The organism is Streptomyces sp. iso_384 (genome assembly GCF_056172905.1).
In genome coordinates this window covers 3,402,125-3,624,144 of sequence record NZ_JBWBTT010000001.1, presented here as the reverse complement: position 1 = coordinate 3,624,144, position 222,020 = coordinate 3,402,125, and the positions used below count along the sequence as shown (strand labels likewise).

Below are 222,020 nucleotides of genomic sequence, written 5' to 3'. Positions count from 1 at the left end.
CGCTGCTCGCGGCCGCGGCCCGGCCCGCGGCGAGGTTGGGACCGTCGGCCGCCGAGGCGGTGAGCGACGGCCAGCCGATCATCAGAAGACTGGTCGTGACCAAGGCGGATATCGCCCGCCATCTCCAGCGTTGGGCTCTCATGGCTCCCCGATCTTCGGCCTCGGCGCAGGGCGCGCCGAGGGCGCGGCTCTGTGACCGCAGCCAGGGAACATGGATTTCTGCGTATGCTGCGGCCTGTTTTGCGTTGTGCCGTCAGAGAGTTGCAGAGAAATGAGAGACCGTCCACCGTTTCGGCAACAGCCGAACGGCCGGGCCGGGGAGCGGATTCCGCCGCGCGGTCACCGCTCCCCGGCCCCGCTGCGGGGATCCGGGCGGACCTCCCGACGGATCGTCAGAGGCCGCCGGTGTACAGCAGCCGGTCGGGCGAGCCCTGGCCGAGGCCGGAGAGCGCGTCGGGGGTGGCCGTGTCCGTCAGCCACCGGGCGACGGCGGCGGGCGAGGCCGAGGGGTTCTCCTGCTTGTAGAGCGCGGCGATGCCCGCGACGTGCGGGCTGGCCATCGAGGTGCCGTTCAGCGAGACGGTGCCGCCGCCCAGGCGGGCGGAGACGATGTCGGCGCCGGGGGCGTACAGCTCAAGGCAGGAGCCCCAGTTGCTGAAGGAGGTCTCCCGGTCCTGCCGGTCGCTCGCGCCGACCGTGACCACGCCGTCCGCGGCCGCCGGGGACACGTCGCAGGCGTCCCGGTCGTCGTTGCCGGCGGCCACGACGGGCAGCACGCCCGCGTCGGCGACGGACTCGACCGCCGCGTCGACCGCGGAGGAACGGGCGCCGCCGAGCGAGGCGTTCAGCACGGCCGGGGTCGCGCTGCGGGCGGCGTCCTTGGCGACCCAGTCGAATCCGGCGAGGATGCCGGCCCAGGTGCCCCGGCCCTCGCAGTTCAGGACACGTACGTTGACCAGCGAGGCGTCCTGGGCCACGCCGGAGGCCGCGCCGCCGACCGTGCCCGCGACGTGCGTGCCGTGGCCGTTGCAGTCCATGCCGCCGCGGCCGTCCCCGACGGCGTCGAACCCGTTCACGACCCGGCCGCCGAATTCGCTGTGCGCGGCGTCGATCCCGGTGTCGACGACGTACGCCTTGACGCCCTTGCCGGTGGCCGTGGTGGTGAAGGTGTCGTCCAGCGGCAGGGCGCGCTGGTCGATGCGGTCGGTGCCCCAGCCGGCCGCGGGGGCCCGGAAGAGGCCTCCCGCCCTGGGCGCCTCCACGGCCACCACGGCGTTCTCCTCGACGGCGAGGACGCCGGGGACGGTCCGTACCGCTTCGAGCTCGGTCGCGGTGAGCGTGGCGGCGAAGCCGTGCAGGACGTTTCCGTACGTGAACAACGGGCTGAGCCCGAACTCCCGCAGGACGGTCTCCGGCGAGAGTTCGGGCTCCAGGGTGACGATGTACTGCCCGGGTACGGCCCGGGTGGACTGCTCCACCAGGACCCCTTCCGGTCCGGTGTCGGCCGAGGCCGGAGTCGGTGCGGCGATCAGCGGAGCGACCAGCAGCAGAGCGGCCGTGGCCCAGCGGGCGGGCAGGCGCATGCATTCTCCTCGGGGTGGGGATCCGTTCACGGAGCGAGTGCGTCCGCGAAGTGCGAACACCCGTTCCTTCGTCCCCGTCCGCCGGTCGCCTTAGCGGGTTCAGCCGGACAGCGCAACGCCCGCGGCCAGCTCCAGCTCGTCGAGGTCATGGTCGACGTCGGCCTGGAGGTCGTCGTTCGCCCAACTGCCGACGGCGACCTCGGCGGTGATGCCGGGTCCGAATCCGGCGATGAGCCCCTGCGCGGACTCGGCGGGGCCGCCGTCGTCGAAGAGGCGCGCCAGCGCGTCGAAGACGACGGAGCTGGCGATGTTGCCGCGTTCGGTGAGCGTGGCCCGGCTGTAGCGGAACATCTCGGGCGGCAGCTTCAGGAAGTGGCAGAGGTCGTCCAGGATGCGCGGCCCGCCCGCGTGGACGATGAAGAAGTCCATGTCCGGGACGGACCAGCCGTGCAGGTCGACCAGGTCCTGGAGCACCGGGGCGAGCATCTCCATGGTGCCCGGGACCCGCTTGTCCAGCAGGAAGTGGAACCCGGTGTCGCGGACCGCGTAGGAGATCCAGTCCTCGGTGTCGGGCACCAGGTGGGAGCCGTTGCGCTCCAGCCGCATGCCGCTGCCGCCCTGCCCCCGTACGACGGCCGCGGAGAGGGCGTCCCCGAAGAGCCCGTTGGAGAGCAGCGAGCCGACGCCGATGTCGGTGGGCTGGTAGCACAGCGAGCAGAACTCGCAGGAGACGATGAGGACGTTGGCCTCGGGGTAGGCCAGACAGAAGTCGTGCGCGCGGTTGATGGCCGCGCCGCCCGCCGCGCAGCCGAGCTGGGCGATGGGCAGTTGGCGGGTCTCGGCCCTGAAGCCCATCGTGTTGATGAGCCACGCGGTCAGCGAGGGCATCATGAAGCCCGTGCAGGACACGTAGACGATCAGGTCGATCTCGGACGGGTCGGTCTCGGCGTTGGCGAGGGCCTGCCGGACGACTTCGGGTACCCGCCTCTTGGCCTCGGCCTCGTACACCCGGTTACGGAGCTCGAATCCGGGGTGCTTCAGGGTCTCCTCGATGGGCTGCACGAGGTGCCGGGTCTGGACGCCGGTGTTCTGGATGAGCCGCAGGACGAGGTCGCGCTGCGGGTGCCCGGCGTGGGTCTCCCGGGCCAGGTCCAGGGTCTGCTGCATCGTGATGACGTGCTCGGGCACAGCGATGGCCGGTCGGCACAGGGTCGCCATGGGTTCTCCTCGTTCTCTGGTGCGGAGGCTCTCGTCACCATGTGACGGGCAGGGCGAGCGGGTAACGCCAGATGGACGTCGTGTTCCACTGGATGTCCTCGGACGGCACGTCCAGACGCAGGGCCGGGAAGCGGGTGAGCAGCGTGGAGAAGGCCACTTCCAGTTCCATGGTGGCCAGCGGCGCGCCCAGGCAGTGGTGGGCGCCCCAGCCGAACGTCATATGGGGGATGGACGGGCGGTCGGGATCCAGCTCGTCGGGGCGGTCGAACTTGGCGGCGTCACGGTTGGCCGTCAGATAGGACACGTGCACCACGTCACCGGCCTTGATGAGGACACCGCCGAGCTCCACGTCCTCCAGGGCGATGCGCGGGATGCCGACGCCCTTGCGGAAGGGGATGTGGCGCAGCAGCTCCTCCAGGGTGCGGGGCAGCCGCTGCGGTTCGGCCTGGAGGGACCGCAGGAGTTCCGGGCGGGTGAGCAGGGTGAAGGCGATGTTGCCGAGCTGGTAGGTCGTGGTGTCCTGACCGGTGATGAGCAGGACCATCGCCATGACGGCCAGTTCGTCGTCGTCGAGCAGTTCGGCGCCGTCCCGGGCGGTGGCCAGGGTGCTGATGAGGTCGTCGCCCGGGGAGCGGCGCCGGTCGGCGGTCAGCTCCTGGAAGTAGCCGCGCAGCTCCGCCTTGGCGCGGACCGCGTCCTGCTTGCCCGCGGCCCCGACGTTCATCATCGTCATGGCGTGGGCCCGGAGCCAGGGGCGGTCGGCCTCGGGGATGTCGAGCGCCTCGCAGATGGTGATCAGCGGCAGCGGCGAGGAGACCCGGGCGACGAAGTCGGCCGGTGAGCCCTCGCCCGCCATCTCGTCCAGCAGCCGGTCCACCACCCGCTGGGTCCCGCCGCGCATCTGCTCGACACGGCGGGGGGTGAAGCTCTTGGCGACCAGGCTGCGCAGCCGGCTGCTGGCGGGCGGGTCCATGAGGTTGATGGACTCCGCCTGGACGATCGGCTCCGGGGTCATCCGGGGGAAGTCACGGCCGAGGACGGCGCTGCGGCTGAACCGCCGGTCGGTGGTGACCGTGCGGACGTCCTCGTAGCGGGTGACCAGCCAGGCCTCGCCCTCTCCGTACGCCATCCGGATGCGGGACACCGGCTCCTCGGTCAGCAATTGCCTGAGCTGGGGGTCGAACTCCAACTCCTGCGCGTAGTCGAACGGACAGCTCCGGACGGTTTCCTTGTTCTGCACCGAGGTGTTCTCCACCGAGGTTTCTCCCCATGACCACTTCGAGAATGAAGGCGTGCCGGATCGGGACCCGGCACCAGACCTCCCCTCTGTCCCCCGTCACCTGCCGAAACATGTCAGTGGCACACCTCAGTCAGCCGATCAGGGGGGCGCACGCCCCGGCGCTCAGCCGGTCGACTTCGCGACGTGCAGTGCTTCGTCCCGGTCCAGAACGTGGTGACGGCCGATCGGGAGCATCAGGGGCCTGCCCGAGACGGGGTCCTCGATGATGCGGCTGTCGAGGTCGAACACGGCCCGTACGGTCTCCTCCGTCAGCACCTCGGCGGGGGTGCCGGACGCGTGCAGTCCGCCGTCGGCCAGGGCGATCAGGTGATCGGCGTACCGGGCGGCGAGGTTGAGGTCGTGCAGGACCATCACGATGGTGGTGCCGCGTGACCGGTTGAGGTCGGTCAGCAGGTCGAGGACCTCGATCTGGTGACTGGCGTCGAGGAAGGTGGTCGGCTCGTCGAGCAGCAGCAGATCGGTCTGCTGGGCCAGCGCCATGGCGATCCACACCCGCTGGCGCTGGCCACCGGAGAGCTCGTCCACCGCGCGTTCGGCGAGCGGTTCGGTGTGGGTGGCCTCCAGGGCGGCTGCCACGGCGGCGTCGTCCTTCTCGTTCCAGCGGGAGAAGATCCCCTGGTGCGGGTGTCGGCCGCGGCCGACGAGGTCGGAGACGGTGATGCCCTCGGGCGCGACGGGCGACTGCGGCAGCAGGCCGAGGGTGCGGGCCAGCTCCTTGGCGGGCAGCCGGTGCACCTCCTCGCCGTCCAGGACGACGCGGCCCGCCCGGGGCGCGAGCAGCCGGGACATGGAGCGCAGCAGCGTCGACTTGCCGCAGGCGTTGGCGCCGACGATCACGGTGATCCGGCCGGGCGGTACGGCCAGGTCGAGGGAGTCGACGACGGTACGTTCGCCGTAGCCGAGGGTGAGTCCTTCGGCGGTCAGTCGGTGGTGCGTGGTCATAGCGAGCCTCCCGCCCGGTTGGTGCGGATGATCAGGTGGACGAGGTAGGGGGCTCCGAGGACGCCGGTGACGACGCCGACCGGATAGCGCTCGCCGAAGGCGAACTGGCCGGTGAAGTCGGCGACGAGGACGAGCAGCGAGCCGACGAGTCCGGCGGGCACCAGCAGGGAACCGCCCGCTCCGACGGTCCGGGCCGCGATGGGACCGGAGAGGAACGCCACGAACGCGATGGGTCCGGCCGCCGCGGTGGCGAAGGCGATCAGGCCGACGGCGGCGACGATCACGGTGATCCGGGTGCGTTCGACGCGTACGCCGAGGGCGGAGGCGGTGTCGTCGCCGAGTTGCAGCGCGGAGAGGTTACGGGCCTGGCCCAGCAGCAGCGGGGTGAGGACGGCCGCCGCGGCGAGCGCGGGGAGCACCTGGTCCCAGGTGGCTCCGTTGAGGCTGCCGGTCAGCCACCGCATCGCCTCCTGGAGGTCCCATTCGGCGGCCTGCGACAGGACGTAGGAGGTGATGCTGTCGAGCATCGCGGAGATCCCGATGCCGATCAGGATGAGCCGGGTGCCGACGACGCCGCCCTTGAACGCCAGTGAGTACACCAGCAGGGCGACGCCGAGGCCGGCGGCGATGGCGAGGGCGGAGACCTGGACCTCGCCGAGGGACAGGGTGACGATGGCGATGGCCGCTGCGGCGCTCGCCCCGGAGCTGATGCCGATGATGTCGGGGCTGGCGAGGGGGTTGCGGAGCATCGTCTGGAAGGTGACGCCGGCCAGCCCGAAGCTGAATCCGGTGACCAGGGCGAGGACGGCGCGGGGCAGCCGCAGCCGGCCCACCGTGAACGAGGCGCCCGGCACCTGCTCGCCGAGGACCACCCGGAACACGTCGCCGGGCGGGTAGAACGTGCGGCCCGCCATCAGGGTCACGGCGAACGCGGCGACGACGAGGACCACCAGCACCAGGGCGACGAGGCGGCGGCGTGTGGCGGCGCGGACGCGTCGGCGGGTGGCGGCCTCGACGGATGCCGGCCGGGTGAGGACAGGGGCGCTCACAGGGCACGTACCTTCTGTCGGCGGACGATGTAGATGAAGAACGGGGCTCCGACCAGGGCGGTCACGATGCCGACGTCGATCTCCGAGGGGCGCGCCACGATCCGGCCGACGACGTCGGCGGCGGTGAGCAGGACCGCGCCGAGCACCGCGGAGAGCGGCAGGAGCCAGCGGTGGTCGACGCCGACGAGCAGCCGGCAGGTGTGCGGGACGACGAGGCCGACGAAGCCGATCGGCCCGGCGACGGCGGTGGCCGCTCCGCAGAGCAGTACGGCGCCGAGGGCGGCCACGGCCCGTGCCACGGCGACGCGTTCACCGAGTCCGGCGGCCAGCTCGTCGCCCAGCGCCAGGGAGTTGAGGGCGCGGGCCGAGAGCAGGCAGACGACGAAGCCGACCGCGAGGAACGGCGCGACCTGGCCGATGCGTTCGAAGGACGCGCCGCCGACGCCGCCGATCTGCCAGAGCTTGAAGCTTCCGGCGATGTCGTTGCGCGGCAGGATGACCGCGCTGACGAGCGAGGCGAAGGCGGCGGAGGTGGCGGCTCCGGCGAGGGCCAGCTTGAGCGGGGTCGTCCCTCCCCTGCCGAGGGTTCCGACGGTGTAGACGAAGAGGGCCGACAGGGCCGCGCCCACGATGGCGACCCAGATGTATCCGGTCGGCGAGGTGAGCCCGAAGAACGCGACCGCCGTGACGACGGCGAGGGACGCCCCCATGTTGACGCCGAGGATGCCCGGGTCGGCCAGCGGGTTACGGGTCACGCCCTGCATCACACCGCCCGCGAGGCCGAGGGCCGCGCCGATGACGACGGCGAGAACGGTACGGGGAACGCGCTTGGTCGCCGCCGCCCGGCCCAGGGTGTCGTCCGCGCCGCCGAGTGCCGCGACGACGTCGGACCAGGGCACGTCACGGGAGCCGAAGGCGACGGACGCGACCATCACGGCGGCCAGGGCGAGCACGGAGAGCAGAACCCACAGCAGGCGCTCGCCCGCCGGACGCCTGGTGACGGCGTCCGGCGGGGTACGGGTGTCGAGCGTGGTCACGTGACCTTGTCCGCGGCCTTGGCGAGGGCGGCGGCGTAGTCGTCCAGCACGTAACCGATCGACAGGGGCGTCGGGTTGGCGGCGGTGGCCAGCGGGCTGGTGCCGGGCAGGAGGTAGACGGAGCCGCGCTCGACGGCCGGGATCTTCGAGAGCAGCGGGTCCTGGGTGACCGTCTTCAGCAGCTCGCCGGTGTCGTCGCCGTAGCCGGTGATGATGTCGACGTCGTCGAACGCGTCGATCTGTTCGGCGCTCTTGGTCAGGGCGAACTTCTTCGTGCCCTCGGACGCCTTCGCGATGGACCCGGGGATCTTCATCCCGAGGTCCTGGAAGAACTGGGTGCGGGTGTCGTGGGCGGTGTAGAAGCCGACCTGGCTGACGTCGTTGGGGTCGACGTGCGTCATGAACATCGCCGACTTGCCCTTGAGCTGCGGGTACTTCGCGGCGGTCTTGGCTATGTCCCCGTCGAGCTTCTTGATCAGCTTCTCGCCCTCTTCGGCCAGCCCGATCGCCTTGCTGTTCGTCCGGATGATCTCGCGCCAAGGCGTCGCCCAGGGTGCGTCCGGGTAGGCGACGACGGGGGCGATCTCGCTGAGGGTCTCGTAGTCCTTCTTGGTCAGACCCGAGTACGCGGCCAGGATGACGTCCGGCCTGGTGTCCGCCACGGCCTCGAAGTCGATGCCGTCGGTCTCGTCGAAGAGGACCGGCGTGTCGGCCTTCAGCTCGTCGAGCTTCTCCTCGACCCAGGGCAGCACGCCGTCGTCGTTGTCGTCGCCGAAGTTGGCCGCGGACATGCCGACGGGCACGACGCCGAGCGCCAGCGGCACTTCGTGGTTGGCCCAGTTGACGGTCGCGACGCGCGTGGGCTTGGCCGGGATGGTGGTCTTGCCCAGGGCGTGCTCGACGGTCAGGGGGAACGCGGCGCCGGAACGGTTCTCGTCGTCCCTGTTCCCGGTGTCGGTGGTCCCGCCGCAGGCGGAGACGCCGACGAGGGCGGCCGCCACGATGAGCAGGCGGAGGCGGTGTGCAGACATGGGTGTGTACCCGGCTTTCCGGATGTCGGGGGTGCCGCTTCTCGCGCGTCCGGGCGTGGGCTGCCGTCGTGGAGCGCTGCGCGATGCGTGCGTCAAGGGCTTAGGTAAGGCTTGCCTTGGCACCTTATGAGAGGGAGCACAGGTGTCGCAATCAACTGTTTGAGACAGGTGCTGTAGTGATTCGGACATCTGCCGCCGGGGGGACGGCGGTACATGGGGCTCTTGACCCTCACGTGGCGTCAGGCCGCACAGTCGGTGCCGTGGAAGAACACTGGACCGTGGGACGCGTGGCCGAGCTGGCCGGTGTGAGCGTCCGCACGCTGCATCACTACGACAGTATCGGGCTGGTCCGGCCGTCCGCGCGGACCGCGGCCGGGTACCGGGCCTATGCGGCGGGCGACGTGGAACGGCTGCGTGAGGTGCTGGCCTACCGGCGGCTGGGCTTCGGACTGCGGGAGATCGCGGAGCTGGTCGACGATCCGTCGGCCGACGCGGTCGCGCACCTGCACCGGCTGCGCGGCCTGCTGCTGGAGCGGCGTGATCGCGCCGACGCGATGGTGACGGCCATCGACAGGGAACTCAGGACACGGGCGAAGGGACTCAAGGTGACGCCGGAGGAGCAACTGAACATGCTCGGTGCACGGTTGTACGACGCGATCGGAGACGCCTACACCGCGACCCGGTGTACCGATCCCCGGATCGCCGCGCAGATCTGGGACGCGCTCGGAGACGCCCGGACGGTGCTGAACATCGGGGCCGGCACCGGCTCCTACGAGCCTGCCGACCGCCGGGTGACCGCGGTGGAGCCGTCGGCGGTCATGCGGGGGCAGCGGCCTCCCGGCTCGGCGCCGTGCGTCGACGCCGCCGCGGAGTGCCTGCCGTTCGCGGACCGTTCCTTCGATGTCGCGATGGCCGTCTCCACCGTTCACCACTGGGGGGACCCGATCGCGGGGCTGCGCGAAATGCGGCGGGTGGCCCGCCACGTGGTGGTGCTCACCTTCGACACCGACGAACCGGGATGGCAGGACCGGTTCTGGCTCACCCGCGACTACCTGCCCGAGTTCACCGGCGTCCTCGCCGAATTCCCCTCGCTCGCCGGAATGGCCGACGCGATCGGCGCCCGCGCCGAGCCGGTGCCCGTCCCGTGGGACTGTGCCGACGGCCTGTTCGAGGCGTACTGGCGCCGGCCGGGGGCGTATCTGGAGGAGCGGGTGCGCCGTGCGATGTCGGTGTGGACGAGGGTCGGGCCGGAGGCGGAGGGGCGTGCGGTACGCAGCCTCGGCGACGACCTCGCCTCCGGCCGGTGGGCCGAACGCAACGGCGACCTCGTCGGCCTCGACGCGGCGGATCTCGGCCTCCGCCTGCTCAGGGCGTGAGCTCGGGCCGGAACGTCCCCGGGGTCAGCCCGGTGGTCCGCCGGAAGGCGGCGCCGAAGGCGCTCGCGGAGCGGTAGCCGACCTGTTCGGCGACCGATTCGACGTCCCAGCCCCGGGTGAGCAGGCCGATCGCGTGCTGCGCGCGGACCGCCGCCACCCAGCGTACGAAGCTCGTGCCCGTCTCGGCGCTGAAAGCGCGCGTGACCGTACGGGTGCTGACCCCCAGCTCGGACGCCCAGTCCGCCAGCGTCCGCCGGTCGCCCGGATCCTCGCGGACCGCGTCCGCGATGGGGCGCAGGAGGCCGGAGGTGGGGACCTGGACGAGCAGCTCGCGGGGCGACGGCGCGAGAACGTCGAGCACCAGCGCCTCGGTCGCGGCCCGGGAGGAGGGAGCGAGGCCGGGTTCGCCGAGCCGTTCCAGCAGCAGGCGCAGCAGCGGGGTGATCTCGACGGCGACGGGGGTGTCGGAGATCGACGCGGTGGTGCGGAAGCCGAAGAAGCTGGCGCGCAGCCAGGTGCCGGCGCTCGCCGAACCGGTGTGCAAGGTGCCCGCGGGCATCCAGAGGCCGAGCGTGGGAGTGATCGTCCAGACGCGTGCGCCGACCACCGCCGTGGAGGCGCCGCGCTCGTTCCAGAGCAGTTCGTGGAAGGGGTGGGAGTGCGCGTCCCAGCGCGTGTCGTGGGAGACGATCTCGCCGTAGTCCTTGATGACGAACGGCGTCTCCACCGAACCGGGTGCGAGCGCGGGGAGCGTCCGGGTCTCGCTGGTCATGGCAGGCGGACCTGGATCGTACGGGAAGCGCCGGCGGCGGACGGGGCGTGCATCGACCCAGCCTAGAGCGCGGGGGCGCGCGGAGCCAGCGAGCTCCGCGCTCTGCCTCAATTCGACGTTTAGGCAGGTCAGTTACGTCCTTCAGGTGAAAGATCCGGCGCATCCGCCGTGCGCGCCGCTCCTCGGCGGACAGTGGGTGGGCCGCCCGGCACCGGGCCGTGGCCGGCGGAACGTGACGTGCGGAGAAAGGTGACGGATTCATGGGCACTGAGGCCACCAGGCGGGTCGCGCTCGTCTTCTCCCTGTTCGACGCCAATGCCAACGGCGTCCTGGAGCAGGACGATTTCGATCTCATGGCCGACCGGGTCGTCCGCGAGGCGCATGCGTCGGACCGGGCGGCGAAGGACGCGATGCGCGCGGCGTTCAGGCGGTACTGGACGACCCTGCTCACCGAGCTGGACGCCAACGGGGACGGCGAGATCAGCTTCGAGGAGTTCACGGCGTGCGTGCTCTCCCCGGAGCGGTTCGACGCCACGATCGCCGTGTTCGCCGAGGCGCTGGCCGCGCTGGGCGACCCGGACGGCGACGGGCTGATCGAGCGCCCGCTGTTCATGGCGCTGATGCGGGCGATCGGGTTCGAGCCCCAGAACATCGACGCACTCTTCGACGCGTTCGAGCCGACCGACGGGGACCGGATCCGGGCGGAGACGTGGGTCGCCGGGATCAAGGACTACTACGCCCCGGGCAAGGCCGGTATCCCCGGCGACCATCTGGTGGTCGGCACCGCGGTCTGACCGGCGACGCCGGAGAAGGACGGACGGAGCGGATCCCCCGGCCCCGGACATGACCGTCGCGGTGAACGCCTCGCCCGGGCGTTCACCGCGTCGGTGTCAGCGCTCGCCGAGGGACGGACGCCGCGTCCCGGGCGTGCGCCGACGGCGGTCCTGCGGAGGGTGGGCGGGCGGACGGTGGCCGATGAGGAGGACGGCCGGGTCCGCGGCGGCCATCAGGCAGGAGAGGGTGACGAAGCCCGCGGAGAACGTGGCCACGGGTGCCGCCACGCCCAGGATGAGGGGTCCACCGCCGGTGCCCGCGTCGTGGCCGGAGGCGTTCACCCGCGGCGCCGGCACCGCGCTGCGCGTCGCCGCCCTCGTGGTCCTCATCGCCGGAGCCCTCGTCGTGACCGGAGCGCGCCGCGGCCGGCAAACCGCCCCGCGATGACGGCGGGGCGGTGCACCGCCCGGCGCGGAGGCCGTCAGCCGGTCAGCAGGTCCGGGTTGCCCGCCAGTGCGGCCAGCCTGCCCTGCGGGTCCGGGACGAGACGGCGCTCGGCCAGGTCGAGGACGCCGGCCACTCCGGTGATCTCCGCGGCGACCGTGCCGTCCTCCTTGAGGATCTGCTGCTCCAGCGTGAACGTCTTGCCGGTGCCGTAGTCGAACCGGCAGGTGACGCGGACCCGCTCGCCGCCGCGCAGCTCGCGCCGGTACTTGACGGTGACCTCCAGCTGGACCGGGCCGATCCCGTCGGCCAGCAGCTTCTCCTGGGGCAGTCCGGCGGCCCGCAGCAACTCCCAGCGGGCGTGCTCCGCGTACTGGAGGTAGACGGCCTGGTTCAGATGGCCCTGGGTGTCGAGCTCGTAGCCGCGCACGGTCACATCAACGGAGAAGGTCATGACCGTGCGAACACCTGCGGGATGCGGTCCATTCCGACGGCCGGTCCGACCCGATGGCCCGTCGCGTCCGGTGACCGGTCCGGTCCCGCCCGGTCAGGCGGTCAGCGCCGCGAGCTCGGCGTTGGCGCGCTCGGTGACCAGGGCGAGGACACGGCCGGCGGCGGCCAGGTCCTCGGCGGGAATCCCGCCCCAGATGCGGGCGGAGACGGGGGCGGTCTCCGCGCCGACGGCGGCGAGGAGTTCGCGGCCCGCGTCGGAGGGGCGGAGATACTCACCGTCGAGGACGAGCAGGCGTTCGGCCCGCAGTTCGTCGAGCGTGGCGAGGATGTCCGCCGGATCCGCCTTGAGGGAGTTCCGGACCTCGGCGAGGAGATCGCCCGGCGTCTGCGGGGTGTCGGCGGTGACGGCGGCGCGCAGGGCGACCTGCTGCTGGAACGTGGCGCCGTGCCGGGCCAGGACCTGCTCCAGGGCGCCGCGCGCCGCGTAGTGGGCCAGGGCGAGGTCACGGGCGTTGGCGGCGGGTGCGGTGGCCGCATCGGTGGTCATGGTGTCGTCCTCCGGTTGCTCTCGTCGTTCGGTACGGATGGAGCGAGAGGTGCGTCGAGCAGGGCCGTCAGTTCACCGGTGAACGCACGCGTCCGCGGCGCGTCGAGGCCGCCGAGCGGCTCCAGCAGCTGCTGGAGCAGTTCCTGGACCACCACGACGGCCTGTCGTGTGACGGCCTCGCCCTCCTCGGTGAGCGCGAGTCGCACGGCGCGCGGATCACGGGGATCGCGGGTGCGGTCGATCAGACCGGCCGACTCCAGGGCCCGCGCCAGCTTGGAGACGTACAACGCCTCCAGGCCCGTGTGGTCGGCGAGTTGACGCTGACTGGGGCGCTCGCCGGCGCGCTGCATGCCGTGCAGCGACGCGACCAGCGAGTACTGCGCGTGGGTGAGGCCCAGCGGAGCCATCGCCCGATCGACCGCCACGCGCCATTTGTTGGCGAGCCGCCACACCAGGAATCCGGGCGTGGGACTCGGGGAGCTCGTACTCATGACCGATAGAGTACATGGCTATCATATTCATGGCTACTATTTTCGGTGCCGCCGCCCGCAGCGGCCGGACGCTCAGGCGGCCACCCGCCGCACCGTGCGCAGCAGGTACTCCTTGCGGTGCAGCGGGTCGTGGTCCGTGCGCGGGCGGTCCGGGACCGGTCCGGCGGCCGGGCGGTGGTCGGCGAAGGCGGACTCCAGCATCCCCTCCCCCCGGGTCAACCCCGGCAGCAGTTGCTGGAGTTCATGGACCCGGGCGGCCGGGATCTCGCCCTCCAGGGTGCAGAGCCCGCCAGAATTCCCAGTTTCAACGTGTGCACGGAGCTTCATGTTCTTGAGAGAAGGGTCCGTTTCTGTCGGGAGGAACACGAAGCTCCGCGCATGATCGAACTCCTGGGTCGTTCTGATGGATTGCGGGGAGTGGATCAGGGCGTTGTCGCCGGTCGCAACGGGATTGATCGCGCCCGCAGGTGCGGGAAGCGCCATTCGGTGCGGCTGCGCAGGGTTTCGCCGGGGCGCAGCACGGTGCTGGGGTGGCCGGGGCGGTTGGGCGAGTCCGGCAGATGCTGGGTTTCCAGGCAGAGCGATCCGTGGCGTTGGTGGCGGCGGCCCGTGCCGTCGGTGAACGCGCCGTCGAGCTGGTTGGCGGTGTAGACCTGGAGGCCCGGTTCGGTGGTCCAGAGCTCCAGGGTCCGGCGGTCGCCGGGGGCGGTGAGGCGGGCGGCGCGGCGCAGGGCTCCGGGGGCGGCGGGGCGCAGGACCCAGCAGTGGTCGAAGCCGCCGGCGCGCTCCAGTTGGGCGTCGCCGTGGTCGAGGCGTTCGCCGATGCGGTGCGGTGCGGTGAGGTCGAACGGGGTGCCGGTCACCGGGGCGGGCGGGCCTTCGGGGATGGAGTCGGCGTCGATGGGGAGGTAGGCGTCGGCGTCGACCTGGAGGGTGTGGCCGAGGATGTCGTCGCCGCCGAGGTTGAGGTAGGCGTGGTTGGTGAGGTTGACGACGGTGGGCCGGTCGGTGACGGCCGTGTAGTCGACGGCGAGCATCCCGGTGGTGTCCAGGGTGTAGGTGGCACTGACGTCGAGCGCTCCGGGGAATCCCATGTCGCCGTCGGGGCTGTGCAGGGTGAGCCGGAGGACGGCGGCGGTGTCGGTACGGTGCCCGGCGGCCTGCCAGATCTTGGTGTGGAAGCCGTCGGGGCCGCCGTGCAGGGCGTGGCCCCGGTCGTTGGCGGGGATGTGGTGGGTGGTGCCGTCGAGGGTGAAGCGGCCGTGGGCGATGCGGTTGGCGTACCGGCCGACGACGGCCCCGAAGTACGGGTTCTTGTCGGTGTAGTCGTCGAGCGCGGGCAGCGAGCGGACGACCGGGCCGGGGTCGCCGGCGGTGTCCGGCACGGTGAGGCTGTGCAGGACACCGCCGTAGGTGAGGACCTCGGCCCGGACGCCGGTGCCGGAGTCGAGGGTCCAGAGGTCGGTCTCGCTCTGCCCGTGGGCGCGGCCGAACGGTTTGCGGTGCACGGTGGGCATGAGGAGTTCCTTGGGGTGCGGAAGGGGCCCCGCGACGATGAGGCCCTGGAGCGCTAGCGGACCGGTCCGCAGGGCGCGCGGGGCGTGGTGGATTCGCGGACGACGAGGCGGTAGCCGGGGCGGGGCCGGCGGGGTTCGGCGACCGGGGTGCCGGCGAGGCGTTCGACGAGGCTGTCGACGGCGAGCCGGGCGATGGCCGCCTTGTCCGGCGCGATGGTGGTCAGGGTGGTCGCCCCGTACCGGCTCTCCTCGATGTCGTCGAAGCCGACGACGGCGATGTCGTCCGGGATGGTGAGGCCGCGTTCGGTGATGGTGCGCATGGCCCCGGTCGCGATCATGTCGTTGTACGCGAACACGGCGTCGGGCCGCTCGCCCCGGTCGAGGAGGGAGGCCATGGCGGCCGCGCCGTCCTCGCGTCCGTAGCCGTCGGTGACGACGACCAGGGACTCGTCCGGTTCGATGCCGGAGGCGGCCAGTTCCTCGCGCCAGCCGCGCAGCCTGAGGTGGGCGGGCTGGCGTTCCCGACCGGTGCGGGAGCCGAGGAAGGCGATACGCCGGTGGCCCAGCGCGATGAGGTGGGCGACGGCCTCGCGGGCGGCGGCCACGTTGTCGATGGCGATGTGGTCGTAGGGGGCTTCGTACTCGCGCTCGCCGAGCAGCACCAACGGCGCGGTCTCGGTGCGGGCCATCAGGTCCTCGGTCTCCAGGTGGATGGGACTGAGGATGAGGCCGTCGATGACGTGGGAGCGGAAGCCCTGGCAGACCAGCAGCTCCTTCTCCCGCTGGCCCGCGGTGTGGTCGACCAGGACGGTGTAGTCGTGCCGGGCGGCCGCGTCGACGACCTCACCGGCCAGCTCCGCGAAGTACGGGTTGCCGAATTCGGGGACGGCCAGCGCGATGATGCCGGTGCGGCCCTTGCGCAGGTGACGGGCGGTGAGGTTCGGCCGGTAGCCGAGCTCGTCGATCGCCTGCTGGACCTTGGCCCGCATCTTCGGGGTGACGTGCTGGTAGTTGTTGACCACGTTCGACACGGTCTTGATGGACACGCCCGCCCGTTGAGCTACGTCCTTGAGGCTGACGCCCACGGCACTCCTTGTTGCTTGGTTCGACTCGGCCCGGTCCGCACGGTTCAGGTGATTCTCCGGCTGCGCGCGAGGTAACGCTGCGCCACCACGACAACGATAAGGAAACCGCCGCTGACCACCGACTGGTACGAGGAGTTGAGCGAGCCGATCTGGTTGATGAGGTTCTGGATCACGGCGAGCAGCAGGACGCCCCAGAGAGTGCCGCTGATCGAGCCCGCTCCGCCGATGAGGAGGGTGCCGCCGATGACGACGGCGGAGATCGCGTCCAGCTCCATGCCGACGCCGACGATGGTGACACCGGAGGAGAGACGGGCGGCGTTCAGCGCTCCGGCGAGTCCGGCGAGCAGTCCGCTGAGGGTGTAGACGAGGATCTTCGTCCGGGCGACGGGCAGGCCCATCAGGGTGGCCGCGTCGCTGCTGCCGCCCACCGCGAACAGGGTCTGCCCGAACGAGGTGCGCTGGAGGAGGAGCCCGCCGGCCCCGAAGAGGGCCAGCGCGATGAGGATCGGGTAGCCGAAGCCCCAGACGCTGCCCTGGCCGAGCTCGGCGAACGCGGAGTCCTTGGGGACCAGGTAGGTGGTGGCGCCCTCGTCGGTGAAGGCGAGCAGCATGCCGCGCGCCGCGAGGAGCGTGGCGAGCGTGACGATGAAGGGCGCCATGTTGGCGCGGGCGATGAGCAGGCCGTTGACCAGCCCGATCGCGCCGCATACCACCAGAGGTACGAGCAGGGCGGTGAAGAAGCCCCATTGGGATGCCCAGGCGGCGAGGACACCGCCGAGGGCGAAGACGGAGCCGACGGAGAGATCGATGCCGCCGGTGATGATGACCAGGGTCATGCCGAGGGCGACGATCGCGAGGAACGAGGCCTGGACGGTGACGCCCCGGGCGTTGTCGAGGCTGGCGAAGGTCGGGTAGAGAGACGAGGCGATGAGGATCACGGTCAGCAGGACCGCGAGGACGCCCTGGCGCTGGACGAGTTCGCCGATCCGGGAGCCGATGGAGCGCTCGGGCCGGGGTTCGCTGCGCGAGGGGGCGTTCTTGAGCGGCGCCGGCGCCTGGTCGGCCGGGGCGGCGGGTGTGGTGTTCTTCATCGGGACCGACGCTCCCGGGCGACGTAGACGGCGGCGATGATGATGGCCGCCTGGGCGATCTGTGCGGTGGAGTCGGGCAGGTCGTGCTTGACGAGCGTGGCGCGCAGCAGCTGCATCAGCAGGGCGCCCGCGACGGTGCCGAGCACCCGGATGGAGCCGCCGTTCAGCGGGGTGCCGCCGACGACGACGGCCGTGATGGCGGAGAGCTCCATGAGGGTGCCGAGCGAGGACGGGTCGCTGGCGGTGAGCCGGGCGGTGGCGAGGATGCCGGCGAGCGCCGCCATCACCCCGCACAGGATGTAGACGCCGATCAGGACGCGCTTGACGGGCAGCCCGGACAGCGCGGCGGCCGAGCGGTTGCCGCCGATCGCGACGATCTGGCGGCCGAAGGTGGTGCGCTGCACCAGGAACGCGACGGCCAGCGCGAGGATGCCCGCGATGAGGACGACCGTCGGGATGCCGAGGAAGGAGCCGGTGCCGAGCGCGAGGATGTCCGGGTTGACGATCTGCTTGAGCTGACCGTCCGCCATCACGAGGGCCAGGCCCCGGCCGCCGACGAACAGGGCGAGCGTGGCGACGATGGGTTGCAGCCCGACGAGCGAGACGAGCGTTCCGTTGATCGCGCCGACCACCGCACCGGCGAGCAGCGCGATCAGGAGCGCGGGCACCAGTCCGTAGCCGAGGTAGAGCGGCAGCAGGGCGGCGGCGAGCGCCATGGTGGAGCCGACGGAGAGGTCGATGCCCTCGGTGCCGATGACCAGGGCCATGCCGAGCGCGACGATCACGATGGGCGCGACCTGGACCAGCTGGGTGCGCAGGTTGTCGGCCGTCATGAAGTGCTCGGTGAACAGGGCGTTGAACAGCAGGACGACGGCGACGGCCGCGTACACGCCGTACTCCTGGTACCAGGCGGGGTCGCGGAGCCGGGCCGGCGGCTTCGCGGGGCGTGGCAGGGTGGCCTGGGTGGTCATCGGGGGTCCTCCTGGCCGGCCGGGACCTTCCCACCGGATTCGGGCGCGCGGTTCACGGTGTCGGGCGTGTGCTCGGCGAGCACTTCGAGCAGGCGGCTCTCGTCCACCTCGTCGCCGGCGAGTTCACCGGCGACCGCGCCGCCGCGCAGCACGACGATGCGGTCGGCGCCCTCGATCAGCTCCTCGATGTCGGAGGAGATCAGCAGGACGGCGAGGCCCTCGCGGGCGAGTTCGTCGATGAGGGACTGCACCTCGGCCTTGGCGCCGACGTCGATGCCCCGGGTGGGCTCGTCGAGCAGCAGCACCTTGGGCTCCAGGCAGAGCCAGCGGGCGAGCAGCACCTTCTGCTGGTTGCCGCCGGAGAGTTCGCCGACCTTCTGCTCGGGGCTGGAGGCCTTGATCCGCAGCCGCTTCATGAAGATGTCGACGATGCGGTCCTGCTTGGCGCGGGAGACGATGCCGCCCCGGGAGAGCCGGGGCATCGCGGCGAGCACGATGTTCTCGCGTACGGAGAGTCCGGGGACGATGCCCTCGGCCTTGCGGTCCTCGGGAAGCATGCTGATGCCCGCGCGGATGGCGGCGGCCGGGGTGGGGCGGCCGATGCGCTTGCCGTCGACGCTGATCTCGCCGCCGTCCAGCGGCAGCGCGCCGGTCAGCGCCTTGGCGGTCTCGCTGCGGCCCGAGCCCAGCAGCCCGCCGAGTCCCAGCACCTCACCGGCGTACAACTCCACCGATATGTCGTGCAGTTGGTGGCGGCGGTCGAGACCGGTCGCGGTGAGGACGGGGGTGCGGGCCACCTCGTGTCCGGCGGGGTCGAAGTTGGTGAGGCCCTCGCGGCGCACCTCGGCCATGTCGCGGCCGAGCATCATCGACACCAGCTGCATCCGCTCCAGCGGGGCGAGTTCGCCGGTGTGGATGTGGCGGCCGTCGCGCAGGACGGTGACCCGGTCGCAGATCCGGTAGAGCTCGTCCATGCGGTGGCTGACGTAGAGGACGGCGATGCCCTGGCCGCGCAGGTTCTCGATGACCCGGAAGAGGGTCTCGACCTCGCGGGGCTCCAGCGACGAGGTGGGCTCGTCCATGATGACGACCTGCGCCTTCACGGAGACGGCGCGGGCTAGCGCGACCATCTGCTGGGTGCCGATGCCGAGGGTGCGCAACGGGCGCTTCGGGTCGACGCGGACGCCGAAGCCGTCGAGGAGCTCGGTGGTCTCGCGGCTCATCCGGGCGAAGTCGATGAGCCCGAAACGGTTCTTCGGCTCCCGGCCCAGGAAGATGTTGCGCGCCACGCTCATCAGCGGGACGAGGTTCACCTCCTGGTAGATGGTGGAGATCCCGGCCTGCTGCGCCTCGAACGGGCGGCCGAAGCGGACCGGTTCACCGGCCACCCGCACCTCGCCCTCGTCGCTGCGGTAGACGCCGGTGAGCACCTTGATCAGGGTGGACTTGCCGGCCCCGTTCTCGCCGACGAGCGCGTGGACCTCGCCCGCGCGCAGCGCGAAGGAGACGCCGTCCAGGGCGACGACGCCCGGGAACCGCTTGCTCACCGAGCGCGCCTCGAGCACGGGGTCCGCCACGGCGCCGGCACCGGTGCCGGCGGTCTGCGGGTGCTGGGGTGTCGCTTGGGTTGGTGCCATGAATCCTGGCCTTCCGGTGTCACGGGAAACGGTGCCGGGCCGCCGTGACGCCTCCGGGATGCCCCGGGGGTCGCGGCGGCCGGCCGTCCGGTGGGGTCAGTACGCTCCGCCGAGCGAATCCTTGGCGTTGGCCTCGTCGTACTCGCGGTCGGTGATGATCACGTTCTCCGGGATCTCCTCACCGGCGTAGAACTTCTGCGCGGTGGCGAAGGCGAGCGGGCCGAAGCGGGGGTTGGACTCGATGACGGCGTTGTACTCGCCGTTGACCAGGGCCTGGACGGCGTTGCGGGTGCCGTCGACCGAGACGATCTTGACGTCCTTGCCGGGCTTCTTCCCGGCCGCCTTCAGCGCGGTGACCGCGCCGAGGCCCATCTCGTCGTTCTCGGCGTAGACGGCGGTGATGTCGGGCTTGGACTGGATGAGCTGCTCCATGACCTGCTGACCCTTGTCGCGGGCGAACTCGCCGGTCTGCTGGGCGACGATCTCCAGGCCGGGGGCCTCGGCCTCGACCTGGTCGACGAAGCCCTTGGTGCGGTCGGTGGTGACGTTGTTGCCGGACGCGCCGAGCAGGATGGCGACCTTGCCCTTGCCGCCGGTGACCTTGATCATCGCGTCGGCGGCGCGCTTGCCCTGCTCCACGAAGTCGGAGCCGAGGAAGGCCACGTAGTCCTTGCAGGCGGTGGAGTTGACCTTGCGGTCGATGGTGAGGACGGGCACCTTCTTGGCGGCGGCCGCCTTCAACGCGGGCTCCAGACCGTCGGAGTTGAGCGGGGCGACGATGAGGAACTGGGCGCCCTGGGACAGCATGTCCTGGATGTCGCTGATCTGCTTGGACAGCTGGGACTGGGCGTTGGTGGTGAGGAGCTTCTTGACGCCGATCTTCTTCGCCTCGTCCTTGATGGACCGGGTCTCGGCGATCCGGAAGGGGTTGGCCTCCTTCTCCGACTGGGAGAAGCCGACCACGGCGTCCTTCAGGTCCAGCTTGGGCGCGCCGTAGGTCTCCAGCTTGCAGCCCGAACCGGACGAGGAATCGGGGGTCTTGGCCTCCTGCGCGCCCTGACTGCTGTCGCCGCCCGCGTTGTTGGAGGTCTCCGACTTGGCGCAGCCGGCGGCGGCCAGCGTGGTGACGGCGAGGACACAGGCCACGGCGAGGGTACGGGATCGACGCTGGATCATCATGCGCGGAACGCTCCTTGGCGGATTGACGGCACGCTGATCGGCGTGCGGTCGGGCATGCGGGACGAGGCATCGGCTGCTCTGCGGCCGATGCCACTGCATTCCTCACACCTCTGCTCCGTCCTGCGGGAACAGCGGTCGTGAGAGCCTGCGCGGCCTGTCGGCGGCTCGGTTTACAACGTTATATAGGCGGCGCGGCACGGGCGGCAAGAGCGTTGTCGATGCGTTTCCAAAATGTGTCGGCCGAGGGCCGGGGCCGGTGTGCGGCAATAGACCCGCCGTACGGCAACGGGTCCTGCGCGACCTCTGGACAGCCGCCCGGCACCGTGCTGTCATACCGCCGGACGTCGCATTTCCAACGTTGCAAGCACGGCTGTCGTACGTCGGACCGACCGCGCGACGGCGACCTTCGGCATGCGCCCGACCGCCCGCCCCACCCGCTCCCCCGGCCGGGCGGTCCCGCACACCCTCGCCCGCGCGCCATCCCCCCACCGAGCCCGGCCGCGGCACAGGCGGCCGCGGCCGAGAGCAGGAGCCGCACCGATGCCCGTGAACCGCAGGCAGCTCATCACCACCGCGGTAGCACGTGGTGGCGCCGCTCCGGCCGAGCCCGGCGCGCTCGACGGAGCCGGTCGAGGAGGTCACGCTCGTCCCGATGGGCGCGGCCCGGCTGCGGATCACGTCGTTCCCGACGGCCGCCCCGGACGGCGAACCCTGGCTCGCGGACCGCTGGTACCGGATCGCGAACCGGCACTCCGGCAAGGTGCTCGGTGTGGACGGCATGTCGACCGCGAACAGCGCGCATGTGGTCCAGTTCGGCGACACGGGGACGGCCGACCATCGGTGGCGGCTGGTGGCCAACGGCGACGGCTGGTACCGGATCCGGAACCAGCACTCGGGCAAGGTGCTGGGCGTCGACCTGATATCCACGGCGAACAGCGCGCACGTCGTGCAGTTCGACGACAACGACACCGCCGACCACCTGTGGCAGCTCGTCCCGGACGGCGACGGCTGGTACCGGATCCGCAACCGGAACTCGGACAAGGTGCTCGGCGTGGACGGCATGTCCACCGCCGACAGCGCCCATGTCGTCCAGTACGACGACAACGGAACGGCCGACCATCTATGGCGGCTGCTGTGAGAGCTCTCCCCTGACGTACCGCCCGCCCCTGCCCGTACAACCGTAGAAAGGGATGTTCAGCCATGCGACCAGCACCCGCACCCCGCCGCCGCACCTGGTGGCGGAGATTGACGGCCGCCACCGGCCTGCTCGCCCTGGTGGCCACCGCGCTCGTGGGGACCGGCACCTCCCCGGCCGCCGCCGCGCCCGCCGCCTGGGAGCCGAGGCCGGCGCCCATGACGACGCCGTGGACGAACCAGGTCCCCGTCGACAAGCCGCTGCCGGAATACCCGCGCCCGCAGCTGACCCGCCCGGACTGGACGAACCTCAACGGCATCTGGGACTTCGCGGTCACCGGCCGTGACGCCGGGCAGCCCGCGACCTTCCCGGAGCAGATCCGGGTCCCGTTCGTCGCCGAGTCCGCGCTCTCCGGCATCCAGCGCCGGATCACCGAGAACGACAAGCTCTGGTACAAGCGGACCTTCACCGTCCCCGCGAACTGGGACGGCCGCCGGGTGAAACTGCACTTCGGGGCCTCCGACTGGCAGACCACGGTCTGGGTCAACGGCACCGAGGTCGGGGTGCACAAGGGCGGCTTCGACGCGTTCTCGTACGACATCACGCCGCAGCTCAACGGCGGCACGAACACCGTCGTGGTCTCCGTCTACGACCCGAGCCAGACCGGCGGCCAGGCGGTCGGCAAGCAGCGCATCAACGATGTGCGGCCGCATCCGGGCGGCGGCATCTTCTACACCGCGGCCTCCGGCATCTGGCAGACGGTCTGGCTGGAGCCGGTGGCATCCGCCCACATCACCCGGCTCGACATGACGCCGAACCTGGACGACAGCACCCTGCGGGTGAAGGTGCGGACGGCGGGCGCGGCGGGCAGGAGCGCCCGGATCACCGTCTCCGCCGGCGGTACGGTGGTGGGCACGGCGACCGGCACGGTGGGCGGGGAGCTCTCCGTACCCGTACCGAGTCCGCGGCTGTGGAGCCCCGAGGACCCGTTCCTGTACGACGTGAAGGCGGACCTCCTCGACGGCTCGGCCGTCACCGACACCGTGGGCAGTTACACCGGCATGCGGTCCGTGGGCCTGGCCAAGGTGGACAACATCCTGCGGCCGGTCCTCAACGGGGAGTTCGTGTTCCAGACGGGCACCCTGGACCAGGGCTACTGGCCGGACGGCATCTACACCGCGCCGAACGACGAGGCGCTGAAGTACGACCTCCAGGCGCACAAGGACCTCGGGTTCAACATGGTCCGCAAGCACATCAAGGTGGAGCCGCAGCGGTGGTTCCACTGGGCGGACAGGCTGGGTCTGCTGGTGTGGCAGGACATGCCGTCGATGGACACCGGCAAGGTGCCGGACGGGCCGGCCCGCACCCAGTGGGAGACGGAGTACCGCACCATCATCGACCAGCACCGCAGCTCGCCGTCGGTGGTGATGTGGGTCAACCAGAACGAGGGCTGGGGGCAGTACGACCAGGCCAGGATCGCCGACGAGGTCAAGGCCCAGGACCCCTCGCGTCTGGTCAACAACATGAGCGGGGTCAACTGCTGCGGCTCGGTCGACGGCGGCAACGGCGACGTGGTGGACAACCACATCTACGTCGGCCCCGGCAATACTGCGCCGAGCGCCACCCGTGCTGCCGTGCTGGGCGAGTTCGGCGGGCTCGGATACAAGGTGCCGGGCCACGAGTGGTATCCGGGCGGCGGCTTCAGCTACGAGGACCAGCCGAGCGTCGCGGCCCTCAACAACCGGTTCGTCGGCCTCCTGGACGCCATCCGGGTCGGCCAACTGCCCGCCGGGCTCTCCGCGTCGGTCTACACGGAGATCACGGACGTCGAGAACGAGGCGAACGGGCTGCTGACGTACGACCGTCAGGTGGTGAAGGTCGACGCCGCCCGGGTGAAGGCCGCCAACGAGGCCCTCATCCACGCGTCCCGGAGCCCCGCTCCCCCGGTGGACCTCCCCACCGGGCAGTACAGATCGCTGCGGGTCACGACGCCGGGGCACACCACCAAGCATCTGCGCCACTACGAGGGGCTGGCCGCGACCGCGGTGGTCGACGGCGGGAGTTCGGCCGTGCTGAAGGCGGACGCCACCTGGAAGATCGTCCCCGGGCTCGCCAACAGCAACTGCTACTCCTTCGAGTCCCGGAACTACCCAGGTGAGTTCCTCCGCCACCGGGAGTTCCGGGTGCGCCGCGACGCCGACGACAACTCCGCGCTGTTCAAGGCGGATGCGACGTGGTGCGCGGTCGCGGGGAACGGCGGGGTGAGGTTCACCAGCGCCAATCTGCCCGGCAGCTATCTGCGTCACATCGACTCCGAGGTGTGGCTGGCCACTCCGGGCGGCGGGCAGCCCTTCGACAGTCCGGCGCTGTTCACCGAGGACACGACATGGACGGTGGACGCCCCGTGGGCGCCGTGATCTGACCGGGGACACGGGCAGGGGCCCGGCAGCGGCGGAGGACGTTCCCTCCGTCGCCGCCGGGCCCCTGCCATCAAAGCCGTACGGCCGGGCTCAGCGGATCAGAAGCGGTTCGGGGCGCGCTCCGGGACCGGGGACCCGGGGAGCACGTCCGGCTTCCGGTTCTGGCGTGCCTGCGCGTTCGACTCGGCGGTCGCCCTGCAGGTGACGTCCTTCGCGGGCAGCTTGCCGGTGGCCAGGTAACGGTTGACCGCGCCGTCCGTGCAGGCGTTGCCGCTCGGGTAGACGCCGTGGCCCTCACCGCCGAGGACGGTGACCATCTTGGAGCCCTTCAGCTGGGCGTGCAGGGCCTGGCCGCTGGGCAGCGGGGTCTGCGAGTCCCACTCGTTCTGGACGACGAGGGAGCCGACCTTGTTCTTGACCACGGTCACCGGCTCGGCGGACTTCCCCCAGAAGGCACAGGGCTTGATGCTGGACGCGAAGTCCCCGTAGAGCGGGTAGCGGCCCTTGTCCTCGATGGCGTCACGCCGATAGGTCTCCGGATCGCGGGACCACGCGGCCGAGTTGTCGCCGCACACCACGGCCCAGAAGCCGGCCGTCCCGTTGTCGGCCGGGGTCTCGGCGGCGAGCGCGGCCTTTCCGGCCCACTCGGGCGCCCCGGTCCCGCCGCCCTCGGTGATCCGGGCCAGCTTCTTCGCGGAGGCCGGCTTGCCCTCCGCCGCCCTCCTCAGCTCCACGACCGCCTCGGAGGCGTACTCCGGGGTGAAGGCCAGCCCGCGCATCCCGTCGCGGATGTCGTCGCCGGTGGTGGGCTGCCCGTCCACCACGATGGGGTTCTCGTCCGCCTGCGCGACGAGGTCCCAGAAGGTCCGGTCGACCTTCTTCGGGGTGTCGCCGAGGCCGTACGTCTTCGAGCGGGCGGCGGCCCACTCGGTCCACCGGTCGAACGCGGGTTCCGCGCCCTCGGCCCACCACTGGATCATCCCGCGCCAGGCGCGCTGCGGGTCGACCGCGCTGTCCAGCACGAACCGGTCGGCCCGGGCGGGGAAGAGCTGGGCGTAGACGGCCCCCAGATAGGTGCCGTAGGAGTAGCCGAAGTAGGAGATCTTCTTCTCGCCGAGGATCGCCCGCACCAGGTCCATGTCGCGCGCGGTGTTGCGGGTCGTGATGTGCGGGAGCCGGTCCCCCATCTTCTTGCGGCACTTGTCCGCCACCGTGCGCGCCCAGGCGACGTCCTTGGCGTACGTCTCCGCCTTGTAGGGCCGCAGCCAGTTCTCCTGCTCCGGCGTGAGGTTGCAGGAGACCGGGCTGGAGCGGCCGATGCCGCGCGGGTCGAAGCCGACCAGGTCGTAGCTCTTGAGCACGGACTTGGGCAGCTCCTCCTTCATCATCATCGGCATCCACAGCCCCTCGCCGCCGGGGCCGCCGGGGTTGGAGAGCAGGATGCCGCGCCGCTGGCCGGGCTCGGCGGTCCTGATCCGGGATATCGCCAGGTCGATCCGCTTGCCCCCGGGCTTCCGGTAGTCCAGCGGAACCTTGACCGTGGCGCACTGGTACGCGGTCGGCGAGTCGGCCTCGCACCGCTTCCAGTCGGGCTTCTGCTTCGCGTAGCGGTCGAGCGCGCTCTTGGCGGCGGGCGGGGAGACCGCCGAGGGGGTCCCGGCCGAGGGGGCGGCAGCCGGGGCCGCGGTGGCCGGTGAGGCGGCGAGCGCCGGGGCCAGTGCCGCCGTCAGACTCACGGCCACCAGGGGCGCGAGACGTCGTCTGCGCACGATATCGATCCTTCCGGTCGCATGTTCGGACAGGAGGATCTTGTCGGATCTGTGCACGTCTGCGGATCCCTCCCGGGGCCCCACCTCCTGTACGACTCGGGAATGACGGCAACAGGCTTGAATGGTCCGCCGGTTGGAGAACCATTCACGCCCGTGGCGGGTCCGCTGCCCTCCCGGCGCGCCCGGGTGCTCCGGGGCGCGCCGGGAGGGGACCTGCGTCCGTGCCTGTTACCGCGTCTGACGGCTGTTCAGCGCGGACACCTCCTCCGCAGTCAGGGCCTTGTCGTACACCGCGACCTGGTCGACGGAGCCGTTCCAGAAGTCGGTCCTGGCGCCGTCGTACCGGGCCCGCCCGACGGAGAGCGGACCGGTGCTCACATCGGCCGGTCCGGCCTCGGTGGTGGCGGCGGGCTTGCCGTCGACGTACAGCGTGATCGCGTCACCCTTGCGGACGCCGACCAGGTGGTACCACGTGCCGGTCTCCGGGATGATCTCCAGGCGGGCGCGCTTGCCGCCCGGGGTGGAGAAGGCGAACGCGCCCTGTCCGTACTGGAGATAGAAGGGGTTCTCGGTGCGCCGGCCGTCCTGGCTGACGACGGTGGCATAGTTGCCCGGTACGGCGTCCAGCGAGGCCCACGCGGAGACCGTGTAGTCCTTCGTGGTGTCCACGACCGGGCCGGCGCTCTGCGCGTACTGCCCGTCGCCGTCGAACTTCAGCGCCGATCCCGTGACGCCGGGAGCCCAGGTCGTGCCGCCCTCCAGTGCGAGGTGCGCCTTGTTCGGGCCGCTGTCGCGGGCGGTGGCACCCTCGTTCTCGTCGAGCGACCAGGAGCCGCCGCCCTTCAGTTCGTCGCGCTCACCGGCGTCGGCGCCTGCGGCGATCACCTGGCGGTTGATCTCCCGGACCTTCTTCGGGTCGACCTTGATGTCCCGGCGGTCGTACGTCCAGAACCCGTTGAGCTCGTTCTCCAGGTCGCTCACCTGGGTGTAGACGGAGCCGGACAGTTCGGCGCCGGCCGCGGCGAGATAGTACGTACGGGTGTTGTCGACGTACTTGGCGGTGAGAGCGGCCTTGTCAGCGACGCCGGAGTAGATGTTGGCGGGGGCACCCGGCCACATGTGACCCGGCGTCCGGAGCGTGAAGCCGCCGTGCTCGCCGTCCATCGCGGCGCGCCGGTCGTCCGGGAAGGCCGGGTCGTTGTTCACGTAGTCGTGGTGGTCGATGATCTCGCCCTTGCCGGAATCCCCCTTGGACGCACAGCAGTTGACCCCGCTGTGCGCGTTGACCACACGGGACGGGTCCAGCGCCTTGACGTCCTCGGCGATCTTGCCGGTCTCGGTCCGGTCCCACTCGCCCCAGCCCTCGTTGAAGACGATCCAGCCGCTGATCGAGGGGGAGTTGTGGAACTGCTTCATCAACTCCTTGCCCTGGGTGAGGAAGGCGTTCTTGCCTGCGTCGTTGTCGATGTCGGCGTTGACGAAGTCCTGCCACACCAGCAGCCCGAGCCGGTCCGCGTGGTAGTACCAGCGCGGCGACTCCACCTTGATGTGCTTGCGTACGGCATTGAAGCCGAGGTCCTTCTGGGCCTTCAGGTCGAAGGTGAGGGCCGCGTCGCTGGGCTGGGTGTACAGCCCGTCGGGCCAGAAACCCTGGTCGAGCATGGCGAGGGAGAAGAACGGCTTCCCGTTGAGGACGAGCTTCTGGTAGCCGCCAACCTTGTCGATCTTCAGCTGGCGCATCCCGAAGTAGCTCTCGACACCGTCCCTGGAGCGGCCGTCGGTGAGAGAGACGTCGAGGTCGTACAGGTAGGGGTCGTCGGGCGACCAGAGGTGCTGGTTCTTGACCGGCAGGCTGAGCTTGCGGTTGGCCGGACCGGTGACCGTGCCGACGACCTTGCCCCTGCGGTCGCGGGCGACGGCGGTGATCCGGGCGTCGGCGGAGGCCGTCGCGGAGTTGACGGTGACCGCGAGGCGGCCGGTGTCGATGTCCGGGGTGGTGGTCAGGGAGTCGATGGCGGCGGGGGCGACCGGCTCCATCCACACGGTCTGCCAGATACCGGAGGACGGGGTGTAGACGATGCCGCCCGGGTTGGTGGACTGCTTGCCCTTGGGCTGGTTCGGGCCCGTCCTGTCGGTGACGGCGACGACGATCTCCTGCGGGCCGCTGCCCTTGAGCGCGTCGGTGATGTCGGCGCTGAACCCGGTGTAGCCGCCGGTGTGTTCGGCGACCTTGGTGCCGTTGACCCACACGGTGGATTGATAGTCGACCGCGTCGAAGTTGAGCTTCAGCCGCTTGTCCTTGCCGGACGCGCCCTTGCCGCTCTTGGCGCCCTTGCCGACCGACCAGTTCTTCGGCACGGTGACGAGCTTGCGGTAGAACATGTGGTCCTCGTCGCGCTCCAGGCCGGAGAGCTGGGACTCGACCGGGAACGGCACGATGATCTTCTCGTCGAGCTTCTTGCCGAAGACCGGCTGCTCGCCCTCGGTGGCCCCGGCGAACTCCCAGGGGCCGTTGAGGTTCTTCCACTGGTCGCGGACCTGCTGCGGCCGGGGGTATTCGGGCAGCGGGTGGTTCCTGTCCAGCTTGTCGCCCCAGGTGGTGGTGAGGCGGTGCGTGGAGAGGTTCTTGGCGGTGCGGCCGATCTCCGGAACGGTCTCGGACCCCGACTTCAGGCCGCCCTGACCGTCGTAGACGACCTTGACCCGCTGGTCCTTCAGGACCGGCGCGGCGAGATCGATGATCAGCGCCTTCGGGTTGTCCGAGGCCCGGTTCACCGACTTCACCGGCATCGGCGAGGTGTCGACCTCGATCTTGAGGTGCTCCTTCACCTTCCGGTAGTCCGAGACACGGTCACGGAAGGTGGCCTGGAGGCGCTTGCCGTTCTTCGCGACGCTCAGGGCGACCGGGTAGACCTCGAAGTCGGCGGGCGGGGTGAACGCGGACTCGGGCACGATCTGCTTCTTGAGGGAGTCGCTCTGCCAGCGCAGGAACATGCTGGCACCGCCGGTGTCCTGGAACATCTCCAGCTTGAAGTCGTGCTTCTCGCCCGCCTTCAGAGCGATCGGAGCGCTGTGCTGCTCCTTGTCCCAGTCCGGCTCCCAGTGGTCGATGACAACGTTGCCGTCGAGGTGGAGGCGGAAGCCGTTGTCGCCGATGGCGGAGAAGGTGTATTCGCCGGTCTCGGGGGCTTTGAGCTGTCCGGTCCAACGGGCCGTCGTGTGCTCGGTCTTGCCGGTCGCCGACTCGAACGTCCCGGTGAGCCCGGGGAAGTTGATCTCGGGGTCCAGGGACGTGGCGCCGAGCTCGGCGAAGTCACGGGCGCCCGGGGCGGACATGCTGAAGTACTCGCCCTTCAGCCCGTGGACATCGGTGACCGGATCGTCGGCCGTGAAGGTGGTCGCGATGGCTCCGGCCGGTGCGGCGGGTGCGGCGGCCGCCGTCGGGACCAGGGTGACTCCGACCGGTATGAGCAGCGCCGCAGCGCAGGTCAGGGCCCTGAACAGGGCACGGGGGCGCGGGTGTTGTCGTCTCAAGGCGTCGTCCTCGTCGAAGAGCCGGGGGTGCCTCGAATCTGTGAGGCACTGCACATAGTCGAACATTGAGCCACAACACCAAACACTGCACAACGGTCGTGCACGGAGAATTTTCAACGATAGAAAGCACCGGGTCCCCGACCGGGAGAACGATGCCAAGGTCAGCCGAGGAACGGCGCGACGGTCGCCACGAACCGGTCCGCGTCATCGATCCACGGGTAGTGCCCCGCGCCGGGCTGCACGACGCACACGCCGTGCGTAAACAGCTCCGCACCCGACGCCACCGCCGCGGGCGGGCTGTTGAGGTCGAACTCCCCGGCGAGCAACAGGACCGGACTCGCGAAACCGGCGAGCGCCGCACGCGTGGCCGCCGGATCGAAGGCGCCCTCGGCCGCGAATCCGGCGACCGCCTCGGCGTTCTCCGGCCGCCCCGCCTCGTGGTGCCGCCGGGCCCCGGCGTCCCAGCGGCCGCAGAAGAAGGGAGCGACGGCCTCCCAGTCACCGCCGGAGCCCGCCATGATCGCCTCCAGCGCGGCGAAGGCGGCCGGGAACCACGGCTCACCGGCCCGGCGCAGCGCGAGCGCACGCCGCGTCCCGCCGTCGACCGGCACCCCCAGCGCCCGCAGGCCGGGGCCGACCAGGACGAGCCTGCCGACGCGTCGCGGATGGCGGGCGGCGTACCGTACCGCGAGGTTGGCGCCGCCGGAGTGCGCCAGGATGTCCATCCGGTCGAGGCCGAGGTGGACGCGCAGGGCCTCGACGTCGCCCACCTGACGGTCGCAGCGGTAGGAGGCGGCCTCCTCCGGACGTGCGGAGCGACCGGTGCCGCGCGGGTCGAGGAGGATCAGCCGGCGGTGCTCGGACAGACCTCCGAGGTCGCCGAGGTACCCGGCGTCGGTCGGACCGCCCGGCAGACAGATCAGCGGTTCGCCGTCCCCGACCGCAAGCCCTTCACGCCGCGACACGTCGACGCGCTGCGGCGGCTCGTCGAGCAGGATCTGGCGGAGCGTCGGGCGGAGCTGCCCGGGAGCCATCGGAGCGCGTACGACGTGATCAGCCGGGGACTCGACGTGCCCGTGCGCACGCCCGTCGCCGGGTCGGCGCAGGTGCGCCGTACGCTGGCGCGCCGTGTCCAGCGGGACCGGCTCGCGGACGGACGCTGAGCCGTTTCGCCGGACCCCGCACATTTTCTTCGGCCGATTTCCATGAAATGCCCTTGCGGGGGTACCCGAACTCCAGCCAGAAAGCTCACGCGACGGGGTGGACGCTATGAACGACCGTATTCTGATGACGTTTTCACCGGACGGCGAGACCCGTACCGATGTCGTCTGCCGGCCGGAGAAGGCCGCCGACGCGCGGGACGCGGTCAGCGCCTTCGTCGCCCGGCTGCACCCCGCGCCCACCTCGCACACGATCCAGAACCTCCTGCTCCTCGTGTCGGAACTGGTCACCAATGCCGTCCGGCACGCGGGGGCCGTCACCGCGCTGTGGCTGACCGCCGACCGCAAGGGCGTCCACGTCCGGGTCACCGACCCCAGCCCGGCGCACCCGCAGGACCGGACGCCCGACCTGACCGGACAGACCGGCGGATTCGGCTGGCCGATGATCCAGCGGCTGGCCCGGGAGGTACGGGTCCGTGAGGCGGCGGGCGGCGGGAAGGTCATCCTGGCGACCGTGGAACGCTGAGCCGCCGGGCGTTTCGCCGGCAGCGGGCGCCGATCGTTACGTATCGGTAGAATTCAGGACATGGGAGAGCGGCCTGCGACGCCGACTGCGCCCGAACTCGTTCTGGAGACCGATCTGGGCTCCACGGTGATGAGTCCGAGCCGGGACTACCATGTCGGGCGCGACCCCGAGAGCGACATCGTCATCGACGACAACAGGGTCTCCTGGCACCACGCGATCCTCCGTCCCGAGGCCGGTCACTGGACCATCGAGGACGAGGAGAGCACCAACGGCACGTACACCGGCGGCCGGCGCATCCACGCCTCGGACGTCGGCGCGGGCAGCGAGATCCGCTTCGGCAATCCGAGCGACGGACCGCGCGCCGTCCTGCTGGGCCGGGAACCCCCCGCGCCCGCCGCCACCCCCTCCGCGGACCGGCCGTCGGCCGTGTCGATGCCCGCGGCGACCGGCACGTTCCGGCAGCCGACGACGGTGCGGCCGCTGCCCGCGAAGACGGTGCGCATCGGCCGCGACGCCTCCAACGATCTCGTCATCGACGACCTGGTGGTCTCGCGCCACCACGCCGAACTGCGCGCGCCGGCCGACGGCAGCTACGAGATCGTCGACCTCGGCAGCCACAACGGAACCTTCCTCAACGGTCAGCCGGTCGCCCGGGCCCCCGTCGGCCCCGGTGACATCGTCGGCATCGGCCACTCCGCCTTCTGCCTGGTCGGCGACTCCCTCCAGGAGTTCGTGGACACCGGTGAGGTGTCGCTGGACGTCCAGGACCTGGAGGTGACGGTCGGCCGGGCCGGCAAGGACGGCAAGACCCTGCTGGACCGGGTCTCCTTCCCCGTCGGCGAGAAGTGCCTGCTCGGCGTGGTGGGGCCCAGTGGTGCGGGCAAGTCCACACTGCTCAACGCGCTCACCGGGCTGCGCCCGGCCGACAGCGGCACGGTCCTCTACGACGGCCGTGACCTCTACCGCGACTTCGCCGAGCTGCGCCAGCGCATCGGCCTCGTCCCGCAGGACGACATCCTGCACTCCCAGCTGACCGTGCGTAAGGCCCTCGGTTACGCCGCCGAGCTCCGCTTCCCGCAGGACACCGCGAAGGCGGAGCGGCAGGCGCGGGTCGCCGAGGTGATTCAGGAACTCGGCCTGGAACAGCGCGCCGACCAGCCGATCCACTCGCTCTCCGGCGGCCAGCGCAAGCGCGTGAGCGTGGCCCTGGAGCTGCTGACGAAGCCCTCGCTGCTCTTCCTGGACGAACCGACGTCGGGGCTCGACCCCGGTATGGACCGCTCGGTGATGCACATGCTGCGCGGGCTGGCCGACGACGGACGCACCGTCATCGTCGTCACGCACAGCGTGCTGAGCCTGGAGGTCTGCGACCGGCTGCTCGTCCTCGCGCCCGGCGGCCGCATCGCCTACTACGGCCCGCCGGTGGACGCCCTCGCCTTCTTCGGCTTCGCGGAGTGGCCGGAGGCGTTCGAGGCCTTCGAGAACGACCGCGACCGCGACTGGGCGACCACCTACGCGGACTCGCCCTTCCACCGGCAGTACATCGTCAACGCCACGGCACAGCCCCATCTGCCACCGGCCGCGCCCGGAGCACTGGTCGCGCCGCCGCCGAAGCCCCGTAACTGGGGTGCGCAACTGCATACGCTCGTACGCCGGTACGCCTCCGCGCTGAGCGCGGACCGGACGTTCCTGATCATCATGATCGCGCTGCCCTTCGTCATGGGCGCCATGGCCCGCGCACTGGCGGGCAGCCGGCTCACCCAGGAGACGGCGATGAACGCGCTGCTGATCCTGTGCGTGGGCGGTGTGCTGACCGGAGCGGCCAACGCCGTACGGGAGTTGGTCAAGGAACGGGTGATCTACCAGCGGGAACGGGCCGTCGGGCTCTCCAGATCCGCGTATCTGATGTCGAAGATCGTGGTGCTCGGGGCCATCACCGTCCTCCAGGCCGTGGTGCTGACGCTGGTGGGTCTTGTGGGTGTCGATCTCGGCGCTCCGGGCGGCGAAGGGGTGTTCCTGCCACCACTCGTGGAGATCACCCTGGCCGTGGCGCTGTTGTCCTTCACCGCGATGATGCTCGGCCTCCTGGTCTCCGCGCTGGTGCGCAAGGAGGAGGTGACGATGCCGTTGCTCGTCCTCCTCGCCATCGTCCAGGTCGTCTTCTGCGGTGCGCTGCTCAAACTGCACGGCGTCCCCGGCGTGGAGCAGCTGTCCTGGCTGGTGCCTTCGCGGTGGGCGCTCGGCGCGATGGCGGGCACGATCGATCTGGCGCGGATCGTGCCGGGCGACCTGACCTCCGATCCGCTGTTCGGGCACTCGGCCGGGGTCTGGCTGCTCAACATGGGCATGCTGGTCGTCCTCTCGGTCGTCTTCGGATACGTGGTCGCGAAACTGCTGAGGCGGCACGAGCCCGCGGTCATGCGGAAGTGAGGCGGTTCCATGGCGACCCCGACCCCGGAATTCCGCCCCACACACGTCGTCCCGCCGGACGGCCTTTCGGCCTGGGAGGCCCCCGATGTCGCCCGGCCCACCGACCCGCTGGACCCGCTGCTCCCGGTGCAGGTGCAGGACCGGCGCGGGGACTGGGCGTACGTCGCCTGTTCCAACGGCTGGTCGGCCTGGGTCGACGGGCGTCTCCTCGTCTCCGTACCGCGGACGCCGCCGGCCGCCGGGGCGCCGCTCGCCCGCACCGCGGACCCACGGCCGCTGCTGGCCAGGGCGGAGGAGTCGCTGAGCCGGTACCGCCGCGCGGCGCAGGATCTGGCCGAGGGCCGCAGCGACGGGGAGGGCTTCCGGCAGCGGACTCGGGGGCTGCGGGTGGGCATGGTGGTGGACGGGGAGTCGGTGTGGCTGTACGACGCCGAGCACGAGCGGTGGGTCTACTGCGACGGGACGCGGCTGAGTACGTACGCGGCGCAGGCGGGACCGGGAGCGGCGGCGAGCGAACAACCGGCGGGCCGGGGGGCGGGAGCGGCCGGAGCGGCGTCCGGGGAGGCGGAGGCGCCGAGGGCCCCGGCTCCGGAGCCGACGCGAGTGGTGACCGGCGAGGAGCCGGATCCGGAGCCGACCCGCACGGCACCACCAGACGGCCCCGAACTCACCCGCGTGGTGGCCCCGGACGGGCCGGAACCGACCCGCGTCGTACCTCCGGACGGGCCCGAACCCACCCGCCTCGTACCGCCCGACGGGCCCGAACCCACCCGCGTGGTCACCCCGGACGGGCCCGAACCCACCCGCCTCGTACCGCCCGACGCACCCGAACCCACCCGGGCGATCACCGTCGCCGGGCCCGACGAACCGCCCCGCGGCGGGACGTCCGGGGACGCGGGACGGTGACGGCCGATGGTGCCGCCGCCTCCGCCGTCGCACGATGCCGGGCTGCCCACCGGGCGCGAGGACGATCTCGTCGGCAAGCGGATCGCGAGCTATCTGGTGGAGGCCGAGATCGGGCGCGGCGGTATGGCGGTCGTCTACCGCGCCAAGGATCTGCGGCTGGACCGGATCGTCGCGCTGAAGCTGCTCGCGCCCGAACTGGCCCGCAACGACACCTTCCGGCAGCGGTTCACCCATGAGTCGCGGGTGGCGGCCGCGATCGACCACCCCCACATCGTGCCGGTGTTCGAGGCGGGCGAGACCGAGGGGCTGCTCTACATCGCCATGCGCTTCGTCGCGGGCGCCGACCTGCGCGTCCTGATCGACCGGCGTGGGCCGCTGGACCTCACCGCCGCCGTCCGGATCGCCGCGCAGGTCGCCTCCGCGCTCGACGCGGCCCATGACCACGACCTGGTGCACCGGGACGTGAAGCCCGGCAACATCCTGGTGGCGGCGGGTACCGACAGCGACCATCCGGAGCATGTGTATCTGACGGACTTCGGGCTGACGAAGAAGTCCCTGTCGCTGACCGGGTTCACCACGGTCGGCCAGTTCGTCGGCACCCTCGACTACGTGGCGCCGGAACAGATCTCCGGGCGGCCCGTGGACGGGCGGTGCGATGTGTACAGCCTCGCCTGCGTCGTCCAGGAGACCCTGACCGGTGCGCCGCCCTTCCAGCGCGACGACGACATGGCGCTCCTGTGGGCCCACCAGTACGACCCGCCCACCCCGCCGAGCTCACTGCGGCCGGTGCTCCCGCCCGCGGTCGACGGCGTACTGGCGAAGGCGCTCGCCAAGTCCCCGGAGGACCGTTACGAGACCTGCCTCAGGTTCGTCGCCGCGCTGCGGGCCGCCGCGGCGGGCATCGGCCCCGGCGAGCACGCGCCGACCCGGGTGGACGCACCGGCCGGTTCCTGGTCGTCGGCCCCCGAGGCTCCGCCCGCGCCGCCGCGCTGGGCCGACCCGGTGTTCCCCTAGGCGGGTCGGTGTTCCCGGAAAGCCGGCCGACCGGTCCGGTGAGGCCGGTTCAGGCCTCGGGCCCCGCGTCCCGGACCTCACCGCGCCGGTGCACCCGGGAGGCCGCGAGGCCGCCGAGGAAGCCGGTGACCAGGCCCCACAGCACCGCGAACCCGAGCGCCGTCCACAGCTTCGGGCGCAGCGACACCTCACCGCCGAGTCCGCCGCCGAGGTCCCCGAGGCCCAGGAGGGACAGTCCGTAGTGGGCGGAGATCCGGGCGGTGAGGCAGATGAACAGCACGGTCAGGGTCAGCGCCACCGCCATGTGCACGGCGTGCTGCCACAGCCGCGTCCCGGCGGGCGACCGGGCCGCCATGAGGAACGCGGCGGCGAGCACCAGCACGGCGACGACGACCACGAGCCAGCGGACGCGTCCGTCCTGTTCGGCGAGGGTGCTCAGGTTCAGGGTGGAGAGGTCGGGGGTGCGCAGGACGGAGTCGAGCACCTGGGGCATGGGCAGCCCGAAGGGGCCCTCGACCTTGCCCTCCCAGGACGCGCCGAGGCCGAGCGTGAGCGCGAGCCAGACCAGGTTGGGCAGCCCGAGGAGGATCACCGCGACGGTCTCGGCGGGGTGCCCGCGCGTGATCATCACGACGAGACCGGCGACGACACCGAGCGCGACGCAGGCGAGGAGCAGCGCCACCACGGCGAACGCCGCCGGGCGCACCGCTTCCTGGAAGCGCAGCAGCCGGGCCGGGAGCGGGGCCCGGCGCGAGACGAGCAGGGCCAGCACGAGGACGCCGGCCAGCCACAGCAGCCCGAGGACCAGGGTGAGGGGGATCTCCGCCCGGAATCCGACCTTCGGGTCGCTGCCGAGGAGGTCGCCGGCCTCACTGCCGGTGAGGTCATCGGCCGAGAGGGTGAAGGTGTGCCGGGCGATCAGTGAGAGCACGACCAGTGCGACGATCCACAGGGCGGCGACCCGGCCCGCCCAGCCGGCCAGTTCGCGGCCTCCGGCGACGGCCCGGTGGTGAAGCGGGCGCAGGAAGCCGCGGGCGACCAGGAGCGCGCCCACCAGGGTCACCGAGAGCGGCAGGACCGAGAGGTCGGCCTGCGTCCCGACGAGGGAACCGGCGTCCCCGGAAAGCCCGACGGAGCCGCCCGCGGCCATCACCACCACCGCGGCGACGACGGCCGGGAAGGCGCCTCCGGGCAGCCCGGCCGCACCGGCGGCCCACAGGCCGAGGGCCGCGGTCACCACCATGGCCAGCACACCGGTGAGGACCGCGAGGAGGGCCTGGCGCCAGCCGTGCGGGGCGGGCGCGCTGTTCTCGTCGTTGCTCGCGCGGACGTTCACGCTTGCCACGCTAGGCAGGGACCGTACGCTCCGCTTCCCGGGGAACCGGGCCCTCCCTCCGCTTGCGGGGACCGCCCGGCCGGGGCAGACAATGGTGCGAAATGCTCCGGATTGTCAGCTGATGGCCCTGGTACGGATACGGGACCGGGCAGGGACGTCCGGGGCGGGTACCGACATCGGGGAGCAGAGCCCGTGAGTGACCGACCGCCTCCATCCGGCCGCCCCACAGGGCCGCCGTCCGGCCCGCTCTCGGGCCCCTCGCAGGACGGCCCCGCACCGCCCCCTCCGACTGTGACCGGTCCGCCGCCCGGCCCGCCCAGCGGCGGCGACCACGGCGGACCGCACGGCTCCGGCGGTTCGGGCGGCGGGGGCGATTCGGGTGACTCCGGTCCTTCCGGCGGCGGTACCGGCGGCCCGGGAGGCGGCTCGGGCGCCGCCCCGGGTTCGGGACCGGACCGCCCCTGGTGGCGTTCGGTGCCCCGGATCGCGGCGATCGCTACGGCGCTGGTCGCGGCGGTGGTGCTGGTCGTCGTCCTGACCCGGCCCGACGGCGGGTCGAAGGCGGGCGGTGAGGTGTTCCTCCAGGCGGCGGGCGAGTCCGGGCAGGATCCGTTCACGGAGTCCACGGCGAAGGAGAGCGATCCCGAGCCCGGCACGGCCAGCCCCTCCGTCGCGCCGAGCGCGTCGAGGACCGGCGCTCAGGTGACGCGGGGTGTGGACGGCGCGGCCCCGGGTCTGTACGGAGGCACCCGCAAGGTCGCCAGTTGCGATGTGGAGCAGCAGATCAAGGTGTTGCAGGCGGCTCCGGACAAGAACCGGGCGTTCGCCTCGGTCCAGGACATCCAGCCGTCCGCCGTCCCCGGTTATCTGCGGGACCTCACCCCCGTGACGCTGCGCATGGACACCCGCGTCACCAACCACGGCTACCGCGACGGCGAGGCCAACGCCTACCAGGCGGTGCTCCAGGCGGGTACGGCGGTCCTGGTCGACGACCGGGGCGTGCCCAGGGTCCGGTGCGCCTGCGGGAACCCGCTGCTTCCGCCCGTGGCCCAGGACGATCCGCGGCAGGTGGGCAAGGCGTGGCCGGGCTACCGGGCCTCCGACGTGGTCGTGGTGGAGCCGTCGGAGAAGCCGGTGAAAGAGTTCGTGATGGTCGATCCGGAGAACGGCGACTGGTTCGAGCGGCCGGCCGGTGACACGGGCGACGGCGACAAGAAGACGGATCCGCCGAAGGACGCCTCCGAGTCCCCCTGCCCGCCCGGATCGGACCCCTGTCCCTCGTCGTCCGGGGCCACTCCGTCGGAGTCCTCGCCGGACGACCCGGCGACGCGGCCCGGTGACGATCCGGCGACCTCCGAGCCCCCGCCGGACGGCCCGGCGACCTCGGAGCCGCCGCCCGACGACCCGGGGACCGAGCCCGCGCCGGAGGACCCGCCGGGGTCGCCCGACTCGCAGTCGGCCCCGCAGCCGCCCGGACCGGACTCACCGGAGCCGCAGGATCCGGGACCGGGAACGTCGCCGCAGGGAGCGCCCGCGATCGGTTAGGAAGTCGCGCGGAGCAGCAGACGCGGAAGAGTCGCGGGGCGGCAGGCCCCGGAGAATCACGGGACGGAAGGCCTCGGGAGAGTCCTGCCGGTCGGTCGCCTCAGCTCACGGCGTCCGGCCGGCTCTCCACCGGGGTCTTCGGCCGCGTACCCGTACGCACCCCGGCGGCCGACGCGGCCGCGTGGAGGGAGCGCAGGGCGACCAGCAGAAAGCCGATGTCGTCGAGGTAGACGGGGTCGGGCAGCAGGTCGACCGGTGACACGGTGTAGATGACGGCCGCCCAGACGAGCGCCTTGTTCCGCAGCGGGATCCCGGCGTCGACCAGCAGCTTCCTGGCCTTGAAGACGCGCACCAGCAGCACGACGGCCAGGGCCAGCATGAGCAGCGCGGCCACGGCGCCGAGAACGAGCCAAACGGTGGTGTCCATGGCTCATCGTGTACCCACTCGTCCCCGGATGACGAACCCGTGGCGGCGATGCCCGCGCTCCGGGTCCGAAAGATCCGGCGGTGCGGATCAGGCCGCGCCGCGCCCCCGGGACTCCGCCCGCCTGCGGCTGCGGCGCTTCAGGGCGCGCCGCTCGTTCTCGGACAGGCCGCCCCAGATGCCGGAGTCCTGGCCGTTCTCCAGGGCCCACTCCAGGCAGGCGGCCTGCACGGGGCAGGTCCGGCAGACGGTCTTGGCCTCCGCCTCCTGGACGACGGCGGGGCCGGTGCTGCCGATGGGGAAGAACAGGTCGGGGTCCTCCTCCCGGCAGGCGGCGTGCAGACGCCAGTTCTCCATGCTGCTCAACTCTGTTCACTCCCGATGTCGATACGTCGTCGGTCACGTGCCGTAGGTGTCTTTCGTGCGGGTGACCGACGAACGGCGCCTCAAACACGTAGCGCCGGACGCGTCGTACGGGAGGCGCCCGGCATGTCGTCCATCCGGTTGGCCCCCGTTCCGGCCGGGGCGTGTACCGGATGGCCGGTGACCCTCGCCCGTTCCTAACCTCGGATCATGATCTTTCGTCGTTCGTGGTTATCGGTCGCGGTGCTCGCCCTGGCCGTGTCGTCCCTCCCGTCCGCCGCGGCCTCGGCCGCTCCCCGCCCGTCCGGCACGGGCTGGTCGGTGCAGCGTGACGCCGACGCGCTGCGGGACACCGGGGTCACCGGAGTGGCGGTCCGGGTGGAGACCCCGCGGGGCACGACCGAGGCCCGGTCCGGGGTGCGGGACCTGGTCACGCGCCGGCCGGTTCCCAGGGACGGCTATCTGCGTCTGGGCAGCACCACCAAGACGTTCGTCGCCACCGTCGTGCTGCAGCTGGCGGGCGAGAAGCGGATCTCCCTCGACCGGAGCGTGGAGGAACTGCTGCCCGGGGTCGTGTCAGGAGCCGGGAACGACGGCCGCACCATCACCGTGCGCGATCTGCTGCAGCACACCAGCGGCCTGTCCGACTACGTCCACGACGTCTTCCCCGACCCCGGCGCCCGGACCTACTTCGCCCACCGGTGGACCGCGTACGAGCCCGAGGAGCTGGTCGCCCTGGCCATGCGCCATGAGCCCGCCTTCCCGGCAGGCACCGGCTGGGAGTACTCCAACACGAACTACGTACTCGCCGGAATGATCATCCAGAAGGTCACCGGCCGCACCTGGGAACAGCAGGTCCACGACCGCATCCTGCGCCCCCTGGGCCTCCGGCACACCGACACCCCGGGCACCGACCCCTTCCTGCCGCATCCGCACACGGCCGACTACCAGCAGTTCGCCGAGGACGGCCCGATGGTCGACACCACGATCCCCTACCGGCCCTTCGACAGCGGGGCGGACGGGTCGATGACCGGCACGGCCCGCGACCTCAACCGCTTCTACACCGCCCTGGTCGACGGACGGCTGCTGCGGCCCGCCGAGCTCGCCGCCATGCGGACCACCGTCCCGGTGCCGCAGGACGGCGGCCACCCGGCGGGCACCCGGGACGGCCTGGGCCTCTTCTTCACCCCCCTGTCCTGCGGCGGCGGCTACCTCGGGCACGGCGGAAGCGGCTTCGGATACGTCGTCCGGGCAGCGACGACCACGGACGGCAGGCGCACGGTCACCGTCTCCGCGCACAGCCGCGCCGGGGACGCGCGGAGCGCGGCCCGCCAGGAGGACGCCCTGCGCGCCCTCGTCGACCGCGCTCTGTGCCGTACGCCCTGACCGGAGCGGCCGCGCGGACGCCGGCGTGACCGCCGCCGGTGGCCACGCCGCTCCCTACGCGCGCGGCCGGGGCCGGTGCAGGGCGAGGAGCGCCTGGTCGTCCTGGATCCGGCCGCCGGTGTGGCGCCCGACGTCCTCGATCAGCAGGTGGAGGATCTGCGCCGGGGTGGCCGGGTCGCCGATCAGCGCCCGGTGGCGGATCAGGAGGGGCAGCCGGGCGGCCGCGTCGTAGAAGACCCCGGACTCGTCGCGGGCCTCGGTGACCCCGTCCGTGTAGCAGACGAGGGTGGCACCGGGCGGGAACGGGAACGTGTCGACCGGGGACGGCCAACTGCCCAGGGCGCTCATGCCGAGCGGGGGCGCCTCCTCGGACGGTTCGAGCACGGTGGCCCGGCCCTCGGCGTCCAGCAGCACCGGCGGCGGGTGCCCCCGGTTGACGACCCGTACGGTGTCGAGGCCTCCGGCGAACTCGGCGATCAGCGCGGTGGTGAACCCCTCGTCCTCCTCCTGGCCACCGCGCCGGCCGCCCTCGCGCAGCAGGGCCCGCTCCAGCGAGGACACCAGACCCGGCAGGTCCTCCGCCTCGTCGGCGGCGTACCGGAACGCTCCCAGGTCGGCGCAGACCGCGCTCACCGCGCCGAGGCCCTTGCCGCGGACGTCCCCGACCATCACGCGTACGCCGTGCGGGGTGTCCTGGACGACGTAGAGGTCGCCGCCGATGGTGGCCTCGTCCTCGGCGGGCACATAGCGGGCGGCGATCCTGAGCTCGCCGAGGCGCGACGGAGGCCGCGGCAGGACGGCGCTCTGGGCCACCGCGGCGATATGGCGGGCGCGCCGGGTCCTGGCGTGCTGGCCCTCCAGCGCGCGGTTGATGAGGACGGCCAGCACGGTTACGGCCAGAAGGGTGAGCTGGTTGGCGACGCCACGCTGCCAGCCGAAGGTGCCGTCGACCCGGGCGAGGACCGCGTGGACGGCCATGGCGAGAACGCCGATCGCGATGATGCCGCGCAGCCGCAGCAGCGGTGCGGCTGCGACGGGCGCGGCGATCAGCAGCGGCGCGGAGGTGACGTCGGCCGGCGTCGCCAGGTCCAGCACGACAGCCAGCACGATGACCCCGACCGGGATCCACTGGGCCCTGCGCGACTGCACCACTCCCCCACGCTGTACGGCGCCGGGGCCCGCCGCATCCCGGCGGCGGCCCGGTGTGCCGCGCCGGGCCGGCTCACTCCGGCAGCGGGGTCCCGGGGCCGGGCGCGGCGGCGCACGCGGCGTCCAGCCGGATGCGGTGGGCCATCACGGCGTCGGGATCCTCGATGAGGTCGACCCGCACGCCCGGGGTCTCCAGCACCGCCTGGTCCCCGATCTCGGGGGCGGGCACCCGGAGGATGTGCAGGGGCGGCAGGCCGGTCAGGGGATGCGGCGGGTGGTCCAGCGGCACCACCTGGACGGTGATGTGCTGCTCCTTCATCGCCTCGGCCAGCGCGGCCCGCTGCTCCGCCATGGTCTCCCGGCCGCCGACCCGCGTGTGGAGGGCTGCTGCGGGGAACAGGGCCCACAGGGCGGCCCCGCGCTCGCGCATGCGGCGGCGGCGCTCCCGCAGCAGCTCGACGCGGCGCTCGCGGCGGGCGGGGCTGTCGTCGGGGTACCGCGTACGGTGGAGCGCGGCGGCGTACGCGGGGGTGCGCAACAGCTCGGGCACGAGCGCCGGGTGCCAGGTCCGCACGAGGCTCGCCGAGGATTCCACGCCGATGACCTCCTGCTGCCAGCCCTCCATCGCGTCCCGCCAGCGGTGCCACCAGCCGGGCAGGTTCGCGGCCGAGAGCCCGGCCATGATGGGCTCGGCGACGGCGGGCGGTACGCCGTAGCAGCGCAGCAGTACGCCGACCTGCCGGGCGTCGAGTCCGGTCTCGGCGCGTTCGATGCGCCGGACGGTGGCGGGGTGGGCGTCCAGCGCCTCGGCCGCGGCCCGCAGGCTGATGCCCGCGCGTTCCCGCAGCATGCGCAGGCGGACCGCGAGGACGCGGTGCTCCACGGTGGGACCTGAACGGGCTCGCATGCGTATACCTTCTCCGTCGAGCCCCGGGGCGGAGCATTACACACTCTGTCGCTTGCAAAGTATGCGTTTTGCGTCGAGAGTGCATACATGTCGGAAATAGTCAGTTGCACGGAGCGTGCCCCCGATGACGGAGGTGTCCAAGGTGCCGGAGGCACCCGAAGTGCACACAGCTGGTGGGTTCCCCGATTGCCAGGTGGCGTGCCGGAGGCCCGTCACCGGGTCCAGGAGGCCATGCGGGCCTGGGGCGAACCGGCCGAACGGATCGAAGCGGCGGCGCTGATAGTGACCGAGCTGGTCACCAACGCCGTGCAGCACACCAGCACCCGGAGGATCCGCTGCCGGCTCCTGCGCTCCGCGGGGGGCGTGCGCATCTGCGTGTGGAACCGCGGCCGGGCCCGGATCCCGGCCCCGGCGTCCCCGGGCGACTCGACGGGCCTGCCCGTCGCCGGGGTCCCGGCGACGGGCGACGAGGCCCTCGACCGTCTGTCCGAGGACGGCAGAGGGCTCCTTCTCGTCGAGGCGCTGGCTGCCCGCTGGGGCACCCGCGCCGCACTGGCGGGCCGGCTCGTCTGGGCCGACATCTGAGCCTGCCCCACGGCCTTCCCGCCCGAGCGCGGCCGGGCCGACGCCCGAGCACGTCCTCGCGTGATCAGGCGGGAGCGGTACGGCACTCCGGGTGACCCCACCCGTTGGGGTTCTTCGCGATCGGCTCCTTGGCCGCGTACGGCTTTCCGCAGTGGCACCGGCCCGCGAAGCGCGCCTTGATCGTGCCGGTGGACCGTCCGCTCCGGGACGCCCCCGTGGAGCCGCGCTCCTTGGTGCCGCCCGAAGCCCCGGACGCCTCCGCGCGCCCCTTCGTGGACCGCGCGGGCGCGGGCACCGGCAGAGCCGTGGCTCCGTGCGCCGTACCGGCCGGCCGCTGGGCCACGGCGGCCTCGCTGGCGGCCTGGTCGGCGAGCGCGTTGAGCGGGTCGCCGTTCACCTGGTGCGCGGGAACGTAGCGGAACGTCACCGAGCGGTCGGCGAGCAGGGCGTCGATGCGGGTGACCAGCTCACGGTTGGCGACGGGCTTGCCACCGGAGGTCTTCCAGCCGTTGCGCTTCCAGCCCGGCAGCCACTTGGTCACGGCGTTCATGGCGTACTGCGAGTCCATCCGCACCTCGATGCGCACCGCCGGATCGGTGGACTCCAGCAGCTCCGCCAGGGCGGTGAGCTCAGCGACGTTGTTCGTCGCGGTGCCGAGCGGACCGGCCTCCCAGCGCACCGGATCGCCCTGCGCGTCGGCGGCGACCCACGCCCAGGCGGCCGGTCCCGGATTTCCCTTCGACGCCCCGTCACACGCGGCGATGATGCTCTCGTTCATCCCCCGATCATGCCAGCCCGGCATGACCGCTCCGACCGGCCGCGAGGGCGCCCGGCCATCCGCTCAGGGCACGATCGAGTCCACGTAACCGCCGTCGACGCGCACGGCCGCCCCGGTCGTCGCCGAGGCCTGCGCGGAGCTCAGATAGACGACCAGGTTGGCGATCTCCTCGGGCTCGATGAGCCGCTGGATCAAGGACTGCGGGCGGTGCAGCCGCATGAACGCGCGCTGCGCCTCGTCCCAGGGCAGCTCCCTGTCGACGAGCTCGTACACGAAGTCCTCCACGCCGCCGGTGTGCGTGGGTCCGGCGATCACGGAGTTCACCGTCACGCCCGTACCGGCGGCCTCCTTGGCGAAGCCCCGGGATACGGCGAGCAGCGCGGTCTTCGACATGCCGTAGTGGATCATCTCGGCGGGGATCACGATCGCGGAGTCGCTGGCGATGTTCAGTACCCGGCCCCAGCCCTGCCCGGTCATGCCCGGCAGATAGTGCCGGATCAGCCGGACGGCGCTGAGGACGTTCGTGTCGAAGTACGTCCGCCACTCCGCGTCGGTGATCTCCAGCGGCGGCCTGGATCCGAAGATGCCGAGATTGTTGACCAGGACGTCGGCCGTGGGCACGGCCGCGTACAGCAGCTCGGCGCCCTCCTCGGCGGTCAGGTCGCAAGCCACCGTCACCACGGACGCGTCCGCCACCGCCGCGCGCAGGGTCGCCGCCGCCTCGTCCAGCCGGTCCGCGTTCCGTCCGGTGAGGACGACCTCGGCGCCGGCTTCGGCCAGCCCGGTCGCGATGGCGAGGCCGATGCCCTGCGAGGAACCGGTCACCACCGCGTTCTTGCCCGTCAGATCGATGCGCACGCCACTTCTCCCTGGTCCGTTCGTCCGTCGCCCGTACCGGCCCCCGGGTCCGCGGGGCCTTTCGCCTCCCAGGCTCGCACCGCCGCCCCGCATCCGCTTGACCTGAACCATAGTTGAGGTCCTAGCGTTCGGAAGGAACCCGGGGCCGCACGGCCGACAGGGTCCGCAGGCCGTCGGCCATCCGCAGGCCATCAGAATTCGGAGTGCCCCATGGACATGGAAGTCACCGCGTGGCATTCGCTGCACAGCGCGATGAACGCCCAGCAGGACCGCAGGCCGTTCTCCCGGGCGGCGTTGCGCCGCATCATGCTCTTCGCCCGGCCGCATCGGCGACTGATCTACCGTTTCCTGCTGCTGAGCGTCCTCACCGCGCTGCTCGCGGTGGCCACCCCGGTGCTGGCCGGAAAGGTCGTCGACGCGATCGTCAACGGTGAGGACACCGGCACGGTCACCCGGCTGGCCCTGCTCATCGCGCTCATCGCCGTCGTCGAGGCCGGTCTCGGTCTGCTCACCCGCTGGCTGTCGTCGACGCTGGGCGAGGGCCTGATCCTGGATCTGCGCACCGCCGTCTTCGACCATGTGCAGAAGATGCCGGTGGCCTTCTTCACCCGGACCCGGACCGGCGCCCTGGTCAGCCGGCTCAACAACGATGTGATCGGCGCGCAACGGGCCTTCAGCAACACGCTCTCCGGCGTCGTCTCCAACCTCGTCACGCTGTTGCTGACGCTCGCGGTGATGCTCACGATCTCCTGGCAGATCACCCTGCTCTCGCTGGTGCTGCTCCCGGTGTTCGTCGTGCCGGCCCGCCGGATGGGCGCCCGGATGGCCGGACTCCAGCGGGAGGCGGCCGACCACAACGCCGCGATGGGCACCCAGATGACCGAGCGGTTCTCCGCCCCCGGCGCGACACTCGTCAAGCTCTTCGGGCGGCCCTCCGACGAGTCCGCCGAGTTCGCCGCCCGCGCCGACCGGGTGCGTGACATCGGCATCCGTACGGCGATGGCCCAGTCGGCGTTCATCACCGCCCTCACCCTGGTCTCCGCCCTGGCGCTGGCCCTGGTCTACGGACTCGGCGGCTTCTACGCCCTGCGCGGCACCCTGGAACCGGGGGCCGTCGTGGCGCTGGCGCTGCTGCTGACCCGGCTGTACGCACCGCTCACCGCGCTGGCCGGGGCGCGGGTCGAGGTGATGAGCGCGCTCGTCAGCTTCGAGCGGGTCTTCGAGATCCTGGACCTCAAGCCGCTGATCGAACAGAAGCCGGACGCCCGGACGGTGCCGGAGGGCCCGGTCTCCGTGGAGTTCGACCGGGTCTCCTTCGGCTACCCCACCGCCGAGAAGGTCTCGCTCGCCTCGCTGGAAGAGGTCGCCACGCTCGACGACCGGGGCGGCACACCGGTCCTGCACGATGTCTCCTTCCGCGCCGAGCCGGGCCAGATGATCGCCCTGGTGGGCTCGTCCGGCGCGGGCAAGTCGACGATCGCGCAGCTGCTGCCCCGGCTGTACGACGCGGACGCCGGTTCCGTACGGCTGAACGGTGTCGACGTACGCGATCTGAGCGCCGACTCGATCCGGGACACACTCGGCATGGTCACCCAGGACGGACACCTCTTCCACGAGTCCGTGCGGGCCAACCTGCTGCTCGCCCGGCCCGACGCCTCCGAGGACGACATCTGGGACGCCCTGCGCCGCTCGCGGCTCGACGGGCTGATCGCCTCGCTGCCGGACGGGCTCGACACGGTGGTGGGCGAGCGCGGCTACCGGCTCTCCGGCGGGGAGCGCCAGCGGCTCACCATCGCCCGGCTGCTGCTGGCCCGTCAGCGGGTCGTGATCCTCGACGAGGCGACCGCGCACCTCGACTCCACCTCGGAGGCCGCCGTCCAGGAGGCGCTGACCGAAGCGCTGGCGGGCCGGACCGCCCTGGTGATCGCCCACCGGCTCTCGACCGTACGGGCGGCCGACCGGATCCTGGTCGTGGAGGCGGGCCGGGTCGTCGAGAACGGCACGCACACCGAGCTGCTGGCGGCCGGCGGGCGGTACGAGCAGCTGTACCGCACCCAGTTCGAGCGGCCGTCGTCGGACGAGCAGCGACAGATCCAGCCGGTCCGCTGACCCGGCGCGCCCACACCCGCCCACCCCCTCACACACGGAACGCGCTGACGCCGTCCGGCCGGTGAGATCCGGCCGGACGGCGTCAGCGCGTTCCGATCCGGGCGAGGGACGGCCGTTCGGCGGTACGCAGCCGGCGCAGCGCGTGGCCGCCGCACCGGCGCCACTCCTTCGGCGACACCCGCGGCCGGTGCCCGCCGTTGGTGACGAGCGCGTTCACCGACGTCATCGGGTCCGCCGCCATGGTCTTGGCCAGCAGCACGCCGACCACGAGCGGGAGCAGCGTGACGGCCAGGGCGGAACCGGCGGTCGTGACGTGCTGGATACGGGGGTGGCGCGGCGCTTCGGAGGTCATACGGCCATCGAACAGCGGCCCGCGGTCCGGAACATCGGGGAACGTACTCAGGGGTGCGGGACCCGCATACTCAGGCGTCGGCCGGGGGACGCTCACAGCGGCCGGGTGCGCGGATCCCGGCCCGGCCGCCGGAGCACGGAGGGATCGCCTCGATGGGTGACAGCCAGGGACATGGCGACAGCGGGGAACTCGGCGAGAGCCAGGGGCTTCCGGCCGCCGCGGTGTTCGACGCGCTGGGCGCGGAGTACGAACAGGCCTTCGCCTCCTCGGCCGCCCACCGCGAGTCGCTGGAGAGACTGCTGGCGGACCTCGCGCCGGGGAGCCGGGTGCTGGACGTGGGCAGCGGGACGGGCCGGCCCACCGCGCGGGCCCTGGCGGACGCGGGCCACCGGGTGCTGGGCGTGGATGTGTCGCCGGTGATGACCGCGCTGGCGACCCGGCAGGTGCCGGGGGCCGAGTTCCGGTGTGCGGACATCCGCGATCTTCCCCTGGCCGAGAACGAGTTCGACGCGGTCTGCGTGTACTTCTCGCTGCTGCAGCTGTCGCGCGGCGAGCAGGGCGAGCTGCTGGAGCGGCTCGCCCGGACGCTGCGGCCCGGCGGGCTGCTGGCCGTCGCGACGGTGCCGGTGGACGTCGCGGACGTCGAAGCGGTGTTCATGGGGCAGGCGGTGCGGGTCTCCAGCTTCGGGGCCGGGGAGTTCACCGCGCTGACCGAGCGAGCGGGCATCTCCGTGGAGTGGACGCACAGCGCGCTGTTCACTCCGGACCACCCGGCGGGCGCACCCGAGCCGCATCTGTTTCTGCACGGCCGCCGCAACTGACGGCGCAGCGTTCCCACACGGCACGCCCTGACCATTGGCGATCACAAAGAACAAGCCGAATGAATGACAAGGATGGCGCATTCGCGTTCCTTCACAAGAAGGTAATGCGATAGCAAAGTTCTGGTCTATATGCTCAGCTGTAGTCGTATCCGCGAGGAGCGACCGGAGTGGTTCTCATGACGGCTGCCATCCGTCATATCGCGAGGTGAGACACCTCTTCCATTCCGAACATTCATACGGATACAAACCGTGCATTCGTCAATATGACCCGACCACACCGCTCCCCGGCACCGCCGGATGCAGGAGGCAGGCCACCATGCAGTCCCTCGTAGACCACGCCCGGACATTCACCGAGCACGTCGCCGCGAACGCAAAGGATTTCGAACGTCTCGCGGACGGCCAGACCCCCGAAGCACTCTTCGTCACGTGTTCCGATTCACGTGTCGTCCCCTCGCTGTTCACCGGCGCCCGCCCGGGACAGCTCTTCGAACTCCGCACCGCCGGAAACATCGTGCCGCGCTACCCGGCGCAGGACCGGCCCACCGGTGAGGCCGCGACCATCGAGTACGCGCTGCGCATGCTCCAGGTGCGCGACATCATCGTGTGCGGGCACTCCCACTGCGGCGCGGTGGGCGCCGTGTTCCGCGGCGACGACCTCTCCGCCATGCCCGCCGTCCGCCACTGGCTGGAGCACTCCACGGACGGCAGGGATCCGGCGGCGGACCCCGCCGACCTCCCCGGGGCGATCCAGGCCCACGCCCTCGCCCAGCTCGACACCCTGCGCGGCTACCCCGCGGTGCGCGAGCGCCTCGCCGAGGGCTCCCTCGGCCTGCACGCCTGGTACTACGAGGTGGACACTGGTTCCATCAGTGTTCACCGGCCGGAGCGCGGGACCGAGTTCGCCCGCCTCTGACGGCTTCCCTCCCCCCACCCTCACGTGTCCGGCCCCGGCCGGGCGCGACCGTACCCACAAGGGAAGCCACCGTGATTTCCGCGAAGGAACTCAAGAACCCCCACGTCGTACGACGCGACCTGCTGGCGTCACTCGTCGTCTTCCTGGTCGCGCTGCCACTGTGCGTCGGCGTCGCCGTCGCCTCCGGAGTGCCGGCCGAACTGGGCCTGGTCACCGGCATCGTCGGCGGGCTCGTCGTCGGCTTTCTGCCGGGCAGCAAGCTCCAGGTCAGCGGACCCGCCGCCGGACTCACCGTGCTCGTCTTCGAGGCGGTCAAGGAATTCGGGCTCAGCACGCTCGGTCCGATCGTGCTGGCCGCCGGGCTGCTCCAGGTGGTGCTGGGCCTGGCCCGCTTCGGCCGCTGGTTCCGCGCCATCTCCGTCTCCGTGGTGCAGGGCATGCTCGCCGGCATCGGCCTGATCATCGTGCTCGGCCAGGTGTACGCCATGGCCGACACCGAACAGCCGGGCAGCGGGCTCGCCAAGCTGGCCGGACTCCCCGGTCTCGCCGCCGAGATCGTCACCGACCAGGAGGCGCTGACCGCCTTCGGTCTCGGCGCCGGAACGATCGCCGTGCTCCTGCTGTGGCCGAGACTCCCGGCCACCGTACGCATCGTCCCGGCGCCACTGGCCGCGGTCGCGCTCGCCACCGCCGTCGCCTCCCTGGCCGGGCTGCGGCCCGCGGTGGCCGATGTGAACGGGCTGCTGCACGCCATCGACCTGCCCGGCGGGGCGGAGTTCGGCCGGCTCGCCGATGTGGCGGTCATCGGCACCGTGCTGGCCTTCGCCCTCATCGCCTCGGCCGAGAGCCTGTTCAGCGCGGCGGCCATCGACCGGATGCACGACGGACCCCGTACCGACTACGACAAGGAGCTGGTGGCCCAGGGCGTCGGCAACACCATCTGCGGGGCGCTCGGGGCACTGCCGATGACCGCGGTCATCGTCCGCAGCGCCGCCAACGTCCAGGCCGGGGCGACCACCGCGCTCTCCCGGATCGCCCATGGTCTGTGGCTGCTGCTCTTCGCAGCTCTGCTGCCCGCCGCCGTCGGGATCATCCCGCTGGCCGCCCTCGCCGGGATCCTCGTGCACGCCGGGTGCAAGCTGGTGCCCGCCAAGGAGTTCGGCCCGCTGTGGCGCGAACACCGTGGCGAGGCGGTGCTGTTGGCAATTACCGCGATCGCCATCGTGGTGACCAACCTCTTCGAGGGGGTCGTGCTCGGTCTGCTGCTGGCCGTGGTCAAGTCGGCCTGGGAGACCTCGCACGTACAGCTCACCACCCACCAGCTCACCGGCGGCCGGGTCGTGGTGACCCTCACCGGCAACGCCACCTTCCTGCGGCTGCCCCGCATCCTGGAGCAGTTGGAACAGCTCCCGCAGGATCAGCCCATAGAGCTGGACCTGACCGGGCTGCGCCATCTCGACCACGCCTGCCGGGTCGCCCTTCAGAACTGGGCGCGCCGGCACAACAACGCGGAGATCGAGCCGGTGACGATCCGCCGCTAGGGAGTGCCCAAGCGGCGGTACGGGACGCCGAGCGCTTCACGTAAGCGCCCGGCGTCCCACCGAAGCAGCGCCGGAATCACGCGGCCTGCGCGAGGAGTTCGGCGCGGCCGAAGAGAAGCGCGTAGCCCGGTGGCAGCTGTGCGACGACCTGGGCGACGAGGTCGTCGCCGACCACTGCGGCGATCTGGCTGAGGACGACACCGGCGTCCCACCGCGCGGTCGCCGGAGTACCTCCGGTGCGCTCGGCGAGATCGCGGACGAAGGCGGCTCCGGAGAGCTGCCGCACCGCCGGGACTTCGGCGGTGAAGACCCGTGCGGCCTCTCCGGGCAGTGCGGCGGCGAGCGCGACGCGTTCGTCGCCGATGACCTGACGGCCCAGTGCGCCCAGTACCGCGCGGAGGCTCTCCTCGGCGCGTTCGCGCGTCGGATAGGCGCCCTCGTAGCGGATCTTCTCCAGCAGACGGCCGGTCGTCGTACCCTCCGGTGCGCCGGTCTTCCGAGGTTCGTGGATCATCGTGGCGGCAGCCCTTCTCGTCGGTGGGGACGGGCAGCGAGGTGGATCACGTCAGGTGTCACTCGTCGGCCCGCCGAAGAACACGTCGTAGTCGGGAGGCAGTTGAAGCAGGATGCGCCGGGTGAGTTCCTCGCCGGCCGCGTCCGCGACGACGCTGAGAACGGCTCCGACGTCCCACTGGGCGGTCTGTTCGCCGGCTCCCTCGATCCAGGCCGCGGTGGCGCGCACGAACCGCTCCGCGGAGAGCGGTTCGGCGGCCTGGAGCGGATTGAGCAGAATCAGCGCCATGGTCTCGGGGAGTCTGGCGGCCAGTTCGGCCCGTTCCCTGCCGACCAGATGTGCGCCGAGGAGGGCCAGGACGACGCGCGCGGCGCGTTCGGCCTCCGTCCGCGTCTCGTACTCGCCGCGTTCCTGGATCCGCTCCAGGAACGCCTCCCATCGCAGCGTCACTTCAGCTGCCCCCTCGGGTGGTGCGGGCGGGAGCCGGGACCGGAGGAAGAGGGGGAGATCCGCCCCGGCCCTCGCCGCTGTCACGGGCAGACCTCGGTCAGCCCTTGATCTGCTTGCGCCGGGACTCCCCGCCGATGGCGATCTTCCGCGGCTTGGCGCGCTCGGCGATCGGGATACGCAGGGTCAGCACACCCGCGTCGTAGTCGGCGTCGATGTGTTCGGTGTCGAGCGTGTCCGCGAGGACGATCTGCCGGGAGAAGGCGCCGAGCGGACGCTCGGAGAGCTCCATCTGCACGCGATCGGCGTTCGCCGCCGGCCGACGCTCCGCCTTGACGGTCAGCATGTTCCGCTCGACGTCGATGTCGATCGCGTCCGGCGAGACACCGGGAAGATCGAATGTCACCACATACTCGTCGCCCTCCCGGTACGCGTCCATCGGCATCGCCGAGGGCCGCGACCAGGTGCCGGGGCGCAGGAGTTGCTCGGTGATCCGGTCGAGTTCACGGAAGGGGTCGGTACGCATCAGCATGGCGGAAACACCTCCAGTCGATCGGGCGGACAGCCCGCGCTTTTCACCTGACACCGTTGTAGCATGTCATCCATTTGATGACAAACGTAGGTGTCACCGAAAGGATGACAGCAGCGTCGAGCACACCACCGAGGAGTTCCCGTGTCCACACCAGCCCAGCCCGAGCAGGCCCGCGGTCCCGTTCCGGACGCCGTCTCCTTCCTCGCCGCGTCCGCGGCACTGAAGGCCATCGACGAGGCGGTCCGCGACGCGCACGCCAACGCCGGGGACGCGACCGGCTCCGCACCGGACACCGAGCGAGCCCAGGCCCTGGCCTCACTCCAGCTGTTGCGGGAGGTGCGGGAGCGACTCGCGGGCTGGGAGACCGGACTGATCGAGACGGCTCGAGCGGCGGGAGCGAGCTGGGCCGACCTGGCCGACCCGCTGGGCGTCGCCAGCCGACAGGCCGCCGAGCGACGCTACCTACGGCTGCGACCCGGTTCCGCGGGCAGCACCGGTGAGCAGCGGGTGCAGGCCACACGGGACCGCCGGGCCGGAGACCGTACGATCACCACATGGGCCCGGCAGAACGCGGCGGACCTGCGGTCCCTCGCCGGACAGATCATCGCGCTGACCGGCCTGCCGGCCTCGGCGGATCCCTCGCTGGACCGGCTGCGCCGAGCGCTCGACGGCGACGACGCCGCCGACCTGGTCACGCCGCTCACCGCGCTCCATCCGCATCTCACCCCGGGGCACCGGCAGTTGGCGAACCGCGTCGACTCGCTCACCCGCCACACCAGCCGGCTGCGCGAGGACACGGCCACGCGGCGGCGGAGCGGCTGAACCACGGCGCGGCGGGTCCGGACACCTCCACCCGGGCCCGCACGCGCACCGCCCGCGCCCGCGATTACGGCTTGCGGGCGACCAGGCCCCACTGGTCGACCGGCACCGCGTCCTCCTCCTCGGGCCGCCAGCGGTCGATCGGGACGAAACCGGGTTCGACCAGCTCCAGCCCCTCGGCGCAGCCGGTGATCTCCTCCGGTTCCCGGACGAGGTAGGGCGGGTTGTCCCCCGACGCGTACGCCTCCTGGGCCGCCAGCGTCTGCGGGGTCTTCACCGTGTCGCAGAGCACCAGACAGCTCCCCGAGGGCATCCGGGCCAGATACCGCTGGACGACCTCGATGCCTGCGGCCGGAACGAGGTGTCCGAGGGTCGAGAGCAGGAGCACGGCGACGGGCCGGGACAGGTCGAGCGTCTTCGCCGCCTCGTCCACCACCGTGTCCGTCGCGGACAGATCGGCGTCCACGTAGGCCGTGCGGCCCTCCGGGGCGCTGGTCAGGAGCGCCTCGGCGTGGGCGAGGACGATCGGGTCGTTGTCCACGTAGACGATCCGCGAGTCGGGCGCGATGCTCTGCGCCACCTCATGGGTGCTGTTCGCCACCGGCAGCCCGGTCCCGACGTCCAGGAACTGGCGTACTCCCAGCGAGGCGAGGTAGCGGATCGCGCGGATCTGGAACGCGCGTGAGGCACGGGCGATGTCGACCATCTGCGGGTAGGCCGCGCTCACCGCCTCGGCCAGCTCCCGGTCCACCGGGTAGTGGTCCTTGCCGCCCAGCCACGCGTTCCAGACGCGCGCCGAGTGGGGAACGTCGGACCGGATGCTGCGGCGGAACTCTTCGTCGTCGACGCTCATCTCTCTCCTCTACTCGCTTTCCGTGCAGGGCTGTTGACCGGATTCGCATGGGTCGGGGCCCTGGTGGCGACCGTACCCCGCCGTTCGACGGCACGCGGTGGAGACAGGGCCGCGACGCTCGTCCGTCCGGCTCAGCGGGCGGGGCGCGGCGCGGGCCCGCACCACCCCGCCTGCCGTCACCCTTCGTATCGTGATCGTGATCATCGGTATACAGGTGAGGGGCTATGTGAAGCTCTTCCGTGACGGCGAACTGGTCAAGTCCGCCGAGTTCTGGCAGGGCGACGCGTTCGACCTCGTCCACTCGACCGGCGTCCCCTGTGTCGGTGGCACGCACACGTACCAGGTGCGGACGCACGGCTGGGACAGCGACCACATCAACTACGACGCGTGGAGCCAGGAGATCTCACTCGGCTGCTGAGCGCGGGAGCGGCCCCGGCCGGCCGGAGCCCGGACCGGATCCGCCCGCGCGACGGGATACCCGTACGGGATGACATGCGCCGTCGCCGTATGCGTCTCAGGTCGCACACGGTTGCGACGTGAGCGGGATGCGGCGGGCCGCCGGCCGGCCGGACGATGTCCGCATGAACGATCCGACCGCGGGGCTGCCGTTGTCCGCCCCGGAAACCCTCACCGTGCTCGGCGCCCTCGTCCTGGTGGCGGCCCGCTGGCTCCCCGGCCGACTGCGCGGACCGGCCGCGCTCGCCGCCGGAGCGTTGCTGGCGGGATCGGTGACCGTCCTCGTCATGACGGGGCTGCGCTGGCAGCTGGTCCCGGTGGTCGTCGCGGCGGCCGTCGTCGGCGCCTTCCTGCTCGCACCGGTGTCGGCCCGGCGCGCCGGCCGCACACCGTGGCGGGCCCGGTGGTGGCTGGCGGTGCCGGGTTCGGTGGTGTGCGCCGCGCTCGTCGCGGCGGGGCCGGTGTCCGTATGGGCGTTTCCGGTGCCGAACTTCCCCGCGCCGTCGGGAGACTTCCCGGTGGGCACCGAGGCGCTGGAGTGGTCCGCGCGCCCCGTCGGAGCCGGCCCGGACGCGGAGCCGCGCACACTCGTGGTGCAGCTCTGGTACCCGGCAGGCCGGACCGGACCGGACGCCCGGCGGGCGCGGTACCTCGGGCGTACGGAGGCGGAGGCGCGTACGGTCTCTTCGGCGCTGGCGGACTACGCGGGGGTTCCCGGCTTTCTGCTCGACTCCCTGCCGCGCGCCCGGAGCCACGCGGTGCCGGGTGCGCCGGTGGCGGACGGCGGCGGGCGCTTCCCGGTGGTGGTGTTCTCGCCCGGGCTCGGCGGTGTGCGCACCCAGAACACCGCCTGGGCGGAGGAACTGGCCTCCCACGGCTATGTCGTGGCGGCCGTCGACCATCCGTACGACTCCGCCGCCGTGGTCCTGTCGGACGGGCGGACCCTTCGTACCCAGGTATCGGCCACCGGCGACCGGGCGAAGGACCGGGCGGCGGCGGAGGGGTGGACCCGGACGCGCGCCGGTGATCTGCGGGCGGTGCTCAGCCGGCTGGAGCGGCTGGACCGGGGTGCGGGCGAAGGGCCGTTGGCCGGGCGGATCGACACCGGGCGGGTCGCGGCGGCCGGGCACTCGCTCGGCGGCGCGGCCGCGTTGCAGGCGGCCCGTCAGGACCGCCGGTTCGACGCGGTCGTCGATCTGGACGGCTTTCCGCACGGGCCCGTCGGCGATCGTTTCGAGCAGCCCGTGCTGGCCCTGACCCAGGAGATCGGACCGGGGACCGACCCCGGCTATCTGCCCCGGCTGACCCGGGTGCTGGAGCTCAGCGATGCGGCGGGCTACCGGCTGACCGTGCCCGGGGCCGCGCACCTCACCTTCACGGACGCCCCGCTCTTTCTGCCGCCGGTGCCCGGTGTCGTCGGCTCTTTGGGCCGTACGGAGGGCCCCCGCATCACGGCCGGGGCGACCCGGTCCTTCCTGGACGCCACCCTGCGCGGCACCGCCGTCGATCTGCCGGCCGCGCTCTCCCCGTACGGGGAGGTGACGGTGCACCGGCCGGAGGGCACCGGCTGAACCGGCCTGCCGCGCGGGTACGCGCTCAGGCGTCCGGGGCCGTGGACGCCGCCGGTTCGTTGAGCTTCCCGAACGGCACATGCACGCTCGGGGTGGTCCGCGAGGTGCTCTCCAGGTGGCCCTGCTGATCGTCGAAGAAGATGTGCGGCTTCAGGATCTTCATGATCCGGCCCTTGTCGATGCCGCCGAGGAAGAACGCGTCGTTGACGGTCACGCCCCAGCCCTTGAGGCTCTGCACCGCACGCTCGTGCGCGGGCGCGTTGCGTGCCGTGACGATCGAGACGTGCAGACGGGTCCGGTAGTCGGGGTTCTTCCGGCGTTCCTGCTCCTCGCACTGCTGGATCCGGTTCACGTTCGCCAGGAAGTCCCGCAGCGGTCCGGCGTCGTGCGGAACCCCGGCGTGGGTGACCTCGTGGGCGCGGAACTTCTCGATGCCGCCCTCCTGGAACACCTGCTCCGACGCATCCGTGGCCAGGACCCCGTCGAAGTCGAAGGAGATCCGCAGGTCGTGGTCGTCCGCGTCGTCCTCGTAGGGGGCGCCCAGGACATGTCCGGCGGGCAGCCCGGTGGCGACCGCGTCCCGGACGTCCTGTTCGTTCGCCGACAGGAACAGGGACATGTTGAGGGCGGGCATGAACCGGTGGGGCGAGCGGCCCTGCGTGAAGATGGCCCGGCTGATGGGCAGCCCGTGGCCTTCTATGGAGCGCATGACCCTCAGTCCGGTGTCGGGGTCGTTGCGGGACAGGACGATGACCTCGACCAGCGGGTCGTTCACCTCGCCCAGGTCGTTCAGCGACAGCAGACGCCGGATGAAGGGGAACGCGGTGCCCGGGCGGAGCCGGTCGCCGACGTGCTGCTCCTGGTAGGCGCGGTAGCCCTCCTCGCCCTGTTCCCGGAAGACGGCGTCCGACTCGGTCAGGTCGAAGAGAGCGCTGGACGCGATCCCGATGACCAGCCGGTCGGCCAGTTCGTAGTGCACGGCACCCCCTCCGGTCGGCACCGTGCCGACCCGCCCCAACTATCGCACCGCCGCACGGCTGTTCGCCCACGGGCCACCTTCCTCTTTACTGGCCGGTAGACATCTATGCGACGCAGGTCACACTCCTCTACCGTCGGGGCACTGCCCCGGCCCCTCCGCATCGGTGAGCCGCCGACCGGGCCCGGGCAACCCGTCTCCCGCCCCAGGAGGTTCCATGCCACCCCCCACCACCCGCCGCTCCCGGCGCAGGCTCCCCGTCGCGGTGCTCGCCGCCGCCCTCGGGGCGGTCACCCTCGGCGCCCCCTCCCCCGCCACCGCTTCGGGCACCGCCGACGACGGGGACTATCTCGTCGGGCGCGGCATCGCCGATGTCACGGGCGAGGCCGCCGAGACCGGGATGATGGGCTACTCCAGCTTCGACCAGAAGACCTCGGGCATCCATCAGCGGCAGCGGTCGCGCGCCTTCGTCGTCGTCGACCGGTCGAGCGGCAAGCGCGTGGTGTACGTCAACGCCGACCTCGCGATGATCTTCCAGTCCGTCCAGCAGGGGGTCATCACCCGGCTCAAGGAGCGTTACGGAAGCCTGTACGACGAGGAGAACGTCCTGCTGTCGGCCACCCACACCCACTCGGGGCCCGGCGGACACTCCCACCACGTCGCCTACAACCTCTCCGTCCTCGGCTTCCAGAAGGAGACCTACCGGGCGATCGTCGACGGCATAGCGAACTCCGTCGCGAAGGCCCACGAGGACCTGAAGCCCGGCACGATGAGTCTGGGCACGGGGACGCTCACCAACGCCAGCGTCAACCGCTCCCGGGAGGCGTTCGACCGCAACCCGGCGGCCGACCGGGCGGCCTTCCCCGACGCGATCGACCCGGCGATGACCGTGCTGCGCTTCAAGCAGGGCGACAAGGACGCGGGCGCGATCAGCTGGTTCGCCACCCACAACACCTCGATCACCAACAAGAACACGCTCATCAGCCCGGACAACAAGGGGTACGCCTCCTACGCCTGGGAGCACGACCACGAGGGCGTGCGCTATCTCGACGACACCCCGGGGTTCGTCGCGGCCTTCCCCAACACCAACGCCGGCGACATGTCGCCGAACCTCAACCTCAAGCCCGGATCCGGGCCCACCGAGGACGAGTTCGAGAACACGCGCATCATCGGTGAGCGGCAGCTCGACAAGGCCCGCGAGATCTACGCCGCCGCCCGGCCGGTGGGCGGCGGCGTCGACTCCAAGCTCGCCTACGTCGACATGGAGAACGTGACCGTACGCCCGGAGTACACCCCGGACGGCAAGGAGCACCGCACCTGCCCGGCCGTCGTGGGCGCGTCCACGCTGGCCGGCAGCGTCGAGGACGGCCCGGCGATCCCCGGCTTCGAGGAGGGAGCCCGCACCCCGGTCGCGGGCATCATCGACGCGCTGCGCATCGACACCCCGTCCTGGCTGCAGACCTGCCAGTACCCGAAGGCGAGCCTGATCCCGACCGGCCTGCTGAGCAACGTCCACCCGGTCACCCCGAAGACCCTTCCGCTGCAGATCATGAAGATCGGCGAGCTGCATCTGGTGGCCGCGCCGGGCGAGTTCACGATCACCTCCGGTCTGCGCGTGCGCCGCACGGTGGCCGAGCGGCTGGGCGTCCCGCTGGACCGCGTCCTGCTCCAGGGGTACGCCAACGCCTACAGCCAGTACGTCACGACACCGGAGGAGTACGACACCCAGAACTACGAGGGCGGCTCAACGCTGTACGGCCGCTACACCCTGCCCGCCTACCAACAGGAGTACGACCGGATCGCGACGTCCCTGCGCGAGGGCACCGACCCGGAGCGGGGCACGGCGCCGCCGGACGAGTCGGCGCGGCAGTTCACCTTCCAGACGGGGGTCGTGTACGACAACCCGCCCTCGGGCAAGGCGTTCGGCGGGGTCCTGAAGGCCCCGGAGGCCTCGTACGCGCGCGGCTCCACCGCGACCGTCGAGTTCGCGACCGGGCACCCGAAGAACAACGTCCGCCGGGGCTCCACCTTCCTGGAGGTGCAGCGGCTGGAGAACGGCTCCTGGAAGCGTGTGCTGGACGACGGTGACTGGGAGACCACCTACCGCTGGACCCGGCTCAACGGGCTGACCGGCACCTCGAAGGCCACGATCACCTGGGACATCGCGGCGGACACCGCGCCCGGCAGCTACCGGATCGTGCACCACGGGGACGCGAAGAACCTGCTGGGCAAGATCACGCCGTTCACCGGGACGACCGGCACCTTCACCGTGCAGTAGTGGTTCAGGGCGTGCGCGGGGTGGGCTGGAACCAGGCGGGGCCCTCGGTGAGGGCCTGCTTGATCCGGAACAGGGCGAACTCGCCGAGCGGCGGGAGCCCGTCCAGCGGGAACCAGCCCACCTCCAGCGACTCGTCGTCGTTGACGCGCGCCTCGCCGCCGGTCGCCCGGCAGCGGAAGGTGATGTCGAGATACTGGCAGCGGTCGCCGTTGGCGTACTGCACGGGCTCCAGCGCCTGGGTGAGCACCACCCGCTCGGCCACGCAGTGCACGCCGGTCTCCTCCAGCACCTCGCGCTCCGCCGTCGCCGCGGGCTCCTCGCCCGGCTCGGAGATCCCGCCGATGACCGACCACTTCCCGGTGTCCGCGCGCCGGCCGAGGAGCACCCGGCCCTCGTCGTCGAGGACGACGGCCGTCACCCCGGGCAGCAGGAGCAGCTGGTGCCCGGCGGTGGCGCGGATCTCACGGATGAAGTCGGGAGTAGCCATGGATCCGAGCCTACGTGGCCGGACCGGGTGCTCCTACGCGGTGCCCCGGCTCCGGCGTGCCCGGACCGCCGAGACGCTCACCCAGCCGAGGCCCGCCAGGGCCAGCAGCGCGATGACGCCCTCGGGCAGCGGGCCCATCCGGGTGGCGGGGGTGAGCGAGGAGCGCAGCGGCACCTCGGCGACGAGGGCGCCGGGGGTGAACATCCCGGTCTTCTCGACGATCGTGCCGTCCGGGCGGATCACCGCGCTGACCCCGCTGGTGACGGGGACGACGACGGCCCGGCCGTGCTCGACGGCCCGCACCTGGGACATGGCCAGCTGCTGGTAGGTCATCTCGCTGCGGCCGAAGGTCGCGTTGTTGCTGGGCACGGCGATCATCTGGCCGCCGTGGGTCACGGTGTCGCGCACGGCGTCGTCGAAGGCGGCCTCGTAACAGGTCACGAGCCCCACCTTCGTGCCCGCGAGGTCGAAGACGCCGACCTCGCTGCCGGGGACGAACTCGCGCTGCACCCGGTCGACGTCCTCGCTGAAGAAGCGGGCGACCGTGCGCATCGGCATGTACTCGCCGAACGGCTGGATGTGCCGCTTGTCGTAGGTGTCGACGGGGCCCCGGTCCGGGTCCCACTCGATCAGGGTGTTGCGCAGGCTGTCGGAGCCCTTCTCGACGACCGAGCCGACGACCGTGGGGGCGCCGATCGCCTTGACGGCGTCGTCGATGACCTGGCGGGCGTCCGCGTTGAGGTAGGGGTCGAGGTCGGAGGAGTTCTCCGGCCACAGCACGAAGTCGGGCTGCTTCGCCTTGCCCGCCTTGACCTCGTCGGCGAGCTGCGTGGTGCGCTTGGCGTGGTTGTCGAGGACGGCGCGGCGCTGGGCGTTGAAGTCGAGACCGAGGCGCGGCACGTTGCCCTGGATCGCGGCGACGGTGGCCGTGCCGTTCTCGGCCGAGTCGTCGACCAGGGGCAGCGCCGCGAGGGCGCCCGCGATCGGTACGAGGACGCTCGCGGCGGCCCCGGCGACGGCCGCGCGGGCGACCTTGCCGGTGGACCGGTACGCCATGGCCTGGCGCACCGCCTCGTAGAGCCCGAAGCCGCACAGCACGACGGCGAAGGAGAGCAGCGGGGTGCCGCCGAGCGCGGCGAGCGGCAGGAAGGCGCTCTCGGACTGGCCGAAGGCGATCTTGCCCCAGGGGAAGCCGCCGAACGGGATCCGGGCGCGGACCGCCTCGTCCAGGACCCAGACCGCGGCCGCCCACACGGGCCAGTACGCGAGGCGGGTCACGGCGGCGATGCCCAGGCACCCCACGGCGATGAAGAGCCCCTCCGCGGCGGCCAGGGCCAGCCACGGCACCGGGCCGACGTCCTCGCCGGTCCAGTGCAGCAGCGGCAGCATGAAGCCGAGGCCGGACAGGAGGCCGAGGCCGAAGGCGGCCCGCAGCCGGCGGCCGTGCAGCACCCAGCCGAGCAGCGCGAACCCGGGCAGCACGAGCCACCACACGGTCCGGGGCGGGAAGCTCGCGTAGAGCAGGAGCCCGGACAGCACGGCGGCGGCCGGGCGGAGGAGCCGCGGCAGCAGTCCGGCGGCCCGGGGTGCTGCGGCGGGCGGCGGGTCGTCGACGGGAGTCATGGTGGCGCTCACCCGGCGGAGTCTACGGTGGGCGGCGGTGAGCGGCGGCGTTGACCTGCGCGGGACCGGGACGCGGGTGGCGGCCCCGGGGCGGCTCCGCACGGCACGACGGCGGCGCGGGGTGGCGCCGGGCTTCCGGGCGACGCGGGGCGACGCGGTCAGCGGGCGGAGTGGGGGTGACGCGGTCAGTCGCCGGACCGGCCGCCGGGGCGGCTGCCGGGCCGGTGGCCGGTGGCGGGCAGGTGCAGTCGTTGCCGGATGAACCGTACGGCCGTCTCCGCGTCGTCGACAGTGACGGTGAAGACCCGGCCGTCGCCGAGGCGCAGGGCCATGCCCTCGCCCTTGCGGACCACGACGGCGGTGCCCTGCTCGGGGCGCCAGCGGTAGCCCCAGCCGCCCCACTGGCGCGGGTTGATCCGGGGGACGAAGTCCGCGCCCGTCACATGGCTGAGCAGGATCCGGCGGCGCGGCAGGCCGGCGTGGCCGCAGCGCACCTCCAGGCTGTCCCCGTCGACCTTGACGGACACATGGACGAAGGCGAGCGTTCCGAAGAGGATCAGGAGTCCGGCGGCGAGGCAGCCGATCACCGACATCAGCAGCGGGGCGATGCCCGAGGTCCAGGCCCCGTCGACGGCGAGCTCGATGCCGAGCGCGACACAGCCCGCGCCCGCGAGGGCCAGCAGCCACTGCACGCGATTGGTGGCACGGCCGTTCCACTCCGTGGGCGGCGCCTGGCTCGACCCGTGCCTCGCACTTTCGGGGTGGTCCGTCATATTCAGCAGCGTAGCCGCGTTCCGGGCTCCCGGCCGGGGACGCGGAGGGCCGATCGGGCGAGAAGTACGGTCAGCGGACGGGGGCCGCGGCCGCCAGGATCCGGCCCTCGGCGTAGGTCAGGGCGGTTTCCGGGAGGGCGGCGGGGCGGCCGCCCCGGAGCACGGTGAGCGTGCCGGTGGGTTCGGCCGTCGGGGCGGGATCCGCGCCGATCCGGCGCAGCGCCTGGGCGGCGACCGCTCCGGCCGAACCGTGCAGGGCGAGCGGCGGGCGGCCGGGCCGCTGCACGGCGTCGCGGATCCGGGTGGCGACCAGCTCGTAGTGGGTGCAGCCGAGGACGACGGCCCGGACGTCGGGCGGGGTGAGGGCGGCGGCCGCCGCGACGGCCCGGTCGATCGCGGCCTCGTCGCCGTGCTCCACGGCATCGGCGAGCCCGGGGCACGGGACCTCGGTGACCTCGGCGGAGCCGCCGAAGTCCGCGATCAGTCCGCGCTGGTAAGGGCTGCCGGTGGTGGCCGGGGTGGCCCAGATGGCGACGGAGCCGCCACCCGCGGCCGCGGGCTTGATCGCGGGGACCGTGCCGATGACCGGCAGGGCGGGCTCCAGCTCGGCGCGGATCGTCGGCAGGGCGCGGACCGAGGCGGTGTTGCAGGCGATGATCAGCGCGTCGGGGCGGTGGGCCGCCGCGGCGCGGGCCACGGCCAGTGCGCGGGCGGTCACGTCCTCGGGCGTGCGGGGCCCCCAGGGCATCGAGCCGGGGTCGCTGGAGAGGACGAGTTCGGCATCGGGCCGCAGGCGGCGCACTGCGGCCGCTGCCGCCAGCAGGCCGATTCCGGAGTCCATGAGCGCGATCTTCACCCGGTCACCCTAGCCGACAGCCCTTGCGGACCAGGCTCAGTGGGGCAGACTTCGGCGGATGAGCGCCGTTGCCTGGATCGCCGTTGGTTCGCTGATCGCGTGGGTGTGGCTGCTGCTGGGCCAGGGCTTCTACTGGCGGACGGACCAGCGGCTCCCCCGGCGCACCGACCCGGCCCGCTGGCCGTCGGTGGCGGTGGTGGTGCCGGCCCGCGACGAGGCGGAGATGCTGCCGGTGAGCCTGCCGTCTCTGTTGGTCCAGGACTATCCGGGTGACGCGCGGATCATCCTCGTCGACGACTGCAGCAGCGACGGCACCGGGCCGCTGGCCCGGGACCTGGCCGCGCGGTACGGCGGGCTGCCGCTGACCGTGGTGTCGCCCGGGGAGCCGGAGCAGGGCTGGACGGGCAAGCTGTGGGCACTGCGGCACGGGATCGCGGTGGCCCGGCGGGACAAGCCGGACTTCCTGCTGCTGACCGACGCGGACATCGCGCACGAGCCGGACAGCCTGCGCGATCTGGTCGCCGCGGCCGGTCCCGGCGGTCCCGACGGCTTCGACCTGGTGTCGCAGATGGCGCGGCTGCGGGTGGAGAGCGTCTGGGAGCGGCTGGTGGTGCCCGCGTTCGTCTACTTCTTCGGACAGCTCTACCCGTTCCGCCGGGTGAACCGGCCCGGGTCGCGGACGGCGGCCGCGGCCGGGGGCTGTGTGCTGCTGCGCACCGAGGCCGCCGAGCGGGCGCGGATCCCGGAGTCGATCCGGCAGGCGGTGATCGACGACGTGTCCCTGGCGCGGGAGGTGCGGCGCGGCGGCGGCCGGATCTGGCTGGGACTCGCGGAGCGGGTGGACAGTGTGCGGCCGAATCCACGGCTGGCGGATCTGTGGCGGATGGTCGCGCGCAGTGCGTACGCCCAGCTGCGGCACAGCCCGCTGCTGCTGGCGGGGACGGTGCCGGGGCTGCTGCTCGTGTACGTGGCGCCGCCCGCGACGCTGGTGGCGGGGGTGCTGACGGGCGACGGGGTTGCGGCCTGGGCGGGCGGTGCGGCGTGGGCGGTGATGACGGCGACGTATCTGCCGATGCTGGCGTACTACCGCCAGTCGCTGTGGCTGGGCCCGCTGCTGCCGCTGACGGCGGTGCTGTATCTGCTGATGACGGTGGATTCGGCGGTGCAGCACTACCGGGGGCGGGGCGCGGCCTGGAAGGGCCGTACGTACGCGCGCCCGGAGGCCGCGCCCGACCGGTGACGCCGCGCCGGGACGGGCGCGCGGGCGGCAGGGGCGGGTCACTTGCGGCCGGGCGTCCAGTTCATGCCCCAGCCGTAGGCGGCGTCGATGGTGCGCTGGGGGCTGACGCCCCGGTCCGGGACGAGGTAGCGGGCCTCGCGCTGGACGGTGAGGTCGCCGCCGTTGTTGGTGATCTGGGCCAGGGCGCAGACGGTGGAGGGCACGGTGCACTCGTCGAGGGAGAAGTCGATGGGCGCGCCGTTCTGCGGCTGGAGGGTGACGGTGGCGTGGAGGTCGGCGAAGCTGCGGGCGCCTTCGTAGATGGTGACGAAGATCAGGACGCGCCGCAGCAGGTCCTTGTGGTCGAGGTTGATGGTCATGTTCTCGCCGGTGGAGAGCGCGCCGGTGCGGTCGTCGCCGTCGAGGTGGATGAAGGGCGGCTGCCGCAGGGAGCCGAAGGCGTTGCCGAGGGCCTGCACCACTCCCTTGCGGCCGTCGGCGAGTTCGTAGAGTGCGCAGAGGTCGAGGTCGAGATCGGCGTGCATCGCGACGGCCCGGCCGAGCTTCGCTCCCCAGCCCTTGAACTGCTTGCGGACCTCCCAGTTGAGGTTGACGCGCAGCGCGCCGGAGGTGCCGCCCTGCTTGGCGAGCGAGACGGAGGGCGCGTTCTTGGTCAGCGTCACCTTGGTCAGCCGTACGGGGGCCGGGGCGAGCGGGGCCGGCGGCATGGGGGCGGGAGGCGCCGGCGGCGCGGGGGCGACCGGCGCGGGAGCCATCGGAGCGGGAGCCGGGGCGGCCGGGGGCTGCGGTGCGGGCGGGGTGGGGGCGGCGGCCGGGGCGGGGGCGGCCTGCTGCGGTTCGTCCACGGAGATGCCGAAGTCCGTCGCCAGGCCTTCGAGACCGGTGCTGTAGCCCTGCCCGACCGCGCGGAACTTCCAGGCGCCCTGGCGCAGATACAGCTCACCGAGGATGAAGGCGGTCTCGACCGTGGCGTCCGTGCTGTCGAAGCGGGCCAGCTCGGCGCCGTTCGCCGCGTCCGTGACCCGTACGGAGAGTCCGCTCACCCGGCCGAAGGTCCCGCCGTCCGCCGAGGCCGCGACGACGATGCGCTCGATCCCGGGCTCGACCTTGCCGAAGTCGACGAGGAGGGTGTCGGTGACACGGTCGGCCGCGGTCTGCTTGCCCTCGTGCCGGACCGCGCCGGACGCGTGGGCCGGCTGGTTGTAGAAGACGAAGTCCGCGTCGCTGCGGACCTTGCCCGCAGCCAGCAGGAGCCCGGAGGCGTCGACGTCCGGCGTGCCCGGTGCGGTGTGCCACCCCACCGCGACGCGCACGGTGCCGGCCGACACCGGAACGTTGGTTCCTTTTTGCATGGTCATGGTCGCCCCCATCACGAGTCCGGCTGCCCGCAGGCCTTCCCCACAACTTAATCCCCACCTCCCGCGCAAAGCGCCGCGCCCACCCCGGGATCCGCCGCGGATCCTGCCGCACCGACTCCGCTTCCACGGCGGCATCGCGTGATGATCCGTCACTTCCCTTTCCAGGAAACGGAGTGCGATGGCCGGCGGACAGACTGCGCGGGGCCGCGTTGCACACCGAGGCGATACGGCATTTCACGGAGAGACGGGGCTGTCAGGAATTCGGGCCGCCGGACGATGATCGAAAGAACTCCCCTTCGGCGAGGTCGCGGACGCCCGGCCGCTCGGGCCCCGCCCGGGCGGTGGGGGCCTGGGCGACCGGCGAAAAGACCTCTGCCGTTAACGAAGGCTTTAACGTTGTTCTGGCGAGCCGGGCGCACAGAACCAACGTAAAACGGATAACCCAAAGATTGGGGCTCCCCATCCAGCTCATCGTGGGCTTAACTTAGGTGGCATGACGTCCCCCCGCTCCACCTTCGGCGGCGGCTACTACGCCGCGTCGTTCCCCGACACTCCGATCTACGACTCCTTGGTCGCGGAGCGGGGAACCCCGCAGATCGCTCCCATCCGTGTGCCGGCCGCCTATGACACCGGCAACAGCTACCTGCCCGCGCTGCCGGCACTGCCCGCGGCCCCGTCGCAGCAGTCCGGCTCCTACGGCTACCCGCAGCAGCAGCCGATGCCGCAGCACCAGCAGGCTCCGATGCAGCCGGCCCAACTGCAGCACGCGCCCGCGCCGTACATCCCGCAGCAGCACTCGGCGGTCCGCGGCTACCCGCAGCAGCCCCAGCCGCAGCGTCCCGCGCCCGCCACCGGGTACGAGGCGATGCGCCCGGCCTCGCCGCGGCCCGCGCCGGCGCAGTCGCCGTACGAGGACCCGTACAACCGGCCGTACCAGAGCCGGGGGTACTGACCCGCGACTCCGGTACGGCGAGGTGCGCCGGGGGACGCACCGGGGCAATCCGCCCACACCCAGGGCACATGGGTGTGCGGCCGAGGCCCCGGAGAACCACGCCTACGGGGTCCGGAAGGTGCTGGCAGGATGGGCGCACGAGCTTCCCCGTGCTCCGGTCCGCCCACCTTCATCCGGTCAAGCCGCTCGCCTCGCGCGTCTGCGACACGGTCGCCGCCGAGCCATGGGGACTCGACGGCGAACGCCGCTGGATGCTGGTCGACAAGGCGTCCAGGGCCGTCACGCAGCGTCAGCTGCCTTCCATGGCGCGGATCTCGGCCGAGGTGCTGCCGCGCGGCAGTGTGGCCCTGTCCGCACCGGGCCACCCGCCCCTGCGGGTGACGCCGCCGGAACCGGGCAGGATGCTCGCCGTGGAACCGCACCGGGACACGCCGGAGGTGGCGGAGGCGTCTTCACGGTGGCCAGACCCCGCGGCCGCTGTGTGATCACGACGACCGACCAGCGCACCGCGGAGCGGGGCAGGGAGCCGCTGCTCACGCCGGCCCGCCACCGCCGGTTCGGCGAGCAGCTGGACTTCGGCCAGAACCTGGCCCCCGAGGGGACGGGAGTGATCAGGGCCGGGGATCCCGTCCGGATCCTCGATCGATGAAATCGCCGCCCGAGGCGCGCGAAGAGGAGGGGGCGCGGGCGTGTGGGTGCTGTGGGCACTGCTGCGCGGGCGGGACAGTCCGCTGCGCCGTGCCACCGACCGCCGCGAGGCCTGGGTGGCGCTCGGCGCGCTGCTGCTCCTCGTGGTCGCCGCCCCGGCCGCGGGCTGGGCGGTCGGAGCGGTCGCCGACGCCTCCCTCCAGCGTTCGGTGCGCGCCCAGCACGCGGAGCGCCACCCCGTCGACGCGGTCGTGGTGGGCCGGCTCCCCGAGCGGGAGCGGTTCGCAGGTGATCCGGAGGGTGGCTCCGAACGGGCCGCGCGCACCTGGGTGGTGGCCTCCTGGCAGGCCCAGGACGGCAGTCCGCGCACCGGGAGGGTGGCCACCTCCACACGTCCCGGCGCCCCGGGGTCCTCGGTGCGGATCTGGACGGACGCGACCGGCTTCCCGGTTCCGCCGCCGATGGACGGGCGCACCGCCCGCACCCACGCGGTGCTGGCCGGCATCGGTACGTTCCTGCTCGCCGCCGGATGCGTCGAGGCGGGCCGTCGGCTGACCGTAGGACGTATGGTGCGGCGGCGGTACGCGCGGCTGGACCGGGAGTGGGCCGCGGCCGGTCCGGACTGGGGCAGGGCGGGAACGAGCGGCTGAACACGGCCCCTCCCCCCGACCGGAGACGAGCGGAGACGACGGGACCCGACCGGAGATGACCGGAGCCGGCCTCCGGCAACATCGCTCCACGGGGCCGACTCGTCAACTCCCGCCCCTCACGCGCGCTACGGTGGTCCGACCCCGTCCGCCTCCCCGGCGACGGACGGACCCGAGGCAGCGCACAGCACGAGGTGGGGGCAGAGCAACTCCATGGCACAGGGCACGGTCCAGGTGACGCACACCGGAACATCGCGATGGCGCCGCCGCACGGGCGAGTACGCCTCCCTCTCCGCGGCCCTGGAGGCGGCAGCCGACGGCGACGTCCTCACCGTCGCGCCCGGAACCTACCGGGAGAACCTCGTCGTCCACCGCGCGGTGACGCTGCGCGGCCCCGAGGGCGCGGTGGGTTCCGTGCGGATCGCGCCGGTCGACGGCGTACCGCTGACCGTGCGCGCCTCCGCGGTCGTCCAGGGGCTGCACATCGAGGGCCAGGACTCGACGGCCCCGGCGCTGCTGGTCGAGGACGGCACGGCGGAGCTGACGGACCTGCGGATCGTGACGCGGTCCGCCGCGGGCATCGAGGCGCGCGGCGCGGCCCGGCCCACCGTGCGGCGCTGCACGGTCGACAATCCGGCCGGGGTCGGCATCGCCGTGCTGGACGGTGCGGGCGGGGTGTTCGAGGAGTGCGAGATCGTCTCGGCCGGCCAGTCCGGGGTCTCGGTCCGCGACGGGGGGCATCCGCGCCTGGACCGCTGCCGGATCCACCACGCGTCCGGGGCAGGCATCGGCGTCACCGGCGAGGGCAGCGGTCTGGAGGCGTTCGGCTGCGAGGTGTACGAGATCAAGGGCAGCGGCATCCAGGTCACCGCCCGCGCCTCGGCCCATCTCACCGACTGCACCGTGCACCGCACATCGGCGGACGGGGTCACGCTGGACACCGACGCGGTGCTGACGCTCGCCGACTGCGACATCCACGACATTCCGGAGAACGCCATCGATCTGCGGTCGCGTTCGGTCCTCACGCTGACCCGCTCCACGGTCCGCCGCTTCGGCCGCAACGGGCTCTCGGTCTGGGATCCGGGAACCCGGGTCGACGCCAACCAGTGCGAGATCCACGACAGTACGGGCGACTATCCGGCGGTCTGGGTCAGCGACGGCGCGACGGTGATACTGGACGCCTGCCGGGTGCATGACGTGCCCGACGCGCTGTTCGTCCTCGACCGGGGGTCGCGCGCCGATGTGGTGGACAGCGACCTCTCCCAGATCCGTAACACCGCCGTCTCCGTGAGCGACGGGGCCACCGCCCAGCTGGACGACTGCCGGATCCGGGAGGCGTCCACGGGCGCCTGGTTCCGCGACCACGGCAGCGGCGGCACGCTGAACAACTGCACCATCGACGCGGCGCAGACCGGCGTCATCGTCACCAAGGGCGCGGATCCGACGATCGAGCGCTGCACGGTCACCTCGCCCGCCGAGGCGGGGTTCTACGTCTCGGCCGAGGGCCGGGGCACCTTCGACAGCTGCCGGGTGACGGGCAGCGAGGGCTACGGCTTCCATGTCATGGACGGCTGCCGCACCACGCTCACCCGCTGCCGTACGGAGCGGTGCGCTCGGGGCGGTTACGAGTTCCCCGAGGGCGACAGCGGTGGCGGGACCGGGCCGGTGGCCGAGGACTGCACGAGCGACGAGAGCGGTCTGCGGACGGCGCCGGCCCCGCCGCCCGCCGTGCTGACGGCCACCCAGTCGACGCCCGGTCTGCTGGGGACGCTGCCCGGACAGCGCGCCGTCGAGCCCGCCGCGGAACCGGTCGCCCCGGCGGAGCCCGCCCGGGACTCCTCGGCGGTCCTCGGCGAACTGGACGCGCTGGTGGGCCTGGAGAGCGTCAAGCGCGAGGTCCGGGCGCTCACCGACATGATCGAGGTGGGCCGCCGTCGGCAGCTGGCCGGGCTCAAGGCCGCGTCCGTCCGCCGCCATCTCGTCTTCACCGGCTCCCCCGGTACGGGCAAGACCACGGTCGCCCGGCTGTACGGGGAGATCCTGGCCTCGCTCGGGGTGCTGGAGCGCGGCCATCTGGTCGAGGTGTCCCGGGTCGACCTGGTCGGCGAGCACATCGGCTCGACGGCGATCCGGACCCAGGAGTCGTTCGACCGGGCGCGCGGCGGGGTGCTGTTCGTCGACGAGGCGTACGCCCTCTCCCCCGAGGACTCCGGCCGGGACTTCGGGCGGGAGGCCATCGACACGCTGGTGAAGCTGATGGAGGACCACCGGGACGCCGTGGTGGTGATCGTCGCGGGCTACACCCATGAGATGGAGCGGTTCCTCACCGTCAACCCCGGGGTGGCCTCACGGTTCTCCCGGACCATCACCTTCCACGACTACCTTCCCCAGGAGCTGCTGCGCATCGTCGAGCAGCAGGCCGACGAGCATGAGTACAGCCTGGCGGAGGGCGCCGGGGATGCGCTGCTGAAGTATTTCACCGAGCTGCCCAAGGGCCCCGCCTTCGGCAACGGCCGCACCGCGCGGCAGACCTTCGAGTCGATGGTGGAGCGGCATGCGGGCCGGGTCGCCCAGCTCGCCGAGACGAGCACGGACGACCTGACCCTGCTCTATCCGGAGGACCTCCCCGAGCTGCCCTTCTGAAGCCCCTCCCCCGGCCGGGCCGGCTCGCTCCCGGTCTGCCGGGGCACCAGCGGGCCCAGTTCGTCGAGGAGGGCGGCGCGCTCCTCGGCGAAGACCGGGTCGGCCTGGTAGTCGGAGTGGCCGAGGATCGGTTCGGGCAGCGGGAGCTTCGTGGTCCGCCCGTAGGCCAGCGGGTCCTTGAGCGGGCCCCGGTCGACGCCCGGGTCGGGGTCGGCGCAGATCCGGACGGGGCCGCCGATCGGGTCGGTGGCCCGCCACAGATTGCGCCAGCAGTGCACCGAGCGGTGCAGCCCGAGCAGCGGGTCGGGGCCGAAGTAGGCCGGGAACCAGCGCCCGTACAGCCGCTCCAGGGGCGAGCCGTAGGTGAGCAGCGCGACCCGGCGGCGGGTCGCGTCGGGCAGCTGCCAGACGGCGGACGCGGCGAGCACGCTGCCCTGCGAGTGGCCCGAGATGACGAGCCGGCCGCGGGGCGTGGTGGTCGTCCAGGCGGACATCCGGGAGACGAGGTCGGGGACGGCGCGCTCGGCGTAGCACGGGGGCGCGAAGGGGTGGGCGGCGCGCGGCCAGAAGGTGCCCACGTCCCAGAGGATGCCGATGGTGCGGCGGGCCGAGGCGTCCTTGTAGGCGCGGCGGCCACCGGCGACGAACAGTATGAAGCCGAAGCCGATCAGCCAGGAGCCGGTCGACTGCGCGGCCTCGGCGAACGATTCGAGGAGCGGCCCGCTCCCGTCGGCGGCCCGGCCCGGCACCTCGTCGCTGCGCCAGGAACCGGCGATCGCGCCCGCCCCGAGCAACAGGGTGGCGGCGGAGACCACGCCGACGATCCAGGGCGCGGAGTCGGTGAGGGCGGCGGTCGCGCGGATCCGGGCGATGCGGCGGGTACGGCCCGCGTCGGGCGCTTCGGGGGCGTACTCGGCCTCGACGACCGGACCCAGGCGGCGGGCGGTGCGCGCGGTGCGGACGACCAGCACCAGGACGGGGACGAGCAGGAGCAGCAGGAGCACCGGGATGACGGAGGCCTGCCAGCTGAGCAGGACCGGTGGTCCGGCGATGTCGGTGCCGTGTCCCATGCCCGGGGTCCCGGGCCCGTCGAGCCAGTCGGCGACACGCTGGGCGACGCCGCCGGTCATCACGCCGCCGAGGGCACAGGCGAGCATCGCGACCGCGGGGCCGCCGAGCCCGTACAGGATGGTGCGGGGTTCGGGGGTGCGCCGGTAGAGGCCCCGGGCGACCACGGCGAGGACCACGACAAGAACGCCCTGGCCGAGGGCGAGGAGCCGGAAGGTGGCCTCGCCCGGCAGGCTGCCGGAGGACTGCCAGTCCGGGCGCGACCAGGACGCGAACAGGGCGGAGAGGGCGAGCAGGGCGAGTGCGGAGCCGGGCAGATAGGTGATGAGGGCTGCGTCCAGCCGGGTGTCGCGGGTGCGTTCGCTGCGGCCCCGGCGGCAGATGACCCAGACGACGACGAGCGCGCACAGGGCGATGCCGCCCTCGACGGCCGCGCCGAGGAACGGCGGCACCGTTCCTCCGGCGCTCCGGTCGTGGCGTGCGGCGGCTCCGGCGACGGCCGCGGCGACGGTCAGGAACCCGGCCGCGGTGTGGGCGGCGCGGAGCCGGGCGACGAGCCGGCGGCCGTACCAGAAGCCGGGCCTGCCGAGCGCGGGGCGGACCGCGGCGGGCGGCCGGGCTCCGTCCGCGTCGTCCGGGTCGGGTGCGCCGGGGCCGTGGGCCTCCTGCGAGCCGTCGGGGTCGTACGTTTCGATCTCCCGGCCGTCCAGGGGGCGTTGGGCCTCGTACGCACTCCAGGTCCGGTTGGAGAGATACCACAGGAGCCCCACCAGGGCCGCGGGCACCAGGGCCGCCAGGGCGAGGCGCCGGCCGGGCTGGGACCACCAGCCGCCCTGATGTGCCGACAGGAAGCCGAGCCAGGAACGGCGTTCGGCGCAGGCCTCGGCGCCCGCGCACTGCCAGGCCAGCAGGTCGAGGGCGACTTCGCAGGCGGCCGCCGTGAGCAGCACGGTGAGGCTGAGCGCGACGAGCCGCACCAGGACGCCGTAGAGCCGGACCGCGCGGGTGCGGCCGGTGGCGGTCGGGCGCATCCAGTGGGCGAGGTTGACCACCATGAACGGCAGGAGCAGCAGCCACAGGGCGCGGGAGCCGTTGCCGGAGGTGAGGCCGGACCAGCAGTACGCCTCGGCGACGGGCTCGTCCCGGTAGCGCTCGGGGTGCTTCTCGCCGTGGGCGTCCTCGGTGCGCCGGTAGACGGCGGCGGTCGCGTCGCCGGTGACCCGGACGGTACGGGGGTCGCCCAGCATCTCCTGGGGGGTGGCGCCGCCGACACCGTGGACGAGCAGTTCCAGCGCGGTCCCGGTGTGCCGCGGTGACGGGTCGGCAGGTGGAGGCGGGGGCGTAGCGGCAGGAGCCAAGGCGGGACTCTCTCTCGGGCGCGCCGGCCTCGCGGCCGACGAAGACGTGCGCAGGAGCGGGCGGGGCGGGGCCGGGACGCCGTGGGCTCCGGGCGTGGTGACCCGCCGGACGGTCCCCAGGATTCCGGGCATGGGGCGGGTGCGTGAGCGGTCTCACGGAATCTCCCCAGGTGATACGCCGGACATGCCTGCGTGGCAGGATGAGCGTGTCGCGCAGGCCGCTGCGGACCGTACGGCAGAGGGAAGGACCGGACCCGGCGTTGAGCGAGAATCAGAACCTGCTCGCGGAGCAGCGCCGTGCGCTGATCCTCGACGAGGTACGCAGGCGTGGCGGGGTCCGGGTCAACGAGCTGACCCGCAAGCTGAACGTCTCCGACATGACGATCCGCCGGGATCTGGACGCGCTGGCCCGCCAGGGCGTCATCGAGAAGGTCCACGGCGGCGCGGTCCCGGTCGTCGAGGCGAGTGCGCACGAGCCCGGGTTCGAGGCGAAGTCGGCGCTGGAGCTGAGCGCCAAGGAGGACATCGCGCGGACGGCGGCGGCGTTGGCGGTGCCTGGCAGCGCCATCGCGCTCTCGGGCGGGACGACGACCTTCGCGCTGGCCCGGCATCTGCTGGACGTGCCGGATCTGACGGTGGTGACCAACTCGGTGCGGGTGGCGGACGTGTTCCACGACGCGCAGCGTCCGGCCGGTGGGCGCGGCGCGCGGCCCGGGGCGGCGACCGTGGTGCTGACGGGCGGAGTGCGCACGCCCTCGGACTCGCTGGTGGGGCCGGTCGCGGACCGGGCCATCGGCTCCCTCCACTTCGATGTGCTGTTCCTCGGCGTGCACGGGATCTCGGCCGAGGCCGGGCTCTCGACGCCCAATCTGGCGGAGGCGGAGACCAACCGCCGTTTCGTCCGGGCGGCGCGCCGGATCGTGGTCGTGGCCGATCACACCAAGTGGGGCACGGTGGGTCTGAGTTCCTTCGCCACGCTGGAGGAGGTCGACACGTTCGTCACGGACGCGGGCCTGGCACCGGAGACGCGCGCGGAGATCGGCGAACATCTGCCGGGTCTGCTGGTGGCGGGCGACGATCCCGCGGAGGCCTCGCCCGTCACCGAGGGCTGACACGGGTCCCGCTGGTTCCGTTCGGCTCACCGCCGGGCGGCCGGACACCCCCTAGGATCGGGCTGTGGCCGTCTTCCGGATCGAGCGCTTCTCCCCTCTCCCCGCAGCCGAGGCCTGGCGCCGGGTGACCGACTGGGAACGGCACGCCGCACAGGTGCCGTTGACCGCGATCTCGGTGCCGACGGGGCTTCCCTCGCAGCTCGGGACGGTCTTCGTGGCGCGTACGGGGCTGGGCCCGCTGGCGTTCGACGATCCGATGGAAGTGGTGCGGTGGACCCCGCCGGCCGGCGGCCGGGCCGGGGTCTGCCGACTGGAGAAGCGGGGGTCGGTGGTGCTGGGCCGGGCCTCGATCGACGTGCTGCCCACGGATTCCGGTTCCCATGTGGTCTGGGTCGAGGAACTGCGGGTGCGACTGGTGCCCCGGTGGGGTGATCCGCTGCTCGCCTCCACCGGGCGGCGGATGTTCGGCAGGGTCCTGGACGCCCTGCTCGCCTCCCCCGACGACAGGCCCTAGGACCGCGGGAGCCATCGGCGACCGGCTGGAGCGCCGGAGCCGCGGGCGATGTGACCGTCACACGATTGACTCGTTTGTCGGTATGACATCCCGCCACGGCCCCGGAAGGCACCCATTTCATGCCGATCCATCAACCGCAGCAGCGGACCGACGCACGCCCCGACCGCACGGGCGTGCAGCAGGCCGAGGCCGCCCTCGTGGAGCACTACCCCCGCCTGGTGCGGCTCGCCTACGTCGTCCTGCCGCCGGCGCTCGGCCGGCACCGCCGGGTCCTGGCCGCGCACGCCCTCGTCCAGCGGGCCCTGCCCCCGGCCGGAAGCAGCGTGCGCAGCCCGCGCGTTCCCGCCCAGTCCCGCCGGTCCGACGCTCCGGCGGGTGCGGAGCCCGCGCCCGGCGCGGGGCAGGACCGGGGTCCTTCGGACGCGGCGTACGCGTGGATGCGGCTGCGGGTGCTGCGGGCGGCGCTGGCCCATGAGCGAAGGCCCCGCTGGTGGCCCGGGCGGCTCCCGGCTCCGGCCGCGCTGCGCCCGACGGTGCCGGTGGTGTGGGGGCTGCGGCTCTTCCCCCGGGCGGGCGGCGTCGACGCACTGGCCCTGGACCGGGCGCTGTCCACGGTGCCCGGGCCGGTCCGGGCGGCGTTCGCGCTGGAGTTGCTGGAGGGTCTCGACGAGCGCGCGGCCCGGGCGCTGCTGGCCGAGGCGGAGGTGGCGGATCCGGCGGGTGCGCTGCGCCGGGCGGCCCGGCTGGGGAAGCCGGACCGGGCCGGGGCGCAGGCGATGCTCAGGTCGGGCGAGTTCGACCCGTGCACGGTGCAGACCCGGCCGAGCGATCTGCTGCGGCGCAGGCACCGGGTGCGGGCGGTGGCGGTCGCCGCGGCGCTGTGCGTGGTGGCGGGCGGTCTGGCGGTGGCCGTCGAGGAGGGGGCGCGGGGCGGGGACCGGACCCCGGCGGGTGTGTTCGCGCCGGTGCTCGATCCGGCGGCGCTGATGCGGACGGCGGCGGAGCAGTGGGCGGACACCTCGCGCGTCGACTTCACCGCCTGGCCGGCCAGGGGCGGGCGCACGGACGACGACGGGTTGCTGGGCCGGGCGCTGCGGGCCTGGGCGGGGCCGCCGGAGTCGGTGCGGGTGTCCACGACGCCGGGCACGGTCGCGGTGCCGCCCGCGCAACCGCCCAGGCTGCTGTTCGCCGGTGAGGTGGACGGGGCGGCCGTGGTGCTGCTCCACGACGGCGGGGCCCGGGTGGTGCGGTACGCGGAGCCGTTGTCCGGGTCCGGCGGGGCGGCCCTCGACTTCGCGCGGACGGACGACGCGGACGTGACGACGGGTGCGGCCGTCGTCGTCAGTCGTACGGGCGACAGCGCACGGTTCCTGCTCGCGCCCTGGATCGACGGGACCACCACCCGGGACCTGCTCGCGCCGGACACGCCCGGACGGCCGCTGGAGGTGGGCCCGGACGGGATCACCGCCGCGGTGCCCCGGCCCGCAGCGGGCGGCGGGTGCGACTCCTGGCCGGTGCTCCAGCTGCGGTCCTCCGAGCGGATCGTGGAGAACCACGCGTTCCTGCTGACGGATCTGGGCGATCTGGCCCCCGCGCATCTGACGTACACCCCGAAGCCCGGCCGGGGCGCGCCGGCCCGGCAGCCGCGCGAGGCGACGGGCACGGACGCGCTGCTCGCCTGGGCGCGTACGGCGTGTTCGCTGCGGGCGCTCTCCGGCTCCGGCGTCCGGGCGGTCAACAACTGGGCCTTCGCCGAGCAGAAGCTGCCCGAGGGCGGGGCGTCGGCCGGCTGGCTGTGCACCCGGGCCGACACCTGGCGGGGCCCCGGCCGGGTCCTGGTCCAGTTCCTCGGGCCGGCCGCCTCGCCGACGGATCCGGCCGCGGTGGTCGCCGACCTCGACGACACGGCCCTGTGCAGCAGGTTCGGGCAGCATGTCCTGGCGGGCACCCACTGGAAGGCGGCCTCCGGCCGGTGGTACGTCCTGGCCGCCGGGAGCCGGGCGGTGACCCGGATCGAGGCGAGCGGGGCGGTGCGGGGCGCGGCGGGCGGGCCGACGTTCGCGGTGCGGGCGCCCCGTGACGCCGCCGTGGAGCTGACGGCGTCGCTGCGCGAGGGCGGGACGCTCGCGGCGGTGCGCTGAGCCGGCGCGGGGGCCGGGGGCCGTCACCGTACCGATGGCGTCGATGCCGCCGTACGGAGGCCCCGACCTGTCGTGCGGGCTGTCCAGTGCCAGACTCGGGCAGGTGACGAATCTTGACGACGGTTCTGACGACGGCTCCGGCGAGCTGAAGCTTCCCGACGCTTCGGGCCACCGCCCGCACGGCTCGCCTCCGCGCTGTCTGGTGACCGGGGCCACCGGCTACATCGGCGGCCGCCTGGTGCCCGCCCTGCTCGACTCCGGGCACCGGGTGCGCGCCCTGGCCAGAACGCCGCAGAAGCTGCGCGACTACCCCTGGGCGGACCGGGTGGAGGTGGTGCGCGGCGATGTCACCGACGCCGCGTCGCTGGCGGAGTCGATGCGGGACGTCGATGTGGCGTACTACCTGGTGCACGCGCTCGGTTCCGGTGCGGACTTCGAGGAGACCGACCGCAGGGCGGCCCGGACCTTCGGCGAGCAGGCGCGGGCGGCCGGGGTGCGCCGGATCGTGTATCTGGGCGGGCTGACCCCGGCCGGGGTGCCGGAGAGGAGTCTGTCGCCGCATCTGCGGTCGCGGGCCGAGGTGGGGCACATCCTGCTGGACTCCGGGGTGCCGACGGCGGTGCTGCGCGCGGCGATCGTCATCGGTTCGGGGTCCGCCTCGTTCGAGATGCTGCGGTATCTCACCGAGCGGCTGCCGCTGATGATCACCCCGAGCTGGGTGCGGACCCGGATCCAGCCGGTGGCCGTACGGGACGTGGTCCGGTATCTGGTGGGGTGCGCGGCGCTGCCCGACGAGGTGAACCGGGCCTTCGACATCGGGGGCCCGGACGTGATGACGTACCGGGACATGATGCAGCGCTACGCCCGGGTGGCGGGGCTGCGGCGGCGGCTGATCCTGCCCGTGCCGGTGCTCACCCCGACGCTCTCCAGCCGCTGGGTCGGTCTGGTCACACCGGTGCCCAGCTCCATCGCCCGGCCGCTCACGGAGTCGCTGCGCCACGAGGTGGTCTGCCGCGAGCACGACATCAAGGAGTACGTCCCCGATCCGCCGGACGGGTCCATCGGCTTCGACCGGGCGCTGCGGCTGGCCCTGAAGCGGATCCAGGAGGCGCGGGTCGACACCCGCTGGTCCAACGCCTCGGTGCCCGGCGCGCCGAGCGACCCGCTGCCCACCGACCCGGACTGGGCGGGCGGCAGCCTCTACCGCGACGAGCGCGAGCTTGCCGTGGCGGTCGGACCGGAGGCGCTGTGGCGGGTGATCGAGGGCATCGGCGGGGAGAACGGCTGGTACTCCTTCCCGCTGGCCTGGGCGGTACGCGGCTGGCTCGACCGGCTCGTCGGCGGGGTGGGGCTGCGGCGCGGCCGACGGGACGCCCAGCGGCTGCGGGTGGGCGACTCGCTGGACTTCTGGCGGGTGGAGGAGATCGTGCCGGGCGAACTGCTGCGGCTGCGGGCCGAGATGCGGCTGCCGGGCCTGGCCTGGCTGGAGCTGTCGGTGCGCCGTGACGAGCGGGGCCGCACGGTGTACGGGCAGCGCGCCCTGTTCCATCCGCGCGGGCTGCCCGGCCACGCGTACTGGTGGAGCGTGTGGCCCTTCCACTCGGTGGTGTTCGGCGGGATGGCGCGCAACATCACCGAGGCGGCCGCGGCCGCGGAGAAACGGCGCGGACCGGTGGCCGGCAGTGGTACAGACAACTGACGGTCCGGCCGCTATGGTGTGCCCGGCGCATCAGGGTCGGTGAGGCCGCGGCGTCTGGTGCCGTGCGTCGCAAGGCGCCGGCACGTCCTCATCGCGGAGCGATTCGGGCGTTTCGGCAACGCCGCGAGGGATGGGGCCTCCCCCGCCCGAGCGAAGCCGAGAGCTTGGGGAAGTGCCAGGCGTCGCGGACCCGGCCCTGATCCGCCGGGTACGCCCTGGGGTGTGCCCCGCCCTGGTCCGCCGGACACGCCGTGGGGTGTGCCCGGCTCCACATGTCGCAGAGCGCCGGGAGGTGCACGGGATGGCACGCCGACTCCGTACCGTGGGACGGGAGTTCGCCGACTCGGCGCCGATACGTCTGGTGTTCGCCGCCGAGGTGTCCGCGCCGGCCGACGTGGTGTACCGCGCGCTCGCGGAGGATGTCGCGTCCTGGCCGTCCTGGTTCACCGCCGTCACCCGGGCCACGCCCACCGAGGCGGGCGCGGGCCGTGACGTTCGGCTGCGGGGTGGGGTCCGGTTCCGCGAGACGATCGTGGCGGCCGAACCGGACACCTGCTACGCCTACCGGGTCGACGAGTCCAACGCACCTGGCCTGCTGGCCCTGTTGGAGGAGTGGCGGCTCACTCCTGAGGGGTCCGGGACCCGGGTGCAGTGGACCTTCGCCGCCGATGGGACGGGGCTGTTCCGTCTGGTGCTGAGCCTGGGCCGGGCCGGGGTGGGCCGGTCCTTCCGGGACGCCGTGCGCCGCCTGGACGCACGGCTGGCGGCGCGCACGCCCTGAAGGCTCCGGAGGACGGTGCTCAGCAGGGCCAGGCGCCGGTGGCGAGGAATTCGTCGATGGCGGCGGCGTACGGGGAGATGTCCAGGCTCTGCTCCTCCAGCCAGGCGTCGGAGTAGTACTTGTCCAGGTAGCGGTCGCCCGGATCGCACAGCAGCGTGACGACGCTGCCCTGCTCGCCCCGCTCCACCATCTCGGCGATCAGCTTGAACGCGCTCCACAGTCCGGTGCCGGTGGACCCGCCCGCCTTGCGGCCGATGGCGCGCTCCAGGGCGCGGACGGCGGCGACGCTGGCGGCGTCGGGCACCTTCATCATGCGGTCGATGGCGCCGGGCACGAAGCTGGGTTCCATGCGCGGGCGGCCGATGCCCTCGATGCGTGAACCGCGGTCGCTGGTGGCGTGCGGGTCGTGGTGGGTCCAGCCGTCGAAGAAACAGGAGTTCTCCGGGTCGGGCACACAGATGCGGGTGTCGTGCTGGAGGTAGTGGACGTAGCGGGCGATGGTCGCCGAAGTGCCGCCGGTCCCGGCGGTGGCGACGATCCAGGCGGGTTCCGGGTAGCGCTCCAGGCGCAGTTGCTGGTAGATCGACTCCGCGATGTTGTTGTTGCCGCGCCAGTCGGTGGCGCGCTCCGCGTAGGTGAACTGGTCCATGTAGTGCCCGCCGGTCTCGGCGGCGAGGGCGGCGGACTGCTCGTACATGGTGCGCGAGTCGTCGACGAAGTGGCACCGGCCGCCGTGGAATTCGATGAGGCGGCACTTCTCCGGGCTGGTGGTGCGGGGCATCACGGCGATGAACGGGACGCCGATCAGCTTGGCGAAGTACGCCTCCGACACGGCGGTCGAACCGCTGGAAGCCTCGATGACCGGCTTGCCGGGCCGAATCCAGCCGTTGCAGAGCCCGTAGAGGAAGAGCGAGCGGGCGAGGCGGTGCTTGAGGCTGCCGGTGGGGTGCGTCGACTCGTCCTTGAGATAGAGGTCGATGCCCCATGCCTCGGGCAGCGGGAAGCGCAGCAGATGGGTGTCGGCGGAGCGGTTCGCGTCGGCCTGGACCTTGCGGACGGCCTCCTTCAGCCAGGCCCGGTACTCGGGGTCGCTGCGGTCGACGTCCACGGTCGCCGTGGCCCGGTGCCCGCGGGTGTGCTCACTGGTGTCCATGGGCCTGCTCCTGTTGTCGTCGATCGATGCCGTCGATCCGGTGTTCCTGCCTCCACGATATGCACCCCACCTGCACAAACGGTCACTTTGATGGTCCATAGCGCTGCCTTTGACCGGCGCCCCCGGGGCGGTTGTGGCAGGCGGTGCGGGCGGCCGTGCGGCCGGGCTCCGGGCCCTCTGGCGATCCGGCCCGTACCCGGGCACACTGCACAGCAGGAGTGGTGACGAAGGGGGGCGAATCCGCGATGGCGGACGTCGAGTTCAGCGCGTCGGGGGTCAGGATCGAGCGCTTCACCAGATCGCTGACCAGGGCCGGTCAGGTGGTCGTCAAGGACGGCCGGCTGTCCCTGCTCACGAGCAACGGCCGGGAGATCGACAGCGCCCCGGTGGGCACGGTCAGCGCCCGCAAGTGGTGGTTCATCGCGGCGGATTCCGTCATCGCCCGGGTGAACGGGGTGCGCTACCGGTTGACGATGGGCCAGCGCAGCCGCAGACGTGACGGGGCCGCCCCGCTGCGGCGTTTCCTGGAGACGCTGCGCAGTGCGGGCGGCCGTCGGGACTGACCTGCCGTGACGGACACGGCCGACCGGTTCCCGGCCGGCCGGGCTCCGCCGCGAGTTGCGGAGCCGTATCCCCTGAGCCACGCTGGATCCATGTCACTGAAGGTGCACCCTCGGTGACAGAGCGATTCGCTCCACGGAGCCGGGTCGCGCGACACGAGCAGACACGACAAGAGCAGAGCGGATTCGGCAGTCAGTCGTCCGCCGGGCCCGTTCGCGTCTCTTCTCTTCTTCCGGACCTATTTCGGGGAGTCGCAGCCGTGATCAGCGAGCCAAGCAGGCACTGCACGGTGGAGCTCCAGGCCCTGCCGTCGCGGATCGGTCAGGTCCGCAGAATCATCTCGGCGCAACTGCGCTACTGGCATCTCGATCCTCTGATCGACCAGGCGGCCCTGGGCGTCACCGAGCTTCTCACCAACGTTCACCGGCACGCACAGCCGGACAAGTCATGCACCGTCGACATCGAGCTGCTGCTCGACCGCCTGACGGTCTCCGTCCACGACCACGACCCGCGGCTGCCCACGGTGAACGAGGCGGACTCGTTCGCCACGTCGGGCCGCGGCCTGGCCCTGATCGCCGCCGTCAGCGAGAGCTGGGGCGTGCGGCCGATCGGCTCGGCCGGGAAGGCCGTCTGGTTCACGCTGCCCGCGGCCTCCGGCGCCTCGACCCTGCCACCGCTCGCGGTGTACGGGTCGATGACCGACGGGCCGTTCGGGGCCGTGACCATCACGCCCGACGACATCGTGTCCGCGCCCGCCCGGTCGGCCGTCGTCGGCTGACGGGCGGGGCCGCGCCACGGTACGGGCAGGACCGGGCGCGGCGCACCGGCGTGCGGCCAGGCCGGAACATGCGGGCGGCGAAGCGGTTTCGCACCGCTCCGCCGCCCCGCGGTCGGGCCGGGGTCACGCCGGTCCGCCGCCCGCGGTCCGGCCGAACTGCTCGTCCAGCACGGACAGTCGGCGCCAGTACTCGTCCTCGTCGATCTCGCCCGCGGCGAAGCGGCGGCCGAGCAGGGCGATCGGCGAGGACTCGCCGGGGCCGCCCCGCGGTCCACGGGCGGTGGCCCACGGGCCTCGGCGCCCGCGCCACACCGTGCGGCGCAGCAGGGTGACGATCCCGATGACGACCGCCGCCCAGACGAGCGGGAAGAGCAGGACCCAGGGGCCGGGCCCGCCGGAAGGCGCCAGGGTGTTCATCTCGGTCAGCTCCCTCGTTCGCGGATGGCGTGGTGCCTTCCGGTCGCTTTCGAGCCTGCCCGCAGGAGGTGCTCCGGGGCGTCGTCCACCCGGCGGCCGTGTCCGTACTCCGAGGGGAGCAGCCGGAGCCGACATCTCCCCCTCCTCTTCTGTACCTACTAGTATGTACACTCCCTGCATGAGCACCTCGGACCGACTGATCGAGGCAACCCAGGAGCTCCTGTGGGAGCGCGGCTATGTGGGCACCAGCCCCAAGGCCATCCAGCAGCGGGCCGGCGCCGGACAGGGCAGCATGTACCACCACTTCACCGGCAAGCCCGAGCTGGCGCTCGCCGCCATCACCCGCACCGCCGAGGAGATGCGCGGGACCGCGGGGCGGTTGCTGGACGGCCCCGGCAGCGCGTACGAACGGATCGCGGCGTATCTGCTGCGCGAGCGCGATGTGCTGCGCGGCTGCCCGGTGGGGCGGCTGACGATGGATCCGGACGTCATCACCGACGACGAGCTGCGCGCACCGGTGGAAGCCACGTTCGACTGGCTGCGCGGCCGGATCACCGCGATCGTCCAGGAGGGCGTGGAAGCAGGCGAGTTCACCCCGGGGACCGATCCCGGGCCGGTCGCGGCGGCCGTGGTCGCCACGGTGCAGGGCGGCTACGTGCTGGCCCGCGCCTCGGGCTCGTCCGCCGCCTTCGACGGTGCGGTGGAGGGCCTGCTGTCGCTGCTCGCCGCCCGCACCCACCAGAACTGAGGGGTTCCGCGTGCACGCCTTGCAGTACGAGATCACGCTGCCCGCCGACTACGACATGGAGATCATCCGCACCCGGGTCGCGACCAAGGGCCATCTCCTCGACGACTTCCCCGGGCTCGGCCTCAAGGCCTATCTGATCCGGGAGCGCGAGGCGGGTTCGCCGGTGAACCAGTACGCCCCGTTCTACCTGTGGAACGCCCCCGAGGGGATGAACGCCTTCCTGTGGGGCGCGGGATTCCAGGGCCTGGTCGACGACTTCGGCCGCCCCGAGGTGCAGCACTGGACGGGCCTGGCCTACGAGGAGGGCCCGTCGTCCGGCACGCTCCCCCGCGCCGCCGTCCGGCTGCGGCGGCCGGTGCCCGCCGGCGTACGGCCCGCCGACGCGGTCGGAGCAGCCCTGGCCGAGACCCACCGGATCGCCGCTCTGCCCGGGGTGGTCGCCACCGCGCTGGCGGTGGATCCGCGCCACTGGGAGCTGGTGCACTTCACCCTGCGGGAGCGGCCGGAGCCCGGGGCGGCGGGCGAGGCCTACGAAGTGCTGCACCTGTCGTCGCCGGAGGCCGGCCGACTGCGGCGAGGACGGCAGTGGTGAACAGCGCGTAGGCGGCAGTACGGGCCTGGCCGACCTCGGCCGGGCCGGCCTCAGTCCGGGCGCGCTTCAGGCCAGCGCGGCGAGCGGGTCGTCGAGGACCGGCTGCCAGGCCAGTTCGGCGGCGCCCACCAGGCTGTTGTGCGCCAGGGTGCACGGCAGGATCGGCACACTGCCGCTGCGCCCCCACAAGCTGCGGTCGGCGACGACGGCGCGCAGCCGCTCCGGGTCCGCCTCCAGCAGGTCGCGGTGGAGCCCGCCGAGGATGATCCGGTCGGGGTTGAGGATGTTGACCAGCCCGGCCAGCCCCAGGCCCAGGCGGTCGATCAGCGCCTCGGCGGCGTGGCGTACGGCGGGGTCGTCGTACTCCGCGCGGAGCAGGTTCCCGGCCTGCTTGAGGAGGGACTCCTCGGGGCCCGGTTCGCGGCGGGCGGTGGTGAGGAAGGCCAGCGGGTCGGTCTCCACGTCGAGGCAGCCGCGTCCGCCGCAGTGGCAGGGCCGCCCCTCGGGGTTCACGGTGAGATGGCCGACCTCCAGCGCGAGGCCCGAACTCCCGCTGTGCAGGCGACCGTCGAGCACCAGGGCCCCGCCGACGCCCCGGTGGCCGGTGGCGACGCAGAGCAGGTGCTGGGCGCCGCGCCCCGCGCCGTGCCGGTGCTCGGCCAGCGCGGTGAGGTTGACGTCGTTGCCGGTGAACGCGGGCCCGGTGATGCCCGCTTCGCGGACGCAGGCGGCGAAGATGTCGCGGACCGGGGAGCCCGCGGGCCAGGCGATGTGCAGCGGGTTGAGGGCGGTCCCTTCCGGCTCGGCGACCGCCGAGGGCACCGCGAGCCCGGCCCCGACACAGCGCAGCCCGCTCGCCCGGAGCAGTTCCGCCCCCGCCTCCACGACTTCGCCGAGCACCTGTGCCGGGTCGGCCATCACCGCGACGCAGCCCGGCGATGTGGCGACGATCCGGCCGCCGAGCCCGACCAGCGCGGCCCGGAAGCCGTCGGCGTGCACCTGGGCGGCGAGGACGACCGGGCCGGTCTCCAGGACGGACAGCCGGTGCGAGGGGCGGCCCTGGGACCCGGCCGCCGACCCGGGGCTGGAGTCGACCCGGATCAGCCCGAGCGCCTCCAGTTCCGCGGCGACCGCCCCGGCGGTGGCGCGGGTGACGCCGAGTTCGGAGGTGAGCACGGCCCGGGTGGGGGCGCGCCCGGTGTGGACCAGTTCCAGCGCGGGCCCGAGCGCACTGCGGCCCCTCTCCAACTTCGTCCGGGTGGTGGTCGCCTTGCCGTTCATGGGGGCGAGTCTCCCATGATCCGGAGGCGTCCAGGACGCCCGGGGCCGGTCCGGGCATCGCGTCCCGGCCACTGCCGTACGCCTGGAACACCCCGTATGCGGCGGTGTTGCGCCCGCCGCCGGAGCGCCCCTATGCTGAGTTTGTGCCGCAACTAAACAAAATGCGGACGGCCCTACCCGGGGGACCTGGCGGAGACACCGCCCCACCCTCGTCGGCCCGCCTCCGTACCGCGCTGACCGTGTTCTTCGCCCTCGACGGGTTCCTCTTCGCCGGCTGGGTGGTCCGCATTCCGGCCATCAAGCAGCAGACCGGAGCCTCTGCCTCCACCCTCGGCCTCGCCCTGCTCGGCGTCTCCGCCGGTGCGGTGATCACCATGATGCTCACCGGCCGGCTCTGCCGTCGTTACGGCAGCCATGCCGTGACCGTGGCCTGCGGCATCCTGCTTCCCCTGAGCATCGCCCTGCCCGCCCAGACCCACTCGGCACTCTCGCTCGGCCTGGTGCTGCTGGTGTTCGGTGCGGCGTACGGCGGGATGAACGTGGCGATGAACAGCGCCGCCGTCGATCTGGTCGCCACCCTGCGCAGGCCCGTGATGCCGAGCTTCCACGCGGCGTTCAGCCTGGGCGGCATGGTCGGCGCCGGGCTCGGCGGACTGGTCGCGGGAGGCCTCTCCGCCTCCACCCATCTCTTCCTGCTGGCCGGGACCGGCCTGCTCGTCACCGCCTTCGCCGGCGCCTCCCTGATGCGCCACCGCCCGGCCCCCGCCGCGCCGGAGGCGGCCGGTCCGCGCGGACCGAAGCAGCGGCTGTCGCCCCGGGCCCGCCGGATCGTCGCGCTCTTCGGCGTGATCGCCCTGTGCACGGCGTACGGAGAAGGGGCCCTGGCCGACTGGGGCGCGCTGCACCTGGAACAGGACCTGGGCGCGCACCCCGGGCTCGCGGCCGCCGGATACGCGCTGTTCGCCCTGACCATGACGGTGGGCCGGCTGAGCGGGACGATACTCCTGGAACGGCTCGGCCAGACCCGCACCCTCGTCCTCGGCGGGGCGACGGCGGCGGCCGGGATGCTGCTGGGCTCGCTGGCGCCGACCGCCTGGCTCGCGCTGGCCGGCTTCGCGGTCACCGGGCTCGGCCTCGCCAACATCTTCCCCGTGGCCGTGGGCCGGGCGGGCGAACTCGCGGGACCGAGCGGCGTCGCCGCGGCCTCGACACTCGGTTACGGCGGGATGCTGCTCGGCCCGCCCGCGATCGGCTTCCTCGCCGACTGGTTCTCGCTGCCGCTGGCCCTGACGACGGTCGCCCTGCTGGCCGCCGCGGCGGCCGCCCTGGGGTACGGGGCCCGCAACGCGGCCTCGGATGCGCACACCTGAACACCCGCACACCTGGTCGATTGAGTAGCCGTACTCAGGCGGGCCCCGCTCCCCCGGCGCACGATGGAAGCCCGAAGACCTTCCGCCGAGCAAGGGACCCACCATGAAGCGGCTCACCGACCACCCGCACCTGAACACCCTGGTCCGGCTGACCTTCCGCAATCCCGCTTCCCTGATCTATCTCGGGCTGGTGCTCGCGGCGACGCTCTTCGTCGCCGTGGACACCCTGTTCGTCACCCACGAGGACGCCTCGTTCGCCGGTGTCTGGCTGTTCCTCCTCGCCGCCCCGACCGTCTTCCTGTTCTTCGTCGGCAGCTCGCTGGCGGGCGCCGGGGCGGGCGGGCCCACATGGTTCCTGGTGCTCGCCCTGGTGGTGTCGGTCCTCGTCCAGTCGCTGGCCCTGGGCTGGTTCGTCCGCCTGGTGCGCCGGGTCGGCGCGACCGGATCCGCGCACCCGCAGGGCATCTGACACCCGCAGGGCGGCCGACGGCCCCCTGGCACAATCACCGCCATGCAGATCGCCGAGCACATCGCGTCGTTGTCCGGGGAAGGACGGCTGCTCGCGGCCGCCGCCGAGCGGGCCGGACCGGGGGCATCGGTCCCGACCTGTCCCGGCTGGCAGATACGCCATCTCCTGCGGCACACCGGCATGGTGCACCGATGGGCGGCGGCTTTCGTCACCGAGGGCCACACCGACTACCGGCCCGACGGCGGTGAACCCGCCCTGGACGGCGCCGAACTCCTGGCCTGGTTCCGCGAGGGCCACGGCCATCTGGTCCGGTCCCTGGAGGAAGCGCCCGCCGACCTGGACTGCTGGACCTTCCTCCCGGCCCCCTCGCCCCTGGCGTTCTGGTCCCGCCGCCAGCTGCACGAGACGGCCATGCACCGCGTCGACGCGGAATCGGCGCTCGGCGGCCCCCTGACCCCGGTGCCCGCGGAGCGGGCGGTCGACGGCATCGACGAACTCCTCACCGGCTTCCACGCCCGGCCGAAGAGCAAGGTCCGCTCCAGGAAGCCCCGCACGCTGCGGGTGCGCGCCGTGGACACGGAGGCGACCTGGACGGTACGGATCTCCGAGGATCCGCCGGAGGCCCAACGTACGGTGGGCCCCGACGCCCCCGAGGACGGCGTCGACTGCGAGCTGAGCGGCACGGCCGAGGGGCTCTACCTCACCCTCTGGAACCGGCTGCCGCTGGCCGCCGTCACCCTGCGCGGCGACCGCTCGGTGGCCCGCCTCTGGACGGACAACTCCGCGGTCACCTGGTGAGAGACGCCGGGAGGGGCGGCGAGTGCCCCGACCCGCCTCCGCTCAGCCCAGCCAGCCGGGGCGCACCAACCCCGATTCGTAGGCGAGGACGACGAGTTGGGCCCGGTCGCGGGCTCCGAGTTTGACCATCGTGCGGCTGACGTGGGTCTTCGCGGTGAGCGGGCTGACAACCAGTCTGCGGGCGATCTCCTCGTTCGACAGGCCGATGCCGACCAGCGCCATCACCTCCCGCTCCCGTTCGGTGAGCCGGGCGAGCGAGGCGGCGGCCGTCGGTTCCTTGGAGCGGGCCGCGAACTCCGCGATCAGCCGGCGCGTCACACCCGGTGAGAGCAGCGCGTCGCCGCCGACCACCGCCCGCACCGCGCGCAGCAGTTCCTCCGGCTCGGTGTCCTTGACCAGGAAGCCCGAGGCTCCGTTGCGGATGGCCTCGAAGACGTACTCGTCGAGCTCGAAGGTGGTGAGCATGACCACCTTCACCTCGTGCAGCTCCGGGTCGCCGGTGATCCGCCGGGTGGCGGCCAGTCCGTCCAGGCGGGGCATACGGATGTCCATCAGCACGATGTCGGGGCGCAGTTCGCGCACCAGGCGGACCGCCTCGTCTCCGTCGGCGGCCTCCCCGGCGACCCCGATGTCCGGCTGCGCGTCCAGCAGGGCCCGGAAGCCGGCCCGTACCAGCAGCTGGTCGTCGGCAAGCAGTACACGGATCACGGTGTCTCCTCGGCGGGCTCCGGCGGGTCCTGGCTGCGGCGGTCGTGGTCCGGGGCGGTGTACGGGAGTTCAGCGCGGACCCGGAAGCCGCCGTCCGGGCGGGGGCCCGCCTCGATCGTGCCACCGAGGGCGGCGGCCCGCTCCCGCATCCCGACGAGTCCGTTGCCGCTGCCGCCCGCCTCGACGCCGGTGGCCGGTCCCGCGTCGTCGATGCGGAGGCGGACGCGCCCGGAGCCGTGGGCGATGTGCACCAGGGCGGTACGGGAGCCGGAGTGGCGGACGACGTTGGTCAGGGCCTCCTGGACGATGCGGAAGGCGGCGAGACCGGCGCCGGGCGGGACGGCGGCCGGGTCGCCCTCGCTCTCCACGGTGACGGTGAGCCCGGCGCCCGCCGCCTGTTCGACGAGTTCGGGGAGCCGGTCGAGGCCGGGGGCCGGGGCGGTGGGGGCGTCGCCGGGCGTACGGAGGTTGGCGAGCACCTGACGTACCTCGTCGAGCGCTTCCTTGCTGGCCCCCTTGATCGTGGTGAGGGCGGTCCTGGCCTGTTCCGGGTCGGAGTCGAGCAGCGCGAGCCCGACGCCGGCCTGGACATGGATGACGGAGATGGAGTGGGCCAGTACGTCGTGGAGTTCGCGGGCCATGCGCAGCCGTTCCTCGTCGGCCCGCCGCCGCTCCGCCGCCTCGCGCTCCGCCCGGGCGGCCGCCCACTGCTCGCGGCGCACCCGCAGCAGTTCGGCGGCGGCCACCACGGCCACCACCCACGCGGTGATGAAGCCCTCCTGTGCCCACGGCGCGGCCGGGTCGCCGTCCGGCGGCAGCCAGCGGTACAGCCAGTGGGCCACCAGGACGTGCCCGGCCCACAGCCCGCCCAGCGACCACCAGGCGGCCTTCCGGTGCCCGGCCACGATCGCGCTGAAGCAGCCCACGGCGACGGCGACGAACACCGGTCCGTACGGGTAGCCCGCCGCGAGGTAGCCGAGGGTCACCGCACAGGTGGTGACCATGGCGAGCACGGGGCGGCGGTGGCGGAGGAGCAGCACGCCCACCGCGACGAACAGCAGCAGCCGGGCGACCAGGTCCAGCGGCCGGCGGTCCTGCCCGTGCTCGGCGAAGCCCGTACCGACCATGACGAACGCCAGGAGCACGGCCGTCGACAGCCAGGGCAGCCCGGCGGCGGTCCGCGAGCGCGCGCCGGACAGCCACGGCGGCGGTCCGCCCCGCCCGCCCGGCCGGCCGGGCGGTCCGGGGAGGCCGCAAGGGGGGCCGCCCCGGTGCGGCGGTCGCTGTTCGTCCATGGCGGCCACGCTAGACGGCGGACGGGCGCGAAGGCGTCCGCCGTGCGTGGTGATCACCCGTACTCCGCGGGGAGTACGCCGCCGGGAATGGCGGCCCCTCGTCGTCAGGCCGTGGTGACACCGCGCAGGCCCACCGAGCGGGCCAGTTCACCGGCGGTCTGCAGGAACAGCGGCTCGCGCGCCTCGACGACCCGGTTGTACTGACCGAACAGCTCGAAGGAGATCAGGCCGAACAGCTGGGCCCAGGCGGCGACCAGGGCCGCCACGGTCCCGGGCGGGACGCCCTCGGCGAATTCGGCGGCCATCCGCTCCGCGTCGGCGCGCAGCTCCGGGTCGATGGAGGGCACGGTCAGGGCTTCGGCCAGGAACGCGGTACGGACGATGTCGATGAGGACCAGGCCACCCGCGAGGCGGGCCCCACCGTGTCCGTCGGGGCGATGTGGCCGGGCACGGGCGAGCCGTAGATCAGGGCGTACTCATGGGGGTGGGCGAGCCCCCGTTCCCGTACGGCACAGGCCACGGCGACCCAGCGATCGGCGGGCGCGAGGGTCTGCGCCGATTCCGCCGCCGCTCTTTCCGCCTCCCACCTCCGGGCGAGCGCCTCCGCCCACCGCTTCAACAAGATCGTCGACCGGCTGGCCCGGCACGGCTTCAGCCTGCTGGGCTCCGCCGAACTGTCGGTCCGCGGGCGCAGGAGCGGGCAGCCGCAGCGCATCCCGGTCGACACCCACGCCTTCGAGGGCGACCGCTACCTGGTCTCGGCCCGCGGCCACTCGCCGTGGGTGCGCAACATGCGCGTCGCGGGCGGCGGAGAGCTGCGGCCGGGGCGCAGGGTCAGCCGCTTCACCGCCGTGGAGATCCCCGACGACGCGCAGAAGGAACGGATCGTCCGCGCCCGTCCGGAGCGGTGGGGCTGGGAGGCCGACCAGTACTTCCAGGGGGCCACGGCGAAGTCCACGGACACCGAACTGCTGGCCGCCGGTCCGGACCACCCGGTGTTCCGCATCACGGCCGAGGACTGAACCGTGCCCGGCACGGGCTCGGGGTGCCGTTCCGCCCGGCCGGACGGAACGGCACCCCGAGAAGTGCGGTCGTGATGTGCCGGCCCGGAGGTCCTAGCGGTCCATCGCGGACAGCGCCCGCTGCGCCAGCGGGTGCGTACGGACCAGCTCGGCCAGCGACGTCGTCCCCCGGGTGATTCCGGCGAACGACTTCCACGCCGGGCGGAAACCGGTCAGCACCGCGTGCAGCAGGCCCGGCCGACGCTCGAACAGCTTGAGCATGCGGCGGCCGACGCCCATCTCCACGCCGAGACCGGCCTTGATGGCGAAGGCGTAGTTGAGAGCCTGCCTGCGGGCGTCCACCGCATCGTGCGACTCGGCGATCCTGACCGCCCACTCCCCCGCGAGCCGGCCCGAGCGCAGCGCGAAGGAGATGCCCTCACGGGTCCACGGCTCCAGCAGTCCGGCCGCGTCGCCGCAGACCACGACCCGGCCGCGGGAGAGCGGTGAGTCGTCGCTGCGGCAGCGGGTCAGATGGCCCGAGGAAACGGCCGGCTCGAACCCGGCGAGGCCGAGGCGGGCGATGAAGTCCTCCAGATACCGCTTGGTGCCCGCGCCGTCGCCGCGCGCCGAGATGACGCCCACGGTGAGGGTGTCGCCCTTGGGGAAGACCCAGCCGTAACTGCCCGGCAGCGGGCCCCAGTCGATGAGCACCCGGCCCGCCCAGTCCTCCGCCACCGTGGCCGGAACCGGGATCTCCGCCTCCAGTCCGAGGTCGACCTGGTCGAGCTTCACCCCGACATGGGCTCCTATCCGGCCCGCGCTGCCGTCCGCGCCGACGACCGCGCGCGCCAGCACCGTCTCGCCACCGGCCAGCACCACGGCGACCGTTCGCCGGTCGGGCACGGCGGGACCGTGCTGCTCGACCCGCACCACCGATGCCCCGGTGCGCAGTTCGGCCCCGGCCTTCTGCGCCTCCTCGACCAGCCCGGCGTCGAACTCCGGGCGGTTGATGAGCCCGAAGAGCATGCGCCGGGAGCGGCGGGTGCGCGACAGCTTGCCGTTGAGCGAGAAGGTGACCGCGTGGATACGGTCCTTCAGGGGCAGTTCGAACCCCGGCGGCAGGGCGTCCCGCGAGAAGCCGATGATTCCCCCGCCGCAGGTCTTGTAGCGCGGCAGTTCCGCTTTCTCCAGCAGCAGGACTCTTCGGCCCGCCACGGCTGCCGCGTACGCCGCCGATGCGCCGGCCGGTCCGGCGCCGACCACGACGACATCCCACACGGACGACTCTTCCGGCTCATGTCCGGCGTCTGCGTTCTCGCTGCTCACGATGTGCTTCTGCTCCCGATCCGACCAGTGGCCCCAAGCTGCTCACGGCATCCTACGGCGCGTTCCGGCCAAGCCCTCCTGTGGGAGGATCGGCCATGATTTCGTCGTACATGCGTCGCCGCACGAACGGCGTCGTACACGGTCGCGTACCTACCGCGCCCTACCCATAACGTCGCACCCACGAGGAGCGTGCCCATGACCGCCCGTCCGATTTCCGAGACCGTCGCCTCGTTGATGCCCCGCGCCCGGGAGGAGCTGGCCGAACTGGTGGCGTTCCAGTCGGTGGCGGACCCGGCGGTGTTCCCGAGGAGCGAGTGCGAGGGCGCGGCGAGGTGGGTCGCCGACGCACTGCGCACCGAGGGGTTCACCGACGTCGCGCTGCTGGACACCCCCGACGGTACGCAGTCCGTCTACGGGTTCCTGCCGGGGCCGGCCGGGGCGCCGACCGTGCTGCTCTACGCGCACTACGACGTGCAGCCGCCGCTGGACGAGTCGGCGTGGATCTCCCCGCCGTTCGAGCTGACCGAGCGCGACGGCCGCTGGTTCGGCCGGGGCGCGGCCGACTGCAAGGGCGGGTTCATCATGCACCTGCTCGCGCTGCGCGCCCTCAAGGCGAACGGCGGTGTTCCGGTCTCGGTGAAGGTGATCGCCGAAGGCTCCGAGGAGCAGGGCACCGGCGGTCTGGAGCGGTACGCGGAGGCACACCCGCAGCTGCTGGCGGCCGACACGATCGTCATCGGCGACACGGGGAACTTCCGGGTCGGGCTGCCGACGGTCACGGCGACGCTGCGCGGGATGACGATGCTGCGGGTGCAGTTGGACACCCTGGAGGGGAACCTGCACTCGGGGCAGTTCGGCGGCGCGGCCCCGGACGCGCTGGCCGCGATGATCCAGCTGCTGGCCTCGCTGCGCGCCGAGGACGGCACGACCACGGTCGACGGTCTGACCGGTGACGCCGACTGGGACGGCCTGCAGTATCCGGAGGCGGAGTTCCGGCAGGACGCCAAGGTGCTGGACGGGGTGGAGCTGATCGGCACCGGCACGGTCGCGGACCGGATCTGGGCCCGGCCCGCCGTCACCGTCATCGGCATCGACTGCCCGCCGGTGGTCGGCGCGACGCCGTCCGTGCAGGCGAGCGCACGGGCGCAGGTCAGCCTGCGGGTGCCGCCGGGCCAGGACGCCGTCGAGGCGACGAAGCTGCTCACCACGCACCTGGAGTCGCGTGCTCCGTGGGGTGCGCGGGTGAAGGTGGAACAGGTGGGCCAGGGCCAGCCGTTCCGCGCGGACATGACCAGCCCGGCGTACACGGCGATGGCGGACGCGATGCGGGACGCCTACCCGGGCCAGGAGATGCAGTCCTCCGGGATGGGCGGCTCCATCCCGCTGTGCAACACCCTGGCGGGCCTCTACCCGGAGGCCGAGATCCTGCTGATCGGGCTGAGCGAGCCCGAGGCGCAGATCCACGCGGTGAACGAGAGTGTGTCACCGGAGGAGTTGGAGCGGATGTCGGTGGCCGAGGCGCTGTTCCTGCGCAACTACGCGGAGTCGAAGAAGGCCTGACCGTTACGCCGTCGGCGAAGTCGCCCGAAGCGTAGATCCGTGCGGCGGACGTCCGCCGCTGCGTACGTTCGCCGCATGGATCTCGTCGAGGTGCTCCCCCAGCTGCATATGTTCCGCTTCCGGATCGGTCAGGCCTATCTCTGGCGTGACGGACCGGATCTGACGCTGATCGACGCGGGCGACGTCGAGTCGGCCGCCGCGATCGAGGACGCGATCCGCTCGCTCGGCCACGACCCGGCCCGGATCCGCCGCATCGTCCTCACCCATGGGCACCGCGACCACTTCGGGGCCGCGCAGGAGCTGACGGACCGGTACGGCGCCGAGATCATCGCCCACACGCTGGACGCACCGGTGATCCGGGGCGAGCGCCCCGTACCGGAGCCGGACCTGCTGGACTGGGAACGGCCGCTGTACGCACACGGGCTGACCTGCCCCGAGGCCCCGCCCACCCAGGTCGACCGCGAGGTGACCGGCGGCGAGGAGCTGCCGTTCGGGGACGGCGCGCGGGTGGTCCACGCCCCCGGTCACACACCGGGCTCCATCGCCCTCCATCTGCCGCACCACGGCGTGCTGTTCACCGGGGACACGGTCGCCTCCGTGGAGCGGGTGATGCTCGGCGTCTTCAACGTGGACCGGGCCGGGGCGGCGGCCACGTTCCGGCGGCTGGCCGCGCTCGCGCCCCGTACCGTCTGCTTCGGACACGGCGACCCGCTCACCGAGAACGCGACCGCGCTGATGGAGGCGGCGGCGAACGGCGGGTGAGCGACATGCGTCGCGCTCAGCCCACCGGCACCCCCGCCTCCAGGTTGAGCACCGTCGACCGCTCGCGCGCCAGCAAGGCCCAGCGCAGCCGTTCGTACCGGGTGGGCGGCAGCATCCCCGCGGCCTCCTCCTCGGTGACGAAGCGCCAGCCGCGCAGCTCGGAGCCGGGCAGCAGCAGCCGGCCCACGTCCTCGGAGCGCAACAGGCCGCCGTCGAAGAGGAACCGCAGTCCGCCGTAGCCGGGCGGCCGGGGCGACTCCCAGTCGACGAGCAGCAGTTCGGGCACCCGGTCGAGGCGGAGGCCTATCTCCTCGGCCACTTCACGGATCCCGGCCTGCGCCGGCGCCTCGCCCGCCTCCACGACCCCGCCGGGAAACTCCCACCCCGGTTTGTACGTGGGGTCGACGAGCAGCACCCGGTCCCGCTCGTCGAAGAGCAGCACCCCGGCGGCCACCGTCTCGCCGGTCGGCTCGGGGCTCTGGACGATCGGGCAGGGCGCGGCGCTCCCGGTGCGCACGGCGTCCGCGATCCGCTCGGCGGTCTCGCGGGGCGTGAGCGCGCTGTTGTCGACCACATGCGCGTCCTCGGTGATCCAGCCGAGGGCGTCGCGGTACGGGCCGATGTGCTCGTACGCCCACCGGCGCACCCGTTCGCTCTGTTCCTCGTCGCCGGGAAACTCCTCGCGGCCCGCGATCCGGCTTCGCAGGATCGTTTCCTCAGGTGAGAGCGCCACATGCCGGACCGGGATGCGCCGGGAGGCGAGCCCGCCGAAGATCTCGTCGCGGTACTCCTGTCGCAGCAGGGTCATCGGCACCACCAGCACCCCGGGCACCTCGGCGAGCAGCGCCGCCGCCGTGTCCACCACGAGCCGCCGCCAGATCGGCAGGTCCTGGAAGTCGGTGACCTCGGCGAGCCTCTTCTGCGGCAGCAGACTGCGCAGCCCCGCTCCGGTGATCTCCGGGTCGTACAGCGTGCTGTTCGGGATCAGATCGATCAGTTCGCCCGCGGCGCTGGTCTTGCCCGCACTGAACGCACCGTTGATCCAGACGATCACGGTTCCCCCTCTTCCGTAGCCCCCTGTGGCTTGCCCGCAACACCCTGCCGCGGAAACCCCGCGACGGCGACGGCGTTGACCGGATGCGGTCGTCCGGAGCGCTCGGAGGCCGAAAGGACCCGGGGCGCGCCGTACGACGGAGGTCGTGCGGGACCTTTCGGCGGGGCACGCGGGATGGGCCGGAGGGCGCCCAGGAGATGGCCCAGGGGGCGCCCGGCCTGACGAACCGGGCGCCCCCTGGAAGCTGTTGACGCGCGACGGACCCTAGCGCAGCGCGATGGCCGCCGCCGCGGCCCCGACCAGCCCCGCGTCGGTGCCCATCACGGCGGGCGCCACGGTCAGCCGTCGGAGGTAGGAGAGCGTGGCGTATTCGCGGAGACTGCGGCGCAGCGGCACGAAGAGCACGTCGCCGGCCCCGGCCACACCGCCGCCGACCACCGCGATGTCGAGGTCCGCCAGGGTGGCGGTGGCGGCGATGCCGGCGGCCAGCGCCTGGGCCGCGCGCTCGTAGGAGGCGACGGCGACCCGATCACCGGCGCGGGCGGCGACGGCCACCGCGGCGGCCGTCGCGTCGCCGTCCGGTCCGGGCCGCCAGCCGTTCTCCAGGGCTCGGCGGGCGATGTTGGGGCCGCTGGCGATGCCCTCGACGCAGCCGCGCGCGCCACAGGGGCACGGGTCGCCGTCCAGGTCGACGCTGATGTGGCCGATGTGCCCGGCGTTGCCCGAGGGGCCGGGCCGCAGGATGCCGCCGAGGACGAGGCCGCCGCCGACGCCCGTCGACACGACGAGGCAGAGCGCGTTGTCGTAGCCACGGGCGGCGCCGAGCCAGTGCTCGGCGGCCGTCATCGCGACCCCGTCGCCCACCAGCGCGACCGACAGCCCGCCCGCCGTCTTGTGCACCCGCTCCACCAGCGGGAAGTCCCGCCAGCCGGGGACGTTGACCGGGCTGACCGTGCCGGCGGCGGCGTCCACCGGACCGGCGCTGCCGATGCCCACGGAACCGGCCCTGCCCCACAGCGGCGAGGCCATCAGCTCGCCCAGCACCTCGTCCACCGCCCCCATGACCGCCTCGGCGCCCTCCCGGGCGGGCGTCGGCCGCTGCGCCCGTACGAGGAGGGAACCGTCGCCGTCCACCAGCGCTCCGGCGATCTTGGTGCCGCCGATGTCGAGCGCGGCGACGAGGTCGGTATGCATCGGTGTGGGCTCTCCGGATCGGTGAAGGGGCGGGACCTGCGGGTTCCGTCCATAGTCTGCACAGTCTTCATCCTCTTGACAACGTTGTCCAGGGCCTATGCTCGACGCCACAGCCTCCGATCACCTGCGCGGCGCCCCGTCTCGGCCTCGCTCGGCCCCGGCCGGAGCACCGCAAGCCCCGCCCGTATCCGACGACAGGACAGCGCACGTGGACCGGACCGCCCGTCATTCCGAGACCCGCTACGGCAACCGGCCGACCATGAAGGACGTGGCGGCCCGGGCAGGAGTCGGCCTGAAGACGGTCTCCCGGGTGGTGAACAGCGAGCCCGGCGTCACGCCCGACACCGAGCGGCGCGTGCAGGAGGCGATCGACGCGCTCGGCTTCCGCCGCAACGACAGCGCCCGCGTGCTGCGCAAGGGCCGTACGGCATCCATCGGACTGGTCCTGGAGGATCTGGCGGACCCGTTCTACGGTCCGCTGAGCCGCGCGGTGGAGGAGGTCGCCCGTGCGCACGGCGCACTGCTGATCAACGGTTCCAGCGCCGAGGATCCGGAGCGTGAGCAGGAGCTGGTGCTCGCGCTGTGCGCCCGCCGCGTGGACGGTCTGATCGTGATCCCGGCGGGCGACGACCACCGCTATCTGGAGCCGGAGATCAAGGCGGGCATCGCCACGGTCTTCGTGGACCGCCCGGCGGGCCATGTGGACGTCGACATGGTGCTCTCCGACAGCTTCGGCGGGGCCCGGGAGGGCGTGGCGCACCTCATCGCGCACGGTCACCGCAGGATCGGCTTCATCGGCGACCAGCCCCGGATCCATACGGCCACCGAGCGACTGCGCGGCTATCACACCGCCATGCGGGAGGCGGGCATCACCGTCGAGGACGACTGGGTCTCTCTCGGCTCCACCGAGCCGGAGCGGGTGCGGGCCGCCGTCGAGGGGATGCTCACCGGACCCCAGCCGGTCACAGCCCTGTTCGCGGGCAACAACCGGGTGACGGTGACGGCGGTCCGGGTGATCGCGGAGCGGGAACGGCCGGTGGCACTGGTCGGGTTCGACGACATCGAGCTGGCCGATCTGCTCGGCATCACCGTGATCTCGCAGGACGCGGCGGCGGTCGGCAGGACCGCGGCCGAGCATCTGTTCCGCCGCCTCGACGGGGCGGACCACGCCACGGCCCGGGTGGAGCTGCCGACGAAGCTGATCCCGCGCGGCTCGGGCGAACTGCCCCCCGCCTGAGGCCCGTCGGATCCCGTCGGACCACGGCGGATTCGGTCAGACCCCGGCGCCGGCCGGCCGGAACTCCCGGGTCAGCAGGGCCAGCAGCTGCGCGGGGGCGTCCTCCTGCACGGTGTGGCCCGCGCCCTCGATCCAGTGCAGTTCGGAGTGCGGGATCAGGGCGTGCAACTGCTCGGCGAAGGGCGCCGGCAGGAACCGGTCCTCGCGGCCCCAGATGATCCGGGTCGGCACCGGCACGGTCCCCAGCAGATGCTGGAACGCATCGGTGTCGGCCTGTTCGGCCTGCCGGTACTGACGGTAGTACGCGGCCCGGCCGCGCTCGCCGCGCCAGGGGTCGACATGGGCGGCCAGCACGTCGGGCCGGTAGCCGGTGTGGGTGGCGTGGCGCAGATGGCTCTCGACCAGCGCCTCGTGGGCGTAGCCGGGGAGTTGCTCGAAGAGCTGCGCGTTCTCCCGGATGAGCCGGAAGAGTCCGGTGCCCCACTCCCCGCAGGCCACCGCGTCCACCAGGGTGAGGTCCGCGTACCGCGCCCCCTCCAGGAGCAGTGCCCGCAGGGCCACGGTCCCCCCGATGTCGTGGGCGATGACGCGTGGGCGCTCCAGCCCCCAGTGCTCCAGGAGCCGGGTGAACACCTTGGCCTGCGCCGCCGGGCCGACGTCCTGCCCGTCGCGCTGTTCCGACTGCCCGAACCCGAGCAGGTCGAAGAGGTGGACGCGGTGGTCGCGGGCGAGCGCCGGTGCGATGTCGCGCCAGATGAGCGAGGAGAACGGGGTGCCGTGCAGCAGGACGACCGGCTCCCCCTCCCCCAGGGCGTCCCAGCGCACCACCCCGTCCGGAGTCTCGAACGTCCTGGTCAGCTGCCCGTTCATGGTGTGCCTCCTGAGCTGCGGATGGAAGGGGCGGAGCCCCGCCGGACTCTCGACGTTACCAGCGAAGGCTGATTGTCGGTAACGTTGGTAAAGTGGTGATCATGCGAAGGAACCCTGCACCCGCGGAGCTCGAACTCGTCGAGGAGTTCTGCAACACCGCCACCCACCTCCACGGCGAGGACGACCTCGCCCGGCCGGAGACGGCGGCCCGGTGGCTCGGTGCGCACGGTTTCCCGGCCCCGAGCGATCCCGGAGACCTGGCGTCGCTCGCGGAGGCCCGGGAGACCGTGCGGGCCTTCCTGGTCGAGCGGACGTCGCCGGAGGCGGTCGACGCCCTCAACCGGCTCGTCGCCGCGGTCGCGGGCGCTCCGGCCGTACGCCCCGACGGCGCCCTCACCCTGCGGCCGGCCTCCGGCGGGGCGGTTGCGGAGGTGGTGCGCCCGGTGCTCGCAGCCCTCCTGTTCCACGGCCTGACCGGGCGTCACGCCACCCGTCTCAAGGCCTGCGCGGCTCCGGAGTGCCGCTGGGTCTTCTACGACCGGGCACCGTCGTCGAACGGCCTGTGGTGCGACATGGACGTGTGCGGTGCGCGGCACAAGATGCGCGCCTACCGCGCCCGTGGCGGCGCGGCCGCCCGCCGCGACGTCTGAGGACCTCGCGGGTACGACGGAGACGTCCGGGGCCGTTGGGGCGGCCGACCGACCCGCCGGGGTGTGGTGCCGCCGGATCGGCGGGGGCGATTCCTGACGGCGGCCGGCGGCGCCCGGGAGGGCGTGTCCGGCGGATCAGGGCCGGACACGCCTCGCCCCCGACCACGACCCGCCGGACACGCCCCTGGCCCGTACGGCAGCGGCAGCACGTCCAGAACAGGTGCGTACCTCATGAGCCATCTCGTAACAGCCCCGTCGGCGTCCAGGTCTCCCGGCGGGCCGGGGGCGGACGCCCCGAAGCCGGTCCGGGGGCGGCCGCGTCGGCGGCTCCCGGTGCTGACGGCGGCACTGCTGCTGTGCGCGGCGCCGATCGCCTCCGCCGCGCCCGGGACGACGGACGGGCACCCTCCGGCGCACGGTGCGGTGCCCCTGTAGATCTCCGACCACACCGACAGCACCGTGCTGCGACTGCCGCCCGGCGGCGGTCCGGTCACGGTCCCGGCCGACGGCCTGACCCGCCCGACCGGGATGGCGCTGGACGCCTCGGGGGACCTCTACATCGCCGACACGGGCAACAACCGGATCGTACGGGTGCCGGGGGACGGAGGTCCGCAGGTCACCGTGGACACCACCGGCCTCTCCCGCCCCATCGGGCCGGCCTTGAGGGCGAACGGCGACCTCTACATCGCCGACAGCTTCAACGACCGCGTGGTGATGGTGCCCGCCGACGGCAGCGGCCAGGTCACCGTCCCCACCAGCGGGCTGCTCCATCCCAACGGGCTGGCCCTGGACGGCGCGGGGAACCTCTTCGTGGCGGACTTCGTCAACGACCGCGTGGTGAAGCTGCCGGTACGCGGCGGCCAGCGCACGCTGCCCGTCGCCGGCCTGCACACCCCGGCGGGACCGGCCGTTCCGCCGGGGCACGACGCCTACTGACGCGCCCTACGGGGCGGTGACCGTCAGGTCTCCCCGACGCGGCGAGGCGAAGGCGTCCAGGTCCGCCCGGGTCAGGCCGGTCAACCGCGCGACCTCGGCGGTGTCCAGCGCGCCGCAGTCGATGCCGCGCAGCAGGTAGCCGCTGAGCGCCTTGGCGGTGGCGGGCTCGTCCATGACGTCGCCGCCCGCCTTGGCCACGTAGGCGGCGAGCCGGGCGGCGGCCGGCTCCAGGCCCTCGCGGTAGAAGGCGTAGACGGCCGCGTAGCGGGTCGGCAGGTGGCCGGGGTGCATGTCCCAGCCCTGGTAGTAGGCGCGGGCCAGAGCGCGGCGGGTGAGGCCGTAGTGGAGCCGCCAGGCCTCGTGGACCTGGTCGGTCGGGCCGACGGGCAGGACGTTGGTCGAGCCGTCGGAGACGCGTACGCCGGTGCCCGCGGCGGCGACCTGCATGACGGCCTTGGCGTGGTCGGCGGCCGGGTGGTCGCTGGCCTGGTAGGCGGCGCTGACACCGACGCAGGCGCTGTAGTCGAAGGTGCCGTAGTGCAGTCCGGTGGCCCGGCCCCGCGCGGTGTCGATCATGCGGGCGACGGCGGCGGTCCCGTCGGCGGCGAGGATCGACTGGCTGGTCTCGATCTGGATCTCGAAGCCGATCCGTCCGGCGTCCAGGCCGTGGGCCTTCTCGAAGGCTTCGAGGAGCTGGACGAAGGCGGTGACCTGCTCGGGGTACGTGACCTTGGGCAGGGTCAGCACGAGTCCTTCGGGGAGCCCGCCCGCCGCCATCAGCCCGCTGAGGAAGACGTCCGTGGTGCGGATGGACCGGTCGCGCACTCCGGCCTCCATGCACTTCATGCGGATGCCCATGTACGGGGCGGCGGTGCCGTTCGCGTACGCCTCCGAGACCAGGCGGGCGGCGCGGGCGGCGGCCTCGTCCTCCTCGGCGTCCGGGCGGGGGCCGTAGCCGTCCTCGAAGTCGATGCGCAGGTCCTCCACGGGCTCGCGCTCCAGCTTGGCGCGTACGCGGTCGTGGACCGGCCCGGCCAGTTCCTCGGGGATGCCGAGGACGGCGGCGAACGCGGCGGCGTCGGGGGCGTGTTCGTCGAGGGCGGCCAGCGCCTGGTCGCCCCAGGAACGCAGGGTGCCGGGCTCGAAGACGTCACCGGGTACGTAGACGGTGTGTACGGGCTGGCGGGTGCCGGGATCGCCCGGGTAGCGACGGGCGAGCTCCGCGTCGACCGCCGTGAGGGAGGCACTGATCTCCTCGCTGACCGCACCGGCGAGGCTCGTTGCCACCTTCTCCTGCTGACCCATGACCGTACCCTCCACGCTCTCGCTGTTTCCGCTTCCCGGAATCAACAATCCGTATAGTGAAGTTATAAGGCCGCTCGACCTGCGTCAATGGTCGCCCGGAACGGCCCCGGGCCGCACGGTGGGTTCACCGTGCGGCCCGGGGCGGGGTGGTGCGAGTGATTCAGCCCTTGCGGGTGTTGATCTCTTCGGTGAGCTGGGGAACGACGGCGAAGAGGTCGCCGACGACACCGTAGTCGACGAGCTCGAAGATCGGGGCCTCGGCGTCCTTGTTGATCGCGACGATCGTCTTCGAGGTCTGCATACCCGCCCGGTGCTGGATCGCCCCCGAGATACCCGAAGCGATGTACAGCTGCGGCGAGACCGACTTACCCGTCTGCCCGACCTGCGAGGTGTGCGGATACCAGCCCGCGTCCACCGCCGCACGCGAGGCACCCACCGCGGCACCCAGCGAGTCCGCGAGCGCCTCGATCACGGGGAAGTTCTCCGCCCCGTTGACCCCACGGCCACCCGAGACCACGATCGCCGCCTCGGTCAGCTCCGGGCGCCCCGTCGACTCACGCGCCGTACGCGAGACCACCTTCGTGCCCGTCGCGGTCGCGCTGAACGACACCGACAGGGCCTCGACGGCACCGGCGGCCACAGCCGGCTCGACCGGGGCGGAGTTCGGCTTCACCGTGATCACCGGGACGCCCCTGGAGACCCGCGACTTGGTCGTGTACGAAGCGGCGAACGCCGCCTGCGTCGCGACCGGACCCTTCGTGTCGGCCTCCAGATCGGTGGCGTCGGTGATGATCCCCGAGCCGATCCGCAGCGCGAGACGCGCGGCGATCTCCTTGCCCTCCGCGGACGACACCACCAGCACCGCCACCGGCGAGACCGCCTCGAATGCGGCCTGCAGCGCGTCGACCTTCGGAACCACCAGATAGTCCGCGAACTCCGGGGCATCGGCGGTCAGCACCCTCACCGCACCGTGCTCACCCAGCACACCCGCGGCCGCCTCCGCACCCGCACCCAGCGCCACCGCGACCGGGTCACCGATCCGACGCGCCAGCGTCAGCAGCTCCAGCGTGGGCTTACGGACCGCCCCGTCCACATGATCGACCAGAACAAGAACTTCAGCCATGACAACGCACTCCAGACGAGAGAAGAAACGAGAGAGAGGGAGGGAAGAGAGGAAGAGGGGACCTAGATGAACTTCTGGCCCGCGAGGAACTCGGCGAGCTGCTTGCCGCCCTCACCCTCGTCCTTCACGATCGTGCCCGCCGTACGCGCCGGACGCTCCGTCGCGGAATCCACCGCCGTCCACGCACCCGCCAGACCCACCTCGTCCGCCTCCAGACCCAGATCCCCCAGATCCAGCGACTCCACCGGCTTCTTCTTCGCCGCCATGATCCCCTTGAACGACGGGTACCGCGCCTCACCCGACTGGTCGGTCACCGACACCACCGCCGGCAGCGACGCCTCCAGCCGCTCCGACGCGGTGTCACCGTCACGACGCCCCGTCACCACACCATCGGCGACCGCAACCTCGGACAGCAGCGTCACCTGCGGCACACCCAGACGCTCCGCCAGCAGAGCCGGCAGCACACCCATCACACCGTCCGTCGAAGCCATACCGCAGATCACCAGGTCATAGCCGGCCTTCTCCACCGCCTTCGCCAGCACCAGCGACGTCCCCATCACATCCGTGCCGTGCAGATCGTCGTCCTCGACGTGAACCGCCTTGTCCGCACCCATCGACAACGCCTTGCGCAACGCGTCCTTGGCATCCTCCGGACCCACCGTCACCACGGTGATCTCCGCATCATCAGCCTCGTCAGCGATCTGCAACGCCTGCTCGACCGCGTACTCGTCCAGCTCCGACAACAGACCGTCGACATCCTCACGGTCCAGCGTCAGGTCATCGGCGAAATGCCGGTCACCGGTCGCGTCGGGCACGTACTTCACACAGACAACGATCCTCAAGCTCACGCCGGCTCTCCTACTGCATCGTCATTTCTGGGCTGCCTTGTTGCACGCAGCATAGGCGCCTTGTCGGGCCGAATCCGGTCAGGACGACCGAGGCTCCGCACCCGATATTACTCGCCAGTACACCCAGTCTCTTACCCGTGAGCAAGCGCTGTGCACTGTGACCTTGCCGACCCGGCGGGCCTGTGCGTGCGTGACGTCAGTCTCGCAGAGCCGTGAACCGTCCCTGGTGGTAGACCAGCGGGCGATCGGCTCCGGCGGGCGCTCCGGCCACGACCTCGGCGATGACGATGCGGTGATCCCCGGCCGGGACCCGGGACACGACGCGGCAGACCAGCCAGGCGGACACGCCGGCGAGCAGGGGAACGCCTTCAGGGCCGCTGCTCCAGTCGGTCGACGGCCCGAAGCGGTCGGCCCCGCTGCGGGCGAAGGTCGTGGCCAGTTCCCGCTGGTGCTCGCCGAGTACGTGGACGCCGACGTACTCGGCCCCGGAGAACACGGGCCAGCTGGAGGACGACGTACCGATACCGAAGGAGATCAGCGGCGGTTCGGCGGCCACGGAGGTCAGCGAGGTGGCGGTGAAGCCGACCGGGCGCTCCCCCTGGGCCGTGATCACGGCCACTCCGGCGGCATGGCGGCGGAAGACGGAGCGGAAGAGTTCGGGCGTGGCGACCGCCGGGGCCGGGGCGAGATCGGGCGTTGCCGTCATGGACGTGTCCTTCTGCGGGAGTGGCGTACGGGTCCGTGGGAGCTCAGACACCCGGACAGCGCGCACTCGCGCGGCGTGCGAGATCCACATGGACCCGGCCGTGAAGAAGGAGTTCTGGCGGCATAACGTCAGACTGACGATGCGTGGTGGGCGCAGTCAAGTGCGTTCCGGAATGTGGGAGATGCGTCACGGTCCGTCATATGGCGTGCCCCAGCGCCGCGACGACGTCGACCGTGCGGGGCTGACCGGATGCCCGGCGTACCACCTCGCCCCCGGCGTCGAGCACCAGGACGGTCGGTGTTCTCGTGATGGCCAGCTGCCGCACCAGGTCGAGGTGGGCCTCGGCGTCGACTTCGATGTGAGCGACGCCGTCGACCATCCCGGCCACCTCGTGGAGCGTGCGGCGGGTGGCCCGGCACGGCTGGCAGAAGGCGCTGGAGAACTGGACGAGCGTCGCGCGTTCCCCCAGTTCCGCGCCGAGTTGGGCTGCATCGAGCCGCTCTCCGTGTGTACCGCGGTCCACTTGGTGCCTCCTGATCAGAGCTCTTCGTAAGGGATCAGCACCGGCAGCCGCCCGGACATTCCCGCAGCTCCCGGCGGACGCGCACGTGACGAGAATCTCGCGCCCCGAGTCCGCCGGGACTGGCCAGCGGCTCGCTCATGGGGCACCATCGCCACAATGCCGAAAACCTACGGCTGCGTAACTTCCGCCGGGAGAACCCTCCCCAGGCACTGAAGAAGGGTCTTCCCCAGATGGCAGAACTCGTCTATCGACCGGTCATCGGCGCCGCTCGCACCATGTTCAAGGCGCTCGACCTGAAGATCGACACTCAGGGTTCGGAGCACATCCCGAAGACCGGTGGTGCGGTGCTGGTCAGCAATCACATCAGCTATCTCGACTTCATCTTCACCGGCCTGGGCGCCCTGCCGCAGAAGCGGCTCGTCCGGTTCATGGCGAAGGAATCGGTCTTCCGGCACAAGATCTCCGGGCCTCTGATGCGGGGAATGAAGCACATCCCGGTCGACCGTGACCAGGGCGAGGACGCGTACGCCCACGCGCTGCAGTCGCTGCGCTCCGGAGAGATCGTCGGCGTCTTCCCCGAGGCCACCATCTCGCAGTCCTTCACGCTGAAGAGCTTCAAGTCGGGCGCCGCGCGCCTCGCCCAGGAGGCCGGGGTCCCACTGATCCCGATGGCGCTCTGGGGCACGCAGCGGATCTGGACCAAGGGGCGGCCGCGCAACTTCAAGCGCAGCCACATCCCGATCACCATCCGCGTCGGCGAGCCCGTGGAGGCGCCCGCCGACCAGTACGCCGGTGCGATCACCCGGCGGCTGCGGGAGCGGGTGCAGGAGCTGCTGGAGGCGGCACAGCGGGCCTACCCGGTGCGCCCGAAGGACGCGAGCGACACCTGGTGGGTGCCGGCCCATCTCGGCGGTACGGCCCCGACCGCCGCCGAGGTGCGCGAACTCGGCTGACGGCCGCCCCTCGTCGGGCGGCGTCGCCTCACCGCGGTGCGTGGACGGTGATCCGCGCGCCGGGACTCAGTCGCTCGAGCGACGCGGCGAGTTCGGCGCCCGCGGCGTCGAGCTCGCCGTTCGTCATGGGCGCGAGGCCCTCCAGCAGGAAGAGGGCGTTGACCGACTCCTCGGTGAGCCGGGTGCGTACGCCCTGGCGCCAGTTCCAGCGGCGGCAGGTGACGCCCTCGTCGTCGCACCAGACGACCTCGCCGGGCTCGGGGTGCTCGATGATCTCCTCGCCGCCGGCGACGGTGGGGAACGGTTCGTCGCCCGTCGCGCGGACCAGCCGCATGCCGCCCTTGATGTGGTCGGTGTCCTCGCCGCCGACCGGGACGAGGTGGGCGACGCTGATCGCGTTGTAGGCGTCGACCAGCAGGTTGATGCGGGGCAGTCCGCCGTCGGCGAGAGCGCGCCGGGCGAGCGCCTCGGCGGAGTTGCGGGTGCGGGAGGGCTTGGCCCCGAACGCCGTGTAGACCTCGCGCCAGGCCGCGATGCGGGGGTCCTCGTGCGGGGCGCGGCCGTCCAGGCGCTCGGCGAGCCGGCGGGCGGCGTCGTCCAGCAGGGCGGCACTGCGGGCGTCGCTGGGGCCGTTGACCAGGCCGTGCGCCTCGACGGCGAGGCGGGTGAAGCCCGGTGCGATCGTGCGCACCTCGTCGGACACGGTGAGGGTGAGGGTCATCGTCTGCCTTACTGCCTTGCTGGGTGCGGTGGCTCGATGCGGTGGTGCGGGCGCCGGGCGGACTCAGAGGTCCGCGTGGAGTGTCCGCCAGAGCTCCGAGCGGTCCCGGGCGCCCCTCAGCGCATGGAGAATCACCTCGGGTGGTGCAGCATAGACTACCGGATAGTCGATTTCATTGAACTTTTCGCGTACCACCCACGCGAGCTGCTCCTTCTCCGTCGAGAACTGCGGCCGGCACATCGGAGGCGCGCCAGGTGACGCGCGGGTTCCCCGAGTCGGCGGAGTGGGGAACGGCGTCGGGGACGAACTCGAAGGCGGCCCGCGCGTATGCGGCGTCGGTGTCGCGTGCGAGGCGGGTCGCCGCCTCCCTGGCCTGAGGGCGTGCATGGTCGATGGACACGTCGGCGGCGAGGGGCGCGTCGATGTCCGGGGAGTGCTGCGTCAGCTCCATGATCGAAGAGCGTACGAAGCGGCCGACCGGAAGTCCATCGATTTCCGGTCGGCCGCATAGTCATGCATGGATCGCGTTACCGCGCCATCTCTTCCTTCAGCGCCTGGAGGAAGGCGTCGACGTCGTCCTCGCCGGTGTCGAACGCGCACATCCAGCGGACGTCGCCGGCCGCCTCGTCCCAGAAGTAGAAGCGGAAGCGCTGCTGGAGCCGCTCGCTGACCGCGTGCGGCAGCCGGGCGAACACGGCGTTGGCCTGGACGGGGTAGAGGACCTCGACCCCGTCGATCGCCCGGACGCCCTCGGCCAGCCGCTGGGCCATGGCATTGGCGTGGCGGGCGTTGCGCAGCCACAGGTCCTTGGCGAGCAGCGCCTCCAGCTGGACGGAGACGAAGCGCATCTTGGAGGCGAGCTGCATGGAGAGCTTGCGCAGATGCTTCATCGCCCGGACCGCGTCCGGGTTCAGCACGACGACGGCCTCGCCGAAGAGCGCGCCGTTCTTCGTGCCGCCGAAGGACAGCACATCGACGCCGACCGTGTTGGTGAAGGTGCGCATCGGCACGTCCAGCGAGGCGGCGGCGTTGGCTATCCGCGCCCCGTCGAGGTGCACCTTCATACCGCGCTCGTGGGCGTGGTCGCAGATGGCGCGGATCTCGTCGGGGGTGTAGACGGTGCCCAGCTCGGTGTTCTGGGTGATCGAGACGACCTGCGGCATGGCCCGGTGCTCGTCGTCCCAGCCGTACGCCTGCCGGTCGATGAGCTCGGGGGTGAGCTTGCCGTCCGGGGTGGGCACGGTGAGGAGCTTCAGCCCGCCCATCCGCTCGGGCGCACCGCCCTCGTCCACGTTGATGTGCGCGGACTCGGCGCAGATGACGGCGCCCCAGCGGTCGGTGAGCGCCTGGAGGGCGACCACGTTGGCCCCGGTGCCGTTGAAGACCGGGAAGGCCTCGGCGGTGGAGCCGAAGTGGCTGTGCATGATCCGCTGGAGGTGGCCGGTGTAGTCGTCCTCGCCGTAGGCGACCTGGTGGCCGCCGTTGGCGAGGGCGAGGGCGGCGAGGACCTCCGGGTGCGCTCCGGCGTAGTTGTCACTGGCGAAACCGCGTACCTGCGGATCGTGGTGCCGTCGTGCGTCGGTCCTCACGGTTGCGGGGTCAGCCACAGGCGCTTTCCGTTCACTTCGGTGGCGGGCTCGTCCCAGACGCCGGCGATGGCCCGGGCCAGCTCCGTGACGTCGGTGAAGCCCGCGAATTTCGCATTCGGGCGCTCGGCGCGCATGGCGTCGTTCACCAGTGCCTTGACCACCAGGATCGCAGCAGCCGCCGCGGGCCCGTCCTCGCCCCCCGCCTTGCGGAAGGCGTCGCCGAGCGCGAGCGTCCACGCCTCGGCGGCGGCCTTGGCGGAGGAGTAGGCGGCGTTGCCCGCGGTGGGCTTGCTGGCCCCGGCGGCACTGATCAGGAGATAGCGGCCCCGGTCGCTGCGCTGGAGGGCCTCCTGGAAGGCCAGCGTGGTCGACTGGACGGTGCGGATGAGCAGCTTCTCCAGGGCGTCCCAGTCGGACAGGACGGTCTCCTGGAACGACGGGCTGCCGCGCCAGCCGCCGACGAGGTGGACCAGGCCGTCGATGCGGCCGAACTCCGCCTCGGTGCGCTTGGCCCAGTCCCGGGTGGCGTCGAGGTCGAGCAGGTCGACGGTCTCACCGGTGACGGTCGCGCCCCCGTGGGCGTACCGGGCGGCGTCCACCGCCTCGGCGAGCCGTTCGGGGTTGGCGTCGCATCCGACGACCGTGGCGCCCGCCTCGGCGAGCCGCAGCAGCGTCGCGCGGCCCGCGGGGCCGGCCGCTCCGGCGACCGCGACCACGGCTCCTTCGAGCACACCGGTCCCCTCGCCCGTGCCGTTTCCGTTCATGGCCACCGCCTCCTCGGGAGAATGGTTCACGCGGCTGCCCGCTCGTCGTTCGCCGCGGTGATTCCCTTGGTGGAGGCAATCACGTGCTTCAGCTTCTTGGCGAGCGCCTCATAGAACATGCTCAGGGGAAACTCGTCCGGAAGCACGTCGTCGACGAGCTTGCGAGGAGGAAGTGTGAGGTCCAGGGCGTCGGGGCCCTTGGCCCAGCGGGATCCCGGGTGCGGGGCGAGGTAGGTGGAGACCAGGTCGTACGCGGCGAACCAGTGGACCAGCTTGGGGCGGTCGATGCCGTCGCGGTAGAGCTTCTCGATCTCGGCGCAGAGCTGGTTGGTGACCTGCGGGGCACGGTCCCAGTCGATCTTCAGGGTGTTGTCGGTCCAGCGGACCACGTCGTGCTTGTGGAGGTACGCGAAGAGCAGCTGGCCGCCGAGGCCGTCGTAGTTGCGGACGCGCTCGCCGGAGACCGGGAAGCGGAACATCCGGTCGAAGAGCACCGCGTACTGCACGTCACGGCCGTGGGCGTTGCCCTCGGACTCCAGCTTCACGGCCTCCTTGAAGGCGGTGAGGTCGCAGCGCAGCTCCTCCAGGCCGTACATCCAGAACGGCTGGCGCTGCTTGATCATGAACGGGTCGAACGGCAGGTCACCGTGGCTGTGAGTGCGGTCGTGGACCATGTCCCACAGGACGAACGCCTGCTCGCAGCGCTGCTGGTCGCCGATCATCTCGCGGATGTCGTCGGGCAGCTCCAGGCCGAGCAGATCGACGGAGGCCTCGGTGACACGGCGGAAGCGGGCGGCCTCGCGGTCGCAGAAGATGCCGCCCCAGCTGAAGCGCTCGGGGGCCTCGCGCACGGCGATGGTCTCCGGGAAGAGCACCGCGGAGTTGGTGTCGTAGCCGGACGTGAAGTCCTCGAAGGTGATGCCGCAGAAGAGCGGGTTGTCGTAGCGGTTCGCCTCCAGGTCGGCGAGCCACTCGGGCCAGACCATCTTGAGCACGACCGCTTCGAGGTTGCGGTCGGGGTTGCCGTTCTGCGTGTACATCGCGAAGACGACGAGGTGCTGGAGGCCGTCGGTCCGGTCCTTCGCGGGCTGGAAGGCGAGCAGCGAGTCCAGGAAGTCGGGGACGCGGAAGCCGTCGGCGGCCCAGCGGCGCAGGTCGGTGACGAGCGCGCGGTGGTAGGCGACGTCGTGCGGGAGGAGCGGGGAGAGCTCCTCGACCGCTCCGATCACCCGGTCGAGGACCTGCTCGACGGTGGCCGGGGAAGGGGCGCCCTCGGCCTCGAAGTCGATGGATCCGTCCTTGGACTGCCAAGGGCGGATCTCCTCGACGGCATCCTTGAGCACGGGCCAGGCCGGGTGCTCGACCACCCGCTGGGCCGTAACTATCGCGCCGTCGGTGGCGCTCTGCACAAGAATTTCCGTCATGACACTTCCTCCACGGGAGAACCTCGCGTGACATCACCGTAGCCGGGCAGGGCTCACCCCGACAAGGGGAGACCTGAAAATTATCCTGCGTACCCCCCATGGTCACCGCTGTTTTTCCTGCGCGATACCGGGTAGGAGCGCAGTTCCCGCAGCACCGCTCGGATCCCGGCGACCGGGCCCGCACGGCTGGGGACATCGCGGGCCGCGGCCGCTACCCTCCCCAGTGCCGTATTGCCGCAACCTCCGCACGGGCAGGAGCAGTCGACGGATCCCCGCCGACGGAAACGAGGTCGCCTTGTCTTTTCTCACCCTGGGTCATCGCGGAGTGATGGGCGTCGAGCCCGAGAACACCCTGCGCTCCTTCGTCCGCGCCGAGGCGTCCGGGATGGACGCCATCGAGCTGGACCTGCACCTCAGTAAGGACGGCGCGCTCGCCGTGATGCACGACACGGACGTGGACCGCACCACGGACGGGACCGGGCCGATCGCGGCCAAGACCCTGGCGGAGCTGCGCGAACTCGACGCCGGTCAGGGCGAGCGGATCCCGGTCTTCGAGGAGGTCCTGGACGCCGTCTCCTCCCCGCTCCAGGCGGAGATCAAGGATGTGGCGGCGGCCCGCGCGCTGGCGGACGTGATCCTGGAGCGCGAGCTCGTGGGCCGGGTGGAGGTGTCCTCGTTCCACGACGAGGCCGTCACCGAGATCGCCCGGCTGGTGCCCGGCGTACGCACGGTCCTGATCGCCAGCCGCTGGGGGGCGGACGTGGTGGACCGGGCGAAGGCGGCGGGCGCGGCGACGCTCGCGCTGAACATCCGCCGCCTCACCCTGGAGGTGGTGGAACAGGCGCACGGCGAGGGCGTGAAGGTGATCGGCTGGGTGGTGAACACCCAGGACCATCTGCGCCTCGCCCGGGCGCTGGGCCTGGACGGCGCGACGACCGACTTCCCCGAGATCCGCCGCGCCGGGCGCTTCACCGCCTGAGGACGAGCGCCGTCAGGCGCTGTCCCCGAGGTTCTTGACGAGCAGTTCGAAGGCCAGGTCGTCGCGCTGCGGAATGCCGAAGCGCTCGTCGCCGTACGGGAACGGGGTGAGCTGTCCCGTACGGCGGTAGCCACGGCGTTCGTACCAGGCGATCAGGTCATCGCGCACCGAGATCACCGTCATGTGCATCTCGCCGACGCCCCAGCTCTCCCGGGCGGTGCGCTCCGCCTCGGCGATGATCAGCTTGCCGAGGCCGCCGCCCTGGAGTCCGGGCCGGACCGCGAACATGCCGAAGTAGGCTGCGTCACCCCGGTGTTCGAGCTGGCAGCAGGCGACGAGTCCGCCGCCGCGCTCGACCGCGAGCAGTCGGCTCGCCGGGGCGGCGATGACGTCGCGCACGCCCTGTTCGTCGGTCCGCTGCCCCTGGAGGATGTCGGCCTCCGTGGTCCAGCCGGTGCGGCTGGAGTCACCGCGGTAGGCCGACTCGATCAGGGCCACCAGCGCCGGGACGTCGTCCTCGGTCGCGTCGCGGAAGGTCAGCCGGGCCGCGTCGGGCGTGGCGGTGTCCATGGTGGGGCTCTCCGTCTCTCTGCTGCCGTACGTGGTTTCTCTGTTGCCGTACGTCCGGTCGAGCGTAACGCGACCCGGAGCGCCCCCGGCGGGCCCCGGCGCACCCCCTTCACACCCCCGTGCGCCGGGTTCGGCCGCGGCCGCCCGGGCATCGATGGATCGACCCGTAACAGTGGTGTACGTCCGACCGGGGGGAGGCGTGCCGTGCACGGAGGGGCTCCGACCGGCTGGCTGCTGATGGCGTTGTGCGCGGTGAGCGGCGCCTACTGTCTGCTGCGCGCCCGCACGGGGACGCAGCAGGAGCGGCGCACCGCGCGCTCGGAGGCGCTCATGGGCTTCGGCATGGCGGCGATGGCCGTTCCGGCGGCGGTGCTGTCGCCCCCGGACTGGACGTGGGCGGTGTACGCGGTGCTGTTCGGCGCTGCGGCGCTGCGGTCGCTGCGGCCCGCTCTGCGCGGCGGCCACCACCGGCATCACCTCGTCGGCTCGCTGGCCATGGTCTACATGGCCGTGGCGATGGCCCCGGCGGTCGCGGGCGGCGGCGGGGGCGGGCACGCCGGGCACGGGGCGGGCGGCGGAGCCGGTGGCATACCCCTGCTGACCGGGGCGCTGCTCGTCTACTACGCGCTCTACGTCCTGGGCTCGGCCGGCCGGCTGCTGCCCGGGACCGGGACGGCCGTGGTCCCGGTCGGCGGTGCGGGCGTCGACGGGCGTGGCGCGGGAGGATCCGGGGGCGGGTCGGACGGCCGACCCGAGCTCACGACGGCCTGCCGGCTGACGATGGGCATCGGCATGTTCGCCATGCTGCTCACTCTGTGAGACGGGAAGTGGGACAGAACCCCCGGCAAACGGTGGTCTACGTCACTTGCCGGTCGAGGCCGTACCCCGGCAGACCCGCCCCTCCTAAGCTGAAGCCATGCTGGTCTCCCTCGCGCTGCTGCTGCTCGGTGCACTGACCGCCCTGGTGACTCCGCGCCTGATGGCGCGCGCCCGGTGGCCGGAGCGCGAGCCGGTCGTGGCCCTGTGGGTCTGGCAGTGCGTGGTGGCCGGGGTGCTCCTGTCGTTCGCCCTGTCCATGACGCTGAGCGCGGCCGCCGCCTGGCAGGCGGTGCGCGGCCATGTCTTCGCACCCGCCCCGCACGCCGTGGTCGAGGCGTACGCCCTGGCGGCGTACGGGCCGTGGTCGGCGGTCATCGCGGTGCTGCTGGCGCTGGGCGGGCTGTGGACCGGGGCGATGCTTCTGCGGGAGATCCGGCGGGCGCGGCGTCGCCGCAAGCAGCGCCGGGCGGAACTGCTGGTGCGCTCCCCGCTGCTGCCCGGTGAGAAGCCGGGCGCCGACCGTCTCGTGGTGCTGGAGGGCGAGCGCCCCGACGCCTGGTGGCTGCCGGGCGCGGCTCCGCAACTCGTCATCACCACCGCCGCGCTGGGCCGGCTGAAGGGCCGTCAGCTCGATGCCGTGCTCGCCCATGAACAGGGCCATGCCCAGGCCCGGCACGACTGGTTGCTGCACTGCTCGTCGGCGCTGGCGATCGGTTTCCCGCAGATCCCGGTGTTCGCCGCGTTCCGCGACGAGATGCACCGGCTGGTCGAGCTGGCCGCCGACGACGTGGCGTCACGCCGCTTCGGCCGGCTGACGACCGCGCTCGCCCTGGTCGGACTCAACGAGGACCGCGGGGTGTTCGGCCCCTGCCCCGCGCCGGACGCCCAAGTGCCCCTCCGGGTCAACCGGTTGCTGGCCCCGGTCGACCGCCTGACGGCGGGCCGCAGGCTCCGGCTGACGGCCGCCGCCGCGCTGGTGCCGGTCGTCCCGCTGATCGTGACCTTCGTGCCGGGGCTGCGCGCGCTGGGCTGAGGTCCTCTCCGCCTGGAGTCGGTTGTCGGTGCCCCGGGTTGGCCTTCGGGCGGTGTCCTCCGCGAGGATCGCCTCATGTCCTCCCCCCTCCCCCGCTCACCGAACCGCTCCCCCCGCGCCGCGGCCGCCCTGTGGACCGGAGCCGTCGTCGTGGCGTCCGTGGTCCTGCTCGCACTGGTGGCGGTGCGCTGGCCGCCGCTGATTTCCCTGGACCGGGCGGTCGCCGACGCGCTGCACCGGCACGCGGTGGCCGATCCCGGCCTGGTCCGGGTCAACCGGGTGTTGACCGACTGGGTGTGGGACCCCTGGACCATGCGCGCCCTGATCGCGGTGGCGGTGGTCGCCCTGTGGTGGCGGGGCGCACGGTTGCTCGCGCTCTGGGTGGCCGCGACGAGTCTGCTCGCCTCGCTCCTCCAGCAGGGGCTCAAGGCCGTGGTGGGCCGGGAGCGCCCGCAGTGGCCCGATCCGGTGGACACGGCCCATTACGCGGCCTTCCCCTCCGGGCACGCCATGTCGGCCGTCGTGAGCTGCGGGCTGCTCGTCTGGCTGCTTCGGCTGTACGGCGGGGGCCCCGGCGCCCGGGGTGCGGCGTTGGCGGTCGCGGTGGTCTCGGCGGCCGGTGTGGCGGCGACCCGGTTGTACCTGGGGGTGCACTGGCTGACCGATGTCGTGGGCGGTGCGCTGCTGGGGGTGGCGGTGGTGGCGTTGAGCGCCGCCGGATACGCCCGGTACGCGGCGCCGCGCGCCGCGGCGGCGGAGGACCGGTCCCCGCGGGCCTGAGCCGGGAGCTCTTGTCGGCGCGGGGACGGACCGGGAAGGATCGCGCCCATGGTGATCAGAGGTGTGCTGTTCGACTTCTCCGGAACCCTCTTCCGTATCGAGCCGGTGCGGGACTGGCTCGCCACCGTGCTGCGCGAGGAGGGCGTCGATGTGGCCCCGGAGGACTTCGAGCGGTACGTGAGCGGGCTCACGGCCGCCGGCGCCCTCCCGGGAGGCCCGCCTCCGGTCCGGGTGCCGGAGGAACTGGCGGACGCGATGGCGCGCCGGGACCTGACCGCCGCCCTGCAGCGCGCGGCGTACACCGGTCTGGCCCGGACCGTCGCCCTGCCCGATCCGGGGCTGTACGACGCGCTGTACGACCGCCATCTGCGGCCGGAGGCCTGGCAGCCCTACCCCGACGCCGCAGAGGTGCTGGCGGGGCTGCGGAGGGCGGGTATCACGGTCGGCGTGGTCAGCAACATCGGCTGGGACCTGCGGCCGGTCTTCCGCGCGCACGGGCTCGACGCCCTGGTCGACGCCTATGTGCTGTCCTTCGAGCACGGGCTCCAGAAGCCCGCCGCGGGACTGTTCCGTACCGCCTGCTCGCTGATCGGCCGGGATCCGGCGGAGGTGGTCATGGTCGGTGACGACCGGGCCGCGGACGGTGGCGCGGCGGCCCTGGGCTGCGAGGTCCGGTTCGTGGACCATCTGCCGGTGTCAAAGCGGCCCGACGGCCTGCGCTCGCTGGGGCTCGTCCCGCGCTGAGGCCCACGGCGAACCGGGGAAATCGGACCGCGGTGTGAGGCATATCCCGCCGCGGAAGGGGTAGTGGCATGCGTTCGTGGACGTAGCCTGGTGAGCATGTCCCCTATGTCGTCGTCCATGTCCGCCCGTTCCGCAGCCGAGGTCAACGCGGAGATCCGCGACCTGTGGCAGCGCTCGGGCGGCTGCCTGACGCCGCAGGACGAGGCGGACTACCAGCGGCTGCTGGTGGAGTGGGCCGCCGCCACCGGCGGGAGCGTCCGCACCGCCGCCTGATCGCCCGAGCCGCCGTTCGCCGCACCGTGAGCGGGTGGAAAAGCGCGCCCGATCCGGCGATCCCCCGCGTCGCCGGATCCGGGCGCACCCTCGGCCCGTCCCGTGGGACAGGGCCGCGGACCGCGCCGGGGACCGGAGTTGCGGGGTCCGCCGTCGCAGGGATCCAGCATGTCCCCACCCGGCTCATCGGTCAATGAATTTCCGGCTCCGCACGCACCGGGGCCGGTGTCTCCCGGGCGGATGACCGCCCGGGAGACACCGGCCCCGGACTGCGGGTCGAGTCGGCTACCGGAACTCCTGACGGGTCAGCGGTCGAAGTAGTCCGGCTGCGTCTGCACGTTGAGCTCGTCCAGCTTGACCCGCTTGGCCGGGTCGGTGCGCTTGTCGTCGAGCTTCAGCACGTCGAAGCCCTTGGCGATGTCGCTGGAGTAGATGTGACCGTTGTAGTAGTACGCCGACCAGGGGCCGGCCGTGGTCACCTGGTCGAGCGTGACCGGACCGCGCTCGAAGAAGGCGATCTCCTTGGGCTTGGACGAGTTGGTGAAGTCCCAGACGGAGATGCCGCCCTGGTACCAGGCCTGCACCATCAGGTCGCGGCCCTTCACCGGGATGATCGAGCCGTTGTGGGCGACGCAGACCTCGACGTCGGCCTGGTGACGGTCGATCTTGAAGTAGCTGCGGAAGACCAGCTTGCGCTTGTCTCCCTTGCCGACGATGTCGTAGATGCCGTCGGCTCCGCGCTTGGGACCGATCTCCTCGTTGCAGGTGGCCGCACCGCCGCCGCCGAGCTCGTCGGTGAAGACAACCTTGTCGGCACCCTGGTTGAAGGTGGCCGAGTGCCAGAACGCGAAGTTCACGTTGTCCTGGACCCGGTCGATGATCTTCGGGCGCTCCGGGTCCTTGATGGAGAACAGCAGACCGTCACCCATGCAGGCTCCGGCGGCCAGGTCCTTGGACGGCAGCACCGTGATGTCGTGGCAGCCGGTCGTCTGGGAAACACCCGGGTTGGTGGGCGCTCCCGGGTTGCCACCGTCCGGGAAGAGCACCGGGAAGTTGACGATCCGGGCCTTCTGGGGCGCCTTCACCGGCACCTTGATGATGGAGATCCCGTCGTGCGGCGGCCGGCAGTCCGGGAACGCCGCGTTGGGCGAGTACGAGGAGACGTACACGTAGACGTTCTTGCCGTCCGGCACCAGCGTGTGCGTGTGGGAACCGCAGGCGGTCTCCACGGCGGCGATGTACTTCGGCGCCCGCTTGTTGCTGATGTCGAAGATCTTCATGCCCTCCCAGGACGACTTCTCCGTGGCGGGCTGGGAGGTGCTGGAGCAGGAGTCGTCGCTGCGCGAGGAGTCCGTCGAGAGGAACAGCAGGTTCCCCGAGACCGAGATGTCGTTCTGCGATCCGGGGCAGAGGACCTGGGCGACCGTCTTGGGCTTCTTCGGCTTGCTGATGTCGTAGATGACGAAGCCGTCGTAGTTGCCGACGTAGGCGTACTTCCCCTGGAACGCGAGGTCCGTGTTGGTGCCCTGCAGGGCGCCCTTCGGCACGTTCGTCAGGTGCTTGATGTTGGAGCTGTGGACGATCTCGTCCACGCCGGGTATGTCGCCGCCGGCTATCGCGGCCCTGGCCTCGGCCTGTTCGCTCTTGGTGACGGACCCGCGCTCGACGGGGGCGTCGCCCGGGTCGGGGGTCGCGGCCGCTGTGGTGGCCGTCAGCAGCGTGGCGAGGAGTCCGGCCGCGGCTGCCACCGCGCCCAGACGTCTGCGCCGCACGCGGGTGGTGTGCAACGAGGTCACTGCGTCCTCCCTTGTATCCGTTCGGGGTCGAACGGTTCATGAACCCCCGGCAGTATCGTCCCTCCCATGTACACATCAACAGATGGCAACGCAGACGTAATGAAAGTTTTTGATCTTCGGCCGGTGGAAGCGTGTTAGGACGGTCTGCAACAAACCATGTGGCACAGGAGGTCACCGTGTTGATCCATCGCCGGTCCGCAACTCTTCGCTCAACCGCACTCGCGGCGGTGGCGGTTGCCGCCGCGCTCGTCCTCGGAGCCTGTGACGCGGACAGCGGTGACGGAACGTCGGACAAGGCCGAGGACGCAGGTCCGGGCGTGGTCGCGCCCGGCAGACCGGGCGAACCCGCGCGGACGCTCTCCGCCGAGGATGCCGTCAAGGAGGCCGGGCAGGACACCGCCAACTCCGCGGACTTCCGCTACGCCGAGATGATGATCGAGCACCACGGGCAGGCGCTCGTGATGACCGAACTCGTCCCCGAACGGGCCTCCGCCGCCACCGTCAAGCGGCTCGCCGAACGCATATCGGCAGGCCAGAAGCCGGAGATCGGCGCGATGGAAGGGTGGCTGAGAAGAAACGGCGGCGACAAGCGCAAGCAGCACCACGACCACGCGGGGATGCCCGGCATGGCGACCGACGCCCAGCTGAAGAAGTTGCGCGCCGCCGAGGGCAAGGCCTTCGACAAGCTCTTCCTGGAGCTGATGATCACCCACCACCAGGGGGCGATCACCATGGCCACGGAGGCGCTCACCGAGGGGAACGACGTCATCGTCGAGGAGATGGCGAGCGATGTCGTCGCCCAGCAGACCGTGGAGATCAACCGGATGCGCGGCCTGATGGACTGAGACCCGCCCCGGGGCCGTGCCCGTACCACTGCCCCGTGCCACCACCGCGTGCACCGGCGGTGCAAATCGGCCCGGCGGTGCGATCCTGGAAGCAACCTCCGGGAAGAGGTGCGCCGTGCTCTCAGTCGCCGTCGTCGGTTCCGGTCCCAGCGGGGTCTACACCGCCCAGGCCTTGCTCCGGCAGTCGCTCGTGCCCGATGTGCGCGTGCACGTCCTGGACCGGCTGCCCACTCCGTACGGACTCGTGCGGTACGGGGTGGCCCCCGACCACGAGAAGATCAAGTCGCTGCAGAACAGCCTGCGGGCCGTGCTGGAGGACGAGCGGGTCACCTTCGTGGGCAACGTCGGCGTCGGCGGGCCGGACGGCGTCTCCCCCGCCCGGCTCGCGGAGCTGTACCACGCGGTCGTCTACTGCGTCGGGGCCTCGGCGGACCGAGCACTGGCGGTGCCGGGCGAGAGTCTGCCGGGCAGCTACTCCGCCACCCGCTTCGTCTCCTGGTACAGCGCCCACCCGGACATCGGCTCCGACCCGTTCGCCCGGGACGCTCTGGGCGGCCGCTCGGCCGTCGTGATCGGCGTGGGCAACGTGGCGGTCGACGTGGCCCGGATCCTGGCCCGCGGCGCCGACGAACTGCGGACCACCGACGTACCCCGGGCCGCGCTCAGCGCACTGGCGGCCAGCCGGGTGCGCGAGGTGCACATCGTGGGCCGACGCGGCCCCTCCCAGGCCCGGTTCACCACCAAGGAGCTGCGGGAGCTGGGGGCGCTGCCCGGGGCCCGGGTCGTCGTCGACCCGGCGGAGCTGGCGCTGGACCCGGCGTACGCCGCTCCGGACGGCCTGCCCGCCGTGGTGCGGCGGAACCTGGAGGTCCTGCGCGGCTGGTCGGCGGGCGGGGCCGGGTCGGGCGGGGCTGCGGATGCGGCGGGGGCCGTGCGCCGCATCCGGCTGCGGTTCTTCCTGCGGCCGGTGGAGCTCCTGGAGCATGACGGGCGGGTCGCCGGGGTGCGGTTCGCCCGGACGGCTCCGGACGGCGCGGGCGGGGTCCGGGACACCGGCCGCTACGAGGACATCGAGGCGCGGCTGGTCCTGCGGGCGGTCGGCTATCGCGGGGTCGAGCTGCCGGGGCTGCCCTTCGACCCGGTGCGCGGCACGGTGCCGCACACGGCGGGCCGGGTACTGCGCGACGGGGTGCAGTCGCCGGGTGAGTACGTGGCGGGGTGGATCAAGCGGGGGCCGACCGGGGTGATCGGCTCGAACCGCTCCTGCGCCAAGGAGACGGTGGCCTCGCTCCTGGAGGACGCGGCCGGACTGACCCTGCGCCCGGTGCCGGCCGATCCGCTGGCCGTGCTGCGTGAGTGGGGGTTGCGGCCGGTGGAGTGGGCCGGCTGGCTGTCGATCGAGCGCGCGGAGGCGGAGCTGGGCCGTTCGCTGGGGCGTGGCCCGGTGAAGATCCCCGACTGGCCGGGGCTGCTGGCGGCGGCCCGGGACGAGAACCGCTGAGGGGCGCACCGCACTGTCGCGCCCAGCTTCCACGAAACGTCCAGCACCATCACTTCCGGGTCGCCACGACCAGCCGGGCGCGGGGGCTGCCGTCGGGGCGCAGGCCCAGTCCGGTCAGCGGCTGCAGCCGTACGCCGAATCCGGCCTGGGTCAGGTCCTCCAGCACATCGCCGAGCCGGAACGTGCGGTAGTACATGACGAACGTCGGCCGCCACAGGGCGTTGCGCACCCGCATCGCCACGTCGAAGCCCAGCAGCGACCAGTAGACGCGTGATCCCACCGGGGGCGGCGCGCCGATCGGGAAGACGAACTGCCCGCCGGGCCGGAGGGATCCGTGCACCTCGGCGAAGAGACCGAAGCGTTCGGCGGGCAGGAAGTGGCCGAACGCGCCGAAGCTCAGGGCGAGATCGAAGGCGGGCGCGAAGGGCAGGGAGCGGGCGTCGGCCCGCACCCAGTCGATCGCCGGTCCTTCGCTGCCGGGCGGCCTCCTGCTGCCCGCCGGTCCCTCGTCGTCCGCCGGTTCCCCGCTGTCCCCCGGTCCTTCGCCGACCGGCGATGTCTCGCTCCCGGGTGGGAAGGCGGCCCGGGCCTCGGCGAGCATGCCCGCGCTGAAGTCGACCCCGACCACCCGTTCCCGGCACAGCTGCCGGAGCACGCCCACTCCCGCCCCGGTGCCGCAGCAGACGTCGAGTCCGGTGTCGAAGGGGCCGAGTTCGCGCACGGCCCGGGTGACCGCGTCGAGCACGCGGTCGGGTGTGCGGTAGGGCGTCAGGTCGAACTTCGGGGCGAGGAGGTCGTATCCGCGCTCGATCGAGGAGAGCGCCTGGACGGCCAGTTCGCGCACGGTGGGGCCCTCTTCGGGGCCCTGTTCGGTGAACATCACGGACCACCCTACCGACGCGTGACCCGGCCCGGCGCCGCCGCGCTGCCACCGGCCGCGATGTCGCCGCGCCCGTACGTCAACGGCCGCCGGGAAGACGCCGCTTGAGGGTGATGGCGGTGTCGGCGGCGTACGCCTGGTTCCAGCTGCGGCCGGCCCCGGACTTCCAGGTGACGTGGACCGTGGAGCCGTCGGTTCGGGTGCTCTCCACGGTCATGGTCCGGTCGCCGTCGCGCACGTCGCCGCGGCGCAGTTCGGCCGCCTCGACCGTGACGGGCCGCTCGCCCGGCGCGTTCTCGGTCTCCTCGGCCGCCCGCAGGAGCACGGCGGCCAGCTCGCGGGCCGCCTCGGGGGTGCAGGTCCAGACGAGCTCGCCGGCCGGGCGCGAGAGCCGGATGCCGACGCGGGGAGCCGGGCCGGTCTCCTTCGCGGTGGCCGTGGCCGGGTCGGCCGTCCCCTCGGCGACCGTGAACGGCGCGGGCTCGCCGGCGGTGACCGTGACCGGCACCGGGCGGCCGTCGGCGTCCGTGATCCCGCTGCCCATCGTCGTCTCCTCGGTGTCCTGCCGCGCCCGGGGCCGTCCCCGGGTTGCCGTCCGGCCGCTGCCCGGCCTCGGCCAGCATGTCAGCTCCCGGCGGCGCGGCGGCACGCCGGCCGTCATCGGCGCGGAAACCGGGCTCCGTGCGCACGCGGGAGCAGGCCCCGCCGTCGGCCGGGTCCACCGGGCAGAGCTGCTTCAGGTCCGGCCTCAGGTCCGGTAGACGTCCAGGCGGCCGCACATGCCGAACCTGCCGCGCTCCGAAGGCCGTTCGGCGTGGACACGGGCGTCGGCGAGGTGCCCGGCCTCGCCCCGGTCCAGCGCGTCGAGCTGGCCGGCGGTGGCGGCGGCAGCCGTGGCGGCCCCCTCCTCCCAGCGGGTGCGCCACTCGGGCGTACGGGGGCGCACGAGCGCGGCGGCTGCGCGGTGGAACGCGGCCAGCGGCTCCGGATCGCCGTCCTCCACGGCCTCGCGCAGGGCGAGGAACCCCTCCACGGCGAGGTCGCGCCGGGCCCGCGCCGCCCGTTCCTGCACGGCCTCCTCGGCGTCCACGGGCAGCGCCGCCGCCGAACGATAGACGTCCGGGTCGGCGAGGCAGCGCGGCGGCAGGGTGAGCACGGCGTCGCCGGCCTCGGGCAGCCCGCTGTTCTGCATGAGCACGACGACGCGCAGCCCGTCCTCGTTGACCAGGCGGTGGATGGCGCCCGGGGTGAACCACACGAGCGCGCCCGGTGTCAGCGGGGTCTCCCGGAATCCGGTGGCCGTGAGGGTCTGCACCGAACCGCTGCCGGCGACCACGACGTACCCCTCCGAGCAGGTCAGGTGCAGATGCGGGGTGCCCCCGCGCAGCCCGTCGGCGGCGGGCCAGTCGTAGACGCTCAGGTGCGAGACGGCGACGGCGCCGGGCAGTCCTTCGAAGGTCACCACGGGGGCTCCTGAGATTCGGCGGTACGGCCCTCAGCGACCCTCCGCAAGCGCTTTCTACGGCCACTGAAAGCTAGGCCGCCGCCGGACACCGGTCAAGGGCGCCGCACGCACCGGGCCGCGCGCACCGGGCAGCCCACGCCGACGTCGCCGGCACCGCGGGCGTGTGCGCGGGCCACTGTCAGTGGCCGGGTGCAGACTGGCACTGTTCCGGCACAACGGCGTATCGGGAGGTACATGACCATGACCGACGTACTGCTCGCGGCAGGCACCCGCAAGGGTCTCTTCATCGGCCGCAGACGTGGCGGGACCTGGGAGATCACCGGTCCGCACTTCAACGCGCAGGCGATCTACTCGGTCGCCGTGGACACCCGCACGGACACCCCGAGAATCCTGGTCGGCGGGGACAGCGCCCACTGGGGGCCGTCCGTCTTCCACTCCGACGATCTGGGCGAGACCTGGGTCGAGCCGCGACAGCCCGCCGTGAAGTTCCCGAAGTTCACCGGAGCCTCCCTGGAGCGCGTCTGGCAGCTGCACCCGGCGGGCCCCGAGGCGCCGGACGTGGTCTACGCGGGCACGGAGCCTGCCGCGCTGTTCCGTTCCGAGGACCGGGGCGAGTCGTTCGAGCTGGTCCGGCCGCTCTGGGAGCACCCGACCCGCTCGCGGTGGGAGCCGGGCGGCGGTGGCGAGGGGCTGCACACCGTTCTGACCGACCCCCGGGACGCCGGGGCCGTGACCGTCGCCGTGTCGACGGCGGGCGTGTTCCGGACGAAGGACGGCGGTGCGAGCTGGGCCCCGTCGAACAAGGGCGTATCCGCGGTCTTCCTCCCCGATCCGGATCCGGAGTTCGGCCAGTGCGTCCACAAGGTCACCCGGGACGCGGCCGACCCGGACCGGCTCTATCTGCAGAACCACTGGGGCGTGTTCCGCAGCGACGACTCCGGCGATCACTGGAGCGACATCGGTGCGGGGCTGCCCTCCGACTTCGGGTTCGCCGCCGCCGCGCACCCGCACCGCGGCGGCACGGCGTACGTCTTCCCGATCAACGCCGACGCCGACCGGGTCCCGGCGGAGCACCGCTGCCGGGTGTTCCGTACGACCGACGCGGGGCGCACCTGGGAGCCGCTCACGGAGGGCCTGCCGGACGGGGCTCACTACGGGACGGTGCTGCGCGACGCGCTGTGCACCGACGACGCGGATCCCGCCGGGGTCTACTTCGGCAACCGCAACGGCGAGTTGTACGCCAGCGCGGACGACGGGGACAGCTGGCAGCAGCTGGCCTCGCATCTGCCGGACGTCCTGTGCGTGCGGGCGGTGGCGCTCGGCTGACGGCCGGGGCCGGAGCACCGACGGCAGTTGATCGGAGTGGTCGTATCAGCAGTAGAGTGCGGGCCGTGGCAGCACGACCGTTGAAAGAGATCATCGAGCCGGGGTGGGCCGACGCCCTCGAACCCGTCGCCGAACGCATCGCCGCTATGGGCGACTTCCTCCGCGCGGAGATCGCCGCGGGACGCACGTACCTGCCCTCCGGGGCTCATGTACTGCGGGCGTTCCAGCAGCCGTTCGAGGAGGTGAGAGTGCTCGTCGTCGGTCAGGATCCGTATCCCACCCCGGGACACGCGATCGGGCTGAGCTTCGCGGTGGCCCCGGACGTCCGGCCGCTGCCGGGCAGTCTGGAGAACATCTTCCGGGAGCTGCAAGCGGATCTGGGGCTGCCCAGGCCGTCCAACGGTGATCTCACACCGTGGACGCGGCAGGGGGTGCTGCTGCTCAACAGGGCGCTGACCACCGCGCCGCGGCGGCCCGCCGCCCACCGGGGCAAGGGCTGGGAAGAGGTGACCGAGCAGGCCATCAAGGCGCTGGTGGCCCGGGGCACTCCGCTGGTGTCGGTCCTGTGGGGGCGCGACGCCCGCAATCTCCGCCCGCAGCTGGGCGACTTCCCCGCGATCGAGTCCTCGCACCCCTCCCCCATGTCCGCGGACCGGGGCTTCTTCGGCTCGCGGCCGTTCAGCCGCGTCAACGAACTGCTGGCGCGCCAGGGGGCCCAGCCGGTGGACTGGCGGCTTCCGTGACGCACCCCCCGGCGTCGCCCGCCTCTGCCGGACCCGCCACCGCCGCGCCCTCCCCTGCCGGTCCGGGCGCGTATGTCATCGGGGTGGACTCCGGGGGCTCCGGACTGCGGGTGGCGCTCGGTCGGCTGGGGCTGCCCGGGCCGCTCTCGACGACGGTCTGCGCCGAGCCGGTACGGACGGGGCCCGGCGGCATCGACGCCGGGCATCTGCTGGACCAGCTGCTGCCCGCCGCCCGGGAGTTGCTGGAGCGGGCGGCCGAGTCCTCCGCCGACGACGCCCCGACGGGTGAGGTCGCGGCGCTGGCGATCGGGGCCGCCGGGATGGCCACCCTGGGCGAGCGGTTGCGGGCGGAGCTGCCCGGCGCGCTCGCGGACGCGCTGGGGGTACGTCGGCTGGCGCTGGCCGCCGACGCGGTGACGGCCTACGCGGGCGCGGTGGGACAGCGCCCCGGGGCGGTCGTGGCGGGCGGTACGGGCATGATCGCCCTCGGTACGGACCTGACGGAGTGGCACCGGGCCGACGGGTGGGGTCATCTTCTGGGTGACAGTGGCGGCGGTGCGTGGATCGGCCGGGCCGGACTGGATGCCGCGATGCGGGCCCATGACGGGCGGCGGGGCGGTTCGCCCGCGCTGCTGGACCGGCTGCGGGCCGTGTTCGGACCGGCGGAGGAGCTGCCGGGGCTGCTCTATCCACGCTCCGACCGGCCGGCCGTGCTGGCCTCGTTCGCGCCGGAGGTGGCGGCGTGCGCCGGAGCGGACCAGGTTGCCGACGGCATTCTGCGGGCGGCCGCAGGGCACATCGCGGAGGCTGCCGCGGCCGTCTGCCCGACGGCCGCGCGCCCGGCGGCCGCCGGGCCGGACAACGACGGCGGCGAGCTCGGCGAGGGCGGCGAAGTGGCCCTGACGGGTGGCCTGTTCCGGATGGGCGACCCTCTCCTGGCGCCGTTGCGCGAGGAGCTGGCACGCCTGCTGCCGGGGGCTCGGGTGACCGCAGCGGAGGGCGATCCGCTGACCGGCGCACTCCGGATCGCGCGGGCTCTGGCGGCCGGGGATCTGCGCCTGCCGCGCCACCCGACGATGCTGTTCGTGCTCCTGGAGCACGGGACCGGGCAGCGGGTCGGAACGGCCGTGCGCGACGAGCCGCGGACAGGGTGACGGGCCGGGGCACGGAGCGGAGACGGAGCGAGGACGGAAGGCCGATCGAGGGGATCAACGAGCCGACAGACGGGGACACTCCGGCGGTACATCACTCATCGGACATAAGCGGATAGTTAACGCTCGACCGGACCCTCCCCGAACAGAGGGGCAGGCAAAACCAGTAGCATGCGGCGCCATGAGCACCCCCACTGGGCCCGCTTCCGGCCTGCCTGTACGAATGCCGCGACCTCGCCAGTCCGGACGGCACCGCCGCCCGGAGCCCGTGGTCGCACCCGAGGGCGCTGCCGCGCTCGTTCTCGCCCTTCCCGGTACCCCCTCCTCGGCCACGCGCAGCCTGGCCGAAGAGGTGATCAGCATCGCCCGTTCCGAGCTGCCCGGCCTCAACGCCCGGATCGGCTACCTCGACGGTGACGATGCCGAGTACCCGACCCTTTCCACCGTTCTCGCCCACACCGCCGCCGAGCGCGTCGCGCGCTTCGAGCAGGCCGTCGCCGCCGGACGTGAGGTCGCCGAGCCCTCGGGTCCGCCCGCCGTCGTGGTCCCGCTGCTCGCGGGCCCCGACAGCGCGCTGATCCGGCGGATACGGCAGGCCGTGATGGACAGCGGTACGCAGGCCGAGCTGACCGATGTGCTCGGCCCGCACCCGCTGCTCGCCGAGGCCCTGCACGTACGGCTGTCGGAGGCCGGTCTCGCGCGCGCCGACCGCGCCAGGCTGTTCACCGTCGCCACCGCCGCCGACGGCATCGTGCTGGCCACCGTGGGCGGCGAGGAGGCCGTGCAGGCCGCCGGGATCACCGGCATGCTGCTGGCCGCCCGCCTCGCCGTGCCGGTGATGGCCGCCGCGCTGGACGTGGAGGGCTCGGTCGCGTCGATCGCGGAGCAGCTGCAGAGCTCCGGCTCCGCACAGCTGGCGCTGGCGCCGTACCTGGTGGGCCCGGAGGTCGACCCCGGCCTGCTGGACGCCGCCGCGAAGGAGGCGGGCTGCGCGACGGCCGAGCCGCTGGGCGCCTACCCGGCGATCGGCAAGCTCGTGCTGTCCCTGTACGCCACGGCGCTGGGCATCACGCCGGCGACGCCGCAGGGCGCCCAAGGCGCTCAGGGCGCTCAGGCTCACTGACCGGACGCCGCCGCGCTCGGGCGGCGGCTCGGGAAGCCGGACAGCACAGCGGGCCCGGACCGGAGGAAACCCTCGGTCCGGGCCCGCTGTGCTGTCCGGACGGCCGTGACCGGCCCGCCGCGCCGTCCGGGGCGGCCGTGCTGATCGGGATCAGCCGATCAGGGGCCGGGGCCGCGCAGTTGTCAGGCGAAAACGACGCAGGAGGCCGCGGGGACCTCGATGGAGCCCGCGTGCTGCGGGACGCCCGTCTCGGCGTCCACGGCGAACCAGCTGACGTTCCCGGAGTGCTCATTGGCCGCGTACAGCCACTGCCCGCTCGGGTCGAGGGTGAGATCGCGCGGCCAGCGGCCACCGCAGCCGACGGTGGCCACCAGGGCCGGCTTCTCGCCGCTCTCGTCGAGGGTGAGCACGGAGATGCTGTCGTGGCCCCGGTTGGCGGTCCACAGGAAGCGGCCGTCGTGCGCGACGACCACTTCGGACGGGTAGGTGCGCGCCGCGCCCTCGGCCGCCTCGTGCTCGGGCAGCACCGACGTCTCGCCGAGCACGTCGAAGCTGCCGGTCGCCGCGTCCCAGCGGCACACGGTGAGGGTCGGCTCCAGCTCGCCCAGGACGTAGGCGAGGGTGCCGGAGGGGTGGAAGGCCAGATGGCGCGGGCCGGTGCCCGGCCGCAGGGCCGTCTCGCCGTGCAGTCGCAGGGCGCCGGTGGCCGGGTCCAGGGCGCAGACGCGTACGGAGTCGGTGCCGAGATCCACGCTGACCACCCAGTTCCCGGTGGGGTCGGCGAGCACCTGGTGGGCGTGCGGCGCCTCCTGGCGGCCGGTGTCCGGGCCGCTGCCCTCGTGCCGGAGCACCGAGGCCGCCGCCCCGAGCGATCCGTCGGCGAGGACCGGCAGGGCGGTGACGCTGCCGGACCCGTAATTGGCCGTGACCAGGTGGTTCGCGGCGAGCGCGAGGTGGGTGGGGGATGCCGCGTCGACGGCCCGTACGGGGCCCAGGAGGGCCGGTACGTCGCCGTCGAGGGCGAAGGCGCCGGCGACGCCCCGGGCGCTCTCGCCGACCGCGTACAGGGCCGTGCCGCCCGCTCGGGGGCCGACGGCGAGGAACGAGGGGTCGGGCACGGCGTCGGTGGATCCGAGCACGGTCAGCGCGCCGGTGTCCCGGTCCACGGCGGCGGCGGTGATTCCGTGCCCGCCCGCCGAGGTGAACGACCCCATGAATGCCCGCCCGGCGCTGTTGCCGATCATCGCGCTACCCCTCTTCCACCGTCGCCGCGATCTTCACGGCCGACGGTAGCAGGCAGCCCACTGCGGTCCAGACCAATGCGGCGGGCGGGAAGTGCCGCTGCGTCGGGCGGGCGTCGGCGTCCCCGGCCGTGCTCGACGTGACGGCCCGGTGGGCGCGATCAGGCCGGCTCGGGCCCCACGGCGGGTATCCGGCCGCCCCGGCCCTGGAGCGGTGCCGCCAGTGCGGCGAGGGCGCGCTCCAGGCCGTGCAGATGGGCCAGGGCGGGGTCAGCGGCGGTCGCGGGCAACACGGGGCGGATGAAAGCCCCGGGAGCCGTCGGGTGCGGCGAGCGCCTCGACTGCCGCCTCGACGCGGCAGCACGCGGCCGACAGCCGCGCGTCGTGCGAGGCGTCCGGGTCGGCGGCGATGGAGGCCGGCCCTCGTACCTCGCGTACGCAGTCGTCCAGCAGCGCGAGCACCTGGCGGGCGCGCTCCTTACGGGCCGGCAGCGGGCTCAGAGGGTGCACCAGCGGGGCGAGCGAGAGCTGGACCCGGCCGAGCTGGACCTCCCGTTCGGCGACGCGGGGGCCGGGTCGACGAGCGTCGAGCCGGCGAGCCGGTCGGCCGCCTCGGCCGTGCAGGCGTGGACGCACCGCAGCGCCTTCTGGATCCAGCGTCGGTGATGGCGTGGGTGGTGACGGGGAGGACCAGCAGCACGGCGAGCACCGCGCCGAGCGCGCCGACGGCGGTCTCCGCGACACGCAGCCAGAGCAGGACGGCGTCCAGGACGCCAAGCGCTCCGTAGAGCATGCCGGACATCATGGTCACGAAGAACATCATCCATGTGTCAGCACATCATTGCCGCAGGTCAGGGGGGCGCCTGCCCTCACTGGGTCAGCAAATGGTCAGCATCCGCGCCGCGCATTCCTCTTGGCTTAAGACGTCGTCTCAGTTGGTGAGGCGGCGGTGGCAGATGAGGGTTGCGGCTATGCCGACGAAGGCAAGGAAGTGGTCGGACTTGCGTTCATAACGGCGATGGAGGCGTCGGCAGCCGGCCAGCCAGGACACGGTCCTTTCGACCACCCATCGGTGTCGGCCGAGCCGCTGTGAGGACTCGATGCCCTTGCGAGCGATGCGGTGACGGATGCCGCGCTCACGGAGCCAGCTGCGCAGGTGATCGTAGTCGTAGCCCTTGTCGGCATGGAGCTTGCCGGGCCGTCGGCGGCGCGGGCCGCGAGGGGAGCGGATGGGCGGGATGCCGCGCACGAGTGGCTCGAGGCCCTGGCTGTCGTGCATGTTGGCACCGGAGATGCCGAGCGACAGCGGCAGTCCGTTCCGGTCGGTGATCAGATGGATTTTCGACCCCAACTTGCCACGATCGGTCGGATTCGGTCCGGTCAGTGCCCCCCTTTTGCCGCCCGCAGACTCACCGAGTCGATCGCGCACCGCGACCGGTCCAACTCTCCACGGGCGCCCGGTTCGTCGAGGAACAGGCGGTGCAGTTCGGCCCGAACGCGGGCTTCGGTCCAGTGCGTGAATCGGCGATGGGCGGTCTGCCATGACGCCCCGAACATGGGTGGGAGCTGCCGCCATGTGCAATCAGAGGTGGCAACGAAAAGAATCGCAGCCAGGATTCCGCGATCGTCAGCCCGCCGACGTCCACCGCCTTGCGGACGCACAGGCGCCTCGGGCATCACGCGAAGGAAGAGCTCCCACAACCTGTCTGGCACCGGTTGCCGCCCCATCTCCATGCCATGACAACGAGGACCCCGATCAGCCGTCGACAGGGAAGGTGCTCGATGCTGGCTCGAACGATTCCCGGCAAGCATCTTCGAGAGGCATGACCGCCATGACCGACTACCTGCAGGCCGTCTTCGCGATGCTGGGTCCCGGAGAGGAACGCTACGCCGACCCTGCGGCCTGGCTCAGCCTGGAGGAAGAACTCGGCAGGACGCTTCCGGGGGACTACAAACAGATCGTCGACGCGTATGCACCAGTGCAGATCAACGGCCACCTCACGCTGTCTCACCCTGCGTCAAGCTGGTGGAACCTGGGCGAGGAGATCCGCTCGGCATCAGAAGTCTGGGCTGATAGCAGATGGGAGTCCTACATCACTGGGCCGGACGACGATCCTCGCGTCTTCTGCCAACTACCCCAGCTCAGCTTCGGAACCACCGAAGGTCTCATACCCATCGCCGCCACCGATCAAGGAGCTGCGGTCTTCGTAGCCTCGTCGGTCCACCGTTTCTCCGACGGTGTGGTGGTCCAAGGGGCAGAGGGCGACTGGGTCGGACACCCCATGACCTTCGCCGAGTGGTTGTACCGCCACCTCGTCGGTGAGGAGATGACCGGTTGGGACAGCGCGACCTTCTACCCCGGCCCCGTGGGGATGGAGTACCCACCTGCAGGACCAGGCCAGCCCACTCGCGAGGCATACGGCCCAGACCGCGGAATGTAGTCCCGCACCAACTGAGACGACGTCAGTACTGCAGCAGGACTTTGCTGTCTGACCTGCGGGTTTCGCGGGGCGGCTGAAGCGTAGCGGGGCTTTGATCGCGTGTGGGCGGTTTCACGGGGACCGCCCCTCGCTCGTGCGACAACGCCGCAGGTAGTGGCAGCGGCGGGGCAGCCTCTGAGGGTGATTGCCGAGTATGCCGCCGCGCAGTGGGACCTCGCACTGGACGATCTCTTCCTGACCATCGGGCACCGTTTCGGCCGAGTGGAGCTCCGTCGCCGCAGGCGTGACTACGTACGCGGGCTGCTCGCCCCGGTGGCCCACAAGAACAGCTGGCAGCTGGCCGAACAGGCCGGCCACCCCACGCCCGACGGTCTGCAGCACCTCCTCGCCGGGTCGAAGTGGGAGCCGGATGACATCCGCGACGACCTGCAGAGATACGTCGCCGACAAGCTCGGCGAGGCCGACGGCATCCTGATCGTCGACGACACCGGGTTCATCAAGAAGGGCACCGCCTCAGCCGGGGTCCAGCGCCAGTACTCCGGAACCGCCGGCCGGACCGAGAACTGCCAGATCGGCGTCTTCGCCGCCTACGCCACCACCCGCGGCCGGGCCCTGGTCGACCGCGAGCTCTACCTGCCGAAGTCCTGGACCGAGGACGGGAACGCTGCCGCACCGCAAGGGTTCCCGACGAGCGGGAGTTCGCCACCAAGGGCGAACCGGCTCGGCACATGGTGCTGCGGACCGCCGCCTCGCCGCTGCCCATCGCCTGGGTCACCGCGGATTCCGCCTACGGCCAGGACAACCGATTCCGCCGACTGCTGGAGCAGTCGGGTGTCGGCTACGTGCCGGCCGTCCCAAAGTCCCAGTTCAGCGTGTGCTGTTCGCGGGGCGCGGCTCTGTTCGCGCAGGCCCCGGAAGAAGCGTGGGCGAAGATCTCATGCGGCGACGGCGCGAAGTGGCCTCGCGTCTACCACTGTGCAGTGGTGCGGCTGCCAGCCGTCGCCGAGTTCGACCACCAGGGCGGGGTCTCTCACCGAATGCGGTGGGCGCTGGCCCGGCGCAGCATCAGCAAGCCCGACGAGAGCGCCTACTACTACCCCGCCTACACACCCCTCCAGGTCACCGTCCAGGAGCTGGTGCGGGTCGCCGGGGCGCGCTGGGCGATCGAGGAATGCTTCCAGGCCGCGAAGAACGAATGCGGCCTGGAAGCAGTACGAAGTCCGCCGCTACGTGGACTGGTATCGGCACATCACGCTGTCCATGCCCGCGCATGCCTTCCTGGCCGCCACGGCACGCCGGCCCTGAGAAAAGGGGGCGGAACAGGTGGGCCAGCCAGGGACATCGAGCTCACAGTGGCGGAGGTTCAACCCGGCAGGTCAGACAGCAAACTCCTGCTGGAGTACCAAAGCTCAGTACCATGGCGGCGGAACACCCGATGGCGTCATCGAAATCTCTTCCGAAGGTGAGGATCTCATTGAGCAACACGACTGTCGCGTGGTTGCGCATCACTCGGTGGCTCTCCGTACATGCCCCGGCTCACGCTGATGCTTTGAACTCACCCGCTACCGAAGATCACATCGGTCGCATCGAAACGCAGATGGCCATCAACTTGCCAACAGAGTTGAAACAGATTCTTTTGATCAACAATGGCAGCACAGCAAACTCCCACACCGAGACTGAAAATTCATTTTACGACGCTCGCGGAGGCGGGGACTATTCACCATTCCCCTCGACCCTCGTTTTTAACGACATCGATCGCATTTGTTCTCTTTATGCGGGAAACAGGCAGGCAAGCATTTCCATGCAGGAACCGGGCTCCCTCTATGAGTATTGGAAAGAAGGATGGATCCCGGTGTTTCGAAAAAAGGAATCGCACTCCGGCCTACTCCTCGATGCGTCCGGAGGGCAATCTCCTGCACCACTTTACGCATACGAGGAAGAGAGCTTCCCGGAGTTGGCATTTCAGTCGTTGACCGATTATCTGGACACGGTGGCGGATGCCCTGGAGGGAATTCAGCCCTTCACCGTCATGGGGAACCAAGCACCGCACTTCCCTGTTGTGCGTGATGGCCTGATTTCCTGGTAGATGCACTGCCGTAAAGCTGTGTCCCAGAAGCAAGAGGCTTCTGGGACACAGCTTTTCTTAACGGTCCGCGATCACGGATTGAACCCGTTCAGGTCAAGCCAGTACTTGTCCTTGTCCATAAGTCGATTTCGGACGATGAACTGACCGAATGGGCGCATGGACTGGGTGTTTTGATTATTTGAGATTGTGGCACGACCACACTTCTCATTCCACCGAGGAAGCGGGTACCGAGGGTCACTCAGAAGGCTCCAGGTTCCGTTGCTGCCCCTCTTGGCGTATGTCTGCAGGCACTCGTCACCAGAGTCGACGGGGTTGTATCCACCAGACATTCCCGCACTGTCGTAGCTAGCCGCGAAGGCGAATTCGTCACAGGACCAAGTATCGGGCTGAGTGCCTTCGTCCAATTCCGGAGATAGGGTGGCATCTCGGTTCCGCGTCCAGGAAGAAGGGCAGATTACCTCGCGGTTGACAGTGCTCTGCTTCTTGGTGGGATCGCTCGACGACCTGACGTTACTGCCCAGGTATGTAAGAGGCTTGCCGTGGGCTCTGCTCCCGAAGTGACCGGGGAGCTTGTTCTGGACGAGCCAGGCATGAGCAGCGGCAGCGGGAAATTTCTGAGAATTCATGACGTAGGTCGGCGTGTAGCGATCGAAGACACAGCCTGGGTAGGACTGCGGGACGATTGAGTCGCAGCGGATCTGAGCATCAGCGCCGGGGGTGATATCCGCTGGCTGCGCAGTGCGCGTACCGCCGATTTCTCCGGTCATCGCCCACTTGGGGAAGAGCAGGTCGGAAGAGCTCGATTCATCCCATTTCCAAATTTGCGACATGGAGTAAACATGCCGGTCACCCGCACTGAACAGCCACCGAGCGTTCCCGCTGTCAGTGCGGGGCCCGCTCTTATTGCAACCCAAAGAGCAGAGGTCGTTGACGGTGACCTGTATGGGCTGGGTGCGCGCTTCCCCGGTCGCAACTGCCAGCTTGAACTTGAGCGCGGTGTTCCATCCCACTGAGTCTGCATGCAGCTTCAGCTCGGCCTGGAAGTCGAAAGTCGCAGTTCCGGTGGTTCGCCCGTCCACCGTTTTAATGAAGCCGAACTGCCCCTTTATGCACCCTTCGGTGCGGTTGACCCAGGCTTTATGACTTGACCCGATCCCGAAAGGCTTGGCCGCACATGAGAGGACGTGCGTGTATTTCGGTTCCGAGAAGTTCTGCCGGGTGGGAATATCCGGTTCCCCCGAACTTACGTTATCGGGCGTCATGTCTTGCGGAATGGTGATATCCCCTGGCTGCGGAGCGTTCTTATTGGGATCTGCAAACCCTATGCTCGGCATGCCGTCGTACTTTCCGGGCACAAACGCGATGGCGTCGTAGGCGATGTCCTTGGAGCCGTCGCCGCCGTTGAAGTTGTGCAGGCTGACCTCGGGAAAGGAGTCGTTGAACCGGTACGCACCAAGGTCGACCCACTTGTTTGACTGGTTGGCGTCCTGAGAGATCGCCTTAGCAGTGGTGCCGTGAGCGTGCTTGATGCGATATTCGGCCTTGGAAGTCTGCGCTCCGTGGTCGGGGATGTGCGCGTACACCTTGGCCTGTCCGCCGTGGGTGGTGATGCGCTGCCCGAGTTTCCACGTGCCGGTGACCTTCATCCGGTCGGTATTACTCGGGTGGGACTCAGGGGTCCGGGTGTGCGTGAACCAGAAATGGTTCTGGTAAGCGGCACCGATCTGATGGGTGTCCATCTTTCCGGGATAGGTGCCGTTCCATTCGGTGAAGTTGAACGTGAACGTGCCGTCAGATTTCACCGGACCACAGCTTCTGTCATGCGAGCCGGCCGGGGTCGCACCGTTCGGGAGATCGTCGACGATCAGTGCATTGGCGGGAAGGCCGCTGGAGCAGCGCGGCGGGTAGGAGTTGGCGTCCGGCTGCTCTGGATAAGAGGTGTCGAAGCGGTGGACTTGGTAGCCGCACTGGGCGCCGCTGTCGCAGTCCTTCCATTCCACAGCTTTGTTCCACCAGCAGTGCAGCCAGTGTGGATTGGTGTCCTTGTCGCCCGAGTCCAGGGTGCATGCGCCCTGGCCGGGATCGTTGGAGTCGTTATCGCCGATCTTGCCCGGGTCACAGGAGTTGGAGGAGTCACAGAAGAGGTCGATCGGTGGCTTTGCGGTCGCCCGGTAGATGACGTTGTTCCACCATGCGGGGCGGTAGCCGGCCTGCATGTCGCCCGGCGCGAACATCGCGGAGATCGGGCGGGCCGCCCAGCCGATCACCTTCTCCTGGTACGGCCAGTGCTGCGGCTGTGCCGCGTGACTGTAGTCGTCTCTCGACGCATCCAGCGCATGTTGCAGGAATGGGACGCGGTTCGCCTTCCACAACGGGTTGGCCGGGTTGTTGGTCCAGCCGACCCCCGAGTGCCCACCGGAGTCCGCGGTCGGGTAGAAACCGGAGTTGTAGGCCCACAGGGCGAAGAACCAGTTCTCGATCCACTTCGGGTGGCCATTGTTCACGGTCATCCCGGCCTGGTGGGTCTCGTTCCACTTCTTCGACAGGATCTGCGCACCTGCCGCGATGTTCGCGGTGTAGTCCAGCGCCACAGCCTCCTGAGCCAGCGGGCTCAGCGTGCTCTGGTTGTGGCCCGGCAGGCGCATGCCGTCGGTGACCTGGGTGATGCCATAACCGCAGTCGGCGTCCGCCCAATTGATACGCCACGGGTCAAGTTGTGCCCCGTCGGGGGCGTAGTCGACTCCGTAGTAGTTGCCGACCAGGCTGTTCGCCGTCACCCCGGGCACCGCGAAGCGGGTGGCCTGCCACATGTTGGATTCCTGGGCGGTGATGCCGAGGAGGATCTGGGAGGGGATGTGCCAGCGGTCGTTGTCGCCGTCCTCCGTGTCGAGCTTGCCGTTCGGGTCGCCGGCCAGCACGATCGGCGGGAACAGGGCCTGCGGGGTGTAGTTGCCTGTCCCGGTGTTCTTCCAGTTCGCCCCGCGGTAGAGGTCGAGCTTCCCGACGACGGCTTGATCCGCAGCCCACTCGACCTGTCGCGGCGTCGGCTGGAACGCCTGCTTATTGACGTCGTTACGCGGGACGGAACATGTCCGCTCCGCCGCTCCCTCGCTCGGTACATCAGCGGCAGCAGCTACGACCTGGCTCCGCATCGTCTGTGCCGACATGCCGCCGCCGTCACCGATAGCGGGCTTGGCACGCTCCGTGGACTTCCTCGGCTTGGGCAGAGCGGGGGAAACAGCCTTGCCCTGAGCTTCGGCCTTCTGTCCGCCGATTCGATTCTTGCCTGGGCGAGCATCGAGCATGACGGTCTTCTTGGTGCCGAGGACCTTGACCTTGGTGCGTACGGTCCGTTCGGTCGCCGCTTCCTCGGGGCGGATGCGGGTGTCCTTGCCATCTGCCCAGGCGGTGGTGACTGCCGCGTGCCCGTGGCTGGAGAGGGAGGCACCCTTGCTGATGCCGCCGGGGTTCTTGACGTTCTTGGGCAGCTTGCTCTTGGTGGTGGCCTCGCCGGTGACGAAGACGGTTCCCCGGCCGGTCGAAGCCAAGTCCCAGTCCGTCAGAGGACCTGAGGCGACGGTGACAGGCTCTGCCTCTTTGGCCTTGAGCTGCTCGGCCGACAGGTGCTGCGCGAAACTCGTGGAGGTCTTCTTGCTGCTCTTCGTGGCAGTCCGGTCGATGTAGGTCAGGCCATCGGCGGCATCCACGGTGAATTCGAACGGCACCTGCCGTGTCCGGATGATCTCTGTGAGCTTGCCCTTGGCCTCGGCCTTGACGACCTTGTTGCCGTGGGCAGCGACGATGCCGTCCTTCACCGGGACCGCGGACGTCACTTGCCCGGCGTAGGCAACCGGAGTGCCGGCCTTACCCGTGGAGGCATCGACGGAGACCAGTCGGGTCTGCTGCTTCTGGTCGCCTTCGTAGGAGAGTTGGGTGAACACGGCCTGTTCACCGGATCCGCATCCTGGGTTGAAGTAGGCCAAGGATGCCTGAAACGGCAGTTTGATGACCTTTCCGGTCTTCAGGTCCACCACAGCGGCAAACGCGCCGCGGGCCATCAGCTCAGGCTTGTTGGTGAAGGTGCGCGGTGCATAAGCCACGGCTGCCCGGTTCCCGGAGGCGGTCAGGCACGCCTGCCCCACCCAGGTGTCAGTGTCGAATCCGGGCTCGGCAAGGGTCGCAGCCGTCTTCCAGCCGTATCCATCCGCCTCGTCCGCGACAAGGAGATGGAACCCCGTTCCATCACCGGAGGTGGCGAACACGGTGTCGGCGGACTTTTTGTAGTCCGAGCCCAAGAGCGATGGCCGATACTTGGGAGCGACAGCCTCCGGCTTGTCGACATCCGCAGTCCTCGGTGCCTGGTGCTCGGCTGCGCCTTTGGGTGGCTGCGGTTCAGCTGCCTGCGTGGGCGAGGCGAGCGGCACGGCTAGTGCCGTCGCCAGAGCGAAAATAACCGGCATCCGAATCCGTCTTATTGGTATCTTCACATTCTTCCTCGGGTTGAAAGGGCGATCCGCTCAGGTCTGAAAACAGACCTCAGGGATCCCTACCGCCTGGAATTCTCGGCGGAAGCGTGAGGCGGACTGCAGTCAGCGCGAGAACTTCGCGGCTGGACCGCTTCTGCTGCCGGTTACGCGATAGGAATGTGGGCTGTAGCAGCTCAGGGTGACTGTCCGCGATGGTCGTTCCTGGACCTCTGACACTCAGTAGGCATGCCACGCTGAGCCGTCATTACGGTGGGCTCTGGTTGCTGGCGGCACGTGTTCATCTGTTGGCTTCGAATACAGTGCGTGTGATGATTCCAGTGCTCGTGACGCCCAGGCCACCTGCAGCGACTGATGATGCGACAGCTAGGTCCCCGTTGAATGCTGTGTAGCACCCATGAACTGACTGAACGGCCAGCCCAGCCATGGAGCCGAATAGCCCGTCGCTCCCCGTTGTCAATTCGCCCCAGCACCTTATGACGAGTTATGGTTCATGATGGCGCGCAGTTGATGGGAAAGCGGACAGTCAGCTTGTGCCTGATCGTCGCGCACCAAGGCGTGATGTACCAGGACCAGGAGGGGCTATTTGAATGTGCTGCTTTGAGCGTGGTGTTGATAGACGCGATCTTCAGTACATTGAGGCGGACTTTGCCGCGCTCTGTCAGCGACGGCGCGTGCCTCGTCAGTGAGCTCTGTGAATGAGTTTCCCAGGAAGCCGCTAAGAAATCGGCGCCGCCCCACGGGCACCTCTCAGCGAGGGATTAGTGAAGGAGGTTCCGGTCAGCATGGAACGGTCGGGGCAGTGGTTGGTGGGACCGCCCCCCGCCCCCGCCCCCCGCGACAGCAGGGCAGCGGAGGTCACGATCTCGAACACCGAGCATGGCGCTACGGCAGCTTCCAGAGTGGGTTCATTTCAACGTTCGCTGAGGCCGCCACCACTGGGATGAGGCCAACGCCAAGCAAGCTGCGTCGCCATTTGGTAGGCGCTGCCCATCACCTCATCTTGGGTGTATCCCTCCGCAGGGCTACTCAGTTCTTGGCGGCGATCTTTACAGACTTGTCAACTACCGACCTGTTATCCTTCTGGATCGCCCTTAGGTCCGAAGCGTTTTCCTTGATCTGCTTACTCTGAATTTGCGCTTCAGCATCGAACCATGTACGTGTTACATCAAATTGCTCACGACATTCCAGGTCAGCCTTAGCCGTGGTGATTTCGGCTTCTGTCACTGTGGTCGGATGCCCGAACCGAGGGTCATCCATGGGCTCCAGAGGATTCTTGTACGAGTAACCCTTTTCCTTCATGCATGATGACCACTTGGTGAAGGCATTCAATACTGCAGGGTCCTTCATTGAATCGGCGTAGGAGGTGCTGTCTATCTGCTGCACCAGCGGAGCTGACTGGATGTCAGGAGCCTTCGCATCGGTGGCCTCGACACAGGCGCGCAGCGCACCGGGGTCTGACCCTGACTTGTCGACTGCCCCGATTTCCAGTGCGGCGTCATACGCTTCCTGAACTGCGAGGGGCGGGTGGTAGCCCCGCTGAGAGGTGAGTGCGGGATCATGGACGCCGTAGCGGCGGTCAACCAGTGATGTGCCGCTGAGGTCCGGTAGGTCAGGCGCGGGCTGCCAATCTTCATAGCCCGATTTACTCATGCAGTCGTCGATCAATTCATCTCGCACATTAGCGACTGTTCGGACTTCGGCTCGGAGGGGAATGTAGTCCTCGACGGGCAGACGCCAAGTGGCCGGATTGTCCTCATCACCTACGAGTTGCTCCGGCGCTCTTCCCGCACCTTCAGCACTCTCTGACGGTTGCTGGGAACGGACTTCGTTCTCACCCGACCATATCCCCGACGAGGCGAACGCCACCGCACCGATTGCTGTTGCTGCCGCAACGGGAGTAATCACCTTAATAAACTTGCGACTGAGGTTCATTTCTTCGTCCCTTTTCTGTAGATCTCGAACTCGATCAGGCCCAGGAGAAGGAGGCGTTCTCGTTGTAGACGTACCTGAAACGGTCGATGTGCTGCCCGGGGTTCATGACATCTTTAGGGCCGCCGTATCCGCTGTTGAAGTGGACCCGAGCCTTGTACTTGTAATGGTCATTAGTTCCGGATGCTGCGTTATTCTTCACCGGCTGATCGGAACCGGGGAGCGGCCTGCTTCCCCCCACTATGCAGTAACGCAGTTTCTCGCCGCCGCCAGGCGAATTATTCCCATTCCAAAGAACATCGAAATTGTAGACGTTATATCCGATGTTTCGGTATGCACCGTTCTGGCCAGAGTTGTAGTACAGGTGGAACTTGTAGGCAGACGTGCTGGGGTGATGGCAGGCGGCCGGGTCCCACAGGTTGTCAATGTCTCCACCAGCCATAGCAGGCGTCGAGGCGAGCAGAGTGAGGAGAGCACCTGAAACTGCCGCTGCGATTTTTCTTCTCATAATTCCTTTTGCCTTTCATTGAGAGACTGCAAGTTAGGGCCACTTCGGGCAGATCATTCTGCCCATTTAATGTCCGCCCGGGCTCTGTTGAGGATTCAGCTGGATTCTTCCCACGCCTTACGACCCATGGGCGAATTTCACAAACGGAATCAGGGGAAATCTGGCCCCATTCAGGATCTGAGGCGAGGAACGCGTCACGCGATGCCGACCTGCGGTGCGCTTTAGCTACCCCTCACTATGCCGGAATCCCGCAGGCAGAGTTCGCGCACGTTCGCCGCAGGGCCACTTGTAGCGGGCACTTATTCCTTCACAGAAAATGTTTCTGGAGCTCGGGAGGCAGAGGAAAAGGCCGGCTGCAGGGGCGGCGGGAGTGGGCGGGGTTAGTGCAGCTAATCTGCCGAAAGGACCCAGGTTACGCAACTTCCCGGCGGCATATCGGAAAGCGTGGTCGTCATAGTCGTCATCCCCCAAGTGATCAGCTGCGCGCTAAAGGAAACCATAGGCCTTGGCGAGAGGCCATCAAGGCAGTCCGAATCGATCAGGCCGTTCAGGGTTGGTCACTGAGGGCGACAGAGGTGAGCGTTAGATCCGATTAACGAACATTGACTCTCGCCGAGCGTAGCCAAAAGTCGAATGGGGCCGTCCAGGCGGATCGCTTTGTGTTCCTTATCACGCTCTGGCGGTTAGTAAAACAGTCTTGTTTGCGGTGCCCGTTGAGCTTCTTCAGAGTGGCCACTGATGGGGTGACTGCGCGACTGGGCCACAACACACGAGGCACCCGCGCTGTTGAGGGAGGTGTTCGACGTCCCAACTCGTCAGCGCAGGTGCCTCGTTGGTTCCTCATCCTGCCGCACTCGACCGGCCCCACGCGTTGGTCGAGTGGGTCACCATGCTCATCGTCACCCGCGAGGGTGACCGCCGCTGCAAGCTCCCGCCGCACCAACGCGCGCTCGTCGCTCGCTCCGGTATACCTGCGCAAGCACGACACCCTGGCACAGATCGCGGCCGGCTTCGGCATCTCAGTTGGCACCGCCCACGCATACACCACCGCTGTGACCAACCTTCTCGCTGGTCAGGCGCCTGGCCTGCTCAAGGTCCTGCGTGAGAGCGAACCGGGAGTACGGCCTGCTCGACGGAATGCTCGCCGAGTGCGACCGTTTGGGCGACAGCCAGGCCGGCTACTCGCACAAGCACCGCCGCCACGGCGTGAACGTGCAGGTCGTGACCGACCCGACGGGGCACGTGCTGTGGATCTCACCGGCCTTGCCGGGCCGCCGGTGCCACGACCTGACCGCGGCCCGCACCCACCGCCCGGCCCCTGGGGCACCGCCGGGCGCAGACGCCCACCCGGCGGCAATCTGCCCCCGCCAGAACGGGCGGTCAACCGTGCACTGGCCCGAGAACGCCGTAAGCGGCCGCTGCGGGCGTTGTACGACAAGGTCTACGCGTGGCATCAGCAGCTGGCCCTTGAGCACGACCGCACGGAACTCGTGCTGGCCAACGGGCTGTTGGCGTGGACGAGGCCGGGCGAGGAGCCCGCGCACCGCCATCTGCTCACTCAGCGAGTGGAGACGTCGATGGACCGCCGGACGGCGCAGGTGGCCGGTCGGCTGTCGGCCGAAGGCGCACTGGCCTGGAGAACCAGGACTTCCTGGACACCGGTGACGGCTGGGTGAGGGAGCGGGGCGCGGCCCTGGCAGAGGAGATCGCCGCTCGGTCGACGCACCCGCTGCACCCCGACGCCCTGGAGCTGCTGTCGCAGTGGCAGGAGCGGGCCACCGAGCAGCGCATCGCCTTCAGTGCGCGCTGGCAGCCACCGCAGGCGCCGGAACCCGCAGCACGGCTGACCTACGGGAGCTGATGCCCTACCGATCCGTGATGCCTGACAGAGCCTGGCTGCTTGACGGTGACCCAGTGCACTTCGATGACCGGCGCGTACATCTACCGGATCACGGTCTCGGCCAGGTCCTGCTTGGCCTGTCCCCGCCCTCGTACGCGGCGACGAATTCCTGTGGCGCGGCAATGCCTCCGAAGGCGTCCCTGCCGCTCCTCCTTGGTCGTGCGTTCGAGGAAGACCGACCGGTGGCAGGGGTGGGCGCAGGCGTAGCGGATGTCCTCGCGTTCCAGGAGCAGTCCGGCGTACGCGGCAGCCGGGTCGACCGTCAGGACGACGGCTCCGGACCTCATCAGCGGGACGAGCTCTCGGAGACCGCACCGAGGACGATGTCGGGAACCACGAGGGTCACGACGTCGGCACGTGCCGCCGCGTCCGTGGCCTCGGTGAGGGTGCGGTCGAGTTCGCGCGGGGTCAGGGCTGACTCGATCTTTACGCGTTTGCGGACGCCGCGTAAGGGGCGTGGCTGAGCGGGCTGACGAGTTCGGTGAGAGCGTGCTCCAGGTCGTGGAGGTGGGCCAGGGCGGGGTAGGCCGGGGTGGAACGCTGCGCGGGGGCGGGCGCTGCCGGGGTCGTACCGGGTTGGGGGGAGGTGAGGATCTCTACCGCGGACTGGACCCTCCAGCAGGCGGCCGTGAGGCGGTCGTCGTGCGAGGCGTCGGGGTCGGCGGCGACCAGAGCCAGGCCGCGGACCTCACGGGCGCAGTCGTCGAGCAGGGCCAGGATTCTGCGGGCGCGGGCCTTGCGGGCTCGAAGCGGGTTGAGCGGGTGGACCAGGGGCGCGAGGGAGAGCCGTACGCGTCCCAGCAGAAGTTCCAGCTCGGCGATGTGGGGCTCCGGGTCGGCGCCCGGGGTGCCGGCGAGCTGCGCAGCGGCTTGGGCGGTGCACTCGTGGACGCGGCTCAGTGCGCGCTGGATCCACGCATGGGTCGTCGCGTGCGTGGTCACGGGAAGCACCAGCAGCACCGCGAGGGCAGCCCCGAGCGCCCCGACCCCGGTCTCCGCCAGTCGCAGCACGAGCAGTTCAGGGTTCAGGACTCCCAGCAGGCCGTAGAGGAGCGAGATCATCAACGTGACGGCGAAGATCATCCAGGAGTACGACACCGCGGCTGTATAGAAGATCCCAAAGACGCATACCGCCACCAGGATCGCCGTGCCCACGAGGTTTCCGTGGAGCGGAACAGCGATCAGCAACCCGGCGGGAATACCCAGGACCGTGCCCACCACCCGGCGGAAACCGCGGACCAGGGTCTCACCACGTGAGGCGGTGTTCACGAAAATCCACCAGGCCGTGCCCACCGCCCAGTACCAGCGGTCGTGCGACAGCACCTGCCCCGCCCCCAGAGCGAACCCGCACGCCGCGGTGGCCTGTATCGCCTGGCGGGTCGTCGCACGCCCCAGACCTCGACCACCCGCCGGAGCAGGCACAGCCGCGGGCGGATAGCGGCGCTCGAAACACCACAGACCAAAACGGACCGCCGAGGAAACCAGCAGAGCAAGAACGACAGCAGTGAAGAAGCCGGGCAGCTGGATGAGTGTGGCATGCAGGAACTGGGCGACGAAGAACATCATGAACGCGAAAATTCCCAGCGCATTCCCGCGCGGCCCCCATCGTCGCGCATAGACCCCCGCACCGATCACCGCCAGGAAAGCCACGTCCCGGACCCATGGCATTTCATGCAAGGCGCTCGCGAGCGCGAGTACGGGGAAACCGACCGCCGGCAGCAGCCCGGTGGTCAGGGCCTGAGCACGAACGGCCGAATCGGTGACAGTGAACAGAGCCAGAAGAGCAGCCAGACCACCCGTGATCACGGCCACCAGAGAATGCCCCGTCACCCCGCACACGGCCACCGCACCGCCGACCCCCACAACGGAACGCGCGGCACTCCGCAAACGCAGCCGGCCCGGATCCGGCGCTACGAACAACCTCTTCAACACGACTCTCCTCCGAAGACCCAACCCGCCGACCCGCACAACTGACACACCATCGGGAAAGTCAGCAAAGAGTCAGCATCGGTCCGCCCACAGACTGCCGAAGACGCCTGTACCCGCACATCAAGCGGAACCAGTGAAACCCTGCCTGATCTGCGGAAAGACCCGTCAGGCCCCGCGATCCCGGCCACCGCCCCATTGACAACACGAAGAACATCATCCAGCTGTACGAAACCGCCGCCGTGCAGAAGATGCCGATGACGGTCCCCAGGACGCGGCGGAATCCGCGGACAAGCGTTTCGCCGCGGGAGGTGGTGTCGACGAAGACCCACCGGGTGGCACCGACCGCCCAGTACCACCGCTCGTCGGACAGGACCTTCCCGATGCCGTGTGCGAAGGCCCCGCCCAGGGTGGCCTGGACGGCCTGCCGGGTGGTGATGCGCAGCCGGCCCCGAACCTCCGGCGGAGCGGGCTGGGCCGCGACGGGGAGCAGGGCGGTGGTGACCGCCTGCCGGCGCACCGTCGGGTCGGTCACGGTGAAGAGGGCGAGCAGTGCCGCGAGGCCGCCGGTGATGGCTGCCACAAGCGAATGCCCGGCGAGGCCGCACAGCGCGACCGCGAGGCCGATGCCGAGAACGGCCCGGACGGCGAAGCGCAGCCGTACCCGTCCCGGGTCCGGCGCCACGAACACCCTCTTCAGCACGCTTCCACCCCTTCCGCGTCACCGCGGTACTCGCATGAAAAAGGCGCCGCGGAAGTCCGCAGCGCCATCGACATCACCATTGCAGCACCCATCGGGCCCATGGATCAAATCAGGAGGAATATCCTGTACCAATGGACCAGTGGAATGACCGAAGGATCAGCCATCAGCGTGCCAACGGACCATCCGTGCGATGAGCACGCGCCGCCGTCGCACAAGGCGCCTCCTTCACGCTGGGTACAGTCGGAGCCGCACCCGGACGGCTCGGAAGGAGATCTGCGGATCATGGCGGTGGACGCTCTCGACACCCGCATCCTGCGCCTGCTGATCGAGCAGCCGCGCACGAGCGTCCGGGAGTACGCGCGCATCCTCGGCGTGGCCCGCGGCACCCTGCAGGCCCGGCTCGACCGGCTGGAGCGCGACGGCGTGATCACCGGCACCGGGCCGTCCCTCTCCCCCGCCGCACTCGGCCACCCCGTGCTCGCCTTCGTCCACCTGGAGGTCACCCAGGGGCATCTGGTCGAGGTGGGCGACGCCCTGGCGGCCGTGCCCGAGATCATCGAGGCGTTCTCGACGACGGGCGGAGGCGACCTGCTGACCCGCGTGGTCGCCCGGGACAACGGGCATCTGGAGGACGTGATCCAGCGGCTGATCCAGCTGCCGGGGGTCGTCAGGACGCGGACGGACGTGGCGCTGCGCGAGCGGGTGGCGCACCGGGTGCTGCCGCTGGTGGAGTCCGTGGGGCGCGCGGCGGGCGACCGGGACCGGCCGGGCCCCGGGACGGGTCACGGGTGATCCGTCCGGCCGGTCCGGGCTACGGCATGCTGGGGCCATGACATCCCGCACCGTGACCGCGTCCAACCTCCATGTGATCTTCGATCTCGACGGGACGCTGGTGGACAGCGAGCCGAACTACTACGAGGCGGGGCGCCGGCTGCTCGCCCGGTACGGGGTGCGGGACTTCGGCTGGGAGGTCAACGCCCGGTTCATCGGCATCAGCACCCTGGAGACGCTGACCGTCCTGCGCGCGGAGTACGGGATCGAGGCCCCGCTGGAGGAACTGCTCGCCGGGAAGAACGCCCTGTATCTGGAGCTCGCCGGGGCGTCGACGGAGGTCTTCCCGCAGATGCGGGTGCTCGTGGAGCGCCTGCACGCGGCCGGGGTGCCGATGGCGGTGGCCTCCGGTTCGTCCCGGGCCGCGATCGAGGCGGTGCTCGCGGTCACCGGGCTCGACGCGTACATCCCGCTGTACGTCTCCGCCGACGAGGTCTCCCACGGCAAGCCCGAGCCGGACGTGTTCCTGGAGGCGGCCCGGCGGCTGGGGGCCGCGCCGGCGGACTGTGTGGTGCTGGAGGACGCCCCGGCCGGAGCGGCGGCCGCTCATGCGGCGGGCATGCGGTGCATCGCTGTGCCCTATGTTCCCGAGACCGCGTCCGACCCGGCGTTCGAGGCCGCCGAGCTGCTGTTCGCGGGCGGGCAGTCCGCGTTCACCGCCGATGCCGCGTACCACCGGATACTCGGCTGAGACGGGGTCCGGCGGGCATTACCGGCACCGGGGCGGTCGGGGAGAGGTGCCGGGCCGTCAGCCGAGCCCGGGGAAAGGGCCGTCGGGGCATCCGGGCTCCGCCGGACAGATATCCTGATCATGTCGTTCGCCGCACCGCCCACGACTCCGCCGGAGCCCGGGGCTCCGGGGGGACCGACAGCCGGAGCGGGCCACAATTCGAGATAGGTGCACAGGTGCTGGTAGCTGGTCGGTACCGATTGGTATCCCCCATCGGTCGTGGCGGCATGGGCGAGGTGTGGCGCGCCACGGACGAGGTGCTGGGACGCGCCGTGGCCGTGAAGCTGCTGCTGGGCGACCAGGCGGACGCCTCGTCGACCGCCCGCTTCCGGCTGGAGGCCCAGACCGCCGCCCGGCTGAGCCACCCGCACCTGGTGGCCGTGTTCGACTTCGGCGCCTGGGAGGACCGGTTCTTCCTGGTGATGGAGCTGGTCGAGGGGCAGAGCCTCGGAGATCTGCTGGCCGCCCAGGAGCGGGTCCATCCCGAACAGGTCGCCCTGATCGCGGGCCAGGCGGCCGCCGGGCTGGCCGCCGCGCACCGCCAGGGCATCGTCCACCGCGACATCAAGCCGGGCAACCTGATGCTGGACGCGGACGGCTCGGTGAAGATCGGCGACTTCGGCATCGCCCAGTTCGTCGACGACCCGTCGACCGCGCTCACGACGGCCGGTCACATCGTGGGCACCAGCCTCTATCTGGCCCCCGAGCGCGCGCTGGGACGCACCGCCGACTCCGCCTCCGACATGTACTCCCTGGGCTGTGTCGTCTACCAACTACTGCTCGGTCAGCCGCCGTTCAAGTCCGACACCGCGACCGCCACGCTGTACCAGCATGTCGACACCCCGCCGGTCCCGCTGCGGCAGCACGGTGTGGACATCTCCGCTGCCTTCGACTCGTATCTGCTCGGGCTGCTGGCGAAGAAACCTGAGGAGCGGCCCACCGCCCAGCAGGTGTCCGACTGGTTCCGCACCGACGCCTGGCGCGGTCGCCCGGAGCCCCTCCCGATGCAGACGACGCCCACGTCCCACCGGGCGTCCGCCCCCATGGCCCCGAAGCCCTCGCCCGCCGCGCCGCCCGCACCGGTCGGTCCGACGACGTACCGCCTTCCGGGGCCCACCGGCCGAAGACGGCAGGCGCCGACCCGATCGGCTCCGGCCCGCCGTCGCAGCACCCGCGAGGCGATCCGGCGGCGCCCCAGGGTGGCCAGTGCCATCGCGGGCACGGCGACGTTCCTGGCCGCGGTGTATCTGGGGATGATCCTGTTCTCCCCGGACTCCAGCTCCGCCGGCACACCGGATCAGAGCCCGTCCTCGGGCCCCTCTCAGGACGTCCGCGACGGCGGCGGACAGCAGCCCGGCCGGCAGGGCCAGGAGAACGGGAACGGAAACGGGCACGACGGGGACCGGGACGAGGACGACGAGCAGGACGACTGAGTCCCGCCCGCCACTCCCCCGCCTCCGGTCTCCCGCGCGCCGGTCCACCGTGCCCCGTCTCCGGCCCACGGTCACCAGCGGTCGTGGACCTCCGCGCGGATCGACCGGTCGTACAGCTCCCGCACCGCGTCGAGCGTGGACTGCGGCAGCGGCGGCAGATCGGCCGCCGCCGCGTTGGCGCGGGCCTGTTCCACCGAGCGTGCGCCGGGGATCACGCTGGTCACGCCGGGCTGCTGGATGATCCAGCGCAGCGCGGTCTGTGCGGGGGTGGCTCCTTCGGGGGCCAGTTCGGCGAACTCGGCGGCAGCGGCGACGCCGGTCGCGTAATCGATGCCGGAGAACGTCTCGCCTGGTCGAACGCCTCGCCGTGCCGGTTGTAGGTCCGGTGGTCGTCGGGGCCGAAGACCGTCTCCTTGGTGTACCTGCCCGACAGCAGGCCGGAGGCGAGCGGAACCCGGGCGATGATGCCGACGCCCTCGGCGGCGGCCGCCGGAAGGACCTCGTCCAGCGGCTTGAGGCGGAACGGGTTGAGGATGATCTGTACGCTCGCGACGCCCGGGCGCGCGATGGCGGTGAGGGCCTCGGCGCAGGTCTCGACGCTCACCGCGTAGGCGGCGATCCGCTGCTCGGCGACCAGGGTGTCCAGGGCGTCGTAGACGGCGTCCGAGGAGTAGACGGCGCTGGGCGGGCAGTGCAGTTGTACGAGGTCGAGCCTGTCGGTGCCGAGGTTGGCCCGGGAACGGTCGTTCCAGGTACGGAAGTTGTCCAGGACGTAGTTCTCCGGCACCTGGTCGAGGCGGCGGCCCATCTTGGTGGCGACGAAGACGTCCGCGTCGGGGCGGTTCTTGAGATAGCGGCCGATGAGCTGTTCGCTGCGGCCGTCGCCGTACACGTCCGCGGTGTCGAAGAAGGTGACGCCGGACGCGACGGCCGCGTCGAGGAGCCCGAAGGCGTCGTCCTCCGCGACCTCGCCCCAGTCTCCTCCGAGCTGCCAGGTGCCCTGTCCGACGACCGAGACGTCACGGCCGGTCCTGCCGAGTGTGCGCTGTTCCATGAGGATCATGCTATTCCGCTTCGTTAGTGGACGTTCTCGCGTGGAAAGGGGTGGACGGCGGCAGGAGCACCGCTGCCGCCGTCCACGTCTCTGGGCCGCCCGGTGGGGCGGGCGGGCCGGGGGGGGTCAGCCCCGGTAATCCGCGAGGACCCGGGTGAAGTCCCACGGCTGCTGCCCGACACCGGAACAGGTGTCGGCGCCGCCGCCGGTGCAGGGCCGGTCGCGGTTGACGGACCAGAAGGTCAGCCGGCCGAGGTGCCGCTGCCGGGCGTAGGCGAGGATGGTGCGGAAGTCGGCGACGGTGATGGTCTCGCCGACGTCGGTGGTGCCGTTCATCGAGGAGATGCCGGTGTGCCGGTAGGCCTGGTCGTCGCTGTAGCCGTAGGCGTTCTTGACGGCCGTCTTGAGCCCCTCGGCGGCACGGACGCTGAGTGTGCCCATGTTCTGGCCGTTGCCGCCGAAGTTGAACGGCATGATCGTCCAGCTGTCGACGGTGAGACCGGCCTGCGCGGCCCGGTCGATGAGGCTGGTGTCGGGGCCGTTCTGGCCGGTGCCGAAGGTGATGTACAGCTTGATGCCCGGGTTGTTCGCGCGGATCGTCCGCAGGGCGTCCACAGTGCGCTGCTGGACCGTCGGGGAGTCGTAGGCGGCGGCTTCGATGTCGATGTCGATGGCCTTGAGCCCGTACGCGTCGATGACCTTCTGGTACGCGGCGGCCAGTTCGCCCGCGCTGCCGCAGGAGCTCTCCAGCTTGTTGCCGCTCCAGCCGCCGAACGACGGGATCACATCACCGCCGGCGGCCCGTACGGTGGTGATCGTCTGCTGGTCCACGCCGCCGACGAGCGGACGGCCGCCGTCCCACTGGGGGTTGCAGTAGCCGTTGCTGAGGACGAAGGCGAGGGTGAACCACATGACGCCGGTCGCGTTCATCACGGTCGTCGGGCTGGGCGGGCTGCCCCAGCCGTTGGGTCCGTGGGTGTCGCGGAGCATCGGTCATGCGGTCACCGTCCTTGTCGGAATGAGCCGGCGCCCGTCCGCGGACTGCCGCGGACGGGCACCGGGGCTGCTGGTTCCGGTGGTCAGTCGCCGGTCGTCACACGGACGTAGTCGATGACCATCTCCTGCGGGAACTGGGTGGAGCCGTCGGGGTCGCCGGGCCAGTAGCCGCCGACCGCGAGGTTCAGGATGAGGAAGAAGGGCTTGTTGAACACCCACTGGTTGCCGCCCAGGTCGGCTGGGGTGCGCTGCTGGAAGACGTTGCCGTCGACGGACCAGGTGATGGAGTCGGGGGCCCAGTCGATGGCGAAGGTGTGGAAGTCGTCGGCGAACGCCTGGCCGTTGGGCAGGGTGTACGCGGCGCCGATGCCGCCGGCGCCGGAGCATCCCGGGCCGTGCAGGGTGCCGTGGACGGTGCCGGGCTCGAAGCCGACGTTCTCCATCACGTCGATCTCACCGCTGTCCGGCCAGCCGACGTTGCCGAAGTCGTCGCCCAGCATCCAGAACGCGGGCCAGATGCCCTGGCCGCGCGGGATCTTGATCCGGGCCTCGACATGGCCGTAGGCGGCGGCGAACTTGCCCGAGGTGTTGAGCCGGGACGAGGTGTACTCACAGGGCCCGTACCAGCACTGGTAGTTGCCCGGGTTCTCCTTCCGGGCGGTGATCACGAGGTTGCCCCGGCCGTCGAGTGCGGCGTTGTCGTTGCCCGGGGTGTAGTACTGCCGCTCGTGGTTGTTGACGTTGTCGCCGGTCTCCAGCTGCCACTTGCCGCCGTCGACGGCGGCACCGGCCGGTCCGTCGAACTGGTCCTCGAAGACGACCGCCTGGGCCCCCGGGCCGGGTGCCGGGGAGCCGGCGGCGGGTGCGGCGGACGCTCCGCCGGGGAGTGCGGTCAGGATGGCGGAACAGCAGAGCAGCGAGGCCGCGTAGAGGGCGACGCGACGGCGCCGGGAGACGCTGCGCGCCGTGGAGTGCGTGGGGAGCACGGTCATCACATCACTTCGTGGGGGGACATGCGCATGACAGGTTGACGCCGAGAGGTGAACGGTTGGGGCGACCACCTCGGGCGCATATTTCAATTCTTGATTTAAGGGAGTGCCGCAGGAGCCGTCAATAACCTGGTCCAGACCGAGGAAGGAACGGCATACGCCTATGGCATATGCATCTGAAGACAGCCGCACATCGTGCGGTTCGCACCGTACGGCCGCAGAGTGGAGATACAGGAGATACGGACGAGCGCGCCGAGTGGAGATACGGGCGAAGGGAGCACGACGTGGAGAACGACGGCCTGCCACGACCCCACTTCGTCGTGCAGATCCATGACGCCCGGCGGCTGCACTTCGACTTCCGGCTGGAGGTCGACGGCGTACTGAAGTCCTGGGCGGTGCCCCGCGGGCCGTCGGAGAACCCCAGCGACCGCCGGCTCGCCGTGCCGACGGAGGATCACGCCCTGGCGTACCGCGAGTTCGAAGGGGTCATCCCCCGGGGCGAGTCCGGCAGCGGCACGGTCATCGTCTGGGACCAGGGCACCTACCGGCCGCTCGGGCACGACGGCCAGGGCGGCCGCGTCCCCTTCGCCGAGTCGCTGGAGCTCGGCCATGCGACGTTCTGGCTGTACGGGGCGAAGCTGCACGGCGAGTTCGCGCTCACCCGCATCCAGAAGGGCGACGAGCCGGACAGCGGCGGCCACGAGGCATGGCTGCTGATCAAGGCCAACGACCGCCTCGCCGTACGCGGCGGGCCCGGCTCCCCCGACCCGTACCACGCCCGCTCCGCCCGTACGGGACGGACGCTGCACCAGGTCGCCGCGGCGGCGGCCCGGCAGCACGGGGATCGCTAGGCTCCCCGGGCCGAGGACGAGCTTCACGTCTCCGGGCCGAGGATCTCGGCGAGCACGTCCGTGTAGAGCGACCGCCGGTCGGGCCGGGCGTGGGCCGTGGCTCGGCGCAGCACCGGAACCGCCGTCGCACCGAACCCCACGATCGCGTCCCGCGCCGCACTGCGGACCACCGGCTTCGCATGGCCGAGGAGTCGGACGAGGTCGGGCAGCGCGGGCCCCCAGGAGGCGCGGCCGAGCGTCCGGACCGCCATGCGCACCACGTCCGGCAGCGGATCGGACAGCAGGAGCGCGGTGAGCCGGGCGTGGGTCTCCCGGTCGAACAGGGCACGCGAGGTCCGGTGGGCGTGCAGCCGCACCCCGGCACGCGGATGGCGCAGCAACTCCTCGACCAGGAAGCGCAGTTCCGGATCCGGCCCGGCCCCGGTCCGCGGCGCGCGCTCCTCGACGAGCCGGGTGAGCACCCGGCGGGTCTGCTCGGGCGTTCCGGTGCGGGCGAGGCCGAGCAGTTCCGGCAGTGTCGGAGGGTCCGCCGGGGCGGCCGGGGCCCGGGCCGGGGCACGCAGGGCGTCGAGCGCGGCGGCGTCCTCGGATCCGGCCCCGGGCGCGCGCAGGGGCCCGTCGACGAGGACGAGCGCGTCGGCCAGGGCCTCACGGCCTTCGGTACGCAGAAGGCGCTCGGCCCTGGTCAGCGCGGGGGTCCGGAGCAGGCGGAGACCGGTCAGCAGGTCGAGCAGCCCGAGGTCGCCCGCCTCGATGCGCGGCGTCAGGAGGTGGGCGAGCGCATCGGCCCGAACGTTGCGCACCGCGGTGCGGGCCGCCTCGTGCACGGCGGGCGGGCCGTGCTCCCACCACCCGACGATCAGCGGCACGAGCGGGAGCAGGTCGTCCTCGGGCAGCCGCGCCGCCCAGCGCAGCGCCCGCTCGGGCAGCACGCCGCGGGCGGTCAGTTCGGCGACGGCGGGGTGGTCCTCGGAGTGGTCCGTGGGGCGGCCTTCGGGGTGGTCCTCGGTGTGACTCCCGGTGTGGGCGAGGAGGTCCAGCGAGGCGGCTTCGGGGAGTACGTCGACCCGGCCGCGCAGATACGCGCGCAGCACGGCGAGCGAGGCATCCGGTTCGGGCCAACTGCTCAGGGTCCGCGCGGCGGTGGTGCGGCGCTCCGGCTGCCCGGCGTCCAGCATGGCGAGCAGGCGGGTCCGTTGGGCGGCCGACCGGGGCTGGTCGAGGTCGTCCGCCCGCACCGGACGCGACGAGGCTACGGCGGCCGTGCTCGCCGCCCGGGTCTCGGCGATGGTCCACTCGGGCGCGTCGAGCGGCTGAAGCTCGGTCATCCAGTCGACAAGTCGGCCTCGCACACCGGGCGCGGCCCCCGGGTACGCCTCGACGAGCCCGGCGAGCAGTTCCCGGCACCCGGGCGCGGCAGGGGCACAGCCGGCCTTCACGGTCGGAGCGCCGGGACCGCTGGGAGCACCCGAGGTTCCGGCCCCGGTGGTGGCAGCGCGCGCCCGGAACGCCGCCAGCGCATCCGCCGTCCGTACCGCTTCGGCCAACTCCGCCCGCCACAGCGCAGGATCATCGGACGCCGCACGCTCATCCGGTACGCCGAACGCCTCCCGGAGCACGGCGGGCCCGGCCCGCCAGGGGTCGGCGCCGAGGTGGGCGGCGGCCAGGGCCCGGTCGAGGTCGGCGCGGACGAGCACCGCGCCCGACCGCCGGAGCAGCGCGAACGCGGAGGCGGCCGCCCCGGTCCGGAGCGGGCTGTCCGGGCCGTCGGGCGGCAGCCTGCGGAGCCCCTCGACCACGGCGAAACGCTGGACGGCGGACAGGTGCGGTGCGACGGCGTGCAGGACCTCGATCAGTTCCTCGGCCCACCCGGCCTGCCCGGCCCGGCCGGCCTCCTCGCCCGTGGCGGCGTCGAACACGTCGGTCACCGTACCGGCGTACCGGGCGAACACCGCCACCTCGTCGGCGGACCACGGCCCGGGGCACAGCCGCAGCCCGCACCGCACGAGGCGGCCACGGATTCCGGCCTCGCCGGCGCTGTCGGCCAGGCCGAGCCAGTCTCCCAACAGCACCCGTACTGTGGGCAGTTCGCGGGCGATACCGACATCCGGAGGCACCGGCCGCCGGGCGATCCGCAGGGCGAGCGCCGGGTCCCATCCGGTCCGCAGCAGCGCCGCCACCTCGGGGTCGGCCGCGCCCTGCGGCCCGCCCGGCACGCCGGGCGGCGTCGGCACACCGTGCCGGGCCAGCGGTTCCGCCAGGTCCGCCACGGAGCCGGCGGCGAGCCGGACAGCGCCGTCGGCGACGAGCGTCAACAGGGCAGGCACGGCCGGTGAGTCGCCCACGTCGAGGGCGAGCACGGCGCGGGCGGTGACCTCGCCGTCGAGGGCGCACAGCAGGAGGCGGCGGGTGCGCTCGTCGCGCGCCGCCTCGGCGGCGGCGAGGAGGGTCGCGGCGTAGGCCCGGCCCACGACGGCGCGCAGTGCCCGGGTCAGCGCGGAGCGCAGCCCCGGGTTGTCGTCGCGGCCGAGCGCCCGCAGAAGGTGCGGGACGGAGGCGGGCGCGCCGGTGTGGAGGAGGGTGGCGGCCGCGGTCTTCCTGATGTTCATGTTGGGGTGGTGGAGGCAGCCGGCGACCGCCTCGCCCGCCCAGCGGGCCCGTGCCGTGCCCAGGGCCAGCAGGGCCGCCCGTACGGTCCGGATGTCCGGGTCGGAGGTCAGCGGGACGAGCGTCGCGGACAGGGCCCGCGCGTCCTGGCCCGAGGAGTCGTGGGCCAGCAGGGCGATGACGTGCTTGCGCACCTGCGGGTCGCGGGTGCGCAGCATGCGGTGCACCCGGGCCCGGGTGGACGCGGTCGCGGGGACCTGGAGCAACGCCTTGAGCAGCACGGCCTGTTCACCGCCGGTGAGCCCGGGGCGCCCCAGCAGGCCGAGCACCGTCGCGGTGAGGAACGCGTGGCCCGCGCCGGTGTCGTCCTGCGCGTCGAGCAGACAGACGGGCCTGATCCACCGCCGCCCCCGCAGCCGGCGTCCGAGGGCGCGCACGGCGTCCAACGCCTCGTGCGGCAGCTCGGGTTCACCGTCCGGCCGGGGCGGTTCGGCGGGTTCGAAACCGGGGTGCAGGGTGTCCCTCGGCCGGTCCGGGACGTGGGTGGGGTCGCGGGGCGCGGCAAGATCGCGCACGATGCGCAGGAGCAGGTCGGCCACCAGGGGGAGCGCCCCGGCATCGGCGTACGCGGCGATCCGGCTCAGCGCCGCCACCGGGTCGTCCACGTCCACGCGGGCCCGCAGGACGGCGAGTTCCCGCTCGTCGGGGGCGCCGAGGTCGGCCTCGATGCCGGGCGGGAGGACCTGGGGGTCGAGCCGGGCGACCAGGTCCCGCCGCTGCGCGGGTTCATGGGTGAGATGCCACAGGAGTGCCGCGGCCCGGTCGCGTACGGGGCGCAGCCCGGGTGCGACCGGGAGGCGGGGTGCGCGGTCCGCAGCCATGGGCGGGCCGTCCGCCGGGCCGCCGATGCCGAGCCCTCGGGCCAGCGTCGATCGCGTACGGTCCCCGCCGATGGCCTCCAGGGCGTCCAGGGCGGCGGACGGAGCCACGGGCAGCAGGGCGAGTACGGCCTCCTCGGCGCCCTGTGGGCGCAGGACGCGGATCGCGTCGAGGAACGGACGCGGAGCACGGGCGGCCGGGAGGAGCCGTGCGACGGCCTCGCCGATGGGGACGTCGGCGGCCCCCTGCCGCGCCAGGGCGACGAGCAGCTCCAGCCGGCGCGGCCAGTCCGGGGCGGAGGACGGGGCGTCGACGAGGGCGTCGAACAGCGGGCGACGGCAGGTGTAGAGGACCGTGGCGATGTCCTCGGCCGGCACCGTGCGGTCGGCCAGAGCCAGGGCGAGGAGCGGCCCGGTGTCCGCCTCCGCCGGGAAGTGGCCGCGCCGGTGCAGTCCGCGCAGACAGGTCAGTACGGGCCCGGCGAGCAGAAGGGGGTCCGTGGCGGCCAGGGCCACCAGGCGGCCGATGTCGGTGCGCTGTGCCTGGTCGCCCAGAAGTTCCACGGCCTGTCGGCGCAGGGCCGGGGCTTCGGACGGGTCCTCGGCCGTGGTCCAGAGCACCACGTGGTGGCCGTGCCGGGCTCCGGCGAGGAGAGCGGCGGCCGCGAGCGCCTCCGACGACGCCGGCCCGCCGCCCTCGGCGCACCGGCTACCGCCCCGGGCCCCGGGACCATCGGCACACCGGCCGCCCCGGGCATCCGCCGGCCGGCTCAGCAGCGACGCGTCCAGGGGCGTCACCACCGCCCAGGGCTCGGCGAGTTCGCGCAGCGCACCGGTCACGACGTCGTGCTCGGGCGCGTCGAGCAGCCGGACCAGCCGTCCGCGTACGAACGCCGGTGCGAGCAGTCCGGCGTGCAGCCCGTCGCGGGCCAGCCGCAGCGCCTCGGCCCTGAGGACCGGGTCCCCGCCGGCGACGAGTTCGGCCACCAGCAGGTCGGGGCGGCGCGCGTCGGCGGCGGCGCTCTCGCGGACGGCCTGGTAGAGGAGTTCGCCCGCCGGTTCCGTGCGGAGGACCGCCGGGTCGTCGAGGAGTTCGGTCCGCAGCCAGGCGATCCGTACCCGGGCGGGCAGCGCGGCGGCGCGCCAGTCGGGCAGCCGGTGGCGCGGGGCCTGCGTGACGAGCCGGGCGTGGAGCCGTGCGAGCAGGAGGGACTCCTCGGGCGACTCGCCCGGGGAGGCGGGCAACAGCCGGTCCAGGAGCGCCGGATGACCGGCCCTGCCCTCGCCGTCTCCCCCTACGCCCGCATACCCTCCCGCGCTGCGGTCTCCGGCGTGCGGGGTGTCCGTGCGTTCGGTGAGGAGGGTGAGGCCGAGGTGCCGTATCCGGGGCGCGGGGTGCCGGACCAGCCGGGCGAGCAGCTCCGGCGGGCAGGTGCGGGCGTCGAGGCGTCGGGCCAGCAGACCGGCGTCGGCGCGGTCGAGGGCGTCGCTGATCGGTTCGTCCGGTCGGGTGGTCACCGACGGAGCGTAGACGGCGCATTCACTCCTTCGCCTCGGGATATTCGGACGCCCGGTTCCGCACCGGCCCCGCCCTGATCGATGATGTCGACCGGGGCCGCCGCCCCGGCAGGAGCAACAGCCGTCGGACGAAGGGGTTGTGATGCGGGAACTGCCACCGGACCCGTCGACGACGAACGCGCGGGAGGTACCCCGTACGGGAGAGGACGCCCAGGTGATCGTGGTCGGGGCGGGCCCGGCCGGCTCGTCGGCCGCGTATCACCTGGCGCGGGCCGGAGTCGACGTGATCCTGCTGGAGAAGGCCCGCTTCCCCCGGGAGAAGGTGTGCGGCGACGGTCTCACCCCGCGCGCGGTGCACCAGCTCATCCGGATGGGCGTCGACATCACCGCACCGGGCTGGACGCGTTCGCGCGGTATGCGCTGGGTGGCCGGGGAACACCGGGTGCAGATCGAATGGCCCGCGCTGGGCCGCTACCCGGACTTCGGCCTCTCCCGCAGCCGGCACGACTTCGACGACATCCTGGCCCGGCACGCCGTGGCGGCCGGGGCCCGGCTGTTCAGCTGCTGGAAGGCGGAGCGGCCGCTGACGGACCGGGCGGGCCGGGTCACCGGCGTCGCCGCGTCATCGGACTCCCCGGACGTGCCGGAGCCGGTCGGCTTCCGCGCTCCGGTCGTCATCGCCGCCGACGGAGCGTCCGCCCGCCTCGCCCTGGCGCTGGGCCTGGAGCGGGACCCCCGGCGGCAGATCGCGACCGCGGCCCGGCGCTACTACCGCAGCCCGGAGCGCTCCCGGGAGGAGTATCTGGAGCTGTGGGCCGACCTCCGCTTCCCGAACAGCGGCCCCTACCTGCCCGGTTACGGCTGGATCTTCCCGATGGGCGACGGCCGGGTCAACGTCGGGCTCGGAGCGCTCCCCCACCGGCGGCACGGCAAGGCGGACCTGCGCGCGACCCTGGACCAGTGGCTGGCCCGGACCCCGGAGGAATGGGGGCTGCGCGAGGAGAACGCGCAGGGCCCGGTCCGCAGCGCGGCCCTGCCTCTCGGTTTCAACCGCCATCCGCTGTACGCGCGGGGACTGTTGCTGGTCGGCGACTCCGGCGGGATGGTCAGCCCCTGGAACGGCGAGGGCATCGCGCAGGCGATGGAGGCGGGCGAGGTCGCCGCCGAGAGCGCCGCCCTCGCCCTGGCCCACCCCCGAGGGCCGCGACGCGAACACCTGCTGCTCGGCTACCCGGTGGAGATGAACCGCCGCTGGGGCCGCTACTACCGGCTGGGCAACACGGCCGCCGACCTGGTCTTCAGCCGCTCGGGCTTCCAGCCGGTGCTCAACCGGTACGTCATGGGCTCGCCGTTCCTCCTCGACGCGCTGGCCCGGCTGCTCACCGACCTCACGGACAAGCCCTCGCGCGATGTGATCGACCACGTCCTCAACACGGCGTTCCGTCTCGTCCCGGCTCCTAGGTCGGGCCTGCGCGGCGGCGGGCGGCTCCGGAAGCGCTGACCGCGGGGCGGGCGGACCGGTCGGCCGGTCGCGCATGATTCCGGCCGGAACCGGTCGAGGTCGGCGTCAGCACCCGCCCTCCGGTCCGTGCGTACCAGGTGCGGACGGACCGGAGGGCGAGCTCCGTTCTGCCCGGTCCGGCGGGGCCCCACAGCACCACGGGAAACGCGCGGTTGGGGGCGGCCCACTCCTCCGGCCCTGCGAAGACCTGTGCCGTCTCGTCCTCACGGTCGACGGAGTGCGCGATCTCCGGGGGAAGTTCGTCGTCATCCTGGTACGGTCCCGTCCACGCGATCAGCGTTGCCCAGGCGATGCGTACGCAGGTTCCGGTGGGAACAGACAGGATCCCGGGGTACGTGTCCGCCACCGCCCAGGAGTGAACGCCGCTGATGGGCGTACGGTTTCGACGACAGGCGACCGGTCGGCCGGAGGAACGGCCGGAGGAACGGATCGACGACGGCATGAGAATGACCGCACGAGGGCTCAACCGATCGACGCTCGCCCGGCAGTTGCTGTTGCGGCGGGAGACGCTGGACGCCTCCGAGGGGGTGCGGCGGGTGGTCGCGCTCCAGGCCCAGCAGCCGGCCTCGCCGTATGTCGCGCTGTGGAACCGGCTCGCCGGTTTCGACCCGGCCGGGCTCGACGCGGCGTTCACGGACCACCGTGTGGTCAAGGCGACCATGATGCGGCTCACCCTCCACGCCGTGCACGCGGACGACCATCCGGCCTTCCGGGAGGCCATGCATCCGGTGGTGCGCGCCTCCCGGCTGGGCGGCCGCTTCACCGCGTCCGGGCTGACGGCAAAGGACGCGGACGCGCTGGTCCCCCGGCTGCTGGAGTTCGCGGACCGGCCGCGGACCACCGCCGAGTGCGAGGCCTGGCTGGGTGAACAGCTGGGCGCGCCGCCGAAGGCCGGGGCGTGGTGGGGGCTGCGGCAGTACACGCCGCTGCTCCACGCGCCCACCGCGTCGCCGTGGTCGTTCGGCCACCGGCCCTCGTACATCGCGCCACGGAGCGGTACGCCACGCACCGACCCGGAAGCGTCCGCCGCGTCGCTGCGGACGCTGGTCCTGCGCTACCTCTCGGGGTTCGGGCCCGCATCGGTCGCGGACGTGGCGCAGTTCGCCATGGTCACGCGGGCCAGGGCGCGGGCGGCACTGGCCGACCTCGCCGGGGGTCTGGAACGGCCGACCGGTCCGGAGGGCGAGGAGCTGTTCGACCTGCCGGGCGCTCCGCGGCCGGACGGGGCGGAGCCGGCGCCGCCCCGGCTGATGGCGATGTGGGACAGCGTGCTGCTGGCGTACGCGGATCGTGGCCGGGTTCTCCCGGAGGCGTACCGCAGGACCGTGATCCGGGCGAACGGCGATGTGCTGCCGACGCTGCTCGTCGACGGGTATGTGGCCGGGGTGTGGCGTCCGGTGGCCGGGGGTGTCGAGGCGACCGCGTTCCACTCTCTGCCGGACGAGGTCTGGGAGGGGCTCGCCGCCGAGGCCCGGTCGCTGGTGGGGTTCCTCGCCGACCGTGAACCGGAGGTCTACCGCCGCTACGGCCACTGGTGGGGCCGCCTCCCGGATGCCACCGTACGTCTGTTGCCGGGGAGTTGACCCGGGATTCGGGAGGCGTGATCCGAGAACCTGCGGACGGATGCTCTACAGCCCTGTAGATTCACCTGTGCAGATGCAGCTCTGAAGATTCAGCCCTGCGGATTCGGCGTCCAGTCCGCTCCAGAGAAAGCAGCGACCATGTTCGGGATCGGCGAGCTCACCATCCTTCTCCTGGTGATCGTGGCGGTGCTGGCCGTGAAACGGCTGCCCGATCTCACGCGGTCGGCCGGCAAGGCGGCGCGCATCCTCAAGAGCGAGAAGCAGGCGCTCAAGGAACAGGACGGCCCCGTGGCCGGTGCGGCGGACGGCGGCGAAGCGCCCCGGACGCCTCCCCGAGTGATCCGCGGCGAGGCGACCGAACGCGAGACGCCGTAGCCCTGGAGAGTCCGGCGGACCTGGCCCCCAGGGCCTCGTCGAACGCCCGGAGGAGCGTGTACCGCCGGCAGTCGGCCTTCTCGCGAGCGGCGGCTCTGTGGGCGGCGGTGTCGGTTCATGCGGCGACGACCTTCGCCTGCTCACCGTCCGATGGCAGATGGATGTGCACCGCGAGCAGGACCGGCGCCGGAGTGACGGCGGCTTCGGCGGCCTCCGCCGCCATCGTGGTCACCACGAAGAGACCGGCCGGCCGCTCCGCGTCGTGAACCACGCTGCCGGCGAGGCGGGTTCGGACCAGCCCGGGGCGCTCGACGCCGGGCACGAGCGTGTCGATGCGGCTGACGGTTCCGGTGCGATGGGCGCGGCCCCTGCCGGATGGCCCTCGTCGCCGGTCCACTGCGCGTAGAAGAGGAGCCTGCGGCCGTCCGTGGACGGCAAGACGTGCTGCGCCAGGCGCCCGGCGGGCGTCCTGGCCGCCGCCCCTTCCACCATCACCGCGTCAGCGACCGTGAGGGAACGTTCAGCGGTACCGGTATGCCATTCACCGATCAGAGCCGTTCCGGCGGCAGGGCGAACGAGATCCGAGAAACGTGTCATGGGCGCGACTGTCGAACATCAACCGCACTTGAGGTCAATCACATGGCGGGAATTCCCCTGTCGTGGACACGCCGGGGAACCGCGCGGACACCCTCCGCAGTTGTGCGAATGGCCCCGGCCGGGGCCGCCCGCCGTCAGGGCGGGGAGACACGCTCCCAGGAGGCAGCAGTGGCCCAGATCGACCTGGACAAGGTGCTCGACAAGGCTTACGCGGACAAGGACCTGCCCACCATCCTCTCGGCTCCCGTCTCGGCCCTGAAGGGCGTCTCGGACCGCGACGGCGAGCTGCTCCAGGAGGCGTTCGGCGTCAAGACGGTGGCAGATCTGGCCAACTTGAAGTACGCCCGCTGGGCCCAGGCACTCGCCGCGCTGGACACCAGCTCGTCCTGACCCGACGGCGCTCGGCCCGCCGGAGCGATCCGGTGGGCCGGGCGCCCCGCGACGGCTACAGCGGTGTCGCCGCCTCCAGGACGAGGAACAGCGCGACGGCCGCGTTCAGCGCGGACAGTGCGGAGACGGTCGTCCCGGCCGCGGCGACGAGCGCGGCGACGCCGGCCGGGGTGAGGGCCGGGGGCCAGCCGCGGTCCGGCGGCACCGGGCCCAGGAGGGCCGCCACCCGGCGCGGCACCGGTCCGGCGGCGGCGAACGCGGCGAAGGCCGTGCCGCCGGGGGCCGGGCGGGAGACGAGCGCCGCCTTGCCGACCGCGCGTGCGGTGAGCCGGCGGTCGCCGGTGACCCGGGCCGCCTCCTCGTCCGCCCAGCGCTCGGTGCTGTAGACCAGGGCCCCGAGCAGCGGCCACAGCAGCGGGTTCACGCAGCCGGCCAGCCGCGTCGCGAGCAGCAGCCGGTGGTGGCGGCCCGTCAGATGGGCCCGCTCATGGGCGAACAGCGCCCGGCGCTCGGCCGGTTCGAGGGAGGCGAGCAGGGCCGCGGAGACCATCACCCGCCCCGGGGAGCCGGGGAGCGCATAGGCGTACGGGACGTCGTCGGGCAGCACGGCGACGTCGCCGCCCGGCAGACCGGCCAGCGCCCGGTGGGCCCGGGCCCGGAAGCGGTAGTGGCGGTGGACGGTGAACCCGCAGGCCGCCGTGACGGCGACGAGCGCCAGGATGGACGCCTTGCCCGCGAACGCGTCGTGCGGCACGGCATCGCGGACCTCGTCGTCGGACCAGCCGTCGGGCAGCGGGTTGCCGGGCAGTTGGGCCGTGCCCACGACCACCAGCAGTCCGAGGCACACCAGGCTGCAGGAAGCGAGGATCACGGCGACGGTGGTCAGCAGCCGGGCGGCCCTGCGGGGGTGCAGGTGCTGTTCGGCCAGGCGGGCGATCGGCAACGCGGTCAGGGGAAGGACGAGGGGCAGGTAGACGAAGACCCCCATCGTCAGCGCTCCGGCCGGTCCGAGGGCGCGCCGGTACCGTCGGGCCCGCTCTCGGCGAGCAGGGCCCGCAGCAGGTCCTCGTCGTGCGAGGAGAGTACGGAGACGAAGCTGGAGAGCACCGCGTCACGGTCGCTCTGCCTGTCGAGGAGCCGCCGCATCCGCAGGGCGGCGAGCCCCGCCTCGTTCGCCACGGGCTCCCACAGGACGGGGCGCCCCCGTCCGGTACGGGTGACCGCCTGCTTGGCGTGCAGCCGCGTCAGGATCGTGATGACGGTGCTGTACGACAGGCCCGCGCCGAGCCGCTCCAGCACCCAGGCGGCGGTCACCGGCTCGCTCGCCCCGCCCAGCACCGACAGCACCTGGGCCTCCAGCTCGCCCTGGCCACGCCTGCGGACAGGCGTTTCCCGTTCGCCACCGGCTCCTTCGGCGTCCACGGCACGGCCCCTCTCTCCTTCTCGCCGCCCGGGCGCGGCACTTCGCCCGCCGGGCATCGGGAAATCGTATCCACCCGGCGGCGGGACCGGCCACCGACCAGGGCCGGACCGCTCGCCTCCGGGCCGCCCGCCGCCTGGTCGCGAAGCTCCTGGCTCCGAACCTTCCGGCCCCGAAAATCTACAGTGCTGTAGATTTTATTCATTGCCGCAGTGTGTCCGCGCCGTCACCCGTGGCGTGGCCGCCAGCACGTGAACACCCGTCACCGCACAAGGGAGAACATCATGGGCGTGAGCCTCGCCAAGGGCGGAAATGTCTCGCTGAGCAAGGAGGCTCCGGGGCTGACCGCGATCCTCGTCGGTCTCGGCTGGGACGTCCGCACCACCACCGGCGCCGACTACGACCTGGACGCGAGCGCGCTGCTCTGCGACGAGGCGGGCAAGGTGCAGTCCAACGAGCACTTCATCTTCTATAACAACCTGAAGAGCCCTGACGGTTCGGTCGAGCACACCGGCGACAACCTCACCGGTGAGGGCGAGGGCGACGACGAGATCGTCAAGGTCGACCTCTCCTCGGTGCCCGCGACCGTCGCGAAGATCGTGTTCCCGGTCTCGATCCACGAGGCGGAGGGCCGCGGCCAGAGCTTCGGCCAGGTGCGCAACGCGTACATCCGCGTGGTGAACCAGGCGGGCGGCGCGGAGATCGCCCGCTACGACCTCAGCGAGGACGCCTCCACCGAGACGGCGATGGTGTTCGGCGAGCTGTACCGGCACGGCGCCGAGTGGAAGTTCCGGGCGGTCGGGCAGGGTTACGCATCCGGCCTGAGCGGCATCATCGCCGACTTCGGCGTCAGTCTCTGAGCCGCCGGGATCCGGACCAGCACCTCCCACCCACGTCACCACAGGTACCGAAGGCGGAACGATGACGATCAACCTCACCAAGGGCCAGCAGGTCAGCCTCACCAAGTCCGGCGGCGGCGAGCTCGACGTCGTACGGATGGGGCTGGGCTGGAAGTCCGCTCCCCGTAAGGGATTTCTGGCGCGGCTGACCGCCCGTGAGATCGACCTGGACGCCTCGGCGGTGCTCTTCGCCGGCCGTGATCCGCAGGACGTGGTCTTCTTCCAGCATCTGACCAGCGACGACGGTTCGGTCCAGCACACCGGGGACAACCGGGTCGGCGGGGCGGGCGAGGGCGGCGACGACGAGTCCGTCGTCGTCGATCTGCGGCGTGTGCCGGCCCATGTGGACCAGATCGTCTTCACGGTGAACTCGTTCACCGGCCAGACCTTCGAGGAGGTCGAGGCGGCCTTCTGCCGGCTGGTCGACGAGAGCAACGGCCAGGAGCTGGCACGGTACACCCTGACCGGTGGCGGGCGGCACACCGCCCAGATCATGGCCAAGGTCCAGCGGACCGGCTCTGGCTGGCAGATGACCGCGATCGGCGCGGCGGCGGACGGGCGGACCTTCCAGGACCTCATGCCCGCGGTCGTGCAGCACCTCTAGGAACATCTCACCGGACACCGGCGGGGGTGCGCACGCGGCAGACGCGCACCCCCGCTGTCCGGTGGGCGGCACACACCCGCCGCCACACCTGTATATCGACACCGGTACAGACACCCGTATCGACAGCATCGACCGAGGGACAGCATGGGCAGACCTTCCCGGCTCGGGGACGAGGACAGATCCGACTACGCGAGCGCGCTCGACGAGGTGATCGCCTCCCCGGAGGTCCGACGCCTGCTCGAACGCTCGGGGCTCCCCGGCGGTCGGCTGCGTGTTCTGGGCCTGGCGGCCGTCGCGCGCACGACCGCCGCCGCCGACGCCGAGTACCGGCGGTACGCGGCTCTGCGACGACAGGCGGGCGGGCGGCGGGAAGCCGGGGTGTCGCCGCTCTCCGGGCCGGGCGACCAGGAGCGGCCGGGTGCCGGAGTGCTGGCGGTCCTCGGGGTGCTGACGCCGGTGCTCGCCGCCGTGGCCGCGGCGACGTTCCTGCTCCTCGGGTACGGGCTGCGGCTCGCCGGGAGTCTGCCGGCCCTGGCGGGCACCCTCGTCGGCGTCGGCTGGTCCAGTCTGGTCATCGCGGCGGTCACGGGCCTGGTCAGCGTGGCCGCCCTCTACCGCACGGCGGCGAAGCAGTCGGCGGACGGCGCGGCGGACGCGCCCGACCGGTCCCCCGCCCTCCAGGACGCCCGAGAGGCGTGGCTCTCGGCGCTGCGCGACCGGGGGATCCGGCCGTTCCTGCACCAGCGGCTCGCCGAGACGGCCACGCCCCCGGCGGACCGCGGCGAGGGCTCCGGCTTCAGCTCGCCGGCGTTCGCGGGGCCCGAGTTCTCCGGGCCGGGCTTCGAGAGTTCCGGCGGGGTCGCGGGGCCGCGCCTGCCGGACACCCGCCGCTGAGGTCCCACCGCCCTACGCACGCGCGGGTCGGCTCAGCTCAGGCGCGTACGGGTGTTTCCGCCGCGGGCCGGGCGTCGGGCAGGTCCGCCGCCCGGCCCGCGGCGGCCCGGACCAGGGCGGCCATGACCCGGGTGTCCTCGCCCATCTCCGGGTGCCACTGCACGCCGAGCACCAGGCTCCCGTGCCCGGGGAGTTCCAGGGCCTCCACGGTCCCGTCGGGCGCGTGGGCGGAGGCGACCAGGCCGGCGCCGAGGCGGTCGACCGCCTGATGGTGGTAGGCGGGCACCACCGCGGTCTCCGGTACGGCGTCCGCGTACGAGGTGCCGGGCACGGGGGTCACCGGGTGGCTGCCGAAGACGCCGGGGCCGCCGGTGTGGTCGTCCAGGTGCTGGTGCAGGGTGCCGCCGAGGGCGACGTTCAGCAACTGCATGCCCCGGCAGATGCCGAGCAGCGGGACCCGCTGTTCGACCGCCGCCCGGATCAGGGCCAGCTCCCAGGCGTCGCGTTCGCGGGCCGGGGGGCCGGTACGGGGGTCGGCGACCGCCCCGTACCGTGCCGGTTCCACGTCCGCTCCGCCGGCGATCACCAGCCCGTCCAGGGCGGCGACGGTGTCCCGGGCCGCGTCCGCAGCGTCGTCGGGCGGCAGCAGCACCGCGCGTCCGCCCGCCGCCCGGACGAGGCGCGGATAGGCGGCGGGCAACAGCACCACGGGCATCTCCCACACACCCCAGCGGGCTGGGTCCTGGTAGGTGCTGATGCCGATGACGGGCCGGGACATGGAACGTACTCCTCGTCGGGTCGTGGTGCTGGACGAAAGGGGCGCGGGGCTCAGTCGCGGGCGAGTTCGGCCTCGGCCGCCGCCAGGGCGGCGAACTCCTCCTCCGGGGCTCCCGCGACGAGCCGGTGACGGCTGTAGAGGGCGAAGTAGGCCAGGGCCACCGCGTACACCCCGAGCGCGATGAACGCCGCGTCGCGGTCCACCAGGAAGGTCGCCACCAGTGCCGAGCATGCCAGAACGAAGGCCACGGACGAGGTGAGCGCGCCGCCGGGGGTGCGGTAGGGGCGCGGCAGCTCCGGTTCGCGGCGGCGCAGCATCATGTGGGAGAGCGCCATGAGGGCGTAGCTGATCGTGGCGCCGAAGACGGCGACGTTCAGCATCCGGCCGCCGTTGCCGCTCCAGGCGGCGAGCGTGAACCCGATGATGCCGGGGATCAGCAGGCCGAGGTAGGGGGACTTGCGGCGGTTGGTGAGGGAGAGGAAGCGGGGCAGGTAGCCGGCCCGGGAGAGGGCGAACAGCTGACGGGATCCGGCGAAGATCAGGGAGAAGAAGGAGGCGACCAGGCCGGCGAGGCCCGCGTAGTTCACGAAGCGGCTCAGGACGGTCGGCTCGCCGCTGCCCTGCAGGGCCACCACCAGCGGGTTTCCGGCTTCCTTGATGGCGTCGGCGCCCTGGGCCCCGGTGGCGGAGACAAAGGTGATGAGGGCCAGGAAGACCAGGACGGCGAGCGAGACGGCCAGGGCCTTCGGCATCGAGCGGACCGGGTCCTTGGCCTCCTCGGCGGCGAGCGGCACGCCCTCCACGCCGAGGAAGAACCACATGCCGAAGGGGAAGGCGGCCCAGATGCCGAGGAGTCCGTAGGGCAGCCAGGAGTTGGAGCCGAAGGCGGAGGCGTCCGCCGGGATGTCGTTGAGGCGGCCAGCGTCGAACTCGGTGAACGCGCCGACGGCGAAGACGAGGAGGGCGGCCACCGCGATGGCGGTCACCACCAGGCTGAAGCGGAGCGCCTCGCCGACGCCCCAGAGGTGGATGCCGATGAAGATCGCGAAGCAGGCGAGGTAGACGGGCCAGCCGGAGGTGAGGCCGAACAGGCCGAGTGATTCGACGTAGTCGCCGATGAAGAGGGAGATGGCGGCGGGGGCGAGGATGTACTCGATGAGGATGGCCGTGCCGGTCAGGAAGCCGCCCCAGGTGCCGAGCGCCCGCCGGGCGAAGCCGTAACCGCCGCCCGCCGTGGGCAGGATGGCGGAGAGTTCGGCCAGGGCGAAGACCAGACACGCGTACATGACGCCCATCAGGACCATGGCCGCGGCGAGGCCGCCGAAGCCGCCCTTGGACAGGCCGATGTTCCAGCCGGAGAAGTCGCCGGAGACGACGTAGGCGACGCCCAGCCCGGTCAGCAGGAACCAGCCGGCGCTGCCCCGGCGCAGGGTGCGGCGGTGCAGATACGCGTCCGTGCCGGACGTTCCCGGGTCCGCGCCGCCGGAAGGTCCGACGGGTGGTCCGGCGGGTGTTTCGGTTCCCTGAGCCATGAGCGCTCCCGATGTCTGTCGACTCCGCCGATGGGAGTCGGTGGCACATTGCGTCGGTCAAAGGTTCGTCGGCACACCTTTGTGGAACGTAGGAGCGAATGGCAAGGGCCGTGCGTTAAAGAGTGGTTACGGATTCGCCGCGCCGGTCCGCCGGACCGGCTCAGGCGAGGAAGCCGCGCAGCAGGGCCGCCGTGCCGCCGCAGTGTTCGCGCATCATCTCGCGCGCCGCGTCCGCGTCCCGGTCGAGCACCGCCTCGACGACGGCCGCGTGCTGCTGCTGGGAGTGCTCCAGGTTGCGCACCAGCAGCGGGATGCAGTCGAGCAGTTCGTTGAGGGTGGCCCGGACCGCGGCGTACTGGGCGGCGAGCGTTCGGGAGCCGGAGAGTTCGGCGAGTGTGAGGTGGAGCAGGGTGTCCTGGCGGCGGTAGTCCTCCAGCCGGGCGCCGTGTGTCGCGTCCAGCGCGGCCCGCAGCCGGGCCTCGCCGACGGCCGGCAGCCCCTCGGCGCAGAGGCCCGCTGCCCCGGCCTCCAGCACCTCTCGGAAGCGCAGGGTGTCCTCCACGTCGACGGCGGCGATCCGGCGGCGCAGTTCGTCGCTGTCGTCGGGGGCGGCGGTGCGCGGCAGGACGAACGTTCCTCCGTAGCGGCCGCGGCGGCTCTCGACCATGTTCTGGTCCTGGAGGACCTTGAGGACCTCGCGCAGCGTGACCCTGCTGATCCGCAGATGCTGGGCCAGCTCGCGCTCGGAGGGCAGCCGTTCGCCGGGCGGCACCAGACCGAGCCTCAGCAGTTGGAGGACCTGCTCCAGAGCCTCCTCGAAGCCGTTGCCCGCACGGACGGGGCGCAGCACGGAGTCCAGCCGGGCGGTCGCGGCGTCCGGCTCGCCCGCCCCCGCGTCGGTGGCGGCTGCCGCCGGACGGGTGTCGTCCGCTCGCTCCCTCGTGGCCACTGGTGGATCCCCTTCCCAAGCAATGGTTCTCTGTCATACCTTATGCCTCCCGGTTCACCCAAGGAGGCATCCCGTGGCAGACCGCACACCCCCGCTCGGCGTCGACGAGCTCCGCTCGCGTGTCGCGGACGGGTCGATAGACACTGTGGTGCTGGCCTTCCCGGACATGCAGGGCCGGCTTCAGGGGAAGCGGTTCGCGGCCGGGTTCTTCCTGGACGAGGTGCTGGAGCACGGTACCGAGGGCTGCAACTACCTCCTGGCCGTGGACACCGAGATGCGGACCGTCGACGGCTACGCGATGTCCTCGTGGGAGAACGGCTACGGCGACTTCGGCATGGTCCCCGACGCCGCCACCCTGCGCCCCGTGCCCTGGCACGAGGGGACCGCCCTGCTGATCGCGGATCTCGCCTGGCACGACGGCAGTCCGGTGGTGGCCGCCCCGCGTCAGATCCTGCGCCGTCAGCTCGACCGGCTGGCGGAGCTCGGCTGCACGGCCCAGGTGGGCACGGAGCTGGAGTTCATCGTCTTCCGGGACAGTTACGAGGAGGCCTGGGACCGCGACTACCGCGGGCTGACCCCGGCCAACCAGTACAACATCGACTACTCGATCCTCGGCACGGGGCGGATCGAGCCGCTGCTGCGCCGGATCCGCAACGAGATGCAGGAGGCCGGGCTGACCGTCGAGTCCGCCAAGGGTGAGTGCAATCCCGGTCAGCACGAGATCGTCTTCCGCTACGACGAGGCGCTCACCACCTGCGACCAGCACGCCGTCTACAAGACGGGCGCCAAGGAGATCGCGGCCCAGGAGGGCGTCTCGCTGACTTTCATGGCCAAGTACGACGAGCGCGAGGGCAACTCCTGCCACATCCATCTCTCGCTGACCGACGCGGACGGCGAGAACGTGATGGCGGGCGACGGCGAGGGCGGTATGTCCGAGCTGATGCGGCACTTCCTGGCCGGTCAGCTGGCCGCCCTGCGGGACTTCTCCCTCCTCTACGCGCCCAACATCAACTCCTACAAACGCTTCCAGCCAGGATCCTTCGCCCCCACCGCCGTCGCCTGGGGCGTCGACAACCGCACCTGCGCCCTGCGGGTCGTCGGCCACGGGCGCTCGATGCGCTTCGAGAACCGGCTGCCCGGCGGCGACGTCAACCCGCATCTGGCCGTCGCCGGGCTGGTCGCCGCCGGACTGTACGGGGTCGAGCACCGGCTGCCGCTGCCCGAGGCGTGTACGGGCAACGCGTACACCGGCGACTACGACCAGGTGCCGACGACTCTGCGCGAGGCGGCCGAACTGTGGGAGGCCAGCCCCATCGCCAAGGAGGCGTTCGGCGAGGAGGTCGTCGCGCACTACCTGAACATGGCCCGCGTCGAACTGGCCGCGTACGACTCCGCGGTGACCGACTGGGAGCTGCGCCGCTCCTTCGAACGCCTCTGACCGTCAGCACACCACCGCACAACCACCAGCTTCCGTGATCGGGGTCCGTACGTGTCACAACCCACCCTGGACGTCCTGAACCCGGCGACCGCCGAGGTCGTCGCCACCGTCCCCGCCGCCTCCGCCGCCGATGTGGACGCCGCCGTCACCCGCGCCGCGGCCGCCCAGGGGCGCTGGGCGGCCGCCGCGCCCGCCGACCGGGCCCGGCTGCTGCGCCGCTTCGCCGTGGTCGTCGACGAACACATCGAGGAACTGGCGCAGTTGGAGGTTCGCGAGGCCGGCCACACCATCGGCAACGCCCGGTGGGAGGCGGGCAACGTACGCGATCTCCTCGACTACGGCGCGGGCGGGGCGGAACGGCTCCTGGGCCGGCAGATCCCGGTCGCGGGGGGTATCGACTTCACCGTCCTGGAGCCGCTGGGCGTCGTCGGCGTCATCGCGCCGTGGAACTTCCCGATGCCGATCGCCGCCTGGGGTCTCGCGCCGGCCCTCGCGGCGGGCAACGCCGTCCTCCTCAAGCCCGCCGAGACGACCCCGCTCACCGCTCTGCGGCTGGCCGAACTCGCCCTGGAGGCCGGTCTGCCCGACGGTCTTCTCCAGGTGCTGCCCGGCGAGGGCCCGGTGGCCGGAAGCGCCCTGGTGGAGCACCCGGGCGTCGCGAAGATCGTGTTCACCGGCTCCACCCGGACCGGCAAGCACATCATGACCCGCTGCGCGGAGCGCGTGAAGCGGCTCACCCTGGAGCTGGGCGGCAAGAGCCCCAACCTCGTCTTCGCCGACGCGGATGTGGCGGCAGCGGCGGCGGCCGCCCCGATGTCCTTCCTGGACAACGCCGGTCAGGACTGCTGCGCCCGGACCCGGATCCTGGTCGAGCGGTCCGTGTACGACCGCTTCCTAGAGCTGCTCGTCCCGGCCGTCGCCGCCGTGGTGGTGGGCGACCCGGCCGACGAGAAGACGCAGATGGGCCCGCTGATCTCGGCGCTCCAGCTGGACCGGGTGCGGGGCTTCGTCGACGGGGGCCGTGGCGCCGACGGCGTACGGACCATCCTCGGAACGGCCCCCGACGGCCCCGGGTTCTGGTATCCGCCGACCGTCCTCACCGGGGTCTCGCCGGATGCGCCGGTGGCCGTGGAGGAGGTCTTCGGGCCGGTCGCGGTGGTCCTGCCGTTCGAGGACGAACAGGACGCGCTGCGGCTCGCCAACGCCACCGACTACGGCCTCGCCGGCTCGGTCTGGACCCGGGACGTCGGGCGCGCGCTGCGCGTCGGGCAGGGGCTGCGGGCGGGCAATCTCTCCGTCAACTCGCACTCCAGTGTGCGCTATTCGACCCCCTTCGGCGGCTACAAGCAGTCGGGCCTGGGCCGCGAGCTCGGCCCGGACGCCCTGGCCGCCTTCACCGAAACCAAGAACGTCTTCATCAGCACGGAGGCCTGAGCCCATGACCGACACTTCTTCCGTCTGCCGCCGTCTGGTCGGCCGCACCGCCGTCGTCACCGGAGCCGGCAGCGGCATCGGTCTGGCCACCGTGCGGCGGCTGGCCGCCGAGGGCGCGCACGTCGTCTGCGCCGATGTGGACGAGGAGCGCGGCAAGGCCGCAGCCGAGGAGGCGGGCGGGCTCTTCGTCCGTACCGACGTCACCGACGCCGAGCAGGTGGACGCCCTCTTCAAGGCGGCGTTCGACACCTACGGCTCGGTCGACATCGCGTTCAACAACGCGGGGATCTCGCCGCCCGACGACGACTCCATCCTGGAAACCGGCCTGGAGGCCTGGCGGCGGGTGCAGGAGGTCAATCTGACCTCCGTGTTCCTCTGCTGCAAGGCGGCCATCCCCTATATGCGCGCGCAGGGCAGGGGCTCCATCATCAACACGGCCTCGTTCGTGGCCCGGATGGGCGCGGCCACCTCGCAGATCTCGTACACCGCGTCCAAGGGCGGGGTGCTGGCGATGTCGCGCGAGCTGGGTGTGCAGTTCGCGCGCGACGGGATCCGGGTCAACGCCCTGTGCCCCGGGCCGGTCAACACCCCGCTGCTGCAGGAGCTGTTCGCCAAGGACCCGGAGCGGGCCGCCCGGCGTCTGGTGCACATCCCGGTCGGCCGGTTCGCGGAGCCGACCGAGATCGCCGCCGCCGTGGCGTTCCTGGCGAGCGACGACTCCTCGTTCGTGAACGCCACGGACTTCCTGGTCGACGGCGGGATCGCCGGGGCGTACGTCACCCCGGTCTGATCCCGGCACTCTCCGGTACTCCCCCGGCGGCCGGACGTCCGTGGACGTCCGGCCGTCGGTCGCCGTTCAGCGCGGGGCCGGGTCCGGCACTCCCCTGAGGCGCTGGGCGCGGAGCACCAGGAGCATCTCGAAGCGCTGGTCCGGTTCGTCGATGGCGTCGCCCCACATCTCGCGGATCTGCCGCAGCCGGTAGCGGGCCGTCTGCGGGTGGACGCCCAGGCGGGCGGCCACCTCGGGGGCGCCGCCGGGGGTCTCGATCCAGGCGAGCAGCGTCTCGGCCAGCCGCTTCGTCTGGGTCGGACTGAGGCCGTCCAGCGGGGCGAGGCAGCGGCGGGCGGCGGCGTCGATCAGCTCCTGGGCCGGGAGGAGCAGCAGTTCCTCCGTCCGTTCGGTGCAGTACAGCACCTCGCCCTGCGGCAGCAGGTCCTTCTTGATCAGCTGGACCGCTGTCTCGGCCCAGCGCAGCGAGGTCGCCGCGGCCGCCAGCGGGACCGCCGGGCCGATCGCCCCGGACCAGCCGGCCGTGGCGCGCCGCAGGATCTCCGCTCGGCCCGCCGTGTCCGGATCCGGGATGACGATGCGCGGCTGCTCACTCTCCATCTCCAGCAGGATGCCCTGCCCCACCGCGGGGGCCACGGCCTCGCGGGCCGGGCGCATGAGGACACCCACGGCGATGGTCTCCGGGAGCTCCCAGCCGATCCGGGCGGCCCGCTCGGCCAGGCCCCGGCCCGTGTCTCCGCGGTGTTCCATCAGAAGGAGTTCGATCAGCTGGCGCTGGAGGCGGAGCCGTTCGCTGGCGCGCCGGGCCGCCGCCTCGGCGTAGCCCCGTACCGACTGTTCCACGAGCCCGTCCAGATACTCGAATCCCGATTCGGCCAGCTCGTACATGGCGGGCGCGGGGATGTCGACCTGCTGGCCGATCTCGGCGAGCCTGCGCCAGGTGAGCCGGACCCCGAGGCGGTAGATGGCCTGAAGCGCGTCGAGGCTGCGGCCTTCGAGCCCTTCGCCCCGGCCGAACTCCTGGAACATCTCCGGCGGCACCCGTGGGTGGGCGCCCGCGGTGAGGTTGTGGACGAAGCCTTCGATGGCGCGGCGGATGCCGACGAGGGCCAGCGGCTCTCCGGACTCGTCCTCGACGAGGTGCAGATAGGGATATTCCTGGCGTATCTGGTACAGGATCGTCTGGGCGAGCTCCGGGGCCTCGGACCGGGCGATCGCCTCGAAGCGGTCGAGCTTCGACCGGGGGACCTCCTGCCAGGCGGGGCGCGTCACGGAGCTGCCGGGCCGGTGTCATAGCTGATCAGAGGGGTATTGGGCTGGTCGGGAGTGGCGTCGAGCAGTGCCACGACGCCGACCGCCGCACCAACGGCGAAGGACGCGGCCACCAGAACGGTGACGGTTGCGGCGATGAGTCTGCGCATAGTCGGGTCAGCTCCTAGCTGGAGACGATCCCCACCCCTTAAGCCGGGCCCCTCCGGCTGGGACACAGTGTCGACAGCACATTGACATTCCGTCAAGGGCTTGCCTACTGTTCACGCCAATCAAGGGCTGACCGGCCCGGGGCCCGTGCACCTCCGCGAAGAGATTCGACCCAGGAGTGCCCGGATGCGCCACAACGCTTCTCCCCTGTCGCTTGTCCTGCTGGGGGCAGGGGTCTTTCTGCTCGTCCTCGCGCCGCTGCTCGTCTGGTACGTCCAGCCGCATGCCAAGCGCACCCCCGTAGACATCGACACCACCACCGTCTTCACCGGGACGGGCAGCTACTTCGACACCTCCGAGGTGGAGACGGTCGAGGGCAGAACGATCACGATCACCCGGCAGGTGCGCGGGGACGTGGCCGACAGCGAGAAGAGCGGCAACGCCGTGTGGGACGTGTCCACCTCGGTCGACCACCAGGGCACCCTGCCCGCCTCGGACCCCCGTGACGCCCTCCAGTGGACGCTGGAGCGCTGGGTGACCGACCGCTCCACCAACGAGCCGGTGCACTGCTGCGAGGAGTCCCCGGCCTTCGACGGGGAGGCGTACCTGAAGTTCCCCTTCGACGTCGAGAAGCGCTCCTACCGCTGGTGGGACAGCACGCTCGGCGGCGTGGTGCGGCTGTCCTACGCAGGTGAGAAGGAGATCCAGGGCTACTCCGGCTATCTCTTCACGGGCGAGGTGGAGCCCACCAGGACCGGGGTGCGCCAGGTGCCTGGGCTGCTCGTGGGGAAGAAGAAGACCCCGCAGGTGCTGGCCGAGGAGTGGTATTCCAACAGCGGTATCGAGCTGGTCGTGGACCGGCGGACCGGCCGCATCATCAACGCGGCGATCGGGCCGAAGAAGACGCTGCGCGCTCCGGGATCCGAGAAGGACGCCGTCGTGCTGCTGGAGAGCAAGCGGGTGGAGTTCACCGAGGAGACCCAGCTCAAGCAGGTCGAGCTCGCTTCGGCGGACAGCGACCGGCTGGCGATGCTCGGCACGACCGCGCCGGCCGGGGCGGCCGGAGTGGGCGGTGTGCTCACGATCGCGGGCGTCGTGCTCGTCGTACGGGGGCGTCGGACGGAGCCGGAAGCTCCGAATACTCACATGATGACGATTCCGCACACCTGAGTTACCGGCAAGTTGTTGCACCGGTGAGTAGCCGGGCGCGCACCCGTGCCGAAAACTGTCTATCCCCACCAGAGCACGGCCCCCCGGTCTCGTCCTTTCCTTTCCCTTCCCGTTCTCCCCCGCCTTCTCCGTACTTCGCTTCTCCCCCCTTCCGCTCCCCGCCCCGTACGGCACGGCCCTCGACCCCGAAGGCCACTTCCCCGAACTCCCCGCATCCCGAGCCGAGTTGGAGCACCGATGCCCCAGCACGTACCTCCCCCCCTGCTCGACGCCGTCGCACGCCCGGGTCAGGGCCCGGCGTCCGCCCCGGTTCCCGCCGCCCCCAGACGTATCGTCTTCCTCGCCCACCGCGACCTGGGCAATCCGGCCGCCGGCGGCTCCGAGCTGCTGGTCGACCAGCTTGCCCTCGGCCTCACCGAGCAGGGGCACGACGTCACCCTGCTGTGCGGCGGGCAGGCCGCGCGCCGGTCCTACCGGGTCGTCTCGGCGGGCAGCACGCTGGGGCACTACGTCGGCGCGCGGTCCGCGTTCGCCCGGCACATCGGGACGTGCGACCTGCTGGTCGAGGTCTGCAACGGCATGCCGTACCTGGCGCCCCTGTGGCACCGCGGACCCACGGTGTGCCTGGTCAACCATGTGCACACCGATCTGTGGGACATGCGCTTCCCGACGCCGGTGGCCCGTGCCGGGCGCAAGCTCGAACACTGGGCGCTGTCCCGGGCCTACCGCGATCACCTGATGATCGCGGTCTCCCCGTCGACGGCGGGCGCCCTGCGCGAACTGGGCGTGCCCGACCGGCGGATCCGGGTGGTGCACAACGGGGTCCAGGAGCCGAGCCCGCAGGGCGAGCGGTCCGCCACGCCCCTGTTCGTGGCGCTGGGCCGGCTCGTCGACTACAAGCGCGTCGATCTGCTGCTCCAGCTCTGGGAGCGGGTCCGGCCGGTCACCGGCGGCCGGCTCGTCATCGTCGGCGACGGCCCGGAGCGGGCCCGGCTGGAACAGCTCGCCGGTCCGGGTGTGGAGTTCGCCGGTCATGTGACCGAGGCGGAGAAGCACCGGCTGCTCTGTGCCGCGTGGATGCTGCTGCACCCGGCGGCCGTGGAGGGCTGGGGGCTCGTCGTCACGGAGGCGGCGGCACGGTCCACCCCGACCCTGGGCTTCGACGTGCCGGGGCTGCGCGACTCCGTCGAGGACGGGGTCACCGGAATCCTCGCTCCGGGCGCGTCCTCCTTCGCCGCCGCCTGGTGTGCGCTGGCGCTGGACGACGAGCGGCGCGAGACGATGGGCAAGGCGGCCCGCGAACGCGCCGCGGACTACCGGTGGACCGCCAGTGTGCGCCGGTTCGCGGCGGTGGCCGCCGAGGCGGCGAGCGGCCCGGGCGCCCCGGCGATCGGTACGAGCGCGTGAAGGACCCCTCGTTCCGGCGGTCGGCCGCCCTGTTCCGCGCCTTCCTGCGCGAACAGGGCGACCCCGCCACCGCGTACACCCTGCTGGCCCGTGACGCGGCCGACCAGGTCGAGCGGCACGGTCCGCTCCGGGACAAGGTGGTCGTGGACATCGGCGGCGGCGACGGCTACTTCACCCGGGAGTTCCGGCGGCGCGGTGCGCACAGCTATCTCTTCGAACCGGATCCGGCGGAGATCGGCCCCGGGCAGCGCGCGGACACCGTCGTCGCCGACGGTTATCTGCTGCCGCTCGCCGACGGCGCGGCCGACGTCTGCTTCTCCTCCAACGTGCTGGAGCACGTCGCCGACCCCCACACCTTCCTCAGCGAGATGGTCCGGGTGACCCGGCCCGGCGGCCTCATCTACGTCTCCTACACCAACTGGCTCTCCCCGTGGGGCGGCCACGAGTGGGCGCCCTGGCACTACCTCGGCGCCGAACGCGCCCGGAGCCGCTACGAGCGGCGCACCGGCGGCCCGGCCAAGCACCGGCTCGGCGAGAACCTCTTCAAGATCGGCGTCGGCGAGACGCTGAGCCATGTCCGGAGCCGCTCCGACGTGGCCCTCGTCTCGGCCCGCTCGCGCTACTGGCCCGTCCTTCCCCAGCTCGTGCCGCGGATCCCCGTACTGCGGGAGTTCGCCACCTGGAACCTCCTCCTCATCCTCCGGCGGTGTTCATGACCAGCGCTGTCCACCCACCCCGGCCCACGGCCCCGGACGGTGCGGGTCCCGTGCCGCCGGGCTCCTCCGAGGGCCCGCCCCGGTCGCGGCGTTGGCTGCTGGGCTTCTGGGCCGCCGTGTTCGCGGCGTTCCTCGCGGTGTCGCCGGGGCGGATGACGTTCGACACCAAGCTCGGCGTCGTCGCGGACCCCTGGCGCTTCCTGGGCGACCTGGGCGAGCTGTGGCACAGCCGGGCCGGGTTCGGCGGGATCGCCGACCAGTACGTGGGCTACGCCATCCCGATGCTGCCGTACTACGGGGCGGCCGACCTGCTGCACGTACCGGTCTGGCTCGCGGAGCGGCTGTGGCTCTCGCTGATCGTGGCGACCGCCTTCTGGGGTGCGCTGCGGCTGGCGGAGCGACTGCGTGTGGGCTCCCCGGCGACCCGGCTGCTGGGTGCGGTGGTGTACGCGCTGTGGCCGACGTACACGATCGTCGTGGGCTCGACCTCGGCCGCGGCCCTGCCGGGCGCGCTGCTGCCGTGGGTGCTGCTGCCGCTGACGAACCCGCGGCTCGCGCCGAGGATCGCCGCGGCCCGCTCCGCGCTGCTGATCCCGCTGATGGGCGGGGTCAACGCCGCTTCCACGCTGGCCTCGCTGCTGCCGGTGGGGCTGTATCTGCTGTCCCGGCCGGGCGGTCCGCGCAAGCGGGCGCTGCTGGCCTGGTGGATACCGGGCGTGATCCTGGCGACCGCCTGGTGGATCGTGCCGCTGCTGCTGCTCGGGACCTTCGGCGAGAACTTCATGCCGTACGTGGAGTCCTCGTACACCACCACGACGACCATGTCGGCGACCGAGATGCTGCGCGGCGGCGGGAACTGGGTGGGCTATCTGAACTTCGGCGAGGCCTGGCTGCCCGCCGGCTGGACCGTCGCCACCGCGACCGTCACCATCCTGGGCTCGGCGCTCGCCGCCGCCCTGGGTCTGGCGGGTCTGGCGCGGCGTGATCTGCCCGAGCGCCGCTGGCTGGTGCTCACGGTCCTGAGCGTCGCGCTGGTGACGCTCGCCGGTTACGGCGGTGCGCTGGGCGGGCTGTTCCACGGGACCGTGCAGGAGTGGCTGGACGGCTGGCTGGTGCCGTTCCGGAACATCTACAAGTTCCAGACGGGTGTGGCGCTGGCCCTGGCGCTGGGGCTCGCGCACCTCACGGCGGTGGCCTCCGTCGCCGTCGCGGCGCGCGGTGGCGGCGACGCGGTGCGGGCCCGCCGGCTCGCACCGGTGGTCGCCGCCGTGATCGTGCTGCCGGGTCTGGCCTGGCCGTACGTCAACGGCTCGATCCTGCAGACGGGTTCGTTCCAGCAGCTGCCGATGTACTGGGAGGCGACCGGGGGTTGGCTGAAGAAGAACTCGGCGAACGACCGCGCCCTGGTGGTGCCGGCGACCGCGCACGGCATCTACACCTGGGGTTCCCCCATCGACCAGCCGTTGGACGTGCTCGCCGACTCGCCCTGGGCGCAACGGGATTACGTGCCCTTCGGCACGCCGGGCAACCGGCGGGCGATGGACGCCGTCGAGCAGGCGCTGACCTCCGGCGGCGAGGTTCCCGGGCTGAGCGAGTATCTGAACCGGGCCGGGCTGCACTATGTGGTGGTCCGCAACGACCTGGATCCCGACCAGCTCGGGTATGTCCCCACGACGACGGTGAAGCGCACGTTGGAGGCCTCCGGGTATCAGCGCGTGACCGGGTTCGGTCCGGTGATGACCGGTGGCCGGATCGCCGCGGACACTCCCGTACAGGTCGAGGGCCTCTATCCGCGGCAGCGGGCCGTGGAGATCTACGAACCGCCCGCCGGCACGGAGCGTCCGGGCCGGGCGAGCACGGCTCCGGTGGCCTCGACGGCCGTCGTGAGCGGCGGGCCCGAGTCGCTGCTCCCGCTGTCGGCGAGCGGCGCGCTGGAAGGCCGGCCGGCCGTGCTGGCCGGTGACGCGCACCCGGGTCTGGGGCGGCCGTCGCTGTACGCGGCGGGCGACGGGCTGCGGCGCGCGGACACCCGGTTCGGGCTGGTCAACTCCAACACCTCGTACACGTACACCGCCGACGAGCGCAACGCCGCCGAGGCCGCGCAGGATCCGGGCCGGAGCCCCCGGCAGATCCTGCCGACGTCCGGCGCGGAGCACCAGACCACCGCCGTGCTGCGCGGGGCGAAGAAGGTCAGCGCCTCGTCGGTGGGCAACTGGCTGTTCCATCTGCCGCAGTACGACCCGGTCAACGCGTTCGACGGCAACCCGGACACCGGCTGGGCCGAGGGCTCGCCCGGCTCGCCCGAGAACGAGTGGGTGCGGATCGACTTCACCGCCCCGACGGACCTTCCGGGCTCGCTCCAGGTGACTCCGCTGCCCGGTGCGAACGTGCGGGCCGCGCCGACCGTCGTCCGGGTCGAGACGGACCGGGGCTTCAAGGACAGTCCGCTGCGGACGGACGGGTCGGCGCAGCAGGTGGCCGCGCCCGCCGGGCAGGCCGCCTGGCTGAAGGTGACGATCCTGGAGTCGCAGCAGGGGCGTCCGGGTCTCACCGGCGCCGGGTTCACCGATATCGCGATCCCCGGGGTGCAGGTGACCCGGATGCTGGAGCTGCCCACGGACGCGCCGCGTGAGGGCGCGGACTCCACGGTCTACTCGCTGCGGCGCGGCAGCGACCCGGGCGGTCTGTCGTCGGTGGCGGCCGAGGTCGGTCTGCACCGGCAGTTCACCGCCCAGGAGGCGGGCACGTACAAGGTGTCCGCGAGTGCCGTTCCGGTGCCCGGGGAGGAGCTGGACAAGCTGCTGTTCGAGCTGACGGGCGAGCGGGACAAGATCGAGGTGAGCGCCGACTCCACGGCGCGGCTGGGCACCAACCTCAGTCCGCGCAATCTCACCGACGGTGATCTGACCACGGCGTGGATCGCGGGTGAACGCCCCGTACTGCATCTGTCGTGGCCGGAGAAGAAGGAGGTCGGCGAGATCGTCTTCGCGGCGGCCGGCGGTCTGTCCACCCGGCCCGAGCAGGTGCAGATCAGCTCGCCGGACGGTACGGCGGTGGCGGCCGTGGACGAGAACGGCATGGCCCGCTTCTCGCCGATCAGCACCGACCGGATGGACATCACCATCTCGCGTCAGGCGCCGCTGACCGTCCACAACCCGGTCGCCGACGCCCAGCTGCAGCTGCCGGTCGGTCTGAGCGAGGTCTACATCCCGGTGCTGGAGGAGTACCGCTCGCCGCAGCCGAAGCCGGACAAGACCTTCAGCCTGGCCTGCGGCAAGGGACCGGTCCTGTCGGTGGGCGGCACGTTCCTGGAGACCCGGGCCGAGGGCCGGGTGCGGGACCTGACCCAGCGCCGCCCCATCGAGGTCACGCCGTGCACGAAGGACGGCTCGGTGGAGCTGGCCGCCTCGTCCACCACCGTCGAGGCGGGGGACGCGGGACCGCTCGCCATCACGGACGTCACGCTGAGCAACGGCACCTCCGAGGCCGGAGCGAGCACGCCGCGGTCGGTGGACGTCGAGCAGGGCGACGGTGACCGGCGCACGATCGCCGTCGGCCCGGGCGCGGCCTCCTACCTCCAGATCCACGAGAATCACAACGCGGGCTGGAAGGCCACCCTGGACGGCAAGGAGCTGACGCCGCTGCGGATCGACGGCTGGCAGCAGGCCTGGCTGGTCCCGGAGGGCGAGGGCGGCAAGGTCACCCTGGAGTACGAGCCGGCCCGGATCTACCAGGTGGGTCTGATCGGTGCGGCGGTGCTGCTCCTGGTGCTGGTGGGACTCGCCTTCGTACGCCGGCGGGGAGCCGATCCGTACGCGGCCGAGGAGCGGCCCGTGCCGCCGGGGCCGGGTCCGGTCCTGGGCACGGTGGCGCTCACCCTGGTGGGTGTGGTGATCGCGGGGCCGCTGGCCCTGGCGGTGCCCCTCCTCGCCGTACTCGCCCGCTTCCGGCCCAAGTGGCTCGCTCCGGTGGCGTTCGCGGCGATGGCCGCCGCGGGTGTCGTCGCGGCGGTGGGCACCGGGGACACCACGGCGGCGGACGAGGGCGCGTTCGGTGCGACGGCCCAGTTCCTGGCCCTGGTCGGCCTGTTCGCGGCCCTGGTCACGGTCGGACGCGGACCGCTCGGCCGACGGGCCGCGGGTGGCCCGGGCACGGCCGCCCCGGCCACGGCGTCCGGCGAGGCGCCCACGGTTCCGGCACAGTCCGCCGCGCCCTCGGGCCGGACGCTGTCCACCGACCCGAAGCGGCCGCAGGGAACTCCGCCGCCCCGTCCCGGAGGGAGCACCTGATGGCGACCACGCAGCAATCGCGGGCGCGGGGCGGCGGGCCCCGGCCCGGGCCCCCGGCGCGGGTGCCGTTCCCGGTGGTCGACGAGGTGGCCCGGCACTGCGAGCAGGACACCGAGCCGAACACGGTGCACATCGAGATCCATCTGCCCGGCCGGGTGGACGAGGGGCGGCTGCGCTCCGCGTTCGCCGAGGCGCTGGCCCGGCACCCCCGGGCGCTGATGCGGGAGCGGCCCCGGGGCGCGTTCGCCCGGCGCTACGAGTGGGAGCTGACCGGGAGCGCCGACACGGATCCGGTCTGCTTCCCGCCGTCCGGGCCCGGGGCACTCGCCCGGGCCCGGGCCCGGGCGCTGGACCAGGCGCCGCCGCTGACCGCGTCGCCGCCGCTGCGGCTCGACGTGGTCCGGGAGCCGGGCGGCGAGGGGTGTGTGCTGGTGTTCGCCGTGCACCACACCGCGCTGGACGGCCCGGCGTGCATGCGGCTGGCGGCGACGGCCGCCGAGGTCTACGGCGCGCACCGCACCGCGCCGGCGCCCGCCCCGGCGCGCCCGGCGTCCGAGCCGCCCGCCGGGGAGTCCCCGGCGGCTCCGCCGGCCCGTCCCGCCCGGATCGCGGCGGGCGCGCCGGGGCCGTCCCCGGTACCGGGCAATGCGATGCTGCTGGCCGAACTGCCGGTCCCCCGGCGGGAGTCCGGAGCGCCGTACACGGTGAACGACCAGCTCATGGTGGCCACCGCGCTCACCGTGGCCGACTGGAACCGGACGCAGGGCGCGCCGGGGTCCGACCGCAGGCCGCTGCGGATCACCATGCCGGTCGACGACCGCACCCGGGGGCCCGAGATGCCGATCGGGAACGGCACCCGGCTGGTGGAGGTCGGTTTCGCCGCCGCGGAGCTGGTGCCCGGGGCGGACGTCGCCGCCCTGCTCCGGGCGACCGCCGAGCGGACCCGGGCGCTCAAGGCGCGCCCCCGGCCGCCGCTGGGCCGTGCCGCCTCCCTGCTGACCGCGCCGCTGCTGCCGGTGGCCGCCCGCGCCGCGGTCACCCGGGGGCTGCGGGTGCTGGCGGCGCCGTGGACCTCGACGACGCTGCTGAGCAACATCGGCCGGGTGCCGTATCCGCTGGACTTCGGGGAGGCGGGCCGGGCGACGGCCGTGTGGTTCTCCGCGCCCGCCCGGATGCCCCGGGGTCTGACGTTCACCACGGCGTCCACGGGCGGCCGGCTGCATCTGGCGCTGCGCTGGTCGCGGACCCTGCTCGGGGACGAGGACGGCGTGCGCCTGCGCGAGATGTTCACCCGTCACCTGGCCTCGACGTCCTCGGAGAGCGTATGACCAGCAGCGCCTCTCCCCCGCCCGGGCTGCGGGACTTCTACGAGAATCCGGCCGTACCCGTCGCCTCGGGCGACGGGCGCAGCAGACGGCAGGCCCGGCTGCTGGCCGATGCGCTGGACGCGCCGGGGCAGGTGATCCTCGACATCGGGTGCGGCGACGGCACGGCTGCCGCCACGGCGGCCCCGTTCCTCGCCGGGCACCGGCTGATCGGGGTCGACTGGTCGCAGGACGCGCTGCGCCGGGCCCGGCCCCGGATGGGCGCGGTGGTGCGCGGGGAGCTGGAGCACGGCGGGCTGCCGCTGGCCGACGGGTGCGCGGACGCGGTGCTGTTCAGCGAGATCCTGGAGCATCTGGTCGACCCGGACCAGGCGTTGGACGAGCTGCGGCGGGTGCTGCGGCCCGGCGGCCATCTGATGCTGTCCACCCCGAACCTGGCGGCCTGGTACAACCGGGCGCTGCTGCTCGCCGGGGTACAGCCGGTGTTCTCGGAGGTCAGTCTGCGCGGGATCCACGGCCGCCCCGGCTCGGAGGTGGTCGGACATCTGCGGCTGTACACGGCCCGTGCCCTGCGCTCGTTCCTGACGGCGTCCGGCTTCACCGATGTGACGGTCAAGGGCGCCCCCTTCCACGGGGTGCCGCGTCCGCTGCGCCTGTTGGACCGGGCGGCGTGCGCGGTGCCCGGGGCGGCCTCCATCCTGCTGGCCCACGCGCGGCGGAGGTAGCGCGATGTGGTGGGGTGTCGGCGCGGCGCTGGTCGCCAACGCGCTGTACAGCGTGGGTTTCGTGGTGGAGAAACGGGCCCTGGGCTCGCTGCCCGCGCTCTCCGCCGGCCGGCCGCTGCGGGTGATCCGGGTGCTGGCGACCAGCCCGCTGTGGATCGTCGGAGCGCTGGCGCTGGCGGCCGGGTTCGGGGCGCAGCTGGTCGTCTACCGCGCGCTGCCGATCGCGGCGGCGCAGGGCATCTTCGTCTCCGGTCTGGTGCTGCTCCTGCTGTTGTCCTCGGCCGTGCTCGGCGAGGAGTCGACGGGCCGCGAACGCTACGCGCTCGGCGGGGTACTGGTCGCCCTGTTGATGGTCGTCGCCTCGGTGCGCGAGGGCGAGGACGTGGTGAGCGGCGGGGCGCCGTGGATGCTGGTGCTGCTGGTCTGCCTGCCGGCGCTGGCGGCGGGCGTCTGGCTGTACGTACGGGTCGAGAGCCGGGCGGCCAAACGGCACCGGGTGCCGACCAGCGGGATCGGCTACGGCGTGGCGGTGGGTCTGCTCTACGGGGTCAGCTCGCTGGCCATCAAGGGCACGTCCAGCCGCCTGACCGGCACCGATCTCGGCGAGGCCGCGTGGTCGCTGCTGGGGTCCCCGTATCCGTATCTGCTGCTGTTCACCGCGGGGGCCGGTCTGGTGATGTCGCAGGCGGCGCTGCAGCGCTGCCGGGCGTCCCTCATCGTGCCGGTGTGCACCACGGTGACCTGTCTGTTCACCGCGGTCCTCGGGACGCTCGCGTTCGGCGAGACGCTGCCCGACGATCCGCTGCTGCTGGCCCTGCGGGTGGGCGGCACGGCGCTCGCCCTGTCCGTCCTGCTGGCCATGCCCCGCCACGATCCGCCACCCGCCGCGCCGTCCTGACCCCGGACACGATCCGCCGTCCGGTCCACCTGAGTTGAGGGAGCTGTACCGATGAACCCCGACGACCCGCTGCTCGCCCTGCTGGCCTGCCCGCTCGACAAGGGCCCGCTGTCGCTGCTGCCCGAGGAGGAGGCGGAGGGGGCGGCGCTCTACAACTCCCGGCTGCGCCTGAGTTACCCGATCGTGGACGGCATCCCGCAGTTGCTGCCCTCGTCGGGCCGGAAGGTCTCGGCGGTGGACCACGAGCGTCTGCTCACCCGGCTCAAGGCGTCGGCCACGTGACCACGTTCGCCGCGGCGGTGGCGTCCCGGCTGCCCGCCCGCCTGGTCGGCGCGGCGGCCGTCGCCCTGTATCCGCGCTTCGAGCCCGAGCTGCGGCGGCTGGCCGACTTCTGCCCGCCGGACGGCATCGCCCTCGACATCGGGGGCTGGTACGGCCCGTGGTCGCGGCGGCTGGCCGCCCGCTGCGCCGAGGTGGTCACCATCGAGCCGGTGCCGCATCTGGCCGGGCATCTGCGCCGGACGCTGCCGTCGAACGCCCGGGTGGTCCAGGGTGCGGCGACCGACCGGGAAGGCACCGCACAGCTGTGGTTCCCGGAGGGCGACCAGGGCGACCGGGGGGTGTCGTCGCTGGCCCGCCGCGACATCCACGCGCACTGCCTGGAGGTGCCGTCGATCACCGTCGACGGTCTGGGGCTGCGCGGGGTCGGCTTCGTGAAGATGGACGTCGACGGCGGTGAGCGGGCGGCCCTGCTCGGCGCGGCGGAGCTGCTGCGCGAGGACCGCCCTGCGCTGCTCATCGAGCTGGAGAGCCGGCTCGGCCCGATCGCCCCGGCGGTCGACCTGCTGACCGGACAGGGCTATGCGGGCTGGCTCCTGGCGGGCCGGCGCTGGATCACGCTCGACGGGTTCGACCTGGTGGCCCACCAGGCACGGACCGAGCACCTGGTGCACCAGGGCCTGCTGCGCCGGGCCCTGGTGCCGCGCCGCGAGCGGTACATCAATTCGGTGCTCTTCCTGCCGGACGGACGGGTACCGGGCAGGACCTGACCGGCCGCCGGGGCCCCCGCGTATCCTCGGCCGGGGGCAGGCCGAGCGGAGGATGGCGTACGTGGCGGGCAGCAGCGCAGGGCGGGACGGAACGCGGCCGGACGGTCCCGGGAGCGAGCAGGCGGGCACCCCGGAGCGCTTGTCGCTGAGCGCCCACGCGCGGGACGCGGTCCGGCAGCGGATCGTCGACCGCCGCTACCAGCAGGGCGCCCGGGGCGCGACCTGCTGACCGGGGCGGGCCGTCGGCCCGCCTGTCGGGCCGTCAGCTCTGCTGCGCCTCCTCGGCGTTGCGCCAGACGGTCAGGTCGATGGTGATGTAGCGGCTGGGGTCGTTCGGGCCCGACTTGCCGCGGTAGGTCACCACGGCGATGTGTCCGGCCTTGCTGAGGACACAGATCTGCGACCCGGACGTGAGCTGTTCGAGCTCGATCTTCTCGGTGAAGCGGGTCTCCTGACGGCAGACCTCCAGGGAGCCCTTCTGCGAGTTCTTCAGCACCACCAGCTTCCCGTTGGCGCTGCCGACCCTCTCGTCGCCGAAGAGGGAATCCCGGTAGAAGTAGAAGTCCCCCTTGCCGTAGCTGACGCCGCTGTCCTCGTCCTCCACCGGCCGGGGCGGATGGTCGGCCAGCTTCAGGGCGTAGTTCGCCGTCATGTCTATGCCCTTGTACGAGACCGGCTTGGGGTCGACCGGCTTGTCCCCGGCCTTGTCCGCGGAACCGCCGCCGCTCGAACCACCGTCGGAGGACGCCGTGGACCGGTCGCCCTTGCCGGATGTGTCGGAGTCGTCCGGCAGCAGGTTGCCGATGACGCCGAGGACGACCAGCGCGCCGAAGACCGAAGCGCCGATGATCAGACCCGTCCGCTTGGGACGCGGCGCGGCGGGCTGGAAACCGGACGTGCCCCAGCCGGGCTGCTGGATCCCCGACTGCGGGAACCCGGGCTGCTGGAAGCCGGGTTGAGCGAATCCGGACTGCTGGTGGGGCGGCGGAGTGGGGTAGCCCTGGGGGCGGGTGTTCTGCTGCCAGTGGCCGGGTGGCACGGTGCCCGGCGCCCCCGGTGCTGCGGGCGGCGCCCCGGGGGCCCCGGGCGCGGCGGGTCCGGTCTGGGTGGGTGCGGCGGCCACCGCGTAGCCGGTCGGGGTGTAGTGCGGGCCTCCCGGCGGCGGGGTCGACGGCGCCTGCGGGGAGGCCTGGGTGGGCGTGGGCGCGGTGGTGGGCTGTGGCGGCGGGGTGGGCGCGGGTGCGGGGAGCTGGTGCCGTTCGGTGATGGAGCCGGCGACCGCCTGCGGGAGCCAGTCCTCGCCCTGGCGCAGGGGTTCGGGCGAGATCTCGTGGCAGATGCGGATGATGTCGGCGAGGGCGGGCCGGTCGGCGGGGTCGCGGCTGAGGCAGCGGGTGACCAGGGGCCGGAGTTCGTCGGGCAGCCGGCTGAGGTCGGGGTCCTCGTGCACGATCCGGTAGAGGACGGCGTGCGAGGGCCCGTCGCCGAACGCGGGTGCGCCGATCGCGGCGTACGCGGCGATCTGCCCGAGGGCGAACACATCGGTGGCCGGGGTGATCGTCCCGGCGGCCGCCTGCTCCGGCGCCATGAACGCCGGAGTGCCCACGCTGACCCCCGTACCGGTCAGGGCGGTCGTGTCGGCGGCCCGGGCGATACCGAAGTCGATGACCCGCGGCCCGTCGGAGGCAAGCAGCACATTCGCGGGCTTCAGATCACGGTGCACGATGCCCGCACCGTGAATCACTCCCAGCGCCTCGGCCACCCCGACCGTCAGCAACAGCACACTGCGCAACGGCAGCCCGCCGTGCCGGGACACCGCATGCGCCAGCGAAGGCCCGGGCACATACGCAGTCGCCAGCCACGGCTGCGCACCCTCGGTATCCGAATCGATCACCGGCGCGGTGTACAGCCCCTGCACCCGCTGCGCCGCCCGCACCTCCTGCTGGAAGCGTCGCCGGAACTCCGGGTCCTCACTGAACTCGGCCCGGATCACCTTGATCGCGAGGGGCCGGCCACCGGGCGTGTACGACAGGTACACCTTGCCCATACCGCCCGCACCCAGCACAGCCGCCAGCCGGTATCCCCCCACCACCGCGGGGTCGTCGGCCTTGAGCGGCTGGAACGGGTCGGTCGAAGGCGCGCTGCTCATAAGGAACCATCCCCCTGGTCACGGCAGTCCGGAGCCTGCACACGCCCCGAAGATCAGACGAGAGCGTATCGAATGTCCGGGCAGGGTCAGGGACTGGCCACGTCGAAGGTGTACCGCAGCGGGGCGCGGTCCGTGCGGGGGTCACGGCGGTAGACGTACAGCGCCGACACCCGTACGTCCGCTCCGACGCCGCCCGGGCCGTCGAGATCGCCTGCGTCACCGGAACCATCGGGATCGCCGGGTCCCTCCGGCGGGCAGGGGCGGGTGACCTGCAGGACGTGTGGCCGGTCGGCGACCCTCGTGCGCAGCCCGTCTGCCGGGCCTCCGTCGAGTACCGCGGACTCCCAGCGTGACGCCTCGTTCCTCTCCATGGCAACAGTTTAACTATTGCGCAATCCATTAATATTCATGAGGTCCGCCGGGCGGTACCCGACGCCTCCCGTCCGCCCGGAGGACCGGCCTTGCCGCACCCCCGCGCCGGGTCCATCCTGGTGCCATGGGTGACCAGGCCGGCCCCGAGCCGACGGTGTCCGTCCGGCAGGACCTCCGGTTGCTGGAGGCCGCCGGGGCGCACCCGGCCGGTGCCTCCGTGCAGCAGCTGGCCCACGAGGCCGGGCTGTCGGACGTCACTGCCCGGCGGCTGCTGCACGAGCTCGCCCTGGACGGTTATCTGGACGAGCTGGACGACGGCGCGTTCGCTCTCCATGAGCGGAACCTGCGGTCGCAGCCGGACGTGGCCGGCCCGGCGCTGCAGCAGCGCATCCGCCCCCTGCTGTCCTCGTTGCGCGACAGCCTGTCCGCCGCCGCCTATCTGACGCTGTACGACGAGGGCGAGATCCGGGTCCTGGAGATCGTCGACAGCCCGCGGGCCCCACGGGTGGACGTCTGGGTGAGCTTCCACGAAGCCGGACACGCCACCGCGCTCGGCAAGAGCGTGCTCCGCGAGCTGGACGAGGAGGCGCGCGCCAACTACCTCTCCCGGCACGCCCTGCCCGACCTCACCTCCCGCACCATCACCCATCGCGAGGAGCTTCTGCGGGAGCTCGACTCCGCCCCCGCGGGCCCGCTCTCGCTGGACCGGGGGGAGTACGCCGGAGGCACGACCTGCGTGGCGGTGCCCGTGTACAGCGGTGACCAGGTCGGCTCGATCGGCATCTCGTTCCGGTCGGACCGGATGTACCGGACCACCGAGGTCAGGGCGCGGCTGCTGGAGTCGGCGCTGCGCGTCACACGGCGGCTGACCCTTCCGGAGTGCTGAGCCTGCCGGAGTGTTCCGAGCCGCCCGCGGCAGCGGACTCGCCCCCGACGGCCTCTCAGCCGGTGACGATGCCGGCGACCAGGTTGATCGTGGTGGCCAGGATGCTCGCGCCGAACACGTACGACAGCAGACAGTGCCGGAGGGCGACCGCGCGGATCCTGGAGGTGGAGACGTTGGTGTCGGAGACCTGGTAGGTCATGCCCAGGTTGTAGCTGAAGTAGAGGAAGTCGATGTAGCGCGGCGGTTCCTTCGTGTTGAAGTCGATCCCGCCGGCGGGCGGCCGGTAGTAGATGTACGCGTAGCGGGCGGCGTACATCAGATGGAGCGCCGCCCAGGACATGAACACGCCGCAGAGGGCCAGGGCGGCCGCCGCGTGGCTCAGGTCGGAGTCGCCGATCAGGAGCAGCAGCACGATGCCGACGAGCCCGGACAGGGCGGCCGTGACGACGACGAGTTCCTCGGCCACGGGCCGGAACTCCTCGCGCCGGGCGTTCGCATGGGTGGCGGCGGCGTCCATCGGCCACAGGACGAGCCAGCCCGCGACGACGAAGAGGGTCTCCACGGCGGCGATGCCGACGAGGATGCCCAGCGGCGCGTTGGTGAGCAGGAGGCCGACCAGCAGCCCGACGGCGGCTCCGGCCACCGCTGAGCAGGCGAGCCGGGGAACGGCGGGGAGCAGGATCCGACTGTTCATGAGAGCCTCACGTGCGCTGCCCGAGGAGGGGCCCGGGGCCCTGCTCCGCAGGCACCCCACGGCGAGGTCCGGACCGTGTCAGCGTATGCGCGCGTGGTCCGGGACGCAGCCCGGAGCGGCCACCTGAGCCGAGTGGCAGCCGGGAATCACCGGACATAGCCTGCCCGGGAAGGACCCGTTTCGCGCCGCCACACCGTCCGGCCCGTCATACCCGCAGGTGAAAGGGGGGAAGTGTCGTGAGCACCGACAACGAAGCACAGGAGCCCCTGGAGCCCCGGGTCGGTCCCGCTCCCGAGGCCGATCCGGAGTTCCGGCCCTACCACCACCCGGCCGCCGGCTGGGGAGCGGCGAAGAGTGTGACCCGTTTCCTGGTGGAGGAACGCGCGCTGGTGGACGGTCCGCGGGCCATCATGCGGATGAACCACGAGAACGGCGGTTTCGACTGTCCCGGGTGCGCGTGGCCGGACGACACCAAGGGCCTGCACCTGGACATCTGCGAGAACGGCATCAAACACGTCACGTGGGAGATGACCCGCAAGCGCGTGGACCGCGACTTCTTCGCCGCGCACTCGGTGACCGAGCTGGCCGGGTGGAGCGACTACGACCTGGAGAACCAGGGCCGGCTGACCGAGCCGATGGTGTACGACGCCGCATCCGACCACTATGTGCCGATCAGCTGGAAGGATGCGTTCGCGCTGGTCGGAGCCACCCTGCGCGGGCTCGACAGCCCGAACCGGGCGGCGTACTACACCTCCGGGCGGCTCGGGAACGAGGCCACCTTCCTCTACCAGCTGATGGCCCGCGAACTGGGCACGAACAATCTGCCGGACTGCTCCAACATGTGCCACGAGGCAAGCGGGCGGGCCCTCCATGCCTCTCTGGGCACCGGAAAGGGAACGGTCGACCTCAAGGACTGGGAGTCCGCGGACGCCCTGTTCATCCTGGGCGTCAACGCCGCGTCGAACGCGCCCCGGATGCTCACCGCCCTCGCCGAGGCCGACCGTCGCGGCGCGCAGATCGTGCACGTCAACCCGCTGGTCGAGGCGGCGGCCACCCGCACCATCGTTCCGCACGACTTCACGGACATGGCGCTGTTCAGGACCACGAGGACCAGCACGCTGAACCTCCAGCCGCGCATCGGCGGTGACATGGCGCTGCTGCGCGGCATGGCCAAGGCGATCCTGGAGAAGTCGGCCAGCGACCCCAAGGCCCTGGACGTCGCGTTCATCGACCGCCACACCACCGGCTTCGAGCAGTACCGGGCGCTGTGCGAGGCCACGCCCTGGGAGGAGTTGGAGCACCAGTCCGGGCTGAGCCGCGACGACATCCTCAAGGCGGCGCGGGTGTACGAGGAGGCCGACCGCTCCATCGTCAGCTGGTGCCTGGGCCTCACCCAGCACGAGCACGGCGTCGACACCGTCCGCGAGATCGTCAACCTCCTGCTGCTGCGCGGCAACCTCGGCCGGGAGGGCGCGGGCCCCTCCCCCGTGCGCGGCCACAGCAACGTCCAGGGCAACCGCACCTGCGGCATCGACCACCGCCCCACCGAGGCGTTCCTGGACCGGCTCGCGGAGGCCTGCAAGATCGAACCGCCCCGCGAACACGGCCTGGACACCGTGCGGACGATCCAAGCGATGCGGGACGGCGAGGTGAAGGTGTTCGTCGGGATGGGCGGCAACTTCGCGCTCGCCGCGCCCGACACCCCGGTCACGTACGCGGCGCTGCGCTCCTGCGACCTCACCGTCCAGGTGAGCACCAAGCTGAACCGCAGTCATGTCGTGCACGGCCGCGCGGCTCTCATCCTGCCGTGTCTCGGACGCACCGAGAAGGACCACCAGCGCAAGGGTGTGCAGAGCACCTCGGTCGAGGACTCGATGAGCATGGTCCACCTGTCCGTCGGGATGAAGCGCCCCGCGTCCCCGCACCTGCTGTCCGAGCCGGCCATCGTCGCAGGGATGGCACGCACCGCCCTGCCGGACAGCGAGACGCCCTGGGACTGGTACATCGAGGACTACGACCGGATCCGGGACACGATGGCCGAGGCGCTGGACGGCTTCGAGGACTTCAACCGCCGGGTCCGGCTGCCCCTCGGCTTCCGGATCAAGCAGCCCGCCCGCGAACTGGTCTTCCTGACCCCGTCGGGGCGCGCCGAGTTCTCCGCGGCCGCCCTGCCCGACGTCGTGCCCGAGCCCGGCACCCTGGCGCTCGGCACGATGCGGTCGCACGACCAGTGGAACACCACCATCTACTCCGACAACGACCGCTACCGGGGCATCAAGAACCTGCGCACGCTGGTCTTCATGAACCGGGCCGACATGCGCGAACGCGGCATCACCGACATGGGTTCCGTCGACATCACGAGCACGGCGAAGGACGGCAGCCGGCGGTTCCTGACCGGCTACACCGCGATCCCGTACGACATCCCGCGCGGCTGCGCTGCCGGCTACATGCCGGAGATGAACGTGCTGTGCGCGCTGGGCGACTACAGCACCCAGAGCGACCAGCCGATCATGAAGCACGTCAAGGTCACGGTGGTCCCGGCCGCCTGAGCGGTCACGTGCCCGGCCGCGCTCCCGTACGGGGTCAGGCCGGTGAGGCCCTCGTGGGCATAGGGCGCCGGTTGCTGGACGAGCTGTTCACGGAGGCCGGGGTGCGGCCCTCGCCCCGGGTCGGGACGGACTCGGTGGCGGCGCTCTTCGCCCATGTCAGGACGGGCCGGGTGGGCGAGCGTCGTGCCGCACACCTGGTTGCATGTCTTCGGCGTGCCGCACGGGGTGCGGGCGGTGCCGCTGGTCGAGCCGGCCCGGACGGTGCCGGTCGGTCTGGTGAGTCTGGTGACCGTCGCCCGGGAGCCGGGGTCGGTGCCGGCCCGCGCTCTGCGGGAGATCGCGGGCCGCACCGATGTGGCCGCCGCTCTGGAGCGGCTGCCCGAGGACCGGGACGTTGCCTAGTCGGACTTCCCGTCCTGGTCCGGAGGGAGGCCCACTTCCTCGCGGTCCTCCTCCAGGCGCTCGTCGAGTCGCTTCTCGTCCGGGCGGCGGGGCATTCCGCGGCTGTGGCCGGTGTCGGGGTCGCCCTCGACCTCTTCGTTCGACTTGTGGTGGTGATGGGACATCAGTCACTCACTCCTTGCCGTCGGGGGTGTCGGCGGCGGGGGTCTCTCCGTCGGCGCCGCCCTTGCGGATGGTGCAGTGCAGGGAGTCGTCGATCACATCGGCGACGATCGTGTCCCCGGGGTCGGCTTCGCCTCCGAGCAGCAGGGAGGCGACGCGGTTGTCCAGTTCGGTCTGGATCGTGCGGCGCAGCGGTCGGGCGCCGAACTCCGGCTGGTAGCCGTGGGCGACCAGGAGCTTCTTCGCCGCCTCGGTGACCTCCAGGGTCATGCCCTGGGCGTGGACCCGGCGCTTGCTGCGGTCCAGGAGGTGGTCGACGATCTCGGACAGATCGTCCTCGGTGAGGCTGTGGAAGACGATGATGTCGTCGATGCGGTTGAGGAACTCGGGCAGGAACCGGCCGCGCAGGTCCTCCATCAGCTCGTCCTTGAGCTCGGCGGCGTCGCCCTGGTGGGCGAGGATGCGGTGGGCGCCGATGTTGGACGTCATGATGACGACGCAGTGCCGGAAGTCGACGGTGCGGCCCTGTCCGTCCGTGAGCCGGCCGTCGTCGAGGATCTGGAGCAGCGTGTTGAAGACGTCGGGGTGCGCCTTCTCGACCTCGTCGAACAGGACGACGCTGTAGGGGTTGCGCCGCACCTTCTCGGTGAGCTGGCCCGCCTCGTCGTAACCGACGTATCCGGGCGGCGCTCCGACGAGCCGGGCGACCGTGTGCTTCTCCTGGAACTCGCTCATGTCGAACCGGATCATCCGGTCGTCCTCGCCGAACAGCAGCTCGGCCAGCGTCTTGGCGAGCTCCGTCTTGCCGACGCCGGTGGGCCCGAGGAAGAGGAACGAGCCGACGGGCCGGTTCGGGTCGCCCATGCCCGCGCGGTTACGGCGTACGGCTTCGGAGACCGCGGTGACCGCCTCGTCCTGGCCGACGATCCTGGCGTGCATCTCCTCCTCCAGCTTGAGGAGCTTCTCCTTCTCGCTGGCGGTGAGCTGGGAGACGGGGATGCCGGTGCGGCGGGAGACGATGTCGGCGATGTCGGAGGCGGTGACCGAGACGACGCCCTCGCGGCGCTCCTCGATCCCGGCGAGTTCGCCCTCCACCTCGGTGATCTGCCGCTTCAGCCCGGACGCCTTCTCGAACTCCTCGCCGGCGACGGCCTCGTCCTTCTCGCGCCGCAGCTTGGCGAGGCGGTCCTCGCGGCTGACGACCTCGGTGGAGCGGTTCGCGCTGCGCAGCCGTACGCGGGCCCCGGCCTGGTCCATCAGGTCGATGGCCTTGTCGGGCAGGAACCGGTCGCTGATGTAACGGTCGGACAGCTCGGCCGCCGCCGTCAGGGCCCCGTCGGCGAAGCGGACCTGGTGGTGGGCCTCGTAGGCGTCCCGCAGCCCTTCGAGGATCTGTACGGTCTCCTCGACGGTCGGCTCCGGGATCAGGACGGGCTGGAAGCGGCGCTCCAGGGCGGCGTCCTTCTCGATGTGCTTGCGGTACTCGTCGATCGTCGTCGCGCCCACCACATGGAGCTCGCCGCGGGCGAGGGCGGGCTTGAGCATGTTGCCCGCATCCATCGATCCCTCGCCCGTGGCGCCCGCGCCGACGACGGTGTGGAGTTCGTCGATGAAGAGGATGATCTCCCCCTCGGCCTTCTGCACGTCCTCGATGACCTTCTTCAGCCGCTCCTCGAACTGACTGCGGTACTGGGCTCCGGCGACCATGCCGGACAGGTCGAGTGAGACGACCCGCTTGTTCTTGAGGGTGTCGGGCACCTCGCCCGCGACGATGCTCTGGGCGAGGCCCTCCACGATGGCGGTCTTGCCGACGCCGGGCTCGCCGATGAGGACGGGGTTGTTCTTGGAGCGCCGCGAGAGGATCTCGATGGTCTGATCGATCTCGTCGGCACGCCCGACGACGGGGTCGAGCCTTCCGGCCTTCGCTTCCTCCGTCAGGTCCCGGCCGAACTCGTCCAGGGTCGTCGACGCCTGCTTCCCTCCACCGGCAGCCCCGTCCGCGCCCGCAGCCCGGTCCGTGGCGCCGCGCAGCTTGCCCACGTCGAGGTCGTCCGAGCCCAGGAACCGGCCGGCGCCGGAGTCGGCATCGTCGATCAGCGCGCCCAGGATGTGCTCGGGGCCGATGTAGGACACTCCGGCAGCCTGCGAGCGGGCGTAGGCGGCGGTGAGGGTGCGCTTGGCCGCCGGGGTGAGACCGGGCTCGGCGGAGGGCTCGCCGGACTCCCGCGGCAGCACCTCGTCGAGCTGGGCGGCGAGGGCGTCGGGGTCGACCCCGGCCCGGGCGAGCAGCCCGCGCGAGGGCTCGACCTGGGTCGCCGCCCACAGCAGGTGCTCGGTGTCGAGGTCCGCCGTTCCGTCCTCGGCCGCTCTGCTGGTGGCCCGGCCCAGCAGCTCGTGGGAGGACTCGGTCAGCAGTCGCCCGATCGGCACGCGCTGCATCGCGGGGGGCGAGGAGGCGGGCGACATACCGAAGAACCGGTTCAGCAGGTCACTGAACGGATCGGACGGACCGAGGGGTGAACCGAACGCCATCGACATGTCAGCTCCAGGGGCGGCGAGGGGGCTCTCCCACTCAAACGCGATGTCCATCACCCCGCAAACGGAGGTGACGCCCCAGGCCTGTCCGGCGCGACCCGATCATCCGGAGTCGGGCTCCGCCCCCGCCCCCTCCCGTGGATCCCCCGACGGACCGGATGAGGGCCCGGGCCTCGTCCTCCAGCCCTGTCGTGACCGTACGGTCCCGGAATCCGTGCGCGGCCAGTCGCGTCGCGAGCGCGTCGAAATAGACCGAGGCCGCCAGGACATGTCTGGGCACGTCCAGCCTGCCGCTGTCGGGCTGTTCACTTCGGGACTCCTCGGCCGCGGCCACGACCCGCGCGATCTCGACGTAGACCTCTTCCCGCATGGTGTCCGGCAGGCGGAAAGAGAGAGCGCAGGAAGGGATGGTTGATCAGATATTCCTTGGCCAGGTCCTGGAGCTTCCAACGGGAGGACCGTTGCGTGGCGGCCGGCACATCGCCCTCGGCGATCGTGAAGTGACCAGCCAGCCTCTTCAGGAGAGACCGTCCCGCAGGTCCGTCTCCGCGTCGTCCCGCCCGAAGAACAGACAGCTGACCGGCCCCGCATCCGGCTGCACGCTTCCCCCCGCATCGCCGTACCACTGGTGGATCTCCAGATCAGTTCCGACGAGGCGGGGGTGTCCGGGGAACGGGCTGCCCGGCGTCGGTCACTCCGCCATCTCGTACACCCCCGACAGCGCCTCGACACGCTCCCAGATCCGTGCCGAGCGGGCCGCGTCGACGACGGGACGGCGTACCGCTCCGAGCGCCCAGCTCTGCTGGTCCTCGGTCGCGGAGTCCTTGCCGTGCAGTTCGACGGCGTGTGCGGAGAAGTCGCGTACGAGCACGGCGAACAGCTCGTCCAGCAGCTCCTCGTCGAGGCCGGTCAGCCGGGCCTGCTCCAGGATCAGCTGGCCGTGGACGACCAGGGCGAAGAGCTGGCCGACGGCGAGGAGGAGGTCGAGGTCGCGGCTCTGCTCCTCGTCGGGGGCGGCCGTCTCGACGAATGTGCACAGGGCGTCCGCCTGCTCGCGGAAGCGGGCGACGTTCGGCACCTCGGCGTAGGCGTCGAACGCGGTGCGCCAGTCGTGGAAGCGTACGGAGCCGAGGCCGCGCGCCGGGCCCTGCTGGAAGAGGAACGCGTCGTCGGCGGCGTCGAGGCGGGTGGGGACGGCCGGGTAGTCGACCGGGTTGAGCAGGTGGTTGTGCATGAACTTGAGGATCAGCGCGAGGTTCACGTGGACCGTGCCCTCCAGCTTCGGCAGCCCCCGGATCTCGATGGCGGCCTGGGCGAAGTAGTTGTCCTTCTCGAAGCCCTTGGCGGCGATGACGTCCCACATGAGGTCGATGACCTTCTCGCCCTCCGTGGTCACCTTCAGCTTCGTCATCGGGTTGAAGAGGAGGTAGCGGCGGTCGTCGGGCCCGGCGGAGCGGAAGTAGTCGACGGCGCGGTCGCTGAACAGCTTCATCCCGACGAGCCGGACGTAGGCGTCGGTCAACTCGCGGCGCACGTGCGGGAAGGCGGTGACCGGGCGGCCGTAGAGGATGCGGTTGCTCGCGTGGGTGACGGCCTCGTACATCGCGTGCTCGCAGATGCCGATGGAGGCGGTGCAGAGGTTGAACTTGCCGACGTTGACGGTGTTGAGCGCGGCGTCGAAGGCGGCCCGGCCGGTGTGCAGGATGTCGGAGGGCGCCACCGGGTAGTCGTCCAGGCGGAATTCGCTGACGTACTTGGAGGAGTCGACGACGTTCTTCACCAGGTGGTACGCCTCGTGACGGCTGTCGGCGGCGAAGAAGACGTAGCCGTCGGGGCCCTCGACGTCGGTGCGTCGGCCGAAGACGGAGACGAGACCGGCGGCGTTGCCGTTGCCGATGTAGTACTTGGAGCCGGAGGCCCGGAAGCCACCGTCGCCGTCCGGCGTCAGCAGCATGTCGGTGGAGTAGATGTCGGCGCCGTGGGTCTTCTCGGAGAGGCCGAAGGCGAACACCTCGCCCTGGGAGAGGAGTTCGGCCGCACGGTCGCGGGCGGCGGCGTTGTCGCTCTGCCAGACCGGGCCGAGGCCGAGGATGCTCACCTGCCAGGCGTACCAGTAGTCGAGGCCGTAGAACCCGAAGATCTCGTTGAGGGCCGCGATCCGCGCGGTGTCCCAGCGCTGGTCGTCCTTCCCCGCGGCGGACGCGGGGGTGAGGAAGGTGGCGAACAGGCCCTCCTTCGCGGCGAAGGCGAGGAAGTCGCCCAGCCAGGCGCGGGAGCGGTAGTCCTCGATCAGCCGGCGCTTGCCGCGCTCCTCGAACCAGTCGACGGTGGCGCGCAGCAGCCTGCGGGTCTCCGGGTCGAAGTGCCGGGGGTCGTAGGTGCGCGGGTTGAACAGCAGGGACGCGGAGTCAGCCATGGAGGTCGCCTTACGGGAAGGAGGAGGGTGGTCGGTGCTTACGGAGGTTTCGGCGGGCCGCCGCTCAGGCGTCCGGCCCGGAGGCCGCGAGCCGGTTGAGGGTGTCGAGTACGTCGTCGAGCCAGGCGATCGTCATCCGCTCGAACGCGATGCCGCCGCGCAGCACGACGTGCTGGAGCTCCTGGCCCGCGTCCTGCGGTGCGGGGGCGTCGGGCCCGGTGAAGTCGCGCAGTTCCCCGGCGAGGTAGTGCGCGAGCCGGTCCCGGTGCACCTGGTGGTGCCGCTCGACCTCGCGGATCAGGGCGGCCGGGTCGTCGAAGGCCGCGCCCCGGATCTTCACGGCGAGATCGTGCCGGAGGCTCTCGGGCTCGATCGGCTTGTGCAGCCACGCGGCGAGCGCGGAGCGGCCGGGCCCGGTGACGGAGTACTCCTTCTTGTCCGGCCGGCCCTGCTGCTCCACCTCGCGAACGAGGAGCAGACCGTCGGTCACCATGCGCCCGAGCACGCGGTAGATCTGCTGGTGGGTGGCGGTCCAGAAGTACCCGATGGACCGCTCGAACCGGCGGGCCAGCTCGTAGCCGGAGCCCGGCCGCTCCAGCAGGGAGACGAGGATCGCGTGGTCGAGAGCCATACCGCGATCCTTCTATGCAACGAGTTGCATAGACAAGTCGTGGAGCCCGGGTGAGACACGGCTCACCCGGGTGACCCCGGCCCGACGGCGCAAGGGGGCGTTTCGGTCACTCCTGCAAGGCAAGGTCGCGGCCGTGGCGGTCGTCAGCAATGAGGACGGCGCGCAGAAGGTGAGCGCCGACGTGTTCCAGGGCCTCAACGACGTCGGCTTCTCGCCGGCGCCCGGAGCCGTCACGTACTGGGCGGGCGAGGCCATGCAGGGCACCGGCCACCAGGATCTGGACGCGACACCGGACGCCGTCACCTCGACCACCGCAGCGCTGGCGGCCAACGCCGTCCACCTGGCCCGCCTGCTCCGCGGCGGCCCGTACCCGGCAGCGTGACCCGCATGCCGGAGGGCGACCGCCCCGGCGGCTTTCAGGCGCGCGGACTGTTCGGCTCCAGCTGTCGGATGCGTCCGTCGAGCTCGCGCCGGTAGAAGTCGATGAAGCCGTCGGGGTCGGGGCCCGCGTTCTGCATGACCAGCCTGTCATAGCCCGCGTCGACGAACGGCTGAGCCACCTCGACGTACCGTTCGGGTTCCGTGCCGCAGGCGAACCTCTCCAGGATGTCCTCCTCGCGCACGGTGGTGGTCGCAGCGTCGAAGTTGACCGGATTGGGCAGCTCACTCATCACTTTCCACCCGGTCAGCGCCCATCGCGACGTCTCCAGAGCCGCACGCGCGGCGGTGTGCGCATCGGGAGCCCAGGCCATCGGGACCTCTGCGTAACACGGGCCGGCGCCGCCGGCGTCCCGATAGTGCCGGACGATGCTCGGCTTGTCCTCCGTGGCGAACAGTCCGTCGCCGAGTTCGGCGGCGATCCGGGTCGATTCCCGGCCGCTGGCGGCCACCGCGATCAGGGGGAGCTTGCCGGGGAGGTCGAAGACACGGGCGTCCCGCAGTTGCAGGTGCTTCCCTTCATAGGACTGATAGCCCCCGCTCCACAGCAGCCGGATGATCTCCAGGGCCTCCGTGAGCATGTCGTGCCGGGTGCTGACCGCGTCGGGGAAGCCGGGGCCCACCACGTGCTCGTTGAGCCGCTCCCCCGAGCCGACGCCCAGGACGAAGCGGTCGTTCGACAGCAGCGCCAGGGTGGCGGCCGCTTGAGCGATGACGGCGGGGTGGTAGCGCACGGTGGGGCACGTCACCCCGGTCGCCAGACCGATCCGTGACGTCCGGGCCGCGATGCTCCCCAGCACCGTCCAGGCGAACGGTGAATGTCCCTGATTGTCGAGCCAGGGGTGGTAGTGATCACTGATCTCCACGAAGTCGAAGCCGGCCTCTTCGGCGAGGACGGCCTGCCTGACCAGCTCCGCCGGGCCGAACGCCTCAGCCGCCAGCTTGTATCCCACCTGCATGTGACCCTCGTTCCGCGATACGTCATGGCCATTTTGTCCGCGCTTGGGGTACCCCCGGTTCTCAGCGCGTAACGCCACACCACCGATGTTTCGCGTCCTGTGCGGGGGTACTCCGGCTGATAGGTATCCGGCGTACGCGGAGCCCAGGCGCCGGCCGGTTGGGAAAGCAGCCGTCGGCGCCGCCGTCCGAAAAGGACTTGGTTCCGCTCGGATGCCACCGGACGCGCCCTTCCGGCAGGCGTTGTTTAGTGGAACGCGAAGGGGAAACGCGTTGGGCGCGCTTCGGAAGAGGGGCGCCACCGCATCAGTGCGGCTCTCGTCGCCCGACGGCGGCGAGGCGGAGAAGGGAGCACGGCATGCCGGCTGGATCCAACAAGAAGCGTGAGCGCCAGTACGAGCACATCAAGGAGAGCCAGGAAGAACAGGGCGCGTCCGAGGGCCGCGCGAAGGAGATCGCCGCCCGGACCGTGAACAAACAGCGCGCCCGGTCCGGCGAGTCCAGGACGGCGAGCAAGGTCTCCACCGAGGACAAGAAGTCCGCCTATCAGCGTGGCGGCGAACGTTCTCACAAGGGCGCGCAAGGGCCCACGAAGGACCAGCTCTACGAAGAGGCCAAGAAGAAGAACATCGACGGGCGTTCCTCGATGAACAAGGAGGATCTCCGAAAGGCTCTCGGCCGCTGACGCGCGGGAGTGGCCGCCCGAACGCCCGCTTGCCGTGGACAAGTACGGCACGACAGGAGCGGCGCGGCGAGTCCCTCGATCAGCGGCTGACGCAGGAGGCCGACGATGTGGCGCCGCCGGACGGCGACGGCGTCGGTGACCTCGCCACGGACATGGGCATCGACGGTGGCGCGGCGTCCGCCGAGGAGGCGGCCGCGCACATCACGGACCAAGCGAACAAGGCGAACGAGGCGGACGACCAGGAAAGCCGGGTCTGACGGCGAAGGAAGCGGGCGAACATGGCAGGAGCGGCGATCTTCGACGTGGACGGAACGCTCACCGACACCAACCACCTCCATGTGGTGGCGTGGTGGGAAGCGTTCCGGCAGGCCGGGCATGCCGTGCCGATGCCGGACATCCACCGGGCGGTCGGTCTGAGCTCCGGTGACCTGATCGAACGGCTGCTGGGAGCCGACCGGGACCGGGATCAGGACCCGGCCATCAGCGCCGCCCACAAGGTGCTCCACGCCACGTACTTCGACCGTCTGCCCGCCTTCCGCGGCGCGGGCGACCTGCTGCGCGCGCTGGCCGGACGCGGCTGGCGCGTCGTCCTCGCCACCTCGGCGAGCGGGCCGGAGCTGGCGGCGCTGCGCCGGGCGGTGGACGCGGACGAGGCGATCTGCGCGACGGCCTCCTCGGACGACGTCGAGCAGGGCAAGCCCTCTGCGGAGCCTGTGGAGCTGGCCTGCCAGCTGGCGGACGTCGACGCCGGGCAAGCGGTGTTCGTCGGGGACACGGTGTGGGACATGGAGGCGGCGGGCCGGGCCGGTGTGCGCACGGTGGCGGTGCTGTCGGGTGGCATTCCACGTGCTGACCTGGAGCGGGCGGGCGCGGGAGCGGTCTACCGGGATGTCGCCGATCTGCTCGACCGGCTGGACGACAGCCCGTTCGGACCGGCGTCGGTCTGACGGTCTCTCCGTCGGCCGGTGTCGTGTCGGCGTGCCGGGCCCTGCCTCACGGAACCATCACGGCGGGTCCGGTGTGCGGTGGGCCCCTACGTACGGTGACGATCGCGATGTCGTCGTTGCGTTCGCCGGCTAGTCCGCTGAGCAGTTCGTCGCAGAAGGTCTCCTGCGGTTTCCGTGCGTAGTGCGACTGCCACGGCCGGCGGCGCAGAAGTGCTCCGAAGCCGCCGACCGGCTCGGCCGTTCGGGTGTCCGCGGCCGGGCGATCGTCCGCGGCGAGGTCACGGGCGGTGAAGGGTCCCGGTTCGCCGAGCGCACGGGCATCGGTCCGGCGCAGCGCGATCTGTCCGGGTGCCGGTCCGGTCCGGACCTCACGGTGGGTGTCAGGGCCGTCCGGGTCGAGCAGCAGCGTCAGGGGCGCGAGATCCATGGCGCCCTCCCGGTTCGGCCGGGGCCGGCTCGACGCGCTCGGAGTACCAGGCCTGCTGCGGGTACACACCACTGAGCCCGCGAATCGGCACGGAACTCGTACGTTTACGTCCGATTCGCTCGGGTATGCGGTTTTCGTGCTTCGGACATGAGGCGCGCCCGTGGGAGGCCCGGGCGGCATGTGTCCGGTCCGGTGCGCTCCCACGGCACCCCAACGCATCGTCGCCGAGGAGTGACCACCATGCAGCAGACCGCATCCGCCGCCGAGCCCTGTGCGGACCCGGAAGTTCCGTCGGCCGACCAGGCCTTCCGGAGGCTGCGGACCCTGCCTCCGGGTCCGGAGCGGGATGCCCTGCGGAGCGAGACGATCCGCGAGTGGCTGCCGATGGCCCATCGGATCGCCTCACGGTTCCGCAACCGGGGCGAGCCCATGGACGATCTGCGCCAGGTGGCGGCCGTGGGTCTGGTCAAGGCGGTGGACCGCTTCGACCCGCTGCGGGGAAAGGCCTTCGAGACCTACGCCGTTCCCACGGTCACCGGGGAGCTCAAGCGGCACTTCCGCGACCACACCTGGGGCGTCCACGTACCGCGACGTGTCCAGGACCTTCGCAACCGGGTGCGAGCAGCGCGACGCGATCTCGCCCAGCAGTTGGAAGGCAGGGCCCCGACCTCCGCCGAGATCGCCTCCGCGACCGGGCTCGGCGAGGACGAGGTTCTGCTGGGCATGGAGGCCATGGAGAGCTACAGCGCCCTCTCCCTGGACGCCGAGCCCGCGGGCGGCGAGGGCGGCACACCCCTGGTCGATCGGCTTGGGTCCTGCGACCGGGCCCTGGAGGTCGCCGTCGACCGCGAGGCCGTCAAGCCCGAGCTGCGCAGGCTGCCGGAGCGGGAGCGGACGATTCTGTATCTCCGCTACTTCCGGGACATGACCCAGGTGAGCATCGCCGAGCGCCTCGGCATCTCGCAGATGCACGTTTCCCGGCTGCTCAGCCAGTCCTGCGAGCGGTTGCGTGCGGGCGTGCTCCAGGAGATCGAATGAGGCGTCGCCCGGTCAGGGAACGAGCAGTGTCTTGATCATGCCGTCGGCCTTCTTCCGGAACAGCCCTCGACGTCGGTCCGGCCCGTCCGCAGCTGGATCTGCTTGTCGAACAAGATCAGCATCCCCGTGAAACACATCGGCGCTGCCGGACATTTGAGATCGTGGAGGCATGGGGAAAAGCGCTCTCATCGTCATCGACATGATCAATACGTACGATCACCCCGACGCCGAACTGCTCATTCCTTCGGTCGGCACGGCGCTTCCGCACCTCGCACGCCTGATCGGTCGCGCTCGCACGCAGGGCGTCCCCGTCATCTACGCGAATGACAATTTCGGCGAGTGGCGATCCCATCACGGCGAGATCATTCAGGCCGCTCTGGCGGGGACGAACGCGGAACTGGTCGAACCTCTGCTGCCGGACGACGACGCGCTCTTCGTGGTCAAGGCCCGGCATTCCATCTTCTACGAGACACCGCTCAGCTATCTCCTCTCCGAATTGGACGTGGACCATGTCGTGCTGTGCGGCCAGGTGACGGAACAGTGTGTGCTGTATTCGGCTCTCGACGCGCACATCCGGCATCTCCGCGTGACGGTGCCGAGGGACGCCGTGGCACATATCCACAGTGATCTCGCCGAGGCCGCGCTACGGATGATGCAGCGCAACATGGGGGCCGCCGTCCGCGACGTGGACGAGGTCGCATTCTGAGCGGTCTCCGAGGCGCCTCAGGATGTCGGCGGCGTACGGAGCGCCGTGTGACCCTCGCGCCATGCCACCAGCAGGTGGTCCGCGAGAAGGCCCTCCAGGTGTCCGGTCGCCTCGATGCCCAGGACGACGTCGGCCGCCAGCTCGGGCTCGTCCTCCAGCAGTCCCCCGATCACCTCATGGCGGACGACCTGTTCATGGACCGCGTCGGCTTCCACATGCTCGTCGTAGAAACGCTGGGCGGCGGGGCCCGCGCCGACCCTGCGCAGAGCCGCCGCGAGTCGCCTGGAGCCCGGGGACGAGGTGATCTCCACTGTGGCGAAGTGCCCGACCAACGCACCGCGCAGCCGCCGGTGGAGCCCGAACAGGGACATCAGGTTGACCGTGGCCAGGGCGCAGGCCGGCGCGGCGTCGAGATAGCGGCCGTAGCGCGGATCGAGGCCGAGGTCGGCCATCAGGTCGGCGAAGAGCCGAGCATGGATGTCCTCGGCGCGGCCGGCTCCGAATTCGTCGAACTCCACGGCGGCCATCGCCGCCTTCGCCCGGCCGCGGAGCCTGGGCACCACCCAGAGGTGCGGATCGGCTTCCTTGAGGTGGTAGAGGGAGCGCAGGGCGGCGTACTCGCGCAGCTGCCACAGCTCCCCCTCCCGCTGAAGGTGGTGGCTGACACTGCGGCCGTCATCGCCCACGGGTTCCAGCAGGAGCGCGTCGACGGCCTCCGCCACGTCCGTCCGGCCCGATCCGCCGTCGCTGCGCAGCGCGTCCAGGAAGACCTCCTCGGCCGCGGCGCGTACGCCGAGCAGGGCGGGATTCCACTCCAGGCGCTCGTCCACGCCGGCGAACCCCCGGTAATGGAGCTCGTACAGGACGTACAGGAGCAGGTGCAGATCGTCACCGTAAGGGTCGGCGTGGTGGATCGTCCCGGCATCCGGCAGGGCCGTTCGGCGGCCTGCCAGGACGCCGAGGACGCTCTCGCTCAGGGGCCCGCGCGCCGGTGGCAGCACCGGGGACGCGGCGGGACGGTCGTGGGCGGTGGTGGCCGGGATCGTCATGGTCGGGGTTCCTCCTCGCCGTCCTGGGGCTCCTGCCGGCCGCCCGGGCCGGGGGCGGCCTTGCGACGACGGTGGCTGGTGTCGCACCAGGGATAGGTGCGACTGCGGCGGCAGGTGCAGATCGCGACGACGAAGCGGTCGGACCGGACCGTCGTCCCGTCGGCCGTCACGACGTCGACCGGCCCTTCCACCAGCATGGGACCTTCCCGGTTCACCAGCACACGGCGCGGCGTCTCACTCCTTCCGGGCACGGATCACCACCAACTCTTCCCTGTCCAGACGGTCCCGCAGCAGACCGCGGGCCCGCAGCCAGGCCGCCCGGCCCCGCGTGACGGGGCCGAACGGAATCGCCACCCGGTCGGTCACGGAGACGACCAGACCGGCCGCGGCGAGCCGGCTCACCGTGTCCTCGGGACGGCTCAGCTCCGACTGGACCAACAGAAGAAGGCCGCCGGGACGCAGGGCGGTGGAAGCGTCGTCGCAGATGCGGTCGAGGATCACCCGTCCGTCGGGGCCCGCGTCCCAGGACCGGCCGGCCCGGTACCGGGGCACCACGAGGCCGGGCGCCGGAACGTAAGGGGGGTTGCTGATGACCGCGTCGAACGTGAGCCCCGGCAGGGCCCGGAGCAGGTCCCCCCGGCGTACGGTGACGGGCAGGCGGGCGAGCACGGTGTTGAGCCGTGCCGACGCCACGGCCCGGCGGCTGATGTCCACCGCCGTGACGCGGGCGCCGAGCCGTGCGGCGTGCAGGGCCAGCGTGCCGGTGCCGGTGCAGAGGTCCAGCACGTCCATGCCCGACCCGATCCCCTCGCGACTCATGGCGGTGGCCAGCAGCAGTGTGTCGGTCTGCGGCCGGTACACCCCGGGCAGCCGCACGGCCGGGCTCGGCCGCGGAGCCGCACCGGCCGGGTCCGGCACCGCTTGCCACGTCGTGGGGCCGTCGTCGTCGGGGACGCGCACTCCTCGCATGCTCAACGGCCGGGGGACCCGTCGGAACGCCCCTGGCGCTCCTGCCGGCGTGCCTCTGCCTGCCGGCGTCGGCCCCCGTCCTTGCGACCCGGATCGTCGAGTGCCTTGCCGTCCGATTCCTCGACCAGACCGCGGGCCTTCAGGACCTTGGCCCGCAGGAACCTGCGCACGTCACGCATCGTGTCCTCCTGTGCAGTCAGCAACTGTTCCACGCTTGAACGGTTCATGTCTTCCTCGTCCGCGAGCCTGGCCCGGCGGCCTGCCACCGGGCCCTCCGGCTTCGGTGCATCGCGTCGTGTCGTGTCGCTTCAATGGGGTGACCGCGAACGTCCCGGCTAAACGTGCGCCCTTTCGTTCATCGCAGTCCAAGGCACTGGTTCAGCGGGTGCGTGTGCGCCGGATGGCGGTCTCCAGGGCACGGCGGGTGGCAGGCGGCACGGGAGTGCCGTGAAAGCTCTCGACCAGTTGGCGGGCGATCTCGCGAAGCTTGATGTTGCTGTCCTGCGAGGCGTCGACCAGGATCTGCCAGGCCTGCTCGCTGGTACAGGGCGTCGAGGCGATGAGGATGCCGCGGGCGATGTCGATGACCGGCCTGCTCCGCAGTGCGGTGCGCAGGCCTTCGAGCTCGCCCCGCAGAGCGTCGATGTCACAGCTCGGGAGCGAGGCGGTCGGCGCCGGGCCGCCACGCCCGGGCGGTGCCGCACCGGCAACGGCGCCGGGGTCCTGATCGGGAGACTCCCGCAACGTGATCCTTGGTCTCCTTCACGGAGTTCCGCCTGCGGCGGGCCGGCTTCTTCGCTCGGCCGACGCCCGGTGGAAAGCATGTGCGGCGTTCCCGGAACGTCTTCCACCGCCCGGAGCATAGGCACCGCGTCGTGGGCACGTCGAACCGACACGCAGCCCCACGGCGGAGAAGCGGAGGCTCGTCCCTCGTCGGCCCGGCGTTTACCCTCCGGCAGCGGTGGTACCCACCAGCGGCACAGCCCCCGGCCCGGGACGGGCCCGGCCGCCGACCCGAGGAGAACCATGGCCGCCCGGCATCAGCTCATCGACCGACCGCCGTCCGCCGTGTGGGCGGTACTGAATGACGAGCACCTGTACGGCAGATGGGTGGTGGGCACCTCCGAGTCGCGCCGGGACAAGGGCGACTGGCCCGAATCCGGCTCGTCCATCACGTACAGCGTGCGCTTCGGGCCCAAGCGGTTCACCGGCCGCACGGTCGTCCGATTCGTCGAGAGGCCTCGGGCACTGGAGCTCGAGGCCGGGGCGGGTCCGCTGGGATCGGCCCGCATCGCCCTGGACATCCGGCCGTGGGGCGACGGAACTCTCGTGACCGTGGACGAGCATCCCTTGCGGGGCCCGGGCGGCACGCTCCACAACACGCTGGTGGACGCGGTGATCCAGATCCGCCACCGCACCATGCTGGCGCGCCTCGCCCGGCTGGTCGAGCAGGTGACGCCGGCTGTGACGCCTCGGTGACGTCGTCCCGGGTGCGGTGACGCCGCACCCGGGACAACGCCCGTATACGGAAGAGTCGGCCGGGAACGGCGCAGGCGCGGCGGCGAACCGAGTCATCAGGAGTCGCAGATGTCCGACACACCGACCGACTCCGGTGGAGCGCCGGTCCGTGTCTTCCTGATGGACGACCACGAAGTGGTACGACGCGGGGTGCGCGACCTCCTGGAGGCGGAGCCGGACCTGGAGGTGGTCGGCGAGGCCGCCACCGCCGGGCAGGCGCTGGCCCGTGGACCGGCTCTGCGGCCGGATGTCGCCGTGCTCGACATCCGGCTGTCCGACGGCGACGGCGTCACCGTCTGCCGCGAGCTGCGGTCCCGGATGCCGGAACTGGCCTGTCTGATGCTGACCTCGTTCGACGACGAGGAGGCTCTGCTCGACGCGATCATGGCCGGAGCGGCCGGTTACGTGCTGAAGCAGATCAACGGCTCGGACCTGGTCTCCGCCGTGCGGACCGTGGCCACGGGCCGGTCGATGCTGGATCCCGCGACCACGGCGAGGCTCATGCGGTCGCTGCGGGGCCCGGAGGACGACGGGCCGCCGGAGGACGAGCGGCTCGCGGTGCTGTCCGAGCGCGAGCGTTCGGTGCTCGATCTCGTCGGCGAGGGGCTCACCAACCGGCAGATCTCCGAGCGGCTGCACCTCTCCGAGAAGACCGTCAAGAACCGCATCTCCCGGCTGCTCGGGAAGCTGGGCGTGGAACGCCGGGTGCAGGCGGCCGTCATCGCGGCGGAGGTACGGGAGCACCGGCAGCACGACGAGCGGTGAGGCGGCGGCACACGTGGACCGGCCGTTCAGCCGTGCCCGGGAAGCGTCGGGACCCGCCACTCCAGCACGGTGCCGCTGCCGGGGCGCGGCTCGGCGCGGACGCACAGGGTGCCGCCCAGGCTCTCGGCCCGTTCGGCGAGGTTCCGCAGGCCGCCGCGCCGGCCGTCGGTCGGGAGGCCGGGCGAGGTTCCGCAGGCCGCCGCGCCGGCCGTCGGTCGGGAGGCCGGGCGGGAGGCCGATGCCGTCGTCGGTCACCGTCACCACGAGCACCCCTTCGTCGGCGGTGACCGAGACCTCCGCCCGGTTCGCCTCCGCGTGCCGGGCGACGTTGCTCAGGGCCTCCCCGATGACCGCGATCACATGGTCGGCCACCGCGCGCGGCACATCCGTGTCGATCAGCCCCTCCATCCGGAGCGCCGGGGTGAACCCGAGGGCGGGCGCCGCGTCGTCCATCGCCTGGACGACCCGGGTCCGGAGCGTCGGACCGCCCCTGGAGCTCCCGTGCTCCCGCAGGCCGAAGATGGTGGAGCGGATGATCTTGATGGTGGAGTCGAGGTCGTCGATCGCCCGGCCCAGCCGCTCGGCCGCCCCCGGATGCTCTACCAGCGGGCGGACGCTCTGCAGGGTCATCCCGGTGGCGAACAGCCGCTGGACCGCCAGGTCGTGCAGGTCACGGGCGATCCGGTCGCGGTCCTCCAGGAGGCTCATCTGCTCGGCGTCCCGGCGGCGGTCGGCCGGTTCGAGGGCGAGGGCGGCCTGGTCGGCGAAGCCAGGCAGAGCGGCGATCTCCGCGTCCATGAACGTCGGTCGGCCTTCGAGTCGGGCGAGGATCAGGACTCCGCTCAGCTTCTCCTGGGTACCCACCGTGACGGCCACCGCCGGACCGAACCCCTTCCACCTGTCCGGCAGCACGGTCACCCTCGGGTCGTTGGCGACGTCCGGCACCGTGACGAGGCCGTCCTGCGCGAGGGCAACGGCGGCGAGAGTGCCCCGGCCGCTCGGCAGCACCATGCCGCCGTGCGCGTCGGCCCGCTCGCCCAGGGCGAGCGAACCGGTCATCTCGCCGTCCGGCCCGAGGCGGTAGAAGACCCGAGGTCGGCCCCGGCGATGTCGACGGCCTGCTCCAGCATCCCGTGGAGCACCTCCGGCTCCCCGGAGCCGGACAGCAGCGCGCTGGTGACGTCCGCGCTCGCGGCGAGCCAGCGCTCCCTGAGCCGTGCCTCCTCGTAGAGGCGGGCGTTCTCGATGGCGATGCCGGCCGCGACCGCCAGGGTCGAGACGACGGCCTCGTCCTCCGCGTCGAAGTCGGCCGAACCGCGCTTCTCGGTGAGGTAGAGGTTGCCGAACACCTCGTCGCGTACCCGGATCGGCACGCCGAGGAAGGAGTGCATCGGCGGATGGCCGGGCGGGAAGCCGTACGAGGCCGGATGGTCCGAGAGCTGGACAGCCGCAGGGGCTCGGGGCGCCGGATCAGCTCGCCGCGCAGGCCGTGTCCGGAGGGAAGGCCGCCGATCCGCGCACGTACCTCGTCGCTGATGCCGATGGGGAGGAACTGGGCGAGTTTCCGATCGTCGCCCACCACGCCCAGCGCACCGTACTCGGCGTCGACCAGCGCGGCGGCGGACTCGACGATCCCGCGCAGCACCTGCGGCAGATCCAGCTCCCGCCCCACGGAGACGACCACGTCGAGCAGGCCGTTCAGCCGGTCCCGAGTACCTCTGAGTTCGTCGATGCGGCCCTGGATCTCGTCGAGCAGCTCATCGAGCCGCAGGCGCGGGAGCCGGGCCACGTGGGTCTCGTCGCCGTCCGCGCCCATGGGCACCTCCGACGGCCGAAAGGAGACGAGGAGCGCTCACCGGCCGCTCTCCCGACGTATCCCGCGCACTCCGTAGCCTCATGTCGAGAACGCGTGAGGAGGGGGCGCGGGGCGGGTACGGAGCAGGTAGAGAGCGGTACCGCTGACCTCTCGCAGACAGGACACGCCATGCTCACGCAGGAACAACAACAGCTCACGGCGGTGGTGACGTCGCTGGTCGAGGACGCCGTCGCCGCGCCGTCCATGCACAACGCCCAGCCCTGGAGATTCGTCCACCACGCGGGCTCCGGGCTGCTCTCCCTGTACGGCGATCCGCAACGTACGCTGCCGGTCGGTGACCCGGACCGGCGAGGTCTGCACCTGGGGTGCGGCGCGGCGCTGCTCAATCTGCGTGTGTCCGCCGCCCTGCACGGGTGGACCGCCGACGCCGAGCTGCTCCCCGATCCCTCGGACCACCTGCGTCTCGCCGACGTCCGGCTGACGGAGTCCGGGACCACGGACACCGTGCTGGCCGACCTCCATCCCGCGATAGCGCGACGGCACACCAGCCGTTTCCCGTTCTCCGACGAGCCGATCCCGCCGGAGCTGTTCGACGAGCTGTGCGCGGCGGCCCTCCTGGAGGGCTGCCGGCTGATCGTTCCCGGCACCTGGCACCGGGACGCCGTACTGGACCTCGTCCACGACGCGGAGCTCCTGGAGTCCGCCAGCGCGGCCATGCGCGCCGAGATCGCCGACTGGACGCGCACCGGCAGGACCGGCGAGGGCCCCGCCGACGACGGCATCCCCTCCTCCGCCTTCGGCCCGCGCCAGTATGGTGTGACGGCCCCCGCCCGGGACTTCGACACCCCCCGCACCGTGCCGGACCGTACGGCGGCCGCGTTCGAGGAGCGGCCGCAGATCGCGCTCCTCGGCACGGCGACGGACACTCCGGCGGACTGGCTGCGAGCAGGTCAGGCGATGCAGCGCGTGCTCCTGGAGGCCACGCTCGACGGTCTCTCGACCTCGCTGATGTCGCAGCCGCTCGAATGGCCCGAACTACGCCCCCTCACCCGTGATCCCGGCTCCGCGACGGGCTTCGTGCACATGGTGCTCCGGCTCGGCTACGGCCCCTCGGGAACGGCCACCCCGCGCCGGCCGGTCGCCGACGTCCTCACGGTCGTATGACGCGGTGCCCCCACCGCCGTACGACACCCGGGGCCGTACCACTCAGGAGGCGTCCGCCACCTCCGACGCCCCGGCGGTGGCACCGGCGTAGCCGGGCGGAATGATCTCGACGGGGCAGTTCCCGTGGTGCAGCATCGCGTGAGCGACCCGTCCCAGCGCCGGACCGGCTCCCAGCACCCGCCGCTTGCTGCCCATCACCATCAGATCGGTGTGGACCGAGGCCTCGACGAGCATGCCGGGGACGCTGGTGCCCGTCTCGACGTGGTGGACGATCGGGAGGTCCGGGTACAGCTGGGAGACGCGTTCGGCCACGGCCGCGACCTCGTGCACCTTCTCGTCCGCGATGTCCCCGAGGCTGTCGAGCATGGTGGTGACACCGCCGACGTGCGCGAGGACGTTGTAGACGCTCAGCAGCCGCAGTGACGCCTTTCGGGCCTGCGCCTCGGCGGCGGCTATCCGCAGCCAGTCGAGATCCGACGCGCCGTGCACGGCGGCGGTGACCACGCCGGTCCCGGGCCGGTCGGCCGCGCCGCGTACCACGATCACCGGGACCTCGGTCCGCGCGACCACCCCCAGCCCGACGGATCCGAGCATCAGGGAGCCGAAGCCGCCCAGGCCCCTGTTGCCCACGACGATCGTGCCGCGCTCCCCGGCCGCGGCGTGCAGCCCGGCCACGGGCCCCTGGCGGCTGAGTTCCGTCGTCACGACCAGGTCGGGCCGGATCTCCCGCACCGCGGCGGCGGTCTCGGCGAGCAGCTTCCGTCCCGCCTCCCGTACGGCCTGGATGGTGTCGGCCGACGAGTGGAAGACCCGCCGGTCGCTGTCGGAGGCGTGGACGATGTGCAGCGGACCCCCACGGTGGTCCGCCTCGGCCGCGGCCCACAGCGCGGCCTCTCGTGCCGGTGTGGACGCGTCCACTCCGACCACGACGGCGCCGATTTCCGGACGCCCGGGAATGTCGCTGGTCATGACTGCTCCTCGCGCAGGGTCGGGAGAGGTGACACCTCCACCGTCGCACCGGTCGGCGGGCGGCGGGCATGGGCCTTTCGGCCCCGATCGAGCCCTGTCGGCCCTCCCCCGGCGGGGCCGGCGGCGGAAGGCTGGAGACGTGGTTCCGCACCGGGACCCGGCACGCCGAGGAGGCCCGTCATGAACCGCCACGTCACCGTCGGCCTGGACGACTCCACCGAGAGCCTCGCGGCAGCGGCCTGGGCCGCCCGTGAAGCATCGTCGCGAGGTGTCGCACTGCGTCTGGTGCACGTGGAGGAGTGGCCGATCACCCCGGAGATCCCGCTGACCCTCGCCAAGGCGCTGGTCGAGCGGTACGAGACCCTGCTGCGCGAGGCGGCGGAGCGGGCCCGCCGTGACCATCCGGGCCTCGACGTCACGACGGAGACGGCGCACGGACGGGCCGGGGCCGAACTGACCAGGGCCGCGGACGAGGCCGAGGCGACGGCGCTGGGCTCACGCGGGCTCGGCGGGTTCGTCGGCTTCCTGGTCGGCTCGGTATCGCTCACGGTCGTCGCCACGTCGACACGGCCGGTCGTGCTCGTACGGGCGGAGCAGCCCGGGGAGGAGGCTGGCGCCACGGAATCCGGGACGGCGGCCGGTGCCGCCGGTGCCGCCGAGCAGGCTTCCGCGGGCGCGGAGGACGCTGCCGCCGTGGGCTCGCAGCCGGATGTGGTCCTCGGCCTCGACATCTCGCGCCCGTGCGACCCGCTGCTGGACTTCGCCTTCGGTACGGCCGCCCGCCGGAACCTACCGCTCCGGGTCGTGCACAGCTGGTCCCCGCCCGCCTCCTACGGGTACGCGGCGATCCTGGATCCGAAGATCGGCACCGGGCTCGGCCGGCGGGCCGCCGAAGGGCTGACCGAGCTGCTCCGCGCCTGGCGGTCGCGGTTCCCGGAGGTCCGGGTCGTGGAGAAGGTGGTCGTCGGTCCGGCCGCCCGCGAACTCGTCCAGGCCTCCCGCGGCGCGGAGCTGCTCGTCGTCGGACGGCGCGGCAGGCGGCCCGCGTTGCCGTACCTCGGGCACGTCGCCCACGCCGTGATCCATCACAGCACCGCGCCGGTCGCCGTCGTTCCGCTCGCCTGAGCGCCTCCGGCCGGGCCCGCGTGGTTCAGCCGTCGTCGTCCGGAGCGTCCGGCACGATGATCTTCCGTCCGGTGATCCGCCGCGGCACCAGCGTCATGACGTGTTCGCGCTCCTCCCCCGCCCACGGCGTCGCGTACGCCGCCTCCCTGAGCCGGCGCGCGGCCTCCTCATCCGTCACGGCCCGCACGGGCCCGACGAGCAGCACGCTCCACCCCTTGCTGAAGGCGTCGTCGATGTGGTCGGCCTCGAAGGCGATCTCGGTGTCGGCGGCGGTGGCGAGCGGTGAGCCCTCGCCGGTGCTGAACATGACCTCGCCGTCGAGCACCTGGTAGTTCACCGGCAGCACGACCGGACCGTCACCGTGGGTCAGGGCCACCCGTCCCACGCCGTGGTCGCCCAGCAGCACCCAGCACATCGACTCCTCCAGTTCGGCCATCCGGGCCCTGCGGGCGCCTCGGCCGATGCCCGGCGGCAGGTCGGCGGTGCCGCCCCACAGTTCCTGGACGGTGGTCTCCAGCGCGTCGGCCAGCCGGAGCAGGAAGCCGATGCCGGGTGTGGCCGGCTGTTCCTCCACGTACTCGATGTAGCCGGGCGCGGCGCCCGCCCGCAGAGCCACGTCCTGCCGGGACAGACCGAGCTGCAGGCGGCGTGCCGCAATGCGCCGGCCCAGGTCCCCTCTCGCCGGATGCGGTGATGAGGGCATCACGGGCTCCTTACTCGTCGGATCGCTCGTCGGCGCGGTCGTACGGCTGTCGTACGGCCGCCACACGGCTCACGCTAACCAGGGCCGGGAGGAGCCGCAGCACGGAACGGAACCGCCGCCGTCCGTCCCCCTCCGAGGCCGGGGCGGGGCACCCGGCGCGGGTCGATGAGCGTGAGGGTGGTTGGTACGCAAGGGCCGCCCGGTCCTCACCCGCGAGATCATCGCCGTCAAGGCGCTGGAGGTGGATGGCCGGCACACAGGGGTTCCCCTCCCTCACGATGCGCGCGCCGGCCGCCGAACTGGACGTGACCGTAAGGGCTTTGTACGACCATGTCGAAGATCACGCGGAGGTCGTCGGCCTGGCCGTCGACCTCATGCTGAGCTCCTGGAACCCGCCCGTGCCCGACCCGGCGGACTGGGAGACCTCCGTCGCCGACTACGCCCGCTGTCTGCGCGCCCGTACCGCCGGTGGCCCCGCGCCCTGCTGGTCTCCCTGGACGAGGACACCCCGCCGACCGGGCCGGGGACGACCGGAACGCGATCGTCCCCGGCCACTGGCTCGCGGCACACGCCGATCTGGACATTCCGACGCTCCGGGAGGCCGCCGCGCTGCCGCTGCCCGGCGCGGACGAGCAGTTCGACGAGGTCGTCGCGGCCGTCGTCGCCGAGATCCGCGACGGACTCAGCGCGGACCGACGGCCGGCGACTCCTGGCGGGGCTCCCGGTCAGGATCCCGCTGGGGCTCCCGGTGGATGGGGTCCGCGCCGCCGGTCAGCGGCGCGCCCGTGCCGCCGCGCCGGGCCGCGACGATCTCCGCCGCGATGGACAGGGCCGTCTCCTCGGGCGTACGGGCTCCGATGTCCAGGCCGATGGGCGAACGCAGGCGGTCCAGTTCGTCCTCGCCCAGGCCCGCCTCGCGCAGCCGCCGCGTCCGGTCCTCGTGGGTCCGGCGCGACCCCATCGCCCCGACGAACGCGGCGGGCATCCGCAACGCCTCCACCAGCAGCGGCACATCGAACCGGGCCTCGTGCGTGAGCACGCAGAGCACGGTGCGCGCGTCGGTCGGGGTGCGCCGCAGATAGCGGTGCGGCCAGTCGACGACGACCTCGTCCGCCTCGGGGAAGCGGGCCCGGGTGGCGAAGACGGGCCGGGCGTCGCACACCGTCACATGGTGGCCCAGGAACTTCCCGGCCCGTACCAGCGCGGCGGCGAAGTCGACCGCACCGAAAACGATCATGCGGGGCGGCGGCACGCTGCTCTCGACGAGCAGGGTGAGTCCGCCGGGGCAGTGCGATCCGTCCTCGGCGAGGGTGACGGTGCCGGTCCGGCCCGCGTCGAGCAGGGCCGAGGCCTCGGCCGCCGCCGTACGGTCCAGCTCCGGGTGGCCCCCGAGCCCGCCCTGCCGGCGGCCGTCGGCACGGACCAGCAGGGACCGCCCGAGGAGTTCGTCCGGGCCGCGCACCACCCGGGCGAGGGCGGCCGCCTCGCCGGAGACCGCGGCGGTCAGCGCGGCCCGCAGCACCTCCCGTTCCGGTGAGCCGGCGCGGACCGGCGTGATCATGATGTCGATGACCCCGCCGCAGGTCAGCCCGACGGCGAAGGCGTCCTCGTCGCTGTAGCCGAACTGTTCGCGCACGGTCGCGCCGTCCTGGAGGGCCCGCTCGCACAGTTCGTAGACCGCTCCCTCCACACAACCGCCGGAGACCGAGCCGATCGCCGTGCCCTCGCTGTCGACGGCGAGGGCGGCGCCGGGCCCGCGCGGCGCGCTGCCGCCGACGGAGACGACGGTGCCGACGGCGAACTCCCGGCCATCCGCCATCCATCGGTGCAGCTCGCCGGCGATGTCAAGCATCCACGGCTCCCCCGCCCGTGGGGGCCGCCGTGAGGATCCGGTCGGGGCGGATCGGCAGATCCCGGTGGCGTACGCCGGTGGCGTGCCAGACCGCGTTGGCCACGGCCGCCGCCGCGCCCACGATGCCGATCTCCCCTACGCCCTTGATGCCGACCGGGTCGTCCGGGTCGTGGTCGTCCACCCAGTCCACCTCGATGTCCGGGACGTCGGCGTGTGTGGCCACGTGGTAGCCGGCGAGATCGGGGGCGTAGTGGCCGCCGGTGTTCCGGTCGCGGACCGCCTCCTCGTGCAGGGCCATGGAGATGCCCCAGGTCATGCCGCCGACGAGCTGGTTGCGGGCGGTGAGCGGGTTGACGATCCGGCCCGCCGCGAAGATGCCCAGCATGCGCCGCACCCGGACCTCGCCGGTGGCGGTGTCGACGGCGACCTCGGCGAACTGTGCCCCGAAGGAGTGCCGTTCCTTCTGCGCGAGGGCGCCGAGGGCCTCGGTGGTGTCGGACCGCACGGTGATCCCCTCCGGGGGGACGGACGTGGTCACCGCGAGCCGCTCGCGCAGTTCCGCGGCGGCCGCCGTGACCGCCCAGGCCCAGGAGCGGGTGCCCATCGAGCCGCCCGCGATCATCGCGGGGCCGAAATCGCTGTCGCCGATGCGGACCCGGACCCGATCGGGTGTGGTCTCCAGAGCGTCGGCGGCGATCAGGGTGAGGGCGGTGCGGGCTCCGGTGCCGATGTCGGCGGCGGCGATCCGTACGGTGAAGGAGCCGTCCGCCTCCGCCGTGACCAGGGCCGTGGACGGGGCCGCGCCCGCGCCGAAGGAGGCCGCCGCCGTGCCGGTGCCCAGCAGCCAGCGCCCGTCCCGGCGGGTGCCGGGGCTCGGATCGCGGTCCGCCCAGCCGAACCTGCGGGCGCCCTCGCGGAAGCAGGCCGTGAGGTTGTGGCTGCTGAACGGGAGCCCCGAGACGGGGCCGACGGCCGGTTCGTTGCGCAGGCGCAGTTCGATCGGGTCGACGCCGCTGCGTTCGGCGAGTTCGTCGAGGGCCGCCTCGATCGCGAACGACCCCGGGGCCTCCCCCGGTGCGCGCATCCAGGTCGGGGACGGCACATCGAGCCGGACGACGTGGTTGGCGGTGCGGTGGGCGTCGGCGTCGTACAGCACCCGGGCGACGCCCGCGCTCGGCTCGACGAACTCGTACACCGTGGAGCTCTGGTTCAGCGAGCGGTGCTCCAGGGCCAGCAGCCGGCCGTCGGGGGCCGCGCCGAGCCTGACCCGCTGGGTGGTGGGGCTGCGGTAGCCGCCCAGCGAGAACGTCTGACGCCGGGTCAGGACCACGCGTACCGGGCGCTGGAGGGCGGTGGCGGCCATCACGGCGGACACCTGGTGGGCGCGCAGGCCCTTGCTGCCGAAGCCGCCGCCGATGTGCTCGGAGCGCACCCGGACCGAGGACGGGTCGAGCGAGAACATCGTGGCCAGCTCGCCCTGGACCCAGCCGGCGCCCTGGTTGGAGTCGACGACCTCCAGCCGGCCGCCCTCCCACCGGGCGGTCGCCGCGTGCGGCTCCATCATGCTGTGCTGCTCTTCGGGGGTGGTGTACCGCGCGTCCACCACGAAGGCGGAGGCGGCCAGTTGTGCGTCCAGGTCACCCTTCTCCGTCTCGGCGGGCATATGGCCGGCGGCGGGGTAGGCGCCGGGGTGGCCGTCGACGAGCGCGGTGTCGTGCGGCTCCTGGTCGTACGTCACCACGAGCGCCTCGGCGGCCTCCCGGGCCTGCTCGGGGGTCTCGGCGACGACCAGCGCGACCGGCCAGCCGGCGAACGGCACCCGGTCGTTCTGGAAGACGGCGCAGGTCGGGTCCGGCGGGGTGCCGAGCATGCCGACGTAATCGGTGTGCAGGCGCGGGGCGTTGCCGTGGTGCAGCACGGTGAGCACGCCCGGCAGGTCGAGGACCGGTGCGGTCTCCACGTCGAGGATGCGGCCCCGGGTGACGGTGGAGAGCACGAGCCAGCCGTGGGCCAGGTCGGCGAAGGGGATCTCACCGGCGTAGCGCGCGGCGCCGGTGACCTTGTCGCGGCCCTCGATACGGGTGTGGGCGACGCCGACGGATCCGCGCACCGCCGAAGGTCCCGGCGTGGTGGTCGTCATCGGGCGTTCCCCTCGGCGAGTTCGGTGAGTACGGAGACCACGAGGTTGCGCATGAGGGTCACCTTGTATCCGTTGTCGGGCAGCGGCCTGGCGGCGGCGAGTTCGGCGTCCGCGGCGGCGGCGAAGGTCGCGCCGCCGGCGGGTGCGCCGGTGAGGACGGCCTCGGCGGCACGGGCGCGCCAGGGCCGGGAGGCGACGGCTCCGAGGGCGAGGCGCGCGTCCCGCACGCGACCGTCCTCGATGTCGAGCGCGGCGGCGACGGAGCCGATGGCGAAGGCGTACGAGGCGCGCTCGCGCACCTTGCGGTAGCGGGAGCGGGCGGCCACGGGCGCGGCGGGCAGGCTGACGTGGGTGATCAGCGCGCCGGGCGGCAGGGCGGTCTCCCGGTGCGGGGTGTCGCCGACGGGGAGGTAGAAGTCGGTGATCGGGCTCTCGCCCTGCCCGTCGGCGCTCTCGTAGGAGACCACGGCGTCGAACGCCGTCAGGGCCACGCCCATGTCGGAGGGGTGTACGGCCACGCAGTGGCCGGAGGCGCCGAGGACGGCGTGGTTGTGGTGCTCGCCGGCGACGGCGGGGCAACCGCTGCCCGGGTCCCGCTTGTTGCAGGGCTTGCTCACGTCGGTGAAGTAGCCGCAGCGGGTGCGCTGGAGGAGGTTGCCGCCGACGGTGGCCATGTTGCGCAGCTGTCCGGAGGCGCCGGCGAGCACGGCCTGGGCCAACGCCGGGTAGCGGCGGCGGACTTCGGGGTGGGCGGCGAGGTCGCTGTTGGTGACGGTCGCTCCGATGCGCAGGCCGCCGTCCGCCGTGGGTTCGATGCGGTCCAGCGGGAGTTCACGGACGTCGACGAGGCGGGCGGGGCGCTCCACGCCGCTCTTCATCAGGTCGACGAGGTTGGTGCCGCCGCCGAGGTACCGCGCGTCCGGGTCGGCGGCGAGGAGGGCGACCGCGCCGGTGACGTCGTGGGCGCGCTGATAGCCGAACTCCTTCATGCGACGGTCTCCTCGGTGTGTGCCGTCCGGCCGTCGGCGTGGGCCTCGGCGGTGTGGTCCCGGGCGGCGTGGGCGACGGCCTGGACGATCGAGACGTAGGCGCCGCAGCGGCACAGGTTGCCGCTCATCCGCTCGCGGATCTCTTCGGGTGTCAGCGGCGGCGGCCCGGCCTCGGGGCCGACGTCGTCGGTGGCGGCGCTCGGCCAGCCGGCCGCGTGCTCCTCGATGACGGCGATGGCCGAGCAGATCTGGCCGGGGGTGCAGTAGCCGCACTGGTAGCCGTCGAGGTCGAGGAAGGCCTGCTGGACGGGGTGCAGACGGTCGCCCTCGGCCACGCCCTCGATGGTGGTGACCTCGCGCCCCTCGGCCGCGACCGCGAGGCTGAGACAGGAGACGACGCGTCGCCGGTCGACCAGGACCGTACAGGCGCCGCACTGCCCCTGGTCACAGCCCTTCTTGGTGCCGGTGAGGTCGAGGCGCTCACGCAGGGCGTCGAGCAGGGTGGTGCGGTGGTCGATGGACAGGTGGTGCTTCTCGCCGTTGATGTTCAGGGTGATCGCACTGGACGTCGACGAGGTCGCTGGGGCCATGATCAGCCTTTTCTGGTGTCAGGTGACGAGGTACCGGGCCGTGGACCGGTGACCGGCCGCCCCGGTCGGCAGTAAGGTAGCCCTAACCGGACTGTTGTCCGCTTGCCTGGAAAACGTAACGGACAGCTGTCCGGTTAACAAGGACGGGTTTCGGCCATGAACCCGCGAGGAGGATCCGTGACCCGGTCGAACAAGGACGCCCCCCTGCGCTCGGACGCGCAACGCAACCGTGAGCGCATCCTGCGGGTGGCCATGGTCGAGCTGACGCTGCGCGCGGACGCGCCGCTGAGCGTGATCGCCAAGAAGGCGGGCGTCGGACAGGGCACGTTCTACCGCAACTTCCCGCACCGGGAGGCGCTCGTCCTGGAGGTCTACCGCTACGAGATGCAGCAGGTCGCCGAAGCGGCGTGCGAGCTGCTGGAGACCCGGCCGCCCGAGCGGGCGCTGCGCGAGTGGATGGACCGCCTCGCCCGGTTCGCCCTGACCAAGGCCGGTCTGGCGGACGCGATCCGACTGGTCACCAGCGCCCCGAACGGACCGGCGAGGCCCGGTCCCACCCCGGTCATGGAGGCGGCCGGAACCCTGCTCCGCGCCTGCGAGGAGATCGGCGCCATCCGCCCCGGGGTGAGCCCGGACGACTTCTTCCTCGCCATCGCCGGTCTCTGGCAGATCGATCCGCACGAGGACTGGGAGCCGAGGGCCGGCCGGCTCCTGGACTTCGTCATGGACGGGCTGCGCGTGGGGGCGCCCGGGCGGTGACCGGACCTCCGCCGGGCACTGTCGGCGGGCCGTGTGATGATGCCCCGTACGGCGCTCGGACCTGAGAGGGCCCGGGCGCGGAAACAGGGGACGGGAGCGGTGGGTTGAGCAAGGGCGGGGCGTCCATACCGGACGAGGAGTGGGAGCGTTTCCTCAGGGAGGCCGAGGCCGGCAGCCCCGGTGCGCCCGAGGAACCGTCGGCACGGGCCCGGATGGTGACGCGGCGGATCCAGGAGGAGCCCGGCCCGCCGGAAGGCTGGCGGACCTACACGCCGGTCAAGCGCCGAAGCGGCCGGAGCTGGTACGCGCTCGGCCTGGTGGTCGCCGTCGTCCTGCTGGTCGCGGTGGCCGTCGCCCCCGGCAGGATCTTCGGCTGGTTCGACGGCGGGGACGCGGTGGACGCCCAGCCCCTCGCCGCGGAGTCGGAGCGCCCGGACGGGCCGCCCGGACGGGAGGCGGACGGGCCGCACCCCACCCCGGACGAACCGTTCGCCGGATCCCCGGCGGCGCGGTGGGCCGACGGCGCGGCGGGCATCCATCTGCCCGCCCCGCGGGCGACCGGCTGGATGAGCGAGGCGGAGGTCGGCGAGGCGCTGGACCGGACCCGGGACTTCCTGGTCGCCTCCAGCCTCGACCCCGCCGTGCTGCGCGGCGAACGGCCCGCGAAGGCTCTGGCGCTCATCAACCCGCACCAGTCGGATGTGCAGGACTACCTGAAGAAGGCGTTCCGCTCGCCCGACCGTGAGAACGACCCCCTGCTGCTGTTCAGCCGCTTCCGGTCCGCCGATGTGCGGCCGGCCGGGGACGTGGTCAAGACCCGCGGCCGGATCACTTTCCGGGAGGGCGAGAAGGGCGCGGTGGAGGTCACCACCGACGTCACCTACGTCTACCCGGTCATGCGCGCCTCGGGGGACGGCGACGAGGTCGCGCGCACCATCGTGCGCCGCGAGACGGTGCTCAGCTGGGACGACCCGGCGAAGATCGTGATCGATCCGGGGACGTTCTCCCTCGTCTCCTACAAGGTGGACACCACCAATGGCGGCTGCGACACCTACACCGGCTATCTGATCCCCGCGTTCCTCGCCGACCGCACCGCCGCCGACGGTGGCGACAGCCCGGCGATCGACCCGTACGACCGCAGCACGCCGATCGAGGAGCGGATGCGGGAGGGCGACGGCTGCGACATCGCCACCCGGTCCTGAGCACCACCCGCCCCTGAGGGCCCCCGGCCACGGGGGCGGGCTACGGGCCCGGTTCTCCGACCGGGTCCGAGGCCGCCCACAGCTCGGCGAACCGGTCGAGCAGCCCGGCCGCCGCCGCCACATCGTCCGTCAGGGGCCGGTCGGCCGCCTCCGCGTCGAGCACCGAGGCCGCCAGCCCGAAGGCGCGGCCGACCGGCAGCTCCGGGTCGAGCCGCAGCTCGCGCTGGCGCAACGCCCTGACGGCAGCGACGAGTTCGCAGCCCACGACGAGCCGGAACGCCTCGCACGCCCGCAGGGTCTGGCGCGCCGCCAGTGACGCGAAGCTGGCCTGCTCCTCGACGCCCCGCGAGAGCACGGCGTGACCGAGCGAGGCGGGCGCGGAGTAGGCCCGCAGATCGCCGAGGGCCGCGCCGGCCGCGTATTCGAGGATCATCACGCCCGAGGACGCGGGCTCGCCGTCCGCGAGGAACGGCCGCAGCCGGGTGAAGCCCGGTTCGTTGAGCGTTGAGAGGCGGGAGGTGGACAGCCGGGCCACCTGGGTCAACGCAAGCCTGAAGTGGTCCAGCGACAGGGCGAGTTGGGCGAGGTAGAAGCCGCCGTGGTGGTAGGCGGCCATATCGTCCGCCGAGATCAGCGGGTTCTCGGCGGCCGCGTTGATCTCGACCGCGAGGACCTCTTCGAGCGCGTCCGCCGCATCGTGCGCGGGGCCGTGGATCTGCGGCAGGCATCGGAAGCCGTACGGGTCCTGGATCCGGCCGAGCGGGGGCGTCGGGCGGTCAGGGGCGCCGAGCAGCAGTCGCATCCGCTCCGCGACCGCGTACGAACCGGCGTGCCGCCGCGCCTCGTGGACGGGCAGCGCGTAGGCCTCGTAACTGCCGTCGATCGCCATCAGGGAGAGGGCCGCCACCACCTGGGTCGCCCCGATCAGGGAGCGCAGTTCATGCAGGGCGAGGGCGGACTGGCCGAGAGTGAGAGCGTTGCTGCTGATCAGGGCGAGGGCGTCGTTGTTGTCGAGGGGCTGGGGTTCGGGGGCGGTTCCCGTGCCCTGCCAGGGGTGTTCGCCCGCCAGGGCGAGGCCCATCTGCGCGAGTGCGGCGATGTCGCCGGTGCCGACCGAGCCGAATTCGTTGACCTTCGGGTGGGCGCCGGTCTCCAGGGCCTCGCAGAGCGCGGTGACGACGGTCGGGCGCAGCCCCGCTCCCCCGGCGAGGAGCTGGTTGGCGCGGACGGCGAGCATGGCGCGGACCTGACGCGCCGGAAGCTCCTCACCGATCGCTCCGGCGTGGCTGCGCAGCAGGCGCAGACCGTGGTCGGCGGCCGCCTCGGTGGGCACGGACTCATTCCGGTTCGCGCCCACGCCGGTGGAGCGGCCGTAGACGCGGCCCCACGAAGCGATTTCCCTGGCGGCGTTCCAGGAGTCCTCGACGCGCTTCATGCCCTCGGTCGCCGGAACGGGCCTGGCGATGGATTCGGCCAGGCGTACGACATCTGCGACCATCAGTCGGCGGCCGTCAAGGATGACGATCGCACTGGCGTCTTCGGCCAACCTGTCCGAGATATGAGACGACATCAGTGACAATTCCTCCTCGATCAGGCGCTTCGTCTTGCCCTACGGCCACTCGTTACCAGGGATTTACGCCTGAGCGGCGACGACCTATTGACAACCTATTCAGTCACCGAGAACTCTGCATGATGATATGCAGCCGGGCAAGGGACTCCTCATGATCCAATTCGACAAGGCCCACAAGCGCTTCCCGAACGGCACGACCGCGGTGCACGACCTCACGCTCGACCTGCCGGAAGGGGGCGTGACCGTCCTCGTCGGATCTTCCGGTTGCGGCAAGACGACCACGCTTCGCATGATCAACCGGATGGTCGAGCCGACCTCCGGGACGATCAGGGTGGGCGGCAAGGACGTCCTGGAACAGGACGCCGCCGAGCTGCGCCGCTCCATCGGTTACGTCATCCAGCAGTCCGGACTCTTCCCGCACCGGACCGTCCTGGACAACATCGCGACCGTACCGCTGCTGCTCGGCTGGGGCCGCAGAAAGGCGCGGGCGCGGGCGGCGGAACTGCTGGAGACGGTCGGCCTCGCCGCCGACGCGGGGAAGCGGTACCCGCACCAGCTCTCCGGCGGTCAGCAGCAGCGCGTCGGCGTGGCCCGCGCACTCGCCGCGGACCCGCCGGTCCTCCTGATGGACGAGCCCTTCGGCGCCGTCGACCCGGTGGTCCGCACCCAGCTCCAGGACGAACTGCTGCGACTCCAAAGGGAGTTGAACAAGACCATCGTCTTCGTCACGCACGACATCGACGAGGCCGTACGGCTCGGGGACCGGATAGCCGTCTTCCGTACCGGTGGCCATCTCGTGCAGTGCGCGGCCCCCGCCGAACTGCTGGCCCGTCCGGCGGACGCGTTCGTCGCGGACTTCCTCGGCGCGGAGCGCGGCCTGAAACTGCTGTCGCTGACGACGCTCAAAGAGGTCGCCCAGGGCCCCGCCCCCGAAGGCGGCCGCTGGCGCCTCGCCCTCGACTCCGCCCGTAGGCCGCTGGCCTGGCGCGACAGCGAGAGCAAGGGCGACGCGGAGATACCCGTCCGGCCGCTGCGCGACACCGACTCGCTGCTCTCCGCGCTCAACGAGTCGATCGCCGCGCCGAGCGGCCTGGTCGCCCGGGTCGACGCGGACGGCGTCCTCACCGGTGTGACGTCCCGCGAGGACATCCACGACCGCGCGGGCCAGGTGCACAGCGCGGCGAGCACGGTGGCCGCATGAGCGTCGACTGGTCGTGGATAGCCGACCACACCGACGATCTCACCACCCTGACGCTCTCCCACCTCCAGGCCGCGCTGACCGCCGTACTCCTCGGCCTGCTGATCTCGCTCCCCCTGGCCGTGCTGGCCCACCGGGTGCGCAGGCTGCGCGGGCTCCTCCTCGGCCTGTCGAACGTCCTGTTCACCATTCCGTCCATCGCCGTCTTCGTGCTCCTCCTGCCGGTCACCGGACTCACCCGCACCACCACCGTCATCGGCCTGACGATCTACACACTGGTCGTGCTCCTGCGGAACACCGTCGAGGGTCTGGACTCCGTCCCCAACCGGACGAAGGAAGCCGCGAAGGCGATGGGCGCCCGGCCGCTTCGCACCCTGCTCACCGTCGAACTGCCCCTCGCCCTCCCCGTGATCATGGCGGGCGTACGGATCGCGACGGTGATGGCGATCTCCCTGGTCTCCGTGGCCACGTACATCGGCGACGGCGGACTCGGACAGCTCTTCACCGACGGCTTCCAGCGCAACTTCCCCACCCCCGTCATCGTCGGCGTCGTCCTGACCCTGCTCCTCGCGATCGTCGCGGACGCCCTGCTCGTCACCCTCCAGTACGTCCTGACGCCGTGGACCCGCCGGCAGAAGCAGGGGGCCTGACCTCATGTACGAACTCCTCAAGGGCCTCGGCTCCTGGCTGGTCAGCGGTGAGCAGTGGACCGGCTCCGACGGCATCGGGCACCGCCTCGCCGAACACCTCCAGTACTCGCTGCTCGCCACCCTCGTCGCCGCAGCC

The 222,020-nt window shown here is 71.9% G+C and carries 200 protein-coding genes and 16 pseudogenes (2 of these 216 running past the window's edge); 104 read left to right on the top strand and 112 right to left on the bottom strand.

All coding sequences use genetic code 11. The annotated features are described in order from the left end of the window. From AC0VY3_RS16175 to AC0VY3_RS16140, 8 genes and pseudogenes are all read right to left on the bottom strand, one after another. Positions 1 to 142: the start of a discoidin domain-containing protein gene (locus tag AC0VY3_RS16175; protein WP_475549864.1), read on the bottom strand. The gene continues 4,148 nt to the left of window position 1, outside the view; only the first 142 of its 4,290 coding nucleotides appear in the window; the start codon lies at positions 140 to 142; the stop codon falls past the left edge of the window. Between the two features lie 250 nt (positions 143 to 392). Next, complete coding sequence (locus AC0VY3_RS16170; protein WP_103510386.1) at positions 393 to 1,583, bottom strand: S8 family peptidase; 1,191 nt, start codon at positions 1,581 to 1,583, stop codon at positions 393 to 395. 99 nt (positions 1,584 to 1,682) lie between these two features. Then, positions 1,683 to 2,813: pseudogene (locus AC0VY3_RS16165) on the bottom strand (type III polyketide synthase); the annotation flags it as partial. 22 nt (positions 2,814 to 2,835) lie between these two features. Further along, positions 2,836 to 4,056, bottom strand: coding sequence for a cytochrome P450 (locus AC0VY3_RS16160; RefSeq protein WP_475549863.1), 1,221 nt, complete (start codon positions 4,054 to 4,056; stop codon positions 2,836 to 2,838). A gap of 147 nt (positions 4,057 to 4,203) precedes the next feature. Next, on the bottom strand, positions 4,204 to 5,043 hold the full coding sequence (locus tag AC0VY3_RS16155) for an ABC transporter ATP-binding protein (RefSeq protein ID WP_103510389.1): 840 nt from the start codon (positions 5,041 to 5,043) through the stop codon (positions 4,204 to 4,206). Next, positions 5,040 to 6,092, bottom strand: coding sequence for a FecCD family ABC transporter permease (locus AC0VY3_RS16150; protein ID WP_103510390.1), 1,053 nt, complete (start codon positions 6,090 to 6,092; stop codon positions 5,040 to 5,042). Before AC0VY3_RS16150 ends, AC0VY3_RS16155 begins: the two co-directional genes overlap by 4 nt. Beyond that, positions 6,089 to 7,129 (bottom strand): FecCD family ABC transporter permease, encoded by a 1,041-nt coding sequence (locus AC0VY3_RS16145; RefSeq protein ID WP_103510391.1) that lies wholly within the window; start codon positions 7,127 to 7,129, stop codon positions 6,089 to 6,091. The genes AC0VY3_RS16150 and AC0VY3_RS16145 overlap by 4 nt, the downstream gene beginning before the upstream one ends. Then, entirely contained in the window at positions 7,126 to 8,160 is a 1,035-nt protein-coding gene (locus tag AC0VY3_RS16140; RefSeq protein ID WP_475549862.1) for an iron-siderophore ABC transporter substrate-binding protein, read from the bottom strand. Before AC0VY3_RS16140 ends, AC0VY3_RS16145 begins: the two co-directional genes overlap by 4 nt. Positions 8,161 to 8,438: 278 nt before the next feature. Between AC0VY3_RS16140 and AC0VY3_RS16135 the strand changes: the two genes are divergently transcribed. After that, positions 8,439 to 9,536: a MerR family transcriptional regulator gene (locus AC0VY3_RS16135; protein ID WP_475551686.1), complete on the top strand. Its 1,098-nt coding sequence runs from the start codon at positions 8,439 to 8,441 to the stop codon at positions 9,534 to 9,536. Here the strand turns inward: AC0VY3_RS16135 and AC0VY3_RS16130 are convergent. Continuing rightward, entirely contained in the window at positions 9,526 to 10,308 is a 783-nt protein-coding gene (locus AC0VY3_RS16130; RefSeq protein WP_475549861.1) for a helix-turn-helix domain-containing protein, read from the bottom strand. The two genes, AC0VY3_RS16135 and AC0VY3_RS16130, sit on opposite strands and share 11 nt — an antisense overlap. 260 nt (positions 10,309 to 10,568) lie before the next feature. On the opposite strand from AC0VY3_RS16130, the gene AC0VY3_RS16125 reads away from it, so the two are divergent. Further along, positions 10,569 to 11,102 (top strand): EF-hand domain-containing protein, encoded by a 534-nt coding sequence (locus tag AC0VY3_RS16125; protein WP_475549860.1) that lies wholly within the window; start codon positions 10,569 to 10,571, stop codon positions 11,100 to 11,102. 96 nt (positions 11,103 to 11,198) lie between these two features. Here AC0VY3_RS16125 and AC0VY3_RS16120 read toward each other — a convergent pair whose 3' ends face one another. From AC0VY3_RS16120 to AC0VY3_RS16070, 11 genes and pseudogenes are all read right to left on the bottom strand, one after another. Continuing rightward, entirely contained in the window at positions 11,199 to 11,471 is a 273-nt protein-coding gene (locus tag AC0VY3_RS16120) for a hypothetical protein (protein WP_475549859.1), read from the bottom strand. A gap of 92 nt (positions 11,472 to 11,563) precedes the next feature. Beyond that, the gene (locus AC0VY3_RS16115; protein ID WP_103510397.1) at positions 11,564 to 11,980 is read right to left on the bottom strand and encodes an acyl-CoA thioesterase; all 417 of its coding nucleotides are present in this window, start codon (positions 11,978 to 11,980) and stop codon (positions 11,564 to 11,566) included. Positions 11,981 to 12,073: 93 nt separating this feature from the next. Beyond that, the gene (locus AC0VY3_RS16110; protein ID WP_103510398.1) at positions 12,074 to 12,526 is read right to left on the bottom strand and encodes a MarR family transcriptional regulator; all 453 of its coding nucleotides are present in this window, start codon (positions 12,524 to 12,526) and stop codon (positions 12,074 to 12,076) included. Next, entirely contained in the window at positions 12,523 to 13,017 is a 495-nt protein-coding gene (locus AC0VY3_RS16105) for a MarR family winged helix-turn-helix transcriptional regulator (RefSeq protein ID WP_103510399.1), read from the bottom strand. The genes AC0VY3_RS16110 and AC0VY3_RS16105 overlap by 4 nt, the downstream gene beginning before the upstream one ends. 72 nt (positions 13,018 to 13,089) lie before the next feature. Then, positions 13,090 to 13,308, bottom strand: a pseudogene (locus tag AC0VY3_RS16100) (GTP-binding protein); the annotation flags it as partial. 131 nt (positions 13,309 to 13,439) lie between these two features. Continuing rightward, the gene (locus AC0VY3_RS16095) at positions 13,440 to 14,534 is read right to left on the bottom strand and encodes an aldose epimerase family protein (RefSeq protein ID WP_103510400.1); all 1,095 of its coding nucleotides are present in this window, start codon (positions 14,532 to 14,534) and stop codon (positions 13,440 to 13,442) included. A 53-nt stretch (positions 14,535 to 14,587) separates the two neighbouring features. Continuing rightward, complete coding sequence (locus AC0VY3_RS16090; RefSeq protein WP_475549858.1) at positions 14,588 to 15,619, bottom strand: LacI family DNA-binding transcriptional regulator; 1,032 nt, start codon at positions 15,617 to 15,619, stop codon at positions 14,588 to 14,590. 44 nt (positions 15,620 to 15,663) lie between these two features. Further along, a complete protein-coding gene (locus tag AC0VY3_RS16085; protein ID WP_103510402.1) occupies positions 15,664 to 16,710 on the bottom strand; it encodes an ABC transporter permease in 1,047 nt (348 codons plus the stop codon). Beyond that, positions 16,707 to 17,681: an ABC transporter permease gene (locus AC0VY3_RS16080; protein ID WP_086779231.1), complete on the bottom strand. Its 975-nt coding sequence runs from the start codon at positions 17,679 to 17,681 to the stop codon at positions 16,707 to 16,709. The genes AC0VY3_RS16085 and AC0VY3_RS16080 overlap by 4 nt, the downstream gene beginning before the upstream one ends. Next, on the bottom strand, positions 17,678 to 19,318 hold the full coding sequence (locus AC0VY3_RS16075; RefSeq protein WP_475549857.1) for a sugar ABC transporter ATP-binding protein: 1,641 nt from the start codon (positions 19,316 to 19,318) through the stop codon (positions 17,678 to 17,680). Before AC0VY3_RS16075 ends, AC0VY3_RS16080 begins: the two co-directional genes overlap by 4 nt. A gap of 96 nt (positions 19,319 to 19,414) precedes the next feature. Next, positions 19,415 to 20,497: an ABC transporter substrate-binding protein gene (locus AC0VY3_RS16070; RefSeq protein WP_475549856.1), complete on the bottom strand. Its 1,083-nt coding sequence runs from the start codon at positions 20,495 to 20,497 to the stop codon at positions 19,415 to 19,417. Between the two features lie 580 nt (positions 20,498 to 21,077). On the opposite strand from AC0VY3_RS16070, the pseudogene AC0VY3_RS16065 reads away from it, so the two are divergent. Further along, positions 21,078 to 21,635: pseudogene (locus AC0VY3_RS16065) on the top strand (RICIN domain-containing protein); the annotation flags it as partial. A gap of 62 nt (positions 21,636 to 21,697) precedes the next feature. Then, the gene (locus AC0VY3_RS16060) at positions 21,698 to 24,049 is read left to right on the top strand and encodes an AbfB domain-containing protein (RefSeq protein WP_475549855.1); all 2,352 of its coding nucleotides are present in this window, start codon (positions 21,698 to 21,700) and stop codon (positions 24,047 to 24,049) included. A gap of 101 nt (positions 24,050 to 24,150) precedes the next feature. Here AC0VY3_RS16060 and AC0VY3_RS16055 read toward each other — a convergent pair whose 3' ends face one another. The 3 genes from AC0VY3_RS16055 to AC0VY3_RS16045 all read right to left on the bottom strand — a co-directional run bounded on the left by AC0VY3_RS16055 (position 24,151) and on the right by AC0VY3_RS16045 (position 30,389). Beyond that, positions 24,151 to 25,821: an alpha/beta hydrolase gene (locus AC0VY3_RS16055; protein WP_181010954.1), complete on the bottom strand. Its 1,671-nt coding sequence runs from the start codon at positions 25,819 to 25,821 to the stop codon at positions 24,151 to 24,153. A 228-nt stretch (positions 25,822 to 26,049) separates the two neighbouring features. After that, positions 26,050 to 29,421: a LamG-like jellyroll fold domain-containing protein gene (locus AC0VY3_RS16050; RefSeq protein WP_475549854.1), complete on the bottom strand. Its 3,372-nt coding sequence runs from the start codon at positions 29,419 to 29,421 to the stop codon at positions 26,050 to 26,052. Positions 29,422 to 29,516: 95 nt separating this feature from the next. Continuing rightward, entirely contained in the window at positions 29,517 to 30,389 is an 873-nt protein-coding gene (locus tag AC0VY3_RS16045) for an alpha/beta fold hydrolase (RefSeq protein WP_103510406.1), read from the bottom strand. A 235-nt stretch (positions 30,390 to 30,624) separates the two neighbouring features. Here AC0VY3_RS16045 and AC0VY3_RS16040 point away from each other — a divergent pair, with 235 nt between their 5' ends. The 4 genes from AC0VY3_RS16040 to AC0VY3_RS16025 are packed head-to-tail and all read left to right on the top strand — an operon-like array spanning position 30,625 to position 35,391. Next, positions 30,625 to 31,041, top strand: coding sequence for an ATP-binding protein (locus tag AC0VY3_RS16040; protein WP_103510407.1), 417 nt, complete (start codon positions 30,625 to 30,627; stop codon positions 31,039 to 31,041). Positions 31,042 to 31,101: 60 nt separating this feature from the next. Continuing rightward, on the top strand, positions 31,102 to 33,471 hold the full coding sequence (locus tag AC0VY3_RS16035) for an ABC transporter ATP-binding protein/permease (protein ID WP_475549853.1): 2,370 nt from the start codon (positions 31,102 to 31,104) through the stop codon (positions 33,469 to 33,471). A gap of 9 nt (positions 33,472 to 33,480) precedes the next feature. Next, complete coding sequence (locus AC0VY3_RS16030) at positions 33,481 to 34,377, top strand: SH3 domain-containing protein (RefSeq protein WP_475549852.1); 897 nt, start codon at positions 33,481 to 33,483, stop codon at positions 34,375 to 34,377. Between the two features lie 6 nt (positions 34,378 to 34,383). Next, entirely contained in the window at positions 34,384 to 35,391 is a 1,008-nt protein-coding gene (locus tag AC0VY3_RS16025) for a serine/threonine-protein kinase (RefSeq protein WP_242740736.1), read from the top strand. A gap of 49 nt (positions 35,392 to 35,440) precedes the next feature. On the opposite strand, the gene AC0VY3_RS16020 is transcribed toward AC0VY3_RS16025, so the two are convergent. Beyond that, entirely contained in the window at positions 35,441 to 36,727 is a 1,287-nt protein-coding gene (locus AC0VY3_RS16020) for a streptophobe family protein (protein WP_475549851.1), read from the bottom strand. A 192-nt stretch (positions 36,728 to 36,919) separates the two neighbouring features. On the opposite strand from AC0VY3_RS16020, the gene AC0VY3_RS16015 reads away from it, so the two are divergent. Further along, the gene (locus AC0VY3_RS16015; RefSeq protein WP_258047250.1) at positions 36,920 to 38,272 is read left to right on the top strand and encodes a DUF6777 domain-containing protein; all 1,353 of its coding nucleotides are present in this window, start codon (positions 36,920 to 36,922) and stop codon (positions 38,270 to 38,272) included. A 100-nt stretch (positions 38,273 to 38,372) separates the two neighbouring features. Here AC0VY3_RS16015 and AC0VY3_RS16010 read toward each other — a convergent pair whose 3' ends face one another. Beyond that, positions 38,373 to 38,699, bottom strand: a complete 327-nt coding sequence (locus AC0VY3_RS16010; RefSeq protein ID WP_103510412.1) for a YkvA family protein — start codon at positions 38,697 to 38,699, stop codon at positions 38,373 to 38,375. Between the two features lie 87 nt (positions 38,700 to 38,786). After that, positions 38,787 to 39,053 (bottom strand): WhiB family transcriptional regulator, encoded by a 267-nt coding sequence (locus AC0VY3_RS16005; protein ID WP_103510413.1) that lies wholly within the window; start codon positions 39,051 to 39,053, stop codon positions 38,787 to 38,789. Between the two features lie 216 nt (positions 39,054 to 39,269). Between AC0VY3_RS16005 and AC0VY3_RS16000 the strand changes: the two genes are divergently transcribed. Beyond that, positions 39,270 to 40,445 (top strand): serine hydrolase domain-containing protein, encoded by a 1,176-nt coding sequence (locus AC0VY3_RS16000; RefSeq protein ID WP_475549850.1) that lies wholly within the window; start codon positions 39,270 to 39,272, stop codon positions 40,443 to 40,445. A 54-nt stretch (positions 40,446 to 40,499) separates the two neighbouring features. Here the strand turns inward: AC0VY3_RS16000 and AC0VY3_RS15995 are convergent, their stop codons facing one another. Beyond that, on the bottom strand, positions 40,500 to 41,597 hold the full coding sequence (locus AC0VY3_RS15995) for a PP2C family protein-serine/threonine phosphatase (protein WP_475549849.1): 1,098 nt from the start codon (positions 41,595 to 41,597) through the stop codon (positions 40,500 to 40,502). Between the two features lie 70 nt (positions 41,598 to 41,667). Continuing rightward, positions 41,668 to 42,501, bottom strand: a complete 834-nt coding sequence (locus AC0VY3_RS15990) for a Scr1 family TA system antitoxin-like transcriptional regulator (protein ID WP_103510415.1) — start codon at positions 42,499 to 42,501, stop codon at positions 41,668 to 41,670. 186 nt (positions 42,502 to 42,687) lie between these two features. Here AC0VY3_RS15990 and AC0VY3_RS15985 point away from each other — a divergent pair, with 186 nt between their 5' ends. Further along, complete coding sequence (locus AC0VY3_RS15985; RefSeq protein WP_103510416.1) at positions 42,688 to 43,086, top strand: ATP-binding protein; 399 nt, start codon at positions 42,688 to 42,690, stop codon at positions 43,084 to 43,086. A 64-nt stretch (positions 43,087 to 43,150) separates the two neighbouring features. Here AC0VY3_RS15985 and AC0VY3_RS15980 read toward each other — a convergent pair whose 3' ends face one another. Further along, positions 43,151 to 43,864 (bottom strand): ribonuclease H family protein, encoded by a 714-nt coding sequence (locus AC0VY3_RS15980; RefSeq protein WP_242740731.1) that lies wholly within the window; start codon positions 43,862 to 43,864, stop codon positions 43,151 to 43,153. 63 nt (positions 43,865 to 43,927) lie between these two features. Next, positions 43,928 to 44,722 carry an SDR family NAD(P)-dependent oxidoreductase gene (locus AC0VY3_RS15975; RefSeq protein WP_103510418.1) on the bottom strand — a complete coding sequence of 265 codons (795 nt, stop codon included), beginning with the start codon at positions 44,720 to 44,722 and terminating at the stop codon, positions 43,928 to 43,930. Between the two features lie 210 nt (positions 44,723 to 44,932). Here AC0VY3_RS15975 and AC0VY3_RS15970 point away from each other — a divergent pair, with 210 nt between their 5' ends. Further along, a complete protein-coding gene (locus AC0VY3_RS15970; RefSeq protein WP_103510419.1) occupies positions 44,933 to 46,831 on the top strand; it encodes an ABC transporter ATP-binding protein in 1,899 nt (632 codons plus the stop codon). An 82-nt stretch (positions 46,832 to 46,913) separates the two neighbouring features. Here AC0VY3_RS15970 and AC0VY3_RS15965 read toward each other — a convergent pair whose 3' ends face one another. Further along, complete coding sequence (locus AC0VY3_RS15965) at positions 46,914 to 47,183, bottom strand: hypothetical protein (protein ID WP_103510420.1); 270 nt, start codon at positions 47,181 to 47,183, stop codon at positions 46,914 to 46,916. 152 nt (positions 47,184 to 47,335) lie between these two features. Between AC0VY3_RS15965 and AC0VY3_RS15960 the strand changes: the two genes are divergently transcribed. The 3 genes from AC0VY3_RS15960 (at position 47,336) to AC0VY3_RS15950 (ending at position 50,458) form a co-directional block, all read left to right on the top strand. After that, complete coding sequence (locus AC0VY3_RS15960) at positions 47,336 to 48,004, top strand: class I SAM-dependent methyltransferase (RefSeq protein WP_103510421.1); 669 nt, start codon at positions 47,336 to 47,338, stop codon at positions 48,002 to 48,004. Between the two features lie 316 nt (positions 48,005 to 48,320). Next, a complete protein-coding gene (locus tag AC0VY3_RS15955) occupies positions 48,321 to 48,917 on the top strand; it encodes a carbonic anhydrase (RefSeq protein ID WP_030082330.1) in 597 nt (198 codons plus the stop codon). Between the two features lie 71 nt (positions 48,918 to 48,988). Next, positions 48,989 to 50,458 (top strand): SulP family inorganic anion transporter, encoded by a 1,470-nt coding sequence (locus AC0VY3_RS15950; protein ID WP_103510422.1) that lies wholly within the window; start codon positions 48,989 to 48,991, stop codon positions 50,456 to 50,458. A 76-nt stretch (positions 50,459 to 50,534) separates the two neighbouring features. On the opposite strand, the gene AC0VY3_RS15945 is transcribed toward AC0VY3_RS15950, so the two are convergent. From AC0VY3_RS15945 to AC0VY3_RS15935, 3 genes are all read right to left on the bottom strand, one after another. Continuing rightward, on the bottom strand, positions 50,535 to 50,972 hold the full coding sequence (locus tag AC0VY3_RS15945) for a DUF2267 domain-containing protein (RefSeq protein ID WP_103510423.1): 438 nt from the start codon (positions 50,970 to 50,972) through the stop codon (positions 50,535 to 50,537). A 51-nt stretch (positions 50,973 to 51,023) separates the two neighbouring features. Next, complete coding sequence (locus AC0VY3_RS15940) at positions 51,024 to 51,422, bottom strand: DUF2267 domain-containing protein (protein ID WP_103510424.1); 399 nt, start codon at positions 51,420 to 51,422, stop codon at positions 51,024 to 51,026. A gap of 97 nt (positions 51,423 to 51,519) precedes the next feature. After that, a complete protein-coding gene (locus AC0VY3_RS15935) occupies positions 51,520 to 51,951 on the bottom strand; it encodes an Hsp20/alpha crystallin family protein (RefSeq protein WP_103510425.1) in 432 nt (143 codons plus the stop codon). A gap of 141 nt (positions 51,952 to 52,092) precedes the next feature. Here AC0VY3_RS15935 and AC0VY3_RS15930 point away from each other — a divergent pair, with 141 nt between their 5' ends. Next, positions 52,093 to 52,773 carry an HSP18 transcriptional regulator gene (locus AC0VY3_RS15930; protein WP_475549848.1) on the top strand — a complete coding sequence of 227 codons (681 nt, stop codon included), beginning with the start codon at positions 52,093 to 52,095 and terminating at the stop codon, positions 52,771 to 52,773. A 64-nt stretch (positions 52,774 to 52,837) separates the two neighbouring features. Here AC0VY3_RS15930 and AC0VY3_RS15925 read toward each other — a convergent pair whose 3' ends face one another. Continuing rightward, complete coding sequence (locus AC0VY3_RS15925; protein ID WP_475549847.1) at positions 52,838 to 53,623, bottom strand: SAM-dependent methyltransferase; 786 nt, start codon at positions 53,621 to 53,623, stop codon at positions 52,838 to 52,840. Positions 53,624 to 53,813: 190 nt separating this feature from the next. On the opposite strand from AC0VY3_RS15925, the gene AC0VY3_RS15920 reads away from it, so the two are divergent. Together AC0VY3_RS15920 and AC0VY3_RS15915 are read left to right on the top strand one after the other, a co-directional pair. Continuing rightward, positions 53,814 to 54,041 (top strand): hypothetical protein, encoded by a 228-nt coding sequence (locus AC0VY3_RS15920; protein WP_475549846.1) that lies wholly within the window; start codon positions 53,814 to 53,816, stop codon positions 54,039 to 54,041. Positions 54,042 to 54,204: 163 nt separating this feature from the next. Continuing rightward, positions 54,205 to 55,650 carry an alpha/beta hydrolase family protein gene (locus AC0VY3_RS15915; protein WP_103510438.1) on the top strand — a complete coding sequence of 482 codons (1,446 nt, stop codon included), beginning with the start codon at positions 54,205 to 54,207 and terminating at the stop codon, positions 55,648 to 55,650. 25 nt (positions 55,651 to 55,675) lie between these two features. Here the strand turns inward: AC0VY3_RS15915 and AC0VY3_RS15910 are convergent, their stop codons facing one another. Beyond that, positions 55,676 to 56,629, bottom strand: a complete 954-nt coding sequence (locus AC0VY3_RS15910) for a 5'-nucleotidase (protein WP_475549845.1) — start codon at positions 56,627 to 56,629, stop codon at positions 55,676 to 55,678. 214 nt (positions 56,630 to 56,843) lie between these two features. Between AC0VY3_RS15910 and AC0VY3_RS15905 the strand changes: the two genes are divergently transcribed. Then, complete coding sequence (locus AC0VY3_RS15905; protein WP_103510430.1) at positions 56,844 to 58,904, top strand: neutral/alkaline ceramidase; 2,061 nt, start codon at positions 56,844 to 56,846, stop codon at positions 58,902 to 58,904. Between the two features lie 4 nt (positions 58,905 to 58,908). Here AC0VY3_RS15905 and AC0VY3_RS15900 read toward each other — a convergent pair whose 3' ends face one another. The 4 genes from AC0VY3_RS15900 to AC0VY3_RS15885 form a co-directional block, all read right to left on the bottom strand. Continuing rightward, positions 58,909 to 59,391 (bottom strand): NUDIX hydrolase, encoded by a 483-nt coding sequence (locus tag AC0VY3_RS15900; protein ID WP_103510431.1) that lies wholly within the window; start codon positions 59,389 to 59,391, stop codon positions 58,909 to 58,911. A gap of 33 nt (positions 59,392 to 59,424) precedes the next feature. Further along, positions 59,425 to 61,014, bottom strand: a complete 1,590-nt coding sequence (gene lnt, locus AC0VY3_RS15895; protein ID WP_103510432.1) for an apolipoprotein N-acyltransferase — start codon at positions 61,012 to 61,014, stop codon at positions 59,425 to 59,427. A gap of 185 nt (positions 61,015 to 61,199) precedes the next feature. Continuing rightward, positions 61,200 to 61,787 (bottom strand): hypothetical protein, encoded by a 588-nt coding sequence (locus AC0VY3_RS15890; RefSeq protein WP_103510433.1) that lies wholly within the window; start codon positions 61,785 to 61,787, stop codon positions 61,200 to 61,202. Between the two features lie 70 nt (positions 61,788 to 61,857). Then, positions 61,858 to 62,643, bottom strand: coding sequence for a glutamate racemase (locus AC0VY3_RS15885; protein ID WP_475549844.1), 786 nt, complete (start codon positions 62,641 to 62,643; stop codon positions 61,858 to 61,860). 58 nt (positions 62,644 to 62,701) lie between these two features. Between AC0VY3_RS15885 and AC0VY3_RS15880 the strand changes: the two genes are divergently transcribed. Further along, positions 62,702 to 63,883, top strand: coding sequence for a glycosyltransferase (locus AC0VY3_RS15880; protein WP_103507445.1), 1,182 nt, complete (start codon positions 62,702 to 62,704; stop codon positions 63,881 to 63,883). Positions 63,884 to 63,921: 38 nt separating this feature from the next. Here the strand turns inward: AC0VY3_RS15880 and AC0VY3_RS15875 are convergent, their stop codons facing one another. Then, the gene (locus tag AC0VY3_RS15875; protein ID WP_475549843.1) at positions 63,922 to 65,253 is read right to left on the bottom strand and encodes a TerD family protein; all 1,332 of its coding nucleotides are present in this window, start codon (positions 65,251 to 65,253) and stop codon (positions 63,922 to 63,924) included. 481 nt (positions 65,254 to 65,734) lie between these two features. On the opposite strand from AC0VY3_RS15875, the gene AC0VY3_RS15870 reads away from it, so the two are divergent. The 4 genes and pseudogenes from AC0VY3_RS15870 (at position 65,735) to AC0VY3_RS15855 (ending at position 70,131) form a co-directional block, all read left to right on the top strand. Beyond that, the gene (locus AC0VY3_RS15870; RefSeq protein WP_475549842.1) at positions 65,735 to 66,193 is read left to right on the top strand and encodes a DUF6643 family protein; all 459 of its coding nucleotides are present in this window, start codon (positions 65,735 to 65,737) and stop codon (positions 66,191 to 66,193) included. A gap of 149 nt (positions 66,194 to 66,342) precedes the next feature. Further along, positions 66,343 to 66,842: pseudogene (locus AC0VY3_RS15865) on the top strand (MOSC N-terminal beta barrel domain-containing protein). A gap of 40 nt (positions 66,843 to 66,882) precedes the next feature. Continuing rightward, positions 66,883 to 67,491 (top strand): Rv1733c family protein, encoded by a 609-nt coding sequence (locus AC0VY3_RS15860; RefSeq protein WP_242740713.1) that lies wholly within the window; start codon positions 66,883 to 66,885, stop codon positions 67,489 to 67,491. Positions 67,492 to 67,701: 210 nt separating this feature from the next. Continuing rightward, positions 67,702 to 70,131, top strand: a complete 2,430-nt coding sequence (locus tag AC0VY3_RS15855) for a right-handed parallel beta-helix repeat-containing protein (protein WP_475549841.1) — start codon at positions 67,702 to 67,704, stop codon at positions 70,129 to 70,131. Here AC0VY3_RS15855 and AC0VY3_RS15850 read toward each other — a convergent pair. Next, positions 70,098 to 72,557: a hypothetical protein gene (locus AC0VY3_RS15850; protein ID WP_475549840.1), complete on the bottom strand. Its 2,460-nt coding sequence runs from the start codon at positions 72,555 to 72,557 to the stop codon at positions 70,098 to 70,100. The genes AC0VY3_RS15855 and AC0VY3_RS15850 overlap by 34 nt on opposite strands. A gap of 260 nt (positions 72,558 to 72,817) precedes the next feature. On the opposite strand from AC0VY3_RS15850, the gene AC0VY3_RS15845 reads away from it, so the two are divergent. From AC0VY3_RS15845 to AC0VY3_RS15825, 5 genes are all read left to right on the top strand, one after another. Beyond that, positions 72,818 to 73,669, top strand: coding sequence for a DeoR/GlpR family DNA-binding transcription regulator (locus AC0VY3_RS15845; protein WP_103507498.1), 852 nt, complete (start codon positions 72,818 to 72,820; stop codon positions 73,667 to 73,669). Between the two features lie 64 nt (positions 73,670 to 73,733). After that, a complete protein-coding gene (locus AC0VY3_RS15840; RefSeq protein WP_475549839.1) occupies positions 73,734 to 74,183 on the top strand; it encodes an SRPBCC family protein in 450 nt (149 codons plus the stop codon). 119 nt (positions 74,184 to 74,302) lie between these two features. After that, positions 74,303 to 76,324 (top strand): hypothetical protein, encoded by a 2,022-nt coding sequence (locus tag AC0VY3_RS15835; RefSeq protein ID WP_475549838.1) that lies wholly within the window; start codon positions 74,303 to 74,305, stop codon positions 76,322 to 76,324. A gap of 103 nt (positions 76,325 to 76,427) precedes the next feature. Next, positions 76,428 to 78,023 carry an SDR family oxidoreductase gene (locus tag AC0VY3_RS15830; protein ID WP_475549837.1) on the top strand — a complete coding sequence of 532 codons (1,596 nt, stop codon included), beginning with the start codon at positions 76,428 to 76,430 and terminating at the stop codon, positions 78,021 to 78,023. 301 nt (positions 78,024 to 78,324) lie between these two features. Further along, positions 78,325 to 78,804, top strand: coding sequence for an SRPBCC family protein (locus AC0VY3_RS15825; RefSeq protein ID WP_103508068.1), 480 nt, complete (start codon positions 78,325 to 78,327; stop codon positions 78,802 to 78,804). A 19-nt stretch (positions 78,805 to 78,823) separates the two neighbouring features. On the opposite strand, the gene cds1 is transcribed toward AC0VY3_RS15825, so the two are convergent. Then, on the bottom strand, positions 78,824 to 79,957 hold the full coding sequence (gene cds1 / locus AC0VY3_RS15820; protein ID WP_103508067.1) for an L-cysteine desulfhydrase Cds1: 1,134 nt from the start codon (positions 79,955 to 79,957) through the stop codon (positions 78,824 to 78,826). Between the two features lie 245 nt (positions 79,958 to 80,202). On the opposite strand from cds1, the gene AC0VY3_RS15815 reads away from it, so the two are divergent. Both AC0VY3_RS15815 and AC0VY3_RS15810 read left to right on the top strand, forming a co-directional pair. Further along, positions 80,203 to 80,520 carry a hypothetical protein gene (locus tag AC0VY3_RS15815; protein WP_030083549.1) on the top strand — a complete coding sequence of 106 codons (318 nt, stop codon included), beginning with the start codon at positions 80,203 to 80,205 and terminating at the stop codon, positions 80,518 to 80,520. A 257-nt stretch (positions 80,521 to 80,777) separates the two neighbouring features. Continuing rightward, entirely contained in the window at positions 80,778 to 81,296 is a 519-nt protein-coding gene (locus AC0VY3_RS15810; RefSeq protein ID WP_030634339.1) for an ATP-binding protein, read from the top strand. Between the two features lie 123 nt (positions 81,297 to 81,419). Here AC0VY3_RS15810 and AC0VY3_RS15805 read toward each other — a convergent pair whose 3' ends face one another. Further along, positions 81,420 to 81,713 (bottom strand): SHOCT domain-containing protein, encoded by a 294-nt coding sequence (locus AC0VY3_RS15805; protein WP_475549836.1) that lies wholly within the window; start codon positions 81,711 to 81,713, stop codon positions 81,420 to 81,422. A gap of 178 nt (positions 81,714 to 81,891) precedes the next feature. Here AC0VY3_RS15805 and AC0VY3_RS15800 point away from each other — a divergent pair, with 178 nt between their 5' ends. Beyond that, positions 81,892 to 82,461: a TetR/AcrR family transcriptional regulator gene (locus AC0VY3_RS15800; RefSeq protein ID WP_475549835.1), complete on the top strand. Its 570-nt coding sequence runs from the start codon at positions 81,892 to 81,894 to the stop codon at positions 82,459 to 82,461. Positions 82,462 to 82,471: 10 nt separating this feature from the next. After that, complete coding sequence (locus tag AC0VY3_RS15795) at positions 82,472 to 83,053, top strand: DUF4865 family protein (RefSeq protein WP_103508610.1); 582 nt, start codon at positions 82,472 to 82,474, stop codon at positions 83,051 to 83,053. A 66-nt stretch (positions 83,054 to 83,119) separates the two neighbouring features. Here AC0VY3_RS15795 and AC0VY3_RS15790 read toward each other — a convergent pair whose 3' ends face one another. After that, a complete protein-coding gene (locus AC0VY3_RS15790; RefSeq protein ID WP_475549834.1) occupies positions 83,120 to 84,334 on the bottom strand; it encodes an ROK family protein in 1,215 nt (404 codons plus the stop codon). Positions 84,335 to 84,573: 239 nt separating this feature from the next. On the opposite strand from AC0VY3_RS15790, the gene AC0VY3_RS15785 reads away from it, so the two are divergent. From AC0VY3_RS15785 to AC0VY3_RS15775, 3 genes are all read left to right on the top strand, one after another. After that, positions 84,574 to 85,704, top strand: a complete 1,131-nt coding sequence (locus AC0VY3_RS15785; protein ID WP_103508612.1) for an MFS transporter — start codon at positions 84,574 to 84,576, stop codon at positions 85,702 to 85,704. Positions 85,705 to 85,807: 103 nt separating this feature from the next. Continuing rightward, positions 85,808 to 86,173, top strand: a complete 366-nt coding sequence (locus tag AC0VY3_RS15780) for an SCO4225 family membrane protein (RefSeq protein WP_242740703.1) — start codon at positions 85,808 to 85,810, stop codon at positions 86,171 to 86,173. A gap of 42 nt (positions 86,174 to 86,215) precedes the next feature. After that, the gene (locus AC0VY3_RS15775) at positions 86,216 to 86,971 is read left to right on the top strand and encodes a maleylpyruvate isomerase family mycothiol-dependent enzyme (RefSeq protein ID WP_103508614.1); all 756 of its coding nucleotides are present in this window, start codon (positions 86,216 to 86,218) and stop codon (positions 86,969 to 86,971) included. Positions 86,972 to 87,013: 42 nt separating this feature from the next. Here the strand turns inward: AC0VY3_RS15775 and AC0VY3_RS15770 are convergent, their stop codons facing one another. From AC0VY3_RS15770 to AC0VY3_RS15755, 4 genes are all read right to left on the bottom strand, one after another. After that, a complete protein-coding gene (locus tag AC0VY3_RS15770) occupies positions 87,014 to 87,679 on the bottom strand; it encodes a response regulator (protein WP_103508615.1) in 666 nt (221 codons plus the stop codon). Then, positions 87,676 to 88,974 carry a sensor histidine kinase gene (locus tag AC0VY3_RS15765; RefSeq protein WP_475549833.1) on the bottom strand — a complete coding sequence of 433 codons (1,299 nt, stop codon included), beginning with the start codon at positions 88,972 to 88,974 and terminating at the stop codon, positions 87,676 to 87,678. Before AC0VY3_RS15765 ends, AC0VY3_RS15770 begins: the two co-directional genes overlap by 4 nt. 104 nt (positions 88,975 to 89,078) lie before the next feature. After that, a complete protein-coding gene (locus tag AC0VY3_RS15760; protein WP_374935469.1) occupies positions 89,079 to 89,321 on the bottom strand; it encodes a WHG domain-containing protein in 243 nt (80 codons plus the stop codon). Positions 89,322 to 89,323: 2 nt separating this feature from the next. Continuing rightward, complete coding sequence (locus AC0VY3_RS15755) at positions 89,324 to 89,593, bottom strand: TetR-like C-terminal domain-containing protein (RefSeq protein ID WP_374935470.1); 270 nt, start codon at positions 89,591 to 89,593, stop codon at positions 89,324 to 89,326. A 4-nt stretch (positions 89,594 to 89,597) separates the two neighbouring features. Here AC0VY3_RS15755 and AC0VY3_RS15750 point away from each other — a divergent pair, with 4 nt between their 5' ends. Further along, on the top strand, positions 89,598 to 89,996 hold the full coding sequence (locus tag AC0VY3_RS15750; RefSeq protein ID WP_475551685.1) for a nitroreductase/quinone reductase family protein: 399 nt from the start codon (positions 89,598 to 89,600) through the stop codon (positions 89,994 to 89,996). Between the two features lie 93 nt (positions 89,997 to 90,089). On the opposite strand, the gene AC0VY3_RS15745 is transcribed toward AC0VY3_RS15750, so the two are convergent. Next, positions 90,090 to 91,304: a geranylgeranyl reductase family protein gene (locus AC0VY3_RS15745; protein WP_103508617.1), complete on the bottom strand. Its 1,215-nt coding sequence runs from the start codon at positions 91,302 to 91,304 to the stop codon at positions 90,090 to 90,092. Between the two features lie 195 nt (positions 91,305 to 91,499). Between AC0VY3_RS15745 and AC0VY3_RS15740 the strand changes: the two genes are divergently transcribed. Further along, the gene (locus AC0VY3_RS15740; RefSeq protein ID WP_103508618.1) at positions 91,500 to 92,864 is read left to right on the top strand and encodes a dipeptidase; all 1,365 of its coding nucleotides are present in this window, start codon (positions 91,500 to 91,502) and stop codon (positions 92,862 to 92,864) included. Positions 92,865 to 92,939: 75 nt separating this feature from the next. Further along, positions 92,940 to 93,626 carry an MBL fold metallo-hydrolase gene (locus AC0VY3_RS15735; protein ID WP_475549832.1) on the top strand — a complete coding sequence of 229 codons (687 nt, stop codon included), beginning with the start codon at positions 92,940 to 92,942 and terminating at the stop codon, positions 93,624 to 93,626. A 16-nt stretch (positions 93,627 to 93,642) separates the two neighbouring features. Here the strand turns inward: AC0VY3_RS15735 and AC0VY3_RS15730 are convergent, their stop codons facing one another. Both AC0VY3_RS15730 and AC0VY3_RS15725 read right to left on the bottom strand, forming a co-directional pair. Continuing rightward, on the bottom strand, positions 93,643 to 94,680 hold the full coding sequence (locus AC0VY3_RS15730; RefSeq protein WP_103508620.1) for an NUDIX domain-containing protein: 1,038 nt from the start codon (positions 94,678 to 94,680) through the stop codon (positions 93,643 to 93,645). A gap of 264 nt (positions 94,681 to 94,944) precedes the next feature. Continuing rightward, positions 94,945 to 95,874 carry an ROK family protein gene (locus tag AC0VY3_RS15725; RefSeq protein ID WP_475549831.1) on the bottom strand — a complete coding sequence of 310 codons (930 nt, stop codon included), beginning with the start codon at positions 95,872 to 95,874 and terminating at the stop codon, positions 94,945 to 94,947. A gap of 208 nt (positions 95,875 to 96,082) precedes the next feature. Between AC0VY3_RS15725 and AC0VY3_RS15720 the strand changes: the two genes are divergently transcribed. Next, entirely contained in the window at positions 96,083 to 97,111 is a 1,029-nt protein-coding gene (locus tag AC0VY3_RS15720; protein WP_103508622.1) for a LacI family DNA-binding transcriptional regulator, read from the top strand. Between the two features lie 36 nt (positions 97,112 to 97,147). Here AC0VY3_RS15720 and AC0VY3_RS15715 read toward each other — a convergent pair whose 3' ends face one another. Continuing rightward, entirely contained in the window at positions 97,148 to 97,981 is an 834-nt protein-coding gene (locus tag AC0VY3_RS15715) for an alpha/beta fold hydrolase (RefSeq protein ID WP_475549830.1), read from the bottom strand. A gap of 101 nt (positions 97,982 to 98,082) precedes the next feature. On the opposite strand from AC0VY3_RS15715, the gene AC0VY3_RS15710 reads away from it, so the two are divergent. The 3 genes from AC0VY3_RS15710 (at position 98,083) to AC0VY3_RS15700 (ending at position 99,567) form a co-directional block, all read left to right on the top strand. Beyond that, positions 98,083 to 98,631 (top strand): CGNR zinc finger domain-containing protein, encoded by a 549-nt coding sequence (locus tag AC0VY3_RS15710; RefSeq protein ID WP_103508628.1) that lies wholly within the window; start codon positions 98,083 to 98,085, stop codon positions 98,629 to 98,631. Positions 98,632 to 98,862: 231 nt separating this feature from the next. Next, positions 98,863 to 99,066 carry a hypothetical protein gene (locus AC0VY3_RS15705; RefSeq protein WP_475549829.1) on the top strand — a complete coding sequence of 68 codons (204 nt, stop codon included), beginning with the start codon at positions 98,863 to 98,865 and terminating at the stop codon, positions 99,064 to 99,066. A 24-nt stretch (positions 99,067 to 99,090) separates the two neighbouring features. Then, positions 99,091 to 99,567: an NHL repeat-containing protein gene (locus tag AC0VY3_RS15700; protein ID WP_475549828.1), complete on the top strand. Its 477-nt coding sequence runs from the start codon at positions 99,091 to 99,093 to the stop codon at positions 99,565 to 99,567. Positions 99,568 to 99,573: 6 nt separating this feature from the next. On the opposite strand, the gene AC0VY3_RS15695 is transcribed toward AC0VY3_RS15700, so the two are convergent. From AC0VY3_RS15695 to AC0VY3_RS15675, 5 genes are all read right to left on the bottom strand, one after another. Next, positions 99,574 to 100,872: a DUF6986 family protein gene (locus tag AC0VY3_RS15695; RefSeq protein WP_475549827.1), complete on the bottom strand. Its 1,299-nt coding sequence runs from the start codon at positions 100,870 to 100,872 to the stop codon at positions 99,574 to 99,576. Positions 100,873 to 101,032: 160 nt separating this feature from the next. Next, the gene (locus AC0VY3_RS15690; RefSeq protein WP_475549826.1) at positions 101,033 to 101,995 is read right to left on the bottom strand and encodes an electron transfer flavoprotein subunit alpha/FixB family protein; all 963 of its coding nucleotides are present in this window, start codon (positions 101,993 to 101,995) and stop codon (positions 101,033 to 101,035) included. A 62-nt stretch (positions 101,996 to 102,057) separates the two neighbouring features. Further along, entirely contained in the window at positions 102,058 to 102,843 is a 786-nt protein-coding gene (locus AC0VY3_RS15685; protein WP_103508625.1) for an electron transfer flavoprotein subunit beta/FixA family protein, read from the bottom strand. A 196-nt stretch (positions 102,844 to 103,039) separates the two neighbouring features. Further along, positions 103,040 to 103,549, bottom strand: a complete 510-nt coding sequence (locus AC0VY3_RS15680) for a flavin reductase family protein (protein WP_475549825.1) — start codon at positions 103,547 to 103,549, stop codon at positions 103,040 to 103,042. Positions 103,550 to 103,745: 196 nt separating this feature from the next. Then, complete coding sequence (locus AC0VY3_RS15675; RefSeq protein ID WP_103510812.1) at positions 103,746 to 104,072, bottom strand: thioredoxin family protein; 327 nt, start codon at positions 104,070 to 104,072, stop codon at positions 103,746 to 103,748. A 230-nt stretch (positions 104,073 to 104,302) separates the two neighbouring features. Between AC0VY3_RS15675 and AC0VY3_RS15670 the strand changes: the two genes are divergently transcribed. Next, a complete protein-coding gene (locus tag AC0VY3_RS15670) occupies positions 104,303 to 105,025 on the top strand; it encodes a lysophospholipid acyltransferase family protein (RefSeq protein WP_103510813.1) in 723 nt (240 codons plus the stop codon). A 28-nt stretch (positions 105,026 to 105,053) separates the two neighbouring features. On the opposite strand, the gene AC0VY3_RS15665 is transcribed toward AC0VY3_RS15670, so the two are convergent. The 5 genes and pseudogenes from AC0VY3_RS15665 to AC0VY3_RS15645 form a co-directional block, all read right to left on the bottom strand. Continuing rightward, positions 105,054 to 105,746 (bottom strand): B3/B4 domain-containing protein, encoded by a 693-nt coding sequence (locus AC0VY3_RS15665; protein WP_103510814.1) that lies wholly within the window; start codon positions 105,744 to 105,746, stop codon positions 105,054 to 105,056. Between the two features lie 63 nt (positions 105,747 to 105,809). Further along, a pseudogene (locus tag AC0VY3_RS15660) lies at positions 105,810 to 106,197 on the bottom strand (hypothetical protein). A gap of 76 nt (positions 106,198 to 106,273) precedes the next feature. Continuing rightward, on the bottom strand, positions 106,274 to 107,335 hold the full coding sequence (locus AC0VY3_RS15655; protein WP_181010985.1) for a threonine aldolase family protein: 1,062 nt from the start codon (positions 107,333 to 107,335) through the stop codon (positions 106,274 to 106,276). Further along, the gene (locus AC0VY3_RS15650) at positions 107,332 to 108,099 is read right to left on the bottom strand and encodes an SDR family NAD(P)-dependent oxidoreductase (protein ID WP_103510816.1); all 768 of its coding nucleotides are present in this window, start codon (positions 108,097 to 108,099) and stop codon (positions 107,332 to 107,334) included. Before AC0VY3_RS15650 ends, AC0VY3_RS15655 begins: the two co-directional genes overlap by 4 nt. Positions 108,100 to 108,125: 26 nt before the next feature. Next, entirely contained in the window at positions 108,126 to 109,523 is a 1,398-nt protein-coding gene (locus tag AC0VY3_RS15645; protein ID WP_475549824.1) for a DUF6421 family protein, read from the bottom strand. A 295-nt stretch (positions 109,524 to 109,818) separates the two neighbouring features. Here AC0VY3_RS15645 and AC0VY3_RS15640 point away from each other — a divergent pair, with 295 nt between their 5' ends. Then, positions 109,819 to 110,502, top strand: coding sequence for a glycerophosphodiester phosphodiesterase (locus AC0VY3_RS15640; protein ID WP_086778355.1), 684 nt, complete (start codon positions 109,819 to 109,821; stop codon positions 110,500 to 110,502). Between the two features lie 12 nt (positions 110,503 to 110,514). On the opposite strand, the gene AC0VY3_RS15635 is transcribed toward AC0VY3_RS15640, so the two are convergent. Next, a complete protein-coding gene (locus AC0VY3_RS15635; protein WP_103510818.1) occupies positions 110,515 to 111,072 on the bottom strand; it encodes a GNAT family N-acetyltransferase in 558 nt (185 codons plus the stop codon). Between the two features lie 204 nt (positions 111,073 to 111,276). Between AC0VY3_RS15635 and AC0VY3_RS15630 the strand changes: the two genes are divergently transcribed. From AC0VY3_RS15630 to AC0VY3_RS15610, 5 genes are all read left to right on the top strand, one after another. Next, on the top strand, positions 111,277 to 111,891 hold the full coding sequence (locus AC0VY3_RS15630) for a DUF5134 domain-containing protein (protein ID WP_103510819.1): 615 nt from the start codon (positions 111,277 to 111,279) through the stop codon (positions 111,889 to 111,891). Positions 111,892 to 111,988: 97 nt separating this feature from the next. Further along, complete coding sequence (locus tag AC0VY3_RS15625) at positions 111,989 to 112,924, top strand: M56 family metallopeptidase (protein ID WP_103510820.1); 936 nt, start codon at positions 111,989 to 111,991, stop codon at positions 112,922 to 112,924. A 75-nt stretch (positions 112,925 to 112,999) separates the two neighbouring features. After that, positions 113,000 to 113,704 carry a phosphatase PAP2 family protein gene (locus AC0VY3_RS15620; protein ID WP_475549823.1) on the top strand — a complete coding sequence of 235 codons (705 nt, stop codon included), beginning with the start codon at positions 113,000 to 113,002 and terminating at the stop codon, positions 113,702 to 113,704. Positions 113,705 to 113,752: 48 nt separating this feature from the next. Then, positions 113,753 to 114,448, top strand: a complete 696-nt coding sequence (locus AC0VY3_RS15615; protein WP_475549822.1) for an HAD family hydrolase — start codon at positions 113,753 to 113,755, stop codon at positions 114,446 to 114,448. A 117-nt stretch (positions 114,449 to 114,565) separates the two neighbouring features. Next, complete coding sequence (locus AC0VY3_RS15610) at positions 114,566 to 114,721, top strand: hypothetical protein (RefSeq protein WP_170994744.1); 156 nt, start codon at positions 114,566 to 114,568, stop codon at positions 114,719 to 114,721. A gap of 305 nt (positions 114,722 to 115,026) precedes the next feature. Here the strand turns inward: AC0VY3_RS15610 and AC0VY3_RS15605 are convergent, their stop codons facing one another. Next, positions 115,027 to 116,517, bottom strand: coding sequence for an LVIVD repeat-containing protein (locus AC0VY3_RS15605; protein ID WP_103510824.1), 1,491 nt, complete (start codon positions 116,515 to 116,517; stop codon positions 115,027 to 115,029). Positions 116,518 to 116,675: 158 nt separating this feature from the next. Here AC0VY3_RS15605 and AC0VY3_RS15600 point away from each other — a divergent pair, with 158 nt between their 5' ends. Beyond that, positions 116,676 to 117,362, top strand: a complete 687-nt coding sequence (locus tag AC0VY3_RS15600; protein ID WP_475549821.1) for a DUF305 domain-containing protein — start codon at positions 116,676 to 116,678, stop codon at positions 117,360 to 117,362. 115 nt (positions 117,363 to 117,477) lie between these two features. Next, positions 117,478 to 118,863: an FAD-dependent oxidoreductase gene (locus tag AC0VY3_RS15595; RefSeq protein WP_475549820.1), complete on the top strand. Its 1,386-nt coding sequence runs from the start codon at positions 117,478 to 117,480 to the stop codon at positions 118,861 to 118,863. Between the two features lie 49 nt (positions 118,864 to 118,912). On the opposite strand, the gene AC0VY3_RS15590 is transcribed toward AC0VY3_RS15595, so the two are convergent. The 3 genes from AC0VY3_RS15590 to AC0VY3_RS15580 all read right to left on the bottom strand — a co-directional run bounded on the left by AC0VY3_RS15590 (position 118,913) and on the right by AC0VY3_RS15580 (position 121,208). Then, a complete protein-coding gene (locus AC0VY3_RS15590) occupies positions 118,913 to 119,743 on the bottom strand; it encodes a class I SAM-dependent methyltransferase (RefSeq protein ID WP_103510827.1) in 831 nt (276 codons plus the stop codon). A 79-nt stretch (positions 119,744 to 119,822) separates the two neighbouring features. Next, entirely contained in the window at positions 119,823 to 120,287 is a 465-nt protein-coding gene (locus AC0VY3_RS15585; RefSeq protein WP_103510828.1) for a hypothetical protein, read from the bottom strand. Between the two features lie 204 nt (positions 120,288 to 120,491). Continuing rightward, positions 120,492 to 121,208 carry a cupin domain-containing protein gene (locus tag AC0VY3_RS15580; RefSeq protein ID WP_103510830.1) on the bottom strand — a complete coding sequence of 239 codons (717 nt, stop codon included), beginning with the start codon at positions 121,206 to 121,208 and terminating at the stop codon, positions 120,492 to 120,494. Between the two features lie 240 nt (positions 121,209 to 121,448). Between AC0VY3_RS15580 and AC0VY3_RS15575 the strand changes: the two genes are divergently transcribed. The 4 genes from AC0VY3_RS15575 (at position 121,449) to AC0VY3_RS15560 (ending at position 125,551) form a co-directional block, all read left to right on the top strand. Then, entirely contained in the window at positions 121,449 to 122,534 is a 1,086-nt protein-coding gene (locus AC0VY3_RS15575; protein ID WP_103510846.1) for a WD40/YVTN/BNR-like repeat-containing protein, read from the top strand. Positions 122,535 to 122,599: 65 nt separating this feature from the next. Next, the gene (locus tag AC0VY3_RS15570) at positions 122,600 to 123,277 is read left to right on the top strand and encodes a uracil-DNA glycosylase (RefSeq protein ID WP_103510831.1); all 678 of its coding nucleotides are present in this window, start codon (positions 122,600 to 122,602) and stop codon (positions 123,275 to 123,277) included. Then, positions 123,274 to 124,431, top strand: a complete 1,158-nt coding sequence (locus AC0VY3_RS15565) for an N-acetylglucosamine kinase (RefSeq protein ID WP_475549819.1) — start codon at positions 123,274 to 123,276, stop codon at positions 124,429 to 124,431. The genes AC0VY3_RS15570 and AC0VY3_RS15565 overlap by 4 nt, the downstream gene beginning before the upstream one ends. 178 nt (positions 124,432 to 124,609) lie before the next feature. After that, the gene (locus AC0VY3_RS15560) at positions 124,610 to 125,551 is read left to right on the top strand and encodes a sirohydrochlorin chelatase (RefSeq protein WP_475549818.1); all 942 of its coding nucleotides are present in this window, start codon (positions 124,610 to 124,612) and stop codon (positions 125,549 to 125,551) included. A gap of 182 nt (positions 125,552 to 125,733) precedes the next feature. Here AC0VY3_RS15560 and AC0VY3_RS15555 read toward each other — a convergent pair whose 3' ends face one another. The 3 genes and pseudogenes from AC0VY3_RS15555 to AC0VY3_RS15545 form a co-directional block, all read right to left on the bottom strand. Further along, the gene (locus AC0VY3_RS15555) at positions 125,734 to 126,795 is read right to left on the bottom strand and encodes a lactonase family protein (RefSeq protein ID WP_475549817.1); all 1,062 of its coding nucleotides are present in this window, start codon (positions 126,793 to 126,795) and stop codon (positions 125,734 to 125,736) included. Positions 126,796 to 126,953: 158 nt separating this feature from the next. Next, positions 126,954 to 127,621 (bottom strand): annotated as a pseudogene (locus AC0VY3_RS15550) (FUSC family protein); the annotation flags it as partial. Positions 127,622 to 127,723: 102 nt separating this feature from the next. Further along, positions 127,724 to 128,520, bottom strand: a protein-coding gene (locus AC0VY3_RS15545) for an IS5 family transposase (protein WP_475551684.1) whose coding sequence is annotated in 2 segments (ribosomal slippage) — positions 127,724 to 128,178 and positions 128,178 to 128,520 — 798 coding nt in all. Because the reading frame shifts where the segments join, the coding sequence is not laid out codon by codon here. Between the two features lie 95 nt (positions 128,521 to 128,615). Here AC0VY3_RS15545 and AC0VY3_RS15540 point away from each other — a divergent pair. The 3 genes and pseudogenes from AC0VY3_RS15540 (at position 128,616) to AC0VY3_RS15530 (ending at position 131,319) form a co-directional block, all read left to right on the top strand. Beyond that, positions 128,616 to 129,233, top strand: a complete 618-nt coding sequence (locus AC0VY3_RS15540) for an SMI1/KNR4 family protein (protein ID WP_475549816.1) — start codon at positions 128,616 to 128,618, stop codon at positions 129,231 to 129,233. A gap of 180 nt (positions 129,234 to 129,413) precedes the next feature. Beyond that, positions 129,414 to 130,523: pseudogene (locus AC0VY3_RS15535) on the top strand (IS701 family transposase); the annotation flags it as partial. Positions 130,524 to 130,707: 184 nt separating this feature from the next. Beyond that, entirely contained in the window at positions 130,708 to 131,319 is a 612-nt protein-coding gene (locus AC0VY3_RS15530) for an SMI1/KNR4 family protein (RefSeq protein ID WP_181010983.1), read from the top strand. A gap of 71 nt (positions 131,320 to 131,390) precedes the next feature. On the opposite strand, the gene AC0VY3_RS15525 is transcribed toward AC0VY3_RS15530, so the two are convergent. The 3 genes from AC0VY3_RS15525 to AC0VY3_RS15515 all read right to left on the bottom strand — a co-directional run bounded on the left by AC0VY3_RS15525 (position 131,391) and on the right by AC0VY3_RS15515 (position 138,243). After that, positions 131,391 to 135,779, bottom strand: coding sequence for a golvesin C-terminal-like domain-containing protein (locus tag AC0VY3_RS15525; protein WP_475549815.1), 4,389 nt, complete (start codon positions 135,777 to 135,779; stop codon positions 131,391 to 131,393). A gap of 1,053 nt (positions 135,780 to 136,832) precedes the next feature. Further along, positions 136,833 to 137,738, bottom strand: a complete 906-nt coding sequence (locus AC0VY3_RS15520; protein ID WP_146065912.1) for a hypothetical protein — start codon at positions 137,736 to 137,738, stop codon at positions 136,833 to 136,835. 34 nt (positions 137,739 to 137,772) lie between these two features. Then, positions 137,773 to 138,243, bottom strand: coding sequence for a hypothetical protein (locus tag AC0VY3_RS15515; RefSeq protein WP_146065913.1), 471 nt, complete (start codon positions 138,241 to 138,243; stop codon positions 137,773 to 137,775). Between the two features lie 832 nt (positions 138,244 to 139,075). On the opposite strand from AC0VY3_RS15515, the pseudogene AC0VY3_RS15510 reads away from it, so the two are divergent. The 3 genes and pseudogenes from AC0VY3_RS15510 to AC0VY3_RS15500 form a co-directional block, all read left to right on the top strand. After that, positions 139,076 to 139,649, top strand: a pseudogene (locus tag AC0VY3_RS15510) (transposase); the annotation flags it as partial. A 21-nt stretch (positions 139,650 to 139,670) separates the two neighbouring features. Next, on the top strand, positions 139,671 to 139,919 hold the full coding sequence (locus tag AC0VY3_RS15505) for a hypothetical protein (RefSeq protein ID WP_181010987.1): 249 nt from the start codon (positions 139,671 to 139,673) through the stop codon (positions 139,917 to 139,919). After that, on the top strand, positions 139,916 to 140,104 hold the full coding sequence (locus AC0VY3_RS15500) for a hypothetical protein (protein WP_181010984.1): 189 nt from the start codon (positions 139,916 to 139,918) through the stop codon (positions 140,102 to 140,104). Before AC0VY3_RS15505 ends, AC0VY3_RS15500 begins: the two co-directional genes overlap by 4 nt. Before the next feature lie 83 nt (positions 140,105 to 140,187). Here the strand turns inward: AC0VY3_RS15500 and AC0VY3_RS15495 are convergent. From AC0VY3_RS15495 to AC0VY3_RS15485, 3 genes and pseudogenes are all read right to left on the bottom strand, one after another. Further along, positions 140,188 to 140,546 (bottom strand): annotated as a pseudogene (locus tag AC0VY3_RS15495) (phosphogluconate dehydrogenase C-terminal domain-containing protein); the annotation flags it as partial. 23 nt (positions 140,547 to 140,569) lie between these two features. Beyond that, entirely contained in the window at positions 140,570 to 142,075 is a 1,506-nt protein-coding gene (locus AC0VY3_RS15490) for an FUSC family protein (protein WP_103510838.1), read from the bottom strand. A 199-nt stretch (positions 142,076 to 142,274) separates the two neighbouring features. Next, positions 142,275 to 142,772 (bottom strand): annotated as a pseudogene (locus AC0VY3_RS15485) (FUSC family protein); the annotation flags it as partial. 282 nt (positions 142,773 to 143,054) lie between these two features. Between AC0VY3_RS15485 and AC0VY3_RS15480 the strand changes: the two are divergent. From AC0VY3_RS15480 to AC0VY3_RS15470, 3 genes are all read left to right on the top strand, one after another. Continuing rightward, a complete protein-coding gene (locus AC0VY3_RS15480; RefSeq protein ID WP_103510839.1) occupies positions 143,055 to 143,564 on the top strand; it encodes an Lrp/AsnC family transcriptional regulator in 510 nt (169 codons plus the stop codon). A 37-nt stretch (positions 143,565 to 143,601) separates the two neighbouring features. Next, the gene (locus AC0VY3_RS15475; RefSeq protein WP_103510840.1) at positions 143,602 to 144,294 is read left to right on the top strand and encodes an HAD family hydrolase; all 693 of its coding nucleotides are present in this window, start codon (positions 143,602 to 143,604) and stop codon (positions 144,292 to 144,294) included. A 266-nt stretch (positions 144,295 to 144,560) separates the two neighbouring features. After that, on the top strand, positions 144,561 to 145,766 hold the full coding sequence (locus AC0VY3_RS15470) for a serine/threonine-protein kinase (protein WP_103510841.1): 1,206 nt from the start codon (positions 144,561 to 144,563) through the stop codon (positions 145,764 to 145,766). A 71-nt stretch (positions 145,767 to 145,837) separates the two neighbouring features. On the opposite strand, the pseudogene AC0VY3_RS15465 reads toward AC0VY3_RS15470, so the two are convergent. The 3 genes and pseudogenes from AC0VY3_RS15465 to AC0VY3_RS15455 all read right to left on the bottom strand — a co-directional run bounded on the left by AC0VY3_RS15465 (position 145,838) and on the right by AC0VY3_RS15455 (position 148,808). Beyond that, a pseudogene (locus tag AC0VY3_RS15465) lies at positions 145,838 to 146,829 on the bottom strand (aldo/keto reductase). A gap of 117 nt (positions 146,830 to 146,946) precedes the next feature. After that, a pseudogene (locus tag AC0VY3_RS15460) lies at positions 146,947 to 147,786 on the bottom strand (chitinase); the annotation flags it as partial. A gap of 113 nt (positions 147,787 to 147,899) precedes the next feature. Beyond that, positions 147,900 to 148,808: a glycoside hydrolase family 16 protein gene (locus AC0VY3_RS15455; RefSeq protein ID WP_475549814.1), complete on the bottom strand. Its 909-nt coding sequence runs from the start codon at positions 148,806 to 148,808 to the stop codon at positions 147,900 to 147,902. A 281-nt stretch (positions 148,809 to 149,089) separates the two neighbouring features. Here AC0VY3_RS15455 and AC0VY3_RS15450 point away from each other — a divergent pair, with 281 nt between their 5' ends. Continuing rightward, entirely contained in the window at positions 149,090 to 149,656 is a 567-nt protein-coding gene (locus AC0VY3_RS15450) for a DNA polymerase ligase N-terminal domain-containing protein (RefSeq protein ID WP_103510845.1), read from the top strand. Positions 149,657 to 149,679: 23 nt separating this feature from the next. Here AC0VY3_RS15450 and AC0VY3_RS15445 read toward each other — a convergent pair whose 3' ends face one another. Further along, a complete protein-coding gene (locus AC0VY3_RS15445; RefSeq protein WP_475549813.1) occupies positions 149,680 to 154,659 on the bottom strand; it encodes a HEAT repeat domain-containing protein in 4,980 nt (1,659 codons plus the stop codon). 142 nt (positions 154,660 to 154,801) lie between these two features. Here AC0VY3_RS15445 and AC0VY3_RS15440 point away from each other — a divergent pair, with 142 nt between their 5' ends. Next, positions 154,802 to 156,160, top strand: coding sequence for a geranylgeranyl reductase family protein (locus tag AC0VY3_RS15440; RefSeq protein ID WP_475549812.1), 1,359 nt, complete (start codon positions 154,802 to 154,804; stop codon positions 156,158 to 156,160). Here the strand turns inward: AC0VY3_RS15440 and AC0VY3_RS15435 are convergent. Beyond that, the gene (locus AC0VY3_RS15435; RefSeq protein ID WP_181010738.1) at positions 156,117 to 156,527 is read right to left on the bottom strand and encodes a hypothetical protein; all 411 of its coding nucleotides are present in this window, start codon (positions 156,525 to 156,527) and stop codon (positions 156,117 to 156,119) included. The two genes, AC0VY3_RS15440 and AC0VY3_RS15435, sit on opposite strands and share 44 nt — an antisense overlap. A gap of 94 nt (positions 156,528 to 156,621) precedes the next feature. On the opposite strand from AC0VY3_RS15435, the gene AC0VY3_RS15430 reads away from it, so the two are divergent. Beyond that, positions 156,622 to 157,764, top strand: a complete 1,143-nt coding sequence (locus AC0VY3_RS15430; protein ID WP_475549811.1) for a winged helix DNA-binding domain-containing protein — start codon at positions 156,622 to 156,624, stop codon at positions 157,762 to 157,764. Positions 157,765 to 157,902: 138 nt separating this feature from the next. After that, a complete protein-coding gene (locus tag AC0VY3_RS15425; RefSeq protein WP_103507649.1) occupies positions 157,903 to 158,139 on the top strand; it encodes a twin-arginine translocase TatA/TatE family subunit in 237 nt (78 codons plus the stop codon). Positions 158,140 to 158,254: 115 nt separating this feature from the next. Here the strand turns inward: AC0VY3_RS15425 and AC0VY3_RS15420 are convergent, their stop codons facing one another. Then, a complete protein-coding gene (locus AC0VY3_RS15420) occupies positions 158,255 to 158,461 on the bottom strand; it encodes a hypothetical protein (RefSeq protein WP_103507648.1) in 207 nt (68 codons plus the stop codon). Between the two features lie 443 nt (positions 158,462 to 158,904). On the opposite strand from AC0VY3_RS15420, the gene AC0VY3_RS15415 reads away from it, so the two are divergent. Continuing rightward, complete coding sequence (locus AC0VY3_RS15415) at positions 158,905 to 159,126, top strand: hypothetical protein (protein ID WP_030629153.1); 222 nt, start codon at positions 158,905 to 158,907, stop codon at positions 159,124 to 159,126. A gap of 55 nt (positions 159,127 to 159,181) precedes the next feature. On the opposite strand, the gene AC0VY3_RS15410 is transcribed toward AC0VY3_RS15415, so the two are convergent. Together AC0VY3_RS15410 and AC0VY3_RS15405 are read right to left on the bottom strand one after the other, a co-directional pair. Beyond that, complete coding sequence (locus AC0VY3_RS15410; RefSeq protein ID WP_475549810.1) at positions 159,182 to 160,114, bottom strand: M56 family metallopeptidase; 933 nt, start codon at positions 160,112 to 160,114, stop codon at positions 159,182 to 159,184. A gap of 2 nt (positions 160,115 to 160,116) precedes the next feature. After that, positions 160,117 to 160,548 carry a BlaI/MecI/CopY family transcriptional regulator gene (locus tag AC0VY3_RS15405; protein WP_103508140.1) on the bottom strand — a complete coding sequence of 144 codons (432 nt, stop codon included), beginning with the start codon at positions 160,546 to 160,548 and terminating at the stop codon, positions 160,117 to 160,119. A 282-nt stretch (positions 160,549 to 160,830) separates the two neighbouring features. Here AC0VY3_RS15405 and AC0VY3_RS15400 point away from each other — a divergent pair, with 282 nt between their 5' ends. The 3 genes from AC0VY3_RS15400 to AC0VY3_RS15390 all read left to right on the top strand — a co-directional run bounded on the left by AC0VY3_RS15400 (position 160,831) and on the right by AC0VY3_RS15390 (position 162,943). Then, a complete protein-coding gene (locus AC0VY3_RS15400) occupies positions 160,831 to 161,406 on the top strand; it encodes a TerD family protein (protein WP_103508141.1) in 576 nt (191 codons plus the stop codon). A 61-nt stretch (positions 161,407 to 161,467) separates the two neighbouring features. Next, positions 161,468 to 162,049: a TerD family protein gene (locus AC0VY3_RS15395; RefSeq protein WP_103508142.1), complete on the top strand. Its 582-nt coding sequence runs from the start codon at positions 161,468 to 161,470 to the stop codon at positions 162,047 to 162,049. Between the two features lie 144 nt (positions 162,050 to 162,193). After that, positions 162,194 to 162,943 (top strand): hypothetical protein, encoded by a 750-nt coding sequence (locus AC0VY3_RS15390; RefSeq protein ID WP_475549809.1) that lies wholly within the window; start codon positions 162,194 to 162,196, stop codon positions 162,941 to 162,943. 37 nt (positions 162,944 to 162,980) lie between these two features. Here the strand turns inward: AC0VY3_RS15390 and AC0VY3_RS15385 are convergent, their stop codons facing one another. The 3 genes from AC0VY3_RS15385 to AC0VY3_RS15375 all read right to left on the bottom strand — a co-directional run bounded on the left by AC0VY3_RS15385 (position 162,981) and on the right by AC0VY3_RS15375 (position 166,202). Continuing rightward, the gene (locus AC0VY3_RS15385) at positions 162,981 to 163,721 is read right to left on the bottom strand and encodes a gamma-glutamyl-gamma-aminobutyrate hydrolase family protein (RefSeq protein WP_475549808.1); all 741 of its coding nucleotides are present in this window, start codon (positions 163,719 to 163,721) and stop codon (positions 162,981 to 162,983) included. Between the two features lie 50 nt (positions 163,722 to 163,771). Continuing rightward, positions 163,772 to 165,253 (bottom strand): ethanolamine permease, encoded by a 1,482-nt coding sequence (eat, locus tag AC0VY3_RS15380; protein ID WP_475549807.1) that lies wholly within the window; start codon positions 165,251 to 165,253, stop codon positions 163,772 to 163,774. 160 nt (positions 165,254 to 165,413) lie between these two features. Then, positions 165,414 to 166,202 (bottom strand): FadR/GntR family transcriptional regulator, encoded by a 789-nt coding sequence (locus tag AC0VY3_RS15375; protein WP_475549806.1) that lies wholly within the window; start codon positions 166,200 to 166,202, stop codon positions 165,414 to 165,416. Between the two features lie 73 nt (positions 166,203 to 166,275). Between AC0VY3_RS15375 and AC0VY3_RS15370 the strand changes: the two genes are divergently transcribed. Genes AC0VY3_RS15370 through AC0VY3_RS15360 form a run of 3 tightly spaced genes read left to right on the top strand, consistent with a single transcriptional unit; the run spans position 166,276 to position 169,864 of the window. After that, positions 166,276 to 167,640 carry a glutamine synthetase family protein gene (locus tag AC0VY3_RS15370; protein WP_103508147.1) on the top strand — a complete coding sequence of 455 codons (1,365 nt, stop codon included), beginning with the start codon at positions 166,276 to 166,278 and terminating at the stop codon, positions 167,638 to 167,640. A 51-nt stretch (positions 167,641 to 167,691) separates the two neighbouring features. Then, positions 167,692 to 169,074, top strand: a complete 1,383-nt coding sequence (locus tag AC0VY3_RS15365; protein ID WP_475549805.1) for an aldehyde dehydrogenase family protein — start codon at positions 167,692 to 167,694, stop codon at positions 169,072 to 169,074. A 4-nt stretch (positions 169,075 to 169,078) separates the two neighbouring features. Next, entirely contained in the window at positions 169,079 to 169,864 is a 786-nt protein-coding gene (locus tag AC0VY3_RS15360) for a 3-oxoacyl-ACP reductase (protein WP_103507351.1), read from the top strand. A 66-nt stretch (positions 169,865 to 169,930) separates the two neighbouring features. Here AC0VY3_RS15360 and AC0VY3_RS15355 read toward each other — a convergent pair whose 3' ends face one another. Together AC0VY3_RS15355 and AC0VY3_RS15350 are read right to left on the bottom strand one after the other, a co-directional pair. Beyond that, a complete protein-coding gene (locus tag AC0VY3_RS15355; RefSeq protein WP_103507350.1) occupies positions 169,931 to 171,136 on the bottom strand; it encodes a PucR-like N-terminal domain-containing protein in 1,206 nt (401 codons plus the stop codon). Further along, positions 171,133 to 171,285 (bottom strand): hypothetical protein, encoded by a 153-nt coding sequence (locus AC0VY3_RS15350; protein ID WP_181010713.1) that lies wholly within the window; start codon positions 171,283 to 171,285, stop codon positions 171,133 to 171,135. Before AC0VY3_RS15350 ends, AC0VY3_RS15355 begins: the two co-directional genes overlap by 4 nt. Before the next feature lie 184 nt (positions 171,286 to 171,469). Here AC0VY3_RS15350 and pgfA point away from each other — a divergent pair, with 184 nt between their 5' ends. The 10 genes and pseudogenes from pgfA to AC0VY3_RS15300 all read left to right on the top strand — a co-directional run. Then, positions 171,470 to 172,453: a cell envelope lipid trafficking protein PgfA gene (gene pgfA, locus AC0VY3_RS15345; protein WP_103507349.1), complete on the top strand. Its 984-nt coding sequence runs from the start codon at positions 171,470 to 171,472 to the stop codon at positions 172,451 to 172,453. Positions 172,454 to 172,690: 237 nt separating this feature from the next. Then, on the top strand, positions 172,691 to 173,860 hold the full coding sequence (locus AC0VY3_RS15340) for a glycosyltransferase family 4 protein (protein ID WP_475549804.1): 1,170 nt from the start codon (positions 172,691 to 172,693) through the stop codon (positions 173,858 to 173,860). Continuing rightward, positions 173,857 to 174,576, top strand: coding sequence for a class I SAM-dependent methyltransferase (locus AC0VY3_RS15335; protein WP_103507347.1), 720 nt, complete (start codon positions 173,857 to 173,859; stop codon positions 174,574 to 174,576). The genes AC0VY3_RS15340 and AC0VY3_RS15335 overlap by 4 nt, the downstream gene beginning before the upstream one ends. Next, complete coding sequence (locus AC0VY3_RS15330) at positions 174,573 to 178,865, top strand: alpha-(1->3)-arabinofuranosyltransferase domain-containing protein (RefSeq protein WP_475549803.1); 4,293 nt, start codon at positions 174,573 to 174,575, stop codon at positions 178,863 to 178,865. Before AC0VY3_RS15335 ends, AC0VY3_RS15330 begins: the two co-directional genes overlap by 4 nt. Further along, entirely contained in the window at positions 178,865 to 180,193 is a 1,329-nt protein-coding gene (locus AC0VY3_RS15325) for a condensation protein (RefSeq protein ID WP_475549802.1), read from the top strand. Before AC0VY3_RS15330 ends, AC0VY3_RS15325 begins: the two co-directional genes overlap by 1 nt. Further along, the gene (locus AC0VY3_RS15320; protein WP_103508333.1) at positions 180,190 to 180,915 is read left to right on the top strand and encodes a class I SAM-dependent methyltransferase; all 726 of its coding nucleotides are present in this window, start codon (positions 180,190 to 180,192) and stop codon (positions 180,913 to 180,915) included. Before AC0VY3_RS15325 ends, AC0VY3_RS15320 begins: the two co-directional genes overlap by 4 nt. A 4-nt stretch (positions 180,916 to 180,919) precedes the next feature. Then, positions 180,920 to 181,813 (top strand): hypothetical protein, encoded by an 894-nt coding sequence (locus AC0VY3_RS15315; RefSeq protein ID WP_103508334.1) that lies wholly within the window; start codon positions 180,920 to 180,922, stop codon positions 181,811 to 181,813. A gap of 51 nt (positions 181,814 to 181,864) precedes the next feature. Further along, a complete protein-coding gene (locus AC0VY3_RS15310; RefSeq protein ID WP_103508335.1) occupies positions 181,865 to 182,095 on the top strand; it encodes a Trm112 family protein in 231 nt (76 codons plus the stop codon). Next, positions 182,092 to 182,862 carry an FkbM family methyltransferase gene (locus AC0VY3_RS15305; RefSeq protein WP_103508336.1) on the top strand — a complete coding sequence of 257 codons (771 nt, stop codon included), beginning with the start codon at positions 182,092 to 182,094 and terminating at the stop codon, positions 182,860 to 182,862. The genes AC0VY3_RS15310 and AC0VY3_RS15305 overlap by 4 nt, the downstream gene beginning before the upstream one ends. A 52-nt stretch (positions 182,863 to 182,914) precedes the next feature. Next, positions 182,915 to 183,076 (top strand): annotated as a pseudogene (locus tag AC0VY3_RS15300) (GntR family transcriptional regulator); the annotation flags it as partial. Positions 183,077 to 183,124: 48 nt separating this feature from the next. On the opposite strand, the gene AC0VY3_RS15295 reads toward AC0VY3_RS15300, so the two are convergent. After that, positions 183,125 to 185,011, bottom strand: a complete 1,887-nt coding sequence (locus tag AC0VY3_RS15295; protein ID WP_475549801.1) for a serine/threonine-protein kinase — start codon at positions 185,009 to 185,011, stop codon at positions 183,125 to 183,127. Between the two features lie 86 nt (positions 185,012 to 185,097). Then, positions 185,098 to 185,382: a hypothetical protein gene (locus tag AC0VY3_RS15290; RefSeq protein WP_103508338.1), complete on the bottom strand. Its 285-nt coding sequence runs from the start codon at positions 185,380 to 185,382 to the stop codon at positions 185,098 to 185,100. A 125-nt stretch (positions 185,383 to 185,507) separates the two neighbouring features. Here AC0VY3_RS15290 and AC0VY3_RS15285 point away from each other — a divergent pair, with 125 nt between their 5' ends. Then, on the top strand, positions 185,508 to 186,269 hold the full coding sequence (locus AC0VY3_RS15285) for an IclR family transcriptional regulator (protein WP_242739943.1): 762 nt from the start codon (positions 185,508 to 185,510) through the stop codon (positions 186,267 to 186,269). 55 nt (positions 186,270 to 186,324) lie between these two features. On the opposite strand, the gene AC0VY3_RS15280 is transcribed toward AC0VY3_RS15285, so the two are convergent. Next, on the bottom strand, positions 186,325 to 186,963 hold the full coding sequence (locus tag AC0VY3_RS15280) for a DUF1345 domain-containing protein (RefSeq protein ID WP_475549800.1): 639 nt from the start codon (positions 186,961 to 186,963) through the stop codon (positions 186,325 to 186,327). A 236-nt stretch (positions 186,964 to 187,199) separates the two neighbouring features. Between AC0VY3_RS15280 and AC0VY3_RS15275 the strand changes: the two genes are divergently transcribed. Together AC0VY3_RS15275 and AC0VY3_RS15270 are read left to right on the top strand one after the other, a co-directional pair. Beyond that, positions 187,200 to 189,512: an FdhF/YdeP family oxidoreductase gene (locus AC0VY3_RS15275; RefSeq protein WP_475549799.1), complete on the top strand. Its 2,313-nt coding sequence runs from the start codon at positions 187,200 to 187,202 to the stop codon at positions 189,510 to 189,512. A gap of 153 nt (positions 189,513 to 189,665) precedes the next feature. After that, a complete protein-coding gene (locus AC0VY3_RS15270) occupies positions 189,666 to 189,914 on the top strand; it encodes a hypothetical protein (protein WP_475549798.1) in 249 nt (82 codons plus the stop codon). Here AC0VY3_RS15270 and AC0VY3_RS15265 read toward each other — a convergent pair. The 4 genes from AC0VY3_RS15265 to AC0VY3_RS15250 all read right to left on the bottom strand — a co-directional run bounded on the left by AC0VY3_RS15265 (position 189,911) and on the right by AC0VY3_RS15250 (position 195,658). After that, positions 189,911 to 190,078: a hypothetical protein gene (locus AC0VY3_RS15265; protein WP_170994507.1), complete on the bottom strand. Its 168-nt coding sequence runs from the start codon at positions 190,076 to 190,078 to the stop codon at positions 189,911 to 189,913. The genes AC0VY3_RS15270 and AC0VY3_RS15265 overlap by 4 nt on opposite strands. Before the next feature lie 7 nt (positions 190,079 to 190,085). Next, positions 190,086 to 192,614, bottom strand: a complete 2,529-nt coding sequence (locus tag AC0VY3_RS15260) for an ATP-dependent Clp protease ATP-binding subunit (protein ID WP_475549797.1) — start codon at positions 192,612 to 192,614, stop codon at positions 190,086 to 190,088. A gap of 688 nt (positions 192,615 to 193,302) precedes the next feature. Then, the gene (locus tag AC0VY3_RS15255) at positions 193,303 to 195,027 is read right to left on the bottom strand and encodes an acyl-CoA dehydrogenase family protein (RefSeq protein ID WP_475549796.1); all 1,725 of its coding nucleotides are present in this window, start codon (positions 195,025 to 195,027) and stop codon (positions 193,303 to 193,305) included. Between the two features lie 64 nt (positions 195,028 to 195,091). Continuing rightward, the gene (locus tag AC0VY3_RS15250; RefSeq protein WP_103508343.1) at positions 195,092 to 195,658 is read right to left on the bottom strand and encodes a PadR family transcriptional regulator; all 567 of its coding nucleotides are present in this window, start codon (positions 195,656 to 195,658) and stop codon (positions 195,092 to 195,094) included. A 103-nt stretch (positions 195,659 to 195,761) separates the two neighbouring features. On the opposite strand from AC0VY3_RS15250, the pseudogene AC0VY3_RS15245 reads away from it, so the two are divergent. Beyond that, positions 195,762 to 196,040 (top strand): annotated as a pseudogene (locus AC0VY3_RS15245) (flavodoxin family protein); the annotation flags it as partial. 34 nt (positions 196,041 to 196,074) lie between these two features. Here AC0VY3_RS15245 and AC0VY3_RS15240 read toward each other — a convergent pair. Further along, complete coding sequence (locus tag AC0VY3_RS15240) at positions 196,075 to 197,055, bottom strand: TIGR03557 family F420-dependent LLM class oxidoreductase (protein ID WP_103508345.1); 981 nt, start codon at positions 197,053 to 197,055, stop codon at positions 196,075 to 196,077. A 356-nt stretch (positions 197,056 to 197,411) separates the two neighbouring features. Here AC0VY3_RS15240 and AC0VY3_RS15235 point away from each other — a divergent pair, with 356 nt between their 5' ends. From AC0VY3_RS15235 to AC0VY3_RS15225, 3 genes and pseudogenes are all read left to right on the top strand, one after another. Continuing rightward, the gene (locus AC0VY3_RS15235) at positions 197,412 to 197,738 is read left to right on the top strand and encodes a plasmid stabilization protein (RefSeq protein WP_103508346.1); all 327 of its coding nucleotides are present in this window, start codon (positions 197,412 to 197,414) and stop codon (positions 197,736 to 197,738) included. 13 nt (positions 197,739 to 197,751) lie between these two features. Further along, a pseudogene (locus tag AC0VY3_RS15230) lies at positions 197,752 to 197,995 on the top strand (DUF5709 domain-containing protein); the annotation flags it as partial. Positions 197,996 to 198,016: 21 nt separating this feature from the next. Then, the gene (locus AC0VY3_RS15225; protein WP_475549795.1) at positions 198,017 to 198,685 is read left to right on the top strand and encodes an HAD family hydrolase; all 669 of its coding nucleotides are present in this window, start codon (positions 198,017 to 198,019) and stop codon (positions 198,683 to 198,685) included. A 46-nt stretch (positions 198,686 to 198,731) separates the two neighbouring features. Here the strand turns inward: AC0VY3_RS15225 and AC0VY3_RS15220 are convergent, their stop codons facing one another. Next, complete coding sequence (locus AC0VY3_RS15220; RefSeq protein WP_475549794.1) at positions 198,732 to 199,112, bottom strand: hypothetical protein; 381 nt, start codon at positions 199,110 to 199,112, stop codon at positions 198,732 to 198,734. Positions 199,113 to 199,352: 240 nt separating this feature from the next. On the opposite strand from AC0VY3_RS15220, the gene AC0VY3_RS15215 reads away from it, so the two are divergent. Further along, positions 199,353 to 200,150, top strand: a complete 798-nt coding sequence (locus AC0VY3_RS15215) for a SigB/SigF/SigG family RNA polymerase sigma factor (RefSeq protein WP_103508348.1) — start codon at positions 199,353 to 199,355, stop codon at positions 200,148 to 200,150. Positions 200,151 to 200,319: 169 nt separating this feature from the next. Continuing rightward, positions 200,320 to 200,856, top strand: coding sequence for a cysteine hydrolase family protein (locus AC0VY3_RS15210; RefSeq protein ID WP_103508349.1), 537 nt, complete (start codon positions 200,320 to 200,322; stop codon positions 200,854 to 200,856). Between the two features lie 17 nt (positions 200,857 to 200,873). Here AC0VY3_RS15210 and AC0VY3_RS15205 read toward each other — a convergent pair whose 3' ends face one another. From AC0VY3_RS15205 to AC0VY3_RS15185, 5 genes are all read right to left on the bottom strand, one after another. Continuing rightward, positions 200,874 to 201,905 carry an iron-containing redox enzyme family protein gene (locus AC0VY3_RS15205; protein ID WP_103508350.1) on the bottom strand — a complete coding sequence of 344 codons (1,032 nt, stop codon included), beginning with the start codon at positions 201,903 to 201,905 and terminating at the stop codon, positions 200,874 to 200,876. Further along, complete coding sequence (locus AC0VY3_RS15200; protein ID WP_258047096.1) at positions 201,902 to 202,102, bottom strand: CDGSH iron-sulfur domain-containing protein; 201 nt, start codon at positions 202,100 to 202,102, stop codon at positions 201,902 to 201,904. The genes AC0VY3_RS15205 and AC0VY3_RS15200 overlap by 4 nt, the downstream gene beginning before the upstream one ends. A gap of 37 nt (positions 202,103 to 202,139) precedes the next feature. Continuing rightward, the gene (locus AC0VY3_RS15195) at positions 202,140 to 202,874 is read right to left on the bottom strand and encodes a HemK2/MTQ2 family protein methyltransferase (protein WP_103508352.1); all 735 of its coding nucleotides are present in this window, start codon (positions 202,872 to 202,874) and stop codon (positions 202,140 to 202,142) included. A 2-nt stretch (positions 202,875 to 202,876) separates the two neighbouring features. Continuing rightward, positions 202,877 to 203,101, bottom strand: a complete 225-nt coding sequence (locus tag AC0VY3_RS15190; protein ID WP_103508370.1) for a hypothetical protein — start codon at positions 203,099 to 203,101, stop codon at positions 202,877 to 202,879. A 151-nt stretch (positions 203,102 to 203,252) separates the two neighbouring features. Then, positions 203,253 to 203,618, bottom strand: coding sequence for an ANTAR domain-containing protein (locus AC0VY3_RS15185; RefSeq protein WP_181010792.1), 366 nt, complete (start codon positions 203,616 to 203,618; stop codon positions 203,253 to 203,255). A gap of 282 nt (positions 203,619 to 203,900) precedes the next feature. On the opposite strand from AC0VY3_RS15185, the gene AC0VY3_RS15180 reads away from it, so the two are divergent. Further along, positions 203,901 to 204,353, top strand: a complete 453-nt coding sequence (locus tag AC0VY3_RS15180) for an SRPBCC family protein (RefSeq protein ID WP_475549793.1) — start codon at positions 203,901 to 203,903, stop codon at positions 204,351 to 204,353. Positions 204,354 to 204,461: 108 nt separating this feature from the next. Further along, the gene (locus tag AC0VY3_RS15175; protein ID WP_475549792.1) at positions 204,462 to 205,157 is read left to right on the top strand and encodes a response regulator; all 696 of its coding nucleotides are present in this window, start codon (positions 204,462 to 204,464) and stop codon (positions 205,155 to 205,157) included. A gap of 26 nt (positions 205,158 to 205,183) precedes the next feature. On the opposite strand, the pseudogene AC0VY3_RS15170 reads toward AC0VY3_RS15175, so the two are convergent. Further along, positions 205,184 to 206,973, bottom strand: a pseudogene (locus AC0VY3_RS15170) (sensor histidine kinase). A 168-nt stretch (positions 206,974 to 207,141) separates the two neighbouring features. On the opposite strand from AC0VY3_RS15170, the gene AC0VY3_RS15165 reads away from it, so the two are divergent. Beyond that, positions 207,142 to 208,137: an Acg family FMN-binding oxidoreductase gene (locus AC0VY3_RS15165; RefSeq protein ID WP_103508356.1), complete on the top strand. Its 996-nt coding sequence runs from the start codon at positions 207,142 to 207,144 to the stop codon at positions 208,135 to 208,137. 42 nt (positions 208,138 to 208,179) lie between these two features. Here the strand turns inward: AC0VY3_RS15165 and AC0VY3_RS15160 are convergent, their stop codons facing one another. Beyond that, a complete protein-coding gene (locus AC0VY3_RS15160) occupies positions 208,180 to 209,106 on the bottom strand; it encodes a universal stress protein (RefSeq protein WP_103508357.1) in 927 nt (308 codons plus the stop codon). A 180-nt stretch (positions 209,107 to 209,286) separates the two neighbouring features. Between AC0VY3_RS15160 and AC0VY3_RS15155 the strand changes: the two genes are divergently transcribed. Beyond that, positions 209,287 to 210,231: a universal stress protein gene (locus AC0VY3_RS15155; RefSeq protein WP_475549791.1), complete on the top strand. Its 945-nt coding sequence runs from the start codon at positions 209,287 to 209,289 to the stop codon at positions 210,229 to 210,231. Between the two features lie 25 nt (positions 210,232 to 210,256). On the opposite strand, the gene AC0VY3_RS15150 is transcribed toward AC0VY3_RS15155, so the two are convergent. From AC0VY3_RS15150 to AC0VY3_RS15130, 5 genes are all read right to left on the bottom strand, one after another. After that, a complete protein-coding gene (locus AC0VY3_RS15150; protein ID WP_103508359.1) occupies positions 210,257 to 210,934 on the bottom strand; it encodes a helix-turn-helix domain-containing protein in 678 nt (225 codons plus the stop codon). Between the two features lie 682 nt (positions 210,935 to 211,616). Then, positions 211,617 to 212,786 (bottom strand): XdhC family protein, encoded by a 1,170-nt coding sequence (locus tag AC0VY3_RS15145; protein WP_103508360.1) that lies wholly within the window; start codon positions 212,784 to 212,786, stop codon positions 211,617 to 211,619. Beyond that, positions 212,779 to 214,926 carry a xanthine dehydrogenase family protein molybdopterin-binding subunit gene (locus AC0VY3_RS15140; protein ID WP_475549790.1) on the bottom strand — a complete coding sequence of 716 codons (2,148 nt, stop codon included), beginning with the start codon at positions 214,924 to 214,926 and terminating at the stop codon, positions 212,779 to 212,781. The genes AC0VY3_RS15145 and AC0VY3_RS15140 overlap by 8 nt, the downstream gene beginning before the upstream one ends. Continuing rightward, entirely contained in the window at positions 214,923 to 215,915 is a 993-nt protein-coding gene (locus tag AC0VY3_RS15135; protein WP_103508362.1) for an FAD binding domain-containing protein, read from the bottom strand. Before AC0VY3_RS15135 ends, AC0VY3_RS15140 begins: the two co-directional genes overlap by 4 nt. Next, positions 215,912 to 216,505, bottom strand: coding sequence for a (2Fe-2S)-binding protein (locus AC0VY3_RS15130; protein ID WP_475549789.1), 594 nt, complete (start codon positions 216,503 to 216,505; stop codon positions 215,912 to 215,914). Before AC0VY3_RS15130 ends, AC0VY3_RS15135 begins: the two co-directional genes overlap by 4 nt. 177 nt (positions 216,506 to 216,682) lie before the next feature. On the opposite strand from AC0VY3_RS15130, the gene AC0VY3_RS15125 reads away from it, so the two are divergent. Next, positions 216,683 to 217,264, top strand: coding sequence for a TetR/AcrR family transcriptional regulator (locus AC0VY3_RS15125; protein ID WP_103508364.1), 582 nt, complete (start codon positions 216,683 to 216,685; stop codon positions 217,262 to 217,264). Between the two features lie 104 nt (positions 217,265 to 217,368). Next, the gene (locus AC0VY3_RS15120; protein ID WP_475549788.1) at positions 217,369 to 218,466 is read left to right on the top strand and encodes a hypothetical protein; all 1,098 of its coding nucleotides are present in this window, start codon (positions 217,369 to 217,371) and stop codon (positions 218,464 to 218,466) included. Between the two features lie 40 nt (positions 218,467 to 218,506). Here the strand turns inward: AC0VY3_RS15120 and AC0VY3_RS15115 are convergent, their stop codons facing one another. Further along, positions 218,507 to 220,036, bottom strand: coding sequence for an aromatic amino acid ammonia-lyase (locus AC0VY3_RS15115; protein WP_475549787.1), 1,530 nt, complete (start codon positions 220,034 to 220,036; stop codon positions 218,507 to 218,509). Between the two features lie 127 nt (positions 220,037 to 220,163). Between AC0VY3_RS15115 and AC0VY3_RS15110 the strand changes: the two genes are divergently transcribed. The 3 genes in view from AC0VY3_RS15110 to AC0VY3_RS15100 are tightly spaced (at most 4 nt apart) and all read left to right on the top strand, a layout consistent with a single transcriptional unit that may run on beyond the window. After that, positions 220,164 to 221,237 carry an ABC transporter ATP-binding protein gene (locus AC0VY3_RS15110; protein WP_475549786.1) on the top strand — a complete coding sequence of 358 codons (1,074 nt, stop codon included), beginning with the start codon at positions 220,164 to 220,166 and terminating at the stop codon, positions 221,235 to 221,237. Continuing rightward, positions 221,234 to 221,884: an ABC transporter permease gene (locus AC0VY3_RS15105; protein ID WP_475549785.1), complete on the top strand. Its 651-nt coding sequence runs from the start codon at positions 221,234 to 221,236 to the stop codon at positions 221,882 to 221,884. The genes AC0VY3_RS15110 and AC0VY3_RS15105 overlap by 4 nt, the downstream gene beginning before the upstream one ends. 4 nt (positions 221,885 to 221,888) lie before the next feature. Then, positions 221,889 to 222,020: the start of an ABC transporter permease gene (locus tag AC0VY3_RS15100; RefSeq protein WP_103508369.1), read on the top strand. Its footprint extends 540 nt past the window's final position; only the first 132 of its 672 coding nucleotides appear in the window; it begins with the start codon at positions 221,889 to 221,891; the stop codon falls past the right edge of the window.

What these genes read in the sequence shown, in the direction of transcription:
- AC0VY3_RS16170 (WP_103510386.1), bottom strand. Translation starts at nt 1,583, where the DNA reads ATGCGCCTGCCCGCCCGCTGGGCCACGGCCGCTCTGCTGCTGGTCGCT.
- AC0VY3_RS16155 (WP_103510389.1), bottom strand. Translation starts at nt 5,043, where the DNA reads ATGACCACGCACCACCGACTGACCGCCGAAGGACTCACCCTCGGCTAC.
- AC0VY3_RS16140 (WP_475549862.1), bottom strand. Translation starts at nt 8,160, where the DNA reads ATGTCTGCACACCGCCTCCGCCTGCTCATCGTGGCGGCCGCCCTCGTC.
- AC0VY3_RS16130 (WP_475549861.1), bottom strand. Translation starts at nt 10,308, where the DNA reads ATGACCAGCGAGACCCGGACGCTCCCCGCGCTCGCACCCGGTTCGGTG.
- AC0VY3_RS16125 (WP_475549860.1), top strand. Translation starts at nt 10,569, where the DNA reads ATGGGCACTGAGGCCACCAGGCGGGTCGCGCTCGTCTTCTCCCTGTTC.
- AC0VY3_RS16120 (WP_475549859.1), bottom strand. Translation starts at nt 11,471, where the DNA reads ATGAGGACCACGAGGGCGGCGACGCGCAGCGCGGTGCCGGCGCCGCGG.
- AC0VY3_RS16115 (WP_103510397.1), bottom strand. Translation starts at nt 11,980, where the DNA reads ATGACCTTCTCCGTTGATGTGACCGTGCGCGGCTACGAGCTCGACACC.
- AC0VY3_RS16110 (WP_103510398.1), bottom strand. Translation starts at nt 12,526, where the DNA reads ATGACCACCGATGCGGCCACCGCACCCGCCGCCAACGCCCGTGACCTC.
- AC0VY3_RS16105 (WP_103510399.1), bottom strand. Translation starts at nt 13,017, where the DNA reads ATGAGTACGAGCTCCCCGAGTCCCACGCCCGGATTCCTGGTGTGGCGG.
- AC0VY3_RS16095 (WP_103510400.1), bottom strand. Translation starts at nt 14,534, where the DNA reads ATGCCCACCGTGCACCGCAAACCGTTCGGCCGCGCCCACGGGCAGAGC.
- AC0VY3_RS16085 (WP_103510402.1), bottom strand. Translation starts at nt 16,710, where the DNA reads ATGAAGAACACCACACCCGCCGCCCCGGCCGACCAGGCGCCGGCGCCG.
- AC0VY3_RS16080 (WP_086779231.1), bottom strand. Translation starts at nt 17,681, where the DNA reads ATGACCACCCAGGCCACCCTGCCACGCCCCGCGAAGCCGCCGGCCCGG.
- AC0VY3_RS16075 (WP_475549857.1), bottom strand. Translation starts at nt 19,318, where the DNA reads ATGGCACCAACCCAAGCGACACCCCAGCACCCGCAGACCGCCGGCACC.
- AC0VY3_RS16070 (WP_475549856.1), bottom strand. Translation starts at nt 20,497, where the DNA reads ATGATGATCCAGCGTCGATCCCGTACCCTCGCCGTGGCCTGTGTCCTC.
- AC0VY3_RS16060 (WP_475549855.1), top strand. Translation starts at nt 21,698, where the DNA reads ATGCGACCAGCACCCGCACCCCGCCGCCGCACCTGGTGGCGGAGATTG.
- AC0VY3_RS16050 (WP_475549854.1), bottom strand. Translation starts at nt 29,421, where the DNA reads ATGTTCGACTATGTGCAGTGCCTCACAGATTCGAGGCACCCCCGGCTC.
- AC0VY3_RS16045 (WP_103510406.1), bottom strand. Translation starts at nt 30,389, where the DNA reads ATGGCTCCCGGGCAGCTCCGCCCGACGCTCCGCCAGATCCTGCTCGAC.
- AC0VY3_RS16040 (WP_103510407.1), top strand. Translation starts at nt 30,625, where the DNA reads ATGAACGACCGTATTCTGATGACGTTTTCACCGGACGGCGAGACCCGT.
- AC0VY3_RS16035 (WP_475549853.1), top strand. Translation starts at nt 31,102, where the DNA reads ATGGGAGAGCGGCCTGCGACGCCGACTGCGCCCGAACTCGTTCTGGAG.
- AC0VY3_RS16030 (WP_475549852.1), top strand. Translation starts at nt 33,481, where the DNA reads ATGGCGACCCCGACCCCGGAATTCCGCCCCACACACGTCGTCCCGCCG.
- AC0VY3_RS16025 (WP_242740736.1), top strand. Translation starts at nt 34,384, where the DNA reads ATGGTGCCGCCGCCTCCGCCGTCGCACGATGCCGGGCTGCCCACCGGG.
- AC0VY3_RS16010 (WP_103510412.1), bottom strand. Translation starts at nt 38,699, where the DNA reads ATGGACACCACCGTTTGGCTCGTTCTCGGCGCCGTGGCCGCGCTGCTC.
- AC0VY3_RS16005 (WP_103510413.1), bottom strand. Translation starts at nt 39,053, where the DNA reads ATGGAGAACTGGCGTCTGCACGCCGCCTGCCGGGAGGAGGACCCCGAC.
- AC0VY3_RS16000 (WP_475549850.1), top strand. Translation starts at nt 39,270, where the DNA reads ATGATCTTTCGTCGTTCGTGGTTATCGGTCGCGGTGCTCGCCCTGGCC.
- AC0VY3_RS15990 (WP_103510415.1), bottom strand. Translation starts at nt 42,501, where the DNA reads ATGCGAGCCCGTTCAGGTCCCACCGTGGAGCACCGCGTCCTCGCGGTC.
- AC0VY3_RS15980 (WP_242740731.1), bottom strand. Translation starts at nt 43,864, where the DNA reads ATGAACGAGAGCATCATCGCCGCGTGTGACGGGGCGTCGAAGGGAAAT.
- AC0VY3_RS15970 (WP_103510419.1), top strand. Translation starts at nt 44,933, where the DNA reads ATGGACATGGAAGTCACCGCGTGGCATTCGCTGCACAGCGCGATGAAC.
- AC0VY3_RS15965 (WP_103510420.1), bottom strand. Translation starts at nt 47,183, where the DNA reads ATGACCTCCGAAGCGCCGCGCCACCCCCGTATCCAGCACGTCACGACC.
- AC0VY3_RS15960 (WP_103510421.1), top strand. Translation starts at nt 47,336, where the DNA reads ATGGGTGACAGCCAGGGACATGGCGACAGCGGGGAACTCGGCGAGAGC.
- AC0VY3_RS15955 (WP_030082330.1), top strand. Translation starts at nt 48,321, where the DNA reads ATGCAGTCCCTCGTAGACCACGCCCGGACATTCACCGAGCACGTCGCC.
- AC0VY3_RS15945 (WP_103510423.1), bottom strand. Translation starts at nt 50,972, where the DNA reads ATGATCCACGAACCTCGGAAGACCGGCGCACCGGAGGGTACGACGACC.
- AC0VY3_RS15935 (WP_103510425.1), bottom strand. Translation starts at nt 51,951, where the DNA reads ATGCTGATGCGTACCGACCCCTTCCGTGAACTCGACCGGATCACCGAG.
- AC0VY3_RS15925 (WP_475549847.1), bottom strand. Translation starts at nt 53,623, where the DNA reads ATGAGCGTCGACGACGAAGAGTTCCGCCGCAGCATCCGGTCCGACGTT.
- AC0VY3_RS15915 (WP_103510438.1), top strand. Translation starts at nt 54,205, where the DNA reads ATGAACGATCCGACCGCGGGGCTGCCGTTGTCCGCCCCGGAAACCCTC.
- AC0VY3_RS15905 (WP_103510430.1), top strand. Translation starts at nt 56,844, where the DNA reads ATGCCACCCCCCACCACCCGCCGCTCCCGGCGCAGGCTCCCCGTCGCG.
- AC0VY3_RS15900 (WP_103510431.1), bottom strand. Translation starts at nt 59,391, where the DNA reads ATGGCTACTCCCGACTTCATCCGTGAGATCCGCGCCACCGCCGGGCAC.
- lnt (WP_103510432.1), bottom strand. Translation starts at nt 61,014, where the DNA reads ATGACTCCCGTCGACGACCCGCCGCCCGCCGCAGCACCCCGGGCCGCC.
- AC0VY3_RS15890 (WP_103510433.1), bottom strand. Translation starts at nt 61,787, where the DNA reads ATGACGGACCACCCCGAAAGTGCGAGGCACGGGTCGAGCCAGGCGCCG.
- AC0VY3_RS15880 (WP_103507445.1), top strand. Translation starts at nt 62,702, where the DNA reads ATGAGCGCCGTTGCCTGGATCGCCGTTGGTTCGCTGATCGCGTGGGTG.
- AC0VY3_RS15875 (WP_475549843.1), bottom strand. Translation starts at nt 65,253, where the DNA reads ATGGGGGCGACCATGACCATGCAAAAAGGAACCAACGTTCCGGTGTCG.
- AC0VY3_RS15870 (WP_475549842.1), top strand. Translation starts at nt 65,735, where the DNA reads ATGACGTCCCCCCGCTCCACCTTCGGCGGCGGCTACTACGCCGCGTCG.
- AC0VY3_RS15855 (WP_475549841.1), top strand. Translation starts at nt 67,702, where the DNA reads ATGGCACAGGGCACGGTCCAGGTGACGCACACCGGAACATCGCGATGG.
- AC0VY3_RS15835 (WP_475549838.1), top strand. Translation starts at nt 74,303, where the DNA reads ATGCCGATCCATCAACCGCAGCAGCGGACCGACGCACGCCCCGACCGC.
- AC0VY3_RS15825 (WP_103508068.1), top strand. Translation starts at nt 78,325, where the DNA reads ATGGCACGCCGACTCCGTACCGTGGGACGGGAGTTCGCCGACTCGGCG.
- cds1 (WP_103508067.1), bottom strand. Translation starts at nt 79,957, where the DNA reads ATGGACACCAGTGAGCACACCCGCGGGCACCGGGCCACGGCGACCGTG.
- AC0VY3_RS15815 (WP_030083549.1), top strand. Translation starts at nt 80,203, where the DNA reads ATGGCGGACGTCGAGTTCAGCGCGTCGGGGGTCAGGATCGAGCGCTTC.
- AC0VY3_RS15805 (WP_475549836.1), bottom strand. Translation starts at nt 81,713, where the DNA reads ATGAACACCCTGGCGCCTTCCGGCGGGCCCGGCCCCTGGGTCCTGCTC.
- AC0VY3_RS15800 (WP_475549835.1), top strand. Translation starts at nt 81,892, where the DNA reads ATGAGCACCTCGGACCGACTGATCGAGGCAACCCAGGAGCTCCTGTGG.
- AC0VY3_RS15790 (WP_475549834.1), bottom strand. Translation starts at nt 84,334, where the DNA reads ATGAACGGCAAGGCGACCACCACCCGGACGAAGTTGGAGAGGGGCCGC.
- AC0VY3_RS15780 (WP_242740703.1), top strand. Translation starts at nt 85,808, where the DNA reads ATGAAGCGGCTCACCGACCACCCGCACCTGAACACCCTGGTCCGGCTG.
- AC0VY3_RS15775 (WP_103508614.1), top strand. Translation starts at nt 86,216, where the DNA reads ATGCAGATCGCCGAGCACATCGCGTCGTTGTCCGGGGAAGGACGGCTG.
- AC0VY3_RS15765 (WP_475549833.1), bottom strand. Translation starts at nt 88,974, where the DNA reads ATGGACGAACAGCGACCGCCGCACCGGGGCGGCCCCCCTTGCGGCCTC.
- AC0VY3_RS15740 (WP_103508618.1), top strand. Translation starts at nt 91,500, where the DNA reads ATGACCGCCCGTCCGATTTCCGAGACCGTCGCCTCGTTGATGCCCCGC.
- AC0VY3_RS15735 (WP_475549832.1), top strand. Translation starts at nt 92,940, where the DNA reads ATGGATCTCGTCGAGGTGCTCCCCCAGCTGCATATGTTCCGCTTCCGG.
- AC0VY3_RS15725 (WP_475549831.1), bottom strand. Translation starts at nt 95,874, where the DNA reads ATGCATACCGACCTCGTCGCCGCGCTCGACATCGGCGGCACCAAGATC.
- AC0VY3_RS15715 (WP_475549830.1), bottom strand. Translation starts at nt 97,981, where the DNA reads ATGAACGGGCAGCTGACCAGGACGTTCGAGACTCCGGACGGGGTGGTG.
- AC0VY3_RS15710 (WP_103508628.1), top strand. Translation starts at nt 98,083, where the DNA reads ATGCGAAGGAACCCTGCACCCGCGGAGCTCGAACTCGTCGAGGAGTTC.
- AC0VY3_RS15705 (WP_475549829.1), top strand. Translation starts at nt 98,863, where the DNA reads ATGAGCCATCTCGTAACAGCCCCGTCGGCGTCCAGGTCTCCCGGCGGG.
- AC0VY3_RS15695 (WP_475549827.1), bottom strand. Translation starts at nt 100,872, where the DNA reads ATGGGTCAGCAGGAGAAGGTGGCAACGAGCCTCGCCGGTGCGGTCAGC.
- AC0VY3_RS15690 (WP_475549826.1), bottom strand. Translation starts at nt 101,995, where the DNA reads ATGGCTGAAGTTCTTGTTCTGGTCGATCATGTGGACGGGGCGGTCCGT.
- AC0VY3_RS15680 (WP_475549825.1), bottom strand. Translation starts at nt 103,549, where the DNA reads ATGACGGCAACGCCCGATCTCGCCCCGGCCCCGGCGGTCGCCACGCCC.
- AC0VY3_RS15670 (WP_103510813.1), top strand. Translation starts at nt 104,303, where the DNA reads ATGGCAGAACTCGTCTATCGACCGGTCATCGGCGCCGCTCGCACCATG.
- AC0VY3_RS15665 (WP_103510814.1), bottom strand. Translation starts at nt 105,746, where the DNA reads ATGACCCTCACCCTCACCGTGTCCGACGAGGTGCGCACGATCGCACCG.
- AC0VY3_RS15650 (WP_103510816.1), bottom strand. Translation starts at nt 108,099, where the DNA reads ATGAACGGAAACGGCACGGGCGAGGGGACCGGTGTGCTCGAAGGAGCC.
- AC0VY3_RS15645 (WP_475549824.1), bottom strand. Translation starts at nt 109,523, where the DNA reads ATGACGGAAATTCTTGTGCAGAGCGCCACCGACGGCGCGATAGTTACG.
- AC0VY3_RS15635 (WP_103510818.1), bottom strand. Translation starts at nt 111,072, where the DNA reads ATGGACACCGCCACGCCCGACGCGGCCCGGCTGACCTTCCGCGACGCG.
- AC0VY3_RS15625 (WP_103510820.1), top strand. Translation starts at nt 111,989, where the DNA reads ATGCTGGTCTCCCTCGCGCTGCTGCTGCTCGGTGCACTGACCGCCCTG.
- AC0VY3_RS15620 (WP_475549823.1), top strand. Translation starts at nt 113,000, where the DNA reads ATGTCCTCCCCCCTCCCCCGCTCACCGAACCGCTCCCCCCGCGCCGCG.
- AC0VY3_RS15615 (WP_475549822.1), top strand. Translation starts at nt 113,753, where the DNA reads ATGGTGATCAGAGGTGTGCTGTTCGACTTCTCCGGAACCCTCTTCCGT.
- AC0VY3_RS15610 (WP_170994744.1), top strand. Translation starts at nt 114,566, where the DNA reads ATGTCCGCCCGTTCCGCAGCCGAGGTCAACGCGGAGATCCGCGACCTG.
- AC0VY3_RS15590 (WP_103510827.1), bottom strand. Translation starts at nt 119,743, where the DNA reads ATGTTCACCGAACAGGGCCCCGAAGAGGGCCCCACCGTGCGCGAACTG.
- AC0VY3_RS15585 (WP_103510828.1), bottom strand. Translation starts at nt 120,287, where the DNA reads ATGGGCAGCGGGATCACGGACGCCGACGGCCGCCCGGTGCCGGTCACG.
- AC0VY3_RS15575 (WP_103510846.1), top strand. Translation starts at nt 121,449, where the DNA reads ATGACCGACGTACTGCTCGCGGCAGGCACCCGCAAGGGTCTCTTCATC.
- AC0VY3_RS15560 (WP_475549818.1), top strand. Translation starts at nt 124,610, where the DNA reads ATGAGCACCCCCACTGGGCCCGCTTCCGGCCTGCCTGTACGAATGCCG.
- AC0VY3_RS15555 (WP_475549817.1), bottom strand. Translation starts at nt 126,795, where the DNA reads ATGATCGGCAACAGCGCCGGGCGGGCATTCATGGGGTCGTTCACCTCG.
- AC0VY3_RS15540 (WP_475549816.1), top strand. Translation starts at nt 128,616, where the DNA reads ATGACCGCCATGACCGACTACCTGCAGGCCGTCTTCGCGATGCTGGGT.
- AC0VY3_RS15525 (WP_475549815.1), bottom strand. Translation starts at nt 135,779, where the DNA reads ATGCCGGTTATTTTCGCTCTGGCGACGGCACTAGCCGTGCCGCTCGCC.
- AC0VY3_RS15520 (WP_146065912.1), bottom strand. Translation starts at nt 137,738, where the DNA reads ATGAACCTCAGTCGCAAGTTTATTAAGGTGATTACTCCCGTTGCGGCA.
- AC0VY3_RS15515 (WP_146065913.1), bottom strand. Translation starts at nt 138,243, where the DNA reads ATGAGAAGAAAAATCGCAGCGGCAGTTTCAGGTGCTCTCCTCACTCTG.
- AC0VY3_RS15480 (WP_103510839.1), top strand. Translation starts at nt 143,055, where the DNA reads ATGGCGGTGGACGCTCTCGACACCCGCATCCTGCGCCTGCTGATCGAG.
- AC0VY3_RS15475 (WP_103510840.1), top strand. Translation starts at nt 143,602, where the DNA reads ATGACATCCCGCACCGTGACCGCGTCCAACCTCCATGTGATCTTCGAT.
- AC0VY3_RS15470 (WP_103510841.1), top strand. Translation starts at nt 144,561, where the DNA reads ATGGGCGAGGTGTGGCGCGCCACGGACGAGGTGCTGGGACGCGCCGTG.
- AC0VY3_RS15455 (WP_475549814.1), bottom strand. Translation starts at nt 148,808, where the DNA reads ATGACCGTGCTCCCCACGCACTCCACGGCGCGCAGCGTCTCCCGGCGC.
- AC0VY3_RS15440 (WP_475549812.1), top strand. Translation starts at nt 154,802, where the DNA reads ATGCGGGAACTGCCACCGGACCCGTCGACGACGAACGCGCGGGAGGTA.
- AC0VY3_RS15430 (WP_475549811.1), top strand. Translation starts at nt 156,622, where the DNA reads ATGAGAATGACCGCACGAGGGCTCAACCGATCGACGCTCGCCCGGCAG.
- AC0VY3_RS15425 (WP_103507649.1), top strand. Translation starts at nt 157,903, where the DNA reads ATGTTCGGGATCGGCGAGCTCACCATCCTTCTCCTGGTGATCGTGGCG.
- AC0VY3_RS15410 (WP_475549810.1), bottom strand. Translation starts at nt 160,114, where the DNA reads ATGGGGGTCTTCGTCTACCTGCCCCTCGTCCTTCCCCTGACCGCGTTG.
- AC0VY3_RS15400 (WP_103508141.1), top strand. Translation starts at nt 160,831, where the DNA reads ATGGGCGTGAGCCTCGCCAAGGGCGGAAATGTCTCGCTGAGCAAGGAG.
- AC0VY3_RS15395 (WP_103508142.1), top strand. Translation starts at nt 161,468, where the DNA reads ATGACGATCAACCTCACCAAGGGCCAGCAGGTCAGCCTCACCAAGTCC.
- AC0VY3_RS15390 (WP_475549809.1), top strand. Translation starts at nt 162,194, where the DNA reads ATGGGCAGACCTTCCCGGCTCGGGGACGAGGACAGATCCGACTACGCG.
- AC0VY3_RS15385 (WP_475549808.1), bottom strand. Translation starts at nt 163,721, where the DNA reads ATGTCCCGGCCCGTCATCGGCATCAGCACCTACCAGGACCCAGCCCGC.
- eat (WP_475549807.1), bottom strand. Translation starts at nt 165,253, where the DNA reads ATGGCTCAGGGAACCGAAACACCCGCCGGACCACCCGTCGGACCTTCC.
- AC0VY3_RS15360 (WP_103507351.1), top strand. Translation starts at nt 169,079, where the DNA reads ATGACCGACACTTCTTCCGTCTGCCGCCGTCTGGTCGGCCGCACCGCC.
- AC0VY3_RS15350 (WP_181010713.1), bottom strand. Translation starts at nt 171,285, where the DNA reads ATGCGCAGACTCATCGCCGCAACCGTCACCGTTCTGGTGGCCGCGTCC.
- pgfA (WP_103507349.1), top strand. Translation starts at nt 171,470, where the DNA reads ATGCGCCACAACGCTTCTCCCCTGTCGCTTGTCCTGCTGGGGGCAGGG.
- AC0VY3_RS15340 (WP_475549804.1), top strand. Translation starts at nt 172,691, where the DNA reads ATGCCCCAGCACGTACCTCCCCCCCTGCTCGACGCCGTCGCACGCCCG.
- AC0VY3_RS15330 (WP_475549803.1), top strand. Translation starts at nt 174,573, where the DNA reads ATGACCAGCGCTGTCCACCCACCCCGGCCCACGGCCCCGGACGGTGCG.
- AC0VY3_RS15325 (WP_475549802.1), top strand. Translation starts at nt 178,865, where the DNA reads ATGGCGACCACGCAGCAATCGCGGGCGCGGGGCGGCGGGCCCCGGCCC.
- AC0VY3_RS15320 (WP_103508333.1), top strand. Translation starts at nt 180,190, where the DNA reads ATGACCAGCAGCGCCTCTCCCCCGCCCGGGCTGCGGGACTTCTACGAG.
- AC0VY3_RS15315 (WP_103508334.1), top strand. Translation starts at nt 180,920, where the DNA reads ATGTGGTGGGGTGTCGGCGCGGCGCTGGTCGCCAACGCGCTGTACAGC.
- AC0VY3_RS15310 (WP_103508335.1), top strand. Translation starts at nt 181,865, where the DNA reads ATGAACCCCGACGACCCGCTGCTCGCCCTGCTGGCCTGCCCGCTCGAC.
- AC0VY3_RS15295 (WP_475549801.1), bottom strand. Translation starts at nt 185,011, where the DNA reads ATGAGCAGCGCGCCTTCGACCGACCCGTTCCAGCCGCTCAAGGCCGAC.
- AC0VY3_RS15290 (WP_103508338.1), bottom strand. Translation starts at nt 185,382, where the DNA reads ATGGAGAGGAACGAGGCGTCACGCTGGGAGTCCGCGGTACTCGACGGA.
- AC0VY3_RS15285 (WP_242739943.1), top strand. Translation starts at nt 185,508, where the DNA reads ATGGGTGACCAGGCCGGCCCCGAGCCGACGGTGTCCGTCCGGCAGGAC.
- AC0VY3_RS15280 (WP_475549800.1), bottom strand. Translation starts at nt 186,963, where the DNA reads ATGAACAGTCGGATCCTGCTCCCCGCCGTTCCCCGGCTCGCCTGCTCA.
- AC0VY3_RS15270 (WP_475549798.1), top strand. Translation starts at nt 189,666, where the DNA reads ATGTCAGGACGGGCCGGGTGGGCGAGCGTCGTGCCGCACACCTGGTTG.
- AC0VY3_RS15265 (WP_170994507.1), bottom strand. Translation starts at nt 190,078, where the DNA reads ATGTCCCATCACCACCACAAGTCGAACGAAGAGGTCGAGGGCGACCCC.
- AC0VY3_RS15260 (WP_475549797.1), bottom strand. Translation starts at nt 192,614, where the DNA reads ATGTCGATGGCGTTCGGTTCACCCCTCGGTCCGTCCGATCCGTTCAGT.
- AC0VY3_RS15255 (WP_475549796.1), bottom strand. Translation starts at nt 195,027, where the DNA reads ATGGCTGACTCCGCGTCCCTGCTGTTCAACCCGCGCACCTACGACCCC.
- AC0VY3_RS15250 (WP_103508343.1), bottom strand. Translation starts at nt 195,658, where the DNA reads ATGGCTCTCGACCACGCGATCCTCGTCTCCCTGCTGGAGCGGCCGGGC.
- AC0VY3_RS15240 (WP_103508345.1), bottom strand. Translation starts at nt 197,055, where the DNA reads ATGCAGGTGGGATACAAGCTGGCGGCTGAGGCGTTCGGCCCGGCGGAG.
- AC0VY3_RS15235 (WP_103508346.1), top strand. Translation starts at nt 197,412, where the DNA reads ATGCCGGCTGGATCCAACAAGAAGCGTGAGCGCCAGTACGAGCACATC.
- AC0VY3_RS15225 (WP_475549795.1), top strand. Translation starts at nt 198,017, where the DNA reads ATGGCAGGAGCGGCGATCTTCGACGTGGACGGAACGCTCACCGACACC.
- AC0VY3_RS15220 (WP_475549794.1), bottom strand. Translation starts at nt 199,112, where the DNA reads ATGGATCTCGCGCCCCTGACGCTGCTGCTCGACCCGGACGGCCCTGAC.
- AC0VY3_RS15215 (WP_103508348.1), top strand. Translation starts at nt 199,353, where the DNA reads ATGCAGCAGACCGCATCCGCCGCCGAGCCCTGTGCGGACCCGGAAGTT.
- AC0VY3_RS15210 (WP_103508349.1), top strand. Translation starts at nt 200,320, where the DNA reads ATGGGGAAAAGCGCTCTCATCGTCATCGACATGATCAATACGTACGAT.
- AC0VY3_RS15205 (WP_103508350.1), bottom strand. Translation starts at nt 201,905, where the DNA reads ATGACGATCCCGGCCACCACCGCCCACGACCGTCCCGCCGCGTCCCCG.
- AC0VY3_RS15200 (WP_258047096.1), bottom strand. Translation starts at nt 202,102, where the DNA reads ATGCTGGTGGAAGGGCCGGTCGACGTCGTGACGGCCGACGGGACGACG.
- AC0VY3_RS15195 (WP_103508352.1), bottom strand. Translation starts at nt 202,874, where the DNA reads ATGCGAGGAGTGCGCGTCCCCGACGACGACGGCCCCACGACGTGGCAA.
- AC0VY3_RS15190 (WP_103508370.1), bottom strand. Translation starts at nt 203,101, where the DNA reads ATGAACCGTTCAAGCGTGGAACAGTTGCTGACTGCACAGGAGGACACG.
- AC0VY3_RS15180 (WP_475549793.1), top strand. Translation starts at nt 203,901, where the DNA reads ATGGCCGCCCGGCATCAGCTCATCGACCGACCGCCGTCCGCCGTGTGG.
- AC0VY3_RS15175 (WP_475549792.1), top strand. Translation starts at nt 204,462, where the DNA reads ATGTCCGACACACCGACCGACTCCGGTGGAGCGCCGGTCCGTGTCTTC.
- AC0VY3_RS15165 (WP_103508356.1), top strand. Translation starts at nt 207,142, where the DNA reads ATGCTCACGCAGGAACAACAACAGCTCACGGCGGTGGTGACGTCGCTG.
- AC0VY3_RS15160 (WP_103508357.1), bottom strand. Translation starts at nt 209,106, where the DNA reads ATGACCAGCGACATTCCCGGGCGTCCGGAAATCGGCGCCGTCGTGGTC.
- AC0VY3_RS15155 (WP_475549791.1), top strand. Translation starts at nt 209,287, where the DNA reads ATGAACCGCCACGTCACCGTCGGCCTGGACGACTCCACCGAGAGCCTC.
- AC0VY3_RS15150 (WP_103508359.1), bottom strand. Translation starts at nt 210,934, where the DNA reads ATGCCCTCATCACCGCATCCGGCGAGAGGGGACCTGGGCCGGCGCATT.
- AC0VY3_RS15145 (WP_103508360.1), bottom strand. Translation starts at nt 212,786, where the DNA reads ATGCTTGACATCGCCGGCGAGCTGCACCGATGGATGGCGGATGGCCGG.
- AC0VY3_RS15140 (WP_475549790.1), bottom strand. Translation starts at nt 214,926, where the DNA reads ATGACGACCACCACGCCGGGACCTTCGGCGGTGCGCGGATCCGTCGGC.
- AC0VY3_RS15135 (WP_103508362.1), bottom strand. Translation starts at nt 215,915, where the DNA reads ATGAAGGAGTTCGGCTATCAGCGCGCCCACGACGTCACCGGCGCGGTC.
- AC0VY3_RS15130 (WP_475549789.1), bottom strand. Translation starts at nt 216,505, where the DNA reads ATGGCCCCAGCGACCTCGTCGACGTCCAGTGCGATCACCCTGAACATC.
- AC0VY3_RS15115 (WP_475549787.1), bottom strand. Translation starts at nt 220,036, where the DNA reads ATGTCGTCTCATATCTCGGACAGGTTGGCCGAAGACGCCAGTGCGATC.
- AC0VY3_RS15110 (WP_475549786.1), top strand. Translation starts at nt 220,164, where the DNA reads ATGCAGCCGGGCAAGGGACTCCTCATGATCCAATTCGACAAGGCCCAC.
- AC0VY3_RS15105 (WP_475549785.1), top strand. Translation starts at nt 221,234, where the DNA reads ATGAGCGTCGACTGGTCGTGGATAGCCGACCACACCGACGATCTCACC.